The 226,333-nt window shown below is 52.5% G+C and carries 227 protein-coding genes and 3 tRNA genes (2 of these 230 running past the window's edge); 129 read left to right on the top strand and 101 right to left on the bottom strand.

Annotation, left to right across the window (positions count from 1 at the left end; translation table 11 throughout):
* On the top strand, positions 1 to 1,150 hold the 3' portion of the coding sequence (locus B4C79_RS02490; RefSeq protein ID WP_171099994.1) for a VC_2705 family sodium/solute symporter. The gene continues 905 nt to the left of window position 1, outside the view; only the last 1,150 of its 2,055 coding nucleotides appear in the window; its start codon lies off the left edge, out of view; the stop codon is at positions 1,148 to 1,150.
* A 60-nt stretch (positions 1,151 to 1,210) separates the two neighbouring features.
* A tRNA-Ser gene (locus B4C79_RS02485) sits at positions 1,211 to 1,301 on the top strand.
* Positions 1,302 to 1,435: 134 nt separating this feature from the next.
* Here B4C79_RS02485 and B4C79_RS02480 read toward each other — a convergent pair.
* Positions 1,436 to 1,642, bottom strand: a complete 207-nt coding sequence (locus B4C79_RS02480) for a hypothetical protein (RefSeq protein ID WP_291741681.1) — start codon at positions 1,640 to 1,642, stop codon at positions 1,436 to 1,438.
* Positions 1,643 to 1,824: 182 nt separating this feature from the next.
* On the opposite strand from B4C79_RS02480, the gene B4C79_RS02475 reads away from it, so the two are divergent.
* The 4 genes from B4C79_RS02475 to B4C79_RS02460 all read left to right on the top strand — a co-directional run bounded on the left by B4C79_RS02475 (position 1,825) and on the right by B4C79_RS02460 (position 4,615).
* Positions 1,825 to 2,295, top strand: a complete 471-nt coding sequence (locus tag B4C79_RS02475) for a DUF2778 domain-containing protein (protein ID WP_291741679.1) — start codon at positions 1,825 to 1,827, stop codon at positions 2,293 to 2,295.
* 1 nt (position 2,296) lies between these two features.
* The gene (locus tag B4C79_RS02470) at positions 2,297 to 2,572 is read left to right on the top strand and encodes a hypothetical protein (RefSeq protein ID WP_291751659.1); all 276 of its coding nucleotides are present in this window, start codon (positions 2,297 to 2,299) and stop codon (positions 2,570 to 2,572) included.
* Between the two features lie 25 nt (positions 2,573 to 2,597).
* Positions 2,598 to 3,194 (top strand): DsbA family oxidoreductase, encoded by a 597-nt coding sequence (locus tag B4C79_RS02465; protein WP_291741676.1) that lies wholly within the window; start codon positions 2,598 to 2,600, stop codon positions 3,192 to 3,194.
* An 89-nt stretch (positions 3,195 to 3,283) separates the two neighbouring features.
* Positions 3,284 to 4,615 carry an NAD(P)H-dependent oxidoreductase gene (locus B4C79_RS02460; RefSeq protein ID WP_291762218.1) on the top strand — a complete coding sequence of 444 codons (1,332 nt, stop codon included), beginning with the start codon at positions 3,284 to 3,286 and terminating at the stop codon, positions 4,613 to 4,615.
* On the opposite strand, the gene B4C79_RS02455 is transcribed toward B4C79_RS02460, so the two are convergent.
* A complete protein-coding gene (locus B4C79_RS02455) occupies positions 4,612 to 5,028 on the bottom strand; it encodes a hypothetical protein (protein ID WP_171099986.1) in 417 nt (138 codons plus the stop codon). The genes B4C79_RS02460 and B4C79_RS02455 overlap by 4 nt on opposite strands.
* 172 nt (positions 5,029 to 5,200) lie before the next feature.
* Here B4C79_RS02455 and B4C79_RS02450 point away from each other — a divergent pair, with 172 nt between their 5' ends.
* Positions 5,201 to 5,731: a hypothetical protein gene (locus B4C79_RS02450; protein ID WP_171099984.1), complete on the top strand. Its 531-nt coding sequence runs from the start codon at positions 5,201 to 5,203 to the stop codon at positions 5,729 to 5,731.
* 1 nt (position 5,732) lies between these two features.
* Here B4C79_RS02450 and B4C79_RS02445 read toward each other — a convergent pair whose 3' ends face one another.
* The 3 genes from B4C79_RS02445 to B4C79_RS02435 all read right to left on the bottom strand — a co-directional run bounded on the left by B4C79_RS02445 (position 5,733) and on the right by B4C79_RS02435 (position 9,751).
* The gene (locus B4C79_RS02445) at positions 5,733 to 6,176 is read right to left on the bottom strand and encodes a VOC family protein (protein WP_291743362.1); all 444 of its coding nucleotides are present in this window, start codon (positions 6,174 to 6,176) and stop codon (positions 5,733 to 5,735) included.
* 106 nt (positions 6,177 to 6,282) lie between these two features.
* A complete protein-coding gene (locus B4C79_RS02440) occupies positions 6,283 to 8,253 on the bottom strand; it encodes an alkyl/aryl-sulfatase (protein WP_291751656.1) in 1,971 nt (656 codons plus the stop codon).
* Positions 8,254 to 8,344: 91 nt separating this feature from the next.
* On the bottom strand, positions 8,345 to 9,751 hold the full coding sequence (locus B4C79_RS02435) for a sodium-dependent transporter (protein ID WP_291739468.1): 1,407 nt from the start codon (positions 9,749 to 9,751) through the stop codon (positions 8,345 to 8,347).
* Positions 9,752 to 9,793: 42 nt separating this feature from the next.
* Between B4C79_RS02435 and B4C79_RS02430 the strand changes: the two genes are divergently transcribed.
* Positions 9,794 to 10,423, top strand: coding sequence for a class I SAM-dependent methyltransferase (locus B4C79_RS02430; RefSeq protein ID WP_291762215.1), 630 nt, complete (start codon positions 9,794 to 9,796; stop codon positions 10,421 to 10,423).
* Positions 10,424 to 10,432: 9 nt separating this feature from the next.
* On the opposite strand, the gene B4C79_RS02425 is transcribed toward B4C79_RS02430, so the two are convergent.
* Positions 10,433 to 10,633, bottom strand: a complete 201-nt coding sequence (locus tag B4C79_RS02425) for a heavy-metal-associated domain-containing protein (RefSeq protein WP_105029916.1) — start codon at positions 10,631 to 10,633, stop codon at positions 10,433 to 10,435.
* A 200-nt stretch (positions 10,634 to 10,833) separates the two neighbouring features.
* Here B4C79_RS02425 and B4C79_RS02420 point away from each other — a divergent pair, with 200 nt between their 5' ends.
* Complete coding sequence (locus B4C79_RS02420) at positions 10,834 to 13,074, top strand: heavy metal translocating P-type ATPase (protein ID WP_291739466.1); 2,241 nt, start codon at positions 10,834 to 10,836, stop codon at positions 13,072 to 13,074.
* A gap of 2 nt (positions 13,075 to 13,076) precedes the next feature.
* On the top strand, positions 13,077 to 13,496 hold the full coding sequence (gene cueR, locus B4C79_RS02415) for a Cu(I)-responsive transcriptional regulator (RefSeq protein ID WP_105029566.1): 420 nt from the start codon (positions 13,077 to 13,079) through the stop codon (positions 13,494 to 13,496).
* 5 nt (positions 13,497 to 13,501) lie between these two features.
* Here the strand turns inward: cueR and B4C79_RS02410 are convergent, their stop codons facing one another.
* Genes B4C79_RS02410 through B4C79_RS02385 form a run of 6 tightly spaced genes read right to left on the bottom strand, consistent with a single transcriptional unit; the run spans position 13,502 to position 21,709 of the window.
* Positions 13,502 to 14,272 (bottom strand): ABC transporter ATP-binding protein, encoded by a 771-nt coding sequence (locus B4C79_RS02410; protein WP_291739465.1) that lies wholly within the window; start codon positions 14,270 to 14,272, stop codon positions 13,502 to 13,504.
* Positions 14,269 to 15,264 carry a FecCD family ABC transporter permease gene (locus tag B4C79_RS02405; protein WP_291751652.1) on the bottom strand — a complete coding sequence of 332 codons (996 nt, stop codon included), beginning with the start codon at positions 15,262 to 15,264 and terminating at the stop codon, positions 14,269 to 14,271. The genes B4C79_RS02410 and B4C79_RS02405 overlap by 4 nt, the downstream gene beginning before the upstream one ends.
* 56 nt (positions 15,265 to 15,320) lie before the next feature.
* Entirely contained in the window at positions 15,321 to 15,920 is a 600-nt protein-coding gene (locus B4C79_RS02400; RefSeq protein WP_275270574.1) for a TetR/AcrR family transcriptional regulator, read from the bottom strand.
* Positions 15,904 to 17,388 carry an AdeC/AdeK/OprM family multidrug efflux complex outer membrane factor gene (gene adeC / locus B4C79_RS02395; RefSeq protein ID WP_291740642.1) on the bottom strand — a complete coding sequence of 495 codons (1,485 nt, stop codon included), beginning with the start codon at positions 17,386 to 17,388 and terminating at the stop codon, positions 15,904 to 15,906. The genes B4C79_RS02400 and adeC overlap by 17 nt, the downstream gene beginning before the upstream one ends.
* Before the next feature lies 1 nt (position 17,389).
* Positions 17,390 to 20,524, bottom strand: coding sequence for an efflux RND transporter permease subunit (locus B4C79_RS02390; protein WP_291740645.1), 3,135 nt, complete (start codon positions 20,522 to 20,524; stop codon positions 17,390 to 17,392).
* 24 nt (positions 20,525 to 20,548) lie between these two features.
* Positions 20,549 to 21,709: an efflux RND transporter periplasmic adaptor subunit gene (locus B4C79_RS02385; RefSeq protein ID WP_291740647.1), complete on the bottom strand. Its 1,161-nt coding sequence runs from the start codon at positions 21,707 to 21,709 to the stop codon at positions 20,549 to 20,551.
* A 186-nt stretch (positions 21,710 to 21,895) separates the two neighbouring features.
* On the opposite strand from B4C79_RS02385, the gene B4C79_RS02380 reads away from it, so the two are divergent.
* A complete protein-coding gene (locus B4C79_RS02380; protein WP_171099970.1) occupies positions 21,896 to 23,200 on the top strand; it encodes an NAD(P)/FAD-dependent oxidoreductase in 1,305 nt (434 codons plus the stop codon).
* Positions 23,201 to 23,223: 23 nt separating this feature from the next.
* Here the strand turns inward: B4C79_RS02380 and B4C79_RS02375 are convergent, their stop codons facing one another.
* Genes B4C79_RS02375 through B4C79_RS02360 form a run of 4 tightly spaced genes read right to left on the bottom strand, consistent with a single transcriptional unit; the run spans position 23,224 to position 25,548 of the window.
* Positions 23,224 to 23,955 (bottom strand): SDR family oxidoreductase, encoded by a 732-nt coding sequence (locus B4C79_RS02375; protein WP_171099968.1) that lies wholly within the window; start codon positions 23,953 to 23,955, stop codon positions 23,224 to 23,226.
* A complete protein-coding gene (locus tag B4C79_RS02370) occupies positions 23,952 to 24,215 on the bottom strand; it encodes a SemiSWEET transporter (RefSeq protein ID WP_008252246.1) in 264 nt (87 codons plus the stop codon). The genes B4C79_RS02375 and B4C79_RS02370 overlap by 4 nt, the downstream gene beginning before the upstream one ends.
* Entirely contained in the window at positions 24,215 to 25,168 is a 954-nt protein-coding gene (locus tag B4C79_RS02365; protein WP_171099966.1) for a PA2778 family cysteine peptidase, read from the bottom strand. Before B4C79_RS02365 ends, B4C79_RS02370 begins: the two co-directional genes overlap by 1 nt.
* Entirely contained in the window at positions 25,165 to 25,548 is a 384-nt protein-coding gene (locus B4C79_RS02360) for a PA2779 family protein (protein WP_040513516.1), read from the bottom strand. Before B4C79_RS02360 ends, B4C79_RS02365 begins: the two co-directional genes overlap by 4 nt.
* A gap of 133 nt (positions 25,549 to 25,681) precedes the next feature.
* Here B4C79_RS02360 and B4C79_RS02355 point away from each other — a divergent pair, with 133 nt between their 5' ends.
* The 3 genes from B4C79_RS02355 to B4C79_RS02345 all read left to right on the top strand — a co-directional run bounded on the left by B4C79_RS02355 (position 25,682) and on the right by B4C79_RS02345 (position 28,647).
* Positions 25,682 to 26,254, top strand: a complete 573-nt coding sequence (locus B4C79_RS02355; protein ID WP_105029556.1) for a hypothetical protein — start codon at positions 25,682 to 25,684, stop codon at positions 26,252 to 26,254.
* Positions 26,255 to 26,555: 301 nt separating this feature from the next.
* Positions 26,556 to 27,026 carry a TadE/TadG family type IV pilus assembly protein gene (locus B4C79_RS02350; RefSeq protein WP_171099964.1) on the top strand — a complete coding sequence of 157 codons (471 nt, stop codon included), beginning with the start codon at positions 26,556 to 26,558 and terminating at the stop codon, positions 27,024 to 27,026.
* Entirely contained in the window at positions 27,019 to 28,647 is a 1,629-nt protein-coding gene (locus tag B4C79_RS02345; protein ID WP_171099962.1) for a pilus assembly protein TadG-related protein, read from the top strand. The genes B4C79_RS02350 and B4C79_RS02345 overlap by 8 nt, the downstream gene beginning before the upstream one ends.
* Positions 28,648 to 28,655: 8 nt before the next feature.
* Here B4C79_RS02345 and B4C79_RS02340 read toward each other — a convergent pair whose 3' ends face one another.
* Positions 28,656 to 29,546, bottom strand: a complete 891-nt coding sequence (locus B4C79_RS02340; protein ID WP_291740652.1) for a DMT family transporter — start codon at positions 29,544 to 29,546, stop codon at positions 28,656 to 28,658.
* A gap of 154 nt (positions 29,547 to 29,700) precedes the next feature.
* Between B4C79_RS02340 and B4C79_RS02335 the strand changes: the two genes are divergently transcribed.
* Positions 29,701 to 32,823 (top strand): efflux RND transporter permease subunit, encoded by a 3,123-nt coding sequence (locus tag B4C79_RS02335; protein ID WP_291751649.1) that lies wholly within the window; start codon positions 29,701 to 29,703, stop codon positions 32,821 to 32,823.
* Positions 32,824 to 32,826: 3 nt separating this feature from the next.
* Positions 32,827 to 33,960 (top strand): efflux RND transporter periplasmic adaptor subunit, encoded by a 1,134-nt coding sequence (locus B4C79_RS02330; protein ID WP_291740656.1) that lies wholly within the window; start codon positions 32,827 to 32,829, stop codon positions 33,958 to 33,960.
* A gap of 21 nt (positions 33,961 to 33,981) precedes the next feature.
* Here B4C79_RS02330 and B4C79_RS02325 read toward each other — a convergent pair whose 3' ends face one another.
* Entirely contained in the window at positions 33,982 to 35,907 is a 1,926-nt protein-coding gene (locus B4C79_RS02325; RefSeq protein ID WP_291751646.1) for an alkaline phosphatase D family protein, read from the bottom strand.
* Between the two features lie 84 nt (positions 35,908 to 35,991).
* On the bottom strand, positions 35,992 to 36,579 hold the full coding sequence (locus B4C79_RS02320) for a hypothetical protein (RefSeq protein WP_291751644.1): 588 nt from the start codon (positions 36,577 to 36,579) through the stop codon (positions 35,992 to 35,994).
* A 124-nt stretch (positions 36,580 to 36,703) separates the two neighbouring features.
* Between B4C79_RS02320 and B4C79_RS02315 the strand changes: the two genes are divergently transcribed.
* From B4C79_RS02315 to B4C79_RS02305, 3 genes are read left to right on the top strand one after another with little or no spacing between them, the layout of a single operon-like run.
* Positions 36,704 to 37,003, top strand: coding sequence for an iron uptake protein (locus B4C79_RS02315; protein ID WP_291741246.1), 300 nt, complete (start codon positions 36,704 to 36,706; stop codon positions 37,001 to 37,003).
* Positions 37,004 to 37,015: 12 nt separating this feature from the next.
* The gene (locus B4C79_RS02310; protein WP_291741248.1) at positions 37,016 to 38,734 is read left to right on the top strand and encodes a PepSY-associated TM helix domain-containing protein; all 1,719 of its coding nucleotides are present in this window, start codon (positions 37,016 to 37,018) and stop codon (positions 38,732 to 38,734) included.
* The gene (locus B4C79_RS02305; RefSeq protein ID WP_171099947.1) at positions 38,727 to 39,035 is read left to right on the top strand and encodes a DUF3325 domain-containing protein; all 309 of its coding nucleotides are present in this window, start codon (positions 38,727 to 38,729) and stop codon (positions 39,033 to 39,035) included. Before B4C79_RS02310 ends, B4C79_RS02305 begins: the two co-directional genes overlap by 8 nt.
* Positions 39,036 to 39,044: 9 nt before the next feature.
* Here the strand turns inward: B4C79_RS02305 and B4C79_RS02300 are convergent, their stop codons facing one another.
* The 3 genes from B4C79_RS02300 to ahpC form a co-directional block, all read right to left on the bottom strand.
* A complete protein-coding gene (locus B4C79_RS02300) occupies positions 39,045 to 40,298 on the bottom strand; it encodes a DUF2325 domain-containing protein (protein ID WP_291751642.1) in 1,254 nt (417 codons plus the stop codon).
* A 210-nt stretch (positions 40,299 to 40,508) separates the two neighbouring features.
* A complete protein-coding gene (gene ahpF / locus B4C79_RS02295; RefSeq protein WP_291740695.1) occupies positions 40,509 to 42,080 on the bottom strand; it encodes an alkyl hydroperoxide reductase subunit F in 1,572 nt (523 codons plus the stop codon).
* A 96-nt stretch (positions 42,081 to 42,176) separates the two neighbouring features.
* Positions 42,177 to 42,740: an alkyl hydroperoxide reductase subunit C gene (gene ahpC / locus B4C79_RS02290; RefSeq protein ID WP_105029543.1), complete on the bottom strand. Its 564-nt coding sequence runs from the start codon at positions 42,738 to 42,740 to the stop codon at positions 42,177 to 42,179.
* A gap of 472 nt (positions 42,741 to 43,212) precedes the next feature.
* Here ahpC and B4C79_RS02285 point away from each other — a divergent pair, with 472 nt between their 5' ends.
* Positions 43,213 to 44,553 (top strand): sigma-70 family RNA polymerase sigma factor, encoded by a 1,341-nt coding sequence (locus B4C79_RS02285; protein ID WP_171099942.1) that lies wholly within the window; start codon positions 43,213 to 43,215, stop codon positions 44,551 to 44,553.
* 90 nt (positions 44,554 to 44,643) lie between these two features.
* Entirely contained in the window at positions 44,644 to 47,016 is a 2,373-nt protein-coding gene (locus tag B4C79_RS02280; protein ID WP_291751639.1) for a TonB-dependent siderophore receptor, read from the top strand.
* Here B4C79_RS02280 and B4C79_RS02275 read toward each other — a convergent pair.
* Positions 47,013 to 47,612, bottom strand: coding sequence for a TetR/AcrR family transcriptional regulator (locus tag B4C79_RS02275; RefSeq protein WP_291740263.1), 600 nt, complete (start codon positions 47,610 to 47,612; stop codon positions 47,013 to 47,015). The two genes, B4C79_RS02280 and B4C79_RS02275, sit on opposite strands and share 4 nt — an antisense overlap.
* Before the next feature lie 126 nt (positions 47,613 to 47,738).
* Here B4C79_RS02275 and B4C79_RS02270 point away from each other — a divergent pair, with 126 nt between their 5' ends.
* Together B4C79_RS02270 and B4C79_RS02265 are read left to right on the top strand one after the other, a co-directional pair.
* Positions 47,739 to 50,189 (top strand): hypothetical protein, encoded by a 2,451-nt coding sequence (locus B4C79_RS02270; protein ID WP_291740261.1) that lies wholly within the window; start codon positions 47,739 to 47,741, stop codon positions 50,187 to 50,189.
* Positions 50,190 to 50,202: 13 nt separating this feature from the next.
* Entirely contained in the window at positions 50,203 to 51,795 is a 1,593-nt protein-coding gene (locus B4C79_RS02265; protein ID WP_291740259.1) for a neutral/alkaline non-lysosomal ceramidase N-terminal domain-containing protein, read from the top strand.
* A 13-nt stretch (positions 51,796 to 51,808) separates the two neighbouring features.
* Here B4C79_RS02265 and B4C79_RS02260 read toward each other — a convergent pair whose 3' ends face one another.
* Positions 51,809 to 52,093 (bottom strand): coiled coil domain-containing protein, encoded by a 285-nt coding sequence (locus tag B4C79_RS02260; protein WP_171099932.1) that lies wholly within the window; start codon positions 52,091 to 52,093, stop codon positions 51,809 to 51,811.
* Positions 52,094 to 52,275: 182 nt separating this feature from the next.
* Between B4C79_RS02260 and B4C79_RS02255 the strand changes: the two genes are divergently transcribed.
* From B4C79_RS02255 to B4C79_RS02235, 5 genes are all read left to right on the top strand, one after another.
* The gene (locus B4C79_RS02255; RefSeq protein ID WP_291740256.1) at positions 52,276 to 53,178 is read left to right on the top strand and encodes a VTT domain-containing protein; all 903 of its coding nucleotides are present in this window, start codon (positions 52,276 to 52,278) and stop codon (positions 53,176 to 53,178) included.
* 136 nt (positions 53,179 to 53,314) lie between these two features.
* A complete protein-coding gene (locus B4C79_RS02250) occupies positions 53,315 to 54,181 on the top strand; it encodes a phosphate/phosphite/phosphonate ABC transporter substrate-binding protein (RefSeq protein WP_171099928.1) in 867 nt (288 codons plus the stop codon).
* An 18-nt stretch (positions 54,182 to 54,199) separates the two neighbouring features.
* Complete coding sequence (gene phnE / locus B4C79_RS02245; RefSeq protein ID WP_171099926.1) at positions 54,200 to 55,081, top strand: phosphonate ABC transporter, permease protein PhnE; 882 nt, start codon at positions 54,200 to 54,202, stop codon at positions 55,079 to 55,081.
* A complete protein-coding gene (locus B4C79_RS02240; protein ID WP_171099924.1) occupies positions 55,078 to 55,815 on the top strand; it encodes a phosphonate ABC transporter ATP-binding protein in 738 nt (245 codons plus the stop codon). The genes phnE (B4C79_RS02245) and B4C79_RS02240 overlap by 4 nt, the downstream gene beginning before the upstream one ends.
* 3 nt (positions 55,816 to 55,818) lie before the next feature.
* Positions 55,819 to 56,730 carry a hypothetical protein gene (locus B4C79_RS02235; RefSeq protein WP_171099922.1) on the top strand — a complete coding sequence of 304 codons (912 nt, stop codon included), beginning with the start codon at positions 55,819 to 55,821 and terminating at the stop codon, positions 56,728 to 56,730.
* A 13-nt stretch (positions 56,731 to 56,743) separates the two neighbouring features.
* Here B4C79_RS02235 and B4C79_RS02230 read toward each other — a convergent pair whose 3' ends face one another.
* From B4C79_RS02230 to B4C79_RS02210, 5 genes are read right to left on the bottom strand one after another with little or no spacing between them, the layout of a single operon-like run.
* Positions 56,744 to 58,336, bottom strand: a complete 1,593-nt coding sequence (locus tag B4C79_RS02230) for a gamma-glutamyltransferase family protein (protein WP_291740252.1) — start codon at positions 58,334 to 58,336, stop codon at positions 56,744 to 56,746.
* 22 nt (positions 58,337 to 58,358) lie between these two features.
* Positions 58,359 to 59,195, bottom strand: coding sequence for a sulfite exporter TauE/SafE family protein (locus tag B4C79_RS02225; RefSeq protein ID WP_291751636.1), 837 nt, complete (start codon positions 59,193 to 59,195; stop codon positions 58,359 to 58,361).
* A 22-nt stretch (positions 59,196 to 59,217) separates the two neighbouring features.
* On the bottom strand, positions 59,218 to 60,543 hold the full coding sequence (locus B4C79_RS02220; protein ID WP_171099916.1) for a TRAP transporter large permease: 1,326 nt from the start codon (positions 60,541 to 60,543) through the stop codon (positions 59,218 to 59,220).
* Positions 60,540 to 61,046: a TRAP transporter small permease subunit gene (locus tag B4C79_RS02215; protein WP_171099914.1), complete on the bottom strand. Its 507-nt coding sequence runs from the start codon at positions 61,044 to 61,046 to the stop codon at positions 60,540 to 60,542. Before B4C79_RS02215 ends, B4C79_RS02220 begins: the two co-directional genes overlap by 4 nt.
* A 15-nt stretch (positions 61,047 to 61,061) precedes the next feature.
* Positions 61,062 to 62,153: a TRAP transporter substrate-binding protein gene (locus B4C79_RS02210; protein ID WP_171099912.1), complete on the bottom strand. Its 1,092-nt coding sequence runs from the start codon at positions 62,151 to 62,153 to the stop codon at positions 61,062 to 61,064.
* Between B4C79_RS02210 and B4C79_RS02205 the strand changes: the two genes are divergently transcribed.
* On the top strand, positions 62,152 to 62,331 hold the full coding sequence (locus B4C79_RS02205) for a hypothetical protein (RefSeq protein ID WP_171099911.1): 180 nt from the start codon (positions 62,152 to 62,154) through the stop codon (positions 62,329 to 62,331). The genes B4C79_RS02210 and B4C79_RS02205 overlap by 2 nt on opposite strands.
* A 186-nt stretch (positions 62,332 to 62,517) precedes the next feature.
* Here B4C79_RS02205 and B4C79_RS02200 read toward each other — a convergent pair whose 3' ends face one another.
* Genes B4C79_RS02200 through B4C79_RS02175 form a run of 6 tightly spaced genes read right to left on the bottom strand, consistent with a single transcriptional unit; the run spans position 62,518 to position 66,943 of the window.
* Positions 62,518 to 62,964 (bottom strand): Lrp/AsnC family transcriptional regulator, encoded by a 447-nt coding sequence (locus tag B4C79_RS02200; protein WP_171099909.1) that lies wholly within the window; start codon positions 62,962 to 62,964, stop codon positions 62,518 to 62,520.
* A 50-nt stretch (positions 62,965 to 63,014) separates the two neighbouring features.
* Positions 63,015 to 63,671, bottom strand: a complete 657-nt coding sequence (locus tag B4C79_RS02195; RefSeq protein ID WP_171099907.1) for an HAD family hydrolase — start codon at positions 63,669 to 63,671, stop codon at positions 63,015 to 63,017.
* A 14-nt stretch (positions 63,672 to 63,685) separates the two neighbouring features.
* Positions 63,686 to 64,468, bottom strand: a complete 783-nt coding sequence (locus tag B4C79_RS02190) for a metallophosphoesterase (protein ID WP_291739332.1) — start codon at positions 64,466 to 64,468, stop codon at positions 63,686 to 63,688.
* Positions 64,446 to 65,231, bottom strand: coding sequence for a phosphonate ABC transporter ATP-binding protein (gene phnC, locus B4C79_RS02185; protein WP_291739333.1), 786 nt, complete (start codon positions 65,229 to 65,231; stop codon positions 64,446 to 64,448). Before phnC ends, B4C79_RS02190 begins: the two co-directional genes overlap by 23 nt.
* Positions 65,228 to 66,055: a phosphonate ABC transporter, permease protein PhnE gene (gene phnE / locus B4C79_RS02180; protein ID WP_291739334.1), complete on the bottom strand. Its 828-nt coding sequence runs from the start codon at positions 66,053 to 66,055 to the stop codon at positions 65,228 to 65,230. The genes phnC and phnE (B4C79_RS02180) overlap by 4 nt, the downstream gene beginning before the upstream one ends.
* Before the next feature lie 3 nt (positions 66,056 to 66,058).
* On the bottom strand, positions 66,059 to 66,943 hold the full coding sequence (locus B4C79_RS02175; RefSeq protein WP_171099900.1) for a phosphate/phosphite/phosphonate ABC transporter substrate-binding protein: 885 nt from the start codon (positions 66,941 to 66,943) through the stop codon (positions 66,059 to 66,061).
* Positions 66,944 to 67,042: 99 nt separating this feature from the next.
* Here B4C79_RS02175 and B4C79_RS02170 point away from each other — a divergent pair, with 99 nt between their 5' ends.
* On the top strand, positions 67,043 to 67,927 hold the full coding sequence (locus tag B4C79_RS02170) for a LysR substrate-binding domain-containing protein (protein ID WP_291739335.1): 885 nt from the start codon (positions 67,043 to 67,045) through the stop codon (positions 67,925 to 67,927).
* Positions 67,928 to 67,941: 14 nt separating this feature from the next.
* Here B4C79_RS02170 and B4C79_RS02165 read toward each other — a convergent pair whose 3' ends face one another.
* Complete coding sequence (locus B4C79_RS02165; protein WP_291751633.1) at positions 67,942 to 69,420, bottom strand: SulP family inorganic anion transporter; 1,479 nt, start codon at positions 69,418 to 69,420, stop codon at positions 67,942 to 67,944.
* A 257-nt stretch (positions 69,421 to 69,677) separates the two neighbouring features.
* Here B4C79_RS02165 and B4C79_RS02160 point away from each other — a divergent pair, with 257 nt between their 5' ends.
* Positions 69,678 to 71,237 carry a carbon-nitrogen hydrolase family protein gene (locus tag B4C79_RS02160; protein WP_291742403.1) on the top strand — a complete coding sequence of 520 codons (1,560 nt, stop codon included), beginning with the start codon at positions 69,678 to 69,680 and terminating at the stop codon, positions 71,235 to 71,237.
* On the opposite strand, the gene B4C79_RS02155 is transcribed toward B4C79_RS02160, so the two are convergent.
* The gene (locus tag B4C79_RS02155) at positions 71,223 to 72,665 is read right to left on the bottom strand and encodes a PLP-dependent aminotransferase family protein (RefSeq protein ID WP_291742406.1); all 1,443 of its coding nucleotides are present in this window, start codon (positions 72,663 to 72,665) and stop codon (positions 71,223 to 71,225) included. The two genes, B4C79_RS02160 and B4C79_RS02155, sit on opposite strands and share 15 nt — an antisense overlap.
* Positions 72,666 to 72,668: 3 nt before the next feature.
* A complete protein-coding gene (locus tag B4C79_RS02150) occupies positions 72,669 to 73,826 on the bottom strand; it encodes a YbfB/YjiJ family MFS transporter (RefSeq protein WP_291742409.1) in 1,158 nt (385 codons plus the stop codon).
* Positions 73,827 to 73,982: 156 nt separating this feature from the next.
* Here B4C79_RS02150 and B4C79_RS02145 point away from each other — a divergent pair, with 156 nt between their 5' ends.
* Positions 73,983 to 74,585, top strand: a complete 603-nt coding sequence (locus B4C79_RS02145) for a LysE family translocator (protein ID WP_291742412.1) — start codon at positions 73,983 to 73,985, stop codon at positions 74,583 to 74,585.
* 2 nt (positions 74,586 to 74,587) lie between these two features.
* Here B4C79_RS02145 and B4C79_RS02140 read toward each other — a convergent pair whose 3' ends face one another.
* The 4 genes from B4C79_RS02140 to B4C79_RS02125 form a co-directional block, all read right to left on the bottom strand.
* Complete coding sequence (locus B4C79_RS02140) at positions 74,588 to 75,742, bottom strand: fatty acid desaturase family protein (RefSeq protein ID WP_171099882.1); 1,155 nt, start codon at positions 75,740 to 75,742, stop codon at positions 74,588 to 74,590.
* Positions 75,743 to 75,768: 26 nt separating this feature from the next.
* On the bottom strand, positions 75,769 to 76,914 hold the full coding sequence (locus B4C79_RS02135; RefSeq protein WP_291739596.1) for a ferredoxin reductase: 1,146 nt from the start codon (positions 76,912 to 76,914) through the stop codon (positions 75,769 to 75,771).
* Positions 76,915 to 77,040: 126 nt separating this feature from the next.
* Positions 77,041 to 78,210 carry a hydroxymethylglutaryl-CoA reductase gene (locus B4C79_RS02130; RefSeq protein WP_291739597.1) on the bottom strand — a complete coding sequence of 390 codons (1,170 nt, stop codon included), beginning with the start codon at positions 78,208 to 78,210 and terminating at the stop codon, positions 77,041 to 77,043.
* A 20-nt stretch (positions 78,211 to 78,230) separates the two neighbouring features.
* Positions 78,231 to 78,647: a hypothetical protein gene (locus tag B4C79_RS02125; protein ID WP_291739598.1), complete on the bottom strand. Its 417-nt coding sequence runs from the start codon at positions 78,645 to 78,647 to the stop codon at positions 78,231 to 78,233.
* Between the two features lie 173 nt (positions 78,648 to 78,820).
* Here B4C79_RS02125 and B4C79_RS02120 point away from each other — a divergent pair, with 173 nt between their 5' ends.
* From B4C79_RS02120 to B4C79_RS02100, 5 genes are all read left to right on the top strand, one after another.
* Positions 78,821 to 79,468, top strand: coding sequence for a CerR family C-terminal domain-containing protein (locus B4C79_RS02120; RefSeq protein WP_105029526.1), 648 nt, complete (start codon positions 78,821 to 78,823; stop codon positions 79,466 to 79,468).
* Complete coding sequence (locus tag B4C79_RS02115) at positions 79,465 to 80,577, top strand: efflux RND transporter periplasmic adaptor subunit (RefSeq protein WP_291739600.1); 1,113 nt, start codon at positions 79,465 to 79,467, stop codon at positions 80,575 to 80,577. The genes B4C79_RS02120 and B4C79_RS02115 overlap by 4 nt, the downstream gene beginning before the upstream one ends.
* Positions 80,574 to 83,684: an efflux RND transporter permease subunit gene (locus B4C79_RS02110; RefSeq protein ID WP_291739601.1), complete on the top strand. Its 3,111-nt coding sequence runs from the start codon at positions 80,574 to 80,576 to the stop codon at positions 83,682 to 83,684. The genes B4C79_RS02115 and B4C79_RS02110 overlap by 4 nt, the downstream gene beginning before the upstream one ends.
* Positions 83,681 to 84,460: a nitroreductase family protein gene (locus B4C79_RS02105; RefSeq protein ID WP_291739603.1), complete on the top strand. Its 780-nt coding sequence runs from the start codon at positions 83,681 to 83,683 to the stop codon at positions 84,458 to 84,460. Before B4C79_RS02110 ends, B4C79_RS02105 begins: the two co-directional genes overlap by 4 nt.
* Positions 84,461 to 84,549: 89 nt before the next feature.
* Positions 84,550 to 85,851: a GDSL-type esterase/lipase family protein gene (locus B4C79_RS02100; protein WP_291739604.1), complete on the top strand. Its 1,302-nt coding sequence runs from the start codon at positions 84,550 to 84,552 to the stop codon at positions 85,849 to 85,851.
* Positions 85,852 to 85,854: 3 nt separating this feature from the next.
* Here B4C79_RS02100 and B4C79_RS02095 read toward each other — a convergent pair whose 3' ends face one another.
* Genes B4C79_RS02095 through B4C79_RS02080 form a run of 4 tightly spaced genes read right to left on the bottom strand, consistent with a single transcriptional unit; the run spans position 85,855 to position 89,258 of the window.
* Positions 85,855 to 86,589 carry an SIMPL domain-containing protein gene (locus B4C79_RS02095; protein ID WP_171099866.1) on the bottom strand — a complete coding sequence of 245 codons (735 nt, stop codon included), beginning with the start codon at positions 86,587 to 86,589 and terminating at the stop codon, positions 85,855 to 85,857.
* A gap of 42 nt (positions 86,590 to 86,631) precedes the next feature.
* Complete coding sequence (locus tag B4C79_RS02090) at positions 86,632 to 87,969, bottom strand: NADH:flavin oxidoreductase/NADH oxidase family protein (protein ID WP_291739606.1); 1,338 nt, start codon at positions 87,967 to 87,969, stop codon at positions 86,632 to 86,634.
* Between the two features lie 3 nt (positions 87,970 to 87,972).
* Positions 87,973 to 88,629, bottom strand: coding sequence for a DUF6989 domain-containing protein (locus tag B4C79_RS02085; RefSeq protein WP_291739608.1), 657 nt, complete (start codon positions 88,627 to 88,629; stop codon positions 87,973 to 87,975).
* On the bottom strand, positions 88,626 to 89,258 hold the full coding sequence (locus tag B4C79_RS02080; protein WP_105029518.1) for a TetR/AcrR family transcriptional regulator: 633 nt from the start codon (positions 89,256 to 89,258) through the stop codon (positions 88,626 to 88,628). The genes B4C79_RS02085 and B4C79_RS02080 overlap by 4 nt, the downstream gene beginning before the upstream one ends.
* Positions 89,259 to 89,344: 86 nt before the next feature.
* Between B4C79_RS02080 and B4C79_RS02075 the strand changes: the two genes are divergently transcribed.
* A complete protein-coding gene (locus B4C79_RS02075) occupies positions 89,345 to 90,400 on the top strand; it encodes a hypothetical protein (RefSeq protein WP_291739610.1) in 1,056 nt (351 codons plus the stop codon).
* Here the strand turns inward: B4C79_RS02075 and B4C79_RS02070 are convergent, their stop codons facing one another.
* Positions 90,401 to 90,712, bottom strand: coding sequence for a pyrimidine/purine nucleoside phosphorylase (locus B4C79_RS02070; RefSeq protein WP_171099858.1), 312 nt, complete (start codon positions 90,710 to 90,712; stop codon positions 90,401 to 90,403).
* A gap of 272 nt (positions 90,713 to 90,984) precedes the next feature.
* Between B4C79_RS02070 and B4C79_RS02065 the strand changes: the two genes are divergently transcribed.
* The 5 genes from B4C79_RS02065 to B4C79_RS02045 all read left to right on the top strand — a co-directional run bounded on the left by B4C79_RS02065 (position 90,985) and on the right by B4C79_RS02045 (position 96,327).
* On the top strand, positions 90,985 to 91,272 hold the full coding sequence (locus B4C79_RS02065; protein WP_105029516.1) for a hypothetical protein: 288 nt from the start codon (positions 90,985 to 90,987) through the stop codon (positions 91,270 to 91,272).
* A gap of 15 nt (positions 91,273 to 91,287) precedes the next feature.
* Positions 91,288 to 92,895, top strand: a complete 1,608-nt coding sequence (locus tag B4C79_RS02060) for a hypothetical protein (protein ID WP_291739613.1) — start codon at positions 91,288 to 91,290, stop codon at positions 92,893 to 92,895.
* Between the two features lie 100 nt (positions 92,896 to 92,995).
* Positions 92,996 to 94,084: an NAD(P)H-dependent flavin oxidoreductase gene (locus B4C79_RS02055; RefSeq protein ID WP_291739615.1), complete on the top strand. Its 1,089-nt coding sequence runs from the start codon at positions 92,996 to 92,998 to the stop codon at positions 94,082 to 94,084.
* Positions 94,085 to 94,202: 118 nt separating this feature from the next.
* Positions 94,203 to 95,882, top strand: a complete 1,680-nt coding sequence (locus tag B4C79_RS02050) for a GMC family oxidoreductase (RefSeq protein ID WP_291739617.1) — start codon at positions 94,203 to 94,205, stop codon at positions 95,880 to 95,882.
* Positions 95,883 to 95,889: 7 nt separating this feature from the next.
* Positions 95,890 to 96,327 (top strand): acyl-CoA thioesterase, encoded by a 438-nt coding sequence (locus B4C79_RS02045; RefSeq protein ID WP_291739618.1) that lies wholly within the window; start codon positions 95,890 to 95,892, stop codon positions 96,325 to 96,327.
* Here the strand turns inward: B4C79_RS02045 and B4C79_RS02040 are convergent, their stop codons facing one another.
* Positions 96,328 to 97,488, bottom strand: coding sequence for an alkane 1-monooxygenase (locus B4C79_RS02040; protein WP_291751630.1), 1,161 nt, complete (start codon positions 97,486 to 97,488; stop codon positions 96,328 to 96,330).
* Positions 97,489 to 97,621: 133 nt separating this feature from the next.
* Here B4C79_RS02040 and B4C79_RS02035 point away from each other — a divergent pair, with 133 nt between their 5' ends.
* From B4C79_RS02035 to B4C79_RS02005, 7 genes are all read left to right on the top strand, one after another.
* Positions 97,622 to 98,656, top strand: coding sequence for an AraC family transcriptional regulator (locus B4C79_RS02035; protein ID WP_171099845.1), 1,035 nt, complete (start codon positions 97,622 to 97,624; stop codon positions 98,654 to 98,656).
* 103 nt (positions 98,657 to 98,759) lie between these two features.
* Positions 98,760 to 100,799, top strand: a complete 2,040-nt coding sequence (locus tag B4C79_RS02030) for an NADPH-dependent 2,4-dienoyl-CoA reductase (protein WP_291751629.1) — start codon at positions 98,760 to 98,762, stop codon at positions 100,797 to 100,799.
* Positions 100,796 to 101,824 carry an AraC family transcriptional regulator gene (locus B4C79_RS02025; RefSeq protein ID WP_291740332.1) on the top strand — a complete coding sequence of 343 codons (1,029 nt, stop codon included), beginning with the start codon at positions 100,796 to 100,798 and terminating at the stop codon, positions 101,822 to 101,824. The genes B4C79_RS02030 and B4C79_RS02025 overlap by 4 nt, the downstream gene beginning before the upstream one ends.
* An 87-nt stretch (positions 101,825 to 101,911) precedes the next feature.
* The gene (locus tag B4C79_RS02020) at positions 101,912 to 102,883 is read left to right on the top strand and encodes an alpha/beta hydrolase fold domain-containing protein (RefSeq protein ID WP_291740330.1); all 972 of its coding nucleotides are present in this window, start codon (positions 101,912 to 101,914) and stop codon (positions 102,881 to 102,883) included.
* A 9-nt stretch (positions 102,884 to 102,892) separates the two neighbouring features.
* Positions 102,893 to 104,035 carry an acyl-CoA dehydrogenase family protein gene (locus B4C79_RS02015; protein ID WP_291740329.1) on the top strand — a complete coding sequence of 381 codons (1,143 nt, stop codon included), beginning with the start codon at positions 102,893 to 102,895 and terminating at the stop codon, positions 104,033 to 104,035.
* 21 nt (positions 104,036 to 104,056) lie between these two features.
* Positions 104,057 to 104,938 (top strand): MaoC family dehydratase, encoded by an 882-nt coding sequence (locus B4C79_RS02010; protein ID WP_291740327.1) that lies wholly within the window; start codon positions 104,057 to 104,059, stop codon positions 104,936 to 104,938.
* The gene (locus B4C79_RS02005; RefSeq protein ID WP_291740325.1) at positions 104,935 to 106,230 is read left to right on the top strand and encodes a thiolase family protein; all 1,296 of its coding nucleotides are present in this window, start codon (positions 104,935 to 104,937) and stop codon (positions 106,228 to 106,230) included. Before B4C79_RS02010 ends, B4C79_RS02005 begins: the two co-directional genes overlap by 4 nt.
* Positions 106,231 to 106,250: 20 nt before the next feature.
* On the opposite strand, the gene B4C79_RS02000 is transcribed toward B4C79_RS02005, so the two are convergent.
* Positions 106,251 to 106,514, bottom strand: a complete 264-nt coding sequence (locus B4C79_RS02000) for a hypothetical protein (protein WP_291740323.1) — start codon at positions 106,512 to 106,514, stop codon at positions 106,251 to 106,253.
* 173 nt (positions 106,515 to 106,687) lie between these two features.
* Here B4C79_RS02000 and B4C79_RS01995 point away from each other — a divergent pair, with 173 nt between their 5' ends.
* Together B4C79_RS01995 and B4C79_RS01990 are read left to right on the top strand one after the other, a co-directional pair.
* Positions 106,688 to 108,379 (top strand): AMP-binding protein, encoded by a 1,692-nt coding sequence (locus B4C79_RS01995; protein ID WP_291740321.1) that lies wholly within the window; start codon positions 106,688 to 106,690, stop codon positions 108,377 to 108,379.
* 166 nt (positions 108,380 to 108,545) lie between these two features.
* Complete coding sequence (locus B4C79_RS01990) at positions 108,546 to 110,054, top strand: hypothetical protein (protein WP_291740320.1); 1,509 nt, start codon at positions 108,546 to 108,548, stop codon at positions 110,052 to 110,054.
* A 58-nt stretch (positions 110,055 to 110,112) separates the two neighbouring features.
* Here the strand turns inward: B4C79_RS01990 and B4C79_RS01985 are convergent, their stop codons facing one another.
* Complete coding sequence (locus B4C79_RS01985; protein WP_291740318.1) at positions 110,113 to 110,973, bottom strand: pirin family protein; 861 nt, start codon at positions 110,971 to 110,973, stop codon at positions 110,113 to 110,115.
* A gap of 292 nt (positions 110,974 to 111,265) precedes the next feature.
* Here B4C79_RS01985 and B4C79_RS01980 point away from each other — a divergent pair, with 292 nt between their 5' ends.
* The 16 genes from B4C79_RS01980 (at position 111,266) to B4C79_RS01910 (ending at position 126,684) form a co-directional block, all read left to right on the top strand.
* Positions 111,266 to 112,180: a metal-dependent hydrolase gene (locus tag B4C79_RS01980; protein ID WP_291740316.1), complete on the top strand. Its 915-nt coding sequence runs from the start codon at positions 111,266 to 111,268 to the stop codon at positions 112,178 to 112,180.
* A gap of 443 nt (positions 112,181 to 112,623) precedes the next feature.
* Positions 112,624 to 113,808 (top strand): CHAT domain-containing protein, encoded by a 1,185-nt coding sequence (locus tag B4C79_RS01975; protein WP_291740314.1) that lies wholly within the window; start codon positions 112,624 to 112,626, stop codon positions 113,806 to 113,808.
* A 487-nt stretch (positions 113,809 to 114,295) separates the two neighbouring features.
* The gene (locus B4C79_RS01970; RefSeq protein ID WP_291740312.1) at positions 114,296 to 115,249 is read left to right on the top strand and encodes a hypothetical protein; all 954 of its coding nucleotides are present in this window, start codon (positions 114,296 to 114,298) and stop codon (positions 115,247 to 115,249) included.
* A 611-nt stretch (positions 115,250 to 115,860) separates the two neighbouring features.
* On the top strand, positions 115,861 to 116,526 hold the full coding sequence (locus tag B4C79_RS01965; protein WP_291740310.1) for a hypothetical protein: 666 nt from the start codon (positions 115,861 to 115,863) through the stop codon (positions 116,524 to 116,526).
* 81 nt (positions 116,527 to 116,607) lie between these two features.
* Positions 116,608 to 117,225, top strand: coding sequence for a hypothetical protein (locus tag B4C79_RS01960; protein WP_291740309.1), 618 nt, complete (start codon positions 116,608 to 116,610; stop codon positions 117,223 to 117,225).
* Positions 117,226 to 117,637: 412 nt separating this feature from the next.
* A complete protein-coding gene (locus B4C79_RS01955; protein ID WP_291740307.1) occupies positions 117,638 to 118,156 on the top strand; it encodes a hypothetical protein in 519 nt (172 codons plus the stop codon).
* 108 nt (positions 118,157 to 118,264) lie between these two features.
* A complete protein-coding gene (locus B4C79_RS01950) occupies positions 118,265 to 118,945 on the top strand; it encodes a hypothetical protein (RefSeq protein WP_291740305.1) in 681 nt (226 codons plus the stop codon).
* Between the two features lie 89 nt (positions 118,946 to 119,034).
* Positions 119,035 to 119,766: a hypothetical protein gene (locus B4C79_RS01945; protein ID WP_291740303.1), complete on the top strand. Its 732-nt coding sequence runs from the start codon at positions 119,035 to 119,037 to the stop codon at positions 119,764 to 119,766.
* 82 nt (positions 119,767 to 119,848) lie between these two features.
* A complete protein-coding gene (locus tag B4C79_RS01940) occupies positions 119,849 to 120,988 on the top strand; it encodes an SIR2 family protein (protein WP_291751626.1) in 1,140 nt (379 codons plus the stop codon).
* A gap of 75 nt (positions 120,989 to 121,063) precedes the next feature.
* Complete coding sequence (locus B4C79_RS01935; protein WP_291751624.1) at positions 121,064 to 122,041, top strand: FRG domain-containing protein; 978 nt, start codon at positions 121,064 to 121,066, stop codon at positions 122,039 to 122,041.
* Positions 122,031 to 123,269 carry a hypothetical protein gene (locus B4C79_RS01930; protein ID WP_291751622.1) on the top strand — a complete coding sequence of 413 codons (1,239 nt, stop codon included), beginning with the start codon at positions 122,031 to 122,033 and terminating at the stop codon, positions 123,267 to 123,269. The genes B4C79_RS01935 and B4C79_RS01930 overlap by 11 nt, the downstream gene beginning before the upstream one ends.
* A 107-nt stretch (positions 123,270 to 123,376) precedes the next feature.
* The gene (locus B4C79_RS01925) at positions 123,377 to 124,351 is read left to right on the top strand and encodes an HNH endonuclease (RefSeq protein WP_291751619.1); all 975 of its coding nucleotides are present in this window, start codon (positions 123,377 to 123,379) and stop codon (positions 124,349 to 124,351) included.
* A gap of 92 nt (positions 124,352 to 124,443) precedes the next feature.
* Positions 124,444 to 124,971, top strand: coding sequence for a hypothetical protein (locus B4C79_RS01920; protein WP_291762207.1), 528 nt, complete (start codon positions 124,444 to 124,446; stop codon positions 124,969 to 124,971).
* A gap of 86 nt (positions 124,972 to 125,057) precedes the next feature.
* Positions 125,058 to 125,693, top strand: coding sequence for a uracil-DNA glycosylase (locus tag B4C79_RS15860; RefSeq protein WP_414673966.1), 636 nt, complete (start codon positions 125,058 to 125,060; stop codon positions 125,691 to 125,693).
* 27 nt (positions 125,694 to 125,720) lie between these two features.
* Positions 125,721 to 126,110, top strand: a complete 390-nt coding sequence (locus B4C79_RS01915) for a VOC family protein (protein ID WP_291739925.1) — start codon at positions 125,721 to 125,723, stop codon at positions 126,108 to 126,110.
* Between the two features lie 109 nt (positions 126,111 to 126,219).
* Positions 126,220 to 126,684: a GNAT family N-acetyltransferase gene (locus B4C79_RS01910; protein WP_291739927.1), complete on the top strand. Its 465-nt coding sequence runs from the start codon at positions 126,220 to 126,222 to the stop codon at positions 126,682 to 126,684.
* A gap of 93 nt (positions 126,685 to 126,777) precedes the next feature.
* Here B4C79_RS01910 and B4C79_RS01905 read toward each other — a convergent pair whose 3' ends face one another.
* On the bottom strand, positions 126,778 to 127,023 hold the full coding sequence (locus tag B4C79_RS01905; RefSeq protein ID WP_291739928.1) for a type II toxin-antitoxin system CcdA family antitoxin: 246 nt from the start codon (positions 127,021 to 127,023) through the stop codon (positions 126,778 to 126,780).
* A 133-nt stretch (positions 127,024 to 127,156) separates the two neighbouring features.
* Here B4C79_RS01905 and B4C79_RS01900 point away from each other — a divergent pair, with 133 nt between their 5' ends.
* From B4C79_RS01900 to B4C79_RS01880, 6 genes are all read left to right on the top strand, one after another.
* Positions 127,157 to 127,765, top strand: a complete 609-nt coding sequence (locus tag B4C79_RS01900) for a DUF6988 family protein (protein WP_291739930.1) — start codon at positions 127,157 to 127,159, stop codon at positions 127,763 to 127,765.
* A 42-nt stretch (positions 127,766 to 127,807) separates the two neighbouring features.
* A complete protein-coding gene (locus B4C79_RS01895; protein WP_291739931.1) occupies positions 127,808 to 128,050 on the top strand; it encodes a VF530 family protein in 243 nt (80 codons plus the stop codon).
* Between the two features lie 254 nt (positions 128,051 to 128,304).
* Positions 128,305 to 128,607: a putative quinol monooxygenase gene (locus tag B4C79_RS01890; protein WP_138518211.1), complete on the top strand. Its 303-nt coding sequence runs from the start codon at positions 128,305 to 128,307 to the stop codon at positions 128,605 to 128,607.
* A gap of 65 nt (positions 128,608 to 128,672) precedes the next feature.
* Positions 128,673 to 128,831, top strand: a complete 159-nt coding sequence (locus tag B4C79_RS15845) for a VF530 family DNA-binding protein (protein ID WP_348676539.1) — start codon at positions 128,673 to 128,675, stop codon at positions 128,829 to 128,831.
* A gap of 155 nt (positions 128,832 to 128,986) precedes the next feature.
* Complete coding sequence (locus B4C79_RS01885) at positions 128,987 to 129,496, top strand: hypothetical protein (protein ID WP_291739933.1); 510 nt, start codon at positions 128,987 to 128,989, stop codon at positions 129,494 to 129,496.
* A complete protein-coding gene (locus tag B4C79_RS01880; RefSeq protein WP_291739934.1) occupies positions 129,493 to 129,762 on the top strand; it encodes a hypothetical protein in 270 nt (89 codons plus the stop codon). The genes B4C79_RS01885 and B4C79_RS01880 overlap by 4 nt, the downstream gene beginning before the upstream one ends.
* A gap of 96 nt (positions 129,763 to 129,858) precedes the next feature.
* Here B4C79_RS01880 and B4C79_RS01875 read toward each other — a convergent pair whose 3' ends face one another.
* The 4 genes from B4C79_RS01875 to B4C79_RS01860 all read right to left on the bottom strand — a co-directional run bounded on the left by B4C79_RS01875 (position 129,859) and on the right by B4C79_RS01860 (position 133,344).
* On the bottom strand, positions 129,859 to 130,155 hold the full coding sequence (locus B4C79_RS01875) for a type II toxin-antitoxin system RelE/ParE family toxin (protein ID WP_291739936.1): 297 nt from the start codon (positions 130,153 to 130,155) through the stop codon (positions 129,859 to 129,861).
* Positions 130,152 to 130,391 (bottom strand): type II toxin-antitoxin system ParD family antitoxin, encoded by a 240-nt coding sequence (locus B4C79_RS01870; protein WP_171099768.1) that lies wholly within the window; start codon positions 130,389 to 130,391, stop codon positions 130,152 to 130,154. Before B4C79_RS01870 ends, B4C79_RS01875 begins: the two co-directional genes overlap by 4 nt.
* A 74-nt stretch (positions 130,392 to 130,465) precedes the next feature.
* A complete protein-coding gene (locus tag B4C79_RS01865; RefSeq protein ID WP_291762204.1) occupies positions 130,466 to 131,008 on the bottom strand; it encodes a hypothetical protein in 543 nt (180 codons plus the stop codon).
* A gap of 146 nt (positions 131,009 to 131,154) precedes the next feature.
* Positions 131,155 to 133,344 carry a malate synthase G gene (locus B4C79_RS01860; RefSeq protein WP_291739939.1) on the bottom strand — a complete coding sequence of 730 codons (2,190 nt, stop codon included), beginning with the start codon at positions 133,342 to 133,344 and terminating at the stop codon, positions 131,155 to 131,157.
* Between the two features lie 220 nt (positions 133,345 to 133,564).
* On the opposite strand from B4C79_RS01860, the gene B4C79_RS01855 reads away from it, so the two are divergent.
* The 3 genes from B4C79_RS01855 to B4C79_RS01845 are packed head-to-tail and all read left to right on the top strand — an operon-like array spanning position 133,565 to position 136,415.
* Positions 133,565 to 135,211, top strand: a complete 1,647-nt coding sequence (locus B4C79_RS01855; RefSeq protein ID WP_291739940.1) for a GMC family oxidoreductase — start codon at positions 133,565 to 133,567, stop codon at positions 135,209 to 135,211.
* A gap of 35 nt (positions 135,212 to 135,246) precedes the next feature.
* The gene (locus B4C79_RS01850; protein ID WP_040513673.1) at positions 135,247 to 135,459 is read left to right on the top strand and encodes an RNA-binding S4 domain-containing protein; all 213 of its coding nucleotides are present in this window, start codon (positions 135,247 to 135,249) and stop codon (positions 135,457 to 135,459) included.
* A gap of 41 nt (positions 135,460 to 135,500) precedes the next feature.
* Entirely contained in the window at positions 135,501 to 136,415 is a 915-nt protein-coding gene (locus tag B4C79_RS01845) for a demethoxyubiquinone hydroxylase family protein (protein WP_291739941.1), read from the top strand.
* A gap of 4 nt (positions 136,416 to 136,419) precedes the next feature.
* Here B4C79_RS01845 and B4C79_RS01840 read toward each other — a convergent pair whose 3' ends face one another.
* Together B4C79_RS01840 and B4C79_RS01835 are read right to left on the bottom strand one after the other, a co-directional pair.
* Positions 136,420 to 137,583, bottom strand: a complete 1,164-nt coding sequence (locus B4C79_RS01840; protein ID WP_291751613.1) for an acyl-CoA desaturase — start codon at positions 137,581 to 137,583, stop codon at positions 136,420 to 136,422.
* Positions 137,584 to 137,763: 180 nt separating this feature from the next.
* Positions 137,764 to 138,678: a recombination-associated protein RdgC gene (locus B4C79_RS01835; RefSeq protein WP_291741301.1), complete on the bottom strand. Its 915-nt coding sequence runs from the start codon at positions 138,676 to 138,678 to the stop codon at positions 137,764 to 137,766.
* 176 nt (positions 138,679 to 138,854) lie between these two features.
* Between B4C79_RS01835 and B4C79_RS01830 the strand changes: the two genes are divergently transcribed.
* The 3 genes from B4C79_RS01830 to B4C79_RS01820 all read left to right on the top strand — a co-directional run bounded on the left by B4C79_RS01830 (position 138,855) and on the right by B4C79_RS01820 (position 140,553).
* Complete coding sequence (locus B4C79_RS01830) at positions 138,855 to 139,415, top strand: hypothetical protein (RefSeq protein WP_291741299.1); 561 nt, start codon at positions 138,855 to 138,857, stop codon at positions 139,413 to 139,415.
* Positions 139,412 to 140,212 carry an ABC transporter substrate-binding protein gene (locus B4C79_RS01825; protein ID WP_275271963.1) on the top strand — a complete coding sequence of 267 codons (801 nt, stop codon included), beginning with the start codon at positions 139,412 to 139,414 and terminating at the stop codon, positions 140,210 to 140,212. Before B4C79_RS01830 ends, B4C79_RS01825 begins: the two co-directional genes overlap by 4 nt.
* Before the next feature lie 83 nt (positions 140,213 to 140,295).
* Positions 140,296 to 140,553, top strand: a complete 258-nt coding sequence (locus B4C79_RS01820) for a hypothetical protein (protein ID WP_291741295.1) — start codon at positions 140,296 to 140,298, stop codon at positions 140,551 to 140,553.
* Here B4C79_RS01820 and B4C79_RS01815 read toward each other — a convergent pair.
* The 13 genes from B4C79_RS01815 to ahr form a co-directional block, all read right to left on the bottom strand.
* Complete coding sequence (locus B4C79_RS01815) at positions 140,550 to 141,164, bottom strand: hypothetical protein (RefSeq protein ID WP_291741292.1); 615 nt, start codon at positions 141,162 to 141,164, stop codon at positions 140,550 to 140,552. The genes B4C79_RS01820 and B4C79_RS01815 overlap by 4 nt on opposite strands.
* A 7-nt stretch (positions 141,165 to 141,171) precedes the next feature.
* Positions 141,172 to 141,753: a hypothetical protein gene (locus B4C79_RS01810; protein WP_275271966.1), complete on the bottom strand. Its 582-nt coding sequence runs from the start codon at positions 141,751 to 141,753 to the stop codon at positions 141,172 to 141,174.
* Positions 141,754 to 141,906: 153 nt separating this feature from the next.
* On the bottom strand, positions 141,907 to 142,440 hold the full coding sequence (locus tag B4C79_RS01805) for a D-Ala-D-Ala carboxypeptidase family metallohydrolase (protein ID WP_291751611.1): 534 nt from the start codon (positions 142,438 to 142,440) through the stop codon (positions 141,907 to 141,909).
* Positions 142,441 to 142,451: 11 nt separating this feature from the next.
* On the bottom strand, positions 142,452 to 143,453 hold the full coding sequence (locus B4C79_RS01800) for a hypothetical protein (RefSeq protein ID WP_291740480.1): 1,002 nt from the start codon (positions 143,451 to 143,453) through the stop codon (positions 142,452 to 142,454).
* Between the two features lie 70 nt (positions 143,454 to 143,523).
* Positions 143,524 to 144,060 carry a type 4 pilus major pilin gene (locus tag B4C79_RS01795; RefSeq protein ID WP_291740481.1) on the bottom strand — a complete coding sequence of 179 codons (537 nt, stop codon included), beginning with the start codon at positions 144,058 to 144,060 and terminating at the stop codon, positions 143,524 to 143,526.
* Between the two features lie 116 nt (positions 144,061 to 144,176).
* Positions 144,177 to 145,328: a type II secretion system F family protein gene (locus B4C79_RS01790; protein ID WP_291740482.1), complete on the bottom strand. Its 1,152-nt coding sequence runs from the start codon at positions 145,326 to 145,328 to the stop codon at positions 144,177 to 144,179.
* A 2-nt stretch (positions 145,329 to 145,330) separates the two neighbouring features.
* Positions 145,331 to 147,061 carry a GspE/PulE family protein gene (locus B4C79_RS01785; protein ID WP_291740485.1) on the bottom strand — a complete coding sequence of 577 codons (1,731 nt, stop codon included), beginning with the start codon at positions 147,059 to 147,061 and terminating at the stop codon, positions 145,331 to 145,333.
* Between the two features lie 2 nt (positions 147,062 to 147,063).
* A complete protein-coding gene (locus B4C79_RS01780) occupies positions 147,064 to 147,633 on the bottom strand; it encodes a hypothetical protein (RefSeq protein ID WP_291740486.1) in 570 nt (189 codons plus the stop codon).
* A complete protein-coding gene (gene pilO2, locus B4C79_RS01775; protein ID WP_291740488.1) occupies positions 147,623 to 148,912 on the bottom strand; it encodes a type 4b pilus protein PilO2 in 1,290 nt (429 codons plus the stop codon). The genes B4C79_RS01780 and pilO2 overlap by 11 nt, the downstream gene beginning before the upstream one ends.
* A 15-nt stretch (positions 148,913 to 148,927) precedes the next feature.
* Entirely contained in the window at positions 148,928 to 150,691 is a 1,764-nt protein-coding gene (locus tag B4C79_RS01770; protein ID WP_291740490.1) for a type II secretion system protein GspD, read from the bottom strand.
* Positions 150,692 to 150,694: 3 nt separating this feature from the next.
* The gene (locus tag B4C79_RS01765) at positions 150,695 to 151,402 is read right to left on the bottom strand and encodes a TcpQ domain-containing protein (protein WP_275271975.1); all 708 of its coding nucleotides are present in this window, start codon (positions 151,400 to 151,402) and stop codon (positions 150,695 to 150,697) included.
* 146 nt (positions 151,403 to 151,548) lie between these two features.
* Positions 151,549 to 152,025 carry a hypothetical protein gene (locus B4C79_RS01760; RefSeq protein WP_275271976.1) on the bottom strand — a complete coding sequence of 159 codons (477 nt, stop codon included), beginning with the start codon at positions 152,023 to 152,025 and terminating at the stop codon, positions 151,549 to 151,551.
* 374 nt (positions 152,026 to 152,399) lie between these two features.
* The gene (gene ahr / locus B4C79_RS01755) at positions 152,400 to 153,401 is read right to left on the bottom strand and encodes an NADPH-dependent aldehyde reductase Ahr (protein ID WP_291740184.1); all 1,002 of its coding nucleotides are present in this window, start codon (positions 153,399 to 153,401) and stop codon (positions 152,400 to 152,402) included.
* Positions 153,402 to 153,490: 89 nt separating this feature from the next.
* Here ahr and B4C79_RS01750 point away from each other — a divergent pair, with 89 nt between their 5' ends.
* On the top strand, positions 153,491 to 155,608 hold the full coding sequence (locus tag B4C79_RS01750; protein ID WP_291751609.1) for a molybdopterin oxidoreductase family protein: 2,118 nt from the start codon (positions 153,491 to 153,493) through the stop codon (positions 155,606 to 155,608).
* A 19-nt stretch (positions 155,609 to 155,627) separates the two neighbouring features.
* Here the strand turns inward: B4C79_RS01750 and B4C79_RS01745 are convergent, their stop codons facing one another.
* Positions 155,628 to 156,377, bottom strand: a complete 750-nt coding sequence (locus B4C79_RS01745) for a putative 4-mercaptohistidine N1-methyltransferase (RefSeq protein ID WP_291751606.1) — start codon at positions 156,375 to 156,377, stop codon at positions 155,628 to 155,630.
* A 6-nt stretch (positions 156,378 to 156,383) separates the two neighbouring features.
* Complete coding sequence (senA, locus tag B4C79_RS01740) at positions 156,384 to 157,679, bottom strand: selenoneine synthase SenA (protein WP_291741535.1); 1,296 nt, start codon at positions 157,677 to 157,679, stop codon at positions 156,384 to 156,386.
* 44 nt (positions 157,680 to 157,723) lie between these two features.
* Here senA and B4C79_RS01735 point away from each other — a divergent pair, with 44 nt between their 5' ends.
* Positions 157,724 to 158,260 carry a hypothetical protein gene (locus tag B4C79_RS01735; protein WP_171099710.1) on the top strand — a complete coding sequence of 179 codons (537 nt, stop codon included), beginning with the start codon at positions 157,724 to 157,726 and terminating at the stop codon, positions 158,258 to 158,260.
* On the opposite strand, the gene B4C79_RS01730 is transcribed toward B4C79_RS01735, so the two are convergent.
* Entirely contained in the window at positions 158,257 to 158,859 is a 603-nt protein-coding gene (locus B4C79_RS01730; protein WP_171099708.1) for a TetR/AcrR family transcriptional regulator, read from the bottom strand. The two genes, B4C79_RS01735 and B4C79_RS01730, sit on opposite strands and share 4 nt — an antisense overlap.
* Positions 158,860 to 159,143: 284 nt before the next feature.
* On the opposite strand from B4C79_RS01730, the gene B4C79_RS01725 reads away from it, so the two are divergent.
* From B4C79_RS01725 to B4C79_RS01705, 5 genes are all read left to right on the top strand, one after another.
* The gene (locus B4C79_RS01725; protein WP_291741539.1) at positions 159,144 to 159,434 is read left to right on the top strand and encodes a hypothetical protein; all 291 of its coding nucleotides are present in this window, start codon (positions 159,144 to 159,146) and stop codon (positions 159,432 to 159,434) included.
* 193 nt (positions 159,435 to 159,627) lie between these two features.
* A complete protein-coding gene (locus B4C79_RS01720) occupies positions 159,628 to 160,065 on the top strand; it encodes a MarR family winged helix-turn-helix transcriptional regulator (RefSeq protein WP_291762201.1) in 438 nt (145 codons plus the stop codon).
* Between the two features lie 214 nt (positions 160,066 to 160,279).
* Positions 160,280 to 160,600, top strand: coding sequence for a hypothetical protein (locus B4C79_RS01715; RefSeq protein ID WP_205882409.1), 321 nt, complete (start codon positions 160,280 to 160,282; stop codon positions 160,598 to 160,600).
* A 194-nt stretch (positions 160,601 to 160,794) separates the two neighbouring features.
* Positions 160,795 to 161,667: an alpha/beta fold hydrolase gene (locus B4C79_RS01710; RefSeq protein ID WP_291751600.1), complete on the top strand. Its 873-nt coding sequence runs from the start codon at positions 160,795 to 160,797 to the stop codon at positions 161,665 to 161,667.
* A gap of 125 nt (positions 161,668 to 161,792) precedes the next feature.
* The gene (locus tag B4C79_RS01705; protein WP_291751597.1) at positions 161,793 to 162,182 is read left to right on the top strand and encodes a thioredoxin family protein; all 390 of its coding nucleotides are present in this window, start codon (positions 161,793 to 161,795) and stop codon (positions 162,180 to 162,182) included.
* A gap of 3 nt (positions 162,183 to 162,185) precedes the next feature.
* Here B4C79_RS01705 and B4C79_RS01700 read toward each other — a convergent pair whose 3' ends face one another.
* Positions 162,186 to 163,085: a LysR family transcriptional regulator gene (locus B4C79_RS01700; RefSeq protein ID WP_291751594.1), complete on the bottom strand. Its 900-nt coding sequence runs from the start codon at positions 163,083 to 163,085 to the stop codon at positions 162,186 to 162,188.
* 121 nt (positions 163,086 to 163,206) lie between these two features.
* On the opposite strand from B4C79_RS01700, the gene B4C79_RS01695 reads away from it, so the two are divergent.
* Positions 163,207 to 163,791 carry a pyridoxamine 5'-phosphate oxidase family protein gene (locus B4C79_RS01695; RefSeq protein WP_291740621.1) on the top strand — a complete coding sequence of 195 codons (585 nt, stop codon included), beginning with the start codon at positions 163,207 to 163,209 and terminating at the stop codon, positions 163,789 to 163,791.
* Positions 163,788 to 164,261, top strand: a complete 474-nt coding sequence (locus B4C79_RS01690; protein WP_291740620.1) for a nuclear transport factor 2 family protein — start codon at positions 163,788 to 163,790, stop codon at positions 164,259 to 164,261. Before B4C79_RS01695 ends, B4C79_RS01690 begins: the two co-directional genes overlap by 4 nt.
* Positions 164,262 to 164,281: 20 nt before the next feature.
* On the opposite strand, the gene B4C79_RS01685 is transcribed toward B4C79_RS01690, so the two are convergent.
* Positions 164,282 to 164,869 carry an NAD(P)H-dependent oxidoreductase gene (locus B4C79_RS01685; protein WP_291740617.1) on the bottom strand — a complete coding sequence of 196 codons (588 nt, stop codon included), beginning with the start codon at positions 164,867 to 164,869 and terminating at the stop codon, positions 164,282 to 164,284.
* Positions 164,870 to 164,901: 32 nt separating this feature from the next.
* Positions 164,902 to 165,303 carry a MerR family transcriptional regulator gene (locus B4C79_RS01680; protein ID WP_291740615.1) on the bottom strand — a complete coding sequence of 134 codons (402 nt, stop codon included), beginning with the start codon at positions 165,301 to 165,303 and terminating at the stop codon, positions 164,902 to 164,904.
* A gap of 102 nt (positions 165,304 to 165,405) precedes the next feature.
* Here B4C79_RS01680 and B4C79_RS01675 point away from each other — a divergent pair, with 102 nt between their 5' ends.
* Both B4C79_RS01675 and B4C79_RS01670 read left to right on the top strand, forming a co-directional pair.
* On the top strand, positions 165,406 to 165,912 hold the full coding sequence (locus B4C79_RS01675; protein WP_291740614.1) for a helix-turn-helix domain-containing protein: 507 nt from the start codon (positions 165,406 to 165,408) through the stop codon (positions 165,910 to 165,912).
* Positions 165,912 to 166,691 carry a YhfC family glutamic-type intramembrane protease gene (locus B4C79_RS01670; RefSeq protein WP_291740612.1) on the top strand — a complete coding sequence of 260 codons (780 nt, stop codon included), beginning with the start codon at positions 165,912 to 165,914 and terminating at the stop codon, positions 166,689 to 166,691. Before B4C79_RS01675 ends, B4C79_RS01670 begins: the two co-directional genes overlap by 1 nt.
* Here the strand turns inward: B4C79_RS01670 and B4C79_RS01665 are convergent.
* On the bottom strand, positions 166,651 to 167,556 hold the full coding sequence (locus B4C79_RS01665) for a LysR family transcriptional regulator (protein ID WP_291740610.1): 906 nt from the start codon (positions 167,554 to 167,556) through the stop codon (positions 166,651 to 166,653). The two genes, B4C79_RS01670 and B4C79_RS01665, sit on opposite strands and share 41 nt — an antisense overlap.
* A gap of 117 nt (positions 167,557 to 167,673) precedes the next feature.
* Between B4C79_RS01665 and B4C79_RS01660 the strand changes: the two genes are divergently transcribed.
* Complete coding sequence (locus tag B4C79_RS01660) at positions 167,674 to 168,075, top strand: RidA family protein (RefSeq protein WP_291740608.1); 402 nt, start codon at positions 167,674 to 167,676, stop codon at positions 168,073 to 168,075.
* 19 nt (positions 168,076 to 168,094) lie between these two features.
* On the opposite strand, the gene B4C79_RS01655 is transcribed toward B4C79_RS01660, so the two are convergent.
* Positions 168,095 to 168,697, bottom strand: a complete 603-nt coding sequence (locus B4C79_RS01655) for a CGNR zinc finger domain-containing protein (RefSeq protein WP_291740607.1) — start codon at positions 168,695 to 168,697, stop codon at positions 168,095 to 168,097.
* A gap of 136 nt (positions 168,698 to 168,833) precedes the next feature.
* Here B4C79_RS01655 and B4C79_RS01650 point away from each other — a divergent pair, with 136 nt between their 5' ends.
* Both B4C79_RS01650 and B4C79_RS01645 read left to right on the top strand, forming a co-directional pair.
* Entirely contained in the window at positions 168,834 to 169,826 is a 993-nt protein-coding gene (locus B4C79_RS01650) for an alpha/beta fold hydrolase (RefSeq protein ID WP_291740605.1), read from the top strand.
* Positions 169,826 to 170,779 carry an alpha/beta fold hydrolase gene (locus B4C79_RS01645; RefSeq protein WP_291740604.1) on the top strand — a complete coding sequence of 318 codons (954 nt, stop codon included), beginning with the start codon at positions 169,826 to 169,828 and terminating at the stop codon, positions 170,777 to 170,779. Before B4C79_RS01650 ends, B4C79_RS01645 begins: the two co-directional genes overlap by 1 nt.
* A gap of 156 nt (positions 170,780 to 170,935) precedes the next feature.
* Here B4C79_RS01645 and B4C79_RS01640 read toward each other — a convergent pair.
* Positions 170,936 to 171,012, bottom strand: a tRNA-Met gene (locus tag B4C79_RS01640).
* Between the two features lie 127 nt (positions 171,013 to 171,139).
* Between B4C79_RS01640 and B4C79_RS01635 the strand changes: the two genes are divergently transcribed.
* The 11 genes from B4C79_RS01635 (at position 171,140) to dusA (ending at position 183,681) form a co-directional block, all read left to right on the top strand.
* The gene (locus B4C79_RS01635; protein ID WP_291742581.1) at positions 171,140 to 171,634 is read left to right on the top strand and encodes a DUF4442 domain-containing protein; all 495 of its coding nucleotides are present in this window, start codon (positions 171,140 to 171,142) and stop codon (positions 171,632 to 171,634) included.
* Between the two features lie 9 nt (positions 171,635 to 171,643).
* Positions 171,644 to 171,859 (top strand): DUF1289 domain-containing protein, encoded by a 216-nt coding sequence (locus tag B4C79_RS01630; RefSeq protein ID WP_105029432.1) that lies wholly within the window; start codon positions 171,644 to 171,646, stop codon positions 171,857 to 171,859.
* 461 nt (positions 171,860 to 172,320) lie between these two features.
* Complete coding sequence (gene scpB / locus B4C79_RS01625; RefSeq protein WP_105029431.1) at positions 172,321 to 172,935, top strand: SMC-Scp complex subunit ScpB; 615 nt, start codon at positions 172,321 to 172,323, stop codon at positions 172,933 to 172,935.
* On the top strand, positions 172,907 to 174,277 hold the full coding sequence (gene rluB, locus B4C79_RS15840; RefSeq protein ID WP_335618915.1) for a 23S rRNA pseudouridine(2605) synthase RluB: 1,371 nt from the start codon (positions 172,907 to 172,909) through the stop codon (positions 174,275 to 174,277). The genes scpB and rluB overlap by 29 nt, the downstream gene beginning before the upstream one ends.
* A gap of 203 nt (positions 174,278 to 174,480) precedes the next feature.
* Positions 174,481 to 174,984 carry a ribosome maturation factor RimP gene (gene rimP / locus B4C79_RS01615; RefSeq protein WP_246066209.1) on the top strand — a complete coding sequence of 168 codons (504 nt, stop codon included), beginning with the start codon at positions 174,481 to 174,483 and terminating at the stop codon, positions 174,982 to 174,984.
* Between the two features lie 10 nt (positions 174,985 to 174,994).
* A complete protein-coding gene (gene nusA, locus B4C79_RS01610) occupies positions 174,995 to 176,464 on the top strand; it encodes a transcription termination factor NusA (RefSeq protein ID WP_105029429.1) in 1,470 nt (489 codons plus the stop codon).
* A 72-nt stretch (positions 176,465 to 176,536) separates the two neighbouring features.
* A complete protein-coding gene (infB, locus tag B4C79_RS01605) occupies positions 176,537 to 179,368 on the top strand; it encodes a translation initiation factor IF-2 (RefSeq protein ID WP_291762197.1) in 2,832 nt (943 codons plus the stop codon).
* Positions 179,369 to 179,395: 27 nt separating this feature from the next.
* Positions 179,396 to 179,800 (top strand): 30S ribosome-binding factor RbfA, encoded by a 405-nt coding sequence (gene rbfA / locus B4C79_RS01600; protein ID WP_138518161.1) that lies wholly within the window; start codon positions 179,396 to 179,398, stop codon positions 179,798 to 179,800.
* Complete coding sequence (gene truB, locus B4C79_RS01595; protein ID WP_414673421.1) at positions 179,772 to 180,806, top strand: tRNA pseudouridine(55) synthase TruB; 1,035 nt, start codon at positions 179,772 to 179,774, stop codon at positions 180,804 to 180,806. Before rbfA ends, truB begins: the two co-directional genes overlap by 29 nt.
* Positions 180,803 to 182,623: a translational GTPase TypA gene (gene typA / locus B4C79_RS01590; protein WP_171099657.1), complete on the top strand. Its 1,821-nt coding sequence runs from the start codon at positions 180,803 to 180,805 to the stop codon at positions 182,621 to 182,623. Before truB ends, typA begins: the two co-directional genes overlap by 4 nt.
* Before the next feature lie 77 nt (positions 182,624 to 182,700).
* Positions 182,701 to 183,681, top strand: coding sequence for a tRNA dihydrouridine(20/20a) synthase DusA (gene dusA / locus B4C79_RS01585; protein ID WP_291739796.1), 981 nt, complete (start codon positions 182,701 to 182,703; stop codon positions 183,679 to 183,681).
* 7 nt (positions 183,682 to 183,688) lie between these two features.
* Here dusA and B4C79_RS01580 read toward each other — a convergent pair whose 3' ends face one another.
* The 3 genes from B4C79_RS01580 to wrbA are packed head-to-tail and all read right to left on the bottom strand — an operon-like array spanning position 183,689 to position 186,112.
* Positions 183,689 to 185,119 carry an FAD-binding oxidoreductase gene (locus B4C79_RS01580; protein WP_291739795.1) on the bottom strand — a complete coding sequence of 477 codons (1,431 nt, stop codon included), beginning with the start codon at positions 185,117 to 185,119 and terminating at the stop codon, positions 183,689 to 183,691.
* A gap of 4 nt (positions 185,120 to 185,123) precedes the next feature.
* Positions 185,124 to 185,507: a DUF2069 domain-containing protein gene (locus B4C79_RS01575; protein ID WP_105029424.1), complete on the bottom strand. Its 384-nt coding sequence runs from the start codon at positions 185,505 to 185,507 to the stop codon at positions 185,124 to 185,126.
* Complete coding sequence (gene wrbA / locus B4C79_RS01570) at positions 185,507 to 186,112, bottom strand: NAD(P)H:quinone oxidoreductase (RefSeq protein WP_171099650.1); 606 nt, start codon at positions 186,110 to 186,112, stop codon at positions 185,507 to 185,509. The genes B4C79_RS01575 and wrbA overlap by 1 nt, the downstream gene beginning before the upstream one ends.
* Before the next feature lie 14 nt (positions 186,113 to 186,126).
* Between wrbA and B4C79_RS01565 the strand changes: the two genes are divergently transcribed.
* The 10 genes from B4C79_RS01565 (at position 186,127) to B4C79_RS01520 (ending at position 195,753) form a co-directional block, all read left to right on the top strand.
* Entirely contained in the window at positions 186,127 to 187,530 is a 1,404-nt protein-coding gene (locus tag B4C79_RS01565; RefSeq protein ID WP_171099648.1) for a YihY family inner membrane protein, read from the top strand.
* Between the two features lie 179 nt (positions 187,531 to 187,709).
* Positions 187,710 to 187,943: an RNA chaperone Hfq gene (gene hfq, locus B4C79_RS01560; RefSeq protein WP_008248719.1), complete on the top strand. Its 234-nt coding sequence runs from the start codon at positions 187,710 to 187,712 to the stop codon at positions 187,941 to 187,943.
* 36 nt (positions 187,944 to 187,979) lie between these two features.
* On the top strand, positions 187,980 to 189,101 hold the full coding sequence (gene hflX, locus B4C79_RS01555) for a GTPase HflX (protein WP_105029421.1): 1,122 nt from the start codon (positions 187,980 to 187,982) through the stop codon (positions 189,099 to 189,101).
* Positions 189,102 to 189,137: 36 nt separating this feature from the next.
* Positions 189,138 to 190,436: an FtsH protease activity modulator HflK gene (gene hflK / locus B4C79_RS01550; protein ID WP_105029420.1), complete on the top strand. Its 1,299-nt coding sequence runs from the start codon at positions 189,138 to 189,140 to the stop codon at positions 190,434 to 190,436.
* Between the two features lie 2 nt (positions 190,437 to 190,438).
* The gene (gene hflC / locus B4C79_RS01545; RefSeq protein ID WP_168427011.1) at positions 190,439 to 191,305 is read left to right on the top strand and encodes a protease modulator HflC; all 867 of its coding nucleotides are present in this window, start codon (positions 190,439 to 190,441) and stop codon (positions 191,303 to 191,305) included.
* 69 nt (positions 191,306 to 191,374) lie between these two features.
* Entirely contained in the window at positions 191,375 to 191,554 is a 180-nt protein-coding gene (locus B4C79_RS01540; protein WP_105029418.1) for a DUF2065 domain-containing protein, read from the top strand.
* A 27-nt stretch (positions 191,555 to 191,581) separates the two neighbouring features.
* Positions 191,582 to 192,784: an ATP phosphoribosyltransferase regulatory subunit gene (locus tag B4C79_RS01535; RefSeq protein ID WP_291743228.1), complete on the top strand. Its 1,203-nt coding sequence runs from the start codon at positions 191,582 to 191,584 to the stop codon at positions 192,782 to 192,784.
* Positions 192,781 to 194,082, top strand: a complete 1,302-nt coding sequence (locus tag B4C79_RS01530) for an adenylosuccinate synthase (RefSeq protein WP_105029417.1) — start codon at positions 192,781 to 192,783, stop codon at positions 194,080 to 194,082. The genes B4C79_RS01535 and B4C79_RS01530 overlap by 4 nt, the downstream gene beginning before the upstream one ends.
* Positions 194,083 to 194,099: 17 nt before the next feature.
* Entirely contained in the window at positions 194,100 to 194,576 is a 477-nt protein-coding gene (locus B4C79_RS01525; RefSeq protein ID WP_171099642.1) for a phosphoribosyltransferase, read from the top strand.
* A 145-nt stretch (positions 194,577 to 194,721) separates the two neighbouring features.
* The gene (locus B4C79_RS01520) at positions 194,722 to 195,753 is read left to right on the top strand and encodes a DUF481 domain-containing protein (protein ID WP_291743234.1); all 1,032 of its coding nucleotides are present in this window, start codon (positions 194,722 to 194,724) and stop codon (positions 195,751 to 195,753) included.
* Between the two features lie 149 nt (positions 195,754 to 195,902).
* Here the strand turns inward: B4C79_RS01520 and B4C79_RS01515 are convergent.
* A tRNA-Leu gene (locus B4C79_RS01515) sits at positions 195,903 to 195,989 on the bottom strand.
* 44 nt (positions 195,990 to 196,033) lie between these two features.
* Here B4C79_RS01515 and rnr point away from each other — a divergent pair.
* The 4 genes from rnr to htpG all read left to right on the top strand — a co-directional run bounded on the left by rnr (position 196,034) and on the right by htpG (position 203,634).
* Complete coding sequence (gene rnr / locus B4C79_RS01510; RefSeq protein WP_171099638.1) at positions 196,034 to 198,550, top strand: ribonuclease R; 2,517 nt, start codon at positions 196,034 to 196,036, stop codon at positions 198,548 to 198,550.
* A gap of 14 nt (positions 198,551 to 198,564) precedes the next feature.
* Positions 198,565 to 199,299 (top strand): 23S rRNA (guanosine(2251)-2'-O)-methyltransferase RlmB, encoded by a 735-nt coding sequence (gene rlmB / locus B4C79_RS01505; protein WP_291752410.1) that lies wholly within the window; start codon positions 198,565 to 198,567, stop codon positions 199,297 to 199,299.
* A gap of 18 nt (positions 199,300 to 199,317) precedes the next feature.
* Positions 199,318 to 201,639, top strand: a complete 2,322-nt coding sequence (parC, locus tag B4C79_RS01500) for a DNA topoisomerase IV subunit A (RefSeq protein ID WP_291752413.1) — start codon at positions 199,318 to 199,320, stop codon at positions 201,637 to 201,639.
* A 96-nt stretch (positions 201,640 to 201,735) separates the two neighbouring features.
* On the top strand, positions 201,736 to 203,634 hold the full coding sequence (htpG, locus tag B4C79_RS01495) for a molecular chaperone HtpG (protein ID WP_291752415.1): 1,899 nt from the start codon (positions 201,736 to 201,738) through the stop codon (positions 203,632 to 203,634).
* A 13-nt stretch (positions 203,635 to 203,647) separates the two neighbouring features.
* Here the strand turns inward: htpG and B4C79_RS01490 are convergent, their stop codons facing one another.
* From B4C79_RS01490 to B4C79_RS01475, 4 genes are all read right to left on the bottom strand, one after another.
* Positions 203,648 to 204,109: a hypothetical protein gene (locus B4C79_RS01490; RefSeq protein ID WP_105029411.1), complete on the bottom strand. Its 462-nt coding sequence runs from the start codon at positions 204,107 to 204,109 to the stop codon at positions 203,648 to 203,650.
* A 134-nt stretch (positions 204,110 to 204,243) separates the two neighbouring features.
* On the bottom strand, positions 204,244 to 204,834 hold the full coding sequence (locus B4C79_RS01485; RefSeq protein ID WP_105029410.1) for a glycine zipper 2TM domain-containing protein: 591 nt from the start codon (positions 204,832 to 204,834) through the stop codon (positions 204,244 to 204,246).
* A 69-nt stretch (positions 204,835 to 204,903) separates the two neighbouring features.
* Positions 204,904 to 206,079, bottom strand: a complete 1,176-nt coding sequence (locus B4C79_RS01480; protein WP_291739488.1) for a vWA domain-containing protein — start codon at positions 206,077 to 206,079, stop codon at positions 204,904 to 204,906.
* Between the two features lie 14 nt (positions 206,080 to 206,093).
* The gene (locus tag B4C79_RS01475; RefSeq protein WP_291739489.1) at positions 206,094 to 206,936 is read right to left on the bottom strand and encodes an AAA family ATPase; all 843 of its coding nucleotides are present in this window, start codon (positions 206,934 to 206,936) and stop codon (positions 206,094 to 206,096) included.
* A gap of 210 nt (positions 206,937 to 207,146) precedes the next feature.
* Between B4C79_RS01475 and B4C79_RS01470 the strand changes: the two genes are divergently transcribed.
* Both B4C79_RS01470 and B4C79_RS01465 read left to right on the top strand, forming a co-directional pair.
* The gene (locus B4C79_RS01470) at positions 207,147 to 207,488 is read left to right on the top strand and encodes a c-type cytochrome (protein WP_105029408.1); all 342 of its coding nucleotides are present in this window, start codon (positions 207,147 to 207,149) and stop codon (positions 207,486 to 207,488) included.
* Between the two features lie 22 nt (positions 207,489 to 207,510).
* Entirely contained in the window at positions 207,511 to 207,843 is a 333-nt protein-coding gene (locus tag B4C79_RS01465; RefSeq protein WP_291739490.1) for a c-type cytochrome, read from the top strand.
* A gap of 95 nt (positions 207,844 to 207,938) precedes the next feature.
* Here the strand turns inward: B4C79_RS01465 and B4C79_RS01460 are convergent, their stop codons facing one another.
* The 7 genes from B4C79_RS01460 to fdxA form a co-directional block, all read right to left on the bottom strand.
* Positions 207,939 to 208,373, bottom strand: a complete 435-nt coding sequence (locus B4C79_RS01460) for a DUF1841 family protein (protein WP_171099628.1) — start codon at positions 208,371 to 208,373, stop codon at positions 207,939 to 207,941.
* Positions 208,374 to 208,392: 19 nt separating this feature from the next.
* Positions 208,393 to 209,487, bottom strand: coding sequence for a hypothetical protein (locus B4C79_RS01455; protein WP_291739491.1), 1,095 nt, complete (start codon positions 209,485 to 209,487; stop codon positions 208,393 to 208,395).
* Positions 209,484 to 210,116 (bottom strand): endonuclease III, encoded by a 633-nt coding sequence (gene nth / locus B4C79_RS01450; RefSeq protein ID WP_105029405.1) that lies wholly within the window; start codon positions 210,114 to 210,116, stop codon positions 209,484 to 209,486. The genes B4C79_RS01455 and nth overlap by 4 nt, the downstream gene beginning before the upstream one ends.
* Positions 210,113 to 210,754, bottom strand: a complete 642-nt coding sequence (locus tag B4C79_RS01445) for an RnfABCDGE type electron transport complex subunit B (protein WP_105029404.1) — start codon at positions 210,752 to 210,754, stop codon at positions 210,113 to 210,115. Before B4C79_RS01445 ends, nth begins: the two co-directional genes overlap by 4 nt.
* A complete protein-coding gene (locus B4C79_RS01440; protein WP_291739492.1) occupies positions 210,747 to 211,982 on the bottom strand; it encodes a polyhydroxyalkanoate depolymerase in 1,236 nt (411 codons plus the stop codon). The genes B4C79_RS01445 and B4C79_RS01440 overlap by 8 nt, the downstream gene beginning before the upstream one ends.
* Positions 211,983 to 212,097: 115 nt before the next feature.
* Positions 212,098 to 212,904 carry a ferredoxin--NADP reductase gene (locus B4C79_RS01435; protein ID WP_275271350.1) on the bottom strand — a complete coding sequence of 269 codons (807 nt, stop codon included), beginning with the start codon at positions 212,902 to 212,904 and terminating at the stop codon, positions 212,098 to 212,100.
* Between the two features lie 33 nt (positions 212,905 to 212,937).
* Positions 212,938 to 213,261, bottom strand: coding sequence for a ferredoxin FdxA (gene fdxA, locus B4C79_RS01430; RefSeq protein WP_291739493.1), 324 nt, complete (start codon positions 213,259 to 213,261; stop codon positions 212,938 to 212,940).
* 167 nt (positions 213,262 to 213,428) lie between these two features.
* Between fdxA and B4C79_RS01425 the strand changes: the two genes are divergently transcribed.
* The 3 genes from B4C79_RS01425 to B4C79_RS01415 are packed head-to-tail and all read left to right on the top strand — an operon-like array spanning position 213,429 to position 215,571.
* Positions 213,429 to 214,115: a LutC/YkgG family protein gene (locus B4C79_RS01425; RefSeq protein WP_291739494.1), complete on the top strand. Its 687-nt coding sequence runs from the start codon at positions 213,429 to 213,431 to the stop codon at positions 214,113 to 214,115.
* Between the two features lie 2 nt (positions 214,116 to 214,117).
* Positions 214,118 to 215,245 (top strand): TRAP transporter substrate-binding protein, encoded by a 1,128-nt coding sequence (locus B4C79_RS01420; RefSeq protein ID WP_291752417.1) that lies wholly within the window; start codon positions 214,118 to 214,120, stop codon positions 215,243 to 215,245.
* A gap of 50 nt (positions 215,246 to 215,295) precedes the next feature.
* Positions 215,296 to 215,571 carry a polyhydroxyalkanoic acid system family protein gene (locus tag B4C79_RS01415; protein WP_291752420.1) on the top strand — a complete coding sequence of 92 codons (276 nt, stop codon included), beginning with the start codon at positions 215,296 to 215,298 and terminating at the stop codon, positions 215,569 to 215,571.
* Positions 215,572 to 215,590: 19 nt separating this feature from the next.
* Here the strand turns inward: B4C79_RS01415 and B4C79_RS01410 are convergent, their stop codons facing one another.
* Positions 215,591 to 216,553, bottom strand: coding sequence for an SDR family NAD(P)-dependent oxidoreductase (locus B4C79_RS01410; RefSeq protein WP_291752423.1), 963 nt, complete (start codon positions 216,551 to 216,553; stop codon positions 215,591 to 215,593).
* On the opposite strand from B4C79_RS01410, the gene B4C79_RS01405 reads away from it, so the two are divergent.
* Positions 216,545 to 217,564: a CDP-6-deoxy-delta-3,4-glucoseen reductase gene (locus B4C79_RS01405; protein ID WP_291739213.1), complete on the top strand. Its 1,020-nt coding sequence runs from the start codon at positions 216,545 to 216,547 to the stop codon at positions 217,562 to 217,564. The genes B4C79_RS01410 and B4C79_RS01405 overlap by 9 nt on opposite strands.
* A 15-nt stretch (positions 217,565 to 217,579) precedes the next feature.
* Here the strand turns inward: B4C79_RS01405 and B4C79_RS01400 are convergent, their stop codons facing one another.
* The 4 genes from B4C79_RS01400 to B4C79_RS01385 are packed head-to-tail and all read right to left on the bottom strand — an operon-like array spanning position 217,580 to position 221,052.
* Positions 217,580 to 218,308, bottom strand: coding sequence for an ABC transporter ATP-binding protein (locus B4C79_RS01400; RefSeq protein ID WP_291739217.1), 729 nt, complete (start codon positions 218,306 to 218,308; stop codon positions 217,580 to 217,582).
* Between the two features lie 4 nt (positions 218,309 to 218,312).
* Complete coding sequence (locus B4C79_RS01395; protein ID WP_291739214.1) at positions 218,313 to 219,098, bottom strand: ABC transporter ATP-binding protein; 786 nt, start codon at positions 219,096 to 219,098, stop codon at positions 218,313 to 218,315.
* Positions 219,095 to 220,168 (bottom strand): ABC transporter permease subunit, encoded by a 1,074-nt coding sequence (locus B4C79_RS01390; protein ID WP_291739215.1) that lies wholly within the window; start codon positions 220,166 to 220,168, stop codon positions 219,095 to 219,097. The genes B4C79_RS01395 and B4C79_RS01390 overlap by 4 nt, the downstream gene beginning before the upstream one ends.
* Complete coding sequence (locus tag B4C79_RS01385; protein WP_371832439.1) at positions 220,165 to 221,052, bottom strand: branched-chain amino acid ABC transporter permease; 888 nt, start codon at positions 221,050 to 221,052, stop codon at positions 220,165 to 220,167. Before B4C79_RS01385 ends, B4C79_RS01390 begins: the two co-directional genes overlap by 4 nt.
* 246 nt (positions 221,053 to 221,298) lie before the next feature.
* Here B4C79_RS01385 and B4C79_RS01380 point away from each other — a divergent pair, with 246 nt between their 5' ends.
* Together B4C79_RS01380 and B4C79_RS01375 are read left to right on the top strand one after the other, a co-directional pair.
* The gene (locus B4C79_RS01380) at positions 221,299 to 222,453 is read left to right on the top strand and encodes a branched-chain amino acid ABC transporter substrate-binding protein (RefSeq protein WP_369907272.1); all 1,155 of its coding nucleotides are present in this window, start codon (positions 221,299 to 221,301) and stop codon (positions 222,451 to 222,453) included.
* 155 nt (positions 222,454 to 222,608) lie between these two features.
* Positions 222,609 to 223,592, top strand: coding sequence for a tripartite tricarboxylate transporter substrate binding protein BugE (locus B4C79_RS01375; protein ID WP_291752426.1), 984 nt, complete (start codon positions 222,609 to 222,611; stop codon positions 223,590 to 223,592).
* Between the two features lie 67 nt (positions 223,593 to 223,659).
* Here the strand turns inward: B4C79_RS01375 and B4C79_RS01370 are convergent, their stop codons facing one another.
* Entirely contained in the window at positions 223,660 to 223,968 is a 309-nt protein-coding gene (locus B4C79_RS01370) for a c-type cytochrome (protein ID WP_105029393.1), read from the bottom strand.
* Between the two features lie 92 nt (positions 223,969 to 224,060).
* On the opposite strand from B4C79_RS01370, the gene B4C79_RS15855 reads away from it, so the two are divergent.
* A complete protein-coding gene (locus tag B4C79_RS15855) occupies positions 224,061 to 224,312 on the top strand; it encodes a TIGR04438 family Trp-rich protein (RefSeq protein WP_105029392.1) in 252 nt (83 codons plus the stop codon).
* Positions 224,313 to 224,324: 12 nt separating this feature from the next.
* Here B4C79_RS15855 and ilvD read toward each other — a convergent pair whose 3' ends face one another.
* The gene (ilvD, locus tag B4C79_RS01365; RefSeq protein ID WP_291743016.1) at positions 224,325 to 226,013 is read right to left on the bottom strand and encodes a dihydroxy-acid dehydratase; all 1,689 of its coding nucleotides are present in this window, start codon (positions 226,011 to 226,013) and stop codon (positions 224,325 to 224,327) included.
* A gap of 144 nt (positions 226,014 to 226,157) precedes the next feature.
* Here ilvD and lgt point away from each other — a divergent pair, with 144 nt between their 5' ends.
* Positions 226,158 to 226,333 carry the start of a prolipoprotein diacylglyceryl transferase gene (gene lgt / locus B4C79_RS01360; RefSeq protein WP_291743019.1) on the top strand. It continues 673 nt past the right edge of the window, so only the first 176 of its 849 coding nucleotides appear in the window; its start codon is at positions 226,158 to 226,160; its stop codon lies off the right edge, out of view.

Genomic DNA, 226,333 nt, shown 5'->3' with positions numbered 1-226,333 from the left:
TAAAAACCTGGAACTGGCGCGTTACGACGGCTCGACGTTTCAAGAAATCAAAGCAGCCGAGCGGGTGCTGACCAGCTACCCCAAAGACCCCCAAGATGCCAAACGCAAATGGAGTCAGGAAAAGCAGCGTTACCTGGATAAGGTGAAAGCCAGCGTGCCGCATTTTGGGTCGGTCAAAGACGATTCCGGGCTGTCGAATTCCCGGGCCTTGATCAGTTTTCTGGCGGTGGCTTTTACCCTGATGTGTGGGACCGTTGCATTGCCCCACATCATTATGCGGTTTTACACCACACCGAATGCGTCACAAACCCGGTGGTCGGTGGTGTTTGCCTTGGGTTGTATTTTGGTGATTTATCTGGCTTCGCCCTGGTTAAGTGTGATCGCCAAGGTGGTGGTGTACGAAAACCTGGTGGGATTGAGTTACAACGAGATTCCTAACTGGATTGCGGCGTGGTCGCGGGTGACGCCAGGCCTGGCCACCTTGCAGGACGTGAACCAGGATGGTGTGGTTCAGTTTGCAGAAATCGGTTTGAGCCCCGATATTTTGGTGTTGATTACGCCTGAAATTGCAGGCATGCCGTTTTTTCTATCAGGCTTGATTGCTGCGGGTGGCCTTGCTGCCGCATTGTCGACCGCCGATGGTTTGTTGCTGGCGATTGCAGGCAGTTTGTCGCATGACCTGTATTACCGGGTGCTCGACCCCGAGGCCACTGCACAGCGCAGGGTGACCATGTCAAAAATTGCGTTGCTGAGCGCGGCGCTGATGGCCGCCTGGATTACCAGTTTGCAGCCGGGCAATATTGTGGTGTTGGTTGGCTCTGCATTTGCTTTGGCAGCCTCAAGCTTGTTTGTGCCACTGGTGGCCGGTATTTTCTGGAGCGGTGCTACCCGCCGTGGGGCCTTGTGGGCCATGGGCACAGGGTTTCTCAGTTCAAGCCTTTGCCTTGCGCTGACCAATTCATCGTTCATGGCTCTGTTTAATCTGGATGCTGTGCAAATTGGGGGTTTGAGCGGCGTGGCCAGTGGTGTGTTTACCATTCCTTTAAGCGCCCTGGCCATGGTGGTGGCCTCCTTGTTGGGTGGGCGCAAAGACGAAGCACCCGCCGTAATGCGTGTGTTGCGGCTGCCCGAATCGGAAGGAAAAGTGTGATGCCGAGAGAATGCACTGGATACCCAAGGCGATTCTTTGCTATACTCTCGCGCTTACCGCGGAGAGATGGATGAGTGGTTTAAGTCGCACGCCTGGAAAGCGTGTATAGGTTAATAGCCTATCGGGGGTTCGAATCCCCCTCTCTCCGCCAGAAATTACAAAAAGCCCTGAACCGAGTTTAGGGCTTTTTCATTTTTGGGCGGCAGGGGCGTTGAGGTCAATCGCGAGCAGTAGGCTCCATGTTTTGCGTGCCTTGGGGCTACCTGCGTAGCGCGCTCTAACTTATCAAAAAATGCGCTTTCTACGATGAGTCTTGAGATTCTTAAGCAATTCTCTAGGGCTGATTTCAGCTTCTTTTTTACGCGTCAGGTAGGCTTTGCGGTCCGATTCATTCTCCGAGATCTTTCTAGTTTGATTCTCACCCTTGATGCTCAGCGCACGCCGATTACCTGATGGCACTAGTGCGAGCAATGTTTTGAACTCAAGTTTCATGTTATGCAGGTCGATCAGAAGTTGGTTTTGCCGATAAACGCTGATTCAATCACAACTAACAGCACTTCCACAAACACATAATCGACCGAGTTAACTCTCCTGAACCAGAGCAAAGTCGTAATTTGACAGGAACCTGGATACACAGCAGCCTTGCCCAATTTTGTGGGAGAGGGTATTCAAACATGCTTAATTGCAAGTTCAAACTCAACAACCAGCCAATGAGTGAGTTGTCAGTGAGTCAATCGGGGAAGATTTTCAGCTATCCTGCGTTTTCCGGGTTTGGCCCTCACACAAATCGCCGTATAGACGCCTGTTTGAGGAATGTCGGACCAATTCCACCAGGACGCTATTACATTCTAAATCGGGAGTCGGGTGGCAGGTTAGGATGGCTAAGAGATCTTTATCAGGACCGATCCGATTGGTTCAGCCTGTATGCGATAGACAGTAAAGTTGATGATGAAACTTGGTGTGATTCGATCAAACGTGGCGAATTTCGCCTTCATCCAAAAGGTACTTTTGGAATCAGTGAAGGCTGTATCGTTGTGGATCAGATGAGCAAGTTTGTTGAATTACGCTCTCTTCTATTTAGCAAACCCCCTCAAAAACTTGATGGATTGAAATTCGCTGCATTGGGCATTTTAGAGGTTGCGTGACATGAAGCTTTTCCGACGGTTGGCTTTCCTTTTAATTGTGCTCGTTTCTTCATGGCCTGTTTTTCAGTTTTTTCAGTTCAATCCTGCTTATTTTCCGATGCCTGACTTTTCACCCGAAATGTGGGATCTCCTGCAATCGTGCTGCGGAGTATCCAGCTATGAAGACAAACAAGATTTCCAGTTCTTGATGACGGTGGCAGTCAGTCTAATACTTTCACTTTTTGGTGTGTGGTTGGTATTCAAACTTGCAAAATGGCAAACTAACGCCGGCAGTTAGCAGCATTCAAACCAGGAGTACCCCCATGTCGACTACACCCATCAAAATTCAGGTCTGGACCGATTTCGTGTGCCCGTTCTGCCTGCTTGGTGAAGCGACCATCGAAAAAGCCATTGAGGGTTTAGAAGTCGAAATTGAGTGGATGCCGTTCGAGCTTCGACCCTACCCAACACCCACCTTGAAGCCCGAGGATGAATACCTGCCACGCGTGTGGAAGGCGTCGGTGTACCCCATGGCCGAACGCCTGGGTGTGCCCATTCAACTGCCCACCGTTTCTCCTCAACCCTACACACGCAAAGCATTCTTGGGGCTGCAATATGCGAAGCAACAGGGGAAGGGCAACGAATACACGACCGCTGTGATGAAGGCGTTTTTTCAGCAAAACCTGAACATTGGTGAGGATCAGGTACTGAAAAACATTCTTGCAAATCTGGGATTGAACCCGGCCGAACTCGATGAGTTTGTCAACTCGCCTCTAGCCAACGCGCAACACGATGCTGATTTGCATTATGCAAAACAGCTTGGCATTCAAGCGGTGCCGTCGCTGGCGGTAGGCGAACAGTTTTTCTCGGGTGTGCCCAGTGTGCAGGCCCTGCGGGATGCAGTTCAGCGCGAGAGGTAATTGCCTGTCCTAGGGATACTGCGGGTTTTCCGTGCCTGTGTGCACGGGTTATTCTGTGGGCAAATACTGCATCCACCTAAAAGGCTTTCATGAATTTATTCTCCAAGCTTCAGCAGCGTGCTGCTGAGGGCGAACCCCTGCGTGTCGGCATGATTGGCGCGGGCAAGTTTGGCTCTATGTATCTTTCTCAAATACCGCGTACGCCCGGCATTCACATGGTGGGCATTGCTGACTTGTCCCCGGCACGGGCGAAAGCTGCACTTAAAAATGTGGGCTGGAAAGAAGAAAGCTATGCGGCCAACTCCTTGGAACAAGCCGCCAAACAGGGCAACACCGCGATTATTGACGACGGCATGAAGCTGATTGAATCGCCTTTTGTCGACATCATCATCGACTCCACGGGCAACCCGGCTGTGGGCATTGCCCATGTGCTGGCCTGTTGTGAATTTAAAAAACACATTGTGATGGTGAATGTGGAAGCCGATGCACTGGCAGGCCCCTTGCTGAAACGCAAGGCCGATGCAGCTGGCATTGTTTACTCACTGGCTTATGGCGACCAGCCTGCACTGATTTTTGAAATGGTGGATTGGGCGCGGGCCGCTGGTTTTTCTGTCGTGGCCGCGGGCAAAGGCACCAAGTACCTGCCCACCTACCATGAAAGCACGCCTGACACCGTGTGGAACCACTATGGTTTAACGGCGGAAGACGCAGCCAAAGGCGGCATGAACGCGCAAATGTTCAACAGCTTTCTGGATGGCACCAAAAGCGCGATTGAAATGGCAGCCGTGGCCAATGCCACAGGCCTTGCAGCCCCCAGTGGCCTGAAGTTTCCGGCAGTGGGTGTGGATGATTTGGCGCGAATCTTGAAGCCACGTGAACACGGCGGCATTCTGGACCAACGCGGGCAAGTGGAGGTGATCTCCAGTGTTGAGCGTGACACACGCCCGGTGTTTCGCGACCTGCGTTGGGGCGTGTATGTGACCTTCGCTGCAGACAGTGAATACGTGGCCCGCTGCTTCAAGGAATACGGCTTGATCACCGATCCAAGTGGACAGTACTCCAGCATGTACAAACCCTTTCACCTGATTGGTCTGGAATTGGGAATTTCGGTGGCGTCCATCGGTATTCGCGGCGAGGCCACGGGCGCACCCATTTGCTGGCATGGCGATGTAGTGGCCACTGCCAAGCGTGATTTAAAGGCGGGTGAATTGCTGGACGGTGAGGGTGGTTACACCGTGTACGGCAAGCTGATGCCCGCACAGGAATCGCTGGCCTTGGGTGGATTGCCTTTGGGTTTGGCGCATGGTGTGAAATTGCTTAAACCCGTGAAAGCCGGGCAAGCCGTGAGCTGGAATGATGTGGCGTTTGATGCCAATTCCACGGCGGTGAAGTTTCGCCGTGAAATGGAGCAATCGTTTTAGAGAGGTTTGGCAAAGTCAGTGTTGGCGGGCGCCTGGCCGGGCTTGTTCAAAGCCACGCGGATCTCGTTTTGGTATTGCCACATGGCGCCAGTGATCATGTCGGTGATGCCCAAATCAATAAATGCACCACCGGCCACGCCTGCGGTGCTCGCACTGCTGACCAGGCGAATTGTTTTGTCTTCATAGCCGGGGGCCTTGCAGGCCACAATGATGTCGTCCTTGTCTTTGCCCACCGTGATGCTGTTTTCTTTTCCGGTTACCACGCCAAGCTCGCCTTCGCCGTCCCTGCTCAAGGTACACACGGTTTGCTGGGGCTCCATTTTAAAAATAAGCGTTTGACTGGTGCCTTGAGTAATCGAAGCGCAGCCCGTACAAAGAGCGGCAGCCATTAAACCGAATTGACGAATCCCCATAGTCCCCTCGCATGGTGTTGTTGATTGAACACCATGCTAGGCACGTTATTGCTCTACGCCAATCTGCTGAATGTTGTAATCAAATTGACTACTCTGTTTATAGGATATATCCCGTAAGGCGAAGGGTTTAAATTGCTTCAACAAGTTCAAAGACATTGGGGGAGAACAAGCGATGGCGACAATACTTCGGGGGTTTTGTACATCATTGGCGGTGGTCGGAATTTTGGCAGTGAGCATGAGTGTGGGTGGATGCGGTGCCTTGAACAGCATGGGTGATGCCGTGGGTCATGGCATTGCTTCGCGCATGCTGGCCAAGCATGTTGGCCAGCCCTACGCGCCAATTCAAAATGATGCAACTTATGGAAAGTTTATTGGCGAGGAAAAACTGCCCAATGGCATGGTGGTAAAAAAGCATTTCACTGATCGCATGGACAACAACGCGATTCTTGACAACTCCCGTGAAGGAATTGGATTCGACAGCAAGAAGCGCATGGCCACTTATTTCCTGGTGGACAAGAAAGGTGTCGTGCAGGACTGGGCTTTTGGTTATGTCACCGTGGGTACGGGATTTTCACTGGGCATGGTCAGCCTGACTGAAGCGTTCAACTCCAAAGACCGCGAGGTGTACATGGACGAAGTTGACAGCGTAGTGCGCACCAAGAATGACGAGCCCTACACCGTCTGGAAAAACGCAAAAAGCTGATTTACTTGGCGAATATTTGATCCATGTTGGCGAAGGCCTTGAATTCAAGCGCGTTGCCGCATGGGTCCATGAAGAACATAGTGGCTTGTTCGCCCACCTGGCCTTTGAATCGAATGTAGGGTTCGATCACGAACTTGGTGCCCGCAGCTTTCAGCCGGTCGGCCAGTTCATTCCACTGATCCATGGTTAAAATCACGCCGAAGTGTTTGGCAGGCACGGCATGGCCGTCCACACTGCTGTTGGCTTTGCAGCCCACTTCTTCCGGTGCTAAATGCGCCACAAGTTGATGGCCATAAAAGTTGAAGTCCACCCAGTGTGGGGCGCTGCGGCCTTCTTCACAGCCAATCACCTCGCCATAAAATTTGCGGGCTACCTCAATGTCGGTGACCGGGAATGCAAGGTGGAAGGGCTGAAGTGTGCTGTGTTTGGCTTGGGCTGTGGACATGTGCGTTACCAGTGAATGTGCGATTGATCTTCCACACACTATAGGGTTGTTCGGGTTTCCAGGCCAATCGTGGAAACCCGAATATTACTGACATGCCATGGCTTGGTTAAGGCGTCACAATATTGAAGTTACCTGTTGCTTTCTCCAGCATTCCAAAAAATTGCCCCAGCTTGATTGTGCTGCCATCAATCTTGGTTTGATCGGAAAACAGCAAATCAGTCGCACCCGCCTCACCAGTCATCATGTTCAAAAAGAAGGGTTTGCTCAATGTGAGTGTGGCAGCAGAATTTGTTTCTGGTTTGCCCGCACGGTGATGTAGAACGCTGTTGTTGATTCGAAGCACATAGCTTTCCTGCGTGTCGGAAAACACCAGGTTGATTTGAATGTCTTCCCCTTCCGCTTTGTCGCTGTTCAGCGCAGCGGCCATGGCTTCCAGAAAGCGCTCCGTGGGGGTGTGTTTCAGCATGTCGAGAAAGGCTGTGCGTTGAAACCCTTCGGCGTAGCCACCTTGGCGCAACTCCAGTGCACCGGTCAGGTAAAAGTTACGCCACGGCGCAGATTCTGCCATGTAGCCCATCTGGTCGAAACTTGTTGCCAGCAAGGCCTTGGCGCGTGCGTTCTCAGGGTCGGCATACACTGCATGTTTCAGCAATTCAGCAGCCCAGCGGTATTCACCTTTGTTCACAGCGTCTTCTGCTTTGTTCAGCAAAGCATCCATTCCGCCTGCCACATCCACATATCGCTTTGCCGCTTCAACCGGGGGCAAGGGGTTCAGGTTGGCGGGGTTTGCATCAAACCAGCCCATGTAAAACTGGTACACCGCTTTCACATTGTGTGACACGGTGCCGTAGTAGCCGCGCCCACTCAGAAAGTTGTTCAAGGCCGGTGGCATTTGAACCTTCTCTGCAATTTCCATGGAGGTGTAGCCCGCATTCATGTGCCGCACAGTCTGGTCATGAATGAATCGGTACACATCGCGTTGTTTTTCCATGAAGCTGCGCACATTGTCGGCTCCCCACACCGGCCAGTTGTGCTGGTGAAACATCACTTCGGCATCGCCTGCGTAGGCAATGGCTTCATCCATGTAACTGGCCCACTTCAATGCATCGCGCACTTTGGCACCACGTGGGGTGTACAGGTTGTGCAAGGTGTGGCCAAACAGTTCTGCACTGCCAAAGGCTTTCAGTGTAGGCAGGTAAAACACGAACTCGGAGGGCGCTTCACTGCCTGGCACGTTGTGGAACATGAATTCAAGGCCGTCGAGCACGTGGGTTTCTTTGGCTTCTTTCACCACCAGCGTAGGCTGTAGTATGCCCACCTTGCCGTAGGCCACGGCCTTACCCAAGCCGTTGTCAATCAAACCTTCCGGGCTGCGGGGCAGGCGTTTTCCGTACATGTAGATTGACCTTCGTGCCATGGCCATGCCCACCAGCAGGTTTTCACTGGTGGCCTCTTCCATAAAGCCGATGGGGGCAACTACAGGAACATTGCGAGCTGCCACTTCCTCGGCGCTGAGCACACCCAGCGCACCCCCAAAATGGTCCACGTGGCTGTGGGTAAATACAATGGCGGTTACTGGCTTGTCGCCCAGGTGTTTGCGTGCAAAAGCCATGGCGGCGCGTGCTGTTTCCTCGCTGGTCAGCACGTCCACCACAATCCAGCCGGTGTCGCCTTCAATCAAGGTCATGTTCGACAGGTCAAAGCCGCGCAACTGGTAAATGCGGTCAGCCACTTTGTACAGGCCAATTTGATTGTTAAGGCTGGCCTGCCGCCACAGGCTGGGGTTCACGGTGCTGGGGGCATTGCCTTCAATGAAATTGAATTCGTCGTAATCCCAAATGACTTCGCCGGCATCGTTGAGTACTTTGCCTGTGGGCTTTGCGATTAAACCTTTGCGCGCATCGGCGTTGTTGGCTGGGTCTGCTAGGTCGGTGTTTTTGGCCACTTCAGCGTGAAAAGCCTGTGTGAAAGGGCTTGCAGCACTGTTGGGATCGACTGGGGTTGGGGTTTTTGAACAGGCTGCCATCAAGGCAGACGTGCCCATGAAAAGGGCAGCCAAGACCAGGTTTGTTTTCATGCTGTCTCCGGAATATTTTTTGATTTTCCTTATTACAGCACAAAAGTGGCATTAAGCGTGCCAGTAATTCAGTGGATCGCCGTGGTGACGATCAACTGAAAAACTTATTGATTACCGTGACAACAAACACAGTGGCCAGAATCAACGGGATCCAGAATGCAATCGCAAAGTGGGTGTAGCGCTCAAGCCAACCGCTGGCAGCATTTTTATTGCTGGTCAGCATCTCAGCAGTCATGTTGTGGCGTTTCCATTGCCACACCACCAGCAGGCAAATCAGCAAACCGTTGAAAGGCAAAATGGTGTCGTAAAACACGTCAACCAACACGTCAAAAAGCGATTTGTTGGCACCGGAATAAAAAGCGAAATCGCTGAGCCATTTCACTTGCCCAAAAGACAAGGCGCTGAACATGGCGCCTATCGACACAGCCGCAATAACAATCCCAAGCGCTGTATTGCGGGTTTTCTTGCCCTCGGCTTTCAGGGCCGCCACTGGCACCTCAATAATCGACACTAGCGAGGTAATGGCGGCTACGAACGCCAACAGGAAGAATGTGGCTGCGATGAGGCTGGACACGGCATATCCGAATTTCGGCACCATGGCCATGAAAATGTTCGGGAAAAACGAGAAGATTAAGCCCACCGAGGAATCGCTCAATTCGCTGGGGTTGGTGTTGGGGTAAATGGCGAAAATTGCGGGCAGGGTCATGAGGCCCGCCACCAGCGCCACGCCAGTGTCGGTGCAGGCCAGCATTTTGGCCGACTGCACCAGGTTGTCTTGTTTGCGCAAATACGAACCATAAGTAATCAAAATGCCCATGCCCAGCGACAGCGAAAAGAATGCTTGTGACAAGGCACCGTTGACCACACTCCAGGTAATGCGGTCCAGTTGCGGTGTGAAATAAAACTTCAAACCAGCAGTGGCGTTGGGCAAGGTGAGCACAAATACAGCCAGACCAATCAGCATGATGAACAGCATGGGCATGAGCAAACGGGATGCTTTTTCAATGCCATCGCGCACCCCACCTTTGAGCACAACAATGACCATGCCAATGACCGCCGCAAGGCAGGCAAATATCCAGGGGCTGGTGATAAAGCCGCCAAAATAAACAGGGGTGGCCAATTGGTCCAGTTGGCCTATCAGTACCAGCAGGAAATAGCCCAGCAACCACACTGTGAGTACGCTGTAAAACACGGCAATCATGAAAGGTGTGATCAACGACAAAGCACCAGCCAGCACCCAGGCTTTGTGGTTTCTGGAAACCTGCCTGAATGCTCCCAAAGGGTTTTGGTTGGTGGCGCGGCCCAAACTAAGCTCGGCGAGAATCAGCGGCAGGCAAATGGCAATGACGAAAAAAATGTACAGTAACAAGAATGCACCGCCACCATTTTTGGCTGCGGCCACAGGAAAGCCCACCAAATTACCAATGCCCACGGCTGAGCCGGCTGCGGCCAGCACAAAGCCGATCTTGGATGAGAACTGGTCTGGGTTGTTTTGCATGGTGGCGACGTTTCCTGAATACAAAAGGACAAAAAATTGGGATTGTTAGCCAAATTATACGACCGACACGTACTGCCTACTTTGCTTGATTTCGCTTGCGGCATGAAAGCCATCAACAGGCAACGCCAGAAAGTGGTACCCAAAGCCACAGGGCTGGTGCTTGAAATTGGTATCGGCACCGGTTTGAACATGCGCCACTATGACGCTGCAAAAGTTGAAAAAATCATTGGCCTGGACCCTGCCATGCAAATGCATCGTCTGGCGAAAAAACGCATCGATCAAACCGGCCTGAGCGTAGAGCTTATGGGCTTGCCTGCCGAGAAAATTCCATTGCCCGATGCAAGTATCGACACCATCGTCATGACCTACACCCTGTGCACCATTCCAGAGCCCGTGCAAGCCTTGAAGGAAATGCGCAGAGTGTTAAAGCCGGGCGGTAAGTTGCTGTTTTGCGAGCATGGCGCGGCACCGGATGAAAAAGTGCGAAACACGCAGAATCGTTTGCAACCCGTGTGGGGAAAACTGGCGGGAGGTTGTCACTTGAACCGGGACATTCCCGCTTTGCTCAAGGAAGGCGGGTTTTTGGTGGATGACATTGAAACCATGTATGTGCCCGGCCCCAAGGCGTTCACGTACAACTACTGGGGCCAGGCATACTGCGAAGCCGCTTGATCTTTTGAATCAGGCTTGCAGGGTGGCGGGGTAGCCGGCCTGGCTGACAATCGTGGCCAAGGTGTGTCCGTCCAGACGAGAATCAATTTCTACCTGTTTGTTGGCGACATCGACTTGCACCTGTGCCTGCGGGTCTTTGGCCAATACGGCCTGTTTCACATTGGCGGCACATCCGCCGCATTTCACTTTCTCTACACTCAAGGTAATCATGTTTTGCACTCCAGTTGGGGTTAACCGCAATTCTAATGCATGTACTTTATCGGGCAATCGCCATGGCGGTGTCATGAAGACTCTCCCATTGAATTGAACACATGGATATGCTGAAGCTTCCAATCATGGTAAGGTCAAGGCATTGACCTTGACATGGTGTTAAGGTTGAAAATGCTTCCATCACACCATGGAGAGCAAGCATGAATTCCAACCCGTCCAATACCATCGACATTGCTGTGGGCGGCATGAGCTGTGCCTCATGCTCCAGCGCTGTCGAAAAAGCCTTGTTGGCTACGCCTGGTGTCATTAGCGCAACGGTGAACCTGGCCACCGAGAAGGCCCGCGTACAACTGGCCAAACCCGATCTGTTGCAAAACGCGATCGCGGCGGTTCAAAAAGCAGGCTATGACGCGGAGCCAATTGAAACTGCCAGCCAGCCAAGCTCAGCAGGCGCATCCAGAGCGGGTTCGCACCCCACAAAACAAAATGATCATGAAGGCACGATGGTGTTGTGGGGCGCATTGCTCACCTTGCCCTTGGTGTTGCCCATGGCAGGAATGCTGTTTGGCAAGCACTACATGTTGCCTGGCTGGATACAACTGCTTTTGGCCAGCCCGGTGCAGTTTTGGTTGGGCGCCCGTTTTTATCGGGGAGCATTGAAAGCAATTCAAAACCGCACGGGCAACATGGACCTTCTGGTGGCCATTGGTACTTCTGCGGCATTTGGTTTGTCGGCTTACATGTTGGGCGAGGGCAACCAGCATTTGTATTTCGAGGCGTCTGCCGCAGTGATCACCTTGGTGATGTTGGGCAAGTGGCTGGAAGCACGCGCCAAGCGGCAAACCACTGCAGCCATTGCTGCGTTGCAAGCCTTGCGCCCCGACACCGCCACAGTGATTCAGAACGGGCAAGAAAAAGTGCTGCCGATTGCCAGTGTGGCGGTGGGCATGCAGGTGGTGGTGAAGCCCGGTGAGCGAATTCCGCTGGATGGCCGTGTGCTGGAAGGCGAAGGCCATGTGGATGAGGCCCTGATTACCGGGGAAAGCCAGGCGGTTGAGAAATCTCCGGGAAGCCTGGTGACCGGCGGTGCTGTGAACCTGGATGGGCGCTTGTTGATTGAAGTGAGCGCTGTGGGTGCTGAAACCACGCTGGCCAAAATTATTCGCCTGGTTGAAGACGCGCAAGCAGCCAAACCTGACATTCAAAAGCTGGTGGACAAGGTGAGTGCCGTGTTTGTACCCGTGGTGTTGGTGATTGCGGTGCTTACCTTGTTGTATTGGGTGTTTTTGGCTGAAGGTGGCAACCTGGAGTTGGCCATTGTGAATGCGGTGGCTGTGTTGGTGATTGCATGCCCTTGCGCCCTGGGTTTGGCCACACCTACCGCAATCATGGCAGGCACGGGCGTGGCGGCGCGCCATGGAATCCTGATTAAAGATGCACAGGCGCTGGAGCTTGCTCACCGAATTAACACCGTGGTGTTTGATAAAACCGGCACCTTGACTGAGGGCAAGCCTTCTGTGGGTGCAGCAGTGCCTTTTAACAGCAATAGCCTGCACAGCTTTCTTGCCAAGGCAGCAGCTGTTGAAGCGGGCAGCGCTCACCCGCTGGCCGCAGCTGTGCTGGCTTATGCCCAAGGGCAGGGCGTTCAATGGCCTGGGGTAAGCCAATTGCAGGACCAGCCTGGGCGTGGTGTCAGTGGCATGGTGGATGGCACACGTGTGTATGTAGGTACTGCGCGATGGATGCGTGAACTGGGTGTGCCGGAGTCGGCATTGAGCACGGTGAACCAATCCCTGCCAGACAACGCACCCACCCATGCCTGGGTTGCCGAAGGCCAGCAAGGTGAAGTGTCCTTGCTGGGGGCCTTGGGTTTTGGTGATGCCCTGAAAGCAGGCGCTTTTGCAGCTGTGCAAAATTTGACCAATTTGCAGGTGAACTCTGTGTTGTTGACAGGCGACTCCAGGGCCAGTGCCCAACGCGTTGCCCAGGCGCTGGGTATTTCAGAGGTGCAGGCTGAACAATTGCCGCACAACAAGAGCGAGGCAGTGGCCCATTATCGCCAGCAGGGCCAGGTGGTGGCCATGGTGGGAGATGGAATCAACGATGCGCCTGCGCTGGCAGCTGCGGATGTCAGTTTTGCAATGTCCAGTGGCACAGAGGTGGCCATGCATGCAGCCGACATCACGCTGATGCGACCTGACCCCGCCTTGGTGGCTCAAACCATTGATATTTCCAGACGCACCTACAACAAGATCAAACAAAATCTTTTCTGGGCTTTTGTGTACAACGCAGTGGGAATACCCTTGGCCGCGATGGGACTGCTTAACCCGGTGGTCGCAGGCGCAGCCATGGCTTTGAGTTCAGTCAGTGTGGTCAGTAACGCCCTGTTGCTGACTCGCTGGAAACCCAAACTATTGAAACCTGAAACAGTGGAGTTGTGAACATGTACGCAGAATGGACACGCAAAGATTGGTTCACGATTGGCGAAGCGGCCATGGAATCGGGAATCACCGCGAAAATGATTCGGCATTACGAAATGGTGGGTTTGCTGCCCGAGGCCAACCGCACCGAGGCTGGTTATCGTTTGTACAACAGCCGGGATTTGCACTTGCTGCGTTTTATCCGGCACTCACGTGACCTCGGTTTTTCCATCAAGCAGATTGAGGAATTGCTTGGCCTGTGGCAAGACAAAACGCGCCCAAGCCGGGAGGTCAAAAAGCTTGCGCAATCACACCTGAATGCACTGGAAGCGAAAATTCGCGAATTGAATGCAATGAAGGCCGAACTGGAACGCCTGGTTCACTGTTGCAAAGGTGATTCTCGGCCCGACTGCCCGATACTTGAAGGGCTGGCTGCTGAATAATCAGATCAGTGATTGCCGGGAACCACCGCAATATGGCCCGACTCTGTTTTACTGACTGTAACTGGAACGCCGTACAGTGCGCTCAAGGTCTCGGAGGTGATTACCTGATGGGCGGGGCCAAGCGCAAGCACGGCACGCCCTTTCAGCAAGCAAGCGGTGGCATTGACTCCCAAAGCATCTTGCGGGTTGTGCGTGCTCAGCACCACACTTTTCCCGGCGGCTGCAAGCGATGCCAGCGTGTGCATTACCTTGGCCGCATTGGCAAAGTCGAGATTGGCGGTGGGTTCATCGAGAATCAGAGTTTGCGCACCCTGACACAGGGCACGCGCTATCAGCACCAGTTGTTGTTGCCCGCCGGAAAGCAGATTGAAATCTCGTAGTTTCAATTCACTGATGTCCAATTGTTCCAGAGCATTGTGCACCGCTTGATGGTCGGCCTGTGTGGGGCCACCGAACAAACCCCAATGCGTGGTTCGGCCCATCAACACGGTATCCCACACGGAAAACCCGAGATTGTTGGCATGGCTTTGGGGCACATAAGCCAAGTGCTTCGCCAATGCCGGTGACGCCAGGTTTTGCAGGGGAGCGTTGTTGATCAGCACCCGCCCTGCGCAAGGGGGAATCAGGTTCAGCAGCGTTTTTATCAGTGTGCTTTTGCCGCTGCCGTTGGGGCCGAGCAGGCAAAGTATTTCGCCTTGTTTCAACTCCAGGTTAATGTGCTCGACCACTGCACAGCCCCCGTGGCCCACCGACAGGTTTTCGGTTTTCAGGCTCATGAACTGGCTCCCGCACGCCGCAGCAGCAGTCCTAAAAAGAAGGGTGCACCCACCAGCGCTGTCAAAATACCCAACGGTATTTCTAGATCGCCTGCGCTGCGCGAGGCCGTGTCCACCAACAACAAAAACAACGCACCCATCACGATCGACATGGGCAACAGACGAGCAAGGCTTGGACCCACCAGCAGGCGTGCTGCGTGGGGAATCAACAATCCGATCCAGCCGATGACGCCAGCCACGGCAACCACCGCGCTGGTCATGATGGTGGCAAGCGCAATCACGGCAATTCGAAGGGGTTTGACTTGAACTCCCAAAGCGCTCGCCTCAGCTTCGGGCAGGCTCAGCACATTCAGACGCCAGCGCAGCAAATACAGCACCGAGCAACCCACCAGCACCACTGGCGCGACCACCCAAACTTGTGCCATGTGCATGCCGCTTAAACTGCCCAGCAACCAGAAGGTAATGGCTGGCAATTGATCGTAAGGGTCGGCGAGAATTTTCAATAAAGAAGTGATTGCCCCAGCCAGTGCACCCAGCACTACGCCGGTCAACACCAGCACCAGGGTTCGGTCAGCATGTTGAATCGCTTTGCCCAGTGCAATCACCAATGCCACTGCGGCAATGCCACCTGCAAATGCGAGGCTTTGCACACCCAGGCTGGGCAGGCCCAGAAACAAACCCAACACGGCACCCAGCCCAGCGCCCGAGGACACACCCAAAATATCGGGCGACACCAGCGGGTTTCGAAACAGAAGCTGATAAGCCGCGCCAGCTGCCGCCAAGGCAGCGCCCACTAAAATGGCACCCAGCGTGCGGGGTAGTCGAATGTCTTGAACCACTTGCACTGCCATCGGTTCGCCGGTACCCAGCAAGGCATGCAGGCTATCGAGAAGGCTCAGGGGATAAGCGCCCAAGGTGAGCGACAGTGCAGCAAAGCCGATCAAAATGATCAGCAGCAAAGGCAGGCTGTAGGGGAGGACAGCTCGTGGCATGTGGGGCGCGGCAGTGAAGTAGAGCCCGAGTATACCCCAGGCCTGCCGCGCCAATCTCAGCTTTGAAGCATCTGTTGAATGACGCTTTTCAACACACGGGCAATGTCGTCAGCCTTCATGTCCGGGTCGCGTATGGCGCGAATTTGAAGTCCGTCGAACAGAGCCATCAGAATGGTGGATTTCGCAGCCAGATTGAGCTCGCAGGGTGGCGAGTCTTTCAAGGGCTGAATGCCTTTGATCAGATGCGTGACCTTCTCTCGAATTACCGCGTCGGTACCTTGAACCGTGGCGGCAATTTTCGGGTTTCGTGCGGCCTCTGCCAAAATTTCCGTATCCAGTTCGCTTCGGTCAATGCGCCGTTGCACACCTTCATCCACTGTGCCCAGCATGGCTTTCAGAATGTCTTTCTCACCTTGAATTTTTGCGATTCGCTCAAGCGCCTGGTCCAGGTCACGCTTGACCATGGCTTCAATAATCGCTTCCTTGCTTTCGAAGTAGTTGTAGATGTGCCCGGCACTCATGCCAAAAGATTTCGCAATCTCGGACATGCTGGCACCGTGAAAACCGCTTTTCCTGAAACACTCGGCTGCTGCATCCAGAATTTGCTGGCGGCGAAGTTCCGCTTTGCTGGTCACGGTTTTAGCCTCGTTGATCATTGCTGCCTCCCCTCGATGGATAGTCGCTCGCCAGGTTGGCGTCACTCTCGGTCCAGCCACCACCCAGCGCTTTGTACAAGGTCACCAGGTTGGCAGTGCGCGCCAGTCGAACTGCGATCAGGTCTTGTTGGGCAGAGTAAAGCGCTCGTTGCGAATCGAGCACATTCAAATAGCTGTCAATGCCGCGTTTAAACCGGGCCTCGCTCAGTTTGTAGCTTTCCGAGGTGGCCTCCACCAAGGCATTTTGTGCATCCAGTTCTGCATCGAGTGTGCCCCGTGCAGCCAAGGCATCAGCCACTTCACGGAATGCGCCCTGTACTGTTTTTTCATATTCAGCCAAGGCAATTTGCTGATCTGTTTTTGCGACCTCGAGGTTGGCACTGTTGCGGCCAGCATCAAATATCGGCAAGTTGATTCTGGGTATGAAGCTCCAGGTGCGTGAGCCTGATTCAAACAGGCCATCCAGCGAGGAGCTGGCAGTGCCTGCATCAGCGGTCAGGGTAATGCTGGGAAAAAACGCGGCACGGGCTGCGCCGATGCGCGCATTGCTGGCTTGAAGCAGACGTTCGGCCGACTCCACATCGGGGCGGCGTTGCAATACCTCGGAAGGAATGTCAGCGCGAAGTTCAACCATGGCGGCGGCACCCTCCAGGTTACTGTCGGGCAGCAATTCCTTGGGAATGTTTTTGCCGACCAGCAGCTCGAGCGCGTTGCGGTCTTGGGCCACAGCACGTGTAAACCGGGCCACATCGGCGCGGGACACTTCGACGCTGGTTTGAGCCTGGCGCAAATCCAGCTGAGAGGCCACACCCAAATCAAAACTGCGCTTGATCAAATCGTAGGCGTCACGCTGGTTCTTCAGGGTGTCTTGCGCCAGTTCAAGCAAGGCTTGATCAGAGGCCAGGGTGAGGTAGCTGGAGGCCACCTCTGCGATCAAACTGATTTGCGTGCTTTTGCGTGCTTCTTCGGTGGCCAGAAAACGCTGCAAGGCCTCTTCATTGAGGCTGCGCACCCGGCCAAATAAATCGAGCTCATAGGCAGCAAAACCCACTGTTGCGCTGTACTGTTTCGGGGTGGCACCGCCAGAGCGACCTCCGCTTAAGTCAGCGGGCAAGCGTTGCCGATTGCCTTCACCATCTGCAGAAATCGTGGGGAATAAATCGCTGCGTTGCACTTGGTAAAGCGCGCGTGCTCGCTCAATATTCAGCGCTGCAATTCTTAAATCCCGGTTTTCTTTCAAGGCCAGTTCAAGCAGTTGCTCCAGGCGCTGGTCCACAAACAGATCTCGCCAGGCCAGGTCAATCGCGGCCTGCGCTGTAGGGCTGTCGGCCTGGTAGGCCTCACCCTTTGGCCAGTTGCTAGCCACTGGCGCAGCAGGCTGTTCATAGGTGGGAGCCAGCGTGCCGCAACCGGCCAGGGCCAGTGCAAACACCAGCGGAGTGCATGTCCAGAATTGAATTTTATTCATATCATTCTCCTTGCGCGGTGGCATTTTTCTCGGCCCGTTTTTTGCCAAACAAGCGGGTGACCACCACAAAGAACATGGGAACAAAGAAAATGCCCAGCACGGTTGCAGAAATGGTGCCGCCCAGTACGCCGGTACCAATCGCGTTCTGGCTGCCCGAGCCTGCGCCAGTCGAAATAGCCAAGGGCACAACGCCCAAACCAAAGGCCAGCGAGGTCATGATGATGGGGCGCAAACGCATGCGTACCGCATCCAGTGTGGCTTCCAGCAAATCGCGGCCCTGGTCGAATTGCTCCTTGGCAAATTCAACAATCAGGATTGCGTTTTTGGCTGACAAACCCACAGTGGTCAGCAAGGCCACCTGGAAGTACACGTCGTTGGCCAAGCCACGGCCGCTGGCCGCAAGCAGGGCACCCACCACACCCAGAGGCACAATCAGCATGACTGCGAAAGGAATGGACCAGCTTTCATATAGCGCTGCCAGACACAAAAACACGATCAGCAAGGAAAGCGCATAGAGCAGTGGTGCCTGCGAACCCGACTGCCGTTCTTCGTACGACAAACCCGTCCACTCAATGCCCATGCCCTCAGGCAAGTTTTCTGCAATCGCCTCCATGGCGTCCATGGCGTCGCCTGAACTCATGCCGGGTGCCGCCTGTCCCTGAATTTCAACAGCGGGAAGACCGTTGTAACGCTCAAGGCGTGGAGAGGCCATGGACCACTCTGCCGACGAGAAGTTGGAGAAGGGCACCATTTCGCCGTCGCTGTTGCGCAGATAGAACCGGTTCAGGTCTTCGGGCAACATGCGGAATGGCGCATCGGCCTGCATGTACACGCGCTTCACACGACCTCGGTCCAGAAAGTCATTGATGAAACTGCCACCCCAGGCCGAGGTGAGCGTGTCGCTGATTTCTGCAACACTCACACCCAGAGCCCCCGCTTTTGCATTGTCAATATCAAGCTGATATTGCGGAGTGTCGGCAGTCGCATTGGGGCGAACACCCGTCAATATCGGGTTTTTCGCGGCTTCGCCAATCATGCTGTTACGGGCCTGAATCAGCGCATCACGGCCCAAACCGGTGCGGTCTTGAATAAACAGGTTAAAGCCGGAGGCATTGCCCAATTCCCGAATGGCTGGGGGTGCAAATGCAAAAGCTTGTGCTTCTGGCCAGCTTGCGAATTCAGCCGAGGCACGTTGAACAATGCCAGCCGCTGAGTTTTCTTTGCCGGGGCGTTCACTCCAGTCGCGCAGCCTCACAAAGCCAATGCCTGAGTTTTGTCCGGTGCCCGAGAAACTGAAACCTGCCACGGTGAACAGGGACTTCACATTGTCACCTTCCTCATTGAGGAAGTAGTCTTCCATCTTGGCCAGTACCTGCAAGGTTTGTTCTTGCGTGGCACCCGCCGGCAGTTGCACCTGCGTGAAGAAGACGCCTTGATCTTCATCGGGCAGGAATGAAGTGGGCAAGCGGGTGAACATGAAGGCGGTAACAGCCAACAGGCCACCGTAAATAATCAGGTATCGCCCCGACTTGTGCAGCATGCGACCCACCGCGCCCTGGTAGCGTGCATTGCTTGAATCAAACTTACGGTTGAACCAGCCGAAGAATCCTTTTTTCTCGTGGCTGTGGCCTTTCTCAATGGGCTTGAGCATGGTGGCGCACAAGGCCGGTGTCAGCACCAGTGCAACAATCACCGACAAGGCCATTGCCGACACAATCGTGATTGAAAACTGCTTGTAAATAACGCCTGCCGAGCCCGGGAAAAATGCCATGGGCACAAACACCGCCGACAGTACCAAGCCAATACCCACCAAGGCACCGGTAATTTGGTCCATCGATTTTCGTGTGGCTTCCAAAGGCGACAAACCTTCCTCGGCCATCACACGCTCCACGTTTTCAACCACCACAATGGCGTCGTCCACCAGCAGGCCAATGGCCAGCACCATGGCAAACATGGTCAGTGTGTTGATTGAAAACCCGAATGCAGAAAGCACCGCAAACGTACCCAGCAATACCACGGGCACTGCAATGGTTGGAATCAGCGTTGCTCGGAAATTTTGCAGGAACAGGTACATCACGAGGAACACGAGAATAATCGCCTCGATCAGGGTTTTGACCACGCCTTCAATGGAAATTTTTACAAATGGAGTTGTGTCGTAAGCCACATCCCATTCCATGCCTTCGGGAATCAAGGGAGTGATACGCTCCATCTCGGCGATCACGCCCTCTGCAGTGTCCAGTGCGTTGGCACCCGAGGCCAAACGAATACCAATACCCGATGCATTGCGTCCGTTCCAGCGGGGCAAAATATTGTAGTTCTCACTGCCGTAATCAATACGTGCCACGTCTTTCAGGCGCACAGTGGCGCCATCTCCAGTGGTTCGTAAAATGATTTGCTCGAAGTCTTCGGGTGTTTCAAGCAAGGTTTGAGCAGTGATGGTTGCAGTCAGTGTTTGACCCTTCACAGCCGGTGCACCGCCCAATTCACCCGCAGACACCTGCGCGTTCTGGGCCAGCACGGCATTGCGAATATCGCCGGGCGTCACCTTGAACTGATTCATCTTGTCGGGGTTCAACCAGATGCGCATGGCATAGGGGCTACCAAACACCTGTACCTCACCCACGCCGTTCACGCGGCTCATGGTGTCTTGCACATTGGTGGTGATGAAGTCGGCCAGTTCGGTAGAACTGTATGCACCATCCACTGCTGTGAAGGCGATCACCAGCAGGTAACCAGCTGAGCTTTTAGTCACCTGAATACCCTGGCGTTGTACCGCATCGGGCAGCAAGGGCACAGCCAGGCTCAATTTGTTTTGAACTTGCACCTGTGCAATGTCCGGGTTGGTGCCAGGCTCAAAAGTCAGCTCGATTCGCAGTCGACCGGTGGAGTCACTGGTGGATTTCATGTAGCGGAATCCATCCAGGCCAGTCATTCGTTGCTCAATCACCTGGGTGACCGAGTCTTGCAGGGTTTCAGCAGAGGCACCTGGGTAGGTGGCTTGAATGGTGACGGCGGGCGGTGCAATGGCCGGGTACTGCGCCACAGGCAAGTTGAAAATGGCCAACGCGCCGGCCAGCATGATAACTATCGCGATCACCCACGCAAAAATGGGGCGATCAATAAAAAATCGGGACATGGTACTACTCCTGCCAGGCGTTGTTTACTTGTTCTCAGAGTCGGAAAGGATTTCCACTTCCTGACCGGGACGAACTTTCTGGATACCTTCGACAATCAGGCGATCACCTGCCTGAAGGCCTTCTGCAATCAACCATTGGTCGCCAATGGCCCTGGCTGTCTCTACGCTGCGCTTTTCAACTTTGTTGTCCTGGCCTATTACGAAGGCAGAAGGCGCACCGGTTGCATCGCGCATAATTCCCTTTTGCGGCACCAGAATACCGTCTTCGCGCACACCTTCTTCAAGTGAGGCTCGAACATACATGCCGGGCAACAACTGTTGTTTCGGGTTGGGGAATACGGCGCGCAGTGTCACTGTGCCGGTGTTTTGGTCCACGGTTACATCGCTGAACTGCAGCTTGCCTTCCTGCGCGTAGCTGGAACCATCTTCAAGTTTCAGTGTGACTTTTGCCGCGTCCTTCCCGGCGCTTTTCAATACACCACTTTCCAGGTCGCGCTTGAGTTGAAGCAGTTCGCTGGTCGATTGTGTCAGGTCCACATAAATGGGATCCAATTGTTGAATGGTGGTCAGCGGGCTGGCTTGCCCCTGCTGTACCAATGCGCCCGGTGTAATGCTGGAGCGGCCAATTCGACCGCTGATGGGTGCAGTCACTTTCGTGTAGTTCAGGTTGATTTGTGCCGATTGAACCGCGGCTTTGCCCGAGGCCACATCCGCTTCAGCCTGTTTCAAGGCGGCATAAGCATCATCGCGTTCTTGCTGGCTTACGGCATTGAGCTTGGCCAGTTCCTGGAAGCGATCATTTCGAATTTTTGCGCTGGTGAGGTTGGCTTCCGCCTTTTCGAGCATGGCTTTGGCACTGGCATATTCGGCCTGGTAAGTGGAGGCATCAATTTGATACAGGGAGGTGCCTGCTTTCACATCGCCACCCTCCTGAAACTGGCGTGCCTTGATAATGCCATTCACTTGGGGGCGCACCTCGGCGATGAGGTAAGGGCTGGTTCGGCCAGGCAATTCGGTGTAAAGCGACACTGGCTTTGCAGCCACCTCAAACACGCGAACTTTGGGTAAAGCGGGGGCAGCCGCGGCATTTGCACCGCCTTCTTGACTGCCGCAACCGGCCAGGGTCAACGTGCCAACAGTCAACAAGGCGCTGGTGCCCAGCGCCATTTTTCTTTTATTAATCATGGTACTACCTCGAAATTAACAATGCGGGAACAGTAAGTAGACTAGAATTCTGAATGAACGTTCATTTTTTCATTGAAAAAATTTGCTGTCAAATTGGGGTTTACCACTGGGCAGGAATGAGATTTGCTCAAAAGCCCTCTTGGGCTTCTAATGTGATCAATCAGTTTTATATCAGGGGGAAAAGATTTGGACCTTTCATCAATCGTGATTGTCGGCGGCGGTGCAGGTGGCCTGGAGCTGGCCTGCAAACTGGGGCGCAAGCTGGGCCCTGACCGCGTTACCCTGGTCGATGCCAAGATGTACCACATCTGGAAACCGTCGCTGCATGAAGTGGCGGCCGGTACGCTGGACATTCACCAGGAAGGTTTGTCCTATCCCATGTTGGCCCACAACAATGGTTTTAACTTTGTACTGGGCGCTATGGAGGGGCTGGATGCCCACGGCAAACAGCTTGAAATTGCAGCGGTTCGTGACGATGTGGGCGATGAGGTGCTGCCCAAGCGCGTGTTGCAGTTTGGAACGCTTGTGATTTCCGTGGGCAGTCAATCCAATTATTTCGGCGTGAAAGGTGCGCAAGACTTCACCATCTCGCTGGACGGGCCGCAACAGGCCGAGAGCTTTCGCTTGAAAATGCTCAAGCATTTGGCCACGCTCGATTTGCGCAAAAAACTGGATTCATCGGCAAGCCTGGACATTGTCATTATTGGTGCAGGTGCCACGGGTGTTGAGCTGGCCGCCGAACTGCGGGAAGCCAGCCATGTGCACAGCCGTTACGGTTTTAGCGGAATTAACGCAGCCAGCGATGTAACCATCACCATTCTGGAAGGAGCTCCCAGCATTCTGCCTGTGCTGCCAGAAAGTGTGTCGAGCGCGGCCTTGCGTTTGCTCGAGCAGCGCCACATTACGGTGGTCAACAATTGCAGGGTGGTGGAAATTTCATCCAAGCAAGTGGAGGACGCCAGTGGTAACCGGTACAAAGCTGATTTGTGCGTGTGGGCTGCCGGCATTAAGGCACCTGCCTGGCTGGCCAATTTGGGTTTGCCTGTGAACCGCAACAATCAGCTGGAAGTGGAGGGCGATTTGCGGGTCAAGGGTCAGCACCACATTTTTTCGCTGGGTGATTGTGCGGCCTGTGTGCAACCCGATGGCAGTATGGTGCCGCCCCGTGCGCAATCGGCGCACCAGCAGGCGGATTATATTTACAAAACCATCATGAATGCAGAGCGAGGCAAGCCAGCTTTGAGCAAGCCTTATTTGTACAAAGACCATGGCTCTTTGGTGTCGCTGGGTTCTCGCAGCTCGGTGGGCAGTTTGATGGGCGGATTATTCAAAGCCAGCAGCATGTTTGTGGAAGGTTTTTTTGCACGCAGCATGTACGCAAGTTTGCACTTGATGCATCACTATGCGGTGCTGGGCGGCATGAAAACATTCTTGTTGGCCATGGCGCGTTTTCTGCTCAAACGCGCCACACCCCTGGTGAAGCTGCACTAAGCCAGAATCGGCGGGTTTGTGGGCTAGTGGGCGCGCAGGTCGTCCACGGCAAGCTTGCCGAAATTCGGGCTTAGCAGGTAGTGCACCAAGCGCTTACCGGTCTCATCGGGATCGCTCAGCGAATTGCTGTCTTTTAACTGAATGAATCGCTGTTTGTTGGGGAAAAGCGATTCGTCGGTTTCCCGAATTTGTGTTTGCATGGCGGTGTCGATCACGCCGGGTGCCAGGCTGCAAATGGCGACATTCGGCAGTTGGTCTTGTTGCACAGCCCGAGCATGCATGTCGAGCGCGGCCTTGGTGGCGCAATACACGCTCCAGCCCGGGTAAGCACTTTGAGCAGCGCCACTGGATACATGCAGTATCCGAAGTTGCTGCGTGCCCTGAATTTTCCGGGCCAGCAAGGCGCTCAGGGCCAAAGGCACTGCAACATTGAGCTGAACACTTCTGGAAATATCGACAGTGGCTTGCGCACTCAATGGCCCTATTGGAGACACCAGGCCCGCGTTGTTAATTAAAAGCAATTGTGTTGCGTTTGCAATGAATTTCAGCAGTTGGGGGCTGCTTTCAAGCTGCTCAAGTGCGCCGGGTTGTGCCAAATCAAGGCTTATTTGCTGAAAATCTTCGTTGTATTGTTGTTGAAGTTCAGTGTTTTGTGATCGGGCAATGCCCAATACAGCATGCCCTTGTTGCAGAAGTGCGCGGGCAATACCCAAGCCCAGCCCTTTGCTATGCCCCGTCAAAATTGCCTTGATCATGGTTTTTGATTCAGTTTCAAATACAGAATAGAGCTGGCGAGCAACAATGTGACTGCATTGGCCACCACAACAGGCCATTGCTGCACCAACAAACCGTAAACAAGCCACAGAAGCACACCCAAACAAAAACACGCGTACATGCCCAAAGAAATGCTTCGGGTGTCGCGTGTTTTCCAGCAATACACCACCTGCGGAATAAACGAAAAGGTGGTGAGTGCTGCGGCCACAAAGCCCAAGGTTTGGGCCCAATCCAGCTGCATCAGTCGGCCTGTATTTTCTGGGCTGTTTCCTTGTAGGCAGCAATGCGCCCGCCGCCGATGGCAATCGCTTTGTTGATCGCTGCACGGGCTTCATTCTTGCGGTCCAGCTTGATCAGAGTTTCCGCCAGGTTGTTCCAGGCATCAGCCATGTCGGGGTACACACCCACTGCCTTGCGGTAGTGCTGTTCGGCTTCCACATAACTTTTGGCCCCATAGGCCAGGTTACCCAAGCCAAAATGAAACCAGGGCTCGGTGGGCCAGGTTTTCGCACCCTGTAGGTAAGCCTGACCGGCTTTCTCTGTGTTGGAGCGCTCAAGCGCAACCGCTGAATTCAGATAGCCTTGTGCATTCACGTAGCTGGGTGGTTCGGCGGTGGTTTTAATCACGGTAAAGCCCCAGTTCTGTGAGCGTTCCCAAAGTTTCAAAAAGGTGGCCACGGGAATCAACTCACGTTCCTTCGGGCCAGAGCGCAAAATCATGCTGTTGCTGCCAGGCTCGTAACCCACCACCACGGCGTAGTGCCATTGCGGTGCAATCGGCAGTGAAAGATTCAGCAAAACCACCACGGGTGCGCCAGCATTCAGGGCGTCAAACAGTGCGGGAAGTTTGGGTTCAATTTGGTAACTCAGGTAGCCCAAGCGGCGGGGTGCAGCCAGCATTTCAAGTTGCAAGCTGCCTTGGCGGCCAGGCAAGTAAACCAGCTCAGCCAGTTTGTTCGGATCGGTATTTTCACCGGCATGGTTGAGCACCATGGCCAATGTTGACGGGCCGCAGTAAAACTCTTCCTGTGCGAAAAACGGCACGTTTTTGAGTTCAACAGGTGCTTGGGTTTGAACGGTGTTTTGAAGGTCTTGCGGGACTGTTGGCAAAATTGAACAAGAGGCCAACAGCCCTACAAGTACAGCTGAGCCCGCCAAGCGGGCCCAGGCGGTACTGGAAAAACGTAATTTCATCGAACGGAACGGGTAAACGGAAATACCTTGGTCAGGCCAAGAATGTCGGTTACCAACAAAATAATGAAGACAGTAAATAGTACACCAACAATGCCGGCACCTGCGGGTGCGTTCTCAATGTGGGCGGCAAGCTTCTGGGCTTCTTCTTCTGTCATGGAATCCACACGGGCCTTGGCAACTTCAGGGCTTACACCATGAGCTTGCAGTGCTTTGGCAATGTCTTCACGATCGAAGAATTGCTTGAGTTCGGAGCGGTCTTGCTGATGCATGGCAACCGCTTCTTCGGTGCTCACGATTGCTGCGTGGGCTGGTGCCACAATAAAGCTGCTTGAAAAGCTCAACAAAACTGCCATTGCTGTTGCGCGCATAGTTTTAGTCATTTTATTACTCCATCATTCTTGTGTGTGGGAAAGACCATCATAGGGTTAAACAAGCTTTACTGCTTATTTATTCCGAGTCAACCAAACGAAGGCCGTTGCGTTTTAGTTGACATCACGGCAAGGAGGATTTGTGATGAAAACTCGATTGTTCAGGATTTTTTCGGCCAGTTTTGCAGTTCTGACTGGTCTTGCTCTGGCCCCCATGCAGGCTCAGGCCGTCAACATCTCTATCGGTGTGGGCGGGGAAGTGCTTCCCGGGGTGTATGGCTCAGTCAATATCGACAACGGGCGCTACCCAACGCTGGTGTATGCAGAGCCCCTGATTGTGACTCGTCCGTCACGTATTTTGTCACCGGTGTACTTGCATGTACCTCCGGGACACCTGAAAAAATGGGGTCGCTATTGTGGTCGTTACGACGCATGTTCACGGCCGGTTTATTTCGTGAAGTCTCGCGATTACTACGACTTCAGCCCGCGTTACATTGAGCAGCGCTACATTTATCGAGACCGCGTGACCTACGTGAATCGTGGTGGCTATGACCGTCGCGACTACTATGACCGCAGGGATTACGACCGCCGCGACTATGATCGCCGTGATTACCGTGAGTATCGCCGTGACCACGATCACCGTGGGCACGGCAAACACTGGAAGCATGATGATCGAGGCCATGGACATGGCAAACATGGTCGAGGTCGAGACGACTAAGTTGTAAACAATAAGTTTTAGTTTCACTTCACAAAGCCGGCTGGTTCAGCCGGCTTTTGTTTTTTTACCAGCACAGGTTAATCATTTGTAAGTAAAAAGCTGACATAATGTAAGGCTTAATGTTTTCAATCAATTGTTTGATTGGTTTTTGAATGGACATCGCGATAAGCTTTATCTAGTTGAAATATAAGTGAAATATTTTTCCTTTACCCAAATAAGAGGGTAAAATTCATCCTATTCATTCCTATTATTCCCAGTGTTGAATGGCAAAGTGATTAGGTAATATTTTGATTAACACTTTTTGACTAACCCATTCGACGAAGACAAGCCCATCATGAAAAATCAGTCCAAATTACGTCAGCGAGGCGCGCTCATGATCGAGCTGGTGCTGACACTGCCAATTTTGCTGGCTGTGATTTTCGCGATCGTGGAGTACTCGGTGCTGTTGGGGGCCATGTTGATCATGAACAACACCACCAGTGAGGCCGCGCGGCAAGCCACGGTGTATCGCAGTGGTTTTGCAGTCGGCGACTATGAAAGCCTTGCGCAAGACGCTTTGGAAGACCTGCTGCCCACTTACGTGGGTTCTTTCCGGGAAAGCGTTGTGCCTTCCGTGAATTCGTTTGCCTGCGGCGACTCAACCTGCCTGCGGGTGCGTCTTGATTATCCCAACTACAGCAGCAACCCACTGGTCGGTAATTCCTTTTTCATTCCTTTGCCTGAGAATTTGTCAGCAGAGTCCACAACACGTGTGGAGCCCAACGATGGTTAAGCCCAATTCTCTGCAATCGCAACGCGGTGCCTATTCAATTTTGACGGTGTTTGTGCTCATCATGAGCATGGGCGCTATGGGTGTTCTGGCCGTGGGGCACATGGCTTGGGAAAAAACCCGCTTGCAAGGTGTTGCTGACCTGGTTGCCCTGACTGCCGCCCGCCAAATGGCCAACGGGCCTGAGTTTGCCGAGGCACAGGCCATAGCCCTGGCCAACGGTGTAAGCGCCGACGACGATTTGACTATTGAGTGCATTATCGACGATGCACCCACCAATGATTGCGACAACTCCATCACCAGCCGGGTCACGATTGTTCGCCCGGTCAATGGTTTGCTGGTGTTTTTGCCAAACCGTGAGGTGACCGTGCTGGCCGAAGCAACCGTGGCACCCACGGTGGTGGGGTCGGTATCCAGTGGCCTGGTCAGTGTGGACACCAATCAGTCTGCTTTGCTGAATGGTTTGTTGACTGCCCTGGGTGGGGGCGCAATCAATTTGAATGTGGCCCAGTGGGGTAGTTTGCTGGGCAGCGACATTCGCGTTGATTTACTGGCCTTGGCCACTGAACTGGGTGTGGCCAATGTGAATGATTTGTTGTCGTTGAACGTGTCGGCATTGGGCTTGCTACAAGACGCGCTGGTGGTGGGCAATGCCGATGCAGCCGACAAAATGGAAGTTGAAGGCATTCTGAGTGCCTTGAGTGGGCCGTTGAACAATGTCAACGTGACTGTGGGTGATCTCGTGGCCCTCGATTTATCCGGTCGAACCAATACCACGCTTGACATTAACCTTGGGCAACTGGCGCAGGTGACTGTGCTGAATGCTGTGGAAGGTGTGGGTTATGTGTTGCCTATTTCATCGGGTTTGCTGAATCTGGATGTCGGCGTGAATATTCTGGAAGCACCACAGGTATTTGTAGGCCGAAAAATGCCTTATAAAAACCCGATCGCCACGGGCCGAACGGCACAGGTTGCGTTGGATGTTCGTGTTCGCCAGCCTTTGAATATCAACCTTGCACTTGTCAGTTTGAGCGCGCTTGATCTGGGGCTTCAACTGCGTGTAGCCGGTGGCCTGGCCGAGGTGAATGAATTGACATGCAGGTATCCGCGCACAACCAACAACATGGTAATGACCGTGGTACCCGCCGTGGCCGAGGTGTGTATTTCTGACAGCGCGGGTAACTTGAATACCACTGTCGGCGCGCTGGAATGTGGCGCACCAGCCGATATTCTGGATGTGAATTTTCTGGGTTTGGTGAATGCCGGTGTTACTTTGGCGGCTGAGACCAGTTTGCGCTCTGACCCTGTTCAGCACAGTTTTGACGGGGTAGCGCCTTTCAGCGAAACGATTGAACTCAGCGTGGGGGAGTCACTGGGCAATTTGCTGCAAAACACAGAATTGGACCTTGGTATTGAACTTCCGCTGGTGGGGCCACTGATCAATGGCGTTGTGAACGGTTTGGTGAACTTGTTGCTGAATGCGCTTGAACCCGTGTTAAGTCCCATTCTGGGACTGGTGGGCAATATTCTTGATGGTTTGCTACAAGTGTTGGGTGTGGATTTGAACACGGTCACCGTGAATGTGGATTCCATGGACTGTCAAAGCGTGGTTTTGACGCGTTGAAATCTATATCAGTCCACCGGTACGGCATCGTTTTTTTGCAGGCCGTAAACGGCCGCCAAGGCTGTGCCGGCCAACACCACCAAACCGCCGACCAAAGTGTGCCAACCCACTGTTTCACCTAGAAAAAGGTTGCCCCACAGCACGCCGAATACCGGAGTTAAAAAGGTGACGGTAAGTGCCGAGGTAGGCCCAATGTCCATGACCAGCCTGAAATACAGCAAGTAAGCGACACCACTGCACAACACACCCACACCGAGAATGGCCAGCCAACTGCCCATGGCGGGCATTTGTTCAGGTAGGTTAAATGGTACAAAGGGCATCAAAATAAACGAACCCATCAGCAAGCAACCAAATGCGTTGGTGAGCGGGTCAATGTCGCTGCCCAGGTATTTCGCCATGTTGGTGGCAATGCCATAGCAAGCCGCAGCGCCCAGTGCCGCAGTTACACCCAGCCCAGTGCCTTCTGTGTTCAGGGTTGCCGCATCAAAACCCACAATAATTGCCACGCCCAGTAAACCCAAGACAAGCCCAAGCAAGGCCATGGGCGATGGCACGGCGCGCGTCCACACCAGGGCAACAAGCGCAGCCCAAATTGGCGCAGTGGCGTTGATGATTACCAGCACCGATGCTGTGACCGTGAACGAGGCGTAGGCCACCAAAGTGAAAGGCAGGGCGGAGGCAAATACGGCAATCACCGCAATTAACTTCCAGCGCTTGGCAACCTGGGTTTGCTTGCGGGTGAGTGCAAAAAGCCCGCCCAGAAACAGTGCACCAAACATCACCCTAAGCGCCGCCATGAAAGCAGGTGCCATGTCAGTGGCTGCAATTTTGTAAAACACGAAGGATGAGCCCCAGATCATGGACAGCAACAACAATCGCAGCGCACTGGCTTGACTCATGGTTTTCAGCAGGTGGTGAGTGAATGCGCAAGTATGCTTAAATTAGGCCTCCCCTTGAAGGGTTTCGAGAATAATTCTCAAAAAAATTTGAACATTTTCGGGCAATGGCGCTCAAAGTGGGCTGTGCAAAGAAGCAGCAGTCAAAGGACTAACAATGTGGTTGGTGAAGTACGCATTGCGAAGACCCTACTCCATGGGCGCGTTGGCAATTCTCGTGTTCATTCTGGGTTTGTCGTCCCTACGGCAATTGCCGGTCGATATTCTTCCTGAAGTAAAAACTCCGGTGGTGAATGTGGTGTGGACCTATCAGGGCTTGAATGCCCGTGAAATGGCTACCAAAATCACCTCGTTCTCCGAGTTGGCTTTGCTCAACAACGTGGACAACGTGAAGGAAATTTCTTCAGAAACGTTCAATGGCGTTGGACTGGTTCGGGTGGTGTTTCAAAACAACGTGGAAATTGATGTGGCCTTGTCCCAGGTTGGAGCAATTTCACAAACCATTTTGCGACGAATGCCCGCTGGCACCAGCCCGCCCATTGTGGTTCGCAACTCCTTGTCCAGCCGGCCCATCCTCAGCATGGTGGTCTCTTCCGACACGCTCAGTCAAAGCCAGTTGGCCGATTATGCCCGCATTCAGTTGCGCGGGCAGGTGCAAAGCATTGGTGGTATGCGGCTAACCTTGCCGTATGGCGGTGCAACCCGCCAGATCATGATTGATTTGAAGCCCGATGCACTTCCAGCCTTTGGGCTTTCCGCTGCCGATGTGGCACAGGCTGTTAACCAGCAAAACCTCACCCTGCCTTCCGGCAATGTGCGCGAAGGGATGCGCGACATGCAAATTTCCGTGGATGCAAGCCCGGAAAGCGCCGAGGTGTTTGCCAACCTGCCGATCAGCGCGAGGGATGGCCGAATCATCAAGCTTCGTGATGTGGCCGATGTGCGCGATGGAGGTGCCATTCAAACCAACCTGACTCGGGTGGACGGCAGCAGCGCCGTGCTGGTGTCTATGATCAAAATTGGCGATGCGTCCACCACAGAAATCATCGAGAAAGTGAAGGAACGGTTGCCGGAAATTCAAGCCGCTGCCCCAGCAGGTGCGAAAATCACACCCATTTTCGATCAGTCCATTTTCGTTCAAAGTGCGGTGGACATCATCGCCAAGGAAATTCTGATCGTGGGTTTTCTCGTGGGCCTGGTGGTGTTCATTTTCCTGGGGTCGATCAAATCCAGCCTCATCGTTCTGGTGTCGATTCCACTTTCACTGCTGGTCGCGGTGATTGCCGTGAAGCTGACCGGGCATACCCTGAATTTGATGAGCCTGGCGGGTCTTGCCCTTGCGGTGGGTATTCTGGTGGACAACGCCATGGTTGAAATTGAAAACATCAACCGCAACATCGGTTTGGGGCTGAGTGCGCCGCAGGCAGCACTGGCCGGGGCCAAGCAGGTGGCGTTCCCCGAATTTGTGTCTACCTTGTCCACCTGCATTGTGTTCACGCCCATTTTCTTGCTGGAGGGCATTGCGGGTTATGTGTTCCAGCCATTGGCCATCACAGTGATTGCTGCATTGGCGGCGTCGTACTTCTTTTCAAGAACTGTGGTGCCCACCTTGGCTGCGCTGAATCTCGGCAAGAATGACAAGCATTACAAGGGTTTTCACAAACTTGAAGCATCCATCGACCGTTTGGGTGACGGCATTGCCAACCGACTGCCTGCCTTGCGCGCCAAGTGGCCCGTGGTGGCCTTGGTGGTGGTCTTGATTGTGGCCAGCGCTGGCACTTTGTTGGCCATCAGCCCGCAACAGTATTTCCCGCGCACCGATGCGGGTTTGTTGAAGCTGTACGTGCGTGGCCCGGCAGGCACGCGTGTTGAGGAAACTGCCAACAAGTTTGCACAGGTGCAAACCACCATTCGAGAATTGATTCCTGAAGATGAAGTAAAGCAGATCGTGGAATTGATCGGGCAGCCCGACCCGGTGAACATGTCTTGGGTAGACACCATGACCATTGGCAGTTTCGATGGTGAAATGCTGATCGAGTTAAATCCCAAGAAGGCCAGCACGTTTGAGTATCAAACCTTGCTGCGCAAGGAACTGACTGAACGTTATCCCGATTTCAAGTTTTTGTTTTTGCCTGCGGACATTACCAATCAAACCTTGTCGGGCCTAACACCCACCTCGGCTGAAATTCGGGTGATTGGAAGGGATGTGCCTGGCAATATGGGCATTGCGCAAGAGTTGCTCAAGAAACTGGATGGCTCCAGTGACATCAGTGATTTGATGTTGCGGCAGGTGGGCAATTTGCCGGAGTACGTGGTGTCGATTGATCGAGACCGTGCCCTTGCCTTGGGCATTACTTCGGCCGATGCCTTGCAAACCTTGTTGGGTGTATTGGGCACAGGCGGCACGGTCGCACCCAGTTATTGGTCCGATCCCCGCGCGGGTATCTCGTATGTGGTGCAGGTGCAAGCACCGTTGCAAACCATTAACTCGGCCGAAGATTTGCTTCGTTTGCCAATTACCACGCCCGGCGGAGAAAGCATTCAACTGGGCGCGATAGCAACCATCACACCACGCACCGTGCCGGCCACGGTGGTGCGTTCTACCCTGCAGCCAGTGGTGAGCGTGCTGGCCAATGCGCCTGGTGCAAATTTAAGGGTTCTCGCCGAGCAATCCCAAGAGGCGGTGGCCGAGTTGCAGTCGCGTTTGAAACCGGGCAACAAAATAGAGATCAACGGCCAGGCCACGGCAATGACCGAGGCCTTCAGGGAACTCGCGATTGGTTTGCTGGGTGCCTTGGCCTTGATTGTGCTGGTGATGGTGTTCAACTTTCAATCGTGGGTTTTGCCTTTTGTGGCCTTGAGCAGTTTGCCGGTGGCGCTGTCCGGTGCGGTGGCTGCCTTGTATGTCACCGGGACGCCGATCAGCGTGCCTGCACTCATGGGCTTGATCATGACGATGGGCATTACCACGGCCAACAGCGTGTTGCTAACCTCGTTTGCGCGTGATGCCTGGGTGCAGGGCATGGGTGCCTGGGATGCCGCATTGCAAACCGTGCGCCAGCGAATTCGTCCAATTTTGATGACCGCATTGACCATGATTGTGGGCTTGATCCCGATGGCCACTGCGCTGGGGCAGGGCGCTGAGCAAAATGCGCCACTGGCCCGCGCGGTGATTGGTGGCTTGATGACAGGCTCGGTGGCTACCTTGATTTTGGTGCCTTTGATTTTCACATTTGCAATGAAAAACGCAGTACCCGGCAAACCGCTGGTTGAGGAGTAAACCGTGGATAAAACAGGCGTGAGTAAACCATTTTTAATTGGCGCTACCGTGACAGTGTTGGTGGCAGCGGGCGCTGGTTTTGTGTATTGGGGGCAGGACGCCAAAGCGAATTTAAAACCTGCCCAAGACCAGGCAAGCATGCCTGTGGTCAATGTGGTTCAGCCTGCCCTGTCGCAGGCCAGCAGTGACATTCAATTCGCAGCAAGGCTGGCCCCTTCGCGCGAGGCCAGTTTGTTTGCCCGCAGTTCAGGTTTTGTGGAGGCACGCTATGCTGACATTGGCACACGTGTCAAAGCGGGTGAAGTACTTGCACGTATTTCAGCACCCGAATTGGAGGCTTCGCTGAATTCTGCACGGGCGGCACTGAATCAACGCGAAGCAGAATTGCTGCTTGCGACACGCAATCGCGAGCGGGTTGAGCCTTTGGGTACTGCGGGTGCAGTGTCGGCCCAGCAAGTCGATGAGTTGATGGGCATTGAAGAAGTGGCCAAAGCCAATTTGAATGCTGCAAAAGCAGAGGTGGCTCGCTTGCAAAGTGAATTGACCTACCTGACCTTGAAGGCACCCTTTGATGGTGTAATCACCGAGCGCAATATTGACCGGGGCGACAGGGTGAGCCCCAATGACACACGCATGCTTTACCGAATCATCAACAGCGATGTGATTCGGGTGCAGGTGGATGTGCCGCAACCCCAGTTGTTTCGCATTGAGCAGGCCAGCAAAGCCAGCCTGAGTATTGCCGAGCGCCCGGGCCAAATGATTGCCGTGAATTTCAAGCGATCTTCTCAGGAATTGCGTGCGGACACTGGCACCGTGCGAATTGAATACGAGTTTGATAACCGTGAACTGGCCTTACCTGCCGGTTTGAATGCCAGTTTGAAAATTGAATCAAACGGCAAAGGCAACAGCGTTACGGTGCCTGCCAACACCATTGTGTATCGGGATGGTGGCGCTACTTTGGTGGTGTTGACTGCAGACAACCAGATTGAGTTCAGAAAAATTACCTTGGGTAAAAATTTCCCGACCACTGTGGAGGTTGTGCAGGGCGTAAGCGTTGAGGACCGCGTGGTGGTGAATCCCAACGCTTTGCTGAAACCAGGCCAGCAGGTGGAAGTGGCGAAGCCCGCAGCAAGCTGATAGCCCTGGCCCGGCAATTCGCTAGTGTGCTTCGTCTTCCATGCGCTTGCGAAATTCAATGGTGTCGCCATCGGCCAGCAGCTGAGTAATTTTCAGAGGTGCACCGGTGGCATCAAGAGTCAGCAAGCCGACTCCACTGCCGTTGACCAAGCGCTCACCACGACTGCCATGGTCGGGTTTGCGCGGCACAATGCGCATTTTTCGGCGTTTGGTGAACCAGTTCAAAGGTGACCAAGGGGCATACAACCATCTATTCATGCGGTCGAGAATGTCGAGCAGTTTGCGCGGAAACTCATTTCGAAAACCACTGCTGGTAATTTGCCAAATATTGGGGCTGTTTTTCTTGCTGCGAAGTTCCACTTCATAAGCGAATGAATAGTGCACATCGCCAGAAAGAATCACAAAATTTTGGGGTGTTTTGCCATGGCGAAACAGGTTCAACAAGGTGTTGGCTGCGCCGCGGTGGGCCATCCAGTTTTCGGCATCTACCATCAAGGGTTTGCCAAACCAGGTGAACACTTTTTGTATGGTTTCAATCAGTTTGACGCCAAATATTGGGGCTGGCGACACCAGCAACACGGCATCATGACCAAGCAGCCTTTGCTGCAACTCGGACAGTGATTCCCAGTCCATCAGTCCGGAAGGGTGTGCTGGGTTGAATTCCGACCGCCAGCGGTTGGTTCGCGTGTCGATCACCATCAAAGCTGGCTTGGTGTCCCATTTGTATTGCCAGCCGCGAAAGGCAATCAACTCGGAAATCAGATCTTCGTGCGCTTCCTCGCCGGGCAATTGTAGCGCCTCATCGCAGCGCTTCATCATGTCATCGGAAAAGTTTTCTGGCGCATTGCCCCAGGCCTGGCACACCAGGTAAGCCACCAGCGCATTGCCGATGATGCGGCGGGAGAATGGCTCACCGTAAGCAGTTTCCTCCCACTCGGCACTCAGGTTCCAGTCGTCGGTGATGTCGTGGTCGTCGAACATCATGGCCACTGGTATGTGGGCCATCAAGCGGTGCACACAGTCCAGTTCGGCGACAAATTCTTCCATCGCTTCCAGTTGTGCTTCATAGCGTTCTGCAAATTCGGTGGGCACTTCCGGTGGGATGGTCATGTCCGTGTAGCGCCAGGGAATGGGCGACCACACCAACAGGTACATGGCCATGACTTCAGACAGGGAGATCAAATGGTTTCGGGCACTGTCAGTGGTGAACACCGGTTTTTTCACACCCGTGAACAGCACGGTGCGAATGTCTTTGTTGGCCCTGGTTTTTGGCAACAATTGATCGCGCGTGTAATAGTGCGGCTGTTCGCGGTGCAGGGTATGGCTGCTGTGCAGTTGGGTACCGGGCAAAGGCTCGGCTGGCGAATTCAATTCGTTGAGCAAGCGGTGTATGGCCACCAGCATGGGGCCCGCTACATCGTCGGTGTAAATTTGATCGCCACCCATCATCAGCAGCGCTGGCCATTCGGTGGGTGTGGCAGCCAGTTCCAGCAAGTGTTGGTCGGCCCGAACCAGGCCATCACCGGCCGAGCTGTCTTCCTTGCGGGCGTAATGCGGCTTGCGGCAAGATCCGTGTAATACGCTGCGAACCTGGCTGTGAATGACAAACCCCAGCGTGCTTCTGCCGGGGTAAAGCAGATGTGGCGATTCCTGGGTCAGGTTGATCCATTCGCCATCTGCCCCATGTTTGTAGCTGAGTTCATAGCCTACCCAAGTGTCAGCAGGCAGAGGCATGTTCAAAGGCAGGTCGATCAGGTGAATGTAATAGTGCTCGGCCACTTTTAATTCACGGCAATGCCCGCGAATTTCATGCACCTGCGAATCGTGTTTGTCCGGGAACAGGGAAAGCCGCCATTGCACGGGTCGGGATGTGGCCAACCACAAAGTGATTCGCTCGCTTTGCATGCGACGCAACACGGGGCCAGCCAGAAGGGTGTTGATGCTCATACTGCGATTGAGGTGAGGTGTGGGAACAATGCACAAACCCTATCAACGTTTAGCTAGTAATTTGGTGGACAGCCCACACATGGGTTACCCCTTGCAAGCCTCCAAGGCGGCAGTTTTGCTGCCTGCTTTTTGAATGCAGGTTTTCAGGCTATCCAGATTGGGCAGGGTTTTGCAGTGGGGTACATCGACCAGCGGCTGTGTGCTGTTAAAGCCGCAAGCGTAATAGGACGTCACCGGATTCACCGGTTTGTTGATCACTTTGTTGCACACCGGTTTCAGGTTGTTGTTGACCCAGTTGTCGTAGGTACTGGACTCTTTCTCGAATTCAGCTTTGTCTGCATTCAACCGGTCAGCCTGAAGGTTAAAGGTGTTCACCGCTTCATTGAAATTCGCAACTGCCTTTTGATCGGGCTTGCCCGCATCCAGTTTGGCCTTCTGGTTTTGCAAGGCAATGCGCCGCTCGCTTAAGAGTTTCTCGCTGCCACGCAGGTCGCTGGCCCGTTGCTCTAGCGTGTTGAATCGCTTTAAACCCTGTTGCTCCAGCTGTAAACAGGCCCGCAAGTCGCCTTCTTCAACCTGAGCCGGGTTTGGGGTTTGGGCTTGCAGGGCGGGGCTGGTCAACAGCATCAGGCATAAGCCGATTTTGATTCTGGAAATAGGCATGTTTTTCATGACGGTGAACTACAAGTGCTTGATCGTAGCAGATCGATAGACAAATTAAATCGTGTGATCAATTGATTAAACAAGTAAGAATAATTATCATTATTGTTCATTAAATAGTGTGAGCGTTTTACGTATGAACAAGGTTGGCGGTATTCACTACTTGGTAATCAATCGAATCATGTCGGCGCTGCTTGGCGGCTATGCATTTACCTGGGGTTTTTCATCCCTGGGCATCGCGGGCCTTGCCGCGCTCGGTGTTGATTTTCATGAAGCCGAAACCGGCGTTTTGATGCTTGCATTTCTGGTGTTTCTGGGCGTGTTTCTGTGGGCTTTTGCCAGCAGCAGTGTTGCCCGTGTGTGGGCTGTGTTGGCAGGTGGTGGGGTGTTGATGACTCTGTCGGCCTGGTTGATTCAGCAAAGCATGTTGTCTTGAAGGGGAAGGTTGGTGTTCAGTAATTTTCGATTGTCCATGACCTGGGTTCACACCTGGTTTGGTTTGGTGTTGGGCTTTGTGTTGATGGTCTGTTTTTTCTTCGGATCGTTGTCGGTGTTTGATCGGGAAATTGACCGCTGGGCAATTCCTGAAACACGGTTCGACGCGCAGCCCATGCCGTCTTTTGACAAGGTGTTGCTGCCTGCTTTGCAGCAACTGGAACCCGATGAGGTGGACTACGCCACCAACATGCCCAGGCTGCACGACCCCGCCAAGGGCGAGATGACACCGCGCACTGAATTGCCGGTGGACGAATACTGGGCTTATGTTACCCACCGCGACCCCGTGTTGGCGGCAGGCGTGGGTTATGGAGTGCCATTGGCGAAGAACCCGGAAGACCACAACCATATTCATAAAAATGTGACGCTGGACCCCCGAACTGGCGCGGTGTTGCCGGATGACAAACTGAAAATTGGCAGCCACTGGTTCTACCCCATGCACTACAGCTTGCAGCTGAAATGGAAAAACCTGGGCATCTGGATTGTGGGGCTGGCTGCCTTGATGATGCTCGCGGCCTTGGTCACCGGTGTCATCATGCACCGCAAGGTGTTCCGCGAGTTTTTCACGTTCAGGCCCTGGAAGCGAACACAACGTGCCAGCCTGGATTTACACAATCTGACTGGTGTTGTGGCCCTGCCATTCCATTTCTTTTTTGCATTCACCGGCTTAGTAATTTTTGCAAGTTTTTACTTTCTGCCGGTAACCAGCACCTTGCTTGATCCCCTGCACAAGCAGCATGAAATTCACGAGGCGGCCGCAACCGGTTTACCGCATGATGCAGCAGGTGTGCCCGCACCCATGAGCAGTGTGGATGCCATGGTGGAGGAGGCCAAACGCCGGTGGGCAGCGCGCGACATGGCAGGTGAGGTCGGCTTTTTGGTGATGCACCATGTGGGCGATGCCAACAGTTATGTGAGCATTTACCGCGCTGGCAGTGACCGGGTTGCCTTGGTGGGCGAGGGCATTCACTTCAAAACCAGCACCGGTGAAGTGCTCAGTGAAGACCCGCCGCGTACCCCTGTTTCAGAGGTGAATGAATTTTTGACAGGCTTGCATTTGCAGCACTTTGAACACTGGTTCTTGCGTTGGCTGTATGTGTTGGGTGGCTTGTTGGGCGCGGTGTGTATTGCAACTGGTTTCATTTTCTTTGTTGAAAAACGAAAATCCCAACATGCGAAAAGTGGGAGCAACGGAAGCCGTGTGGTCGACTCATTGGCCGTTACTACAGTGACTGGCATGGTGATGGCCGCAGTCGGTATGCTGGTCGTGAATCGTATTTTGCCAGCCGACCTATTGGGCAAGGCCGATTGGGAAAAAGCTGCATTCTGGACTGTGTGGGGCTTAAGCTTTGTTCATGCTTACGTTCGCAGTGCGCCCGTTGCACTTGGTTTGTTCAACCCAGCCTGGCGTGAGCAGTGCTGGGGTGTTGTTGTGCTAAGTATTTCAGCGGTGCTCTTGAATTGGGCCACCACTGGCGACCATTTGATCAAAACAATTTTCACTGACACTTACTGGCCCGTGGCTGGTGTTGATTTGAGCCTGATGGCGTGTGCCATGGTAAGCGGTTGGGCTGCATTGACACTTGCACGGCGAGAGCGTGGTGTGGGTGCTCAATCCAGGAAAATCGAAAAGCAGCCCAAGACTGACACCAGCGAGGTGGCCCATGCCTGAAGCAATTTATCTAATTGCCGCCGCTTTGCTCAGCCTGGTGGGCATGTCGTGGCTGGCCTTGTCCATGGATGTGCATTGGGCACAAGTGAAGCAGATTCCCCTGGCTGACAGCCGCCCACCCAGGGCGACTCTCAAGGCACTGGGGTATGCCGCTTTGTTTGTTTCACTGTTGGTGTGTTTGGTGGCTGACAGGCCTTCCATTGCGGCACTGGTGTGGATCATGCTGCTGGTTGGGTCTGCTGTGGCGGTGGCTTTCGCGCTTGCAAACAGGCCGGGTTTGTTGAAGGTGATTTGGCCTTGATTTGATGGTTCAATCGTTACCTGGCGTTGCGATCATTTGCAGCGCCTTTCTCAATGCTGACTTGCTCGGGTTTTGAACATACACGCATTGAATACCCCGTTTTTTGCAATGCTCCTTCACACGAAAATAGGCTTCATGGCTTACGCAACCTGCCTGGCAAATCACCAAGTCAGCGCTGTTCAGTTTTGCATCCAGCTGGGCAATGCCTTCCTCCTGTCCGCCATCGTGGTGCATGAAAGTGGCACCCCGGGTTTCCACTGTTTGTCGATAAAGCGGCACTGCCGAAGGACGACCGCCAACACACAGCACACAACGTTTGTCTAGCGGTTTGTCACAAGGCTCGGCGCAATTTGTTGAAGTAGCATCCAGTGCTTGAATGGCGAATGCAGTGGGGCGTTTGGCCAGTTGGGCCTCTAAATATTTGATGTGTTGCTGTAGGTTTCCCAGTTCGGCAAGATGAACTGATTTTAAGGTGGTAATGCGTGCACGCAACAACTCAAGTTCTTTGGTGTTTGAAACATCAGGGTTCACTTTCTGTGCATGCAGCGTGCTGAGAGTTTTCTTTAGTTTATGCATTTCCCCGTGTTGGCTGGCCAATTCGGTTTGCAAGGTTGAAATGGTGTCTTGCTGAAGTTGCTGGGTTTGGGCATGGCTCAGTTGTGAGGCCAGGTATTTTTCTTCCAGTTTTTTGTTGGCGGCCAGTGCTGCCCTTAATTGCTCGTGCAGCGCAGTTTTTTCGTTCTCTTGAGTTTGCCTTTCGCAGCCTGCCTGGTGCTGCATCATGTGGGCATGACCCAGCACTTCAAATTCCATGGCTGCGTCACACCTTGGGTGGCTAAGCACGCTCCAGAACACGCCTGGAAAGTGGTTGGCCTCTTTGTGTTTGTTCCAGTGAGCCTGCAAGGCTTCACGGGTTTTCAAGGCTTGCACCGTGCGCAGTTCATTGTGAAATCGCTGGTCAAGTTGTTCTTGTACCATTTTGCCAAACGCCGATTTTGTTTTGCAGGCCACCACCACAGCACAATGTGTTTCATAGTCGCTTGCGCGGCTGGCGGTGTGCTGTAAATATTTGACTGCCAGTTTTTTGACCACCGTCATGGGCAGGCAAATACCCACCACAGGGCATTGAGCGGTGCCGCACATTTCCCACAGTCGGCGTCGTCTTGAGCCCAGTGAGTCAGGAGTACCTGTGACGGTGGTTTGAACAGCAAACAGGGAAGTGCGGGCTTGCGGAAGGTAAACCGGATCGGGTTGGAATGGCATGTCTCAGTAAATTTATTGATAATGATAATCATTATCAATAAAGAACTGCGATTTAGCAAGATTTAGTGATGGCGAAGTTGAAACTGCGAATGAGGTTAAGTCGCTGTTTGAGGAGAGCCACACTTGGAAGCCGATAGCTGCAAGCGACCAGGTCGGAGCAATAAGGGTTTGATTCCCTGCCGCCACATGGCGACAGGGAAGACTTTCAATTTACTGACGAATCAAATGATCGAACGCAGCCAGTGAAGCATTCGCACCTTCACCCATGGCGATGATGATTTGCTTGTAAGGTGCTGTGGTGCAGTCGCCCGCAGCAAACACGCCTTCCATGCTGGTGTGGCCTTTGTGGTCCACGACAATTTCACCATGCTTGCTTAATTCCAGCGTGCCTTTTAACCAGTCGGTGTTGGGCAGCAAACCGATTTGAACAAAAATACCTTCCAGTTCAACCTGCTTCACTTCATCCGTTGCGCGGTCTTTGTAGCTTAAGCCGTACACCTTGGTTCCATCGCCGTTCACCTCAGTGGTCAGCGCGTTCAGAATCACTTTTACATTCGGCAGGCTGTACAGTTTTTTCTGCAATACTGCATCTGCTTTCAGCTTGGTGTCGAATTCAAACAAAGTGACTTCTTTCACAATACCAGCCAGGTCAATGGCGGCTTCTACACCGCTGTTGCCACCACCTATCACCGCCACGCGCTTGCCTTTGTAAAGCGGGCCATCGCAGTGCGGGCAGTAGGCCACGCCCTTGTTGCGGTACTCGGCTTCGCCGGGTACGTTCATTTCGCGCCAGCGTGCACCAGTGCTCAAAATAATGGTTTTGCTGGTCAGTTTGGCGCCGTTTTCCAGTTCAACTTCAACCTTGCCATCGGCGAGTTTCTGTAGGCCTTTGGCGCGTTGCAGGTTCATCACGTCGATGTCGTATTCCTTCACGTGTTGTTCCAGTGCAGCCACCAGTTTCGGGCCTTCTGTTTCTTTCACGGAAATGAAGTTTTCAATGCCCAGTGTGTCCAGCACCTGGCCACCAAAGCGCTCGGTGGCAATGCCGGTTTTCACGCCTTTGCGCGCAGCATAAATTGCGGCGGCTGCACCTGCCGGGCCACCGCCCACAATCAGCACATCAAACTCGCCTTTGGCGTTCAGTTTGGCGGCGTCTTTTTCTGCAGCGCCGGTGTCCAGCTTGGCAACAATTTCTTCCAGCGTCATGCGGCCAGAGCCAAAGCTTTCATTGCTGTTGCCCTGCTGGCCTTGAAACACGGTGGGCACAGCCATCACCTTGCGCTGCTCAACCAAAGGCTGGAACATGCCGCCATCAATCATGGTGTGGCTAAATGCCGGGTTTAAAGCAGCGATGGTGTTGAAGGCTTGCACAACGTCTGGACAGTTGTGGCAGCTCAGTGAAATGACGGTTTCAAAATGACCGCCATTGGCGGGTGCCTCCAAGCCTTTGATTTGTTCGATTACGTCTGCTTCCACCTTGGGTGGATGGCCGCCCACATGCAGCAGGCCCAGCAGCAGCGAGGTGAATTCATGTCCCATGGGCAAACCGGCAAAACGCACACGGCCTTCCTCGCCTTGCTTGGCAATCGAGAATGAAGGGCGCAGGTTGTAGTCGCCGTCCAGGCGCACTGACACGCGGTCTGAACACTCCGCGATTTCTTGCACCAGCTGTTCCATATCACGTGCCTTGTCGCTGTTGTCCAGCGAGGCCACCAATTCAATGGGGTGGCGCAGCATTTGCAGATAGGTCTTCAGTTGTTGTTTGATGTTTGCGTCGAGCATGGGGTACTCCGAGGAATGTTCTGCAGATTTTTTTGAACATGGGCCGCCCCCTTGTGGGGAGCGGCTTTTTACTACTCATTCAAAGGTAATTTGAATTTAGATTTTGCCAACCAGGTCCAGTGATGGAGTCAAAGCGGCGTCGCCTTCCTTCCACTTGGCTGGGCAAGCCTGGCCTGGGTTCTTGGCGATGTACTGTGCGGCTTGAATCTTGCGCTTCAGTTCAGATGCGTCACGGCCAATGCCCAGGTCGTGCACTTCCATCACTTTGATCACGCCCTGTGGGTCGAGTACAAAGGTGCCGCGCAGTGCCAAACCTTCTTCTTCGATCATCACGCCAAAGTTGCGTGTAATTTGACCGGTGGGGTCGCCAATCATTGGGAAACGGATTTTGCCGATTGTTTCTGTGGCGTCGGCCCAAGCCTTGTGTGTGAAGTGTGTGTCGGTTGATACAGAGAACACTTCCACGCCCATGGCCTTCAGTTCTTCGTACTGGTCAGCCAGGTCGCCCAATTCAGTGGGGCACACGAATGTGAAGTCAGCGGGGTAGAAGAAGAACACAGACCACTTGCCCAACACGTCGGCTTCAGTCAGGTTGATTTCTTTGCCGTTCCAGTAAGCAGTGGCTTTGAATGGCTTGATTGTGGTGTTGATCAGAGACATTTGAAGTCCTCCAAAAAGTTAATGAACAGTCAGTAAATTAATTCATCGCAATTTTATCGAATAAATTGTGCGATTGCAAAATGTTATTGATAAATTTTTAAAATAACTTTTCACTATCGATTCGGGAGTTTTTCTTAATTGCGCTAAGTGGTTAATTCAAAAGGGAATGCACACTGGCGCTATTTGCATGACAAAGTCATATCCATATTAACCATGTGGTTTTTGATGCAAAGGGAAAGTTGGTGCCTGCTTAAAATCAATCTGTTGCGATAAATTTGTAAAAATGATGCGCTGCAAAACAAGTGTTGTTGGAAATCACTGCGTTGGGTGTTGCAGGTTGACAGCACTCAATTATCCCGTCAATATAAACAAAAATAATTCTCATTACATAATGAAATGAAAGGTCTTCGCCATATTTTGACGAAGTCACGATCCTTTACACCAACTTCAAAATTACATCTTCGGCTTCAACATGCAACGTGAACTCAGTGCCGTTTTCCACGGCAATGCATTGGACCTCGAGTTTGTCGACTGCTATGGCCAGCACTTGGCGTGGTTGGAAACCTGGTTTCAAAGGCGCTTGAGCTGCAATGGCGTGGCAAGTGAGTTGGCCCAAGAAGTTTTTTTAAAGTTGTATGAACAGCGGGAGCAAATTCCTGGTTTGCGTCAGCCAAAAGCATGGTTAACCACGGTGGCTCACGGTTTGCTGGTTAACCACTATCGGCGGGCTGACCTTGAAAGGGCTTACCTGGCTGCGCTGGCTGTTTACCCAACTACCCACGTTCCCGACCCTGAGCAAAAAGCAGTTTTATTTGAAACTTTGCTTGAACTTGACCGAAGTCTGAGGCAGTTGCCCAACAAGGTACGTCAAGCTTTTTTAATGGTTCAGTTGGAAGGCGTAAAACAGCAAGACATAGCCCGTGAATTGGGAGTGTCATTGAGCATGGTGAAAAAGTATATTGCGCAGGCCCAACAGTGTTGTGGGGGTGGTGAAGACTACGCTCAGCGCTTGTCCCATTTGAATTCAGAACAGCGGGCCTTGTCGTCAAGAACATTGGCTGCTCTGCCACGTTTGAATCGCCGGGCGATTCTGAAATCAGTTTGTGTATTGCTTGGGGCGGGTGGCTTTTTTCATGCTTATCGAAAGAGTGATTATTCTGCTGATTGGGTCAGCGCCAAAGGGGAAGTCCGAACGCAGACATTGCCCGATGGCAGTGAATTGACTCTGGATTCTGACAGCGCAGTTGAACTGGTCTTTACGCCTGCGCAGAAGCTGATTGTGCTGCGCCGTGGGCGAATCATGATTCAAACTGCGAGCACTTTGCTGCCAAATGAGTTAAAGCCGGTTGTTCGCACCCGCGAGGGATTCGCGCAAGCCATGGGCACCGTGTTTTCAGTGGAGCAGAAGGCGCAAAGTACCCAAGTGGAGGTTTTTGAGCAAAGGGTGCAGTGGCGTTCTTTGTCGAGCGGGTTCTTTCATTTGCTGAATGCAGGTGAGCAAGCAGAGTTTAATCAGCGGGGTCTGCTTTCGAGTCAATCAGTTTCGCAGGAAAGGGCGGCGTGGACACGTGGCTTGTATGTGGCTGATGCAGTGCCCTTGAAAAAATGGGCGACTGAAATAAGCCGCTACAGAGCCGCTGGCATTCATTGTGATGTCGCAGTTGAAAACTGGCTTGTTTCCGGAACATTTCCATTGAACAAACCGGAAATTGCATTGCTGGCTTTGCAAGATGCATTGCCTGTTCAACTGATTCAGCACAACACACTGGCTGCAAGCCCGGTATTGCTGGTGGCACGCGAGCGTGGTGAATAAATGTTGCTGAGTCGCTGTACTTTTTTGTTTTTCAATTGGCATATGAGTTGAACCTTTATTTCAACCCATTTGATGAATTGGAAAATTTTCATGTCTTCTTCATTTGTTTCGCCACGCAAATTGTCACCGCTAGTATTGGGCCTGCATCTGGCCATGGCCAGCGTTGGTGGTGCCGCATTCTTTGCAAGCCCGTCTGCTTTGGCCCAGCAAAGTTCAGTCAACATTCCGGCGGGACCCCTGTCGGCCTCTTTGAATTCGCTGGCCCAACAGCGAGGCGTGGTGTTGTCTTATGATCCCGCTTTGCTCGATGGCTTGAACAACACCGCCTTGAATGGCCAATACACATTCGAACAGGCGGCGACAAAGCTACTGGCCGGATCTGGCGTTGCGTTGCAGCCCACATCGGCTGGTTATACCCTGGTGAAGAATAGTCATGCGGGCACATCGACTCTCAAAGCCGTCACGGTGACTGCCGAGGGTGAGCCTGCCTATGGGGCTGCAGCAGCGGCAGGGTTTTCTGCGAAGAATGCAAAAATTGGTGTTCTGGGTGAACGGTCTTTGCTTGAAACACCTTTTTCGGTGAATGTCATTTCAGCCGAACAACTCGAAAATGCAGGCGTGAAAAATCTTGCAAATCTGGTGCGCCTTGATCCCTCTTTAACCAGTTCCTTTTCGGCCGTGGGCTATTACGATGCCATTTCAATTCGTGGTCTAAGCCTGAACAACTGGACCAACTATTACAAAAACGGATTGTTGTTTGCGAATCAGGCAAAAACACCTTTTGAGAATATTGAACGTGTCGAGGTCATGCGTGGCTTGACTGGTTTCCTGCAAGGCTTTGCTGCACCTGGCGGTGCAATTAATTATGTAACAGAGCGCCCGACACCCACCTGGCAGCGCAAGGCTGAGATTGTAGTGGACGAATTCGGAACGTTCATGCCGGGCATTGATGTAGGTGGACCACTGACTGAGGATGGTCGCTTGGGTATTCGAATCAATGCGGCAGGTGGACAAGAGAACTTTTTTGTGGACGAGGTAGAGACTGATCGCGGATTCGCGTCGGTCGCTTTGGATTGGCTTGCCACCGACAGGCTGACAATTCAGTTTGATGCGCAGGTGGATCAACGCGAGGGAACCACCCAACCCTCCCTGGAATTGAACACCAATGGTCAGGTTCCTCAAGGCGTTGATCCCTCAAAATATTTGGGTCAGCCTTGGGCCACTTACGACACCTTGACCCGGGAGTATGCCCTGGCGGCTGATTTGCGAATTAATGATCAGTGGAAAGCCTCATTCAAGATCAATGATGCGCACCTGTATCGCGACGATTTCAGCGCCAACATCGGGAACATACAAGCCAATGGAGACTTTGACATTCAAGAGTACAAATCGATCGGCGAAGTACGCGATTCGCGCAACATGGAATTTGCTGTTCGTGGTGATTTGACTTTGGGCACAGTGCGCCATGAAGTTGCCGCAGGATACACGCAAAGAAAACTGGCAGCTGTATTTGGCAACAGCGTATTCAGGACAGTGGGCACCTCGAATTTGTACAATCACGTCATTATTGCGGATTCAAACGGGGTGCCAGGCGCGCCCAGTTTGGCAATTTTGAATCGCGACAAAGGCGTGTTCATCTCCGATTTCATGACGTTCAATGACAAGTGGCAGGCGTTGTTGGGTTTGCGAAGCTCGGATGTTGAGTTTTTCTCGGCTTTTAGTCCTACTGTGTACGAAGACACCGTCACCACACCCACAGCAGCCCTGATCTACAAGCCGGTGCCGAGCACCTCAATTTATGCCAGTTATGTTGAGGGTTTGGAGCAAGGAGGCACTGCGCCCGCAAGTGCGAATAACCGCAACGAGCAGCTTGAACCCGTCACCGCCGAGCAAACAGAAATTGGTGTAAAAACCGAATGGTTCAACGGTGGGTTGGTGACCACAGCGGCGCTTTTTGAAACAGAGGTTCCATTGAGCTACCTGGACCAAGCCAGCAATGTGTTCGGCTATTTCGGCACACGCCGTCACCGAGGTTTGGAATTGACTGGCACTGGCCAGGTTTGGGAGGGTGGTCGAATCAATGCAGGTTTGGTTGCCTTGGATGCGAAATCCTTGAACACAGGCACCCCGGCAAATGATGGAAAGGTGCCCCAAGGTGTTTCCGAGCGCCAGGCCACTTTGTGGCTTGATCAAGCCACCGGCGTGCGCGGACTCACGGCGCAATTTGGACTGCGCCATTCAGGAAAACGCGCTTTGGATGCGCAAAACTCGGTGTTTCTGCCCGCATGGACAGTTGCTGATGTGGGTTTGCGTTACGCCACACAGTTACAGGGCAAGAATGCAAGTGTGGGTTTGCTGGTTCAGAACGTCACCGACAAAACCTACTTCAATGAAGGCTCATTTCGCAACATTTACTTTGGCAGCAAACGAGCGCTCAGCTTGACTGCCAGTTTTGAGTTTTAAACTTTAAGATTACCCAAACCCGCCCAAAGCAAATTAAACATGGTGTTCACCACTGTGGCTTTGGGCAAAGCGGGTTGGGTTAACCACCATTTGGCCAGTTGCTCGCCCGCGCCAGACAAAGCGTGGGCGGTGGCCACAATTTCTTCTTCTGACACAACACCTTTCAAATCGCCCAGTAGAAGGGCAATGCGGTTTACCGTGTCAAAACGCAATTGGCTTGCGGCTTGCGCCGCCGGACCGGCCACTGCGGCACCACTGTCGTAGAGAAATCGAAATGCGTCCCGCTCGAATTCGACAAATGAAAAATAACCCTCAATACCGCCGCGCAAGCGACCCTGAAGGCCTTCACCTGTAAGGGCGCGCTTAATAATGTAACTGTTCAGCACTTCTCGTGCTTTTTTCAGGCAAGCCAGGTAAACGCCGTCTTTGTTGCCAAACAGTTTGTACACCACAGGGCGGGTCACGCCAGCCGCCTTGGCAATGTCTTCCATGGCTGTGCCTTGGTAACCCCTTTCCACAAACATGCGCTGCGCCACTTCCAGCAGTTGGCGCTCCCTGTCCTCAGGTTTCATGCGGGTTTGCACTTTTTTTAGCATATTGAACTCATTGAATTTGCAATGGAAAAACTACACTAGACGTATTACAGCTTCATAAACTAATCTCTAGTTACAGTAATGTAACTTAAGGGTCGAACACAAGACCCCACGCACAAAGAGAGAGACATGAGGACGACAAACCGGTGTGGAGCCATTGTATTGGCTTGGGCTTTGCTATTGGGTGGGTGCATGGGCGATTCAGGTTCGCCGCAGGCTGACAGCCCCACCGTTACCAATCCCAATGAGGAGGAACCCGACACACCGGTGGATCCGGAAGATCCAGACGACACTGGTGGTGAGGAGGGCGCTGAGGGTGGCAGTGCTGAGCCTCCCTTGTTCCCCAAAGACCCGGTGGTTCGAACCGAACCCGCAGGCACTGGCGCTGCGCCAGCAGGTGCCGAGCGCTGCGATCCGCTGGACCCGGCCTACTGTCTGTTCCCATTTCCGAACAATTACTTCACAACGGCAGACACGCAAACCGACACCAAGATGCGCGTGAATTTGAATGTGTTGGCCATGCCTAAAAACATTGCGGGCAAACCGATTGATCCCACTGACTGGAATCGCAACGACGGGTTTTCTCCCGGTCAACCCATTCTGACTCGTGTACCCGGACTCGATTTGCAAAAAACGGGTGCAGTGCCCATTACCAATATGGAAGCGAGTTTGCAGCGCAATCAGCCCATTGTGTTGATTGATACCCTGACTTTGAAGAAGCAACTGATTTGGGCTGAGCTGGATGCCAACATTACGCAGGGACGCTTGGGTTTGCCAAACGCGGAGCCTGGCCCTGCGTTGGTCATTCGGGTGGCCAAAAATCTGGAACCTGGGCGACGTTACATCGTGGCCATTCGCAATCTGAAAAACAGTGCTGGCGATACCCTACAGCCAAACCCGGTATTCAAGGCCTACCGGGATGGCACGCCACTGGCGAACGCTGCGCAAAATGCGCGCAAGCCACTGATGGAAAATATTTTCAGCGTGCTGAACCTGGCGGGTGTTGAACGTGAAAACCTTTACCTTGCCTGGGACTTCACTGTGGCGTCGGGTAGAAACCTGACTGAACGCCTGATTCATGCGCGCGATGTGTCCATCGAAGCGACAGCTGCGCAATCGCCCAACTTCACGATTGATGCTGTAATTGAGAATCCGGAGAACGGATCGGCCAGCGAGATTACTGCAAGACGAATTCGGGGTCACATTGATGTGCCGTGTTTTCTCACCAGCCCCAATTGTTTGTCGGGTGGTACTTACAACTACCCGCTGGTGCCCACCGGCAGCCCGGCCACTGCTTTGCCGCAGCGAAACCCCCTAACGCCGAACGCCAGTGTGCCGTTCATTTGCTCCATTGCACGCAAAAACCTGGACACGGGTGAACCTGCGCGTGCCTCCTTGTATGGTCATGGTTTGCTGGGCTCGCGCGATGAAGGCAACACTTACGATTTGAATGTACGCGTGATGGCCGAGCGACACAATTTCCTGTTCTGCATGGTGGATTGGGCCGGCTTGGCCACTGGCAATTTACCCGACGATCAAAACGACAACCGCAAATACGATCCCTTATGGGATGGCGTCGGCGGTGATATTGCCAGCACGGTTTTGATGTTGACCGATTTCAGCGGTTTCAATCGCCTTACCGATCGTTTGCAACAAGGCTTTTTGAACTTCACGATGTTGGGTCGGGCCATGATTTCCGAGAATGGATTTTGTACTCACCCTGCCTTTCAGAAAGAGGGCAAATGCCTGATTGACCGCAGCGAATTGTTTTACGACGGCAATTCGCAAGGCGGCATCAATGGTGGGCCGGTTACCGCCATTTCGCCCGACATTCAGGCCGCTACGCTGGGCGTGCCCGGCATGGCTTACTCCACCTTGTTGCAGCGTTCGGTTGACTTCGCACCGTATGCCCCCGCATTTTACGAGTCTTATCCAGCCTCTCTGGACCAACAGTTTATTCTCTCCCTGATTCAAATGCTGTGGGATCGTGGCGAGAACAACGGCTATGCCTGGAGTTTGGCACCAGGTCGCGAATTACCGGGCACACGAACCAACAAACGCGTGTTGTTGATCCCCGCGTTTGCTGATCACCAGGTGTACATGAACACCGCGGAAATCATGGCGCGAACCATAGAAGCACCCTTGCAATGCCCTGCGGTGGTGGGTGGTCCTTCCGCCCAACGCGGGCGTGCGGTGCTCAAGCAGGCACACCCAGCGGTGCGCGCTGAGCAGGAGCAGTTTCCGACTGTGTCTTTTGGGCGCAGACACCCGGATGACCATCCGTATTTTGGTTTGCCGTGCATCAAAAAATATCCGCATGCAGGCAATGCACTCACCGTGTGGGACAGCGGCCCTATGACCAATGCCGATGGTTCTGCCAACCCCAATGGCAGCGCGCCCCCACCGCTGGACAACCGACCCATGACCACAGGTTATGGTGCCGACCCGCATGGCCACCCCCGCAATGAAGAAAAAAACATGGACATGAAAGCCGCATTTTTGAGGAAACAGGGTGCGTTGATTGACGTGTGCAATGGTTTGCCTTGCACATCACGGGGCTTCAACCCCGCATTGAAATAAGGAGTATTCGTCAATGAAAACACTTCAATGGAATGTGGTTTTTCTGTGCCTGTTGCTGTCCGCTTGTTTGAACTCGGACAACAGTTCAGTAACTGCATCGCGAACCGACACCAATGAAAACGGCCCACCCGTCATTGTAGATCCTCCCCCTGGAAACGGTGGTGGCAACGGTGGCGGTAATCCGAACTTGCTTGATACCTCTCAATTTCGTGCAGCTTCGGCCAAACGAAACATTGACCCGACTCCCGCACAAATTCAGGGTGTGGTCACCAGCAGCACGCCGGTGCTTGGCAAGCTGCAACAATTCAATTTGGGCGGGTATGGCGGGTTTGCATTTAACGGCCCTGAAGATGTGGTGAACTTCGATATCGGTGGACCACCCGCCAACGGAATTGGCGATGGCACTTTTGTTCGCGTGTTTGTTCTGGAGAGTCAAGCAGAGCCGATGAATCGCTTGGTGTTTGTCACCATCGATGCGATAGGTGCGGGCAATGTGATTCAAAACAAACTGAAAGCCGCCGTAGCTCAGGCTGCCAATGTGCCACCCAACAACGTGTTGTTTGCACAAACCCATTCGCATTCTGCGGCCGACTTGCAAGGCCTTTGGGGTGGCGTGCCTGCCAGCTGGTTGAATTGTGAGCAGGCCGATCCGGCACAAGCTTGTGACCCGGCATTGAAAGGTGGCTTGTACCAATTGGCTGCCCAAGCCGCTGCTGAAGCCGTGGCCAAGCTTGAGCCAGCGTACCTTGATTTTGCCCAGGCTGTGCTGGAAGGCGAAGCGCGCCTGAACAATTTTCGTCGCTGCGACCCGGACGACTCCCGCATGCCTGACCCCACCTTGACGTTGTTGCAGGCCCGCACCGCGCGTGGTGTGGTGTTGGGCTCGGTGTTGAACTATTCGGCACATCCCACTGTGCTGGGTTCCAGTAACCGTTTGGTGCACACTGACTGGGTGGGTGGTGCGCTGCGGCTGCTTGAGCGAAATTTCGATTCCACCGTGCTGTTTTACAACGGTGCAATTGCAGATTCTTCACCACGTGCACCTGCCGCGGAAGACCCCTATGAGAAAGCCAATGCCATGGGCGTGGCAGTGGCCCAAGCTGCCATGAATGTTTTAAGCCAGCGCAAGAAAGTGGAGGGGGGGTTGCAGGTTGCCCACGCCAATGCATTTTTGCCTGTGACCAACCCTTTGTTTGTTGGGGCGGGTGGTTTGCGCAGCTTCAATGGTTATTACAATTTCACACCCTTGGGCGAAGAACTTGCAGCCAATATTCCCGGCTATGACAACCTTCCGCAGGTGGCTTTGTATGCGGAAACGCCGGTCAGCCGAATTCAATTGGGGCAGGGCGAGGGCAAGGCGCTGGAGTTGGTGACCATACCTGGCGAGGGCTCCAAGGGCATGGCCGACACCATTCGCGCACGAAGCGAAAACCCCATGATGTTGCTGGGCCTGACCCACAACTCACTGGGCTATATTCTGACGGAAGATGAATTTGGCAATGGTTTGTTTGAATGCCAGTCTTTTTACGAAGAAACCGTGTCGCTGGGGCCTTTTACAACCCCAGCGTTGAATTTGCAGGCTTACGATCCGCTGTTTGCGCAGTAAGCCTTGTCAAGGTTTAGAACTTGGACTTGGCCTTGTCAAAGGCTTCTTTGATGTTGTCCCAGGCGCTGTTGGCACCTTCTTTCAAGCTCTCGAAAGCCTCAGCGCTGGCGCCCTTGAGTTCTTCAAGTTTAGAACGACCTTGCGCCAGCTTGGCTTCAAGCGCCTCGATGGATTCGTTCAACTCTTTTTTGGCGTCGGCTGACTTGCCGTCGGCTTTGGCCTTCAGTTTGTCCAGGTCTGCTTTCCACTCGTCCAGTTGGGCGTTCAGTTTGGCCTTGTAATGTTCGAGGTCTGCCATGGTGTGTACTCCTTCATGTTGTAAACCGGAAGTATCAGGGTAACAACACTTTGTGACTTGAAGTGGACTGATTGCCCGAGTGCTTCCTCTAAACCCGGCAGCAATCCCCGGAAAATGCTTATGATGTCGCTATCTGCAATTCGCGCATTGTTCTTGCCGGGCAGTTTTTGGCGGTCCTCACCATGTCTTTGTTTGAAACCACAGAAGTTCTGGTTTTTTTCAACGTGCTCTTGCAGCAGTTAGGTGCCCCTGTGCCAGCAGTACCTACCATGATTTTGTCGGCCAGTTTGTCGGGTCAGTGGTCAGGTATTTTCGTGCTTGCGGTGGTTGCCACCTCGGCTTCGTTGATCGCCGATTGGGCTTGGTACATCGCCGGGCGATTTTATGGCTACCGGGTGTTGGCGGTGTTGTGCAAACTGTCCATCAATCCAGAATCGTGTGTCAGCCAAACCGAATCCCGCTTTCGCGTGTGGGGCCCCTGGTCGCTGGTGGTGGCCAAGTTCATTCCCGGGTTTTCTACTGTGGCACCGCCTATTGCAGGCGCTGTGAAAATGTCCATTCTCAGCTTCACCATTGCGTCGGCAGCAGGTGCGTTTTTGTGGGCCATGGCAGCTTTGCTGGCAGGCTGGTTGTTTAAAGACCAGGTCAACGCAATTTATGCAGCGCTGCAAGACAACCTGTTTGTTGTGGGTATTGTGGCTGCGCTGATTTGCGCTTTCTGGTTGATGTGGAAACTGGCACGTCGCGATGCATTTCAGGCGCGTCTGAAGCTTCCCAAAGTGCCCGCTGCCGAGGTATTGGCTCTGGTCAAGGCCGGGCAGTCTAACCTGCGGCTGATCGACCTTCGCCCTGCCATTGTGCAAGAAGCCGAGCCATTGGCCGGTTGGTTGCCTGCCAATGCAGAAAGTGCCCTGGCCGCAGCCCGAGCCTGGCCAAAAACAGACGTAATCGTCACCATGTGTGCCTGCCCCGACGATGTCAGCGCAGCCCATGTGGCTGGCCTTTTGCGCAAGCAGGGTTACCGGCAGGCCAAAGCCATGGATGGTGGTTACGAGGCCTGGTTGGCCAGCAAACAACCGAATTAGCGCCAGTGCGCCACTGGCGCAACAATCGTCCTCGAATTCAATTCAAATTCCTGTAACCTTTGTGGCTTGTTTGGCGTAGTAAGCGTTGACACTTTTGTTTTATTTCAACTATCCAATTTCATTACGGAACCTGACCATGCGTTTGTTGACCAAAGCCCTGATCGGCGCTTTCAGCTTTGCCCTTGTTTCCACGCCTGTTGTTGCCCAAGAGGTGATTCAATTCGGTGTGGGCTTGTACCAGCCCGACAAAGACAAAAACGACGCCACCTACACCCCTTTGGCACAGTACCTTGAAAAAAAACTGGGCAAGCCTGTAAAGCTGCGCACGGTGAGCAGCTGGGAAGGTTTGGCAAAATCGCTGGCCAATGGTGAAACCGACATTGCATTGATGGGCCCATGGGGCTATGTGCTGGCCAACAACGAAGCAAAGGCACAAGCTGTTGCCACCATTGAGTACGAAGGCAAACCAGAATATTTCGGAATCATGGTAACCAACCCGAAAAGCGGCATCAAAAGCATGGCCGATTTGAAAGGCAAAACCTTTGCGTTTGGCGACAAGGGTTCAACATCGGGTTATCTCATTCCCTTCCATTATTTTCAGAAGCAGGGCATTAACCCCGACACCTATTTTTCCAAGGTAATCAACACCAGCCACCAGGCCATTCAAACCCAGGTCACCCAGGGCGCAATTGATGCAGGTGCAGATTACAACCGCAACCGCGACGCCATGATCGCTGATGGTTTGATCAAGGCTGAAGATTCAAAAATTATCTGGACGTCCGACCCCTTGCCCAATGATGCATTTGCAGTTAGTGCCAAGCTGTTTGAAGACAAGGCTTTTGTGGCCAAGTTACAAGAGGCTTTGTTGGGCATTGGTGCTGAACTGAAAAACCAGCCCAATTTGCTGCCGCCACGCTACACCGGTTTTGCGAAAAAAGACAACAGCTACTACAAACCCATTCGTGATGCAGGCCTGGCCACTGGCCGCTTGCAGCCCAAATAAGGGGGTTGTTTAACCACCATGAATTGGATGCAGTTCAAGTTGCGCCTCAAAGGCCGGCTCGGGTTTTTCGGGCTGGTCTTTTTGTATGCGCTCATTGTGTTTGGCTGCGTGTACAGCCTGGCCACGGCTGGCGATTTGTCCATGGGCCGCAACCCTGTGGCCAACTTCATCAAAACCGCCACGGAATTTGCACGGCCCAGTTTTCTCGATGTGTGGTTTGGCGATCCAGCTTACGAGTACAAAAGCGACGATGGCACGGTGCTGCGCACCGAGAACCGGCAAGAAGTTGAACACCAGTGGTTGGTGCAATTGGGGTTTGCCACCTGGACTACGTTTAAAATCGCAACCCTGGGTTCCCTGCTGGGTGCCATTCTGGCTTTGCCTTTCGGTGTGCTCAGCGCAAAAAACATCAAGGCCCCGCGAGTGCTCACCGCGTTCTCGCGTTTGGTGCTGGACACCTCACGTTCCATTCATACCTTGGTGTTTGGTTTGGTGTTGGTGGGCATTGTGGGTCTTGGCCCCACGGCGGGTATTCTGGCGATTGCATTTCACAGTCTGGGTACCTACGGCAAGCTGTTTGCAGAGTCGATAGAAACACTGGACATGGCCTCGATTGAGGCTGTGAAAGGGGTGGGTGCAAGCCCTTCGCAAACCTTCTTCTGGTCAGTGTGGCCCAATGTGTTGCCACAGTGGGTGAGCAGCCATTTGTACCTGTGGGAATACAATATTCGCGATTCAACCATTCTCGGCATCATTGGTGCGGGGGGGTTGGGCCTGCTGATTTCAGAGGCGGTTGCCTTGTTTCAATGGGGTCGCTTGTCGAGTATTTTGATTGTGGTGGTGTTGATGGTGACTGCATTTGATGCCATCAGTCGCAGAATTCGGACGGCCCTCCTATGAGCACCAACATCATCGACATTCAAAATCTGGAAATGGTGATCGCGGGGCGACGCATTTTGAAAGTGGACTCGCTTCACATTGCCCGTGGCGAGAAGGTGGCCATTCTGGGTAGAAACGGCGCGGGCAAATCAACCCTGTTGCGGTGTTTGAACGGGTTTGTAAAACCCACGGCCGGGCACATTGTGGTCAACCGCCACACCGTGTTTCCGCTTCGTCGCGAGCGCGATTTGCGCTTGGTACGTGCACAAGTGGGCCAAGTGTTGCAAGGCCTGCATTTGGTTGCGCGCTTAAGTGCCATGGAAAATGTTTTGGTGGGTGGTTTGGCACGCATGCCGCGCTTGCGCAGTTGGGCGCGAATTTTCACGAATGAGGAAACCCAGCGTGCGCAAGCTGCATTAAAAGCAGTGGGCATGGCCCATCTGGCAGAAAAACGCGCGGACAAGCTTTCTGGTGGTGAACGCCAGAAGGTGGCCATTGCCCGCATGTTGATGCAAGAACCCGAGCTGGTGTTGGCCGATGAACCCACAGCGGCGCTTGACCCTACAGCGGCAGATGAAGTGTGTGAACTCTTGGTGAAGGCCACAGAGAATTCCACGCTGATTACCGTGGTTCACAATGTGAGCCTGGTCCCCCTTCTTAGCCAACGGGTCATTGGCCTGAAAGCCGGTGAGGTAGTTCTTGATTGCGCCAGCCACGAATTGACGCAAGCGCAACTTGATCATTTGTATGAGTGAATCATGACTGAGATGGCAGGGCGCAGTTGCCCGATTCGATACCAGTACGGTGCGGCCAAAATTGCACAGGTTCCCGCTACTCAATGCGATGTGTTGTATGTGGTGGGTGGTTTGTATGGCAATGCTTTTGCACTGAATGCAGTTGAACAACTGGCCTCGAAAGAATCGGGTAACGTTCGCATTTGCTTCAATGGCGACTTCAACTGGTTCAACAAATCGCTTGAAGACTTTGTTCACATTAACCAGCGTGTGTTGAATCACGATTGCATTTTGGGCAATGTGGAAGCTGAACTTGGCGAGCCTTTGGATGTGGCTGATTGCGGCTGTGCCTATCCCGAGAATGTGGATCAAGGTGTGGTGGACCGGTCGAACTTCATTCATACCGAGTTGAAGCGGTGCGCGCAACAACAGCCAGAATTGTTGGACATGTTGTTACAGAAACCTTTCTTTGCACGTTACAGCGTGGGTGAATTGAACGTGGCTGTGGTGCATGGCGATGGCGATTCATTGGCAGGCTGGCGTTTTGATCCTGCTCATTTGAAGCAAACGGACGAAGCGCCATGGCGTGCCGCTTTGTTTGAAAAAGCACAGGTGAATGTATTTGCCAGCAGCCACACTTGCAGTGCCGCGTTTCATCATGAGCCACTGCCCAATGGGCAAACAGGATTGATCAGCAACAACGGTGCGGCAGGAATGCCCAGCGCGCAGATGGACGGGCTCTTCACTCGAATTTCAATGACGTCTTTGAACAACCCCGCTTTGGTATTTCAATCCACACAATTCAATGGTGTGTGGATTGAACAGGTTCGCGTTCAATTTGATCAAGCTGCCTGGCAACAGCACTTTCTCGGCCAGTGGCCTGAAGGCACTGCTGCACATACCTCTTACTTCACACGAATCAGCGAAGGCGTTTGAACGGGGTTCTCAACTAGGCACATGCCACTGATCCATCTGAACGTGGGTCAGCAGCCCCTTCCATCATGCCGTTGGGGTGGCGTACCACCGCGCCGGCATGTCCCATGGTGTCACTGAATGCTTCTGGCAACACCTCCAGTACATGGCCTGCGTCGCGCAGTTGGGCAACCAGTTGTGCATCAAATCGGCTTTCCAGTTTCAAGGTGGTGCTTTGCTCACCCCAAGTACGGCCCAATAGCCAGCGCGGTGCTGTTACCGCAGTTTGCAAAGGCTGATTGAACAAGGCATACCGGCTGAACACAGCGGCCTGTGTTTGTGGTTGGCCTTCACCGCCCATGGTGCCGTACACCATGCTGCGGCCGTCTTTGAAACGCGCCATGGCCGGGTTCAGGGTGTGGAAGGGTTTGCGGCCCGGCTCAAGCCGGTGCAGCGCGTCTTCTTTCAAGGAAAAACTGATTCCCCGGTTTTGCCACATCACCCCGGTTGAAGGGCATACCACCCCTGAGCCGAATTCCCAGAACACGCTTTGAATAAAGCTGGCAGTGCGGCCTTCGCTGTCAATGCAACCCATCCAGATGGTGTCGCCTTGCCAGGGGTCTTGGGGCCAGGGCAGTGCGCGTTGAATATTGATTTTCTTCGCACGCTCAGCCAGCGCTTCGCGGGTCAAAAAATCGCTGGGGTTCACGGTCATGTATGCGGGGTCTGTGCAATACCGGTCGCGCACCAGAAAGGCCTGCTTGGTGCTTTCCACCATGCCATGCAGGTAATCAAACCCATCGGCTTGTTGCACGCCGAGCGTGTCGAACATGCCCAGAATCATCAGTGAGGCCATGCCCTGCGTGGGCGGTGTCATGTTGTAAATTGTGCTGTTGTTCAGCTCGGTTTGCAGCGGCGTAACAAACTGCGCATGGTGATTGTTCAAATCGGCAAGGCCGATGGGGCTGCCCACGCGGGTCAAATCCTCGGCCATGGCTTGTGCCAGTTCACCGCGATAAAAATCGTCCAGCCCCACCTGGCCCATTCGCGCCAACGTGTCACCCAAGGTGCTTTGCTTGAGCACACTGCCTTCAACTGGCACTTGGCCATCCATCAACAAATGTTTGGCAAAGCCGGGAGCGGTTGAAAGCTCATCAAACTTCACGCGGGTTAAACGTTCCTGGCTACTGCTAACCGCCACACCATTGCGTGCATATACCACCGCATCGCTCAACAAGCGGTTCAATGGCAACTTGCCACCCCATTGCTTGGCAACTTCTTGTGCTTTGATCCAGCCACCCACGGTGCCCGCTGCGGTGAGTGCAGCCAATGGACCGCGGTTTGGAATGGCATCGAACCCTTGCTCTGTGTAAAAAGCGCGGGTGGCTTTTGCGGCAGCTTTGCCGCAGGCATCGATACCTACCGGTGCCTTGCCGGGTTCGCTGAGCAGCCAGAAACCGTCGCCACCAATCGAGTTCATGTGTGGGTATACCACTGCAATGGCAGCGGCGGCGGCAATCATGGCTTCAGCGGCGTTGCCACCTTCTTTCAATACATCCCGGCCAGCCTGTGCGGCCAAATGGTGGGGCGCAACGAACACGCCACCCAGTGCGCGTTTGGTGTGAATCATTTTCTTTACTCCCTTCTATTGCTTAGTTCAATACGCCGTAAAACATACGAACGGCGGTAATGAACAGGAAAAATGCGAACGCCAGTTTCAGTCGTGCTGCGGTGGTGGCGTTGGCCATGCGTGCGCCCACGGGGGCCATCCACATGGTCATGGGCACAATCAGTGCAAAGCCAATCAAATTAATGTAACCAATGGTCAATGGTGGCGTATTTTCAACGTTCCAGCCATTGAGTAAAAACCCGATTGCGCCAGGAATGCTGATGACCATGCCAATGGCCGCAGCCGTGCCCACAGCCCTGTGCATGGGCACGTTGAATGCATTCAGAATCGGCACACTCAGGGTGCCGCCACCAATGCCCATCAAGGTAGAAAAGCCGCCAATGAATGTGCCCATCATTTGTTTAAAGGGGCTGCGTGGCAAACTTTCAGCCACGGGTTTGGCTTTGCTTCGAAATGCCATATTGGCTGCCACCAGCAAAGCGACGCTTGCAAATACAATCGACAACACATCGCCCGACACATAACCACTTGCAAAACTGCCAATGACCACACCAATGAACAAAGGCAACACCAGGCTTTTGAACAAGGGTTCATCCAGATTGCCCTTGGCCTTGTGGCTTTTTGCCGAGATGAATGAAGTGGGAATGATGGTGGCCAGCGAGGTGCCCACAGCCACATGCATTTTCACATTTTCATCCACACCCAGCAGTGTGAACAGGTGGTATAACACCGGCACAATCACAATGCCGCCCCCCACACCCAGCAAGCCTGCCAGCAGCCCTGCGATTGCACCTGTGATGGCGAGCGCCACCACCAGCCCTGCCAGCCAAGGCAGGGAGTATCCACTCAATAATTCCATGAAAGCTCCTTGCTTAGCGTGCCTACCAGCCTATGGCTTTGGGTAGCCAGGTTGCAACCGATGGGAACACGAAGATGACTGCCACTGCCAATGCCTGCAACATCACGAAAGGCAATACACCCACATAAATATCCCGTGTGGTAATGCCCGGCGGCGTAACACCTTTCAGGAAGAACAGTGCCCAACCAAAGGGTGGTGTCAGGAACGACATCTGCAAGTTCATCGCGATCAGGATTGCCAGCCAAACCATGTCGGTGCCGTAACCGATGAACACCGGCAAAAACATGGGCAAGGCAATGTAGGAAATTTCAATCCACTCCAGGAAGAACCCGAGAATAAACAGCAGGCCCATCAGGAATAACAAAGCGCCAACTTCACCGCCGGGAATCATGTCGAACAATCCGTGCACCATGTCTTCTCCGCCCAAGCCGCGGAAGGCCAGCGCGAAGGGCTGTGCGCACAGCAAGATGAAATACACCATGGCTGAAATGGTCAAGGTGCCGTGCATGGTGTCTTTCAGCAACTGCATATTCATGCGGCCAAAGCCAACAGCGATTAGCAATGCACCCAAGGCGCCCATGGATGCGGCCTCTGTTGGGGCTGCGATACCCGCTACGATGGAACCCAACACGGCGAGCACCAGCAACACAGGCGGACCGACATCACGCAACAGTTTTTTCCGCAGTTCTGCCCGGTTGATTTTCTGGCGTTCTTCCAGTGGCACGGCGGGCACCAGCTTGGGCATGAACATGCCCAACAGAATGAGGTAGGCGCAGTAAATACCAGCCAATACCAAACCGGGAATGAGCGCGGCCGCAAACAAGGTGCCAACCGATTCACCCATGATGTCAGAGAGCAGAATGAGTACCAGGCTGGGCGGAATAATTTGCCCCAAAGTGCCTGATGCGCAAATGGTGCCGCAGGCCACACTGGGCGCATAGCCGCGCTTCATCAAGGTGGGCAAGGTGAGCAAACCCACTGTAACCACGGTTGCGCCCACAATGCCAGTGGAGGCGCCCATCAACACACCCACCAACACAATGGCCAAACCCATGCCGCCTTTCAGGCCACCCATGGCGGTGCCGATGGTGTCGAGCATGTCTTCAGCCACCCGGCTTTTTTCCAGCATTACCCCCATGAATGTGAACAGCGGAATGGCCAAGAGAGTGTAGTTACTGACCACACCAAACAGGCGCGCTGGCATCAGGTTAAACAGCATGGGCCCGAAACCAATGTAGCCCGCCACGAAACCTGAAACAGCCAACGCAATGGCCACGGGGATGCCGATGATCATCAGCCCCAAAAAGCCGGCAATCATGCCCAGCACAATCCATTCATTGCCCATCATGAGGCCACCTTCGCGTCTTTAATTTGAATCACAGCCTGCAACAGGTTGGCAATCGCTTGCACCATGAGCAAAGCAAAGCCCAGTGGCAGAAATATTTTCAGCAGGTATCGATACGGCAAGCCACCGGGGTCGGGTGAGCCTTCCAAGATGTCGTATGCCTGCATGACATATGGAATTGATAAATACACAATGACCAATGCAACCAGAAAGGTGAGCACTGCGCTGGCCAAGTCGATCCAGCCCTTGCCCAATGGGCCAAAGCGGTCATACACAAAATCAACCCGTACATCGGCCTTGTGCTTCATGGCGTAGGCCAAACCGAACAGGGCGATGGGAGAGATCAAATGCCACTCCAGTTCTTGCAAGGCAACTGGGCCGATCGAGAACAGGTAACGAAGAATCACGTTGGCAGCTACGAGAACAACGAGGGCAAGCACGCACAAGCGTGCAAGCCCCCCAATGAACTCGACAAATGCCTCGAGTTTGGGGATGGCTTGCTTCATCACAACAACCGCTTATTAAAGATTAAGGAAGGTTTTTTCGCTCAGTGCTGCCCAGGATTCATGCTTCTTCTTGAAGGCCATGAATGAGGTATGCACTTTCTTGGCCAGGGGGTCGGAAGCAGCCACGCTTTCCAGTGTGTCCATGGTGGCTTCTTTCAGTTTGTCTACGATTGGCTTGGGCAGTGCCTGTGCTTTCACACCCTGGTTTTTCACGAGATCCTCGAGCGCCTCGGCATTCACCGATTCCGACCAGGCCAGGCTTTCCATCACGCTGGCTTGCGCCGCCATTTGCACCATCATCTGCAAATCTTTGGGCAACTTGTCCCATGCTTTTTTGTTGATCAGCAGTTCAGTCACATTGGTGGGTTCGTGCCAGCCAGTGGTGTAGTAAAACTTGGCTGCCTTGTGCAGGCCAAGGCGGCGGTCCTGGAAGGGACCGACAAATTCAGCTGCATCAATGACGCCACGTTCAAGTGCCGGGAAAATTTCGCCACCGGGCAGTAAGCGAACGTTCACGCCCAGTTGGCTGTACACCTTGCCAGCCAGGCCAGGAATGCGCATTTTCAATCCATTGAGGTCTGCCACCGTTTCGACAGGTTTGCGAAACCAGCCTGTCATTTGCACGCCGGTGTTGCCCATGGGCATGGCGGTCAGGCCGAAAGGCGCATACACCTCTTGCCACAATTTCATGCCGTCGCCGTGGTACAGCCAGGCCATCATGCCCTGCGTATTCATACCAAAGGGTACTGTGGTGAAGTACTGGGCAGCCGGTACTTTGCCCGACCAGAAGTAAGCATTTGCGGCATTCATTTCAACGGTGCCCGCTGACACCGCGTCGAAACCTTCCAGCGCAGGGATCAGTTCTCCGGCTGCGAAGTGTTGAATTTTCAGGCGACCACTCGACATGGTTTCCACCTTCTTGCAAAAGTCGGTGGGGCTGCCAGGACCGGCCACATAAAAGGGCGAGCCAGGTGGGTAGGCGTTGGTCATTTTCATGGTGACCTTGCCATTTTGTGCATTTGCAATACCGGGTACAGCCAAGGCTGCACCACCTGCGGCTGCGGTGGCAGCACCTGAAATAAACTTGCGACGATCAATTGAGGTCATGGAACACACTCCTGCTGCTTGGAAAACAAAGGGTTCGCCGATCGCACAAATGGCGATTGGTCATAACCCTTCTTTAGCGAAAGGTGTGCCAGCTTTGAAATATTTTAAGTGTTTGAAATATATGGTTTTATTGCAAATAAGGGTTTACCCTTGGTCTGTTTTTTCAACACCAGAATGAGGCATTGCCTCAGTGCACTTCAATGCCATTTGTATACCTTTTGTTTACTTTTGTTGCCAAATCGAATGCGATTGATACATTGAAAAAATCAATCGGATTCAGATGGATTTGAAAAAGGGCACTTTGATGTCGAATGTATTCACGCACCCAAAATGTGGCACTGCACCACAACAGGGAGCCTGGTTTTTATAAACGCGCGCCACCCCGGCGGTGTTTTACACGCTTCAACAGGTTCTTGCATTCCACTGAAATAATGTCGGGCTGTCCAAACAGGTATTTTTGTGCAAAGGCCAAAAAGCTCTCCTGTGTGTCGGTCAAGGTGTGGATGTGAAGGCTTTGCAAATCCGACATGATGTAAAGACTCGCTACTTCCGGTTGTGCGGCCAACTCGGTCGCAACCGCTTCAATCACGTGGCTTTTCACCTTCAAATCAACAAAGGTGCTGGTGACCTTACCCAGTTTTTCAGGGTTTACGACTGCTGTGAATTGTTCCACTGTGCCTTCTTCCAGCAATGCTTGCACCCTTGCGCGGGCGTGGGCTCGCGAACAACCCAGCTGTCGGGCAATGTCAGCAAAAGACAAGCGTGAATCTTTGATCAGCAGGCTGAGCAGGGCAGCATCAAGTTCGTTCATGGCAAATTCCGGTGTGGGTTTGCCACGAACGATGCAAAAGCTGTACCCGCTCAGGTTTGGGCGGGATGTGAAAGCAAACTGGAGTAACAGTCAAACTCAATAGCCTTCCATTCAGTTTTGCATGACCCGCCATAGCCCTGCGTGTAGTAAAGCAAGGGAACTTGGGCATTCAACGCAGTGTGGGCATCAACCACACTGTCTCCCACGAAAGCGCTTGCACTGGGCTCAGCCCCCAGTTGCTCCAGTAATTTGAGTAACGGCAGTGGGTGGGGTTTTGAATATGGATAGGTGTCAGCCCCAACTACTGCGTCAAAGTATTGAATCAAATCCAGATGTGTCAGTAATCGTCTGGCCTGTTGTTCCAGCTTGTTGGTGCACACCCCCATGGAAACTCCAGCCCGTTTCAGCATCTCCAGAAAATCCACCACGCCAGAAAACGGCAATGAAGACTCGCAAAGCTGATCGGTGTAAAGCTGTTCATATCGCTTCGACAATTCAGGATGCAGTGTCATGTCAGCGGTCAGCGCCTTGAGCGCGGCACTCGCAGTCGCACCAAGTCCGCCGTGCAGTGAATCGAGAAGGACGGTGGCTTCGACGCCGGGCAAACCGCACTCAGCCAATGCCTTGTTCAGGCTTCCCATCAGGTCGGGCAAGGTGTCGACCAAGGTGCCGTCAAGGTCGAAGACAATTGCCTTTCGGCTGTTCATAAAATGCTCATTCATCATAAAGAAAATGTTTGGGCTTGATTGCCGTAGTCTTGGTGGTGGATTAAGCATTGCCCGGGTGTCACGAACGCGACTACGTATTGAGTGGGTTCATCCGCACCGTACACCAGCAAAGGGTCTGCTTGATTCAAACTGACCTGGTGATTGGGGCTTTTGCAGCAAGACACCGAGAAACCCTGCCATTGACCCGCCATGGCGCGGTGAAGGTGTCCGGTAAATATATGCAATAAGCGCCCTCGGTGGGCTTGCAAGGCGTTCAGCAGGGTTAGGGGATTGCTCAGCTTGCATCGGTCCATGCCTGCAATTCCTGCGTCGAACGGTGGGTGGTGCATGTACAGCAAGGCTGGTACGTGGGGATGAGCCCTGAGTGTACGTTCCAACCACTGGATCCGTTTTTCACACAACTCGCCTTCATCGTGATTGATTTTGTGGGTGTCCAGCAAAACATGTAGCAGGCCATTGCTGGTGAAGCTGCGATGAGCAAATTCATCTTCATAGTCCGCTTTGTCAAATATCTTCTTGAAGGTCTCACGATTGTCGTGATTGCCGATCAGTAATTCGGCAGGCCAATCCAGTCGTTGAAGTCTCCTTTTGAGTGCTTGATAAGAAGACTCATCGCCAAACTGCGTCAGATCCCCAGTGATCACCATCAGGTTTAAGTCGCTGTGGTGTTGTTCGATGTGTTGTAGCGCCAGGTCCAGTTGCCAAAGTGGGTCTTTGCCATACAGGGCTTTTCCTGGGGGCATGATGTGCAGGTCAGACAGTTGAATGATTTTCATCGGCAGGTATTCCGGAATGGGCTTTTGCGTAGAGGCACTGCTCTGTTTGTGCGCAGAAATCCTTGCTTGATCCATCAAACACCAGCTCGCCTGCCCGCATACCGATGATGCGGTCTGCGTATTTTTTTGCCAAGTTCACTTGGTGCAAACTGCACAACACGGCAATGTTGTGTTCTTTCGCAATTCGCTTCAGGTCCTCGAGAACCAGTCTTGCTGACTCGGGGTCGAGGCTTGCCACAGGCTCATCTGCCAACAACACTTTGCTGTGTTGGGTTAGCACACGGGCAATCGCAACACGTTGTTGCTGTCCACCCGACAGGGCGTCCGACCGGATGTAGGCTTTGTCGAGCAAACCAACTTGATCCAGGCTGCTCAGCGCAAGCTGTTTGTCCCGGTGGGAAAACCTGTTCAGTGCAACTCGCCACCAAGGTGTATGGCTTAGCCGGGCCATCAAGACATTGTCCAAAGCCGACAATCGCCCGATCAAATTGTGCTGCTGGAAGATAAGGCCGATGGACTGGCGTAGGGCGCGTAATTGCTTTCTGGAGGCCAGGTCAATTCGCTCGCCCAGCACCCAGGTTTCTCCGTTGTCGGCGCGTTCCAAACCAGTCAGGCACCTGAAAAGTGTGGTTTTTCCAGCACCGCTTGGGCCAAGGAGCGTGACAAATTCACCTGCCTTGACTTCAAACGACACCCCCTTTAATGCCTGCGCGGCCCCAAAACTCTTGCGAACGTCAATCAATTGAAAACCGTTTTTGCTCACACCAATCTCCTTCGCAACATCGCACTCAAGTGATCGATGATGGTGACCATGATGAGCACGGCCACAGTCAGTGTGAACAATCTCTGGAAATCCAGCAGATCAATCGCTGCCTTGATCTCAATCCCGATGCCCCCCGCGCCCACAATTCCAAGCACCGTGGAGGTTCGCACATTCGCCTCCCACACATACAGCGACACCGAACTCAAATTGGGCAATACGGCTGGGAAGACAGCATGGAACATGATCTTGCCTGAACCTGCACCGGTCATGTTCGCCGCCTCAAGAGGCTGTTTGGGCAGGGTTTCAATGGCTTCACTGTTCAGCTTTGCAATCACGCCCAGCGAATGAATGATCATGCCCAACACGCCCGCAAATGGACCCAGGCCGACGGCAGCCACGAACAGAATGGCAAACACCACTGTGTCGATGCCTCGACAGGCATTGCACAGCCAGCGCACTGGCCACGCAAATTTACCCATGGGGCTGATGTTGTTCGAAATCAGCACTGAAAGGGGCGCTGCAAGCAATGCGGCGACCAGTGTTCCCACGGTGGCAATGGCCACTGTTTCAAATGCACGGTAGGCAATTACATCCAGCTCTTGCCCATACGGTGGCCAGGCGGTGGCCATCCAGCCCAGCATGCGCGGTATCCCATCCACCAAGGCGGCTGGGCGGACTTCGGACACCACCACACACACACCAACGAACACCGCAATTGCAAACAACGTGAAGATCTTTAACCAGAGTGCTCTGGAAGCCCAGTCAAGACCGGGCTCCAGATAAACACCCGTGGCCAACCGAACCGGGGGTACTTTGCTGCTCATTCCTCAGGCCTTCAGCACGCCCAGATCGGTGCCCATGGTTTCAAGTTTTGCATAGGGCGCATGGTCGGTGCTGATGAAGCCGCTGTAGGGCCAGGGCAGCATTTTCTGCGCAACGTCGGCGGGCAGTCCAGCCAGCGCAGCTTGTAGCCGTTTGGCCATCTCAGGGTCAAATCCGCTGCGAATGACTACTGGTTCATTGGGCAAAGGTTGAGATTCCCACACCACCCGGTTAGAGGTTTCCGTGATCTGACCATTCCTGATCATGGTGTTCCTGTGCGTGTCCCAGCCGGTCGCCAAATCCACCTGGCCATTCACCGTTGCCATTTGAGCCGCTGCCGCAGATGCGCCTTCAGCATACTTTCCGAAGTAATTTTTTGGATCAATGCCTTTGCTTTTCAGAAAGTGGGTGGGCACCAGCCAACCCGATGTAGAACCCACATCCAGCATTTGCATGGACAAGCCCTTTGCATCTTCCGGAAAGCGCGTAATTTTAAGATCGGGTCGGGCAACCACGATGGCCTTGTAGTAATCGCGACCCTGGATGGTCAACATGCCAATCGCCTGTGCTTCGCCTTTCTTTTTGGCCAATACATAGCCCCAAGGACCCATTTGGGCTACATCAATTTGTTGGGTGGCCAAAGCAACGGAAATACCGGCCCAGTCATTCGCAACGCGCAATTCAAGGTCGGCACCAATCTGGTCGCAAATCATTTTGTAAACCGGCTCCCAAACCCTTTTGGTGTCAGCCTGTGTAGGTTGTTGAGGGCCAAGACCCACCCGGATCACTGGACGTTTGTTGGCCCTGACGATGGCTGGCGCGCTCAATGCGGCGGCACCCAGTACCAGTCCGGGGATAGTTTTGGTTACAAAGTCTCTGCGGTTGCTCACGATTGCCTCCTGGCTGTTGAATGCACCCTTGCACTGTAGGCGGCTTGCATGACAGGCGAATTAATGAATTCGCAACAAAATCGGCGCAACCTATAGATCATGTCTATGGTTGAAAATCTGCTTCCGGAATTAAAGGCCTTTGATGCCACAGCCCGTTTTGGGGGCATGTCGGCGGCCGCGCGCGCTTTGGGTTTGCGCCAACCCACCATTTCAGCGCACATTGCCCGATTGGAAAAACACTATGGCGTGGAGTTGTTTCATCGGCGGGGACGACAGGTTCAGTTGACCGACTTTGGGCGAAACCTGCGCGAAATCACGAACCGGATATTCAGGGCTGAAGAAGATGCACGCTCCTTGTTGTTGGCAGCGCAAAGCCAGTTTCAGGGACGACTTTCCTTGTGTGCTGTAGGGCCATACAACGTGGTCCCCATGATTTCACGCTTTCGGGAGAACAACCCGTATGTCGAGGTGTCTGTGAGCATGGGCGATTCCAGCGATGTGGTAGAGCGCATTCTGGATTTCAGAGGTGACCTCGGGGTTCTGGTTCATCGGGTGGATGACTCACGAATACATTGCGTCCCTTTTCGAAAGCAGCCCCTCTTGGTGTTTGCCAATTGTGCTCATCCTCTCGCACAACGAACGTCAGTCAAGTTACGCGATCTGGCCTTTTGTAATTTTGTGGTTCGGGAATCAGGCTCCACAACCCAGAAAGTTTTCAATTCATTTTTGCAAAGCGAAGGTATAAAAATTAAAAGCAGCGTTGAAATTGGAAGCCGTGAGGCTGTTCGTGAAGCGGTTGCCGCAGGTCTTGGTCTCGGTGTTGTTTCAGAAACAGCCTATGTGGAAGACCCACGGTTGGTTCGTTTGAAAATTCAGGAGCCGTTGCCAAGTACCTACTCACATGTCATCTGTTTACAAGAACGCAGTTCAGTACCTTTGGTGGCGCGGTTTCTACAGGTTGTGGATCAAATGCGCTGCTCGTGAACTCCTGTCCGGATTTAATGCGCAGGAAGTTCTTTACCTGGGCTCATCTTGTCATGCAGTCCAAATTTATCCACCATGGTTTTTGTCGCTTCGTTCATACCCAACAAATTGACCTTGATCTGATTGCGTTTGAACTTGAGAATCACTTTGTCCAAGGCACTCACAGCCGTAATATCCCAAAAATGAGCGAGACCGATGTCGATAGTGACCTCGTCAATCTCTTCCTTGAAGTCGAATGAATTGATGAAAGCTTCAGCCGATGCGAAAAAAACTTGGCCAGAGATGACATAAGTGCGGTTGCGTCCTTCATCTTGCGTGCTCGATTGCACGTGCAAAATACGGCCTACCTTGTTGGCAAAAAAGAAGCCCGACAACAGCACACCCACCAACACACCCTGCGCCAAATCGTGCGTACCCACCGTCACGGCCACCGTGGCGAGCATCACAATACTGGAGCTTTTTGGGTGCTCTCGCAGGTTGCGAATTGATGCCCAGTTGAATGTACCAATCGACACCATGATCATGACAGCCACCAAAGCAGCCATCGGTATGAGCGCCACATAGTCGCCAATGAATACCACCATAATCAACAAGAAGAGGCCTGCACACAAAGTGGACAGGCGGCCACGGCCACCCGACTTCACATTGATCACAGACTGCCCGATCATGGCGCAACCAGCCATACCACCCAAAAATCCTGCGGCAATATTTGATACACCTTGGCCCACACATTCGCGGTTTTTGTCGCTGGGTGTGTCGGTCATGTCATCGACAATCTGTGCTGTCATCATTGATTCAAGCAAACCCACCACAGCGAGCGTGATTGAAAACGGGAATATGATTTTTAAAGTTTCAAAGGTCCAAGGCACGTCGGGCAGCAGGAACACTGGCAGCGAATCAGGCAACTCACCCATGTCGCCCACGGTACGAATATCCAGCCCCACCGCAATACTGAATACGGTCAGTACAACGATGGCCACAAGTGGCGATGGAATTGCTTTGGTGAAGTAGGGCAGCAGGTAAATAATGCCCAGGCCCGCCGCTACCATGGCGTACACATGCCAGGTCACGTTAATTAGTTCGGGCAGCTGCGCCATGAAAATAAGAATGGCCAGTGCATTCACGAAGCCTGTGATGACTGACCTGGATACAAAGCGCATCAATTTACCCAGTTGCAACACACCTGCAATTATTTGAAGCACACCCGTTAACAGCGTGGCCACCAAGAGGTATTGAAGGCCGTGGTCTTTCACCAGCATTACCATGACCAAAGCCATTGCACCCGTGGCTGCGGAAATCATGCCAGGCCGCCCGCCTGTGAAAGCAATTACGGTTGCGATACAAAAAGAGGCGTACAAACCTACTTTGGGGTCGACACCGGCAATGATGGAAAAGGCAATCGCCTCAGGAATAAGCGCCAGCGCAACAACAAGGCCGGCCAAAAGGTCATTTCGGACGTTGGATAACCAGTCCGTACGGAAATTCTTCATCATTGTTAATCAATCAAAATTTTGGAAAAGTAGCAGGCGTCCGGCAACTCGGGGAGGCCAGACCAATCGAAAGGACAACGCTGAACTTGAATTTTTACAAGGGTCGGGGCGGGGTTGGTTAACAGTGCAGGCGCGAAGGATACCCGTTTGCCAATGGGTGTGTCAAACCAGAATAATCAGTTAATTGACCAAAAATTCATCAATTTTCTAAATATGTTCTAATAGAGAGGTTCACAAAGTAAACGAATGGAGCAGTGACCATGTCGACAGAAATAGAAAATACCGAGTATGAACACACCGAACACAAGTTGAGCTTGCGCAATTTACAGGCCTCTGATTACCCCGATATCAAGCGAATTATGGAGGTGGTTTACCACAGCGCTGGCGGTGCTTTGCCAGAAGCCAAATTCCGTTCAATCTTAAAAACATTTCCGGAAGGGCAAATTTGCATTGAAGACGATGGCAAGGTGATTGCCGCCGCCTTTGCGGTGGTGGTCGACTATGACAAGTTTGGCGACAAGCACACCTACATGGAAATCACCGGCAACATTTATGCCACCACGCATGACCCCAAGGGTGACGTGCTGTATGGCATTGATGTATTCGCCGATCCCGAATACCGCAACATGCGTTTGGGTCGCCGCCTGTACGAAGCGCGCAAGGAATTGTGCCAAAACCTCAACCTTCGCGCCATCATGGCGGGCGGGCGAATTCCCGGCTACAAAGACCACATGAAAGACATGTCGCCGCAGCAGTACATTGCCGCAGTGAAACGCAAAGACATTTACGATCCCATTCTTACTTTTCAGCTCAGCAACGATTTTGAGGTGAAGCAAGTGCTAAAAGGCTACTTGCCGGAAGACAAGGAATCGCAAGGCTATGCCACCTTGCTGGAGTGGTTCAATATTTATTATGAACCCGAAAAACCCATGCTGTTTGGCGCGCCCAAAACCACCGCACGCTTGGGTTGCGTGCAGTGGCAAATGCGCGAATTCCACAGCGTGGAAGACGTGGTGAAACAGGCTGAGTACTTCATCAATGCGCTTTCAGATTACCGCTGTGATGTCGCCTTGTTCCCCGAATTTTTCAATGCACCCCTGATGGGCCTGGCGGGCAACGGCAATTCCTTGGAGGCGATTCGTCACCTGGCCACTTACACCGATCAAATTCGCGACGAGATGAGTCGCATGGCGGTGAGCTACAACATCAATGTGGTGGCCGGTTCCATGCCGGTGATGGAAGATGGTGCACTGTACAACGTGGCCTATTTGTGCCGCCGCGATGGCACGGTTGAGGCGCAGTACAAAATTCACCCCACACCGCATGAAAAACGTGAATGGATGATGGAGGGGGGCAGCAAGCTGAGTGTGTTTGACACCGACTTTGGCAAGATCGGAATCCTGATTTGTTACGACTCCGAGTTTCCAGAATTGTCGCGTGTGCTGGCCGACAAAGACATGCAAATTTTGTTGGTGCCTTTCTGGACCGACACCAAAAACGGATACCTGCGCGTGCGCCGTTGTGCCCAGGCCCGCGCCATTGAAAATGAGTGCTATGTGGCTATTTCAGGGAGTTTTGGTAATTTGCCCAAGGTGGACAATGTCGACATTCAGTACGGGCAAACCGCGGTGTTCTCGCCCTCCGATTTCGCATTTCCACACGACGCCATCATGGCAGAGACCACACCCAACACCGAGATGACCCTGATTGTGGATGTGGACCTGGACAAGCTTCAAACTTTGAAAAACGAAGGTTCGGTTCGCAATTACCTCGATCGCCGCCGCGATTTGTACAAGGTGGTGTGGCTAGGCGACGAGTGAGGCGTCAAACAAGGCTCCCAACTTTGCAATGGCCACTGCGGTGTCGTCTGTCACCGGGTGGCCACAGTTCAGCCGTAAACAGTTTTTGTACAGGCCGCTGGCAGAGAATACGCTGCCCGGCATGTAGGCCACTTTTCGGGCAATGGCCTTGTTGAACAGGGCTGCGGTATCGATGTCTCCCGGCAATTCAACCCACAACACGAAACCACCTTTGGGTTCTGAAATTCGGGTGCCCTGCGGAAAATGTTTCAGCACCAAACTGCCCATGGCTCGCACCTGCGTTTCAAACTGTTGGCGCAAGGTACGCAAGTGCCGCTCAAACGATCCTTTCTCCAGATAATGTGCAACAGCCACCTGCGTGATCGGGTTGGTGGAACCACTTAAAATCCGTTTTTTCGAAAGCACCTGTGCGGCGTACTTGCCGCCTGCCACATAGCCAATTCGCAGCGATGGGCTCAGTGATTTCGAAAATGAACCACACATCAGTACCCGGTCGCTTTGCTTGCCGGCTTTCAATGGCCGTGGTCGAAAACGCTCGAAGTACAGGTCGGCATACACATTGTCTTCCACAATCGGGAAGTCGTATTTCTCGGCCAACTCCAGCAGTTTTTTTCGGTTGGCATCGGGCATTACAGAACCCATGGGGTTGCTGGCGGTGGGGCACACAATACAAGCCGCGATTCGGGTTTGCTTCACTGCAATTTCCAGTGCTTCAAGCGACATGCCATTTTCCGGACTGCTCGGAATTTCCAGTGCGCGCAAGCCCAGTGATTCAATCATTTGCAGCAGCAAGTAATAACCGGGCGACTCAACTGCCACAATGTCGTTGTGTTTGGCCACGCTTTGAAGGGCCAGGCTTAGCGCTTCAGTACACCCATCGGTGATCACCAATTCATCGCGTTTCAATTTCATGCCCATCAACTCAAACCGCTGTTGCAGTTGCTGCACCAGTTCAGGCTGGTTCGGCTCTACGTGGCTACCCAGGGTAAGCAGGTCAGGGCGGGTGCGGTTCACTGTGGCGTAGCTTCTACGCAGGGTGGCAATCGGCAACAGTTCGTGGGCGGGAAACGCAACGCCCAATGGTGCCACACCCTCGCGGGTTGAACTTCTAAGCAACATGGCGATTTGATTGGCCACCTCCAGGTTCACCGGTGGTTCCAGCACGATTGAATCAGGCGCCTGGGTACAGGCTGCAGCATTGGGCAGGGTGCGGGCTTGCACGTAATAGCCAGATTTCGCTACAGGTTGCACATAGCCCCGGTCTTCCAGCAAGTTCAATGCTTTTTGTACCGTGTCGATGGAGTAATGCCATTGCTCTGAGAGCTTCCGGATCGACGGCAGTTTGTACCCCGCTGCAAAGTGATTGTTTTCAATCAAGGCCTGCAGGTTCAACGCCAGTGTTTCGTATTTGCAAGAGGAGTTGTCCATGGTTCAAGCCTCGGTTTGCTTTTTCAGTTGCCACACCATGAACACACCCGCCACCATCAATGCAGCCGCCAGGTACAGCGAGCCGCGATAGGTGCCTGTGCGTTCAGCGATCAAACCGGCCAAAGCAGGCGCCGCAATTTGCGACACGCCATAACTGAGTGTCATGCGTGCCATGGCCTTGCTGGGGTTGGCGGGAAACTGGCGGCCTGCAATGCTCAATGTCAGGTTCACAATGCCGGCGAATGTACCGCCAAACAGCACGGCGCTGATCATGTTGGCCCAATAGCCGTCGATCAGGGCAGCCATCACAATTGAGATGATTTGCAGCAGGTAAGCCAACACCAAGGCTTCAAAAACGCCGGTAACGCGCGCCACGCGGTCCCACACAAACGAGGAGGGAATCGCGGCCAAACCAACCACTACCCACACCCAAGGGCCTTTGCCCTGAAGTTCGGGCAAGGTTTCAGCAATGGCCACAATAAAGGTGGCGCTAATCACATAGCCAAACCCGGCACAGAAGTAAGCGCCCAGCATCAAGCGCATCCACTTTGCACTGGGCGGTGGTACATCAGCCACTTGTGCTTCAGTGCTGCCAGCTTTGGCTGGCTTGGGCATCCATATCCAGGCTGGTACAAAGAAAAGAATTCCCACCACACCCAGCACCCACCATTGCTGGTCCCAGGCCAGGTGGTCGACCATGGCCATGACTGCAAGGCCAGACAAAACCAAGCCCATACCCGCGCCGGCAAAGTGCAGGCCCAGTTCGGTTTTCAGGTTTTGGCGGGCCAGCCAGTTCATGATCAGGCCCGACGCAATCAACATGCCTGCGGTACTGGACACACCCGAAATAAAGCGCAGAAATACCCACAGGTTGACATCGGTGGTCAGGCCCATGCCAATGGTGCTGATTACGGCCACAATCAGGCCGAAACGGTAAAGCAGGTATTTGTAATCAAGGTTGCTCAGTGTGGAGGCCAGCAAGGCACCGCTGATGTAGCCGATGTAATTGACCGTGGCCAACCAGCCACCATCAAAGGCGCTTAAGCCAGCCTGCTCGCGCATGATGGGCAGCAAGGGGGTGTAAGAAAAGCGGGCCAAACCCACGGTCAGGATCAGTGAACAAATGCCTGCGGCAATCACTTGCCAACGTTCCAGTTTCATGGGGGCCACCCGCACAGAAGTCAAGTTCCAGAAGCAGTACAGATTTTTCAGTGCTTAATCTGTACTGCACATTATTTAATTATCCTGAATCTGTACTGAATTTGCAAAAGTTCTTAAAGTGAGTGTTCCATTTTTACTCCAAGAAAGGAGTTCGCCATGCAGCACTTTCAAGCCATTGCCCTGTTCGCATTTTTAAGCATTATTACGCCCGGGCCCAATAACCTGATGATCATGACCAGCAGCATGAATTTTGGCGTGCGAAAAAGCCTGCCGCATTTCTTCGGCATTATTGTGGGCTTTCCACTGATGCTGCTGGCCATGGGTCTGGGTTTGAATGCGGTGTTTGAAAGCTTGCCTTGGTTTCACACAGCCCTGTTGGTATTCAGCTTGCTGATGATGGTGTATTTGGCCTGGCGAATTGCCAGCTTCTCACCTTCAGAGGATGCGCTGAAACCTGGTTCCAGGCCCTTGAGCTTTGTCAATGCCGTGCTGTTTCAATGGGTCAATCCCAAAGCCTGGTTCATGGCGACTGCTGCCGTGGCGCTTTTCCCGGCCAGCTCGAACACGCCTGTGCTGGACGTGTTGATGGTGGCCGTGATCATGGCCAGTGTGGGTTTGCTGTGCGTGGGTTTGTGGCTGGTGTTGGGTGCGCGCTTGCGGGCCTTGATTAACAGCCCGCTGCGCTTGAAGTGGTTCAATGGAACCATGGCCGCCAGTCTGGTGCTGTTTTTCGCATACAGCACCGTTCAGGCGGTTTAGTTTCAGGGTAAAGACAAACGCCAGATATTCCAGGTGGTGGTGCCAAACTGGCGCGTGAAACTGCCCTTGTTGTAGGGCAGACCATACCGGGCTGCCAAAGCCTGTACTCGGGGTGACATTTCTGCATAGCGGTTGGCAGGAATGTCCGGGAACAGGTGGTGTTCAATCTGGTGGCTCAGGTTGCCCGACAGAATATGGAACAACTTGCCACCGGTAATATTGCAGCTGCCCAGCAGTTGGCGCACATACCAGGCTGCGCGGGTTTCGCCCTCCACTTCTTCTTTGGTGAAGTGGTGCACACCTGCTGGGAAGTGGCCGCAGAAAATAATCACATTCGACCAAATGTTGCGAATGCCGTTGGCGATCAGGTTGGCCACAATGGTGAAGCCGAAACCAGCCAAGGCAATATTCACCACATCAAACCCAAAAAATACAGTGACCGGTACCGTGACTGCTGCACCAAGAACCGGCCAGCATACGTAGTCTTTCAACAGCTGGTGGCGTACTTTCCAGCCGATTCGTTTTAGCATGGGAATAATCTCCTTGAAGCTCTTCTTGCCTGCCAGCAGCTTGTCGGCCTCCAGATCGTGCAGGGCCACACCCCACTGAAACATCATCATCAGCACAAAGTTAATCACCGGGTTGAACAGGTATTTGGCATGCCAGCGTTGGTCGTCGGTAACGCGCAGCACGCCGTAGCCAATGTCGGGGTCTTTGCCGTGCACATTGGTCCAGGTGTGGTGCACCACATTGTGGCTGTGTTTCCACTGGTCAGAAGGGCAAACGTTGTCCCATTCCCAGGTGTTGGATTGAATATTGGGGTCGCGCATCCAGTCGAACTGGGCATGCATGATATTGTGGCCCAATTCCATATTCTCAATGCTTTTCGACACGCCCAGCATCACCGCGCCCAGCAGAAGCACTGCCCAGAATTGTGGCCAGCCTGTGAAGGTCCAGTCGCTCATGGGCAACAGGAAAAAGCTGAGAAACACCACAATACGCCCGGCCAGCATCAGGCTTCGCTGCCATTTGATTACCGAGAGAATGTAGGCGCGGTCTTTGCTGCCCAGCGAGTCTGCAATTTCATTGCGTATGGCGTCCATTTCGCGACCGAATTCTTCAATGTCGCTGGCGCTCAAATGTTTTGGCATGCCCATGTTGTGTCTCCTGCTTCCCGTGTTACTTACACTTCAATTTCTGCGTCGCCCACCGCGGCGCACACGCAAATCTGAATCACTTGTCCAGTTTCATTGATCAGCGCGTTCGTGCGCAAATCGCGCACACAGCCGCTGGCCAGTTTCACATCACAACCGTGGCAAATGCCCATTCGGCAGCCGTGTTCCGGGTTCAGGCCGGAATCCTCGGCCAGGCGAAGCAGGTTGGTTTCACCATCTGAATTGGCGCTCACATTGCTGTTCAGAAATTTCACCACACCCGTTTTCACCTCGGTGGGAACGCCTGCCAGTTGGGCGCGGAATCGTTCGGTGTGCACCTGGCGGCTTAGCCCTTCGGATTCGTAAAGTTTCTCGATTGAATCGAGCATGGTTTGCGGCCCACAGGCGTACACATCGCGTTTTCGCCAGTCGGGGCAAAGTTGCTCGAGCTGCTCTTTGGAAAAGTGGGGGCGTTTGCCGGTAATGTCTTCAGGTTTCTGGCCAGGCTCACGGGTGTGCACCAGGTTCAAGGTGTACAGCTTTTGCCTGTCCGCAATTTCTTTCAGTTCACGCCCAAAAATGACGTCGTAAGTGTGGGGTGCATAGTGAATGTGCACAGTGTTGGGCATGCGCTCTTGCAGCACCAGGCTGCGCAGCATACTCATAATCGGTGTAATGCCGCTGCCCGCAGTAATAAACAGGGGCAGCACAGGCTGTGCATCGGGCAGGTAAAAGTCGCCTTGCGGTACACCAATCGGCACGTAATCGCCCACTTTCAGCTTGCGCACCAGGTGGTGCGACATGCGACCGTTGTCGATGGCTTTCACCGTAATGGTGAAGCAGCCGTCATTGCGTTCCGGGGCTGAGCTGATTGAATAAGTGCGCGTGAAATGCTGCCCGCCAATTGGCACGCCAATGCGCAAGTGCTGGCCTGGGCGGTGGCTTCGCCAGTTCAGGCCAGGGCGCAAGGTGATGGTGCGTGAATCAGAGGTTTCGTCCCAAACTGCTTCAACCCGCGCTTGAAGTGCATGGGTGCTCCACAAGGGGTTGACCAGTTCAATGTAGTGGGAAGTTCGTAGGGGAAATGCAAAGGCGTCGGAGACTTTCGTCACGAGGCCAGCTACACGTTTGATCAATGAGTTGTTCAACTGCGCGGATCCTGCCTCAGACTGCATTGTGTCTCCTCGTTTTTGTATTGTAAAACGAGTGTGCACTGAAACACATTCCAAGTCATTCCGCACTGCACCAGCGGTCAGTGATTTACTGACAGCGCCCAGGGACGGGCGCTGACTTGCATCGGCTTAACGATTCCGACCATAGGCGTCGTGGGAGGAAACCCATTCATCCGCCAGAATGGCGGACAGCAAGGACAAATCTCCTGCCAGTACCGTGGCGCCCACAATTTCCGCCAGTTTACGCGCCTTGCCAGTGCCCTCGCAGCCCAGCATTTTCAGGCACTCGGCCTGCGTGGCCAAGCCTGTTCCACCACCCTTGGTGGCGCAGATCACCGAGGGCAATGTGACAGAGAAATACAAATCTCCATCGGCTGTAATGTCCATGAACACCATGCCGGTGTGGCTTTCTACCACATTGGCCTCATCTTGCCCTGTGGCAATAAACAAAGCGGCAATGCCGTTGGCCGAGTGGGGGCCGCTGTAGGCACTGCCAGCCAGTTGTGCGCCTATGGCACTGCGCTGGCGTTGCTTGAAAATGGTTTCAGGAGTGGTGCGTGCCAGCCTTTGCAGCACTTCGCGCTTGATGGTGGCTTCCGCAATTACACGCTTGCCCCGGCTGTGTAGCAGGTTCATGTGCGAATGTTTTTTGTCCGTTTCAATGGCGCCACTCAGGGCAAAGTAACTAATCGCCTCCGGGCTGTTTTTCAATACCCATTGGCAGGCGGCATGCGTGGCTTTGCCGCACATGTTTTGCCCGGCCGCATCGCCAGTGGTGTAGTTGAAACGCGTGTACACCATGCGCGCCACTTGCCAGGTTTGAATGTGTTCCAGCTTGCCGAAGCTGGTGGTTTTCTCTGCTTCGGCTTTGACCATGGCCAGGTTTTCATTGATCCATTGCAAAAACCGTTTGGCCGCGCGGGCATCCTCGAATTCAAAAAGTGGCGCACGTTGCATGTATTCCTCGGCCACCGTCACCTTCACGCCGCCCGATTCGCTCACCATGCGCATGCCCCTGCTATAACTGGCCACCAGTGTGCCTTCGGTGGTCGCCAAAGGTACATAAAACCAGCCTTGTGCATGTTCACCATGAATCAATACAGGCCCTGCCACACCCACCGGCATTTGCACCACACCAATGAAGTTCTCGGTGTTGCTTTTCAAACTTTCAGGGGGCAGGGAATAGGTGCCAGTGTGATGCAAGCTGGCTCCGGTTTGTTGTGTTAAAAATTCGCGGCGCGCTTTGGCAGCATCTTCCGAGTAGTTGTCGTCAAATCGTGGAATGGGTGTGCGGGTCATCGGCTGGCTCTTTTTTCTGCTTATTTGCGTTTGGGTTTGTTGCTGCGTGTGACTGCGGCAATTGATTCCTCGTAGCCACTCACCAGTTTGCCAATGTTCTCCAGCTTGGCCTTCAATACATCCAGTTCCATTTGGGTGCGGTCCAGTTGCATGGTCAGGTGGGCGTTGTCTTTCTCCAGCCCCACCATGGTTTTGGTCAATTCCCGGTTCTCCTGTTCCAGTTCTTTGTTGGCCTGGTACATTTTCAACAAGTTGGCTTGCAAGCCTTTGACCTTGTCCTGAACACCATCTACTGTTTGCTTGATACCGGTTTCAAACTGATTCACCTGGTCAACCACGGCATTGATCAAATTGCCTGCCGGAAGACTGGACGCCCGTTTTTGAGCGACCGATTTCAGTTTTCGCAGCGCCTTGCTGCCTTTTTCCGCCATACCCATGATTGTCTCCAGTTTGTTGTTTTTTGAATTTGCTCGCCAAGAGTAGCAAGTTTCAGGAATTCGGTGGTGTCGATTCGTTTCAATCCCGAGAAATGCACTGCTCACGATTGCTGTTTAATCATTCGTTTGATATATTTTTAAATCAATCGATTGAATTAATTCTGGACTTCCCCATGCTTCAAGACAAGCAGCAGTCTGCACGGCAAAAGCTGGTGCAGGCTGCACTCATCACCTTCGCCGAAAAGGGCTATGAAGGAGCTTCCACGCGCGAAATTGCCGACAAGGCGGGAGCGAACATCTCCTCCATTCGCTATTACTTTGGTGACAAGGCTGGTCTTTACAGGGCGGCTTACACCGAGCCGCTGTGTGGCACGCCGTTTGAACAGGGCATTCCTGATTTGAACAGCACCGACGTGGATAAAGCCTTAAAGCAATTGTTCCGGGATTTCCTGGAGCCCTTGAAGCACGGTGAAACCTTTCGCCTGGTGATGAAATTGCATTTCCGCGAAATGATTGAACCCACCGGTGCCTGGGAGCATGAAATTGATGCGGAAATCAAGCCGCAGCACATGGCTTTGGTGAACATGTTGACCGCCTATTTTGGTTTGAGTAAACCCGACCTCGACATCCAACGCCTGGCCTTCGCAATGATGGGCATGGCCGTGAATTTTTATGTGGCTCAAGATGTGGTCGATGTAATTTGCCCCAAATTAATGAGCAATGCCAAAGCCATCGATACCCTGAGTGAACGCTTGGCTGGTTATGCCCGCGCCATGCTCGACAGTGAAAGCAAACGACGCAAACAGGATTGCAGCAAATGAAAATTCCAATGGTTTTAAGTCAGTACCCCGTCGCCATGCTTGCGGCAGTCTTGCTGTTGGGTGCTTGTTCACCCGGCACCGAGCAAGCCGCACCTGGTGCTGCAAGTGAAACGGAAGTTCCCGGCAAGGCCAGCTTGTCGGTTGAACTGGCCGCGGTGGAGGAGAAAACCATTCCTCTGACCCTGTCCGTGAATGGCAGCGTGGCTGCCTGGCAAGAGGCAGTGATTGGTTCGCAACTCAATGGGGTACGAATTGATTCTTTGCGCGCCGAAGTTGGCGATGTCGTAAAGAAGGGGCAAACGCTGGCGCTGTTCGATCAACAAACAGTGAATGCCGATTTGGCACAGGCCAAAGCGGGCGTGGCCGAAGCACAGGCTTTGTTCGAGCAGGCAAAGCTGAATGCTGACATGATTCGCAACATCACCGACGCAGGTGCAGTCAGCGCGCAAGAACGCAACCAGGTCATTGCAGCAGAAAAGTCGGCACAGGCCCGTTTGTTGTCGGCTAGGGCGCTACAAACCCAGCAGGAAATTCGCTTGCGCAACACCGCGGTCATTGCGCTGGACGACGGCGTAATCAGTGCGCGCACGGCGACTTTGGGTTCGGTGCCCGCCCCGGGGCAAGAGCTGTTCCGCTTGGTTCGCCAGCAGCGCCTGGAGTGGCAAGCTGAGGTGACCGACGCAGAGCTGGCCCGAATTTCTGAAGGCATGGCAGCGACTGTGTTTAGTGGGGGCGAAGCCATCCAGGGAAAGGTGCGCACACTTAGCCCAGTCATCAATGCGCAATCACGAACCGGCATGGTGTACGTCGATGTTCCCGGCGCCTACGCCAAGGGATTGAAACCGGGCATGTACCTGCGCGGCGAGTTTGATTTGGGCCAGCAAACCGCGACAGTAATTCCGCAAACTGCGGTGATTGAGCGCGATGGCTTTACCTACGCATTCACCGTGGACGAAGCCAGCAGCAAGGTGCAGCGCATCAAGTTGCGCGTGAACAAGGCGCAAGGCGAATTCATCGAGGTGTTGGAAGGTGTGAAGCCCGGTGACAAGGTGGTAAAAAGCGGTGTGGCTTTCCTGGCCCATGGCGATTTGGTGAAGGTGATTCAGTGAACGTCTCGACCTGGTCCATTAAAAACCCCATTCCTGCGGTGATGCTTTTTTTCCTGCTCACCGTGATGGGGCTGTACAGCTTTTCCAGCATGAAAATTCAGCAGTTCCCAGACATTGAACTGCCCACCGTGCTGGTCACTGCCAGTCTTCCTGGTGCATCGCCTTCCCAGCTTGAAAACGATGTTGCCCGGAAAATTGAAAACTCGCTCGCCACACTGCAACAACTCAAACACATTTACACCAAGATTCAAGACGGCATTGTCAGCATCACGGTCGAATTCAATCTGGAAAAAGACACACAGGAAGCCGTGGATGATGTGCGGTCTGCCGTGTCGCGCGTGCGTGCCGATTTGCCCACTGATTTGCGCGACCCGGTGGTCAATAAACTGGAATTAAGCGGTGCACCTGTACTGGCTTACACCATCGCCTCCACCGCGTTTGATGAGGAAGGTTTGTCCTGGTATGTCGACGACACCATCACCAAAACCCTGTTGAATGTGAAAGGTGTGGGCGCGGTGAACCGGGTGGGTGGTGTAACACGCGAAGTGGTGGTCGAACTTGATCCCTTGAAAATGCAAGCGCTGGGTGTCAGTGCGCTGGATGTGTCGCGCCAGCTGCGCAACACCCAACTGGAAGCCGCAGGTGGCCGGGCAGATCTGGGCGTTGGCGAGCAACCATTGCGTACCATCGCCACCGTGGAGAATGCCAATCAACTGAAAGAAATCTCGATCGCTTTAAGCAATGGTCGCCGGGTAAAGCTGACTGAAATTGCCACGATCAAAGACACGATTGCAGACCGGCGTTCTGCTGCTTTACTGAATGGTCAAGATGTGGTGGGTTTTGAGATCACGCGAAGCAAGGGTGCCAGTGAAGTGGAAGTGGGGCGGGGGGTGGCCAAGGCGCTGGCTGATCTGCAGGCTCAGCGACCCGACCTTACCATTGTGGAGGCGTTCAACTTCGTGGAGCCCGTGAAAGAGGATTTCGACAGCTCCATGAAAATGCTTTATGAGGGCGCCTTTTTGGCCGTGGTGGTGGTGTGGTTTTTCTTGCGCGACTGGCGCGCCACCTTTGTGTCGGCAGTGGCCTTGCCCTTGTCGATCATTCCGGCGTTTGCTGGCATGTATTACCTCGGCTTCAGTCTGAATGTGGTGTCACTTCTGGCCATGTCGCTGGTGGTGGGTATTTTGGTGGACGACGCCATCGTGGAAGTGGAAAATATTGTTCGACACTCCAGAATGGGCAAGAACCCGATTGATGCTGCACGCGAAGCCGCCGATGAAATCGGTCTGGCCGTGATTGCAACCACATTCACCTTGATTGCCGTGTTTCTTCCCACTGCCTTCATGAGCGGCGTGGCTGGCAAGTTTTTCGTTCAATTTGGCTGGACAGCCTCACTGGCCGTGTTCGCCTCACTGGTGGTGGCGCGCATGTTGACCCCAATGATGGCTGCGTACATGCTGAAACCTGCCGGTCATGAAAGCGAGAAAAACGAGCCCGGAAAAATGATGGCCCGCTACCTGGACTGGGTGCGCTGGTCGCTGGCTCACAGGTGGATTACCTGTATTGCAGCGGGTGCCTTTTTCGTGGGCTCCATCATGTTGATTCCACTGTTGCCCACCGGGTTTATTCCGCCCGATGATCTGTCACAAACCCAGGTGTATCTGGAACTGCAACCGGGCAGCACGTACGAGCAAACTCGTGAGGCTGCGGAAAAAGCCCGTGAGCTGGTCAGTGAAGTGGACTACGTTCGCAGTGTGTACACCACCATTGGCGGTGGTTCTGCGGGAACGGATCCATTCATGATGAGCGGTCAGGCCGAAGTGCGCAAAGCCACGCTCACGGTGCTGCTCGATCCGCGCGGTGAACGTGCCGTGCGCAAGCAAGTGACCGAAACACAAATGCGTGAGGCGCTGAGCAACTTGCCCGGTGTGCGTTACAAGGTAGGTTTGGGTGCGTCTGGCGAGAAGTATGTGTTGGTGTTGTCGGGCGACGATGGTGACGCGTTGTCCAAGGCCGCCGCTGAAGTAGAGCGTGATCTTCGCACCATTCCTGGTTTGGGCTCCATTGCATCCAGTGCTGCTTTGGTTCGTCCCGAAGTCTGGATCAAACCCGATTTTGCCAAGGCTGCTGATTTGGGCGTCAGCACCGCAGCCATGGGTGAAACCCTGCGTGTCGCCACGGTCGGTGATTATGACGCGGCCTTGCCCAAACTGAATTTGTCTCAACGACAAGTTCCAATTGTTGTTCGTCTGGATGACGAGGCAAGAAAGGACCTCAGCTTGCTTGAGCGCCTCGCAGTGCCCTCTGCCAAGCCCGGAGTGCCCAGCGTGCCTTTGAACCAGGTCGCCACCTTGGGTATCAACGCCGGTCCCTCGGTGATTGATCGTTATGATCGTGCCCGCAATGTGAACTTTGAAATTGAATTGCAGGGTCAACCTTTGGGTGATGTGGCAGCCGCTGTTCAGCAGTTGCCCAGTATCAAAAACCTGCCACCCGGCGTGGCCCAGCGAAATATTGGTGATGCCGAGGTGATGGAAGAACTGTTCGCCAGTTTCGGTTTGGCCATGCTCACCGGTGTGTTGTGCATTTTTGTGGTGCTGGTTTTGTTGTTCAAAGACTTCCTGCAACCAGTCACCATTCTTGCCGCGCTGCCGCTGAGTTTGGGGGGAGCATTCGTGGGCCTCTTGATTGCTGGTAAAAGCTTCTCCATGCCCTCACTGATCGGCTTGATTATGTTGATGGGCATTGCCACCAAGAACTCGATTCTGTTGGTGGAGTACGCCATTATGGCGCGCAATGAAAAGGGCATGAGCCGGCTAGATGCGGTGGTAGATGCCTGCCACAAGCGCGCCCGCCCCATCATCATGACCACCATTGCCATGGCCGCCGGCATGCTGCCCATTGCAATAGGCACTGGCGATGCGGACACCAGTTTCCGCAGCCCCATGGCGATTGCGGTTATTGGTGGTTTGATGACATCCACCTTCTTGAGCCTCTTGGTCATTCCCGTGGTGTACACCTTGATGGATGACTTTGAGCATGGCATGAAAAGTTTGTATCAAAAAATGGGTTCAACATTCAAGCAGTCTGGAGCACGCAACACATGAAAGCAGCCGCAAAGAAATTCAAGACCATCGAAGTGGATGGCAAGCAACGTTATTACGAACCGGCACCAAAGGGAATCAGCGCCGCCAATTTCAAGAAAGTAGTGGAAAGCAGAAGGTCGGTGCGCAAGTTCACTGACAAACCCATTCCCAAAGAAGTGCTGGACGAATGCCTGGACATGGCCTTGTTGGCCCCGTGTTCGTCAGGCTTGCAGCCGTGGGAGTTTTATGTGGTCAAAACGCCTGCGAAAAAAGCGAAGCTGGTGACCGCTTGTCTGGGTCAGTTGGCCGCAAAAACCGCGCAGGAATTGATCGTGTGCGTGGCGCGCGTAGACCGTGTCAGCGACTTTTCCAAGAAAATGATCAAAGACTGGCCCATGCCGGAAGTGCCCACACTGGTGCGCCGTTATTACCAGTTAATTCCCTACAATTATTCGCCTGGCCCCTTGAACAGTTTTGCCTTGGTGAAAAAAGCAGCATCCAATGTGGGTGGTTTGATTGCGCCTTTGCCTCGCGGCCCCTACACCCGCAGTGAGGTGGAATTGTGGGCCGCAAAAAGCGCTGCACTGGCCTGCGAAAACCTGGTGCTGGCTTTCCGTGCGCACGGGTTCGACACCTGCATGATGGAGGGCTACGACGAAGCCCGCGTGCGTAAATTGTTGAAACTGAATGACGATGCTTTCCCCATCATGGTGATTGGTGCTGGCGAGCGTGCCGACGATGGCGTGTTCTGGCCTCAAATCCGTTTTGAGCGGGAATTGTTCGTACACGAAGTGTAATTGTTCTGCTGCGGTAAGCCCTTAATCCCGGTTTGCATCTGCCAAGGCTCACCCTGAAGTATCAGCAAGACAACTTCAGGGGAAATGCTTTGAACTCACGCACACGACAACAATTGCTTTGCTCACTGCTGCTGCTCGCGGTGGCCGGTTGTTCATCCGAATCCGACAATGTTTCTGCCCGGCCCTCGGGCAGCAACACGCAGGCTTCGGGTTTGTCTTGCAACAGCAATTCGAATGCGGCTGACGGTGCGCGGTGGATGTCAGCCTGGGGTGTTACCCATGTCACCGGCACGGCGCCTGTGGAAACAACAGTTCGAAACATTGCCCGTGTCACGGCCAGTGGCAATGCGGTGCGCATTCGTTTCATCAACCTCAGCGATCAGCCCATGCAAATTGGTGCTGCAAGCATTGGTATGCGGGAAGGCGCCACAGGCGCAAACCTGAAGTTGAACAGCAGCAAGGCAGTCACCTTCAACTGCGGCCAAACCAGCGCCACCATTCCGCCCCAAACCGAATCGTTTTATAGCGACCCCATCGCGTTCAAGGTCAACAATCAAGACGATCTTGCTGTGAGTTTGTATGTGAAAGGTGCAGACAATCCCGGTGAGTTTGGTGCCACCTGGATTGAATCCTACAAACTGCCCAATGGCTCGGGCAATCAAACCCTTGAGGATTCCGGGGCGGGTTACGGTTTGATCGATGACACCCGATTTTCCACGCCTCCCGGTTTGCCTATCATGTGCAATGGCTGCACGGTGTACGCGCTTCGCGACATTGAGGTGCTCACCAAGGATGCAAAAGGAGCCATGGTGTTTTTGGGCAGTTCCAGCTTCCATGGTTACAACACCAGCCAGAATGGTTTCAAGCGCATCAGCGATTTGCTGTCAGTTCGCATGTTGAATGAAATTCCGCAGGGACAGCGCGACACGATTGTGAACCGTGGCATCGGCGGCGACACGCTGCAAAACGCCAGTGCAACACGGTTGGAACGCGACGCGTTCGACACCGTGGGTGTCAGTTCGGTGGTGGTGTGGGTAACCAATGACTTGTCCAGCCGAAGTGCCGATGAAATCATCGCCAATTACCAGGAAGTTATTGAACAAGCCCATGCAAAGGGCATCAATGTGTATTGCCCAACCTGGATTCCCGGTGCGCAATCCTTCCAGGCCAATTTGACCGGCGAACGCGCCAAGTTGAACGACTGGATTCTAAACAGTGGCGAGTGTGATGGTGTGGCGGATTACAACGGTGAAGTGGAAGCGCCAGGCGGCCTTACATTCCTGCCGCAGTACAACAGTGGCGATTTCATTCACTCCAACGATGCAGGCCATGAATTGTGGGCTGCGGCTACACCGTTGAGTGAATGGGTGAGTAAAGCCAAACCTCGCTGAAATTTACTCCACCAAATACTGAACCTTGGTGACCACGCGAATTTTTTTCATCACAGTGTTCTCGCCGCCGTAATCGCCCAATGGCGCTGAAATTGAAAACAGTCCCTGAGTGGCTGTTTTCAATGCACCCACCTTGACGCCTGAGTCGGCTGCAAAAGTTTGTGCGGCCTCCTTGGCGTTGTCGGTGGCGGCTTTCAGCATTCGGGGCTTGATGCTGTTCAAGTCGGTGAAGTAAAACTGAATGAAACTGGATTCAATCAAAATACCTTCATTCAAGAACACATCGCTTTTCAGCGACGCTTGTTCAACCGCATCCACCTTGGCCGTTTCCAGCACAAAGCCACCCTGCGCACGCCAGCGTTTGCCAGGTTCTACAAAGCCACCGTTTGGGTTCACGTTTTCAAAAATGGTCACAGGTTGCCGGCGAATATCGCTGGCTTCAAAGCCCATGCCCAGCACCAGGCTTTCCAGTTTTTCCAACTGCTTCGTCCAGCTGGCACCCGCGGCTTGCGGCGTTTCTGCAAGTACCGAGAAAGACAGGTTCCAGCTGGCTTTGTCCGATTTCACCACTTCCTCGGCCAGGCCTCGCACCTCAATGAACTGATCATACTTGCGAAATTCCTTCACCGCAGTGGCCATTAAAAAACCGGCCACCACCACACCCGCTGCCAGCACAACAGAGCCCAGAAGGCCCATGCCGCGTTGTTGTTTCGGTGAGTACAGCGCGCTTCTCGACATGAATTTCTCCTGAATATTGGGCTTTGCTGATGTTGTACAGCTTCAACGTGAAGAACGTTTTACTTTAAATGCCGTTGTCCATTCATTGAACAAATATTTGAAGAAGGCTCCGATCAGGCTCATGGACGGTTTGGCCTCAAGACCATCTGCCAATCGGAAAATTTGTTGGTAATACCAGGCTTGCGCGCCCAGCACATTGATCAATTTCAAGGGAAGTACCGGGCTGGCTGGTGAAAAAATACCTTTGTCTGTCAACTTCAGCATGTTTTCAAAACTCGCGGCACGATCAATTTTTCCATTGATCAATTGCTTGGGTGTGTCCGGGTGTGTGCACAGCGGGCGACCCAGTCCAATCACATCGCACACGCCGTCGCTCAATGCCTCTTCCATCGCTTCCCGGCTGCGAAAACCACCGGTTACCATCAAGGGCATGGTGGCCACTTCTCGAATGGCTCTTGCGTAGTTCAGAAAGTAAGCTTCGCGTTTTTTGGTGCTTTCCCGCTGGGCGGGTTGTTCGTCTTTCACGGAATCGGCTGCACCGGTGTGGCCCAGCAAACGCGGCTGCTCGTAGGTGCCCCCTGAAATTTCCAGCAGATCGATTTTCTCGTCATTCAGCCACTTCACCACCTGCAAACATTCCTCATTGGAAAAACCGCCTTTGCGGAAGTCATCCGAATTCAGTTTGACGGCAACAGGAAACGCAGGCCCCACCGCTTGGCGCACGGCGCGCACGGCTTGCAGCAAAAAACGGGCACGGTTTTCCAGGCTGCCGCCCCATTGGTCAGTGCGCTGGTTCGTCACTGGCGAGAGGAAAGACGACAGCAAATAACCATGTGCCCCGTGCACTTGTACACCGGTAAAACCGGCTTCTTTGGCGATTCGGGCCACGCGTGCAAAACGTTGAATCAGGTCCAGAATTTCATCCTCGCGCAGGGCTCGGGGTGGGGCGTAGTTGCCCAGCAATTCCAGTTGAACAGCAGAAGGGCCAACGGGTTGGTTGGTGACATAGCGGGGCGACTGTCGCCCGGCATGTGAAATTTGCATCCACAAGTGGTTGCCATTGCTGGTGCCTGCTTTGGCCCAGGCGCGCAGGGCATCCATGCCGTCGGGCTCGCCGTGTTCGGGGGCTGGGTCAATGGATACATTGCCGGGGCGCTCCAGAATGTTTCGGTCAATCAACACATTGCCCGTGATCAAAATGCCCGCACCACCCTCGGCCCAGCGCTTGTACAGCGTGGCGTGGCGGTGCGTGGCTTGCAGCTTCGAATTGGCCACACCTTCTGTCATGGCGGCTTTGCAAAGCCGGTTGGGAACGACCACGCCACAAGGCAGTGTGAAGGGTTGCTTTAATTCGGGTTGCTTCAGTTCAATCGAATTCATGTGTTAACCAATCCAGAGCAGTGAAAGTGACAGCGCACCCGCATAGAAAACAGCCAGAGCCAGTGCACCAGTAATTTGTTGAAAAGTGGATTTGTTACCCAGTATGTTCCACAGCCACAGTGCGCCCATGGCCAGCAACATTTCCGGAATCAGGGGGTAAAGCGCAAAGCCCTGCACCTGGAGCACCTCTTGTGCATGCCACAGGTTCATGGGGCGTGCAGCCCATTCCCAAATCAGGAACCCACCCAGCGAGAGTGCTGCCACCACGGGGTAGGGTTTTGAGGTAGCCAGTGCCAGCCAGCACACTTGCCACAGGAGCATGATCCACAAGCCCATGAAATAGACGGGCACCGCTCCACCCAAGCGCACAATGCCGTGATCGGGAAAGGTCAATGTGCCCATGCGTTCCACCAGCATCCAGTCGGCGCAGGGCAGGGCAATGGACAGCGGCAGCAAAAACTTCCACAAGCGGACCCATTCGCCATGCCCCCTCAACACGTCAGCCAATGGAAGCGCAATGTTGTAGGCCACCGCAAACACCAGCAGTGCAACGCCCAAGGTGTTGCCAGTGGTGTTCAAAGCAACCGGAATGGCAACTGCAAAAAATGCGGCGTGAAACACCAAGGCATCACGCACACCCTTGGAATTGACGCGGTTCATCGCGCGGCTCCCCTTATCAAGGCATTCAGAATGTTGATGATCTCTTCGCTAAGCTCGGGAATGTCGGGCGGGTTCTCCAGCATCAGCCACTCGGCCAGCAACTCATTGATGCCGCCCACCAAGGCCACGCTCACCAAATGGTAGTTGCGTTTGGGCAGCTCGCCTTTGCTCACCAAATTGTTCAGGTAGGCTTCAATCAAACCGGCCATGTCATGAATGGCTTCGCGCCGGCGTGCTTCCATCTGTGGGCTCACACCCACCACCTCAAGAACGCCCACCCTGGCATGTCGGCTGTCTTCCAGGTAGTGATGCACCATGGCGCTCACTGCCAGTGGTATTTGTTCCGACAAATTCAGCTCGGGCGCGGACATGGCTTTCAACACACCTGCACGAAGATCTGCGATGATATTGTCGTACAGCGCGCGAAGTATCGCCTCGCGGCTGTCGAACAACTGGTAGAAGTGACGTGCCGTCACTTTGGCTTCGCTGCACAAGGCTTCAATTGTGGTGCGCCCGTAGCCTTGCCGCGCAAACAGTTCAAGCGCTGCAGCCAGCAAACGTGCCTTGCGTTCCTCGGCGCGCTGTTCAGCAGCCACGCCTCCATAAGCCCTCGTGGGTGTTTTGCTCATTCAATGTTCACTTTTGACAAGATTTCTTGTCCAAATTATAGTGAGCTTGTTTCAGAAAGCGCAACCAAAGATTAGGGGCAGGCATCATGTTCACACGCATCAGTCACTTCGACGGCACCCGCGATGCTCTGCGGCCAATGCAACGCGTGGACAATGTGCGCGAGGCCGCCAAAGATTTTCGTCGCGACATGTTGGCCAAACCCCAGGTGCTGTTCTACAAAACCTTCGAGTTGGTGCGCGTGCCATACCCCAGCAAATTTGCCTATCTGAATGCATTCGGTTTGCCCACACCCTTTGTACATCTTTGCAACCGTTTGTTTGTCATTCAGTTTTCCAGCAGTGAGGGTGTCAAAACACTGTTGGTCAGCCCGTCCGATTGGGAACACCAGCGTGCCACGCCATTTTTCGCGTACCTGGATGCCAAAGCAGGCCCCCTGGTGGGTGTGATGGAAGCGATGGTGCTGAAGAAAACCTCCACCGTACTGAAGTGCCTGGCCAGCATCGGGCTGCGGCCTGAGGATGTGGACTACATCACTTACGATCACCTTCACACCCAAAATGTAAGCCGCTGGCTTGGCGCCAATGGGCAAACGCCGATATTCCCGAACGCAAAGCTGTTGGTGATGCGGGAGGAATGGGAAAGTGCGCAGGCTTTGATTCCCTGGCAGAACCAGTGGTACTGCCCCCAAGGCACGCAAGGCATTGCACCTGAACGCATTGAATTGCTGGATGACAGTGTCTGGCTGGGTGACGGTGCGGTTGCACTGGTGCGCACCAAAGGTCACACCGAGGGGAATCACTCGATTGTGGCCCACACCGGCCAGGGTTTGTTGGTGACCAGTGAAAACGGGGTCAGCCTCGACGCCTACGAGCCCAAGCACTCCAGCATCAGCGGGCTTGCAGACTTTGCCAAAAGAACTGGCGCAGAAGTGATCATCAACGGCAACACGCAGGAATACGTGGTGGACCAATACATTTCCATGGTGCAGGAAAAAAGCATTGCCGGACCAAGCCCGGTGGATGATCGTTTTCCGAATGTGGTGCCGTCTTCCGAGGCACAGCCTTACTGGCTGTTCCCCGGTACTGCTCCCACCGCACGGTCGGGTAGTTTTGAGTTCGGGCGGTTTGTGGTGTCTGCGTAATTACTTGATGTAGCTGCAGCAGTAATCCACGGGTGTTTTCACTTTCAACTGGAATTTGGCGTTGGCCGGTACTTCGAATGACTGGCCACCCGTAATTGCTTTCCAGCTTTCACCTGGCAAACACACATCCATCTCACCCGCCAGAATTTCCATGATTTCTTTTTCTGCGGTACCAAATTCATAGTCGCCGGGCAGCATCACACCCAATGTTTTTTTCGTGCCATCAGCAAACAACACTGTGCGGCTTGTGACCTTGCCATCGAAATAAATATTGGCGGCTTTTACCACGGTGACATTCTCGAATTGAGCCATTTGATTTCCCTTTGAATGCAAAAAATTTGGATGCTGAATGATGCCTTAATTTCATTCGATTGCGGTGTTCTACTCCGCGTATTTGCTTTCTCGAACCCCCCCAATTTTGATCCCCCTAAATGGGTTCTTTCGTGGTTTTAATACAATTTTTAGAAAAAACCCTTACATCGTGTAAGTAAAAACCTTACATATTCGGTATATTCGCTACCTAGTAATGGTTAACCAAAATTAGTTAACCCCCCCTTCAATCGGAACATCAGCAAGGAATTCACATGTCGAACGAAATGGGTTCTGTTCAAAGTATGGACACTTTGCCGGGCATGAACAGCACAGATTTGTCATTGGCCTCCACTGTAATTCCCGCTGATTTGTTCAACAGCATTGTGTCGCAAATCACGCAAATTGATCTTTCGCTATTTGGCATGAACAGCCAGTTTGATGCAGCCACTGCCGCGATTTCTCCAAGGGACTTCACTGATTTCTCGCAGTCCTCCTCTCCCATTAACTCCTCCGCAGCATTTGCAGAATCCATCGTGGTTCAAAACGCTGACTTTGCTTGATTCAAGGAAAACACCATGAACTTTGACAGCCCAGTAGTAGCCTCTGTGACCAATATCGACGGCGACGTGTTTGTGAAGCGAAACGGCATTGAAACGCCTCTTCGCGAAGACATGGTGTTGCAAGCGGGTGACGTTTTGCGCTCCACCAGCAACTCCATTGCAGTGCTCAGCATTCCAGGCACACAGCAACAAATTCCGGCATTCCTCGAAATCTCCAATGGCGGTGTGGCCACGCTGGGTTTTGACCCCGATGCAGGCCCCAACGGTCAGGTGGTGATTACATCCAATGCTGGCGATGGTTTGGGCAATGTCACCTTGGTGTCCGAGTTTGATGGAGAAAACCAGGCGGCAGTGCTGGATGGTCAGGAAGCCACCGGAGAAATGAGTGGTCTCTTTGGTGCTGGCCTTCTGGGGGCTGGCGCAGGCCTGGGTGCTCTGCCATTGGCAGGTGCAGTGGGTGCTGCAGCTGTGTTTGCCGGTTCAGACGATGACAACGGCGGTGGTGGCAGCGGTGGTGGAAATCCCGGCGCCTTGCCTGCAGAAAATGCGGGTGGCCTGGCAGAAACCATCAGTGACCTGACCAACAATCTGGGTGAATTGACCGAACCCGTGCCCGTGGTGGGCGACGTGGTCGACGCCGTGGGCAATGTGATTGAATCCACTTTGGTGGGCGACAACAACGGCGGTTTGAACGGAATTTTGACAGGCTTGACCGATGGCTTGACCAGCGGGCTTGAAGCCACACCTTTGGCACCGGTGGCCAACGTGCTCGACATGGGTCTGGGCACTTTGACCGATCTGCTCGGTGTGGCCGCCAACCAGGTGAGCGGGTTCGGTGAAGGAACACCACTGGCACCCGTGTCTGATTTGGTGGCCAGCCTGTTGGGAACCACAGGCCCCAATACCGATGGTGGTGTTGGCGGCGTGGTGGGCACCGTGGTGAACGTGACTGACAGCGTCGGCCAACTGTTGGCTCCGGTGCCGGTGCTGGGCGACATTGCAGGCACTTTGGGTGGTGTGGTTGATTCAGTGGCCACGGGTAACAACGACGGTGGTTTGGCCGGTGTCCTCAGTGGTCTGGGGGGTGGCCTTCAAGAAGGTTTGGCTCCCACGCCTTTGGCCTTGATCGGAGAAGGCGGCAACACCTTGCTGAACACCGTGGGTGGTTTGTTAGGCGGCGTTGGCGATGCGGTGTCGTCGGTGGGCGCCAGCACACCCGCTGCACCAGTCACTAACCTGATCGGTGATCTCGCGGGCTCTTTGGGTGGTGATGTCAGTAATGCCTTGGGCAACATTCCATTCCTCGGCGGTGCGCTGGACAGCTTGACTGGCGGGCTTGGCGGCGGCAGTGCCTTGGGCGACATTCCACTGTTGGGCGGCCTCTTGGAAGGTGGTGCCGATGGCGGCTTGTTGGCCGGCGTGCCTGTATTGGGCGATGTGCTTGGGGGTGATCTGCTCTCCGGCGGCGGTTTGCTTTCCGGTGGTGATGCCTTGGCGGGTATTCCAGTGGTCGGTGATCTGCTGGGTGGTTTGACCTCATCCATCAGTTCGACCAGTGGTGCTGAGGGTGGCTTGCTCGGTGGTTTGCCATTGTTGGGTGACCTGACCAAGACGCTGGGATAAAAGCTGCTCAGCGCATACTTACAGTGCTTATCAGAATATCTCGGTTGATGTAATATTCATTGGATTGCCCGACCCGGCCCACTCGATCTACGGACAGCCCATGAAAACCCGCATCACCGAGATGTTCAACATTCAATACCCGCTGGTGTGCCCCGGCATGACCTACGTGGCCAATGCCGATCTGGTGGCTGCCACAGCCAACGCTGGTGGTCTGGGTATTCTGGCCATTGGGCATTTGACGCCCGAACAAACCCTCTCTGAAATTCGCAAGGTTCGAAGCCTGACCAACAAGCCTTTCGGCATTGGTTGCGCATTGATCATGCCGGGTGCCCGTGAAAATCTTGAAGTAGCCCTGAATGAAAAAGTACCTGTAATCAATTTCAGCCTGGGCAGCCCTGCCGATGTGTGCAAGCGTGTGCACGACTACGGCGGCAAAGTGATTGTTACCGTGGTGAATGCCAAACATGCCCTAAAGGCCGAGCAGTCGGGTGCAGATGCCTTGTTGGTGACCGGCCATGAGGCCGCAGCGCACGGCGGTGCAGTTACATCATTGGTGCTGGTGCCTGCAATCCGGCAGGTCACCAAGCTTCCAATTATCGCAGCCGGTGGTTTTGGCACGGGTGGCGGTGTGGTGGCAGCCTTGGCCTTGGGTGCAGACGGTGTGGCCATGGGCACGCGCTGGGCCGCGTCGAAAGAAAGCCCGGTGCATGCCAACACCAAAGAACTGATTGTGAAAAAGGAAGTGGAAGACACCATTTACAGCAAGAACTTTGACAGCATTCCTTGCCGGGTCATGACCACGCCCAACTCCAAAAAAATCATGTCGAAGCCATTCAATCCGGTGCGTGCCATGTGGCGCGCCTACCTGGCCGCGCGTGAAATGAACAAGCCTTTGCTGGGTATTCTGAAAGACGTCTTCAAAATGGGTTTGGAGCAAACACTCACGGTTACCTTTTACGGTGCTGCCGTTTTGCAAATCAAGAAAGCCACCATCGAGGGCAACCACACGCAGGGTGTGCAGTTGATCGGTCAGGTACAAGGTTTGGTGCAAGACGTACCCACGGTTGAGGAATTAACCCAGCGCGTGATGCGAGAGGTGGAAGAGGCCTTGGGACAGGTGAACCAGTTGGCTGGAAATGCGGTGGGCAGTGCACCCGCTGCACCCGAGAAGATCACACGCATCGCTTGACCGGAATTATCAATTTTTTGTGCGCTTTGAGGCGTTTCTTTTTGCCCGGCTTCCTCTATGATCAAGTGAGAAAATCACAAAATCCGATCCAAGCGGGTTTGAAAATCAGGAGGAGCAGATGAAGACAGAGCACGACTACATTGTGGTGGGTGGTGGTTCCGGCGGTTGTGCCATGGCAGGCCGCCTCAGCGAAGACTCAGCACTCGATGTATGCCTTCTCGAAGCCGGGGGCGATGGCACCGGTAATCTGATCAATATTCCCAGCGGTGCGGTGGCCATGTTGCCCACCAAAATCAACAACTGGGCATTCGAAACTACACCGCAACCCGGCTTGAACGGTCGCAAGGGTTACCAGCCGCGTGGCAAGGCCTTGGGTGGTTCCTCGGCCATCAATGCCATGGTTTACATTCGTGGCACGGCATCGGACTACGACCGTTGGGCCAATGAAGAGGGGTGCAGCGGCTGGTCTTACAAAGACGTGCTGCCTTATTTTAAACTCAGTGAATGCAACGAGCGAATTCGCGACGCCTACCACGGCAACAGCGGCCCGTTGAATGTGGCCGATTTGCGTTCCGACAATCCCTTTCAGCAAATTTATCTGGAAGCTGGCAAGCAAGCTGGTTTCAAGATCACTGATGATTTCAACGGTGCCGACCAGGAAGGCGTTGGCATTTACCAAGTGACCCAAAAAAATGGTGAACGCTGGAGCGCAGCGCGTGCCTATCTGTTTCCGCACTTGCACCGCAAAAACCTTACTGTGCACACCAAGGCCATGGTTCAGCGTGTGCTGTTTGAAGGCAAGCGTGCTGTAGGAGTTGAGGTGTCCATCAACGGTCAGCTGACTGTATTGAAAGCACGCAAAGAAATCATATTGACTGCGGGTGCCATTCAAACGCCGCAATTGTTGATGGTTTCCGGTGTGGGCGACTCTTCAGAGTTGGCACGTCATGATATCGATGTGGTTCATCACTTGCCCGGCGTGGGCAAGAACCTGCAGGATCACCCCGACTTTATTTTTGGTTATTCCACCAAAAGCCTGGACACACTGGGTTTGTCCATTCGCGGTGGTATTCGTTTGCTGCGTGAAATTTTCCGCTACCGCAAGCATCGCCGTGGTGCGCTCACCAGCAACTTCGCCGAAGGCGGCGCGTTTCTGAAAACCAGCCCCGAGTTGAAAGACCCGAACGTGCAACTGCACTTTGTGGTGGCCATGGTGGATGACCACGCTCGCAAAATGCACATGGGGCATGGCTTTTCGTGCCACGTGTGTTTGTTGCGCCCGCGCAGCCGTGGCAGCCTTACCCTGCAAGGCAACACCATGGACACGCCACCACTGATCGACATTGGCTTTTTGAAAGATCCTCGTGATCTGGATGATCTGGTGGAGGGCTTCAAATTGACCCGAAAGATCATGCATGCGCCTGCCTTGGCCAAGTGGATTTTGAAAGACAAATTCACCGAGCATGTGCGCACCGATGACGAAATTCGTGAAGTGTTGCGCAACAGGGTTGACACGGTTTACCACCCCACAGGCACGTGCAAAATGGGCACCGATTCCATGGCGGTGGTGGATCCACAATTGCGTGTGCACGGGCTGGAAGGTCTGCGCATTGTCGATGCGTCTGTGATGCCCAGCCTGATCGGTGGCAACACCAATGGTCCTGTCATGATGATGGCTGAAAAAGCCGTGGATCTCATTCGTGGCGTGTCGCGCGTGCCCGCACTTGAACAGGCCGAGCACAATGCAAGAGCACGTCAGGAACACTTGGCGCAGGCGCTTGTTGCACAGCCGGTGTGAGTTTTCAATGAGCAAGCCTTTTGAGTTCCTATTCAGGGTGCGTTATGGCGAATGCGACGCGCAAGGCGTCGTTTTCAATGCCCGGTATGGTGACTACACCGATTTGGCAGTCACTGAATATTTGCGAGCAGCCATTGGCAGTTATCAGGAGCTGGTTCGCCTGGGCTATGAAACCCAGGTGGTGCGTTTGCTCACGGAGTGGAAAGCACCCGCGCGTTATGACGATGTGCTGTGTGCCACAGTCGAGCCCACCCATTTCGGAAACACCAGTTTTACACTCACAATTGCATTCACCAATTTGGTAAGTGGGCAGGTAATTGCCACTTCACAAGCCACTTACGTGTTGGTGTGTGCCAAAGAATTCACCAAGCAAATTATTCCTGCAGAATTAAAAAGCGCCCTGCAAGAGGGCGCTGTGGGCAAGCAGATCAATCAGGCTGGCTGATCAGGCCGCCAGCGAATAACGCTGAATCACACGTGCGCGTTTGCTTGGGTGAATGTTGATTTTTTGTGCGTTTTTGCCTGCCACTTCCAGCAACCTTGGGTTCATGATGGCAAACCACAGGGGTGGTACATAGGCAATCAGGAACATGCCGAAGTACCCCGATGGCAAGCTGGGCAGCTCCGGAAAATCACGCAGCGACTGGTAACTGCGCGCCGGGTTGGCGTGGTGGTCTGAGTGGCGCTGCAACTGAAACACCACCAGGTTGGACACCAAGTGGTTGCTGTTCCAGGAATGGTGTGGGGCGCAACGCTCGTACTCACCATTGGGCAACTTCTGACGCATCAAGCCGTAGTGTTCAATGTAGTTGGCACTGGTCAACTGAAATGCACCCCAGAAGGCTACCACGGCCAACACCGGCACCATGGGCCAGCCAAACATGGCGATCAGCGCGGTGTACAACACCAAGGTCATGGCACCGGCTTGCAGCATTTCATTGCCTGCATTCCAGCGGCTTTTGCCTGCGCGTTCCAGGCGTTCACTTTCGAGCCTCCAGGCGCGTTTGAATGCCCCTGGAATTTCACGCAACATGAATTCGTAAATGTGTTCACCCATGCGTGAGGTGGCCGGGTCTTCCGGTGTGGCCACATCGCGGTGGTGGCCACGGTTGTGTTCGATCGAGAAGTGACCATAGCCACCCAGCGAGAGGGTGAACAGCGCCAGTGCTTTGTCCAGCTTGCGTTTTTTGTGGCCCATTTCATGACCCAGGTTCAAGCCAAAGCCCAGCAATGAACCTGTGGTAATGGCCACGGCCAGCCAGTGCAGCCAGTGCAAATCGTGCGTGGCGAGAAAAACCACGTTGAACAAAAAACCGAAGGTAATAATGGGCACCAGCAGGTAGGTGATCACGCGGTAGTACTTGGTGTTCTCCAGTTCGGGCACCGCCTGTTCAGGCGGGTTTTGTTTGTCTTCGCCAAACACAAAATCGAGCACGGGCAAACCCAGATAGAAAAACGCCAGGAAAATCCACAGCCACTGCGTGTGGCCGGTGTACAGGTACATGATTGGGCCGAGCGGCGCGGCAAAGGGCGCGATCACCGACAACAGCCACATGTATTTCTTGGGGTCTTTGTATTGTGTAGCGGGCATGGTATTGGAAGTCATTGTTGTGCACTGGGTTGTTCAGGATGGTTTCATCTTAGGCCTGCAAGGCGATGGACAACACCGCGCAGGGTGGCATAAGATCGTCATAAAGTGACAAAACCAAAATAACAACAAACACCACGAGACAACACACTTGACCCAATCTCTGCATGAATCAGTCGCAGCCTTAAAGCCTGCCTTGCACCCTGTGTACGCGCGTTTGCTGTGCGCCGAGTTGCAGCGTCGCGGTCATTTGCCCGAAGAAATTCTGGACGGTTTGCCCCTGAACTGGCAGCAGCTTCACGAAAGCAACCAGTTCATGAGTTTTGACCAGATGCGCCAGCTGATTGAGCACGCACTCAAGCTAAGCAACTGCCCATGGCTGGGTTTGGAGGTGGGGTTGAGAACACCGGCATCGGCCCACGGCACGCTCGGTGCAGCCATGATTGCCAGCAAGAATTTGCCCAGCGCCATGTTACTGCTGCAGCGCTACGCAGGCTTGCGCCAAAACCTCGCCAATTTGAAGTTTGAACCTGAACCCGAGTTTGCCGCAGTGCTTGAAGAATGGGTTGATTTGGGCCCGGTTCGCGAGTACCTGCATTGCCAGTTGCTTGGTGGTTTGGTGCAGTTGCTCACAGCGATGACGGGGCAAGAACTGCCACAGCAACTTCGAATCGAGTGGCCGTTTGAAGCCCCGCCCTGGGCTCATGAATATCAGCGAATTGCGCAACACAACAGCTTTGGTCATGCGCAGTTGCGTGTGGTGTTGGGCAGCACTCTGGTGAACAGCCCCAGCCTGGCTGCCGATGATGAAGCCTTGCAGCGCTTGCTTCGCGATTGTGATTTGCAGTTGCAGCGCCTTCAAGCCGGCGGCACCCTAGCCCAGCGCGTGCGCATGCTGTTGCAGCAAACCGAAGGGCACATGCCCACCTTGCAAAGCATGGCTTCCAGGGAAAACCTGACCGAACGCACCTTCATGCGCCACCTGCAGGCCGAGGGCACCAGCTTTCAGCAATTGCTGGATGAAGTGCGGCAAGAACGCGCCAGCTGGTTGCTGGCCAACACCGACACCACGGTTGAAGACATCGCTTACGCGTTGGGCTACGAGGACGCATCCAATTTCAGCCGAACATTCAAACGCTGGTGCGGCCAAACCCCCAAGGAATACCGGCTGGCACATGCCGCGTGAAAGTGCATGCCACCCCTTAATTTGTTTCTAATTGACGTAATATTTGAATAACTTTGTAATGTTTTGTTGATCCAACCATCGAGGTATTGAAATGCCCGCAGTTATGCAAAATCAAGCGCACGCCAAGTTACTTGAGCCATTGAACCTGGGTTTCACCACCTTGAAAAACCGCGTCATCATGGGTTCCATGCACACCGGGCTTGAAGAAGAGCCACCAGAGAAACTGGCTGCGTTTTTCGCACGCCGAGCACAAGGCGACGTGGGTTTGATGATCACCGGTGGTTTTGCCACCTCGGAAACCGCTGTGTTGTGGCCCGGCGCTGGCCGCATGACCAGCGAGCAAGACGCCATTCGTCACCGCACGGTGACCGATGCCGTACACGCCGCAGGCGGAAAAATTGCGATTCAGTTGTTGCACGCAGGCCGCCAGGCTTACAACGTGAACATGGTTTCAGCGTCGGCCAAGCAGTCGCCGATTTTCCCATTCACCCCACGCGCGCTAACTGCAGAAGAAATTGAACAGGAAATTGATGGTTTTGCCAGCGCGGCTGCGTACGCCAAAATGGCAGGCTACGACGGTGTCGAAGTCATGGGTTCGGAAGGTTATTTGCTGAACCAGTTTTTAACCGAGCGTGGCAACGAGCGCACCGATGAATGGGGCGGCACTTTCGAGAAACGCATGCGCTTTCCGCTGGAAGTGGTGCGCCGCATTCGCGCCAAAGTGGGTGCAGAATTCATCATTGTGTACCGCATGTCCATGCTTGATCTGGTGCCCGATGGTCAAAGCCTGGAAGAAACATTGCTGCTGGCCCGTGAACTTGAAAAAGCAGACGTCACCATTCTGAACACCGGCATTGGCTGGCACGAAGCAAAAATTCCAACCATCGCCACGCAGGTGCCGCGCGGCGCATTCACCTGGGCCACCCGCAAAATCAAGGAAGTGGTGTCCATTCCTGTGGCTGCGTCGAACCGCTTGAACATGCCCGGCGATGCTGAGCGCGTGTTGCAAAATGGCGATGCCGACATGATCGCCATGGCCCGCCCGTTTCTGGCTGATCCCGACTGGGTGTTGAAAACCAAAGAAGGTCGGGTGGATGAAATCAACACCTGCATTGGTTGCAACCAGGCTTGCCTGGACCACACCTTTGGCGGCAAGCGTTGCAGCTGTTTGGTGAACCCGCAGGCTTGCCACGAAACCGAGCTTGTTTTTGTGAAAACAACCGCGAAGAAAAAAGTGGCGGTGGTGGGTGCAGGCCCGGCGGGCATGTCGTTCTCGCTGACGGCTGCACAGCGCGGCCACGCGGTGACCCTCTTTGATGAGGCCAAGGAAATTGGCGGGCAGTTCAACATTGCCAAGCAGGTACCCGGCAAGGAAGAATTTCATGAAACCATTCGTTACTTCAGCACCATGTTGAAGAAAGAGGGTGTTAATTTCCAATTGGGCAAACGCATTAACGCCGATGATCTGAAAGACTTTGATGAAGTGGTGCTGGCCACCGGCATCATTCCCAACGTGCCCAGCCTGCCCGGTGTTGATCACCCCAAGGTGATGGGTTATCTCGATGTGTTGAAGCACGGCAAGCCGGTTGGGCAGCGTGTGGCCATTGTGGGCGGTGGTGGTATTGGTGTGGATACCGCCGAATTTTTGACTCATCACGCAAATGAGCACGGCGTAGCGCAATCCCCCTCTACCAGCATTGAAGACTTCTGCGAATTCTGGGGCATTGATCGTGAGCAAAATGCGCGTGGCGGCATTGCCGGCGTGAAGGCCAACCCGGAAAAAGCATCCCGACAAATCACGATTTTGCAACGCAAGCCCAAGAAAATTGCAGGCCCCGGAAAAACCACGGGCTGGATCCACCGCGCCGCGCTGGAAGCCAAAGGCGTGCGTTTGTTGTCGGGTGTGGAATACATTGGTGTTGAGGATGCAGGCCTGCGCATTCGCACCCCCGATGGTGCCGAGCACTTGCTGGAAGTGGACAACGTGATTGTGTGTGCAGGCCAGCACCCCAACCGCGAACTGGAAGAATCAGTGCGCGCTTTGGGCAAGCCACTGCACATCATTGGCGGTGCATTCAAGGCCGCTGAACTTGATGCCAAAGAAGCCATTAACCAAGGCGCTCGACTTGCCGCAACAGTGTGACCAGTCAACACGCCAACAACAAGGTTGTTTTTCCAACGGCTTACACGCGCACACTGGCGCGTGAGCAGGGGCTGGACCACAAAGGCCAGCTTCTGCTGTTGAAAGGCACGCGCTTGGCTCCCGCAGATCTGTTCGAGTTGAACCGTTATATTGATTCAGAAACCCAGGCCGTGATTGTGCGCAATGCTTTGCAGCTAAGCGGCAACCCGGCACTGGGCTTGCGCTGGGGTGCCAATTTGCACCTGGCCGCGCACGGCCCACTGGGCACCTTGATTGCTTCATCGCCCACCTTGGGCCATGCCTGGAAAGCGACTGAAAAGTTTCACGACATACGCGGTGGCTTTGCCCGCATGGAAGGGCACATTGCCAGCGATCACTTTGCGGTGATCATCAACATGGGCATCGCGCTGGATGAAGTAGGGCGATTTTTCTGCGAAGCAGTGCTGGCTACCATGGTCAACCACCTGGGTATGATCATTGGCAATTCCAAACCCGCATTGCGAGTGGAGCTGGCGTATTCTGCCCCGCCGTATGCCAACCAGTACCCCGAATTTTTGCATGCACCTTGCCTGTTCGGCAAACCGAAAACAAAAATTGTGATTCCCCATGGTTTGGCCTTGATGTCCAATCCCATGGCCGATCCGGAAACCCACGCCATGGCCTTGGCCCGTTGCGAGCAGTTGTTGCTTGAACAGCGCCGCCCCAGCAACTGGGCAGCCAGGGTGACCGAGCTGTTGCGCAGCAACCCCGGTCAAATATGGACTTGCGAGCAAGTGGCAAGCCATTTTCATTTGTCATCGCGCACCTTGATGCGCTACCTGCGCGATGAACAAACCAGCTACCAAACACTGCGCGATTCCGAATTAGCACGGCAGGCCAAACTCAGCTTGCTGGTCAGCAACAACACCGTGGAATCGGTGGCCCTTAGCCTGGGTTATCAAGAAGTCTCCAACTTCAGGCGTGCCTTCAAACGCTGGTTTGGCATGTCGCCGCAAGCATTTATTGAACAAAGCAGGGTAAATTAAGACAGCCTGTCGCTATTTACCCCCATTGTGTCCGGCTTTGCCCTAGGCCAAACAGCATGCATGCAACAAGATGTTTGCATGAGCTCCATGTCCAAATCCGTCACCCTGTTCCTGCGCCTGTGCCAAGGGCGTTTGCTGGCCGCCCGCAATCCTGAAAAGGTATGGCGGGTTGGCGAGCGCGTTACCAACCTGCTGCAAAAACTGTCCCGAATGCCAGCGGGTTGCACCGTGCAGCACCGCACAGTCAATGGCGTACCGGTGGAAATTATCGAGAACCACAGCGCACACGCCAACACCAGTCAAACCCTGCTGTTTTTGCATGGCGGTGGTTTTGCGTTTGGCAGCGCCGCCAATTACCGGGCCTTTGTTGCACGTTTGTGCAAAAAATCGGGCATTGCCCGCGCCTGGGTGCCCGATTACACCCTCATGGGCAAAGCCCCTTTCCCGGCGGGTTTGAACGATGTTGTTGAAGTGTGGAAAGCCCTGCTGCACGAACACGGCCAGAATGAATTGCTGCTGGCAGGCGATTCCGCAGGCGGCAATTTAAGCCTTGCGCTATGCCACGCCATGAATGCCAGTGAACTTCGCTTGCCTTCCCGTGTTTACCTCAGCTCGCCCTGGCTTGATCCTTCTTTGGGCGAAAGCGATTTGCGCCCCGAAGTGGTGGACGCATTCCTGGGTCACAACGAAGCCAAAGCCCGTGATTGGCTCAAGCGCATGTTTGCCACCCCCTATGCCGATGTTCACGATCCGGCAAACCCTTTGATTTCGCCGTTGTTGGGTGATTTGTCCCGTTTGCCGCCAGTGTATGTGCAGTGCTCCGCCAATGAAGTGTTCATGGTCGACAGCCTGCGCTTGATGAAGCAGGCCCAGGCGCTGGGCACCGAGTGCTATGTGGATGTGTGGTCGGGCGTGTTTCACGATTTCATTTTGTTTTCTCCCACCATGCCCGAAGGTCGTGCCGCTTTCGCAGCCGCCGCCGCGTGGCTTGGCCATGGCGAGGTTCGCCGCCCCCCTTGTTTCCAGAATCGAATTCGACAACTGTCGTCACCACTGTAAGGTCTTCGCATGTTCACTTCCTACTTCAATGAAACCCACGACGAAGCACGCCGCAACATTCGCCGCTTCGTCGAGCGACACATTCAACCCAACATCAATGAATGGGAAGAGGCGGGCACTTTTCCCCGGGAAATTTTCAATCTGGCTGGCGATGCCGGTATTCTGGGCATTGGCTACCCAGAGGAATTTGGTGGCAATTCCGAAGGCGACTACTTCATGAGCCTGGTGGCCACGGAAGAATTGTTGCGTGCGGGTTCCGGTGGTTTTTTCTCAAGCCTGATGTCGCATGGCATTGCACTGCCACCCATTGCGAAGTGGGCCAGCCCCGAGATGCAAGAACGCATTGTGCCGCCCGTGCTGCGTGGTGAAAAAATCATTGCGCTGGCCGTGACCGAGCCCGGTGGTGGGTCCGATGTCGCCAACCTGAAAACCCGCGCTGTTGATTGTGGCGACCACTACAAAGTGTCGGGTTCCAAAACCTACATCACATCGGGTATTCGCGCCGACTATTACACCGTGGCTGTGCGCACCGGTGGCGATGGCTATGGCGGCATCAGCATGTTGCTGATGGAAAAGGGCATGCCCGGCTTTACCACAGGCCAGCCTTTGAAAAAAATGGGTTGGTGGTGCAGCGACACCGCCGAACTTTTCTTCGACAACGTGGTGGTGCCAAAATCGAATTTGATTGGCATTGAAAACGGCGGATTCATGATGATCATGACCAACTTCGAGGCCGAGCGTTTGGGCCTGGCTTGCTACGCCAACACCTTGTCGGAACTGGCATTCAACGAGGCCTTGAATTACGCCAAAAACCGCAGCACTTTTGGCAAGCCCTTGAGCAAACACCAGGTGATTCGCCACAAGCTGGCCGACATGGCCACACAGCTGGAAGCCAGTCGGGAATTCACTTACCGGGTTGCAGCCCGCATGCAGGCCGGTAAACCTGCGCTGAAAGAAGTGTCGATGGCCAAAAACTTTGCCACCAAAACATCTGATTTCATTACCTATGAAGCCGTGCAAATTTTTGGGGGTATGGGCTTCATGCGAGAAAGTTTGGTGGAGCGTTTGTACCGCGACAATCGAATTGCATCGATCGGCGGTGGCACCTATGAAATCATGAATGAAATTATTGGCAAGCAGTTGGGCCTGTAAAAAAGAAAAGGACTACACACCATGTTGGCAGACTATCCATTGAAATACCTGGCCTTGCACTGGCCCAACATTCGGTCCATGGGCTGGGCGGCTATTCGCAATGCAACGCCCATTACCCGACCCGGTACCTTGCCGCAACTGCCTGTGCACCACAGCATGCATGTGCCCGCGCTGAACGATGAATTGCTGGACCAATACGTGGCCTGGACCGGTGCACCCGCGAATCGCTACCGCACAGAAATGCCTGCACATTTTTGCAGCCACTGGGCCATGCCCATGCTGGCCAAGCTGGGTAGCCTTGCGCCTTACAATTTGTTGTCGCTGTTGAATCAGGGTTTGCGCATGCAAATTCACAAGCCACTGAATCGTGGCGAGTCAATCGCCCTGCGCGGCAGTTTGATGGACGTGACTGATGATGGCGACAAAGTGCGCATTCACACCCGCGTGCAGGCCAGCAACCCCAAGGGTGAATTGGCGATGGTCATCGACAGTTACTCCACCGTGCCCCGTGCAAAACCAGCGGGCAAAAGCAAACCCGCCAAGCGCGATGAATTTGAATTCACCACCGCAGGCCACTGGAATGCCGAGGAAGAAGATGGCCTGGCGTTCGCCATGCTGACGGGCGACTTCAATCCCATTCACACCATCAAGGCTGTGGGCAAACGCACGCGTTTTAAAAGCTGTATTTTGCATGGATTCGGGCAATTGGCCCGCACCTGGGAAGTGCTGCACAACGCAGGCCACACGGTGGCCGATCTTGATGTGCGCTGGATCAAACCACTGCCTTTGCCCCATGCCGGCATGCAGGTACAAACCAGCACCACGCCCGATTCTGAAGGTTACACACAGCTGCGTTTGACTTCTGCAGATGGCATCTTGCACATGGTGGGGCGCTTCAAATGAAGTCGATTCGAAAAGCCGTAATTGTCGATGGCGTGCGCACCCCTTTTCTGGATTCAGGTGGTGCTTATTCGCAGCTTATGACCTATGAATTGGGTGGCAAAGCCATTGCCGGTTTGGTCAACAAGACTGGTGTTGATGCAAACCGCGTGAACATGGTGACCATGGGCACCGTGCTGCATGAAATTGAAACCTCGAACGTGGCGCGTGAAAGCATGTTGAGTGCTGGCTTGCCCGCCACCATTCCCGCTTACACCACCTCCATGGCCGGTTTGTCGGCCAGCGTGGGCTTTGCCAATTTGTGCGACATGATCGCCTTGGGCCGAATCGACGTTGGCATTGCAGCGGGTGTGGAAAGCTTTTCCGATATTCCCATTCGTTACTCGCAAAAAATTCGGCGTGCAGCCATGAAGGTGCGGCAAGATGCTTCCGCAAAAAACATACTGAAGAACCTGGCCAGCCTGCGCCCGGCCGACTTGAAGCCCGAGATGCCCACTGGCACCGACTTCACCACCCGCAAAACCATGGGTGTGTGCGCCGAACAAATGGTGCAAAAGTTCAAGGTAAGCCGTGAAGACTGCGACGCCTTCACCGTGCGCAGCCACCAGTTGGCCATTGAGGCACTGAACAAAGGCCACTTCGAGGGCACCATTATTCCGGTTCAGGTGCCGGGTTTCAAACACCCCATTACATTGGATAACACACCCCGCAAGGACAGTAATATCCAGAAGCTGTCGACCATGCGCACTATTTTCCGAAAGGACGGCGTTATCACCGCCGCGGGTTCATCCCGTTTTACCGATGGCTCGGCCGCCTTGCTGGTCACCAGCCTGGAAGCTGCACATGACATGGGCTTACAGCCCCTGGCCAAGGTGGTGGATTATCAACTGGCCGCAGTGAAAAGCCTGGAAGAAGAAATGTTGCTGGGGCCAGCCGTGTCCATTCCTGCCTTGTTGGCCAGAAACAAGTTGAGCATGGCCGACATCGACGTGTGGGAACTTCATGAAGCCTTCGCCGCTCAAATCTTGGTCAACATTGCGTGCATGCAGCGCAGCGAATTCGCGGGTGAGTACTATGGGGGTGCGGTTCCTGGCGATTTGCCTATCGACAAGCTAAACACTTGGGGTGGTTCGCTTTCCCTGGGCAATCCGTTTGCGGCTACAGGTATTCGCTTACTCACCACCGCAGCCCGCAGGTTGCAGGTGGAGAACAAGCGTTATGCCGTGGTGTCCAGCTGTGCAGGGGGCGGCTTGGGCGCCGCCATACTGCTGGAAAACAAGGGGGCTTTGAACTAGCGTCTTAATGATGAAGTAAATCAATCATCGTCATCGTCGTCATCGTCGCGGTCATCCCAATCGTCGTCGTCATCGTCATCATCGCGGTCGTCCCAATCGTCGTCGTCGCCCCACACCCGGCGATCGTCGTAACCGTCGAAACCAAGGGCGGCATAGGCTGACGGAATCAGGATGTTGATGTCGATGGTGGGGCCATGACCGCGGCGGTAATCATCGCCAGCCTGGGCCAATTGGGAAAAGGCAAGCGTGGTGCCCAAAGCGATGATGGAAATAAGCGTTTTCATTGAGTACTCCTGATGAAAATAGGCTGTAGGACTTTTTTGAAGCAATGTCATCGTTTAACTCTTGGTGACCTTGGCAGGTTGACAAAATGAATGTGAAATTTCCATGAAGCAGCCGGCGTGCTGATATTCTTGTATCAACTTAAAAGAACAGAAAAAATTCGGGAGACAAACAAATGAGCGCAGCGCAGTACGAAAAATTCGAAACCCTGCTGGATTGCCTGGACCATTGGGCAGCCACACAACCCAACAAGGTTTATTTCACACAGCCTTTATCGGCCGAGAAAACAGTGGACTACACCTGGGCTCAAGTGGCTGATCAAGTCAACCGCATGGCGGCTTATTTGCAGTCGCTGAACCTGCCCGAGAAAACCCATATCGGTATTTTGGGCAAGAACAGCGCACACTGGATCATGGCCGACCTGGCCATTTGGCGGGCAGGGCATGTGTCCATTCCCTTGTACCCCACACTGAACGCTGAAACTGCTGAATACGTGCTCGACAACAGCGACTCAAAAATGATTTTCATTGGCAAGATGGACGAGCTGTGGCGCGTGGTTGAGAAGGGCATTCCAACCGATATGCCCACCATCACTTTGCCTTTGGCGCCTGAATTAAAGCACGCCAAAAAATGGGACGACATCGTGGCCGCCACTGCGCCCACGCAGAAGCCGGTCAAGCGCAGCAAAGATGAAATGGCCACCATGCTGTACACCTCGGGCAGTACCGGCAAGCCCAAGGGCGTGATGATCTCGTTCAACGCCATGATCAGCGCACTGCGCGGCACCTCGCAGGTGATGAGCTTCAGCAACACCGACCGCATGATTTCCTACCTGCCGCTGGCCCACGCCGCAGAACGCGCCATTCTCGAAACCGGCTCGCTGTTCTATGGCTTTCATGTGTACTTCTCGTTCGGGCTCGACAGCTTCATTCAAGATTTGCAACGTGCACGGCCCACTTTGTTTTTCTCGGTACCCCGTTTGTGGACCAAGTTTTACAACGGCATTTGCGGAAAAATTCCGCTGGGTGTGCAGCATATTATTTTCCGCATCCCCATTCTTTCCGGTTTGTTCAAAAAGTTTTTGCTGAAAAAACTAGGCCTGTCAGAAGTGCGCATGGCGCTGAGTGGCTCGGCACCCTTGGCCCCGGCCTTGATGTCTTGGTACCGCAATCTGGGGCTTGATTTGCTGGAAGGCTATGCCATGAGCGAGAACTTCGCGTATTCCCATTGCAGCCTGCCCGGCAAAGTGCGCGTGGGCTATGTGGGCAACACCTACCCCGGTGTGGAATGCAAAATTTCCGAAGTGGGCGAGGTGCTGGTGAAAAGCCCCTGCAACATGATGGGCTATTACAAAAATCCGGAACTGACTGCAGAGTCTTACACCGCCGACGGTTTTCTGAAAACCGGCGACATGGGCGTAATCGACGAGCAAGGCCGCTTGAAAATTACCGGCCGCGTGAAAGAATTGTTCAAAACCAGCAAGGGCAAATACATTGCGCCTGTGCCGATTGAAAACCGCTTGAACGGCCATGAATTGATCGAGGCTGTGTGTGTAACAGGCCCCTCGTTTTCACAACCTTTTGCGCTGGTCATGTTGCCCCTTGAGGAACACAAACAAGTGGAGCAAAACCCCAATGAAGCGGCACGGGTTGAAAGTGAAATGACCGAGCTGCTGAACCATGTGAATGGTCAGCTCGAAGCGCATGAGAAGTTGAGTTGCATTGTAGTGGTGAAAGACCTGTGGACCATGGAAAATGGCTTCCTGACCCCCACCATGAAAATCAAGCGCAATGTGATCGAGGAGAACTATCTGCCCAAGGCAGAAGCCTGGGTGAAAATGAAAAAACCAGTGGTGATTGAGCAGTAAACGAGTTGCAAGTCGGCATTCTTACAGGCCCCAATTTGAGTGGGTGGTAGGCAGTAAATTGCTTCGATATTCTTCGGTAGTTAACACCTGTTTGTACTAATTAACGGTGTGTTAACTATCTGTTTAATAAGTTGAAACAATTGGCCTACTAAAAAAGGGGTGTTGTATGAGTTTGAATCGGTTTTTCGGTGCCAGCATTTTAAGCTTGGCTATTTTAGCGGGCTGCGGCGGTGGCGGTGATGGCACTGCGCCAGCAGCAGGTGGAGGTGGAGCAGGCGGCGGTGGCGGTACCACCACTTCAGGCCAGCTTACCAATTCACCAATCGATGGTGTCAGCTACAGCGCAGCACCAAGCGGATTGACAGGCACCACCATGAACGGTGGCATGTTCAATTTCCAGGCAGGTGACACAGTTACCTTTAATATCGCCGGCTTGCAAATTGCAGTGCCAGGTGGCGCACGCATTACACCCCAAACAATCGCTGAAGAGTTGGCTGATGGCAATGCAACAACGCAAGCCAATATTCTGGCCAACCTCACCACGTTTTTCCAGACCATAGACAGCGATGGCAACGCCGAGAACGGCTCCGTGACCATTCCTGACAATATTGAGTTCGCGAACGCTGCTGATCTCTTGAACAACCTGGAAATGGCGCCAGCGGACTTTGCCATGGCATTCCAGACAGCGATTGAGGGCGCATATCCAGAAGGTAGCGAGCCCACAGTCGTTGATTCGACAGAGGCCATGCTTCGCTTCTACAGAAACGAGCTGCAAGGTAACTGGCGCTTGGTCAGCGCTACCGGCGCTGGCGAAACCATCACCAGCGATGCCAATTACCAAGTGTTGTTGAGCTTTGATGTTGGTAATACGAACGCTGCAAATGACGGCGTTGTGAATTCGTTTGTGTTCTCCGAGTTCGATATCAGCGATCCTGCCGATGAGTTTTCATTTGTTGGCGTGGGTACTACCAACTACAACAGTGAAACAGCTGAATTCCAGTTCACCAGCTTGCCGCGCGCTTTGGTTCCCGATTTCACAAGCCCACCCGGTACTAACAACTCTTCGAGTGAAAGTGATCCATTTTTGTACTCTTCAAAAGTTGCGCTTGACGGCACACAACTGGTACTCACTTTGGTCGAACAGGGCATCACGATCGTTGCCACCTTCGAGCGTTTCAATAACGTGAAGGACAGCCTGATCGGAACCTGGTACGAAGTACTTCCGCCCGAATTTTCAACCGGTGGACCTACCACTGTCGCCGCGCCTGCTGAAAATGGCAGTGTGGATTTCGGCGATGATGTGGCATCCGTGTTTTACTACTTCCTGTCCAATTCGCGCGTTATGTTGGTGTTCACCGATCTTCCTGCGGTTGACAACGGAGAAGAGGCCAACGGTGTAATCGTAGCTGACTACACTCTGGTCAATGGTCGGTTGACCTTCACCAATGTGTTGCTTGATTCGGTGAGTGACGTCTCAGCAACCGATCCTGCTGTGGGTGATGGCGACTTTGTCACTGTGGCTGCTGCAACCTTGAACGACACCAAGCGCATCTTGACTGAAGGCGACACCAGCAATGAGCAGGAAACCTACGAAATTTATCGAATCCTGTCTTTGAGCGAACGTGTGGGTGCCTTTGAGCAAGCAGCCCCTGCCGAGGCTGTTGAAGCGAGATAATTCGCCTTAAGTGCCAGCGTAGTTGAAATAAAAAAGCCCGGATTCTTCCGGGCTTTTTTTACGCCAGCGTGCCTTCTCTAAAATCTTGCAAGGCCTGCCGAATTTCCTGTTCGGTGTTCATCACAAACGGGCCGTATTGCGCAATTGGCTCATTCAACGGCTTGCCTGCAATCAGCAAGGCTTTGGCATCGGCACTGGCTTCAATCACCACGCCATCGCCTTCGTTCTTCAAAATCGCCATGCGTTTGTCGCCCACCACTTGGCCGCCCACCTTCACTTCACCTCGGTAAACAAACACCACCGCATTGTGTTGCGCAGGCAGTTCTTGCACAAATTTCGAACCCGCAGGCAAGTGCAAATCAAGGTACAAAGGCTGCGTGCCCTCGCGGCTTACCGCACCTTCCACGCCATGGCTGTTGCCTGCAATCACGGTCACCGCAACACCATCGGCGGTTTTAAACTGGGGCAGGTCGTTGTTCTTGAAATCGCGATACCAGGGCGTGCACATTTTGTCTTTCGCGGGCAGGTTCAACCACAGTTGAAAGCCTTCCATCACGCCTTCTTCCTGTTGCGGAATTTCACTGTGAAACACACCGCGCCCGGCCGTCATCCACTGCACGCCGCCGTTTTCCAGCAAGCCTTTGTTGCCCTTGCTGTCCTCGTGCAGCATGCGCCCGGCAATCATGTAAGTGATGGTTTCAAACCCACGATGCGGGTGGTTCGGAAAGCCCGCAATGTAATCGTTGGGGTTGTCGCTGCCAAAGTTGTCCAGCATCAGAAATGGGTCTAGCCTGCGCTGCAGGTTTTGCGTAATCACGCGGGTCAGCTTCACGCCAGCACCATCGCTGGTCGGTTGGCCCACCACAATGTGTTCCACGGTGCGCGGCTGTTGTACAGAAATTGGTTTTGGCGCGTTCATAAATACCTCTCAATGAACTGATGAATACTTCGATTTTACCGCACACCACAAGGTGCGGAAGGCCTTGTGGAACAAACACTTCCAGTAAAAGAACCTGGTTTCATATTGCACTGCAAAATAATTTATGCAATTGAATCAATGGTTTGCTGTGTTTCTAAAAACAAACGCTCGTTTGAAATTTAGAGTGTTTTTCTAACGTTTACAGTTGTTAATGACGAAAATGATTGATACATTGATCGATGTAATCGTTAGTACCAAAGTATAAAAATAGCTGCAACCAAAGGAGTACACCATGAAAGTCATTCCAGTGCGCCGTGACGTCAAAATCAACCTCGACGAGTCCCGCATCAACAACTGGCACGAAGCCGGTGAGCACGTCACCCATTTCTTCAACGCACTGTCGGTGTTGTTCCCCGCAGGCGAGCGTTTGTTCATGGATTCCGTGCGCGCCTACAAAGACCAGGTGACCGACCCCGAACTGAAACAAGCCATCACCGCATTCATCGGCCAGGAAGCGCTGCACAGCCGCGAGCACGAGGAATACAACGAGATGATGGACCGCAGTGGTGTGCCCGCTTTGAAGCTGGACAAAATGCTGTGGAAATTGCTGGGTGGTTTGCAAAAAGGCCTGGGCAAAAAATTATCCTTGGCTGGCACCATTGCGCTGGAACATTACACCGCCATCATGGCCGACGCCGTGTTGAAAGATCCCAAAGTTACTGGCGAGAAATCGGACGAAGGTTTCAAGCAAATGTGGCAGTGGCATGCGTACGAAGAAACCGAGCACAAAGCCGTGGCCTACGACGTGTGGAACACCGTGATTCCCGACAACGTGTACAACCGCTTCATTCGCCGCTTCGGCATGGTACTGGCCACCGTTATTTTCTGGCCCGTCATTATGTACTTCCACGCACGCCTGGTATTCGCCGACCCCAACACCAAGGGCAAGCACCTGCAAGGCTACAAAGCCGTTGCCAAAATGTTGCTGGGCAAGGAAGGTATTTTCCGCAACGCGATGAGCGACTTCTTCGACTACTTCCGCGCCGACTTCCACCCCTGGGACCATGACAACAGCCACTTCATGAAAGAGATCGACGCTTTCGTGGAGAAGGTCAACCAAGCCATGCGCAACCCCAACCCCGAAGTGAAAAAAGCAGTGCGTGCACGCATGAGCAAAGCTGTAAGCAAGGCACCAGTGGCCGCATAAAAACAATAATTTTTTCTTCCTGAAAACCGGATCATTCGTAGCGGGGTGGTCCGGTTTTTTTATTTCTGTGCCGTTTTTTGATTCAGTTACACCGCCCTTCAAATGAGGGGGAGGTAGGTGATGCTATTCGCTGGAGAGTAAAGCTGGGTGCGGGTTCTGGCTGCTGATTATTTATTAAGCAGACGGGCGAGGGGAGTGGATTGCTTGCTGTTGTATGACAATTAATTTAGTTTATGTACTAGCTAAATTATGTGGCTTACGGGTGCAGGCTTTGGTGTTGGCCCGCGGTAGCTATGGTGGGTTGCCATGTTAGTTGGTTGGGTAGACCTTACAAAGGGGCTTACTCGGTTGAGGTACCCTCAGGGGTGATGTTCGAATAAATGGATATCGCCGTTATTGTTCGATAAAACTAGTTAGACATCACAAACACAGTGAGGGGCGCGATGCCAACAATACTCGTACTTTTCAGCAGCCCAGCCGACGAAGTCAGGCTTCGCGTCGACAGAGAACACAGACGGATTGAGCAAGCGATTCAAGCCGCGGGAAAGGGCCGAGAGGAACTGGATCGTCGTCACGCTGCGACGCTAGGTGATCTAACGAGTGCTCTGAACAGTACGAAATATGAAGTGCTGCACTTTTCGGGTCATGGGTCTTCCAGTGGCCTCTATCTTGATACTCACCACGAGCCAAGCGGCGTCGAACTATCGGCCCATAGGCTTGCAGAAATCATCAAACACTCACAAAGCGACCTCTGCGCACTGGTTTTAATGTCGTGCTACTCCACCGACACTGTGACCGATCTAGTTCCAAGCGCGCCTTACATCGTCTCTGTAACGGGGCCTGCTGACGATCATGCAGCGATTGAGTTTGTTGGTTACTTCTATGAGAATTACCTTCGCACGAAATCGGTGGAAGTCTCATATCGACGGGCAAACGCAGCTATCGGCGACCAGATCTCAACGATGCTGACCTGCAGAGCCGCTCAAGACTTCGCAAAGGATCGACTGGTTGTCTACTCGCCACAGCACGAGGACCCTGTGTATGTCGACTTCACTGATGCCAGAGCGACGATTGACAAATTGGATATGTCAACGGAGAAATTCATTGACATTCTTCGGCGAAAAGTACGAATCCATTTCTGGTTATTCAAGGGCGAGCGCGATAACGCAATACTTCCAATCGGTGGCTTCTTTGCCATTTTCTCATGGAAGAACGCCAAAGACATTGTTCATTGTCACCGAATATTCCGTCTCAAGCCGGATTTGCCTGATGAGACGTACACGGTGATCGCTCTGTTGATCGCAGGCTATAACGATGTTTTTCTAAACAGCTACCGGGAATCCCGCAAAAGCGCGACTGAGCAGAATCCGCGCGCCTTCGTGCAGGGTCTCGCTTCTCTCCACAGAGTTTTTCAGGACTGGTTCGTAGATCCCCAGGGCGTTGAAAGCTTGGGTGCGTTGAATCCAGCTTACCTTAAGACAATTCAAGCTAATTGCTGGGCGAATCTATCCAAAGCAGATGAAAAACTCGCTGGTGGCGATCCGAGCCAAGCGATGATATTTGCAGAGATGGCGCTGAGTTCAATCCACGATGCGATCAACGAGATTGTCGACAACGTTTCTGAATAGTGGCCTCTATGCGAGCCGCCAAACGAGTGATGTCTAATCATTCATTCATCCAGAAGCAGTGGGGTATGGCGGCGTTTGGGCCTTCATTTCATTATGACTCAAACGCCGCCATACCCCACTGCTCCGGTTAAATCGCACGTTAGGCATCACCAACTCCCACTCTCTTTGACCGACTTGCGGAGGTGCCTATCGACTACTAGCATCAGTCTGCGAGGTCGACTCTACTGGTCTCGCGATCACTTTCCTCTCAATTGACTAAGGAGCATTCATGGTAAAGGCAGTAACCATCTTCATTGACGACGACAAAGAACTCGCAGCCATTAAGGTTGTGCCGCTAGGGTCTGCACTTTCTTCAGCGCCACTGGACGCATCCACAACAACCACGACGAGCCAGGCAACGGCAAACGCAACTTACAACCCGGGTAACGGACAAACGGACGTAAGCGCCGACGTAACGTACGATTTCTGATTATTCGGACGCCGCATCATGATCTTGGTCGTTGGTAGCGCTCGCGATGGACATGTTGCGGCGGTTTCAAAGTGGTTTGATCTGAGTGCAGTTGAATACCGAATTGTTGATCCATTCAACTCAAGTTCAAATGGTTGGTCGATTACATTGACAAGCAAAGTTCATCTTGCGATAAACGGCGCGAATCCGCTATCTTCAGCACCTACGGTGGTTTGGTGGAGACTTAAGCCAGCTTACGTTATGGCTACTGAGTCAATCGATGCATTCTACGATCAGACATTTGCCCTAAGGGAGTGGGGAATTACTCTAGATTCCATCGCGTCAATCTATCCAGCTGCGAAGTGGATTAATCCGCGTGCATCGTTAGCCAACAACAAGCTGCATCAGCTTACCGTGGCGACAAGCGTCGGGTTGGACGTGCCTAGAACGCTTGTCTCTAATTCCCCAGAAGAGGCTAAGCACTTTTTGCGGTCGCTAGAGGGAAAAGGGTGCATTCACAAGACCCTCTCGCCCTACATTTCACCGATGGGCAGGATGAAATACACGACTTGCATTTCCGATTCACAGATTAGTGAACTGGCTAACGAGTTATCACTCTGCCCGAATGTTTTTCAGGAGCAACTGAATCCAGACTACGAGCTTCGGATAATGATCGTCGGAGGAAGCGTTTTCGCGACTCGCATAGACTCGTCGGATCGAACGACCCCAGATTGGCGCCGAGAAATGGATGCCGATATGTATTCGCCAGTTCTCCTCCCCAAGGAGTTGGAAGGACAATTGCTACTTCTGCATCAGCGCCTTGGGCTAATAATAGGAGCGTACGATGTCATCGTTGCGCGCGACGGAACGCCATATTTTTTAGAGGTGAATCCTGCCGGTCAGTGGCTTTGGATTGAAGAGAAGACAGGTCAGGAGATCACGAGAGCCGTAGCGGAGCTTTTGGCTGCGCGGGACACAGCTTCTTCCCACTGATCGGGCCGCCTGTCCGACGCCGTTGACGGATCGCGTCAAGCCGAGTTAGCTTTTCCGTACGCACTGCGCTGAGTGATGCTTGGAGAGATCTTGCACTTCATAGTGCGGACCCACGCCTACGGGATAGTAGGTAATTAACCAGGAGAAGATTTATGTGGAAGGTGTACGTGCAGGACGCGACGACAGGGGCAATTTCAGAACACAGTACCGGCGCAGACGCAGCTACTTGTAAAGCTGCCGCAGCCGGTGTCGCTGGCCCGACTCTGATCCTCTGGGACGGCGCCGTTCCTGCGAGTCAGCTTGATCAAGACAAGCTCTTTCAGGAAGTGTTCGCCGCTAACGGAGATACGGTTTCCCAGATTACCCTCGGCTTGACCATGCCGGAACCACAAAAGAACGCAGCTTTGTCGTCCTGCCCAGGCCGTTGTTTCTGCGTAGTTGCCCATGGCCGGCGTAGGTGCGAGACCTACTACTGCTTTGCCAGTGGTCTCTGCTACTGGGTTTCGTGCGGTATGGGCTGCTGAGCGAGGCCTAACCACTCGCTCAAGCTGAATGCCATCAGCGTGACACGTCGTCGTCGCCAGCTTAGCTCGAACGTTAGGCATTTGACCGTGGCTTACGATGACGTAGTCAAAGAATTCATCGACTTTGTAAACCTGCAGGTCGGGGTTTACATGAATTCCATCGCTGGATTTTCTGGAGCAAAAATCCAGATGGAAAGGCAATCCGCAAGAGTGCTAAGAGCTCAGTCTCGGAAGATTGATGCTCGCGGCGATCAAGTTATTACCCATCAAAGTTTTGAAGATCCGCAGCGCCCGGATGTAATCCATTCGCGAATAGTTACCGCAGAAAAATTTATTCAAGAAAATTCCCTAGGAGGGATCAATCAACGGCAACTCTCATATTCCGTCATCGTCTTCATATTCACCTATTGGGAAGACGAAATACGACCAAGACTTGCTGCTGCTTCGAATGCTGAGCTCAAGAATGTCAAGTGCGAAATCATGGGCGATCTTAGGTGCATCCGGAATTCAATACTGCATACCAAAGGCGTGTTCACCCCCGAATGGCACAAAAAGCTTGTCGTATTGAAAGATTACTTCGCAGTGGATAAGCCAATCGAAATTAGTTACGAGCTTATGCATCAAATTTTTGTGAAAGTTAAGCAAGGTTGTACGAAGTTGATTCTTGAGTGGCTTGGAGAAGACCCTGGCGACCGATTTGATATTGATCAACTCAAAGGATTTGCAATTCAGAAGGGAAGCCGCAATGCCTAACATCCCGGTTAAGGCGCAGCCTCCGGCTGCTGGGACGTCCCGCAAGCGGGCCGCCCCTTACCTTAAACGTTATGTTTCGGAATGGCACGGAAGCACGATCAAACTGTTAGTCTGAAACCACCCAAAGGTATGAAGACTGTCCTTTCGTACAATCTTCCTGTCGGTTACGTCAAAGACGTAAAAGATCCGGCGGAGGCTGCAGAGCTTGCCAAGGAGCTGTTAATCTCAAAAGGACTTTGGAAGGAAATTCCCAAACCTGTGATGATTTACCTTCAGGCCCAATCTTTTGCAAATGCTGCAGCGCTTATATACGAAAGAGATTTGAAATCTTTGCCACGGAATCCACAAGGCATTAGTCCTTTTGTGGTGAATGCTGCTTTTAGTGCAGAGATGTACCTCAAGTGCCTGCAAAGCGTTAGTAGTCCTGTTGCCGAAACTCATATTCTGACCGCGTTATTTAAGACTCTGCCCAATAAATTGAAGGACCAGATCAACAAGAACTGTAAAGGTTTTGAATCTCAGTACCAGGTGGACAAAGGCGTCTTGTTTAAGGAACATTTAAAGCACATAAACAATGCTTTTGTGAATTGGCGCTACATCTATGAAAAGCACACAGAGCACGTCAATGTTCAGCAAGTTATTTTTGTCCTTCAAGTTTTACATGAGACAGCAGCGAAAGAGCTCGGGCTAGAAATATAACAAAGCGCTCAAATCGCAAGCTTGGTTTGATGGGATGCTGCTACCGCGCTCCTCTTACCTTAAAAGTTATGTGTTTTATTCATAGCCTGCTATGGCTAATAAACTACGGGAGAAGACGAAATGCCGAATTTCATCATCAATCGCAATACTCAGCCTAATGGCGACAACGAAGTTCACAACACCTCAACAGGTTGCCTATATATGCCAGCTCCGGAAAACCAAATTCATCTCGGATCTCACTCTTCTTGCCATGGAGCAGTAGCGCAGGCCAAGCAACAATGGCCAAACAATCAGATTAATGGCTGCTACTACTGTTGTAATCCTTGCCATACGAGCTGATGCCACATAACAATTCATTCAAGCCGACGCCGCGTAGCAGCGCGGCTTAATTCAGACGTTAGGCGACTAAAATATGGATGAACGAGAATTAGAAGACGCTCGAAATTCTCTCCTAGCTTGGGACGAAGGGATGACGCGATTTGCTGAATCCATTGTTTGGTTTCAGAACATTGAGCACACCCTGTCCATATGCATCTGTGTTTTTTCCCGCATGGATGAACAGATCGGAGAAATAATTACCGCTCGAATGTCTTTTAAGAATCGAGTGGACACGCTTGCCGCGTTGCTTTCTCATTACTCCGATAAAAAAAGCATGAGTGACGACGTAAAGGAACTTATCAATCGTCTTCGTTGGGCAGAAGAGGAAAGAAACCGCCTAGTTCATTCTATGTGGGAGCTGAGTGAAGAAAACCCGGGGCAAATAGAGCGTACTAAACGAGCCATAAAGAAGAATAAACATCAGAAAGAGGAAGAATTGTATTTCCCGGCTGATTTCGAAGAATTGCAAAAATTATTTGAAGGAATAAATACTGATTTGGTTTACCTATTGTCTGAAGCTTATCCGGATTTTTCTGACAACTTACACTACTAAGTCGTCTAACAATTCACTCAATTCGGACGAGCCAAACGACGGCGTGCCGGTTAGCTAATTCGTTAGGGCTCATTTCAATCCCGCCACCACCTCCGCTCAATGTTCCATATGACTACAACTCGTGATCCATTACAAGCTCCGCATCCAGAGAACGACTCCGCGCTTTCTTTTGGTGACTGGCTCCAGCTAGTCAACCTCACGGTAGTGGTCTTGGGCGGCATCCTGGGATACTTTCTTGTGGAGAGAGTGCGAGCTGGTGTCGAGGCCACCAAGGTTGAGGTTGAGCAGGCCAAGCTGTCGCTGGAACAGACCAAGCTTTCCATTGATATCTCGAAGTTCCTCAACGATATCCGGCCAACACTTTCCGACTCGTGTTTGGCACGAGCCACGTCGCCCACACAGGTGCAGGTGTCATGCGAGATGAAAAACATCGGAGCACATCGGGCCATTCTTGAGAAGCCGGTCCCGAAACTGCGAGTTGCAGGAACTGAATCATTCATCGACTCCAAGTACTTTGGTCAGAAGCTACTCTCCGGCAATGCGTTGCCACCGGGCACAGAAGGTTCTACAACCTATTACATTGAAACACCACAACCAGTTGACTGGTCACGGGTCGAAGTCGTCACTAGGTACATAGCGAAGACTGACGGACTAATTCTTGAGGTCGCGAAGACAACGTTGGCAGGCAAAGTAGACGCCAAGTTGATTGATGTGCTCGGGCAGCATGGCTATTCGTACACAAATCGGGTCGATGTTTCATCGCTTCGGCAACCTACTGCTCAGCCGTGATCCCTAACCATTCCATCGAGGGGACACGCTCCGGCCTGCGGCCTCCGCGCGCCCCTCATGTCAAACGTTAGGGGTATAGGAGAAGGAGCTTGGTGAAAGAACTAGCAATCATTGCCAATGTAGTAGGCTCGGCATATTTTATGGGCGGCATGCTGCTACAACACGATAAAGCTAAAGAGCTAGTGGAAAGCATGGACAGCGGATTTAAGGGGCTCCTATTAGAAATAAAGGAGAAGCAACCAGCAGAAACGATACGAATGCTTGTCAAAATATTTGGAGGCATAACGGGTGCTGCATTCGTCGGAATATTGCTTATGGGAATTCTAAGAATTCATTCACAACAGTTAGCCTTCGTTCTCTCCGTCACTTTTCTGGTGACTGGAATTTTATCTGGTTCTTTGTTTTGGGTACTGAAGCATAAAGAGGTTGTGAAGCAAGTTGGCCAATGGTTGTTGTTTTTTGGTGGAGGATCGCTCCTATTTCCTGTAATGGATGTGCTAACCAACGCAGAAATAACTAATGTGGTCTATTCAATGATGCAAGCTAGCTTTTCACCTCTGTTCACATTACCCAACGGTAATGGCCTTGTATACGAGGCAGCGGTTGTAACCGGGTTTTATACTGGTTTTGTTATCATTTTTTACGCTATTGCTTGGCTTTATGCTGCACCTATAGCATTGGCTGCCTGGTTCATCGTTGCAGTTCCAATATTTGGCGCCAGGGCTATAAGTCGAGCTTTTCCACAACAGCCTATCGTGGTTGTGTTTTTTGCGCTTTGGCTATTCAGTGTTTTTTATTTTTCATATGCGAGCAACCCCTAACAAGGCGCTCGTTCGGACGCAAACTACGCTCCGCTCCGTTTGCGCCGCACAGCTTGGTCGTTATAAATCTAGGAGAGGGTAGATGTCATCTGAGTTAAGCGGATCTTTAACAAGTGAGGTTTTTAAGAAGATCCTTAGAAACTCCCTTTCTGAAAAATTTGAAGAGGCTCTGTTCTTGTTTAGAGGAGCCGAAAAGTCACAAAAGCAAAAACTTGAGATGGTGACTAAATGGTACAGAGATCAGAGGCTTGTAATGGTGTTGGGCGCTGGCTCGTCCGTTTCATATGGACTTCCAAATTGGGATACACTACTTCAAAAGCTATTGCTAATAACTATTAAATCTGATGATGAAGAAAACGAAAAAAATGGAGAAAAGGCAGGCGTTTTGGCAAGGACCTTTAATAGCATATTCGAGCCAAACTCTTTGATTTCAGCTAGGTATCTCCATAATTATTTTAGAAAGAAAAACCCTAAATCTAACCTTGCATTTGAAAATGCTATTCGAGATTCGCTATATCATGGGATTGATATAAAAGACGACTCTGACTTACTTAAAGAAATTAGACAGTTTTGTATTGCGGCTGGGAAGAGCCCTAATTTGGATTCAATAATCACTTATAATTACGACGACTTGCTTGAACAATGCCTTCAAAAAATTGACGTCGACATCCCATTCTCATCAATTCATGCTAGAGGAATGAAGCACCAGCAGCATCATCTTCCGATATATCATGTTCATGGCTATTTACCTCAGAAAGGGCAGTTAACCTCTAAAAACAAAGTTGTTTTAAGTGAGGATGGGTATCATCAGCAATACACAGATGTATATGGATGGAGCAACTTAATTCAGATAAATAAGTTCAAGGACTTTAACTGTTTATTGATAGGCTTATCTTTCTCTGATCCTAACTTGCGGCGACTACTGGACATTGCCAAGAATGAAAGAGGTGATGATGAAGTTCATCATTATTGCTTTAAAAAAAGGCATGAAAAATCGAAAGTAAAATCACAATTGGAAAAGCTACTTACAGAGAATGAGGATATCCTGGATGAGAAAGTTGCTGCTCAATTACAACTAGATGAAGTCGTTAATGAGCTGATTAAATTGATGGAAAAATTCGAGGAAAATGATGCGCTATCTTTTGGTGTAGGCATAATTTGGGTGGACAAATACGAAGATATACCAGAGTTACTTAAGCAAATCAGAGTCGGCGTCAAATGATTTATAACAAAGCATTGCAGCGGACAAGCCGCTGAATGCAGCGTTATAAGCCGATATTAGAATCGAGGCGCCTCAATGAGAGAAGCAATCGCAGATGGCACAATTAGCTCAATTACTGAAATACTTAAAAATAGCGTCGGCGACTTCAAGTCAACTTGGTTTCGAGGCCAGCCAAATTACAACCACAAATTAATTCCGAGCATATTCAGGCAGGGAAATAAATACGGCATCACGTATGACGAACAAAGAATGTTCGAGGAATTCAAAAGACGCTACCCAGACCATTCATCAAATCACAAAACCACTTATGAATGGCTAACATTGATGCAGCATTACGGCCTCCCAACAAGGCTACTTGACTGGTCAAGTAATCTATTAGTCGGCTTATATTTTTGCTGCGCCTCTGACGAAGAGCTAGATGGCTCCCTCTATGTATTCGACCCAACCCACATGGAGAGAAACTATGGATTCAACGAGCTCCTTGAGATGCAGATACAGGAAAAGACCAGAAGCGAATTTTTCAATAGAATAATATATAAAATGTCAGGAATAATTGATGACGAATCACTTCTGAACGGCATCCGAATCGGGGAAATTAAGGAAAATTTATTCACAAGAAGCAAGTTTACAGGACTCTCTACTGGTAGCAGTGAAAATTTTGAAAGCTTGGCTTTGCGCACAAACTTGCCAAATACTGTAGATCACGACGGCAATCCTTTACCTTACATACATCAAGATATCAAAAGAGCTTTTTCCAATATTGTTCCATTCAAAGCCCCGCACTTGAATCCTAGAATCCGACAGCAACATGGTTTTTTCACTTTCCACGGCGGTATGTTTATTGATGGCGAAGAATTCATACCCGTCGAGGACATGGAGCAAGATCACTATGCCGAAAACTCACTTTTGAAAATAAAAATACAATCAGGAAGCAAAGCACAGCTTCTGAAAGAGCTTGAATATGTAGGAATTCGTGAGGCTACGTTATTCCCTGAGATGGAGTATCAAACAAAAGAAATTAAAAGAATATTCTCATCGCAGCATGGCTTATAACAATGCGCTCAACTATCGCTCACTCCGTTCGCTGGACGTCCAAAAGCTGCGCTTTTGGCTGCCCGTTAGCTTAATCGTTAGAGCTCAAGGGAGGAATTATCAGTTGGCCGATCTCGATAATGAAATTCAGCTCAAGGAGGAGGAGCTTTCGGTTCGCCTGAAAGCCATGCGAGATGAAGCATTACGGCGTTTTGAGGCGATAAACGGGCCTTCTTCATTGCATAGCCTTCACGCACATATAGGTCGTAACAACAATACGTTCGTAGATAGTGTGCGTATTCAATTTCAATCGCCAGATGACTTTATTGCGCGTTGGCTAGACGGATTGAAAGACGAAGTGCTGGAGAACCAAGAGGTTATTGCGCGTAGGCGTCGCTTCGGCGACAGGAAAAGGACAGTCGAACTCATTCCAGAGATGCTTCAAGACGATTTCTTAAAAAGTTATATTTATCTTTTTCTTGAAAGGAATTTTTATCGAAACTTTGTGGGGAGGGTCCGAGCAAAACCGGAAGAATGTCTTTGGCAACTATGGTTTGGACCTGGGAACCTGTGCTGGGGGCTTTTCATATCACCAGCACACCGTCTTGGTGAATGGACTAACGATAAAAGTCAGATGCGACGAGAACAATATCACTATTGGACTATTGGTCACGTAATGGCAACTGGGCTTGTAGTGCCGGATAACGAAGAGCCGATGAAGTTTGGCTCCGTTGCGAATTTCTTGCAGTTCTATGAAACTGTCTTGGCCAGAGTGTCTAACTCCGAGTACGAAAAGCAGATTTCAAAACGTTACCTAGACTATGCGAAAAGCTCGTTAGCCCCGCAAGACGTCCCACTACTCATACCGGAACTCCGATATGCGGGAAAGGAAACCAAGCATTTGTACCGGCTCGATTTTTGTGTCCTTAATCCGTTCGCCATGCAGATGGTGGGGTTTGAGATAAGCCCCGCTTCCTCTCACATGGCAATAGCAGGTATCAAGAGCAAGACCCAAGTTGAGCTCAATGCTGGCTTGGCCGAAAAATGGGCGAAGGAGTCCGATAAGAGGAATCGCTACTTCAAGGATTTTGGTATCAGCATAGTAACTTTCAGCGATCCTGAATTGGACGACATCGATGAATGCTTCCGTTCAATTGTTTCAGCAGTTGAGGAGCGCCCTAAGCATAAAGTGACATTGGCTGGGGCAGAAACAGCACTACAGGAAGCGTTCGGTGCAATTGAGGTCTAACAAATCATTACAGCGGACATTTGACCCGCCACCCATTTTTGCTGCCGCAAAAACAGGCGTCGCCTCAAATGCCGCTGAACTCTGGCGTTAACACTAGGGAGTTGAGTTTGAGCAATACGAACAAGCATGGACTCTCCCGCTATATCCCTGCCGATATCGAAAGGGATGTCCGAGTGCGCTCAAAGTTCGGTTGTGTTTTTTGCCGATCTGCGATCTACCAATATGAACACATTATCCCCGAGTTCAACGATGCTACAGAGCACAGCAGTGAACACATGTGCCTTTTGTGTGGACGTTGCCACGATAAGGTTACAAAAGGCCAAATATCCAAAGATAGTGTCCGACGGCAGTACGAAAAAGTTCAGACCGATGCGAATATCAAACGACCCTTTGATGATCTTGTTCTGGACAGCCAAAGCCTGACAGTAGTTCTTGGTTCTAACATTTTTCACGGAGCAAGAACTTTGATCGAAATAGATGGCGATGCGGTTCTCGCCATTGAGCCGCCAGAAGATGGAATGTCGTTTCCAACGATCTCGGGCGAATTCTCAGACGAAAATGGAGAAGAGCTTTTCCGTATCGAACGGAACGTCTGGTCGGGGCGGCCTGACGTTTGGGATATGAAAGTTGAAGGAAAGGAAATAGTTATCCGGTCCGCGCCAGGAAAAGTTGCTCTTAAATTAATTATTGAACCACCGAATAGAATAGTGGTTGAACGCCTCGATATGAGAACGAGGAGCGCTTTTTTAAGGTTAAGAAAAGGATCGCTTGAAGTTGGAAGGGTTGAAGCTGATGCTGAATATTCAGTCGGGTTGGAAAGATTTGAATGTGACGGTGCAGATGTCGGCGTGAAAGTGGACTCCGTTGGGGTGCAGGAGCCAATCTTAAAAACTGTCCGTATGGTTGGTGGGAAAGGTTTAACCCTTGAAGGAACGGGGATCTCTCTCGGGACAGGTACATCGAGAATGACTATTCTTGGGCTATCAATTGAGCATGCAACCAAGCGGTATACAAAGAGAATGGTGTTTCCTCTCCAAGAGGATCTGCAGGGTTATAGCGAAATTTTACCACCACGCATCTGATCGGACTGGTGTTAACAATCGGCTGCACAGCGACCGATTTTCCGCCGCCTCGCGGCTCCAAACCGGCGCGTGAGCCGGGCGTTAGAAAACTTATGTCTAGACTTTATATTCTTTTGCTTGCGCCTTTATTAACCATGAGTGGATGCGCGATTGTTGGACCTAAACTGGATTTCTATGATTCAGCGTTGATCGCAAAAGAACCCAACAGAGCAACTATCTCAGGCTCCAAAACTCAAGGACAGAAGCCGCTATCTCCGATTCTTATCTTTATGGACAGCATAGACAAGAAGGTGACAGGCCGAGCTAAAGAACAGCGGTGTAGTTTCAACAAGCCGTTTCCTGTTTTCCCAGGAACACATGAGCTTGTAGTCGTTATCACGGCTGGGGAGCCCTTTGCTTCTAGCCGCTTCGGGTTCGCTGCTCTTCAAGTTAATGCACTGCCTAATGCAAAGCTTATACTTAAGGGTGAAGTGTCGTCGAATGTCTCAGCGAAGGTTTGGGCTGAGGATTCGAACGGATCTATTGTTACTGAACAGGTTGCGGTAACGCTCAAAGATAGTCCTTCAAAAGGAATGCCGATAGGTTTTGCGGCCATAGAAGACTTATGTTCTTTGCCATGACCTTGCAGTTTTCTAACCTATCGGTCAAACGGACCTTGCGCATTAAGCTGCGCAAGTACGGTTACCTCAAACGTTAGCAAACCCCAATGACATTGGACCGCGCGAAGTCGCTGAACACATCTGAAGCAGTCGCCGCTCGACGGCAGGCGCTCGATCTTGCACATATGCGGCCGCTGGTCGAATTCGTCGCGCGCTTGCGGGCCAGTGCACCTGCTGGAGTGCCAGACTTCGATCCAATGGATGGAGGAGTCAACGCTGAATGTCTGTTTCTTCTCGAAGCTCCCGGCAGTAAAGCTATAGGGTCGGGTTTCGTGTCGCGTAACAACCCAGACGAAACCGCAAGAAACTTCTTTGAAGTCAATGTCGAAGCAGGGCTGCATCGCTCTCGTACTGTGATGTGGAATGCCATACCTTGGTACATTGGCGACGAGCGTCGTATTCGTGCAGCGACTGGTCGAGACCTCGGAGCTGCAAGGCAGCACCTCGCGGAACTTCTTGCGCTACTGCCTCGGCTTCGAATCGTAGTACTCGTCGGAAGAAAGGCGCAGAGGTACAGTCATGTTGTCGCCATGTTGGCACCAGCGGTCACGGTGCTCACTTGTCCCCATCCAAGTCCTCTGTCATTCAATGGCAGGCCAGAGCGCCGTGCGGAGGTACTAGCTTGTCTCGCCCAAGTGGTCTCAAAGTTGGGCTCATCACTTACCGCTCACCGCGAAACTTAGGCGTCTCACGCAAAGAGAGGAAACTGCATGTCGCCCTCCCGAATATTGACAAATATCTGCTCTGATCGTCTAGGCGAAAGCAAAGACTTCTATGTGTCACTTCTTGGGTTTGAAGTGAAGTACGACAGTGACTGGTACGTTCAACTGTGTAGCCCTTCGAATCGCGAACTTGAGTTCGGTATCATTTCGCGAACCAATGGGCTTGTACCTGCCCAGTATCAGAAAGCCCCTACCGGCATGTACGTCACATTTGTTGTCCCAGATGTGGACACCGTTTATTCCAAGGCGGTTTCGCTTGGTTTGACTATTGTTCAGGAACCCAAAAATGAGTTTTACGGTCAGCGTCGGTTTCTTACAATCGATCCAAACGGTTGTCTCATCGACATTTGCAGTCCATCGAGCGAGGCTGACAATTGAGATGTTTAGCATCAAGTCGCCATAAACTGAATCCTTCCATCGAAAGGTACTTTATAAGGCTAGCATCCTCTGGTGACCCTCATATCAAATGTCACTTAGAGAGAATTGCTTGATCACTATTCGCCAAGGATCGGTGGCAGATGCGCCAAGAGTAAGTGAACTTCTCGTCTCGCTATCTAAAGAATTCATCGTGACTGATTTTTCTGAGGATGGTCGAAGCTACTTCTTGAGCGAGCTTGCACCAGAAAAGATGGCAGAGCGATTGTCTGGAGATTTTCAGTTTCTGCTCGCCGAAGACAGTGGCGTTTTGGTTGGGGTGGCTGCCACTTATGCCAAGACGCACCTGTACTACTTGTTTGTTTCCAGGTCCCACCAAAGGCGTGGATTAGCAAAACGGTTGTGGACTCAAGTAAAGGAAAATAACCGCGTGGCAGGTACAAGTATCGTGTTCACGGTGAACGCTTCAAACTATGCAATTCAAGCCTATGAACGCCTCGGCTTTGTTCTAGCAGGCGAAGCTCAAGAAGTAAAAGGCGTGATCTTCAATCCAATGCAGCGCCGGGTATCTGGCTAGCGTCATCGAGTAGGTTGGATTGGATGTCCAAAAGGTAAGGGTAGGTTTTGTTGGTGGCGGTATTTGGGTTTTCTTGGGCGGTGAACTGAGCCATTAAAAACTCCTCAAGTCGTCGCTAAATATTCCATGCTCTTTTACCAGCTGGTTATAGGCTTCGATGGCGGCTTTATTTTCACGTTTCCACAGGTCGCGCTGCTTGGCATTGACCAATTCGCTCAGGGCAGTTTCCAAAGTAGTGGACAAATCGATTCCCAGCATTATGGCTTTTGCGAGTAAGTCGCTGTTTACGTTGATATTTGTCGGCTTCTTGGGCACCTGAGTATCATAAGTGGGCGTCATGTACGCATCTCCAGCGTGGGCATCGCACATAATGTATAAGCATTTATGTTGTACATGCAAGGCATGTAACAAGTCTTTCTAGCTCAGCAAAAACCACACTGGCCTGGCCCTTAGATGTTATGGACTCTGTTTTATGTTTGATGCGTCTGACCACTTGGCCGACGAGCTAATCGCGCTGATTGATTTGCCGCTCTTCGACGACTCGCTGCGTATACGAACCAGCGATGTTGCTTGTTCTCTCTCGCTAGAGCATTGGGCGTCGGTGAGGGTACTGCTTCGCTCGGGCTTACTCTCATCCGCCACTGTCGTTCATCGTGCCCAGTTTGAGGCGCTTGCTCGCTCCATCTGGCTGTTATACGCCGCGTCTGATACTCATCTTTCCAAACTGACGGCTACCTTGTCCTCAGAATCAGAGCAGGCTGCGAAAAACATGCCTCAAATAGCAGAAATGATGCAAGCTTTGGCAAATAGCGGCCCACAGCAAGCATACGATGCGTTGTGTCGCTTCAAAGACATCTCCTGGAAGGCGCTCAATTCGTACGCACATGCGGGAATCCATCCTATTCAGCGGCACCACGAAGGGTACCCTCTTCAGTTACTGCACAATGTTTTACGGAATGCAAACGGCATGGCGGTCTTTGCTGGAATGCAAGCAGCTGTCCTCTCTGGGCAGCAGTCGCTACAGCGCAGCATTTTAGCGTTGGCTGCAAAGCATTCAGTTTGTATGCCGCCGCCGCTATAATCGCCAAACAATCACAACATTAATCCCAAGGCCTTCTCAAGCATGAATACCGAGCAATCCAAGAACCCCATGCATGGCGTCACGCTTGAAACCATCGTGGTAAAGCTTGTTGAGCACTACGGCTGGGATGAGCTCGCCAATCGAATCAAAATCAATTGTTTCAAGAACGATCCTTCCGTTAAATCCAGCCTGAAGTTTCTTAGAAAAACGCCTTGGGCCAGAGAGCAGGTGGAGCAACTTTACCTATCTACATTTGCAGCACAAACTGAAGTGCGAAAAAGTTAAGTCGTCTGCCACGCGGTGTAATCACACCAAGCTATCACCACCCCGCAATTTGTAACCTCCAACTCCTTCTCTTTAAGGTGCCTCTTTTTAATTATTGCCAATGAACAAAAAGGTAGTAGTATCAGGTATGTACTGAACATCCAAACAAAGGTATTCCACAAAACTGCAACTTCGAATTTGCCACGTACCTCGAACGCCGGGCCTGCTGGAAAGTGAGCATTTTGATGTTTGTTTAAAAAAGTTGGAGATGTGTCATGGTCAAACTCGCGTTGTTCGTTCGTCTTGAAGCCAAGCCTGGTAAAGAGAAAGAGGTAGAGAACTTTCTACTAAGTGGTCTACCCCTTGTTCAGGCAGAGCCAGCTACTACAGCTTGGTTCGGTATTCGCTTGGGGCCATCAACCTTTGGCATCTTCGATGCATTTCCAGATGAGGCCGGGCGACAAGCTCATCTTTCCGGCAAGGTTGCAGCTGCGCTGATGGAAAAAGCGGGTGACTTGTTCGCCACGCCGCCATCAATCGAAAAGGTCGATGTTCTTGCGGCAAAGCTGCCGGGCTGACCAGGCCCACCACACAATTCTAAGGACCGACTTCAGGCATGAGTGACGAGTAATCGAATAATCCCATGCATGGAGTCACCCTTGAAAATCTCGTCATGAAGCTTGTTGAACACTACGGCTGGGATGGGCTTGCACTTCGAATCAGAATCAACTGTTTCAAGAATAATCCTTCCGTTAAAGCGCGGTGTAATCACACCAAGCTACCACCACCCCGCAATTTGTAACCCCCCATTCCTTCTCTTTAAGGTGCCTCTTTAAATTCGTTTAAAAGGCACCGCATGGCAGTTATCCCCAACCAAATCAATAATGTTCAAGTTCAATTTGGCTTGAACGTTCACAACAGTGTGAGGAACAACCCATCCGTTTTCTGGGTCGATCAATGAACAAAATTCAAAAATTAATAGCAGGCAGCGCTTTGGTATTGTTCGTAAACTCAAGCTGGGCAACTGAGGTGGAAGAACAAACCCTCTTGAAAAACTTGGCGTACGGGCAGTTGATCGAACTGAATCAATACAGCTCTGGGCAGCAGAAGGGCTTGATGTTGCGCCTGTTTGCAACGCCAGCTCGCGATGAAACTTGTGGGCTTGAAACTGGTGCCACTTGTAAAAATAATCACCTGATCACTGTTGCCACTTTCGATGAACTACCGGAAGTTCAAGTACACACATTGCAAGCGAAAGGGGAGTTTGTAAAGGCCGATTGGGTTGTACCTAAAACGCCTGAAACAACAGTTGACCAAGCCGAGTTGGTTCTTACGTTCCGTGAATATCATCGATTCTCGACTCGAGCAAATCCTAAGCTCCCCAAGAAGGTTTTTCAGGTTAATTTGAAAATAACTTCTGCAAGAGTTGAAGAAGTGCTGCTCACAAAACAGGTATCGAATCAATGAACTTATCAGTCAGGCTGGTGAAACTAATAAGCCACAAAGGATTGATTGTGTCGATTGCATGTGGAGTAGCCCTTGCTTGCGCAATGTTGTTTATCGGCCTGTTACACAACGCACAGCTTGAGTTTTATTTCCCAGGCAGTACCGTTGATTACCAATACGCTCTTGGTCTTTTCGGGATTTGGTTTTTAGTTGGTGCCTTTGGTAGCTTATTGCTTGGCGTTCTGTTTAAACGCATCTATAAATTAATTGTCCAACATACTTCCTGAAATTCATATGCGATCAATATTTACTGCCGTACTTTTTTGCTTTTCGAGTATCTCGTTTGCGCAAGCTAAATAGCAACAAGCCTCGTTGAAAGAAGCTCAAAGGTGACTATCCACATCCATGCGGTGATGGAGCACACGAACCACTACGACTTTTGAATCGCTTCCATCTCGGTAGAAAATGACATGGCTACCGAGCACGAATTTTCTGTATCCGGGCTTTATTCCCGATGCATCGATACCGATTTCTGGTTGGCGAGCAAGTAACCGAAAAGTGTCATCGAGTTGTTTTAGATATTTGTTTCGTTGCGGGTTTCCCCAGCGTTTTGCAGTAAAGCGAGCAATATTCAATAGGTCGTTGCGGGCCGCGACAGTCAGAAGGAATGGCTTTGTCATTCCGCTTCTTTGTCCAGCTGCGAAATTAGATCGTCGTAAGAATAGTCGGAAAGTCCGCTTTGCTCGCCTTCCTCCAGTAGGCGACGCAGTTGCGTCAGCTGAGTTTCGTTTTCTTCCAGCAAACGTAGCCCTGCTCTGACCACTTCGCTGGCCGAGCCATAGCGGCCATTCTGGACCTGTGATGCAATGAATTGATCAAAATGTGGGCCAAGAGAAACACTTGTGTTTTTAGCCATGGGAGGCCTCCGATACCAAATATTGGTATATTTTATAGACATGCTTATCACTAATCAATCAACCGCTCAGCGTTTTATTTGTTCTTTAAAGCGTAATAAACCCCCAACGCGCCATCTTCCTCCAGCGTCACCATTCGGTGCGCATCAATCGATACCACAAACTTTCTCTGCTCCCACTTGCCTTTCCAAGCGGGGTCTTTACATTCCATTACGCCAGTTCTTACCGTAGTTAACTGCTCTCCATAGGCAGAAAATCCAAGGCCTGTGTTCTCCAATGAAAACTGCAAGGGCTTGCCTTGGCTATCTACTGCTTCAGGGGGCAGGGTGGTATTCATTCTAGTCAGCACATCTTTCAACGGCAGTTCTTCAAGCACAAAGTGCAAGTGCCCCTTAGCGCAGGCACCCACTGGCGATGTTTTATTTTGTGCTGCTTTTAAATCGATACTCTTTCCAATCTGCGGTTTGAATTGATTGACCGTGGTTTCAAAACATCCAATCGGGCAGCGAACTTCCAGCAATGTCCAAGCCTTCAGCAAATCAGCGGTTGAGTTCTCTGAAGCGTGAGTCGATGTAAGGCCCAGCATCAGCGTTGCTACGGCGAAAGCAAATTTGATCATGTCCATTTCCTTAGCGGCCAATGCTTTGCAGGTAACTCGAGATTGCTTGTTCATGAGAATGTTTGTAACCAAGAGTTTCCTAAGGTTCAAACAAAAAAGCCAGGCACTTTTCAGCACCTGGCTTTCTCAAATCAAACCACTCAAACTTAAGCGGCTTTCACCTTCAAGCGCCATGCGTGCAGCAGTGGCTCGGTGTAACCGGCAGGTTGTTCCATGCCTTTGAACACCAGGTCACATGCAGCCTTGAATGCAGCTGAAGTGTCGAAGTTGCCAGCCATGGGCTTGTACGCGGGGTCGCCAGCGTTTTGCTGATCAACCACTGCAGCCATGCGCTTCATGGTTTCCATCACTTGCTCTCTGCTCACAATGCCGTGGTGAATCCAGTTGGCAATGTGCTGGCTGGAAATACGCAGTGTGGCGCGGTCTTCCATCAGGCCCACGTTGTTGATGTCGGGCACCTTGGAGCAGCCCACACCCTGGTCAACCCAGCGCACAACATAACCCAAAATACCCTGGGCGTTGTTGTCCAGTTCCTGCTGCTTTTCGGCGTCGCTCCAATTGGTATTGGTGGCCACGGGAACTTGCAACAGGTTGGCCAGAATGCCTGGGCGTTCTGCGTCGGCATCAATCTTTTCCAGCTCGGCTTGAACAGCGGCCACGCTCACCTGGTGGTAGTGCATGGCGTGCAGTGTTGCCGCGGTTGGGCTAGGTACCCAGGCGGTGTTGGCACCGGCTTTGGGGTGGCCAATTTTTTGTTCCAGCATGGCTTTCATCAGGTCGGGCATGGCCCACATGCCTTTACCAATTTGCGCGCGGCCTTTCAAACCACAGCTCAAACCAACCAGCACGTTGTTGCGCTCGTAGGCGGTAATCCATGCGCTGCTCTTCATGTCGGCTTTGCGAATCATGGCGCCGGCGTGCATGGCGGTGTGCATTTCGTCGCCAGTGCGGTCCAGGAAGCCGGTGTTGATGAAAGCAACACGGCTTGCTGCGGCAGCAATACAGGCCTTCAAGTTAACAGACGTGCGGCGCTCTTCGTCCATAATGCCCAGCTTCACGGTGCTGTCGGGCAGGCCCAGCAGCTTTTCTACGTGGGTGAACAATTCGGCAGCGAAGCCCACTTCAACAGGGCCGTGCATTTTCGGCTTCACGATGTAAACCGAACCTTTGCGGCTGTTGCGAATACCGTTAACGCCATTGCCTTTCAGGTCGTGCAGCGCAATCGTGGTGGTCACAATCGCGTCCATAATGCCTTCGGGAATTTCTTTGTCGCCGCCCCACAAAATTGCGGGGTTGGTCATCAGGTGGCCCACATTGCGCAAGAACAACATGGAGCGGCCATGCATGGTCACTTTCTCGCCATTCACGCCGGTGTACACGCGGTCGGCATTCAGGCCACGTGTGAAGGTTTTGCCACCTTTGCTCACGCTTTCTGTCAGGGTGCCTTTCAAAATACCCAGCCAGTTTTTGTAGGCCACAATTTTGTCTTCAGCGTCTACGGCTGCAACAGAATCTTCCAGGTCCAGAATGGTGGACAACGCTGCTTCCAGCACCACATCGGCCACACCGGCTGCGTCGCTGGAACCAATCGGTGTTGCGCGGTTAATAATGATGTCGGCGTGAATGCCATTGTTCACCAGCAATACTGAAGAAGGAGCAGCAGCGTCGCCCTGGTAACCCACCAGTTGTGCGGCGTTTTTCAGGCCAACGGTGCTGCCATTTTTCAAGGCAACTTGCAGCTTGCCACCTGCAATGGCGTAGCCAGTGGCGTCTTTGTGTGATGCGCCTTCCAATGGGAAAGACTGATCCAAAAAGTTGCGTGCAAACTCAATTACTTTTGCACCGCGCACTGGGTTGTAGCCGCCAGCGCGTTCTGCACCGCCTTCTTCGGAAATGACATCCGTGCCGTACAGTGCGTCGTACAGGCTGCCCCAACGTGCGTTGGCTGCGTTCAGGGCGTAGCGTGCGTTCAAAATAGGCACAACCAATTGGGGGCCAGCTTGGGTGGCCAGTTCGCTGTCTACATTGGCGGTGGTGGCTTGCACTTTGGCAGGCTGCTCAACCAGGTAGCCAATCTTTTTCAAGAATTCTTGATAAGCGGCCATGTCTTTGATGGGGCCGGGGTTGGCTTTGTGCCAGGCGTCCATTTCCAGCTGAATGCGGTCGCGCTCGGCCAGCAGGGCAGCGTTTTTTGGGGCCAGTGTGCTGACGATTTCGTCGAAGCCCTTCCAGAAACCAGCTTGATCAATGCCGGTGCCGGGCAGCACTTCATTGTTGATGAAGTTGTACAGGGGTGTGGCTACTTTCAAGCCATGCACTGTGGTGCGTTCTGTCATTTTGAAAACCTCGAGCTGTTGGAATAGGGTATTAGCCCATGATTGTAAAGGAATCGGATGTCATTCTGACACGCTTGGAATCGTCACAAGCGCGGGTGATTGGTCATTTCATCTTTAACTTTTTTGCAAAACTCTGGAAAACCCCAAGTCGATTGCAGCAACGCAGGCTTCAATCCAATTTGTGGGCTGGTTACTATTGGGTAATCGATTCGGGGTAAACATGCGGACTTTTGATTACATCGTAGTAGGGGCGGGCACGGCGGGGGCCTTGATGGCCAACCGGCTCAGTGCCAATCCCAACAATTCAGTGTTGTTGCTGGAAGCGGGCGGAAAGGACAACTACCACTGGATCCACATTCCCGTGGGTTACCTGTATTGCATCGACAACCCCCGCACCGATTGGCGTTTTCGCACCGAGCCCGATGCAGGCCTGAACGGCCGCGCCTTGATTTACCCCCGCGGCAAAACCTTGGGTGGTTGCTCCAGCATCAACGGCATGATCTACATGCGGGGCCAAGCCCGCGATTACGAAAGCTGGGCCGCGCAAACCGGCGACGAGGCCTGGAACTGGAACAATTGTTTGCAAGATTTTTTGGCCCATGAAAGCAACTGGCGGTACGACAACCCGCATGCCGAGTTGGCCGACACAGACCTGCCAAAGTTTCACAGTGGCAAGGGAGAATGGCGCGTTGAAAAGCAGCGCCTGCGTTGGGAAATTCTGGAAGCATTTTCTGAAGCGGCGCAGCAAGCGGGTATACCCGCCAGCGACGACTTCAACCGCGGCAATAATTTTGGTGTGGGCTACTTTGAAGTGAACCAGCGCAGCGGCTGGCGGTGGAACACATCCAAAGCCTTCTTGCGCCCCATCCTGAAGCGACCCAACTTAACCGTGTGGACCCAGGCACAAGTTAAAAATTTAATCATTGAACGCAACGCCAGTGGCGAACTGGTGTGCAATGGCGCGCTGGTGGTGAAGGGCGGTGAAGAAGTGGCGGTGAAAGCCGTGCGTGAAACTGTGTTGTGCGCGGGTGCAATTGGCACGCCACAAATTCTGGAGCTATCTGGCATAGGGCAGGGCAGCCTGCTGCAGCAACACGGCATTGAGGTAAAGCTGGACAAACCCGGTGTGGGTGCCAACCTGCAAGACCATTTGCAAATACGCGCGGTGTTTAAAGTGCAGGGTGTTAAAACCTTGAACATGCTGGCCAACAGCCTGTGGGGCAAGGCGCAAATTGGCATGGAATATGTGTTCAAGCGCAGCGGCCCCATGAGCATGGCCCCCTCGCAACTGGGCGCATTCACCAAAAGCAGTGCCGACAGGCCATACCCCAACATTCAATACCATGTGCAGCCCCTAAGCCTGCCCGCATTTGGCCAGCCTTTGCACAACTTCAATGCCTTCACAGCCAGTGTGTGTAACCTCAACCCCAGCAGTCGGGGTTCAGTGCACATCAAAACCGGCCGGTTCGACGAAGCACCTGCGATTGCACCGAATTACCTCAGCACCACTGAAGATCAAAAAGTGGCGGCTGATTCATTAAGGGTGACCCGCAACATTGCCCAACAATCCGCCTTGGCCAAATACAAGCCCGAGGAATTCAAGCCCGGCGTGGAGTTTCAAACCGACGAGGAATTGGTGCGTTTGGCAGGCGACATTGCCACCACGATTTTTCACCCGGTGGGTACAGCAAAAATGGGTGCTGCCAACGACCCCGCTGCCGTGGTCGATTCCCGCTTGCGGGTGATTGGTTTGAAGCACCTGCGCATTGCCGATGCCAGCGTGATGCCCACCATTACCAGTGGCAACACCAACAGCCCCACGCTGATGATTGCCGAGAAGGCAGCGCGGTGGATACTCGAAGGCTGATACACTTCGGGCATTGATTGCAGGGAATACACGCCATGAACGAAGTCATCATCAACAAAGAACCCGTTGAGCTATACAAAATCCTGAAATTTCAGGGTTGGTTGTCCAGCGGCGGCGAGGCCAAGAATGTGATTGCCGATGGCCATGTGTTGGTCAATGGTCAAATTGAAACCCAGAAGCGCAAGAAAATTGTGGGTGGCGATGTAATCGAGTTTGACGGCGTGAAGTACACAGTTAAACTGGGGTAATCGTTTTATCCCAAAGCAGTTTCAATCAAGGCAGTACGGTCATGGCAGTTAAAGACCAACAAGTTGTAAACCAATCCCAATGTGTTGAGGTGTATTTCGACGGCTCATGCCCCATGTGCCGTCGGGAAATCGCGGTGTACCAAAACATCACGCCCGATCAGCCCATAGCCTGGGTGGATGTCTCCAAACCCGACACGCCACTGCCCCAAGGGCAATCCAAAGAACAACTCATGGCGCGTTTTCACACGCGGACAGCGCAAGGCGAATTGCTCAGTGGTGCTGCGGCCTTTGTGCATGTGTGGGCGCAGTTGCCCGGCTGGCGGGTGTTGGCGTGGTTGGCCAAAGTGCCCGGCATGTTGTGGCTGATGGAGAAGGCTTACAACGGCTTTTTGCCGGTACGCCCTGCCATTCAACGCTTTGTTTTGAAATTCGACACCAGCCATTTGCCGCCCACATTGGTGGCCGACATTCGCACCGACCATGCCGGTGAAACCGGGGCGGTGTGGATTTACAAGGGCATTCTGGCGGTTTCAAGAAACCCTGAAATTCGCGCATTTGCCAGTGAACACCTGCAAACTGAGCAGCGCCATTTAAAGGCCATGAATGAACTGCTGCCCGTGTTTCGCCGAAGCTGGCTGTTGGTGCCCTGGCGCATTGCGGGCTTCATCACTGGTGCTTTGCCAGCCCTGTTCAGCTCGACTGCGGTGTACCGCACCATTGCGGCTGTGGAAACTTTTGTGAACTTGCACTATCAGGAACAAATCGAAAAGCTGACGGCTTTGGGAACCCACCAGGATCTGAAAGCGCAGCTTATTGAGTTTCAACTGGATGAGTGCGCACACCGCGATGAAGCAGCCTCAAAAACAACGAAGCCCGGCGGGTTGATCGCCAGGCTTTGGGTGGGTGCCATCGGGTCGGGCTCCAAGGTTGCAGTCACCTTGGCCCGTTTTCTCTAACCGTTCAGGCAGCCAATGCCGGTTTTTGAACCTGGCGAACCAATGCTTGCAAGCGTTTGCGTTGGAGGCGCATTTCAACTTCCATGGCTTTGAATTTGGCTTTGTAGGCCGCCAGGGTTTCGCCGTTTTTAATGGCGTTTTTCGTGTCCTGGTACCAGGCTTCTTTCAGTTTGGCCCAGTCTTGCAAGGCCTTGCTGTAGTGCTCGTATTCCTGCGCAAGGCGGGCCTTCATGGCCTCTACATGCGCATGCATGGCAGTGGGTTGTGCCTGCATTTTTTCTTCGGCGCGTTTGAATTGCATGGCAATGCGTGCTTTTTCAATGGCGAACTTGTCGCAGCGCTTCAGATTTTTGGTCAAGCCCACATACGACAAACCGGCAATCAGCCATTTGGTGGGGTCGATGTGAAACCACTTGATGCCGTTGCGATAGTCGTACTGAAACAGGTGGTGGTAGTTGTGATAACCCTCACCGTAGGTGAAGATCGCCAGGAAATCGTTGTCGCGCGCGGTGTTCTCGTCGGTGTAAGGGCGGCGGCCCCAAATGTGCGCCAGCGAATTGATGAAGAATGTTGTTTGATGGCACCACACCAGGCGGGCCAGGCCACCCAGCAGCACCACACCCCACAAGTCGCCCACCAACAGGCCAATAATTACCGGCAAACCGAAGTTAATGCCCAAGGCCAAGGCGGTGTAGTGTTTGTGCTGGAACATCACCAGTGGGTCTTTCAGCAGGTCAGGCGAATTGCTGAAGTCTTCTTTGCCGGATTCATATTTGCGAATCATCCAGCCCATGTGCGAGAACCAGAAGCCACGCTTGGCAGAATAGGGGTCGTGCTCGGTGTCGTCCACATGGCGGTGGTGCGTGCGGTGGCCCGAAGCCCAAATCAAAATGCTGTTTTGCACGGCCATGGTGCCAAAGAACATCAACACGAAGCGCACGGTCCAGTGGGCTTCGTAGGTGCGGTGTGCCCAAAGGCGGTGGTAACCGGCGGTAATCGAAATGCCATTCAGAATGGCCAACACCACAAATGACACCCAGGCAGCCGTGCTGTAGTCGTTGAACCAAGCGTAAGCGGGTACAAGAATGAGTGCAGCAATGGTGGTTCCGAACAGGGTGATTGCGCCGGGCCAGTGGATCGGGCTGTTGGGGTCAACTCGTGTGGTCATTGAAGGTTGGGTTTTACCAGTTGGTTCAAAGGATGAGGGAATCATACTGATTCTTGACCTTGGCATGAACCCAAATTTAAATATTTAATAATTGTTCTTGATTGTTGAGGTACAGCCGCAACGAAATCTTGAATTTCGAAGCGGCTAGAGTTAACACTTGTGCACTGAGTTTCGAAGATATCAGGCTGCGAGTTGCGAATTCGCGCCAGTCAGTTCACCACCCAGTACATCAATCAAACCGGGAATCAGCTTTCTCAATTCACCGGTCATCAAGGCAAAGTCGGAATCAAAGGCGTCGTCGTCGGCACTGAGGGCGGCCTGTTCTTTGATCACATCCAAAGGTGCAACCCTTTTTACTTGCAGGTTTTCATGCAGCACGAAAGACACTTTGTCGGCCCAGGTCATGGCCAGTTTGGTCACGTCCTTGCCACCTTTGATGTGCTTTGCAATTTCCTCCGACTCCAGCGAGTGCTTCACATAGCGCACAGTGGCGGCCTGTTCACCACGGCTTTTCAGTTCGCAGTCCTGGTCCACGGTAAAAGGGGGCGGGTTGTCGTTCTCGGCCAGCCAGGCGGTCATGGCCACGGTGGGCGATGTTTTGGTTTTGACCAAAGCCATGGCCACGCCTTCCACGCTTTTCATAAGCATGCCGACCAGTTCGTCGGCCTTGGCCGGGCTTGCAGCGTCAATCACCAGCCACTTGCCCTGCGGGTCTATCCACGCATTGATTCGGCTGCGAATGGCAAAAGCCCGTGGCAACAATTCGTCGGTCACGGCTTCCTTGATTTCCTTCATCTGCTTGCGGCCGGGCTTGTAGCCTTCGCGTTCTTCAATTTCCGCTGCGCGCGCTTTGGTGAATTGATTGATCACCGTGCTGGGCAACAGTTTTTTCTCCAAGCCCAATGAAATCAGCAACTGCTGGCCGCTACGGTGCACAAAGGGTTCGCCCTCGGCCTTTGGAGAAACCCAACCGCGCGTTTGCAAGTCCATGCCACCGCAGGCTTGCAGGGCTTGTTTGGCCAGTTTGTCTTCCAGCGACTCGGGGGTTTCTTCCCATTTGGTAAGGCGAAAGATGAACAGGTTTTTAAACCACATGGCTTGGCTCGTAGAAATGGAAAAAGGGCTGGCAGTGTAACGCAAAAAACCAAGGTGCAGCCAGTCGGCTTGAGGGCTGCCAAAGGGTTGAACAAATTTTCACCGGCCTTTCTATTTGATAGTAGTATTTCGATACGCTGTCATCAAAATACTCACAATATAGTCGGTATAACCGAATGCGCCTTACGCCGTTTCGCTGGATTTGGGTTTTGTGCCTGCTGCCTTTGGCAAGCAGTTGCAGCACGCCGCCCCAACGCGATTTCGCCGACACCCTCAGCATGTTTGAAGAACTGCGCCAGCAGTACGATGTGCCGTATTCCCGCATGGGTTTCCAGAAAAGCCCCTTGTTTGCCTTTGCCAAAGGCAAAACCCAGATCGTGATTGACGAAGCCTTTTCTGAAGGGCTTAGCGACGCAGCACTGCGCTATGTTTTTGTGCATGAACTGGTGCACCTGAAATACGACGACCCTCGGCGTGGGTATGATTTGTTGAAACGCATTCACCAAACCAACGCCAAAGACACCGAACTGATGAACAATGCCTTCATGACGCTTTTGGGCGTTTATGGTCAAGACCCGGAATTCAAAAATTTTCTCGACCAGGTTGAAACCCGTGCCAACCACTATGCTTCGCAGCATTTAATCGACCGTGGCGAAAATCCCTGCAAAGCCATTGCAGAAATTGAACAATACACAGGCGCGCGTTTTCGCTTTGGCACAGAAGACCTGTGCAAATGATTCAGCTGCCCCAACGCATTGTTTGCCTCACTGAGGAAACCACCGAATGGCTTTACTTGCTGGGTGAAGAACACCGGATTGTCGGTATTTCCGGCTACACCGTGCGCCCACGCAAAGCGCGCCTTGAAAAGCCCAAGGTGAGTGCATTTTTGACTGCCAAGATTGATCAAATTTTGGCCTTGAAGCCCGATTGCGTGTTTGGGTTTTCCGATTTGCAGGCCGACATTGCCAGTGCATTGATTCGCCATGGCGTGCAGGTCACGGTGTTCAACCAGCGTTCAGTGCCCGAAATTTTCAGCATGATGTACCAGGTGGCCGCCATGGTGGGTGCTGCTGAGAAAGGTGCTGCCCTGATTGCAGAAATGCAGGCGAAAGTGGAGGCCGTGCGGGCCAAAACCAGCCAATGGACTGTGCGTCCCAAGGTGTATTTTGAAGAATGGGACGAACCGCCGATCAGCGCCATTCAATGGGTCAGCGAGCTGATTGGCATTGCCGGGGGCGATGATTGTTTTCCCGAGTTGGCCAAGCAAAGCCTGGGCAAGAACCGCATTATTGCAAACAGCAATGAAATTGTTCGCCGCAACCCCGACATCATTATTGGCTCTTGGTGCGGCAAGAAATTTCGCCCTGAAACCGTGGCTGCGCGGGCAGGGTGGGGTAATGTGCTTGCGGTAAAGCACCAGCAAATTTTCGAGATCAAATCACCTTTGATTTTGCAGCCTGGCCCGGCTGCGCTCACCGATGGCCTGGATGCCTTACACAGCCTCATGGTGCAATGGCAAACCGTTCGGAATTAAAAACAATCGTTCTAAGTCCTTGAAGGCTTGTAATTTCTTACAGAAGTTGTAATGTTAAATGCCAAGGTGCGAAGGAATGCAGCATGAACGGACTCAACCCGGCAAAGCCAAGGCTTTCAAGACGAATACTGGCGGTGATTTTTACCATGATGGCAGTGTTGGTGATCAGCTTCTGCGCCGCAGTCATGTCGATTATTTACATGCATGCTGATGAAAACGGCATGGTTCCTCAGGCGTTTTCACTCAGCAATCAGCTGACTCAGCCCATCATCACCACATTGCCGCCTCACCAGGCTGGCCCCAACGCACCCAACCACAAAACACCCCAGTACCACATTTAAAAAACGATTTGCTCGGGGTGTGGGCCTATTTCGTGGCGGTTGGGTTGGGCATCCAGAATTTTGACCCGATCGGGATCGAAGCTGGCAATGAAGTGGTGCTTGCCCTCAGGTGTGGTGGTAAAGGCCACTGGGTGAACCAGCACTGAGCACCGCAACAAGTCGAACACCACAGGCAAATGTTCCGGGCATTCTGGCATGAAGCGAAAGGGCTTGCGCCAGTCTATTTCGCCCTCAGGCATTTTTTTAAAGGCACTGCACGCACGGTAAATGTCAGCCACTTCTGACACCACTTCTTTGGACACGCGCGACAAATTCACAAATTGCGTACCATTTTCTTCGCCCAGGTCTTCCAGGTGCACCACGCCGGGTTTCCGTGGCGTTTCAATGCCCACGGTAATGGTGGCTGTCGAAAAGTAATGACCTGCTTTTTGAGCTTGCGACAACAGTTCACCCAAGGCCATGTAGGCATTGCGGTTGCCGTACAGTGCATTGAAGTAATTCTTCGGAATGCGACCTGCCACAGGCAACTTGTAATCAGAAAGTTTCAACTGGCTGGGTGGGGCCTTGGGGCCACTCCACACAGCAATCAGTTTGACCTCGGTGTAATCCATGTTTTGTTCATGACGCCATGTGTTTGTATTTAAGCGGGTACTTCTGGATCAACAACTTCACTGCGTCTATATCGCTCAGCGGTGGCACCTGGTTACGCGCCCGGTATTCCTGATGAACAATGTCCAGCCACAAATAACAAACCTCCGGTTCCTCCATGCCGCTGGCCAACATGTGGCGCAGCCTTTCCAGCACGATGCCCACTTGCGGTGTGGCGTTGCCTGAACCGTTTAACCACCGGTAACCCGAACCAGCACTGCGGCCCAGCAATTGACCAAAAGTGCTTTCACTGACTTTCGTTTTTCCAAACACCCTTTGAAACATTTTGTAGGTGTCTTCCAGGCTGAGTTCGTTGTTCAAAGGAACCAGCGACTCATGGGTTTCGTACAACCTCAAAATTAAAGCAACCGTGGGGTCAAGCAGTTCCTCGCTTGAATTGCCCTCGGCTGGGCGAACAATTGAGTTAAATTTCGCCTGGGTACTGATACCGAACAAGGCGCACATTTTTGACACGGTTAGCCCGTATTTTTGCTTGAACAGGTTCAGGTAGGCACCTGTGCGTGGCTTGTTCTTGTTGTTAATTTGAGGCATGGCGCGTGATAAAGCAATCTCGTGGGTTAGTAATGATACGGAATCAAGACTCTCAAATTGTAATTTGAGTTAAAAATCATTATTTAACACAAATGGACAACGTATCATGTCGCTTTGTGGTTGACTGGAAATGGCTCAAGTTGATGAATTTAATCATTTTTTCGACCGCCACTGGGTGGCATATTCGCGAATGTCGAAATGTACATGGCTTCTGTAAACACCAACCCCCCCGAATGCGGGGTACTGTAGGGTTTTAGCCAATTGATCAATATTCACACCAATGGGTTTGATATCCATGGCGTAAAACTGTCCGCTCTCATCGGGCAAATGGCGAGAATGTCGGGCTGCACCCTCGATGATGGAATTCGTGTGATGGGTCCGCAAACCCGAGGTTACTTCAAACACGGTGTAGGCGTGGTGTTCTGCCAAAACAATTTGGGCCCATGCTGCCAGTTGCAACATTTCAACATTGGGTATGCCCACCCGGTTGGCTCGAATATCGCGAAGCATCCAGGCAGCAGTGCGGTAACCTTCAGGTGTGCTGAAGTCGATTTGAAAGCGGTCCGAACCGCGTTGAATATCCAGCAAGGTGTAGCTTGGGGTTTGCGTGGCACACGCCAGTTTGTCGAAGTGCGCCGCCAGCGAAACTGAACTTGCTGCGGCAAGAAACTGGCGACGGTTCATCATTGTTTTAGTTTTTAATTAAGGACAATGTTACAGCTAGTGGGACCAGCTGCGCAGCATGAGGCTACGATAGTTAAATGGGCGGGTGGGTTCATTTGAGGGTTGTATACACAACTCACAAATGCGTTACCTGTCCCATCGTTTCCTCCTGACGCTTCGCTGTCGCTGGCCACAAAACGATAACCAACCGGTGTGTCACTGAACACTGTTGTATTGCACTGTTTGTTCTTTCCCTGCCAATTTAATGTTTGGTTTCCCCGGCAAAAATCTACGTCGGCAATTGGGTTGCGAGTGTCATATCGCGACGCGAGGGCGCCGACTCGAACGCCGGGTATGCCCGCTGGTGTATTAGTGTCGATTGCACCATCGCCGTTAATGTCCAGGGCCACTGTGAAATTACCGCCAGCAGCAGTTGCTGGGGTATTTGATCTGAGTGTTACAAAACCGTTGCCACCCATGAAGCTCAGCATGTCGCCGGCAATGTCACTGTCGGATTCGCCTGCTGTGCCGTCTTGCCCGCCAATCGTGACTGGTTGGCTTAGCGTGATGTAGCCTTCAATTCGGCAATTGTCGGCTGCCATCGAGCAGCCCGCTGGCAAAACTGAAAGGCGGGTAATGAATTGACCATTCGATGCAGCTGGGCGGTTCACAAAGCTTGCAGGCAACAGGCCCACATCGATCAGGTTTTGAATCGTGGGTGTTAGCTTGCTGCCCTCATTGCCCGTAACCGGGTCTTCGGGAATCGTGACATCGGTGATGCCGTCGTTGTTCAAATCCACTTGTAGATCACCGGGGGCAGAAATGCCGCGCCGGTACAAGTCGGTGTAAGAATTCAGTGCGTCGCCCACCTGGTTGAGTTGATCAGCCTGGATTTTCGCGACAGAGGATTTTGCAGAACGTGCTTGTTGCTGAACCACAGCGAAGGCAATGATGGCACTGATGATGAGCACCAGCGCCAACTCGATGCTGAGAAAGCCAGTGTGCCGGGTGTTGCTGTGTTTCAGTGAGTCAAGCATGAGTAATTCGCCATGATTCAAATGAACAAGGGGGCAAAGTTGCCCCCTTATTTGATTTCACGAAATGTAATTAACGACGGCCAAAGGTCATTACCAAATTAACGGGGGCATCGCCAGTTCCACAAATCTCTGTCGTTTGAGCCAACGTCAATTGTCCGTTTGCTACTGTAACTGGATTTCCTGTACCTACTGTAAAGCTATTGACACCGTTTGCAACAGCTAAAGCGAGATCAGAACACTGATCGCCTTCAATGTTTGGCCAACTCAAAGTCGCTAGGCTGTCATCTGTAGCACTTGCAGCAGCCAACTGAATGGCACCACCATAGCTGTTATCTACTGTAGCTGAGCTTAGAATTGAGAGTTGAGCTGCGATAGTATTGTTCAAACCAGCGTATCCGGAGGTTGCTCCGACTTTTTGCTTGGTCTCACTAATAATCTCTGTAATTTGCTTAATGTTGTCTTGAACTTCTGAACGACGTGCATTGTTCTGGAATGCAATAAAGGCTGCAGCAGCAACAATCGCTGCAATGATCAGACCGATTGATACTTCAATCAGGGTAATACCGCTTTGTTTGCGGCGGGCATTCAGTGTGTGCGATGTAATCATTTTTTGATTCCTCTCCGAAGGGATATTGTGTAGTACATGTTGGCCCAAGCATTCCGTATATATACCAACAGACGAATTAATTGTAGATCAATCAGTTGTGGTGTCAAGCACTTATTTCAACGCATGCGTTGCATTCTTTTCACAGGGTCCAGTTCCTCGGTCATGCTTTGGCTGATCGACAATTGACCCACGTACAAAAACACCACCACAGCCGCAGCAACACTCAGTAACACGGCATTCAAACCCTTGGCCGTGTTGCCAATTTCATTGCGAATGTCTTCACCACCTTCGGTGCCCAGTTGAATCAAAATTTTGTCGAATTGTGGGTTGTTGCGAATGGTGGTAGCCAGGCGGGCCAGTAGTTTCGGGCTCATCAGCCCTTTGCTGAAGGCAGGTATGTAATCAGTAGGGGCCACGTTCAAGTGGTTCATGATCTTTTTCAAGTGCCAGCGCATCCACGGGTCGGCATTGCGTTTCAGGGTGTCGAGTGCCGATGACAATGTGGCTCCACTCTTTAGCAACACCGCCAGTGAAGTCACGAGCAAGCTGACCTGAAAATCGCGGTAAATGGAAAGTGGTAACAAGAACGGGGCAACCGGAAAGAGCAAGAAGCCCCAGCCCTGAGGCACCTGTTCCAATTTACTTCTCAAATTGCCTTTCCAGCGTGGGAGGGAATAAGTAAATGCGGCAATAGCCCCAATGACGCCAGCCACAATCAAACCGCCATGAGAGGCAACAATTTCCGACACAATTCGGACGGACATGTTGAACGGTGTCCACACTTCAGGCGGTGCCACTTTCACAATAATTGGAATGGATTGTGTGGCCAGCACGTAGCTGAAACCAGCCACACCGGGTATCAATACCATAGGCGGGAAAATGGCTTTCCAGATCACGCTTTTGGCTTCTTTCTGTGATTTAATCGCTGCGGCCAATGCACGCAAGGTGCCCGGTTTGTCTTTGGCTTCATCCACGGCGGCCAGCATCATGCGGTCGTTCTGAGGCATTACGGTGCCCAGAATTTGGCTAATCAAAAAGTCGTCGCCCAAACTCAGTTTGCGAACCATCAACTTCAAGGCCGCTTCCCGGCTGCTGTTGCGTGTTCGCTTGTGGCGGGCAATTTTCAGTTCTTCTTCCAGAAAGGTTTTGAACTGTTCTTTGTTTTCAATCGACTTGGCAAGCTGCTCGTAAAATGCTTCGCGCTTGCCGCGAAAGTCCATCAAGTTGATGGCATTGAAAAAATTGCTGAGTTTCTTTTTGAATGTCATGTTCAGGTGTAAGCCGCAGTTTCGGCGCGGTCGGCGTCGTTCATGATTTCGAAACGGTCAAAGCTGTCAAAACGCTCGCAATGGCGCGGATCCACTTCACCCAGCAATGCCTTGTGCAAGGTGTGTTCAAACACAGTTTTTCCATCCATATTTTCGGATTTAAAGTTGCCATCCGATTTTGAACGGTAGTACATCATCGCTTCATAGTCTTTGCCCTGGCGAATCAGGTTTAGCCACTTCCGGTCGGGCGTCAAAATTTCGGCCACCACACTCAAACCCGCCGTGCCGCGGTGTTTACATTTGGGGCAGCCGCCTTGCTTTTTAAAGTAGAAAAGGTCTCGCTCCAGTTCAAACCGGCTTTCCAGTGTGTCGAGTATTTCAAGCACATGCTCAGAATCGGACATGCCCTTTTGGTACAAGCGGCCTCCAATTTTGCAGTGTGGGCACAGCTTGGGTACCAAGGCCTGGTACACCAGCAGTGTCAAAATATTCGGGTTGGTCAGCACATCTCGACTCATACCGATTTCTTCGTTGGTCAGGCGCGGCACAATACCGGATATCAAATGCGCGTGCACCGTGCCGCAAGCCATGTGGCCGGTTTCAACAATTTGTTGCGCTGAAATTGCAGTGGCGGGGTCGCGAATTTCACCCATCAACACGCAGCCCGGGTCGGCTCGCATCAGGCCAGCAACCACTTCAGCGTATTTGGCGGCTGAACCTTTGCGGTCAAGCAAATCGCGCTGAATCGGAATTTGGTGCACGCCCCGCAGCGGGTATTCCACTGGGTCTTCAATCGAATAAAACGCATCCGTGCCATTGCCAGGGTGCGTTTCAATGAAAGTTTTCAGCGTGGTGGTTTTACCTGAACCTGTAACACCCGCAAAAATAATGGTTCCCGAGGGAGTGTTGGACGCACTCTTTAATTGCTTCATGTGCGAAGGGGCATAACCCAATTGCTCATAACTTAGAGTGGGTGCGTCAATATCGACATACAGCAAGCGGCACACCACCTTAATGCCGGCCCAGCCACGCATTGACTGATAACGCATGGCCACGCGTTTGCCACCCACCTCGCGGGCGGCGATCATGCAGTACAGGTTTTCGCCCACCGAGAATTGACTGTTGCTGTTGGAACCCTTGCCCGACGCGTTGTTGTAAGCCCATGCCACGGCACGCTCTGCTTGCAGCGGGGTATACACACCGCCTTGTTGGTCACGCAAAAATTCAAGTTCGCCATCCACGCGCAGCTTCACTTCGGCAATGTTGTTAACCACTTGCACGTGAATGTCAGTTGCGCGTTCCTGCACAGCCAATGCCACCCAGGATTCAAAAATTTCTTTGGCTTTCGATTGCGCAACAGCCGGGTCTTCTTCACCTTCAGCGTTGTCGATTTTGGTTCGTGAGTTTTCGATCAGGTGCTCGATTACGCCACCACCACAACCAATTTCTGGCCGCTCAAACGTGAATTTCTCGGCAATCAGTTTGCCGCGCAGGTGTGAAATGAAGGGCCGGATCTGTGCGAGTTTTTCCGCATCGTACAAAATGATGGCGCGCTTCACGCCGGTTTCAATGGCACACACATGTTTTTCAACAGCGGCGGGTAGCTTCAGCAAAGCCCCAGCACTGCCGTCGGTCAGCACGCGCGAAAACGCGGGCAGTTCACTGAGTTTTTCAACTTTCAGCGATTTGTCCGCTTGCGTGGCCAACACATTCAGTGCCGGGTCTCTATTCATGATCAAAACCTCACTTGCGCACCCACGGAGACATGCTGCGTGTTGCCGTTGCTTGCAACCAATTCGAGTCCGTTGTGGGTGATTCTCTTGATGTTGAACTTGCCAAGTTGCTCACCTTCACGAAGTGTGCGTACGCTTCGACCTGCTGTTTGAATTTCAGCGGTCATTGCACCGGTTGTGCCATACACGCCGAGTACTGTGTTGGCCGAAACTGCAGGTGCTGCCTTGCTGCTGGCTCGCACCGGGGCTGCTGTGGCTGTACTTGGCGCAACTGCTGTAGGTGTGGGTGTTGCCAATGGTTTACTTGCCGTACTTGTTACACTTCCGCCAATTTTCAGCGCAGCTTGTAATTCTTCCCGCATGGCTTGTTCTTCTTGCAGCCTTTGAATTTCTGCCAGTGTTTTGATGTTCAACGGCACTGAAACCCCGTTGAGCTTGATGTTTTCAACGGGTGTGACTGCCGTTTTGTTCTCGGCCTTCGCTTCCACTTTTGGTGGTGCGGTGTCCTGCGCATGCAGGTTGTTCAAAGCCAAGGCTGCAAGCAGGCCGCCCAGAAAATGGTTAATACGCATAAAGTGCTCCCTTCAATGTCACCATCACAGCGGCATCCAGGTTTTTGGGTTCAATCTTCATTGAAATCTGGTTCCAGTAAATTCCGGAAGGGTATCGATCCAGAAAGTCCTTCATGAGGGTCAGGCTGCCCGTCACCTCAGTTGCATGCCGGTTGACCGACACATTGGGTGGAATGCTCTTGAAGCCAGTGGGCCAAGTTTGGCCTTGGGTGTCGACCTTGAACTGAATGCCCGCTTTTTGCCAGGCTTGTTGTTCCAGATAAAGCAACTCGCTGGCTTCTTGTTTCTTGGGCAAATCCTGCAGTTGTTGAATGCCCCGGGTGGCCATGTCGTAGGAGAAGGAGAACTTCAGTTTGTTGACGTCTTTGGGATCCGGGCTGCTTTGCTGATTGTTCAAAAAGCTCACCAACTCTTGTGTGTAGCCGCCCTGCGATTGCCACTGGCTGGTGCACTTACCCAGGTTGCACTGAATTCCTTCAAGCAGCCAGCCTCGTGCCATGAAAGGCTGCTCGCTCAACAGGTTCAGCATTTCAATTACATCGGTATTGGCCAGCCCCACATTGCGTTGATCAGTGGCCAGTTTTTTCAAATACTGCGGGGTTTGTATGCTTGACTGCGCCTGCTTCATCCGCTCTTCACGTGCGCTGGCTTCCAGGTATTCGTTGCCGCCATACGCACCGCCTGCCAACAACAGCACCACCGCAAGCATTGCCGAGGCCTTGATCAAATCGGTGGGTAAACCAATTAGCGCATGTTTGTTGCTGAAGTTACCCAAGCGGGCTGTAATGTCCAGGGGCAACGCACTTGGAAATAGCTCGGGTGCGTTGCTGTACACATGGTATTCCGAACTTTCGATTGACCCATTGGTGTAGGTGTTCACTGTACTAAACACCTCGGCATCGCTGCCGATGATGTCCATGGTGGGCGCACCCTGTTCAATGACCACCAAGGCCATCTGGCCTTTCTTGCTTCCTTCTTCTATGCGAATTGCATAGATGGCGTGTTCTTGTTCATTCTGTGTGGCCAACATGGCCGCCAGGCTGTACACCTGTCCGGTGCGTTCCTCATCCGAGATATCAGGATCGAAGTTATAAAGACCCAAGTATTCATTCTGATGGCCTTTGAGCAAAATATGCTTGGTGGCATCAATGCGGTCTGCATACTCCCGAATATCGGCAATCCGTTTGCTGTAGCTTGAGCGTGCCAGTGGCTGCCAGTTCAAGCCGGCAATGTAGGCCTTTTTCCCCAGCTGATGAACTACTGCAGACTGCTCAGCCATGGCGCATCTCCATGCTTACAGAACGACCGCGCGAACCAGAACGATGAAGTTCTCTCGCATGGTGGAAAGGTTGCGCGAACCGCCGGCCAGCAGTGGTGCTTGCTCGGTCAGTTTGCGCTCGGTGAAACCGGATACATCGCGAGACAGGCCTGTGATGGCCATCACTTCACCTGGGCGAAGTGCGATGGTGTACTGGTCAGAAATACTGCTGGTGTTGGGAGTTTGAACCCGTTGCAGGGTTTCGCCAGAGCCAGTGGTAATTTCCAGCAGGCTGGTGAGGTCAGACAAACTAATGCCCATTTTCAACATGATGGTGTTGTTGTCCAGAATGAAAGGCATGGCGGCAAACTGATCGCCAGTTGTAATTTCATCCGTGGTCAAGCCGGGCACACCTGTACCGCCACCCAAAGCACCTGAGGAGGCGGGTTTGGTTTCCGACAAATAACCCGTGGTGGTTAGCCTTGCCTTGCGTGCCCACTGCCTGTTCAATGCGACCAAGGAAATGGGGCGGTGTTGCACGTTGTCGCCAATTTCATTGAGGGCCTGCACAATGGCCGAGCTTGCGCCGAAACGTTGATTGGTCGGGCTGTTGGGTGGGTTTTGTCCAGGAATAAAACCTTGCAAGGCCTCAGGAATTGTCAGTGCTATGAGGCCTGCCTCGGGCGCCACCAGCGAGTCAGGCGACAACACACCAATGCCATAGCGCTGGGACAAGCTTCTGAAAAACACATCCCAGCTCACGCCCTGTTGGTCGTCTTTCTTGGACATGACCGAGTAAATATCAAGTTGTACATGCACCTGTTTCAGCATGTTTGCATTCTCGGCACGAATCAGATCCCGCACCTGGGTTTGCATGTCTCGGCTTGTTTTAACCATCACACGGCCCGTGCCTTCGGCCACGATCACTTCGGAACCGGGCACTGAGGCCACCATGCGGTTAATCACATCCAGAATACTCGCTTGTCCGTCAATTTTCCCTTTCTCGGACACGCTCAAATTCGAATTGCTTTGCACTTCATTGCCCCGCACCCGGCCTTGCGTACCGCTGCTCATGGCGTATTCATAACCATTGGGGAAAGAGGCCAGCTCATACATAGCGGTGGTGTAACGCATGATGACAATTGAGTTGTCGCGGTACTCCCAGGACAAGCCCAGTTTGTCGGTGGTGTTGTTTAAAAAATCAATCAGCGTACCGTCCCAGTTCATCGCCACAGCACCGACTGTGGTGCGGGGCGCCAGGGCCACACTGTCAACTGCGACTGGCGTGGAGGCCGGGGGTGCCGCTTCGGTTGGCGCGCTCACAGGTGGCAACTGGCGTGCACCCCGGCGTGGTTCGGCACTGACCGGTGCGTTGAATACATCTTGTTGAATGCGAACGGGAATGCCGACCATTTGGGTCAAGCGGGCTGCCACCGTATTCAAATCCACGGGGCGGCCTTTGTCCGCAAAATTCATTTTATAGGTTTCATGGAAAATCGCAGGCAACTTGTCGTCGTCATTCACATGCACGAAGGTGCCGCCAATCCAGCTTTTGCTGGCGCGTTTCAGTACCTTCGCATTTTGTTGTTGCTTGGCTTGTTCTTCGGCGTATTGCCGACCACCACGAAAGGAACCGTTGGTTTGCAAGCTGGTGTTCACCTGCTCAACTTTGCGCAAGCCGTTGTCATTGTCAGCCTGTACTTCAGCCTTGATCTGTGGGCCTGTGCAAGCTGCTGTTCCAAGGCTTAGCAATGCTGCAACAGCAGTGGATACCCATGTTCTGTTTGGTGGTGTCTTCATGTTTTATCGGCACTCTTCTTTTTGGTCGCCCAAGCGGGTAATGCGCAGCAATGGCGGTTCGTTGTTGTAAACACAGGCTTCCAGGGGGTATTCGCTGTTCTTGATTCCCGGTGTTTCAAGCACTTGTTCCACTGCATATTCAAAGGTGCCCGAGAAGGTGGTGCCCGCTGCAATCATCACGTAGCGGTCGGCATCCCAGCGGAAGGTGTAACCCGCTTCCTTGGCCCAGCGGCGAATGGCTTTGTCCAGCCGGCCGTCTTCAACACGCAATTCCCATTGAATGGCACGCGGGGTCACCACCAGTCTTGCGCTTTCCTGTTTCACTGGCAGGGCAGCCAATTGCTCGGCTTCCCGAATCACTTTGGGCGGCAGGTCAACTATGAATACATCGGAGGATGGGGCTTGCATGGCCAGCTGTATGTTGCTGGTTTTGTTTGAAGTGGCGCTCGGGGATTTGGGTTCGAGGTTGGGCTGAGCAACCGCTACGAAGCTTCGGGCTTGCGGCAGGGGGTCTGGGGCGCTGTGCCTGGCCAGTTCAACGTTGCGCGATAGCAACTCATCCGCGAAATAAGGAAGGTGGTCCTCATGTTTCTCTGCCACCATGGCGTGTGCGGGTGTCTTCATCGCAACTGTGGCACCTGTCTCCCCACTCGTTTCCCCGGTTGTATTCCATGCCATCAACACAATGGCTAGACCAAGAGCAAATTCCATATTCGTTTTACCTTCTTCGTATGGATCGGTTTTAAGCGAGTTTGCAAATTTTATTAATTCGAATATACATCAATATACGAAATATTTTCTTTTGCAGCAATCCCAAATTTCTTCTGCTGCGTCAGGGGGTTTTTGTCAGAGGCAAATCAATCTTGATAAATCGCGTCGAGCCATTGATTGCCTTCGTGCGGGCTGTAATGAACCAAAAGGTAGGCCGCTGTCTCAAGCACTGCAAGACTGCAGGCCTGTGCTTCGTCGAAGGCTTCCTGATTGATTGCGTCGTATTCGTAGATACACACTTTCAAGAGTTCGCCGATCAGGCGAGGAGTGGATTCGATGGTTTTTATTTTGGGGCGCAGTTCTGAATAGGCTTTCATCAGGCCACGGAAGTAGTGCCAGGTGGTGCCTTCAGTTTCGGCCAGGCCTCGAAGGATGAAAGACAAGCTCAGGTTCAAAAGGCCCGCGTCTTCGATGTGTGCAGCCAATTCGCTGTATTCACAGTCGCATGGGTCGACTGGATGGTGAGCCCTGAAATATGCAATGTTATTTGCAATCGGGTTGTCGGAGGAAAGGCCTGCAAGCGCTGCTGCCGTACTCTCGAATGGCTTTGTTTGTGCGACCATGTTTTTATTGTTCACTCGTTGAGTTAATGAATACTTGCCCGAATTTATTGTGCGAACAAGTGTTGACTGAACAAATGTTTGAAAAAAATCACATTTTTTGTCATTTCATGTAACAGTACCTACAAAAATTGCGACAAATTCTAAGTATCCACATGAGGTGATCATCGAAGATCCATGATTTATAAAGGGATTAATTTCCTTTTATATTTCATTCTCGTGATAAATTTGTTACAAATTCCTGCAGTCCTCTCTGAGCTTTTCTCGGTCTTTTGCCGTTTCTAGATGTATTCAGAACCCTCCCACCCAGATTCCTCTCAATGTTCAACGAAAGCAATCACATCAAAGGGTGGGGGTGGGGGGTAAAAAGAGGGGTGTTATCGTGACAATACCACCCTAAAGCGGGGGCTACCGTGACGAACCTTCTCAATTGCTTCATTGATCTGCTCGAAGCGGTAGGTTTCAACGATGGGTTGTATGTTGTGCAAGGCTGCGAATTTCAGCATATCGGCGATAACACGTGGGCTGCCCACAGGCGAGGATGAAATGGTGCGTTGCTGCCCCATCAAGCCAAACACGCCGATGTCCAAAGGCTCCAGTATTGCACCCAGAAAATGCAAACGCCCTTTGGGTGCCAGCGTAGCAATGTAGGCATTCCAGTCGAGTTTGACATTCACAGTCGACAAAATCAGGTCGAATGAGCCGGCCGCCTTTTTCAATGCGTCGGCGTCTTTGCTGTTGAGCACGTGGTGTGCGCCCATGCTTTTCAGTTCATCGGTTTTGGAAGGATCACTGCTAAATGCTGTTACCTCGCAGCCCCACGCTTTTAGAAACATCACCGCCATGTGGCCCAAGCCGCCCACACCAATGACAGCCACTTTGCTTTGCGGTGAAATATTGAATTGCACCAGTGGGTTGTACACGGTGATGCCTCCACACAGTAGCGGGCCTGCCGTTACCGGGTTGACACCCGCGGGAATTTTCACAGCGCTGATCGCCTGCGCACGTACCTTGTCAGCAAACCCGCCATGGCGGCCAACAATTGTGCCTTTGGCTGTGCTGCACAGGTTGTGATCGCCGCCCATACACATTCTGCAACTTTCGCAGTAGCCTGCATGCCAGCCAAGGCCCACGACATCACCCAAAGCAAGGTGGCTCACATGGCTACCCACTTTGCTCACTCGGCCAATAATTTCATGGCCAGCCACCATGGGGTATTTGGCGCGGCCCCAGTCGTTGTCAAGCATGCTGACATCGCTGTGGCAAATGCCGCAGTGGTCGACATCGATTTCGATATCAAATGCGCCCAGTTCACCGGGGTCGTACTGATAGGGTTTGAGTGGGCCTTTGGCCTCGAAAGCTGCGTAAGCGTTGATCATGATGTCTCCTTGAGTTTGCTTGATGGTATTACACCTTCGACAGTAGTATGTAGGTGAAAGTAATAATCAGAACAATCAGGAGACAACACTTGCAAACCCATCGCCGCGCCTGCCATTTGTGTGAAGCCATTTGTGGCCTGAAGATCGAGGTAGACAACAATCAGATTGTTTCAATCAAGGGCGATGAGCAAGACCCCTTTAGCCGCGGGCACATTTGCCCCAAAGCAGTGGCTCTGAAGGATATTCAGGAAGACCCCGACCGTTTAAAGCACCCGGTTAAAAAAGTGGATGGGCAATGGGTGCAAACCACCTGGGAAGATGCCATTGAGTTGGCCTGTGAAGGGTTGTTCCAGGTTCAGCAACAATATGGCGCCAATGCGGTGGGGGTTTACCAGGGCAACCCGAACGTGCACAACTGGGGTTTGATGACCCACAGCGCCAATTTCCTGGGTTTGCTGAAAACACGCAACCGTTTTTCAGCCACATCGGTTGATCAGTTGCCCATGCAGCTATTGGGTTACTGGATGTTTGGGCACCAATTGCTGATTACGATTCCCGACATTGACCACACCAATTATTTCCTGATGCTGGGTGCCAACCCAATCGCTTCGAACGGCAGCTTGATGACCGTGCCCGATGTGGCCAAGCGCATCAAGGCCCTGCAGGCGCGCGGTGGAAAGTTGATCGTGATTGATCCTCGCAAAACCGAAACCGCCGAGGTGGCCGATGCGCATCATTTCATCAGGCCTGCCAGCGATGCGGCATTTGTGTTCGCACTCATCAACACCATTATTGGCGAAGGCTTGACCCGCATGGATCGCTTGGCCCACCACAGTGAGGGTCTGTATGCGGCGTTGGGTGCGATTTCAAAAGTGACGCCTGAAGTGGCGCAGGCCGAGTGCGGTATTGATGCTGACACCATTCGCCAAATTGCGCGTGATTTTGCCAATGCCGGGAAAGCGGTCGCTTATGGGCGTATGGGGGCTTGCACGCAGCGCCATGGCACCTTGGCGCAGTGGGGTATTCAGTTGCTGAACTTTGTGACGGGCAACACTGACCGGGTTGGAGGAAGCCTGGTGGCCAACCCCGCACTAGACCTGATTGCCGCTCCCAACAGCAAGCCCGGCAGTTATGGCCGCTGGCACAGCCGGGTCAGCCAAAAGCCTGAGGCGTTGGGTGAGTTTCCCAGTGCCATCATGGCTGAAGAAATTCAAACCGAGGGCGAGGGGCAAATCAAGGCCATGGTGACCATTGCCGGCAACCCGGTGTTGTCCACACCCAATGGCCAGCAGCTTGACAAGGCTTTGGCGGGGCTTGAGTTCATGGTGTCCGTGGACTTGTACATCAATGAAACGAATCGCCATGCGGATGTGATTTTGCCCACTACATCGCCTCTTGAGCATGATCACTACGATTTGATTTTCAATATTTTCGGTGTGCGTAACCAGGCCAAATACAGTGCCGCCACTTTGCCCAAACCACAGGGAAGCCTGGATGACTGGGAACTGATGGACAAGCTGGCAGCCTGCTACAGCGCAAAGATTGGCAAACCTTCGCGACCCTCCATGCCGCCGCAAATGATTCTCGACATGGGGTTGCAAATGGGGCCTTATGGCATGGCCAGTGAGCACAAGCTCAGTTTGGAAAAATTAAAGCAGCAATCTGAGGGTATTGACTTGGGGCCGCTTCGCCCCAGCTTTCCAGACCGTTTGCACACTGCCGACAAAAAAATTCAGTTGGCACCTGCAGAAGTGCTTCAAGCCGCAGCAAATTATGTCAACGATTTGTTGAATGCGAACCGACAGGCTGGCACAGAGATGATGCTGATTGGCAGGCGCCACATTCGCAGCAACAATTCATGGATGCACAACTCCGAGCGCTTGGTGAAAGGCAAGAACCGATGCACCGCGATGGTTAACCCGGCCGATGCAGCACGATTGCACTTGCAGGAGGGCCACAATGTGCGTGTGCGCAGCCGTGTGGGTGAAATTACACTGCCCGTAGAAATTTCAGACGATGTAATGCCCAGCGTGGTGAGCATTCCGCACGGCTGGGGCCACGACAAAACCGGGGTTCGTTTGCAGGTGGCTGCGGCGCATGCAGGTGTAAGTTGTAACGATTTGACCGATGAACAGTGGCTGGATGAACCCAGTGGAAACGCCGCAGTCAACGGCGTGCCGGTCACCTTGATTCCAGTCGCGCAATAGTTTTTAGGTCGACTGAAAATCAGTTGGCCTTTCTTTCCCACACAGTCATTTCTGCAATACTGTGCTGGTATTTGCGGGCTGTTTCCCGAATCACAAACGGAACATTCAATGGCTCGCGAATCAATTTGAAATGGGGTGCGAGCACCGCTTGCATGCCATCCCGCATGGTTTTGGGTTTGCCATTTTCTTCAATGCCGCCAATCCAGTTTTGCTTGGGGGTGTACTCGGTCAACAAGGTGTAGGGCGAGCTGATCACCAGCAAGCCGCCAGGCACAATGCGCTTTGGCATGTCGTTTAAAAACTCGGTGGGGTTGTTCACCCGGTCAATCAGGTTGCCTGCGAATATCAGGTCATAACCCGTGTGTTCCGCACCCAGCCTGCAGGCGTCGCCTTGCGAGAATTCAACACGCAGGCTGCACTCGCTGTAATTGAAATCAGCAAGCGACAGTTGCATGGTCCTGCCCAAATCACCCTCATCGTGCAAAAAGTAATTCAGCGCATTGCCCTTTTGCAAGGCTTGGGCGGCGTCGATGAAACGTGCGGAAAGGTCAACACCCACAGCGGCATCAAACCCCAAAGCCAACTCGAAGGTACTTCGTCCAACTGCACAGCCCAGGTCCAGCGCTTTGCGGCGTGGCCGATTGCCCATGAATTCCATGCAAAGTTGAGCGCAGCGCACTGGGTAATTGGGAACATCAAAATAGTCGACGCCGTAGTGAAAGGCCAGGTACTGGTTTAATAGCTCGTCGGTTTCGTAATAATTGGTCATAAAGCCTTATTGGGCACAGGTTCTGAAGCCGACGAACACATCGTTTCGATCGGGCGTGTAGGCTTGGCGGTAAGTGCCGCGAATGAGTATGGAAGAAGTGGCGCAAGAACCACCCCGAACCACTTTGTGGTCTCCGAATTGCAAGGTGGACATGAAGGGGTACATATCCATAGTGAATCCGCTGTAAGGGAAAAACAGGCTGTCGGTCCACTCCCAGACAGTGCCAATCATTTGCCGACATCCAAACGGGCTGTCACCCTCGGGCAGCGCAGTCACCGGCAGCCTAGCCAGGTGTGTGCTGTCCATGTCCACCCGGTGTGTTTCCATGGTGTTGCCCCATGGAAACTTGTTGAAGGTGCCTTGTTCTCGATTGCCCAAGGCCGCCACTTCCCATTCAAACTCGGAAGGCAAGCGTCGCCCGGCAAACTTGCAGTAGGCCTGTGCTTCCCAATAACTCACGTGCTTCACGGGCAGGTTGGCCTGAACAGGTAGCCATTGGTCGAAGTGGCGTTCAAGCCAAATGCCGTTCTCTTTTTTCCAGAACAAAGGATGCTTTGCACCAGTGCTGTTGCGCCACTTCAGGCCCGCCATGCTCCAGTGTTGGTCGTTTTCGTAGCCGCCAGCTTGAATGAAGGCAAGGTACTCAGCGTTGCTGAGCAGGTTTCTTGAAATTTTGAATGCTTTCAGGTCAACGATGAATCCGGGCTTTTCATTGTCGAAGCAGAAATCTTCTGTCGCGAAATATTCAGATTCTGGTGGCATGCCGATGCGGTAGCGGCCTGCAGGTACTTCCACATCGCTGTGGTCGATTGGATATGTGTTTTCCGCGCCTGTGTCCTTCAACGAATAGGGCGGCGGCGCATAGCCCAGGCTTTGGCGCGCCCACACCATCGACTCAATGTGCATGTTCAGGTGAAAAATGGCGTACTTGTAAAGGTACAAGTCGCTGTCGGTCAGCGCCTTGGTTTCAATTCGCTGTTTCACCTTGTTGAAGGTGTCGTCAAAGTAGCGCAGGGTGTCGGGTTTGTCTGGGAAAAGCCCTTCTTGCCAGCGGTCCTCGTGGGCCAGTTCAAACGAGTCCCAGATGTCGTCCAGCGCCGGGTTGTACGAGGGGGCTTTGTCCAGGTTTTGCAGAATGAATCGCTCGAAGAAAAAAGCAGCATGCCCAACTTCCCAAATCGGCGGATTAATGCCCGGCAAATAGGGCACTTTGGTTTGCTGAGCACTTAAGCTGTTGAGCAATTCAAGAACACGCTCGCGGCTTTGTTGCAAAGTAGCGAGTAAGGATTGCTTGTTATTCATCGTGGTGGTACTACTAAAGGGTTACAACCAATTATAGGCCACCCATGTCCATTAAATCGATACTACGTACTTTGACTGTCGCATCTACCGCATTGTTGATCGCCAGCGGCAGTGCTTACGCCGAGAAACCTGAAAAAGGGAATGGCAACCAGGGAAAGAATAAGGAACAAAGCGAGCAACGCGGGCAAAAGGAAAACCGCAAAGGCGGTGGTAACGAGAAAGGCAACCGTGTTGACGGGGGTCGTGACTCTGGGCAGGGCGGTGTGTCAGTGTCGTTTAACTTTGGTGGCGCTGAAACCCGGATAGTGCGGGATTACTACGGTGGCCAGGTTGCCAAAGGCAAGTGTCCACCCGGGCTGGCCAAAAAAGGGAATGGTTGTCAGCCCCCGGGCCAGGCCAAGCAGTGGCAAAAGGGCCGCGCTCTGGGCAGCGACGTTCGCTATTACGACATTCCCAATGAATTGCGCATTCGCCTGCCAGCGCCGCCCTTGAACCACAAATATGTGCAACTAGGCACCGATCTGTTGTTGATTGCAGTGGGCACCGCCATTGTTGTTGATGCGATTGACGGGATTTTTTAAGCGTCGGATCGGGGCTGAATACCAGTCCCGATTCGATCCAGTACATGGTCTACCAGGTTTTTCAAAACCGATTCCCTGACTGGCAATTTGTCGGTCAGGGGGTTTTCAAGCAACGACACCAAACCGTGCAAGCTTGACCAAATAAACATCGCATCGGCCTGCGGGTCAATGTGCTGAGCGCTCTGGTTTAGTTTTGCAATCAAACCGAGTTGATCGCGCAACAGCAAAAAGGAATGCTGTGCTTGTTTCAAGGCTTCGCCAGTCAGGGCAAACCCATTGTGATGTTCGTTAAACATCAGGCGATAACGGTGGGGATAGCTAACCGCATATCGAATGTAGGCCAAGCCCATCAGCCTGAGTCCCTCCCATTCATTTTCCCCCCGAGTCCTTGCATTCAAATGTTCTGAGAAATGCTTGAAGCACTCGCAACTCAGGGCGGTGAGCAAGTCGTCTTTACTCTTGAAGTGGCGGTAAGGTGCCTGATGCGACACGTCCAAATCGCGCGCAATCGCACGCAGGCTCAGCTCACTGATGCGGCCACTGTCAAGTTCGTCAAAGGCTTTTGCCAAACAACGGGATTTCAGGTCGTCTTCTGTCATGCGCACATCATAAATCAGAATTTGTTGACAGTGTCTACATTGAGGAATATTCTTTGTTGACACTGTCAACATTCAGGGTGCGTTTCATGCTAAAGCTGAACAGATTGCTTCAAGTTACTTCTTTGGCAGCGGCGGGTCTTGCACTCACCGCATTTTCAATTTCAACGCCTTTTGTTTATCCCCAGGGAAAAGCGGCCATAGCTCAAAACGCGAAGTTGGTCGTAACTCATGCATTTGTAAAAGAGGGTAAGTCTGGGCCCTTTTATTCACGCAGTGAGGCGGTTGTGAAATCACTTCAAGGGCAGCCTGGTTTGTTGGCATATTCAGTGCGTCGGCAGTTGTTCGGTAATCAGGCGTGGACCCTCACTCTGTGGGAGTCTGAAAACAGCAAATCAGCATTTATTCGTTCAAGTGCGCATCAATTGGCCATGGCCGAGGCCTCGAGTGTGTTGAGCTGCGCTCGATTCCTTCGGGTAGATTGGTCTGGCGAGGTAAAAAATCTTGATTGGGATGATGTACTTGATCGGCTTGACACCGAGGCCGTTTCATACAGTTTTGGTGGTCTCGACTGCTAATACCACTCAATTGCCTGCTCGGCGCTGCTGTATATCCCTGTTCCCCATCTGCCAGCCACGCGGTAACATGACGCGCTTGTTACCGTTAAATATCAACCACCAGGTTGATGGGCCCACACCGTGAATATGCTGGAAACGATTTCATATGATGTGTGGGGAACACCATGTTGTTTTTCCTTGAGATATGTGTATTATGCATATAAATAGTTCGCCAAAAACATTGAAAACAGCCAACTTGCTGGGAGCAGTGGCCGGGCTGGTAAATAACCGGCTTGAAGAAGAATTGAAAGTTCATCCCAACGCCAACAGCACGGCTAGTGCGGCATTGAATGTGATTGGAATGTTCGGGGTGTGTTCGATTGGGCAGCTTGCGAAAGGTCTGTGTTTGTCCCATTCAGCCATGGTTCGCTTAACCGAAAAAATGGAGTTGTCCGGTTGGGTTTCCAGGCTGGCAGGTGAGGACAAACGGGTTGTCAACCTCGAACTCACGGTGTCTGGGAAAAAACATTTGCGCGATGTGCTGGATACCCGTTTGGGGACCTTGAAGCCGATTGTTTCAAAGCTGTCGGCAACGCATCAAAAGCAATTGGAAAAGATATTGTCTTTGTTGATTGAAGACTCGGTGCGGTGAACAGCGAAATGGATGCGGTAAGTGTGTGTCGCTTGTGTGATGACGAAGTTTGTCCCGAACACGATTGCCCAGCCCACCATAAGCTGGATTCTCTCGATTCCTAGGTTTGGTCAGTTTTGTTTGCTTTGACCTCTTGAGAATGAGCCGCCAATAAATTTGAAGTGGCAGTACGAAGTGCTCTGGTAATTGAACTTATTACATTCTTTTGAGGTTAATGATGAAAAGATTTGCCCTGATAGTTTCATTGGTTGCAGCCAGCGCTGCGATTATCCCCGCCGTAACCACCGCGCAATCCAATCAAGCCAATGATTCGACGATGTTGAATTCACTGCCGCCCAGCATGCGCTTGAGCAAAGACGAGGTTTACTCTATGTACCTTTCTGCAATTCAAAAGGGTTATGTTGAGAAGAGTTCTGCTGACGGAAGCATGATTTTTATCATGACCGGCAAGGGAATGAGCAAGTCGCGTGAACAGGTTTTGAAGGAGCTAATGAACCAGACTCCAGAGCAGCGCCGCAACGCCAACAAGCCATAAATACCCTGGTTCAGTTGATTGAAGTGTCAGACAAAGGTTAATTCTCGATTGAGGGTTAACCTTTTTTCTTCTTGCATACCATTAGCCGCGTTGCCATTGTTGCAACTCAAGAAATAATCAATTGCTCATCTCCTGGATTATCGAATTCGCAATTGCTACTAAACTGCAGCAGCGAAGTTATATCAGGTGCCTCCATGACCCAATCATTTGAAGTGAGTATTCCCGCTGCAGGGCAGCCATTGTCCGGTACGTTTTTTCCGGCGGTCAATGGCAAACACGATAAACCTGTCTTGATTTGCCCCGCCACGGGAATCATTCAAAAGTTTTATTATCCCTTCTCGCGCTGGTTGGCCGAACAGGGTTTTTCTGTGTTGGTGTTTGATTATCGGGGCATCGGAAAATCTTTGCAGGAGTCGCATGTCAAGCATTGCGGGGTGAAAAAGCAGGACTGGGGCTTGTACGACATGCCCGCAGCTTTGGATTTTCTGCTTGAACTCACTGGGCAGGCTAGTGCATACCTGATCGGGCACAGTGCAGGTGGACAGTTGTTTGGCTTGATGCACAACCACGCCAAAGTGCGTGGCGTGTTGGCGGTGGCAGCTTCTTCCGGACATGTGAAAAATATTCGCAAGGACAAGCGCAATGGTGCCAAGTTCATGCTGCGATGGGTGATCCCGATCAGCTCTGCCGTGTTGGGATATGTACCAGCCAAGCGTTTCGGCTGGGGTGAAAATTTGCCAAAGGGTGTTGGCCTGCAATGGGCCAAGTGGTGTTCAAGCCCCGGCTATGTAGAAAATGAATTTGGTGACGGTGTGCAACAACACTGGTTTGGACAGTTCAAGTCGCCAATTACCTTTGTGCACGCCAGCGATGATGAAATTGCAACCCTGCCCAACGTTGAAGACATCATGCGCCTGTTCACCACGGCCAGCAAGAAACGGATTGAAATCAAGCCCGAGACATTCAAGCTTGGCAAAGTAGGGCACATTGATATTTTCAGGGAACGGTGCAACAGCATTTGGCCCGAAATTTTGGAAGAGTTGACTCCTTACGCTAAGATTGGGTAATCGAATCTCTGAGTACAAAATGCATGAAGTCATTCGCAAATCACCCGGTCTGCAGATTCTGGTTGCTTGTTTTTTGCGTTGTATTTTCGGCAAATACATTTGCCCGTGACATTGAACCCAAACCCATGCATTACGAATTGCCTGGCTGGTTCAAGCAAACCTTTCTTGAAATTCCAGTGGACATTCAAGATGCACAAACCCGAGGAAAGAAGCTGCTCATTTTCTTTCACCTGGATGATTGCCCCTACTGCGCGTATTTGCTAAAAGAGAACTTCACCGAAGGACCCAACTGCGAGAGGATTGAAGCCAAGTTCGATGTCATTGCCATCAATGTGCGTGGCGACTTGCCCGTGAACTGGATCGACGGCACCGTGTATTCTGAAAAGCAATTGGCCAGAAAGCTGGGTGTGTTTGCCACCCCGGCGGTGTTGGTGATGGGGCCCAAGCCCGAGGTGAACAAAAAAATTATGGGCTACAAGAAGCCTGCAATTTTTATGGATATGTTGGGTTTGTAAAATTCAAAGCTTTGCAAGTGAGGTACTCAGCATTGCTCTTGCCAGGTCAATAAAAGCGCGTGTTTTCGCAGTCGAGGTGCGGCCCTCACGGTGCACGATTTGCACAGGCAATGGATCGGGTTCAAATTTGCTCAAGCAAACTTTCAGTCTGCCTTGTTCAATTTCATTGGCCACTTGGTAAGAAAGTACACGGGTCAATCCGAAGCCGAGAACGGCCGCTTCAATCGCTGCATCATTGGTTGTGGTCATGAGTGCGGGTTCCAACCTTACAGACACCCTGTTGTCGATGTTGCCAAACCGCCAATCCTGCACCGGATTCATTTGCACAGCTGCAATCAATTGGTGGTGTTGCAAATCTTTGGGCTGCTTGGGTGTTCCATGTCGCCTCAAGTAATCGGGTGAGCCCACCACGACCCGTTTCACATGTCCCAGCGGTATTGCATTTAAACTCGAATCAGCCAGGTGACCAATCCGCACGGCCAGGTCAATACCTTCTTCCGCCAAATTCACAATACGATCCTGAAAAAGCAGTGTCGCCTTCATTTGTGGATATTGCTTCAGGTATGCCACCATCACGGGGGTTACAAACAAACGTCCGAATAGCGCCGGCGCAGTTACACTCAATGTGCCAATTGGTTTGGCATGCAGGCCGATTACTGAAGCATCAGCTTCTTTGAGTTCCTCCACAATGCGACGCGCATCCACCAGGTAGCGCTGCCCAGCATCAGTCAGGCTCACCTGCCGTGTGGTGCGGTTCAGCAAGCGAACACCCAGCGAAGCTTCCAATTCAGAAATCGCCTTGGTGGCCACCGGTGCCGACAGCCTGCATTTTCTCGCGCCAGCCGCAAAGCCCTCGGTTTCGGCCACCGCAATAAATATTTCAAGGGTTCTAAACTTGTCCATTTAATTATTTCCATATTGGAAATTAAGTAGTTCTATTTTGACTTATTCAAATAAAAATGGAAATAGATGACACTTATCTCACCCAATCCTTCCGGGTTTCTAATTTTCAAGGAGATCGTTGATGGGAAATGCATTTGCAGAAATTGCGTTCACGCAGGGCGTGCGCGAACTACAAATCCAGGCAGGTAGTCGGGAAAGGTACGCTGCCATGGAAGAGTCTGCCAATCGGCGTGACAAATTGACGGAAAGAGAGACCACATTCATTGAATCGCGTGATCATTTCTTTCAGGCCAGTGTGAGCGAAACCGGCTGGCCTTACGTGCAGCACCGAGGTGGCCCAGCGGGTTTCCTGAAAGTTCTCGATGAACGCACCTTGGGTTTCGCGGACTATCGCGGCAATGTTCAATATGTCAGTGTAGGTAACTTGATTCACGACAACCGTGTTGCGCTTATCCTGATGGATTATGCCAATCAGCGGCGGCTGAAGTTACTTGGTCGTGTTCGCTTTATTGATCGCGATACTGAGCCTGATTTGATCGAGCGGCTTGTTACACCCGGCTACAAAGCGATTGTAGAGAGAGGATTCATTATTTCTGTGAAGGCCTTCGATTGGAACTGCCCGCAGCACATTACGCCGCGATTCACACTTGCGGAGATCGACGAAATGACCGCGCCACTAAGGGCGCAATTACGGAGAAATGAATGAGCACCAACACCAAACCACCACTGCCACCCTTTAATCGGGAATCTGCAATTCAGAAAGTCAGGGCGGCAGAAAACGCCTGGAATTCCAGAAATCCAGAGGCGGTCTCCATGGCTTACACTGTAGATTCCAAATGGCGCAACCGCAGCGAGATATTTCAGGGCAGGCCCGCGATCGTCGATTTTCTAACCAGAAAATGGGCAGTGGAAAACGGCTACCGTTTGATCAAGGAATTGTGGGCCTTTTCAGATGATCGAATTGCGGTTCGATTCGCCTATGAATGGCACGATACTGAGGGTCGCTGGTTTCGAAGCTACGGCAACGAGAACTGGGAATTTGATGCGAACGGATTTATGAAGGTTCGCCACGCCAGCATCAACGATATTCCAATCAAGGAATCGGAGCGTTTGTTTCAATGGCCGCACGGCCCCCGACCGAATGACCATCCAGGGTTAAGCGACCTTGGGCTTTGAGTTTAAAAGCGCTTGCCGACTTATCTGGCAAGGCCGTTTAATCCAAATTGGTAAGCACTCGCCAGCCATTTCTCGCGTGTGCTTGCCTGCGAGTTTTTCACTGGGCCAAAGCTGGTAATTTCCACTGGTTTAATGCCACAAAACTCAAGAATGGTTCGCTTCATTTGGTTGTGCCCCGGCATGCGATATACCAGCCGGTAGTACCACGGTGGAGTGTCCATGGTCGCGATCAGGTGTGCGGTTCGTTGCTTTAACAGGCCATCGACCATCAATGCGTCTTTCTTAAACTTGAATGCAAATCCGGGCAGGAATATTCGATCAAAAAAGCCTTTAAGAATGGCTGGAATGGAACCCCACCAAATTGGATAAACAAACACAAGGTGCTCAGCCCAAGTAATCAATTCTTGTGCAGCAACAAGGTCTGGTTCAAGCGGCTGAATGGTGTTGTAACCATCGCGCAGTATCGGATCGAAATTCAGTTGTCCAAGGCTGAGCAAGCGAACATCGTGACCCGCTGTTTGAGCCCCCTTCAGGTAGGCATCGGCGATGGCACCGCACAAGCTGGCCTCGGCGGGATGGCCAAGAATAATCAAGATGCGTTGGCGCATGACAGGCCCCTTTTTGTTGAATCACAAAAAGTCTAAAGCTTGCCCTTAGGGGAAGAGTCAACAGGAAGTTCGCAGTTCATTAATTCCGGGGAGTGAAGCAATTCATGTTCTAGTTGATTTAACAAAAGCAGTTGAGCCTGTGCTGTTTCGATTTGCGAATGAAGGGCTGATCGTTTCAATTCAATTTGCTCAAGCATCAGTGCCATGCTTGAGCGGGGGGTGCTGTTTTTGCTCGCCAAAGCCTCGACGAGTTCTTTGAGCTTAAAGCCCAAGGTTTGTGCGCAACGAATGGTTTGAATTTGATGGATAGCCACGTCCGCATAAACGCGGTAGCTGCCTTTGCGTGTTGGCTTTGGGATTAATCCCATTTGCTCGTAAAGATAAATCGCCTTGCGTGAGGCACCAGACTTTCTAGAGAGTTCGCCGATATACATTGTTTACGCCCATTCGCGGAGCCAGTCTATTTTCAGAGGATTGCCGAGAACATTTCATATTGTTATCATTATTGATAATAATGTAACCCCAGAAGTAAATCAATGACCAATCTGGAAGTGGCGCTGCATCCTGTGCGGATGAAAATCCTCTCGTATCTTTTCTCGGAGTCTTCGACTCCTCAGCAAATCCACAAGGACCTACCCGAAATTGCGCCGGCTACACTGTATCGGCATATCAAAGCATTGTTCGACGCAGGTTTGATTGAGGTAGAACAGGAAAATCAGAAGCGTGGTGCCACCGAGGTGACCTATCGCATATCTTGTGCAACAGCCCAAGCAAACCCATCTTCGGACGAACTCAAAAAACTTTTCAATCTTTACCTGGCTGGGGTCTTGAACAGCTTTGACAGGTTTCTGGATTCGAACCAGGAAAAAGAGAGTTATCGACATGGGTTCAGCAAAGCGATTTTCTATGCCACCCCAAATCAACTGGATGAATTTCAGAAGAAAGTGCTAGAGGCAATTAAACCGCTGCTGAAGCCTTCAGGTCAGCCACATCAAATGGCTTATGAGCTGTCCACAATTTTGTTACCGGTGGTTGAAGAATAATGGTGATCGTTCTCAATGTGTTGTCGATGTTGACATTGTGTGCAGTCGGTCTTTGTCTGATTGTTCAGCTCAATCGTCGATTGCCTTCCGGATCTAAACCCTATTGGCTAGGTGCCATGGCGTTCGTGTTGTTTGCTAGGGTGTTAGAGCCAGTTTTTTTGAGCTCGGCAGGGTTTGCTTTACCTGGGCAGTCCGTAAGTAGCCAGCAGGCTTTGGTCGGACTAGTCATGGCTTGTCTTACTGCAGGTCTTTTTGAGGAGACCGGGAAATACATTTGTTTGAAAGTTAGAAGCGTGCGCAGCAATTTGGACCTTCCGTGGTTGGCTAAATTTGCGCTGGGCTATGCCCTGTGCGAGGCAGTGCTTCTTGGCGTGATCGCCCACGCGCAATTTCTGTATTTTTACTCCAGTCCGGAAGTACTTCAGACACTGGATCTTGATTCCACTGCGCAGGATGTCATCAAGAAGCAATTGGCAAGCCTTACGGAGTGGACAGCTATTTTCTTGTTGATTGAACGTGTTTTTGCCATCGTGATACAAGTTGGTTTGACTTTTATCGGAGCTCTGGCTGTGGCTAAAAGGCAGCTTGTTTGGCTCATGGCAGCTATCCTGATTCATGCATTGATCAACATTCCAGCTGCCAGTTATCAGTATGGATTTCTTGCGGCAGAGCATGGTGAAATGATTTATGCGCTACTGCTGCTTATCGCGCTTTATTGCATTTGGAGAGGTGGTGCGTTTACTGTGGTGCGCTTGCGTGCTGCGCTATCAGATGAGTGATCCACTCGATAAAAACCCGAAGCTGTTTGCTGGCATATCTGTTGGGAGAATAAGCCACGTACAAAGGCATTGAATCGAACTGCCAGTCCGAGAAAAGCCGCACCAGTTCACCGTTTTTGATGTGTCGTTTGGCCATGTACTCAGGCAACCACTGCACGCCTAATCCAGCCAAACCCGCTGTCAGGTAGGCGTTGCCATCATCTATTTCCAGCACGGAGCGTCCTTGTAACCTTGCGTCGACTCCATCTTTACGCAACCCATATGGCAATTCATTTGCCCAGCGATAACGGATAATTCGATGGTCAGATTCAATTAGTTCATGCGGATGCAAAGGTGTTCCTGATTGCTTTAAGTAAGATGGCGCAGCGTAAACACCCAACCGCAAATTACCAACGTGACGTGCTATCAAAGCACCATCTGTAATTTCACCACCTCTGACTACACAATCGACGTTATCGCTGATCAAATCTACTTTTCTGTCACTGGCTCCCAATTCAAGTTGAATGTCTGGAAAACGTGCGTAGAAATCTGGCAGTGCCGGCACCAAAATGATGTTGGCGAAAGGGCTTGGAACATCCACACGGAGCAGGCCACGGGGAGAACCAGGAGAACCAGGCAGGTTGTGTTCGATGTCTTCAAGTTCATTCAGTAACTTGACCACACGCTCAAAGTAGGCTGCACCATCTTTGGTTACGTTCACTTTGCGGGTGGTGCGGTTCAGTAGCTTGATGCGCAGGTGTGCTTCCAATTGCTGAATTGATTGGGTCACAGTGGCTCTACTTATGTCCAAGGTTTCGGCCGCCTTTGTAAAACTGCCTGCCTCCACCACGCGCACAAAAACCCTCATGCAATCAAATCGGTCCACTCACTTCTCCGAATAATTGTTTGAAATATTTAAACAGTGTTGCTGTTATTTAGCAATTTATTCAAACAAAAATATCACTTAAATTTCCGTTACCAATCAACTTTCGAGGTAACACCGATGAGCACACGCCAAGCAATTTTTCCAGCTGATCGCCATGAGTTGTATGAGCTACACCGCTATTCTGCTGCTATTAAATCTGGTGATCTTCTGTTTGTGTCGGGGCAAGTCGGAAGCCTTGGCGATGGCTCACCAGAGCCAAATTTCGAAGCTCAAGTTCGCTTGGCATTCGCCAATCTTGAGGCAACGTTGAAAGCTGGCGGATGTTCGCTGAACGACATCGTCGACGTAACCACTTTTCACACCGATCCAGAGAATCAATTCCCCACAATCCTGAAGGTCAAGGATGAAGTATTTCCCGAATCTCCTTATCCGAACTGGACCGCATTGGGAGTGAACTGGCTTGCCGGCTTCGACTTCGAAATCAAAGTGATTGCTCGAGTCGCTAAAAAAACCACGTAAGCAGATTGCAATCATTCACTCAAGTTGTTCCCACCTTTTTTCTGAACTGGGCAGCTTTGTGTCGATTTCCGCAAGATGCCATGCTGCACCAGCGACGCTTATGCGATTTTGTTCGGTCATAGAACCAAAGAATGCATTCAGGATGGGCGCATTTTTTAACAAGATCTAGCTCGCCATCGGTCAGCAATTGCGCGACTGCTTCAGCCACTGGCCCCAGCAAATTAGCAACAGGATCGGCTTTGGCAACTCGGGTCAATACAAGTCTACCGGCGTCGGTTGGTATCACCTGTGGGGCGCTGGTGTAGCCATCAAGAAACTTGTTCAGCGGCTGCACATCGCCCATCTGTCCATTCTTCCATTGTCCAATCAGCTGCCGAGCGAGTGCTCGAAGTTCTCTCGCCTGCCTGAGTAATGTCTGTTTCTCTGCTGCTGCTGCGATTGACGCGCTCGCCAACAAACCACATCGCTCAAGCCATGCGTGAACATCCTCACCACTTCGCCATAAATCCACTGACTCATTGCCAACTCGCATTTCTGTGTTCAGTAAGTCCAGAGCCAGGTGGTCACCCACCATTGGGATCTCTCCGGGATTGTTGTTTATCGACGTTTCAGTCTTTTCCATAAGTAACCTTTAAAAAATAGTTTGACAGGTTACTTTTTTTGGAAGACACTTCCGGGCAAGTAACCGTATAAATCAAATTATACAGGTTATTTCAAACAAGCAGCTGATCATTTAATTTTTACGACAAGGAATAGCCATGACTAGCATTCACGCACTATTGGCCGCAACCACGCTGGCCACTGCAACTTTCGCCGCCAGTGCGGCACCTCCCACAGAGCAGGTTCATCACCGGTCTGTGAATATTCAGGATGTTGATGTGTTTTATCGAGAAGCCGGGCCTGAAACTGCACCTAAAGTTTTGCTGTTGCACGGATTCGGCGCGTCTTCCTACATGTTTCGTGAGCTCATCCCGAAACTGGCAGAGAAATATCATGTCATCGCCCCCGATCTGCCTGGTTTTGGTCAAACCAATGTTCTGCCAGGCAAGTCATTTGCCTATCAATTCGACAACCTCGCTTCGGTAATCGACGCATTCACAGTCGCCAAGGGTATGGATAGTTACGCCATGTATGTATTCGACTACGGTGCCCCTGTCGGCTGGCGTCTTGCTGTAAAAAATCCGCAGAAGATTACTGCAATCGTGAGCCAGAATGGCAACGCTTATGAAGAGGGGCTGAGTGAAGGCTGGGCCGACATGCGCAAGGCTTGGGCCAATCCAACGCCAGCCAACCGGGAGGCACTGCGTCGCTTCAACACGTACGAGATGATCAAGTGGCAGTACACAGAGGGTGTGAAAGACACTTCACTGGTGGCTCCCGAAACCTACCAGCTGGCACATGCTGCGGTGGAACGTATCGGCGTTGATGCACAAATGGATCTGTTGCTTGACTATGGCCAGAATATTAAACAGTACGGTGCACTGCACGAGTTCTTCCGCCGCTATCAGCCACCCACATTGGCAATTTGGGGTGCCAATGATCCATTTTTTATCCCGGCCGGTGCAAACGCTTACAAGCGCGACAATCCCAAGGCGGAAGTTCAGTTTCTCGACACTGGCCATTTCGCAATCGAAACGCATGGCAAGGAAATCGCTGATGCGATGGTTGAGTTTCTTGATCGAAGCGTTCAGCGCCCGATGACCTCGCTCGATGGGAAAAATCTGGCTCAGTGCAACGTTGGAGATCAATAATGAACGCGTTCAGAAACTTTTTAGCAATCTTTTCAACTGCTTTATTCTCAGCAACTGTGAATGCCGCTCAACCTGCCACTGTGGCAGGTAACACCCACGGCAAGGGCAGCTTTGTTCAATCCGCTAGCACGATCGTCACTAAAGACAATGTGCAGCTTTATTACAAGGACTGGGGCCCTCGCGATGGTCAGCCCGTGGTTTTCAGTCACGGCTGGCCGCTGAATTCTGACAGTTGGGAATCGCAAATGATGTTCCTGGCCAGCAATGGATACAGGGTTGTTGCTCATGACCGTCGCGGTCATGGTCGTTCAAGTCAGCCTTGGGATGGGAACGACATGGATCATTACGCAGATGATCTTTCGGCAGTGATCGAAGCGCTGAAGTTGAAGAAAGTCACGCTGGTTGGTTTTTCCACTGGCGGTGGTGAAGTGGCCCGCTACATTGGGCGGCACGGCACCAAACGCGTTGAAAAGGCCGTGTTGGTGGCAGCTGTTCCGCCGCTGATGTTGAAAACCGAAAGCAATCCCGGTGGGCTCCCGATGAGCGTGTTTGAGGGGCTTCGACAAGCATCGCTGGAAAACCGTTCGCAGTTGTATCTGGATATTGCGTCGGGGCCATTCTTTGGTTTCAATCGCGAAGGCGCAAAACCTTCACAAGGGCTGATTCAGTCATTCTGGGTTCAGGGCATGCAGGCAGGTCACAAGAACACCTATGACTCTATCGCTGCATTTTCTGCGACAGACTTTCGTGAAGATCTGAAGAAATTCAACATTCCCACGCTGATCATTCACGGCGATGACGATCAAATCGTTCCTTTGGACGCATCGGCCAAAGCATCTGCAGCGCAAATCAAGGGTTCCACTCTGATTGTTTATCCAGGTGCTCCCCATGGCTTGGCTGACACTCACAAAGATCGCTTGAATCAGGATCTACTTAACTTTTTGAAGCGTTGAAGGTACGTCAACCATGATTTAAATCCATCAATCAATTAATAGGATTCGACAACATTGATGTGACATAGACCTTGGCATTCGCTTTGAATTGATAAAGTCTGATACCGGAAAAATAAAAAGGCCAATCACCGAGATGATTGGCCTTTTTTCTGTATTTGGTTGCGGGGGCAGGATTTGAACCTACGACCTTCGGGTTATGAGCCCGACGAGCTGCCAGACTGCTCCACCCCGCGTCTGGTAAGAACGAAACTATAGCGGGTTTCCCCCTTGTGTGCAAGTGAACAAACGCATGCAAACGCCTAAACCGCGGCCCAAAAACCTTTATCCTACTGAAACCACAAGAAAAATTTGCAGCAAAAAATGTTTAAAAAATTTCTGAAAAACCTCTCTGACAAGCCCGAATTCATGCGCAGGGCCATGAATTTTTACGCACCTTTGCGCGGCACAGGCATTCATGTACATCACATCAGTACCAATTTCGAAGAAGTCGAAGTGCACATGCCACTCACGCGTCGCAACAAGAACATCATGGGTACGCAATTTGGCGGTTCTCTCTACGCCATGGCCGATCCCTTCTACATGCTCATTCTCATGAAGCGCTTGGGCAGTCGCTACCATGTGTGGGATCAAGAGGCCAACATTCGGTTTGTTGCACCGGGCAACGCCTTGGTCAAAGGCGTGTATCAAGTTGATGATCAAACACTGGAAGAAATCAAAGCCAAAGCGGCCACTGGTGAAAAAGTTTTGCACACCTTCGAGACCGACATCACCCACGCCGATGGCTCGGTTGTCGCACACGTCACCAAAGTGCTCTATATTCGCCTGAAGAAGCAGTACCGTCCCAACCCCAACTAAAGCAGCATCATGTCAAAACCTGAATACGCCAACCTGCCTGTGTGGCCCCAAGCCGATACCCCTTGCGTGGGTTTTTGTTCAACCAACCTTGGAGACGACATTTGCATGGGCTGCGGTCGCACTCTGGACGAAGTCGATGGTTGGCTGTTCAAAAGCGACGAGGAGAAAGAGGCTATCTGGAACCGCATCCGCCAAGCGGGTGTTGGCTATCGCTGGGAAAGCTGAAATAGCAAGAGTTGATAGTCTCTAGAGCCCATGCTCAGTTTTTAATCAACCAACCAAAAACTGCACAAAATCAACAGGCTGAAAATTTTATCCACAGCGAATAGGGAAGGTTTTCCCCGCCCAGTGTGGATAAGTTCCATAAGCCTCGGGTTAAGCCACAGTGGGGATGTTCAGTGCACTTTGTTCCGGCACTCTATGAATGTCTCCGACCCTCCGTGGGTTACTTTCAGATACGGCTTGCCTCGGTGAGCCGTTTTTTTTGAAATTAATTGTGTGATCAAGTGGTTGCTGAGCGGTGGATAACGTGGTTACAATGCGCCATCGGTTTATAAAATGCCTGTCGCGCAACTCGTTTCACGCTGCGCCCCTGCACCCCGCTGGCAACAGCCACATCGGCCTGCAGGACCAATCGGCACTATTTCCCTATCAACACCTGAATTTCTTAAAGTGAGTCCGCCTGGATGGATCCCCAGCGCGCTAAAAACATATTAGAAGCAGCATTGCTGTGTTCGGTCGAGCCCATTGCCGTCAAGGAATTGATGCGCCTGTTCGATGATGCAATTGATGCATCCGTGGTCACAACCTTGTTGGAAGACCTGCGTCGAGATTGGACTCACAAGGGTTTGGAACTTGTGCAAGTCAAAACGGGCTGGCGCTTCCAAACCCGAGAGGACGTCAAACGTTACCTCGAACAAATGAATCCCGAGAAGCCCCCGAAGTACTCAAGGGCAACCATGGAAACCCTGGCAATTATTGCCTACAAGCAGCCGGTCACCCGGGGCGACATCGAGTCCATTCGTGGGGTCACCGTGTCTACCCAGGTCATGAAGGCGCTCGAGGATCGCGGCTGGATCGAGTCAATCGGCCACCGTGATGCGCCGGGGCGCCCAGCACTGTGGGCAACCACGCCCCAGTTTTTGGCTGACCTGAATTTGGCCAGCCTAAGCGACTTGCCAGCACTGGACGATGAAAAAGACCAACAGCTGGCTGATGAATTACAGAAAGTCATTCCATTTGATCTGGATGACAGCGAAACAGCGGAAAACGATGAGAACCAACAAGCGCAAAGCAACTGAAACACTCGACAGCAACCCAATTCCCGAGCAGGCGGCAGTCAGCATAGACAGCGAAAGTCATGATCTGGAATGGGGCGAAGTGCTGGATCAGGTCGAAGGCCTGAAGTCTGAAGAGGGTGGCGGCGCAGGCAAGAACCGCAGCAAGCTGAATGTGCGGCTAGACCCCGAATTGGCGCCCAAGTTGCACAAGGTATTGGCCGATTCCGGTATGGGTTCTCGTCGTGAAATGGAAGAGCTGATTGTCGCTGGGCGTGTCTCTGTCAATGCTGAACCTGCCCACCTGGGCCAGCGCGTGTTGCCCACCGACCAGGTGCGTGTCAATGGCAAGCTGATTCAGCGCAAAAACAAATCCAAGCCACCTCGGGTACTTATTTATCACAAGCCCGCCGGCGAAATTGTGTCCATGGACGACCCCCAAGGCCGTACTACCGTATTTCAGAAACTGCCGAAAATTTCAAACGGCAAGTGGATTGCAGTGGGGCGTCTCGATTTCAACACCGAGGGCTTATTGCTGTTCACCTCCTCGGGCGAGTTGGCCAACCGTTTAATGCACCCGCGTTACGAAGTGCAGCGTGAGTACGCTGTGCGCATTCTGGGTGAGCTTTCTGAAGAACAACGCCAGCAATTGCTCACTGGTATTCAGCTTGAAGACGGTCCTGCCAAGTTTCTCTATGTGGATGCTGCCGGCGGTGAGGGTGCTAACCGCTGGTACAAAGTTGGCTTGAAAGAAGGGCGCAACCGAGAGGTTCGCCGCATGTTTGAGGCCTGTAACCTGACCGTAAGTCGCCTGATTCGCACACGTTTTGGCGACATCCTGATGCCCTCCACCTTGAAACGTGGCCGCCACATGGAAATGGAAGCACTTGAGGCCATGTCCTATATGCAGTCATTGGGCTTGAAGGTGGATGAGTCTGCCCAAGAAGGTGCCATTCGCCGTGACAAGAAGAACATCGGCTCAAAAAACAACAAGCGTCGTAACGGTCAACCCCTGATCGATCCGGGCTTGGCCTTTACCACGCCAACCCAAACTTACCTCACCGTGTCTGGCGCTGCCGCCGCCGCCGCGTTGAGCAACCAGAACAACTTGTCTTCTGCCGGGGGCTCAGCCCGGCGAGGTGGCGGTGGTGACCGAAATGGCAACAGAGCCGGTGCCAATGGCAATGGTGCTGCCCCAGCTGGAAAGTTTGCTGGGACAGGCAAGCGCCCCTCAGGGCCACGCAATGCGGGTCCGCGGTCTGGTGGTCCTTCTGCCGGGCGCGGTCCCGGGCGCGGCAATGAGGGTGGAAATGGTGCAGCCCAGAAACCCCAGCAGCGTAGACGCAGGAAGGCACCGGCCGCGTAGTTCTCCGCACCTGAAATTACTTGAAAATAAAGGCAGTTTCGGTTATTCTCTGAGGCTGCCTGAGCGCCCACTCCAAAAAGGGTGTCTCAAATGAAGTGGGCTTACAGGCCCATTTTTTTTTGGCGAGGCGGTTTTAAGTACGCAAATAAAGTGAACAAGCGAAGCGAACAGACAAGTAAAGGTTAAGAACGTTGAAAGGCGAAGTGATCAATCCTGAAGAATTTGTTGGCAATTCATGGTCTGGCGTGTGGTCAGAATCCTGGGTTACTGAAGCCGACGCCGTGATCGCCTCTCTGGGCCTTGAAGTGGCCGATATTGAGCGCGAGGGCAATGGTCTGTTGCGCATCATGATCGATTCACCCACTGGCGTTACCGTCGAAGATTGCGAAAAGGTCAGCCACCAGCTTACCCACCTGTTCACCGTCGAAAATGTCAACTACGAACGGCTCGAGATTTCCTCGCCGGGCGTTGATCGCGTTTTACGCCGCAAAAAAGATTTCGAACGGTTTTTGGAGCAAGAGGTGTCCCTGAAATTCAAACGGGCCATCAACAATCAAAAACAGTTCAAAGGTGTATTGCAAAAGGGCAAAGAGCAAACCTGGGGTGTCTTGGTGACCCCCGACGGTAAAAATGCCGAACCCTATTTGCTTGATTTTGAAATAACTGATTTGGCGGGTGCCCGTCTGGTCCCCCATCTAAAGTTTTAGGAGCCCTGGAATGAGCCGTGAGTTGCTTTTATTAGTTGATGCGTTGGCGCGCGAGAAGAATGTGGACAAAGACATCGTCTTTGGTGCGCTCGAATTGGCATTGGCTTCCGCAACCAAGAAGCGCTTCGATGAAGAAGTGGATGTCCGCGTGTCCATTGACCGCGACACAGGCGACTACGACACTTTCCGCCGCTGGGAAGTGGTCACAGAAGAAGATTTCTACGACCCCGCCTACCAAATGGTTCTAGACCAGGCCTTGAAACACGATGCTGAAGCCGAAATGGGCGACTTCATCGAAGAAGAACTTGAGCCTGTTGAGTTTGGCCGAATTGGTGCACAAGCAGCCAAGCAGGTCATTCTGCAGCGCGTTCGCGACGCCGAGCGTGAGCAAATTTTGCAAGACTTTCTCGACCGTGGCGACAAAATCGTGATTGGTCAGGTCAAGCGCATGGAGCGTGGTGACGCCATTGTTGAAAGTGGCCGTATCGAAGCCCGTTTGCCCCGCGATCAAATGATTCCTCGCGAAAGCCTGCGTCCCGGTGACCGTGTGCGCGCCTACCTGTGGAAGGTTGATCGCATGGCCCGCGGTCAGCAAGTCATCCTGTCACGCACTTCGCCCGAGTTCATTAAAGCCTTGTTTGCCATGGAAGTGCCTGAAATTGAACAAGGCCACCTTGAAATCAAGGGTGCTGCCCGCGATCCTGGCATGCGTGCCAAAATCGCCGTGCTGGCTCACGACCGTCGCATTGATCCAATCGGCACTTGTGTGGGCGTGCGTGGTTCTCGCGTTCAGGCCGTTACCCAGGAATTGGGCGGCGAGCGTGTGGACATCGTGTTGTGGTCTGAAGATCCAGCCCAATTTGTAATCGGCGCCTTGTCGCCTGCTACTGTTCAATCCATCGTTGTGGATGAAGACCAGCACGTGATGGAAGTGGTGGTGGACGAAGCCGAACTGGCACAAGCCATTGGCCGCAGCGGTCAGAATGTGCGTTTGGCTTCCGACCTCACCGGCTGGCAAATCAATATCATGACACCCGAAGAGTCGGCCAAGCGTTCCGAAGAAGAAATCGGCAAGTTGCGTGAATTGTTCACCAGCAAGCTGGATGTGGACGAGGAAGTGGCCAACATTCTGATCGAAGAAGGCTTCACCGGTCTTGAAGAAGTGGCCTACGTGCCCATCGCTGAAATGCAGGAAATTGAAGCATTTGACGCAGACACTGTCGAAGAACTGAGAACCCGTGCCCGCAATGCATTGTTGACCGAGGCAATTGCCCGTGAAGAAATGGTTGAGGGTGCAGGCGATTTGATGTCCATCGAAGGTGTGGATGCCGATCTGGTTGGCAAATTGGCAGCCGCTGAAATTTCTGACCGCGAAGGTCTGGCCGAATTGGCAGTCGATGAATTGGTTGAAATTGCAGGAATTGAAGAAGACCGTGCCCGCGACATCATTATGAAAGCGCGAGCACACTGGTTTGAATAATACAAACCGCATTGAGTAGAGTCGAATCGGGCCACTCGGCCCGGTCAGCAAGGGAATTTGAAGGAATAGTAGATGACCAGTACCACAGTCGCACAGTTTGCAGCAGAGTTGAAAATGCCCGCCGATGTTCTTTTGGAGCAGCTGAAGTCTGCTGGCGTGAGCAAAAATTCTGAGGCAGATGCAGTTACTGAAGCGGACAAGGGAAAGCTTTTGGAAAGCCTGAGAAAGGCGCACGGATCTGAAAGCGGTCAAAAGAAAATTACCCTCACCCGCAAGCAGACCAGTGAAATCAAGCAGGCTGGCCCTGGCGGCCGCGCGCGCACAGTGCAGGTTGAAGTGCGCAAGAAGCGTGTGTTCGTTCAGCGTGCCGAGAAAGCCGGTGAAAGCGAGCCAGTCATGGAAGCTCAGCTTGAACCCGCAGAACAAGCCCGCCGCGACGCTGAAGCCCAGCGCCAGGCCGAGTTGAAGGCACGCCAGGAAGCAGAACTGAAAGAAAAACAAGCCAAGCTTGAGCAAGAGCGCGAGCGCGAACTGAAGCTTCAGGAAGAAGCACGTCAGCGTGCCGAAGAAGAGCGGCTTGCTCACGAAGCTGTGGAACAAGCCAAGGCCGAAAGCGCCGAGCCTGCCAAGGCTGAAGAAGAAACTGACGTTAAAGATGAAGCCACGCAAGCCGCACGTGCCCAAGAAGCGAAGGCTCGCGAACAGCGTGCTGCCGATGCGTTGAAGGCCGAGCAAAAGGCCAAAAAGGCCGCTGAGGACGCAGCAAAAGCCAGCGCGAATCAAGAGCGTGCACGCAAAGCGGCAGAAGCTGAGGTTGCGGCAATTAACCGCATGATGTCCCAGCCATCCAAAGTCATGAAGGCCGAGGAGCCGGTTGAGCCTCCCAAGCCGGCTGCTACAATCAAGAAGCCTGAGAAAGCCATTGTTGCTGTCACTGAAGAGGATTCAGCCGCCGAGCGCGGTCGCAAAGGTGTTCGCGCTGCGGGTGCAAAGGAAGAACCAGGCCGCCGCCGTGGTGGTTTGAAAACACGCGGTGAAACCGGTGTTGGCCGCACAGGCGCTGGTGGCTGGAAGGGCCCCAAGGGCAAAAACAACCGCCACAGCCAGGAACAAAGCAACTTCAACCAGCCCACTGAACCTGTGGTTCGCGATGTTCACGTGCCCGAAACCATTACTGTGGCCGACCTGGCGCACAAAATGTCAGTGAAGGCTGCTGAGGTAATCAAGTGTTTGATGAAGATGGGCCAAATGGTGACCATCAACCAGGTACTCGACCAAGACACCGCCATGATTGTGACTGAAGAATTGGGTCACAAAGCGATTGCAGCCAAACTCGACGATCCTGAAGCCATGATCGAAGAAGCTGGTGTCGCACATTCCGAGGCGCCTTCAGTGCCGCGCGCGCCAGTTGTTACCGTGATGGGTCACGTTGACCACGGTAAAACTTCACTGCTTGACTACATTCGCAGTGCAAAAGTGGCCTCTGGTGAAGCTGGCGGCATTACGCAGCACATTGGTGCTTACCACGTTGAAACGGAACGCGGCATGATCACCTTCCTGGATACCCCAGGTCACGAGGCGTTTACCGCCATGCGTGCCCGTGGTGCCAAGGCAACCGACATCGTTATTCTGGTCGTATCCGCCGATGACGGCGTGATGCCCCAAACCATTGAAGCGATTCACCATGCCAAGGCAGCCAATGTGCCTTTGGTTGTGGCTATCAACAAAATCGACAAGCCCGATGCCAACCCAGAGCGTGTGAAGCAGGAATTGATTACACACTCTGTGGTCCCTGAGGAATACGGCGGCGATTCACCCATGGTTCCCGTGTCGGCCAAAACCGGCAAGGGCATTGACGACTTGCTGGAACAAGTGTTGTTGCAAGCTGAAGTGATGGAATTGAAAGCGCAGGTGGAAGCACCGGCCAAGGGCCTTGTGGTTGAATCCCGACTGGACAAGGGCCGCGGCCCAGTGGCCACCGTGTTGGTTCAAAGCGGTACCTTGAAGAAAGGCGATGTGGTGCTGGCAGGTTCTGCATTTGGCCGAGTACGTGCCATGGTTGACGAAAACGGTCGTTCCATTGACTCCGCCGGCCCGTCCATCCCTGTAGAAATTCAGGGTTTGAGCGATGTACCTGCGGCAGGCGAAGAAGTGATTGTGTTGCCAGATGAACGCAAGGCCCGTGAAATTGCCCTGTTCCGTCAAGGCAAATTCCGCGACGTGAAGCTGGCCAAGCAACAAGCAGCCAAGCTTGAAAACATGTTCGAGCAAATGGCCGAGGGCGAAGTCAAGAGCCTGGCTGTGATTTTGAAGGCCGATGTACAGGGTTCGCAAGAAGCGCTGTCACATGCCCTGCAAAAGCTGTCAACCGACGAAGTCAAGGTGCAAGTGGTGCACGCGGCAGTGGGTGGCATCAGCGAATCAGACGTCAACCTGGCAGTGGCCTCCAAAGCAGTCATCATCGGCTTTAACGTGCGTGCCGATCAAGGTGCCCGTAAAACAGCCGAGAACAACGGTGTGGATATTCGCTACTACAACATCATTTATGACGCAGTAGACGAGATCAAGGCCGCCATGACCGGCATGCTGACGCCCGACAAGAAAGAGGAAATCATCGGTAACGTGGAAATCCGCGAAGTGTACAAGATCTCCAAAGTGGGTTCTGTCGCTGGTTGTATGGTGACCGATGGTGTTATTCGTCGCGGTGCTGGCGTTCGCTTGTTGCGCGACAACGTGGTGGTGTGGACAGGTCAGTTGGCCTCGCTCAAGCGATTCAAAGACGATGCCAAAGAAGTGCGTCAGAACTTTGAGTGTGGCTTGCAACTGCACAACTACGACGACATCCAGGTTGGCGACATTCTGGAAGCATTTGAAGTGAAGGAAGTGGCCCGTACACAGCTGTAATTGCTGCCCGGGTTTGAAAAGGAAAGTATGCGTCACAAGAAAAAAGCACCAGCCAGAGGTATTCGGGTTGCCGAGCAAATCCAGAAAGACCTGGCTGAGCTGATTCCCCGTGAGTTGAGAGACCCACGGCTTGGGTTTGTCACAATCACCGATGTGGAACTGACGCCCGATTACGCCTATGCAACCGTGTATTTCTCGGTGTTGACTGGTTCAGCCGAAACCACTGAAGAAGCATTGAATGATTCTTCGGGTTATTTGCGCAATTTGATTTTCAAGAAGCTGCACATTCACACCGTGCCCACCTTGCGTTTCAAACACGACCAATCGGTGGAGCGTGGGGCTGAAATGTCTCAAATGATCGACCGGGCGCTGAAAGGCGAGGGCGGTGGTGCCACAGATTCGGATGGTGGTGGCGACGGTGGCGGAGACTAAGAAACAAAAGCGTGCCTTGTCGGGTGTGCTGTTGTTCGATAAATCAACTGGTTTCTCGTCCAATCAAGCCCTGCAAATTGTAAAGCGCTTGTACAGGGCTGAAAAAACCGGTCACACCGGTACGCTAGACCCGCTCGCAAGCGGTTTGCTGCCATTGATGTTCGGTGAGGCCACCAAGTTTGCAGCAGATCTAATCGATGCCAGCAAAACCTATCGCACCAAGGTGCGGCTTGGTTTTTCAAGCAACACAGGTGACGCTGAGGGAGAATTGACGAAAGTCAGCACCCGCGCCCTTGAAAGCATCACCTTGGATGAAGTAAAACAGGTGTGCGCGCAGTTTGTTGGTGAAATTCAACAGACGCCACCCATGTTTTCTGCATTAAAGAAAGACGGCAAGCCTTTGTACGAGTATGCTCGCGAAGGCATTGAATTGGACAGACCCGCTCGGACCCTTTTGATCCATCAATTGGATGTCATGAAAGTCGAGCACAATACAATCCATGGTGAAGGCAGTTGCACCATTGAACTGGAAGTGAATTGCAGCAAAGGCACCTATGTGCGCACCTTGGGCGAAGACATCGCCAAGGCCTTGGGCACAGCGGGCTATCTCACGGAATTGCGCAGAACGGCAATTGGTGACTTGAAAGTGGAACGCGCGTACACCCTGGATGCACTTAAGGTGCTTGGTGAATCGGAAACCCCCTTTGACGCTTTGGATGCGGTGCTTTTCCCGGTAGATGCCCTTTTGGGCAGCCTGGGCAAAGTCGAATTGAACAATGAGTTTGCGCGGCGGTTTTCGCACGGGCAACGGTTGCCACTGAGCCTGGTTGATGCCAAGCCAGGGCGAGTGCGGGTGTACGGAGAAACGTCTGCACAGGATGTGAACACCGAAGTTAGCAATACAGCCTTCAAAGGCAATTCCCGATTCATGGGAACAGGCATTTTAGAAACGGATGGGAAGGGCGCCTTGCTTCGACCCGACAGATTGATTCAGGTAAATCTATGACACGCGCATTACGTAACGTTGCAATTATCGCCCACGTGGACCACGGCAAAACCACATTGGTAGACCAACTTCTTCGCCAATCCGGCACCTTCCGCGAGAACGAAAAGCTCGAAGAACGCGTGATGGACAGCAACGACATTGAAAAAGAACGTGGCATCACGATTCTGGCCAAGAACTGCGCGGTTGAATATGAAGGCACCCACATCAACATTGTTGACACCCCAGGACACGCCGATTTCGGTGGTGAAGTGGAGCGCGTGTTGTCGATGGTTGACTCGGTTTTGCTGTTGGTGGACGCCGTTGAAGGCCCGATGCCCCAAACACGTTTTGTTACCCGCAAGGCTTTGGCCCTGGGTTTGAAGCCTATCGTGGTGGTGAACAAGGTAGACCGCCCAGGTGCGCGCGTTGAATGGGTGATTGACCAAACTTTCGACTTGTTCGACAAACTGGGTGCAACCGACGAACAGCTGGACTTCCCGATTGTGTATGCCAGTGGCCTGAACGGCTATGCAGGCGACACACCCGATGTGCGTGAAGGCACCATGCGCCCATTGTTTGAAGCCATTTTGAAGTATGTACCTGTGCGTGATGATGACCCCAATGGTCCATTGCAGTTTCAGATCACCTCGCTTGACTACAACAGCTACGTGGGCAAGATCGGCATTGGCCGAATCAAGCGCGGAACCGTGCGTGTGGGTCAACAGGTTACTTGTGTTAACGGGCCAGACGGCACACCATTCAATGGTCGAATCAACCAGGTTCTCAAATTCCGTGGTCTGGAACGTGTTCAGGAAGAACAAGCTCAGGCTGGCGACATTTGCCTGATCAACGGCATCGAGGAAATCGGCATTGGTACCACCATTTGCGCCACTGACGCAGTGGAAGGCCTGGAAATTCCGGCGATTGACGAGCCCACATTGACCATGAACTTCATGGTGAACACCTCGCCATTGGCCGGCCGTGAAGGCAAGTTTGTAACCAGCCGGCAGTTGCGTGACCGCTTGCAGCGTGAATTGAAAGCCAACGTGGCTCTGCGTGTGAAAGACACCGACGATGACACCGTGTTTGAAGTGTCGGGTCGTGGTGAATTGCACCTGACCATTTTGCTGGAAAACATGCGTCGTGAAGGCTATGAATTGGCTGTTTCCCGCCCACGCGTGGTGTTCAAGGAAATTGATGGCGTGAAATGCGAGCCCTATGAAATGTTGACCGTGGATGTGGAAGACTCACACCAGGGCGGCGTGATGGAAGAATTGGGTCGCCGCAAGGGTGATTTGCTCGACATGTCTCCCGATGGCAAAGGCCGTGTTCGTCTGGAATACAAAATTCCGGCACGTGGCCTGATTGGTTTCCAGGGCGACTTCATGACCCTGACACGCGGTACCGGCCTGATTAGCCATGTGTTTGACGAATATGCACCCGTGCGCGAAGGCGGTTCAGCCGAGCGCCACAATGGCGTGCTGATTTCTCAGGACGATGGCGATGCGGTGGCCTACGCTTTGTGGAAACTGCAAGACCGTGGCCGCATGTTTGTGTCCCCAGGTGAAGCCCTGTATGAAGGCATGGTGATTGGTATCCACAGCCGCGACAACGACTTGGTTGTGAACCCCATCAAGGGCAAGCAGCTGACCAACGTTCGTTCATCGGGTACTGACGAGGCCGTTCGCCTGGTACCGCCAATCCAGATGAACCTGGAATATGCGGTGGAGTTTATTGCGGAAGACGAATTGGTAGAAATTACTCCCAAGAACATTCGCATTCGCAAGCGCTTCCTGAAAGAACACGAGCGCAAGCGCGCAAGTCGCGACGCTGCATAAGTTTTGTTTGGCTGAAAGGCCAGATTCAAAAGGGGCGTGGCTTTGGCCTCGCCCTTTTTGTTTGTAGAATCCAGACCATGACATTCAAACCCAGAATTCTCTCTGTTGCCCCCATGATCGACTGGACCGATCGGCATTGCCGTAGGTTCCACCGTGCGATCAGCCAGCACACCTGGCTTTATACTGAAATGATCACCACGGGTGCGCTTGTGTTTGGCGACAGAAAACGTTTTCTCGCTTTCAACGAAGAAGAGCATCCGGTTGCGTTTCAGATCGGCGGAAGCGATCCTGTTCATATGGCGCAATGCGCGAAATGGATTGAAGAAGCCGGTTACGACGAATTGAACATGAATGTGGGTTGCCCTTCCGAGCGGGTTCAGAAAGGTGCATTTGGTGCCTGCCTGATGGCCGAGCCGAATTTGGTGGCTGACTGCGTGAAAGCCATGCGGGATGCCTGCTCGATTGATGTGACCGTGAAGCACAGGATTGGGCTTGATTACGATGAAAGCGAAACCATGCTTTATGATTTTGTGGGCAAGGTCAGTGAAGCGGGTTGTAACACCTTCATTGTGCATGCGCGCAATGCGGTGCTGAAAGGCCTGTCACCAAAGGAAAACCGCGACATTCCTCCGTTGCGTTACGAGGTGGTAAAACGCCTGAAACAACATTTCCCGCACCTTCAAATCATTTTGAACGGGGGAATTACAACCCTCGAGTCGATTCAAACCCACTTGGAATGGGCCGACGGTTGCATGATTGGTCGAGAGGCCTATTCCAACCCGTGGCTATTGGCCGGATTTGACGAAGTAACTGGCCAGGCGTCCTCTGCCCCAAAAAACCGTTTGGAAGTCATTGACGAATTGCGCAGCTATGCTGAGCAGGAATTGTGCAAGGGCGAAAGCATTCGAAGCATTACGAAATCCTGGTTGGGGCTGTTTCACGGCCAAGCAGGTGGAAGGCTTTATCGACAGGTTCTGTCCGATTCAACCCGGCTGAAGGCTAACAACTGGCAGGTGGTTGAAGATGCGCTGGCGATGATGCTCAAGCACGCAGCCTGAGCCGGCATTACAGCAAAACCAGCTTGCCGGGGTTCAGCAGGTTTTTAGGATCCATGGCCTGTTTGATGGCTTTGAATGCAGCATAGTTGCTGGCACTCGTAATATCTCGCAGTAGTTCGGCTTTCAACTGCCCAATGCCATGTTCAGCCGATACGGTGCCGCCGCACCGCAGAATCGCGTCGTGCACCAAATTGTTGAGCAAACTTTGGTGTTGTTTCAGAAATTCTGCAGAGTCGCTGCCTGTTGGGGCTGACAAATTGAAGTGCAGGTTGCCATCGCCCAAATGGCCAAACAGCACTGGCTGAACATCGACACCATGCTCTGCTATGTCATTCAGGGCCATGTTGTGGAATGTCGGCAGCTGCGACACCGCACACGCCACATCATGTTTCACATTCAAACCCGCTTTGGCTTGTGCCTCGGATATGTTTTCTCGCAAGGCCCAAAAGGTTTCAATGTCTCGCCCGCTTTGGGCAATGGCGATGTTGCGTACCCCGGGTATCTCTTCCAACATCGCCTCGAGTGTTCTGGCGACTTGTTCACGCAAGGCGGTTTCGGAACCCAATGAGGTGAATTCAGCGAGCACATGGTCTACTGCGCCTGGGCAGGTTGGCGCACGGGCAGGAAAATGGGTTTGAACCACATCAATTGCATTGGCGTTCATCCATTCGTAGCCGCTGAGTTCACCAAACAAGCGGCTTTGTACGAAGCCCAATGCGTCTACAGCAGTTTGAATGTTGTCCACATTCAGCCACGCAACGCAGCGGCTTTTGGGGGCAGGGTACACCTTCATGCAGGCAGTGGTTACCACTCCCAAAGTGCCTTCCGAGCCAATCAACAAATGGCGCAGGTCATAGCCAGTGTTGTTTTTGCGAAGTCCCCGCAAATCACCACACAACTCGCCCTGTGCATTCACATACTCCAGTCCAAGGCACAATTCGCGGGTGTTGCCATAACGCAGTACGGCCACGCCCCCTGCATTGCTGGCCAGGTTGCCGCCCAGGGTGCAGGTGCCCTCTGAGGCCAGGCTGAGGGGAAACAGAAAGCCGTGTGCCTCTGCGTACTCCTGAATTTCGTGCAGTGTGTAACCTGCACTCGCGGTCAGGGTCAAGTTGTTTTCATCCAGCTTCAGTACTTCGCGAATGCGCCCTGTTTTAAGAACCACATGCGGTCGTTTTTCTGCGTTGTTATCTGCCACGGGCACCGCACCACCCACCAGGCCAGTGTTGCCGCCTTGGGTTGAAATGGCCACATTGAATGCATCGCATGTTTTTACAATCGCCTGTACCTGTCGGGTACTCAGGGGTTCCAGAACAGCCAGCGCAGTGGTGCAGTAGCGTTTGCGCCAGTCGGTACAGGTTTGGGCAATGTAGGCTGCCTCAGTATTAATCAGCAGCCCTGGAACCTGTTTGCGCAATTGTTCAAGAAATTCATTCATGCGTTCAAGCAACCTTGGTTTTGGGTACTTTGTAGGTACGGGCAAACACGCTGACGCTGGCAAAAAGCACGATGGTCAAAAGCACTTCCAGCCCGGCCATTAACTGCGAGGCTAGCGCCGGGTCAGAAGTTGCGCGTGTGGCACCTTCTGCAAAGTATAGCCACAGCAGCAGTGATGTGGCTTGGTAGGTTCGCACGCGTTGTTTGAATATGCCGGGCACCACCAGCAGCAAAGGCAAAACCTTCAGCACAAGCCAGCTGCCGCCGGGGCGAATGGGTGCAACGAAAAGCTCCCAAGCCACGCACAGGGCAATTAATGCCAACAGGCTGCTGACGGTTGCCCAGTAGGCCTTCTTGCGGGTCAAATCAACTTCGGGGGTGCTGCTCATCAAGATTTATCCATGTGTTGTAGTGCCAGTGCTGCTTTGGCAAGGCGTGCACCTTGCGCTCGGGCAAGAGTTTTTTCATGTTCAGAAATTGGGTGCTGGCCTTGTCCACCCGCCCAATGGGTCACGCCATAGGGCGTGCCGCCAGTGCGGGTGTCATTCAAAGCTTGCTCGGAATAGGGAATGCCCAGCCAAAGCATGCCATGGTGTATCAAGGGCAAAGCCATGCTGGTCAGCGTGGTTTCCTGCCCACCATGCAAACTGCCAGTGCTGGTAAACACGCAAAAGGGTTTGTTGATCAAATCGCCAGCCAGCCAGGTTCCAACCGTACCATCCAGAAAATACTTCATGGGGGCGGCCATGTTGCCAAACCGTGTCGGTGAGCCCATGGCAAGGCCAGCGCATTCTTTCAAGTCAGCCGGCTCTGCATAGGGTGGGCCCTGTTCGGGAATGTCGGATTCAGTGGCTTCTGTGTTCGCAGATACCGCGGGTACTGTTCGAATTCTTGCCGAAACACCTTTCACGGAGTCTACGCCCTGTGCAATTTCGCGGGCCAGCTGCGCAGTTGCGCCATGGCGGCTGTAATACAAGACCAATACTTCAATCATGCTTAGGGGTTATCATGGGGACTGTTGGAAACCCTATTGTATCGAAGCGCATGAGTTCAGCCGCACCTTCCGAAACAACTGAGACCAAGAGTTTCAAAGCCATCGGCAAATCGACCGAAGAGAGTCAAACACGCCGTGCACGCTTTATGCGTGGTGCCCGCCGTGCTTTCAGCGTGGCCGATGTTGAACTGTCACCGCTGAATTTGCGCTGGTGGATCGCGTTTACACGCCTGGTGAGCCAGCGCATCAGCGAACAGCGCTTGCCGCAGGTGGCTGCCAGCCTCACCTTTACCACGGTGCTGTCCTTGGTACCATTGGCCACGGTGGTGCTGGCCATATTCACGGCATTTCCGATGTTTGACCGTTTGCAGTTGTCGCTTCAGGGCTATTTGATCGACAGCTTTTTTCCCGAAACCTTGTCTGAAACCATTTTGACTTATGTCACCCAGTTTTCTGACAAAGCAAAGGGGCTGACCGCAATTGGTATTGTGTTTCTGGTGATTACTGCATTAACCACCATGTTCACGGTGGATAGGGTATTCAATCAAATCTGGAACGTGAAGCGTCAACGCTCGACCATGAACAAGGTGGTGTTGTATTGGGCGGTCTTGTCGCTGGCGCCAGTGCTGATCGGGCTGAGCATCAGCGTATCCACTGCACTGATCGGTGAAACCATGGCGGGTGTGAACCCTGTGTTGGGCGGCATGTTTCCCGCGCTTAATCTGATACCGTTGACTTTGACGGTGCTGGCTTTTGCCTTTATTTATCGCATTGTTCCGAATAGGGCTGTGCATTGGAAAGACGCCTTGGTGGGCGGGGTACTGGCTGCGGTTTTGTTTGAAATCTCCAAGCGGGCGTTTGCTGCCTACATCACGCATTTTCCAAGTTACACGGCTTTGTATGGCGCTTTGGCGGCATTTCCAATCTTTTTGCTCTGGATTTACGTGAGTTGGATTATTGTGTTGCTGGGGGCCAGCACCGTTGCGGCTTTGCCTGTGGCCCGCACTGGTTATTGGAACCCTAGTAACCGCCCCGGTGAAAGGTGGTTGCAAGGTTTGAGTGTTTTGGTTGAACTGGAAAAGTCGCGGCAGCAGGAAAAGCCGGGCATGACCATGGAAGAGTTGCGGGTGTTTGCCAAGGTGCCGCCCGACCAACTGGACGAGATCCTGAGCTTGTTGATTGACCATGGAGTGATCGGTCTTCTGGCGATTGTGCGGGGTGATGATCGCTTTGCCCTGATTTGCGACCCCGCCAATATCAGCGCCGAAGTGGTGGCAAAAGCGCTTTGGTACGATCCCTCACTGACCTCAGAATGGGCCGCTCGCTTGCCCCAGTCCACCGCGAAGCTGACCGAGTTTCAGGAGGAGTTTATTCGGCGTCCCCGCTTGTCTCAATGGCTTGAGTTAACTCCTTGTTAAGCGGGTGATGTCAACGGGAATCACTCTCTGGCGTTGGATTTGAACTTTTTGTGAAAAAAGAGTGTCCATATCAACAAAAGAAGGGCTTACGTTTGGCACCCATAAGCGCTTTCTGTAAACTAAGCGTGACGAGCCAAAAGCTCTGACATTTAATAATATCAACACAGTCTGGAGCTGTTATGAGTAACAAAGGGCAACTACTACAAGACCCCTTCCTCAATTTGCTGCGCAAAGAGCATGTACCCGTGTCCATTTACCTGGTCAACGGCATCAAGCTTCAAGGCCAAATCGAGTCTTTCGATCAATACGTGGTTCTGCTGCGTAATACCGTAACCCAAATGGTCTACAAGCACGCAATTTCAACTGTTGTGCCCGGCCGTTCAGTGACATTCACCCCCGAGGTGAAGGAGTAAACTTATCTTCACTTGCCAATTTTTCCGCGGTTTGAAATGACGCGTAGTTCCTTGGTTGCACTTGACCTAGGTCAACACGAGTTCCGCGAAAGTGTCGATGAGCTTGCCCTACTGGCCACCTCTGCGGGTGCAGAGGTGATTGGCGTTTTCGTGTCCAAACGGCGTTCCCCCGACTCAGCCACTTTCATTGGCTCCGGCAAGGTGCAGGAAATACTTGCGCATTGCGAGGCCGAAGAAGTTGAACTTGTCATCTTCAATCACAGCCTGAGTCCTGCTCAACAGCGAAATCTTGAAAATGCGCTTGGGCGTCGTGTAATCGACCGCACTGGTCTGATTCTCGATATTTTTGCCATTCGGGCACGCAGTTTCGAGGGCAAATTGCAGGTTGAATTGGCCCAGCTTCAGTACATGGCCTCGCGCTTGGTGCGTGGCAACGCGAATTTGTATGGCCAGCAGGGTGGTATCGGCATGCGTGGTCCGGGTGAAACCCAGCTTGAAACAGACCGCCGTCTGATTGGCGTGAAGGTCAAGCAGCTGAAAACCAGGCTCGAGAAGCTTCAGAAACAGCGTCAAACCCAGCGCCGTCAACGCGAGCGGCGCGGGCAGTTCACGGTTGCGATCGTGGGTTATACCAATGCTGGTAAAAGCACTTTGTTCAATGCCATTGCAAGCGACAAGGCGTATGCCGCAGACCAACTGTTCGCCACATTGGACACGACTACACGCCGCGTGTGGCTTGCACCCAAGGTGGACATGGCCTTGTCGGATACCGTTGGTTTTATTCGCGATTTGTCACATTCCCTGGTAGACGCCTTCAAGGCTACTCTGGAAAGTGCGGTGCATGCCGATGTGTTGTTGCATGTTGTCGATGTGAGCTCGCCGGTTCGGCACAGTCAAATCGACGAAGTCAACAAAGTGTTGCAAGAGATTGAAGCGGGGGATGTTCCACAGGTGATCATCTGGAACAAAATAGACGCCTGCGAGCGTTCCGTGGAAGTCGAGCGCGACGGCGATGGTAAGATTTTGTCCGTGGCGGTGAGTGCGCGCTACGGGCTTGGCATTGCAGAATTGCGTGAATGTCTGACTGAACTTGCTGGCAACTTTTATGCTCAAAGTCGGGGTGCAGACACGCAGTCAGATGAATTGCAGTGGGCCTGAACGTCAACAACTAATTTTTCAGCAGTAGGAACAAGCATGTCAATGAATGATCCGGATTGGGGCAGAAATTCATCGGGTAATCAAAACAACGATGAACCCGCAAAGCCTCAAGATCAAGACAATCGCCGTCCCGGTGGCCGTCAGGACGGCCCCCCCGATCTTGACGAACTATGGCGCGACTTCAACAGCAGGCTGAATCGCCTGTTCGGCAAGAAGGGCGGCAATGGCGGTGGCCCGCGTGGTCCACTCGGCGGTGGCGGCAGTGGCGGTCCAAGCATGGAAAATGCCGGCAAGGGCTTCACTGCCGTGATCGTTGTCGCGGTGCTGGTGTGGCTGGCGAGCGGCTTTTACATTGTTCAGGAAGGTCGCGAAGGTGTGGTATTGCAGTTTGGTAAATACCACCACACCTCAATGCCCGGTTTCCAGTGGCGCATGCCTTACCCGATTCAGTCGCACGAGGTGGTGAACTCCTCCCAGGTGCGCATTGTTGAAGTGGGTTATCGCAACGACGTGAAAAGCAAGGTACTGCGCGAAGCGCTGATGCTGACTGAAGATGAAAACATCATCGACATTCAGTTTGCGGTTCAATATCGCCTGAAAGATGCAGGTGATTACCTGTTTAACACCATTGATCCCGACGAAACCGTAAAAATGGCTGCTGAAACGGCCATTCGCGAGGTGGTGGGTCGCAGCAAAATGGACTTTGTGCTGTACGAGGGCCGAGAGCAAATCGCCTTGAACACGGCCGAAGTGATGCAGGAAATCCTGGACAAATACGGTACCGGTATTTTGGTATCGAGCGTGACGGTTCAGGGTGTTCAACCCCCGGAACAGGTACAAGCAGCGTTTGACGATGCCGTGAAGGCCGGCCAGGATCGCGAGCGTTTGAAAAACGACGGTGAGGCGTATGCAAACGATGTGATTCCGCGTGCCCGAGGCAATGCAGCCCGCTTGCTGGAAGAAGCGAATGGTTATCGCGAACGCGTGGTTGCCCAGTCCGAGGGTGATTCAGCCCGCTTCAAGGCAATTTTGACCGAATACGAGAAAGCTCCCAAAGTTACACGTGATCGCTTGTACATCGACGCGATGCAGGAAATTTATACCAACGTAACCAAGGTTATTGTTGATTCAAAGGGAAACAGCCAACTTCTGTATTTGCCTTTGGACAAATTGATTGAGAAAACTGGTTCCTCGGGCGCTGAAAGCAGTGCGACATCTGCCGCCGCTGCTGCCAAAGCCGCAGAAACCAGCCCATCTGCACCACGTGCTGCCAATGATGGATTTGACACTAGCATTCGCGATGCCATGCGCAATCGTGACCGGGGAGCTCGTTAATCATGCCTAAGATTTTTGTAGTAGTAGCGGCTGCGTTGATCGGCTTTTTTGTGGCCAACACCTGCCTTTATGTTGTCGATCAACGGCAATACGCCATTGTGTTTGCTTTGGGTCAGGTTGAGGAAGTGCGCCAGGAGCCTGGTTTGTACTTCAAGCTGCCAGCGCCTTTCCAGAATGTTATTTTTCTGGACAAGCGGATTCAAACCATTGACACACCCGAACCAGAGCGTTTCATTACTTCTGAGAAGAAAAACCTCTTGATTGATTCTTATATCAAGTGGCGAATTATTGATCCTCGTTTGTATTTTGTTCGCTTGAGCGGAGATTCCCGCCTGGCACAAAGCCGCATGTCTCAAGTGGTCAAGTCTGCCTTGAACGAGGAAATTACGAAGCGCACCGTGCCCCAAATGGTTTCCGGCGAGCGCACCACTGTGATGAACACGGTGGTGGAAAAGGTCAAGGACGAAGCTGCGGAAATTGGCGTGGAAATTCTGGATGTTCGCTTAAAGCGCGTGGATTTGCTGCCCGAAGTCAGTGAATCGGTGTTCCGCCGTATGGAAGCAGAACGTAAGCGGGTGGCCAACGACCTGCGCGCCACAGGTGCAGCGGAGGCCGAGCAAATTCGTGCGGATGCAGACCGCCAGGTGGTTGTAATTTTGGCTGAAGCCTACAGAGAAGCACAAACTATCAAGGGGGAGGGTGATGCAAAGGCCGGTTCGATTTATAATGCCGCTTTTGGTCGCAATCCCGAGTTCTATTCCTTTTATCGCAGTCTGGATGCCTACAAGAAGTCTTTGACATCCAAGTCTGATGTGATGGTGGTTGATCCGCAGTCTGATTTCTTCAAGTTTTTGCAGAAAACGCAATAACTTGGGCTTTCGTGCGCTTGCGTTGGTTAATCACCTTCGCTTGAAAGGTCTGGCTCTGGGGAAACTGATATGAGCGAGACCTTTTGGTTGGCTTTGGCCCTCGTGTTCATTCTCGAGGGCTTTATGCCTTTTCTGTTTCCAAAACAATGGAAAGAGACCTTTCTCAAGATTGCCTCGCTCACAGAAGGTCAAATACGATTTGTGGGGCTGGTGGCGATTCTCATCGGTATCACGCTTTTTTTGTTGTAAAACACTCGTTTAAGAGTTGGAATAGTCATGTCTGCTTGGCTTTTGCCAGAGTCTGTCGCCGATGTATTGCCTTCCGAGGCCCGGCGAATTGAAGAATTGCGACGGTCCTTGCTGGACCGCTTTCGCGTATACGGCTACGAGTTGGTAATGCCTCCCATGCTGGAGTACACAGAATCACTGCTTGGCAATGCCGATGCATCCCTGAATTTGCAAACTTTCAAGTTGCTGGACCAGGCCAGTGGGCGCATGTTGGGCTTGCGGGCTGACACAACACCCCAAGTGGCCCGCATTGATGCCCACATTTTGAACCGGAAGGGCGTAACCCGTCTTTGTTATTGCGGCCCAGTGCTGCACACGCAGGCCTTGGGTTTGCATAACACCCGTGAACCGCTGCAATGTGGTGCTGAGCTTTATGGTTGTGGCGGTATTGAAGCCGACCTTGAGATATTGAACTTGGCTGTAGACACATTGAACTTGTCGGGCTTGAAGGGTTACCGCCTGGCTTTGTCCCATGCTGGCTTGCTGGCTGCTGTGGTGGATGGTGAGGGGCTGACTGACAATCTGATTCGTCATTTGCACGATTGCCTTGCTCAAAAAGACAGACCTGCCCTGGAAGCATTGTTGGTCGAAGTCTCCGCCGCCTGCAAGGCCAATGTGCTGGCTTTGTTGAGTCTCTATGGCTCAGTCGGTGGCAGCAATTGTGTGTTGAACCGGGCAGCCGAGACATTGCCTCGTAACCCCAAGGTGGGTGCAGTTCTGAATGAATTGCGCACCCTGATTGCGCGTCTGCAGGAAACCGTGTCGGCCATGCCTGCACTCATTCTCGATTTGGCGGACCTGGCCAGTTTTGATTATCACAGCGGTCTGATTTTTTCAGCTTACGTAGAAGGTTGTCCCAATGCAGTGCTGCGTGGTGGCCGCTATGACGATGTGGGTGCCGTGTATGGCCGAGCCCGTCCTGCCACCGGCTTCTCGGTGGATTTGCGCGAACTGGTGTCTTTGCAGGCTGTGCATTCCAAGCCCAAAACAGCCATTCGCGCTCCCTGGGTTTATGACACTGAATTAATGGCTGTGATTCGCGAATTGCGCAGTCAGGGCGAGGTGGTGCTTCAGTCGCTGCCCAATACCGCCCAAGAGGAAGAAGAGTTTGTATGTGATCGGCAGCTTGTACAGGCCAACGCCGTGTGGAAAGTGGTGCCGATTGGCATGAATCAGGAGAAATTGAAATGAGTTTTCGAAATGTGGTTGTGATTGGTACCCAGTGGGGTGACGAAGGCAAGGGCAAGGTGGTGGACTGGTTGACTGACCATGCCCAAGGCGTTGTTCGTTTTCAGGGTGGCCACAATGCGGGCCACACACTGGTAATTGGTGGCAAGAAAACCATTTTGCGCCTCATTCCTTCCGGTATTTTGCGTCCTGAAGTTCAGGTTTACATCGGAAACGGTGTCGTGCTGTCACCAGAAGCGTTGCTGAGCGAGATTGACGAGCTTCAGGCTGGCGGCATTTCGGTTGAAAGCCGTTTGAAAATCAGCGAAACCTGCCCATTGATCCTGGACCACCACATTGCGCTGGACAAAGCACGCGAGGCCAAGCGCGGCGACGCGAAAATTGGTACCACTGGCCGTGGCATTGGCCCTGCCTATGAAGACAAGGCCGCACGCCGTGCACTGCGAGTTCAGGATCTGTTTCATCCCGAGAAATTCCGCGCCAAGCTGGATGAGGTGCTGGATTACCACAACTTTGTATTGACCCAATATTTGGGGGCTGAGCCTGTTGACGCTCAAGTGGTATTCGACAAAGCCATGGCGCTGGCACCCCGAATCAAGAACATGGTGGCTGACGTGCCAACCCTGCTGCAACAGGCCAATGAGGAAGGCAAAAACCTGTTGTTCGAAGGTGCGCAAGGCGCCTTGCTTGATATCGACCACGGTACTTTCCCCTTCGTGACCAGCTCCAACTGTATCGCCGGTGCGGCTTCGCCTGGCGCAGGTGTTGGCCCGCAGCGTTTGCAGTATGTGTTGGGTATTACCAAGGCCTACGCAACACGCGTTGGGTCAGGTCCTTTCCCCACCGAGCTGTTTTGCGAGAAGGGCATGTACCTGGCCAAGAAGGGCAATGAGTTTGGTTCTGTAACAGGCCGCCCACGTCGTTGTGGCTGGTTTGATGCTGCGGCTTTGCGCCGTACCATTCAGTTGAACGGTGTTTCTGGCCTGTGTATTACCAAGCTTGACGTGCTGGATGGCATGGAAACCATTCAAATGTGCGTGGGCTACGAACTGGCCGACGGCACCACCACCAACATTCTTCCTTTCGGCAGCGACAAAGTGGAAGGCTGCAAGCCTATTTTCGAGACTTTCCCGGGTTGGAAAGGCACCACTTTCGGCGTGAAGCAGTTTGATGACTTGCCAGAAGAGGCAAAGATTTATCTTAAGCGCATGGAAGCAGTGTGCGGTGTGCCTGTGGACATGATCTCGACTGGCCCGGACCGTGACGAAACCATTGTGCTTCGTCACCCCTACAAAGCCTGAATAAGAAGCTCTGGCGCATGAGCGACAAGCTACACATCGATTATGCCCAGTACCACCACCTGATTGATCGGGTGGTGGATGCCGTCAAAAACTCGGGCTTTCAGCCAGATTGCGTGCTCGGGGTTTCTCGGGGTGGTCTTTTTCTGGCGGATGGCTTGTCTCGTTCTTTGCGCAAGCCCATGGCTGTCATCGCTGCATCGTCTTATCGTGGTGGCGAAGGAACCAGCCAGGGTGAATTGCAGATTTCTGCCAGTATCGCATCAGTTGGGCCGGTGAGTGGCAAGGTGCTTTTGGTGGATGATCTCGCAGACACTGGGCACACCTTAAAGGCCTTGTGTGAGTACCTGCGCACAATTTGCCCCACTATCACCGAGATGAAAACCGCGGTGGTTTGGGTAAAGCCAGGCTCTGTTTTCAAACCTGATTTTGCCGCTGAATATCTTGAGTCCGATGTCTGGATTGTGCAGCCTTTTGAAACCCGCGACTTTCTCTGAATCCCCTCTGAACATCTTGTATTAACTCCTCTCATAAGTACCTCATTTGTGGTCTAAAAAGGCTTAAAAATCGATGTGTTATCCTATGGGTCCATTTACCTGCCAAGGAGACATCGGGACAATGCCTGTCTTAAAAGAAGTAAACGTGAAAAATTTCCCCCTTGTGTTCAAATTTGCGCCCGCCTGTGCAGTTGTACTTTCCCTGTTCAGTAGCCCGGTTATCGCAGCCAATGTGGTGTTGAAAAACGGCGATCGTCTTACCGGCGAGATTGTGAAGCTAAGCGACAACATTCTTACCTTCAAGTCCCCCTTGTTCGGAGAAGTTGAACTGCCGTGGAAGCAAGTTCTTGAATTGCAGTCGGATGATGGCGTCACGGTGAAGCTGAAGGACGGCAGCACCGCAAAGGGCAAGGTGACTTTGAGTCAGCAGGGTGAGCTGGTGATTGATCAAGGTGATTTGGGGCGCACCAAGCCCCTGCCAAGGGCCGATATAGCGATGTTTAATCCGCCTGTGGTTGATCACTCGGTGAAATACAGTGGAAGAGCCAACTTGGGTGGCGTATTCAATAGGGGTAACTCGGAAGACGATGCCCTGAATTTTGATGCGGAGTTGATTGCCCGAACCCCAGAGAACAGATACACGCTGGCAGCTGAGGTGAACGAGGCAGAGTCTGCAGGGGTGACCACCACTTCGAACCGATACTTGCTAACCCAGTACGATGCATTTCTCAGCGAAAAAGATTACCTGTTTGTGAACGCCAAAGGCGAGCAGGACAAATTGGCTGACTTGAATTTGAGAACCTCGCTGGGTGCTGGTTATGGTTATCAGTTTTTTGAAACCGAGCGTGCCAAGTTATCAACAGAATATGGTTTGGCTTACATCAACGAAGATTATATTGTTGCCCCAGACGAGTCGTTTCCGTCATTAAGCCTGGGATTGGACTATGAGCGAAAATTCTGGAACAAACGCCTGGTGTTTTTCAACAACAATGATTTGTCGGTAAGCCTTGAGGACATTGCTGACGCTTTGTTCAAAACCAAAGTAGGTTTGCGTGTTCCGATTGTTGAAAATGTGAATGTGGCCACGCAAGTGAATGTGGATTATGACAACATGCCGCCACCCGGCGTGAAGAAAACCGACAGCAGCCTGATTTTCAGCGTGGGTTATGGTTTTTAGGTGAAATTTTTTGGCGAATTTGTGTTGCAAACACCAGCGGCAATGCAAATTCGCAAAGCGCTTTGGAAATTCAGAATTAAAGCGGGGAAAGTGCTGTACACTGCGTTGAAACGCGTAAGTGAAGATAAAACTGGTGAAGAGAAAACTGCTGGTGCCCAGGAGAGGACTCGAACCTCCACAGTGTTACCACCACTAGGACCTGAACCTAGCGCGTCTACCAATTCCGCCACCTGGGCACAGGTGCGAGCCGTGAATTCTAATGAAATAAATAAATTTGTCAATGCATAAAACAGAAATAAAAATTCCAAGTCGTGAAGACATCCTGGCTGTACTGCGCCAAGCGCAAGCCCCCTTAACCCGCGAACAGGTTTTTGAGCACCTTAAACTCACCGAAGATCAAATCCCCATTATTGAAAAACGCCTGAACGCCATGGAGCGTGATGGTCAATTAATGCCCAACAGAAAGGGCATGTTGTTGCTTTCTACCAAGCTTGATTTCGTAGCCGGCCGAGTGGCTGGTCACCGTGACGGTTTCGGTTTTCTGGTTCGTGATGATCGCGGACCAGACGCCTTTCTTTCCCCGCGCGAGATGCAAAAAGTACTGCATGGCGACCGCGTGCTGGTGCGAATTACCGGCACCGACCACCGTGGCAAGCCCGAAGGAACCATTGTTGAGGTCACGGAACGTAAAACCAATCGCCTGGTTGGACGACTGGTGTCTGAGCGCGGCATTTTGCTGGTTATTCCTGAAGACCAGCGCATCAAGCACGACATTCTGGTGTCGCCAAAAGATGTGGGCAATGCCACACCTGGAAAAGTAGTCACTGTCGAAATTATCGAACAACCCACGCGTCATTCACAGCCAATTGGCAAAGTGGCTGAAGTTCTTGGCGAGCTGGACGATCCCGGCATGGAAATCGAGATTGCGGTGCGCAAATTTGATGTGCCGCATGAATTCAACCTGATGACCATGAACCAGGCTGAAAGTATTCCCAATGAAGTGGAATACAAAGACCTGAAAGGCCGAGTTGATTTGCGCGATGTGCCTTTTGTAACCATTGATGGAGAAGACGCCCGCGACTTTGATGATGCGGTTTATTGCACCCCTTCAAACGACACCAAAGGCGGTTGGCGTTTGCTGGTGGCCATTGCTGATGTAAGCCACTATGTGTTGCCCGGCACACCGATTGACCAGGAGGCAACCAAGCGTGGCACCTCGGTGTATTTCCCGCGCCGGGTCATTCCCATGTTGCCAGAGAAACTGTCGAACGGTTTGTGTTCGCTGAACCCCGGCGTGGATCGCTTGGTGTTGGTGTGCGACATGATTATTGGCCCCAAAGGTGCGATCAAGGCCTACCAGTTTTACAACGCAGTGATCCACTCTGCGGCTCGCCTGACTTATAACCAGGTTTGGGATGCGCTCACTGATCCGCAAAGCCTTACCGCCAAAGCAATGGGCCACGTGTACGGCGATGTCGAAAACCTGTACACGCTGTTCAAGGTGTTGTTTGAGTCGCGCCAGCGTCGCGGTGCCATGGAAATTGACACGGTTGAAACCCAGGTGATGCTCGACCCCGATGGCAAGATCGACAAAATTGTGCCCAAGCGCCGCAACGATGCACACCGTTTGATTGAAGAATGCATGCTGGCCGCCAATGTGTGCGCAGCCGATTTTCTGGAACGCAGCAAACACCCCAGTTTGTACCGAGTGCATGAGGGACCAACGGTTGAGAAATTGCAAAACCTGCGTGCATTTTTGCGCTCAGTGGGCTTGACGCTGGATGGCGGTGACGACCCCACCAGCATGGATTATGCGAACCTGATGAAAAAGATTCAGGGGCGCCCCGATCAAGCCTTGCTTCAAACCATGATGCTGCGCTCGATGCAGCAAGCCATTTATACCCCGCACAACAGTGGTCACTTCGGCTTGGCGTACCCAGCCTACGCGCACTTTACTTCGCCCATTCGCCGTTATCCCGATTTAATGGTCCACCGAAGCATCAAGGCTCTGTTGGCTGGCAAGCGTTATGTGCCGCTGCCACTGGATGAACGTGAATTCGAGGATTTCGACCCCAAGCGCCGCGTTGACAAGGCTGAGGAAATAGCCCGTTGGGATCAATCGGGTAACTGGTTTTCTTCCACTGAGCGTCGTGCGGATGAAGCCTCTCGCGATGTGATGTCCTGGCTGAAATGCTTTTTCATGAAAGAGCGTGTCGGTGACACCTTCCAGGGTCATGTTTCAGGTGTAACCAGCTTTGGTTTGTTCATTACACTCGATGCTTTGTATGTGGAAGGTTTGGTGCATGTGTCTGAATTGGGCACAGAATACTTCCAGTACAGCGACAGCCTGCATGAATTGCGTGGCGAGCGCAGCGGTATTCGCTACCGTCTGACTGATCCGATCAATGTGCAGGTGTCCAGGGTTGATCTGGATGCGCGTCGCATTGAATTCCGTTTGGTACAAGGCGTGAAGTTTGAAAGCCTGATGCGTGATCCAGGTTCAGCCAAGCCCAATGGCAAGGCGGGTAACCGGCCGCAGCGCCAGCAGGGCCGTCGCACCAATACCGCTCAAATGCAGCAGGCTGTGCAAGACGCAGGAAAAACCGCTCCTGTGTTGCCACCCGAAGAGGGAGCAACCACGCGTGGTGTGAACAAGAAGCGAGCCGCGGATGAATCGCGCAGCAAAGCTGCTGCCGAGAAGAAACGCAAGGAAGAAATTCAGAAAGCCAAGCGTGTCAGCCGTACTAAACCTGCCACAGGGTCTAAAATGCGCACTGCAGCGAAAAAATCTAGATAAGCGGAGCGTACCAATTGGCCATTTTGTATGGTTTTCATGCCGTGTCGGCCCGGGTTAAAACAGCCCCAGCCAGCGTGGAAGAGGTGTTGGTGGACCAACACCGCAAAGACAAACGCATGCAGCAGTTCATCGACAAGGTGAAAGCAGCTGGCGTCAAGGTAAGTGCGGCCGATTCCGATCGTTTGGAAAAAGCAGCCGGTCACAAACAGCACCAGGGTGTGGTGGCGTTTGCCAAGGAATTGGTGAAAAGCAACGACCTGTTTGAAATCATTGATACCCATGGCAAGAACACATTGCTTTTGGTGCTGGACGGCGTGACCGACCCCCACAACCTGGGTGCCTGCCTGCGCAGTGCCGATGCGGCTGGTGTGCACGCGGTGGTGTTGCCCAAAGACAAATCGGTGGGTATTACCCCGGTGGTGTCGAAAGTGGCTTGTGGTGCGGCTGAAACAATTCCCGTCATTACCGTCACCAACCTGGCCCGTACACTGGAAGAAATTCAAGAAGCGGGCGTGTGGTGCATTGGTACTGCCGGTGAGGCCACAGACACCCTGTACGACGCCGATTTGAATGGCCCCATTGCCTGGGTGCTGGGTGCTGAAGGCGATGGCATGCGTCGCTTGACCCGCGAAAAATGCGACCAACTGGTACAAATTCCGATGATTGGCAGTGTTGAAAGCCTGAATGTGTCGGTGGCCAGTTCGGTGTGCCTGTTTGAAACCCTTCGTCAACGTCAATTCACAAAATAAGAAACCTCGAAGCACCGCATGGAACAACTCACTCTGGATGCAACGCCACCTTCTGGCGACGATTCTGAAACAATTACCCTTGGTCTGTACGCCGAGCGCGCTTATCTGGATTACGCCATTTCCGTGGTGAAGGGCAGGGCTCTGCCCGAGTGCGCCGATGGTCAAAAACCTGTGCAGCGGCGAATTTTGTACGCCATGAATGAAATGGGCCTGGGCAACAATGCCAAGCCTGTGAAATCGGCCCGTGTGGTGGGCGATGTTTTGGGTAAATACCACCCGCATGGCGACCAGGCCGCCTACGATGCATTGGTGCGCATGGCGCAAAACTTTACCTTGCGTTACCCGCTGATTGATGGTCAGGGCAACTTTGGCAGCCGGGATGGTGATGGCGCTGCCGCCATGCGATACACAGAGGCCCGCTTGAGGCCAATCGCCAAGCTGTTGCTTGACGAAGTGGACATGGGTACCGTCGACTTCATTCCGAACTACGATGGCAGCTTTCAGGAACCCAAGCTGTTGCCAGCGCGCTTGCCTTTTGTGTTGCTCAATGGTGCTTCCGGTATTGCGGTGGGCATGGCCACGGACATTCCTCCGCACAACATTCGGGAAGTAGCTGCCGCCACGATTCACTTGATCAAACACCCGAACGCTGACCTGGACACCATCATGGGCCATTTGCCAGCGCCCGATTTTCCGGGTGGTGCGCAAATTATCTCGCCCGCCAGTGCGATGAAAGAAATTTATGCCGGTGGTCGGGGCTCCATCAAAGTGCGCGCCCGCTGGGAAATTGAAGAAATGGCTCGCGGGCAGTGGCAGTTGGTGGTGAAAGAATTGCCACCCAACACCAGCACTGCCAAGGTGTTGGAAGAAATTGAAGAACTGACCAACCCCAAAGTAAAGGCTGGCAAGAAGGGTCTGAGTACGGAACAGCAAAACCTGAAGGCGCAAGTGTTGGCCATGCTGGATGCGGTGCGCGATGAATCGGGCAAAGAGAACGCCGTGCGCTTGGTGTTCGAGCCGAAAAGCCGGAATGTGTCAGTAGAGGAGTTTTCGAACCTGCTACTTAGCCACACCAGTTTGGAAACCAACACGTCCATCAATTTGGTGAGCATCGACAATTCGGGCCGCCCGGGCCAGCGTGGTTTGATTGCCATGTTGCTGGACTGGATCGAGTTCCGCAAAGTGTGCGTAACCCGACGCAGCCAACACCGCTTGGCGCAGGTCAATGATCGTATTCACGTGCTGGAAGGCAGGTTGATTGCCTGGTTGAATATTGATGAAGTGATCAAGGTGATTCGCGAAAGCGATGAGCCCAAGCCTGCCCTGATTGAAGCTTTTAAACTGAGCGACCGTCAAGCCGAGGACATTCTTGAAATTCGACTGCGCCAATTGGCCCGCCTTGAGAAAATCAAGATTGAGCAGGAACTGGCCAAGTTGGGTGAGGAAAAAGCCGACCTGGAGGCTTTGCTGGCCGATGAGGGCAAGCTAAAAACCCGAATTATTGGTGAAATTCGCAAAGACACCGACACCTATGGCGATGATCGCCGCACGCTGATTGAAGAAGCCGAAAAAGCCAGCGTGGAAGTGAAAGTGGTTGAAGAACCGACCACGGTAATTGTTTCCCAGAAATTCTGGATACGAAACCGCCAGGGCCACGGTCACGACGCCGCCCAGTTCAGTTTTAAAGTGGGCGACGCCTTTTACGCCGCTTTTGAATGCAAAACCACCGACAATACCTACTTGTTTGGTGCTGGCAATGCACTGGGCAAGGTGTTTAGTGTGCCCGTGTCTGCATGGCCGGGTGGCCGGGGCGATGGCATACCCGCACAAAGCCTTGTGGAGTTGAATGGCGGTACGCTGAGCCACGCGCTAGCCGCACCTGCTTCCCAGCCCGTATTTCTGGCTTGCAGCGCGGCCTACGGCTTTTTGGCCATGGCTGGCAATATGGAGAGCCGCATGAAAGCGGGCAAGCAATTCATCAGCCTGAACCCGGGTGAAAAGCTCTTGCCGCCGGTGCTGTTGCAGGCCACCGACGACCGGGTGGCCGTGCTTGCCGAAAGCGGACGTTTCCATGTCTTCATGCTGGACGAGCTCAAGCAACTCTCAGGTGGCGGGCGTGGCGTACAACTGTTGCCACTCGATGACAAAGACTCGTTGGTGGCCGCGGTTGCTTTCGGTCCGTCGGATAGCCTGGTGATTGCGGGCACGGGGCGTGGCGGCAAAGACCGGGAGGAGGTTTTGAAACCTGCCTTGCTGGCTGAGCGGCTGGGCAAGCGCGGCAGAAAAGGCAAGGAACTGGACATCAAGTTCAAAGCCGACACCCTGCGCAAGGCCAGTTAAAAAAAGCCCTTCGGGGCTTTTTTTTCGTCTTGAAATTCAGGAATCCGTCCCCATTTCCCCAACATCCAAACCAAGAAGATGAAGGGAGCAAACAACATGGGTGCAATGAAGGAAACAATGGGTTTTCAAACAGAGGTAAAGCAACTTCTGCATTTGATGATTCATTCCCTGTATTCCAACAAGGAAATCTTTCTTCGCGAGCTGGTATCCAACGCATCGGACGCTTGCGACAAACTGCGCTTTGAAGCCATCAACAACGCTGGGCTGTTCGAGAGCGACACTGAACTGAAAATTCGTGTGAGCTTTGACAAGGAAGCCCGCACCATCACGATTGAAGACAATGGCATCGGTCTTAGCCGCGAAGACGCCATTGAACACCTGGGCACGATCGCCAAAAGTGGTACCAAAGAATTTTTTGGCAAATTGAGTGGCGATCAGCAAAAAGACGCTGCCTTGATCGGCCAGTTTGGCGTGGGTTTTTATTCGGCGTTCATTGTGGCTGACAAGGTCACGGTGCGCTCGCGCAAAGCCGGTTTGCCGGCCGCAGAGGGCGTTGAATGGGAATCGAAAGGTGATGGCGAATTCAGCGTGGAAGCCATTGAGAAAGCAGACCGTGGCACTCAAATCATTCTTCACTTGAAGGCTGATGAAGACGAATTGCTTTTTGGCTGGAAATTGAAGGGCATTCTGACCAAATATTCCGATCACATTTCCCTGCCCATCCAGATGCTGAAAGAAGAATGGGACGAAGAAGCGGGCGGGATGAAAGCCACGGGCGAGTGGGAAAATGTAAATAAGGCCAATGCTTTGTGGGCCCGTTCGAAAAGCGACATCACTGCTGAGCAGTACAACGAGTTTTACAAAACCATCAGCTTCGATTTTGCCGACCCCTTGGCCTACACGCACAACCGCGTTGAAGGCGGCCGCTCGGAATACACTTCGCTGCTGTACATTCCCGCCAAGGCCCCTTACGACCTCTGGGACCGCAACCAACAGAAAGGTATCAAGTTGTACGTGAAGCGTGTGTTCATCATGGACGACGCAGAGCAGTTGATGCCCCCTTACATGCGCTTTGTCAAAGGTGTGATCGATTCCTCTGATTTGCCTTTGAACGTTTCACGCGAGATTTTGCAGGAAAGCCGTGATGTGAAAGCCATTCGTGAAGGGTCTGTGAAGAAGGTGTTGGGCTTGCTGGAAGACATGGCCGCCAATGAAGCCGAGAAATACGCCAGTTTCTGGAAAGAGTTTGGCCAGGTGCTGAAAGAGGGCATGGGCGACGACCCAGCCAACAAAGAACGCATTGCCAAACTGCTGCGTTTTGCGACCACACAAAGCGAAGGCGAGGCACAAAATGTTTCACTGGCTGACTATGTGGGCCGTATGAAAGAGGGACAGGAAAAGATTTACTACGTGACGGCTGATACCTATGCTGCGGCCAAGTACAGCCCGCACCTGGAAGTGTTCAAGAAAAAGGGTGTGGAAGTGCTGCTGCTTAGCGATCGCGTGGACGAGTGGATGTTGTCTTACCTGCAGGAGTTTGAAGGCAAGGAGCTGCAAAGCTGTGCCAAAGGTGGCCTTGATTTGGGTGCCCTTGAGGATGAAAAAGACAAGGAAACCAAGAAGAAGGTTGAAGACGAGTTCAAGGATGTGTTGAAGAAGGTCGAAGACCTGCTGAAAGACCGCATCAAAGAGGCCCGTGTTACCTTGCGTTTAACCGACAGCCCCGCTTGTATCGTGGCTGACGAAATGGGCATGAGCGAGCATTTGAAGCGTATGCTAAAGCAGGCTGGCCAGAATGCACCTGACACCAAGCCGATTCTGGAACTAAACCCTGAGCACCCCTTCATTCAGCGTTTGAAAATCGAGAAAGATCATTTCGATGAATGGGTGAACGTGCTGTTTGATCAAGCGGTGTTGGCTGAGGGCGGCCAGCTGGAAGATCCAGCCGGTTTTGTTCGCCGCTTGAACATGTTGTTACTGACCGTAAAAGCCTAGGGCTGACAAGTAATTAATGGCTAAGTGGCTGGGCCTGATTATTCAGTGCCCAGCCCAGCCTGCTTTGCAAGGCGTTGGCCAGGTAAAGTGATTGCTCAAAAAATCGCTGTACGTACTTCAGGTCTGCCTGGGTTACCAGGGTTTCTTGCCACCGCAGCTGAAATTCTGCCTTGTGGCTGTCTTCCCACATATATGCAGGAAGGCGCACTCGTTCCATTAGTGCATTGAACTGGCTGCACTCCTTGCGAATTCCTTCCAGGTCGCTGTGCTCGTCTTGCTCCATCACCCGATGAATACAGGTTATTTCCATCATGCCTTGGTCAATCTGCTTGATTTCAAGCCAGGCATTCGGTGAACTTGACATCAGCTTTACAGGGTACTTGTTCACTTGTTTGTCCTCATGATAGGGGCTTTTCAGTTGTCCCACCCAGGCGGCTAATGCCTTGATCAAATCGGGGTCATTCAATGCTGTCATGTGGAGATTCCATTCAAAAGGAAATTTGAATTGAGTGCCTCACAATTTCAACTGGTTCCACAACCGGCCATTCAAATGAAAAAGGCCACCCATTGCTGGGTGACCAAACAAATCCTGTAAACAGATGAGCGGGTTTACAGGCTAGAGGTGATCTGACCGTTCACAACTTTCACGCGGTCGCCAGACTGCCAGCTGGGTGGGCTGCTGAAACTGAACACGTCGGAACCGCCAGCGTCATATTGAACCACCACATCATACTGGGTGCTGGAGTTACGGTCCTTTTCAATTTTATTACCAAGCACGGCACCACCAACCACGCCGGCTGCGGTGGCCACCTTCTTGCCGCTACCGCCGCCAATCTGGTTGCCCAGCAGGCCGCCTACCACGCCACCAGCCACTGCGCCGATGCCGGAGCCTTCACCTTGAATGGTGCGCTGGCGAATTTCCACAACGCGGCCACAAGTGTTACAAGTTGCGGCCGTTTGCACTGGTGCGGGCTTGGAAGCGACAGGCTTTGAAGCTGCTTTCTTCGCAGCGGCTTCTTCCTTGGCTTTTGCTTCTTCTTCCAGTCGTGCTTCTTCTTCCAATTGGGCGATTTCCTGGTCGCTCATATTGGCGTTGCTGCTTGGCAGCAGGCCAGTCATGGATGCAATTGCAATGCCACTGGCCAAAATAACGGCAACAGCGGCAGTAATAATCAGGGGATGGGTACGTTTGGTTTCCATTTTCTTTCTCCACACGAAATGTGTTTGTGATGCTAATAACGGGGAGGGTCAGAAAAAGGAATACAAGGATTACTTACTAAGGTATCGCATTGCAGTTTCAAGCCCACCGACCGTGAGGGGGTGCATGCGGTGTTCCATGATATTTTGAATGATTTCAACGCTTTGGCGATATTGCCATAGCCCTTCGGGTTCCGGATTCAGCCAGACGGCTTTCGGAAAACGATCAAGAAAACGACGCAACCACACTGCGCCAGCTTCCTTGTTATTGTACTCGACCGAACCACCGGGCTGTAGAATTTCGTAGGGGCTCATCGTGGCGTCTCCCACAAAGATCAAACGGTAGTCGCTGTTGTAGGTGCGCAGTATGTCTGTGGTCTGAAACCGCTCGCTGTGGCGACGGTGGTTTTTTTTCCACAAGAAATCGTAGACGCAATTGTGGAAGTAATAAAACTCCAAATGCTTGAATTCACTTTTCGCGGCACTGAACAATTCTTCCGTGCGGCGAATGTGATCATCCATGGAACCACCCACATCCAGCAGCATCAACACCTTCACTGAATTGTGCCGTTCGGGGCGCATTTTCAAATCCAGCCAGCCCGCATTGCGCGCTGTCGATTCAATGGTGTTGTCCAAATCCAGTTCTTCTTGCGCACCTTCCCGCGCAAAGCGGCGCAGGCGGCGCAGGGCAATCTTGATATTGCGTGTGCCAATTTCCAGCTCGTCGTCGTAATCCTGGTAAAGGCGTTGGTCCCACACCTTCACGGCACGGCGGTTTCTGCTTTCATCTTGTCCTATACGCACGCCTTCCGGGTTGTATCCGTTGTTGCCAAACGGGGAGGTACCGCCCGAGCCAATCCATTTGCTGCCACCTTCATGGCGTTCTTTTTGTTCTTTCAGCAGTTCTTTCAGGCGTTCCATCAGCTTGTCCAACCCGCCCATGGCTTCAATGGCCGCCATTTCTTCAGGCGTGAATTCGCGGTTGAATCGCTTTTCCAGCCAGTCTTTCGGCAGCTGGGCGAACTGGTCCATGTTCTTTTCCAGCCCTTTGAAGTAGTTGCCAAACACCTGATCGAACCGGTCAAAGAACCGTTCATCCTTCACCAGCGTAAGGCGGGAAAAATGGTAAAAATTGTCCAGGCTTGGGGTCATGAATTGCGCCTTCATCCCCTCAAGCAGGGTGAGGTATTCCCGCACGGTGACGGGAATTTTGGCATCGCGAAGTTGAAAGAAAAAATCCAGTAGCACAGCAAAAGCCTTTATCAGCGACCCTGACGGGCCATGAACACCAAGCGGTTGAACAGTTCAATGTCTTGCTCGTTTTTCAGCAACGCCCCGTGCATGGGTGGAATGGCGTCTTTTCCGTCTTTCGCTTGCAGTGCACTGGCTGGAATGTCTTCAGCCAGCAGCAGGCGTAGCCAATCGATCAACTCCGATGTGGTCGGTTTTTTCTTCAAGCCGGGCAGGGCGCGAATGCCAAAAAAACTGGCCATGGCAGCATCCAGCAATTCTTTTTTCAAGTTCTTGAAGTGCACAGCCACAATGCTTTCCATGGTGGCTTTGTCAGGAAACTGAATGTAGTGAAAAAAGCAGCGACGCAGGAAGGCATCGGGCAACTCTTTCTCGTTGTTGGAGGTGATGATGACGATCGGGCGGTGCTTGGCCTTGATCAGCTGCTTGGTTTCGTAGCAGTAAAACTCCATGCGATCAATTTCACGCAGCAAGTCATTCGGGAACTCAATGTCGGCTTTGTCGATTTCATCGATCAGCAGCACAACTGGCTTGTCGGCCTCGAACGCTTGCCACAGCACGCCTTTCACAATGTAGTTTGCGATGTCTTTGACACGCGCTTCACCCAACTGCGAATCGCGCAGGCGGCTCACCGCGTCGTACTCGTAAAGGCCTTGTTGGGCCTTGGTGGTCGATTTGATGTGCCACTGCATTAACTCAAGGCCGAGGGATGCAGCCACTTCTTCAGCCAGCAGTGTTTTGCCGGTGCCGGGTTCGCCTTTGATCAGCAAGGGGCGTTGCAGGGTAATGGCTGCATTGACGGCAAGTTTAAGATCGTCAGTGGCGACGTAGGTTTTGCTACCTTCAAAACGCATTTTTGTAATTCCTTGTAATTCAATATCGCAAGTGTAAGTGCTTTTCAGGGCGAATTTGCTGAATTTTTCATCCAATTTGGCGCTTTCGACCAGCAGTTCATAGACTAAGCGGCAGATCAACCGTAAAATAGCAAGGTTTTTGCCCAGCGCCACCCCTTACACAAAATGGCGCGGCTGACCACCAATTACATTTGTTGACGAGAGAGCGAGATGAAACGTATCGGTTTGACTGTTCGCGCAATGAGCGCTATCGGCCTGTTGGCTGCGGTGGCTTTTACCACCCCCGCAATGGCTGTTGAAGGCAACGCCGAGGCAGCGGCATCGAAGAAGTCCATGTGCATTGGTTGCCATGGTATTCCCGGTTACAAGGCCAGCTTCCCCGAGGTGTATAACGTGCCCTATATCGCGGGTCAGAACGCCAAGTACATTGAGGCAGCGCTGAATGCCTACAAGAAGGGCGATCGCAAACACCCGACCATGCGCGGTATTGCTGAAACCCTGACCGAACAAGACATCGCTGACCTGGCTGCGTACTACGCACAAGCCAAGTGATTTGCAACAAGGACTAATCAATATGAAAACTAAATTCACTATCGCTGCAGCCTTGTTTGCCGCGTCATTCTCTGTTCAGGCTGCTGACATTGCAGCAGGCAAAGCCAAGGCCGAAGCCCAGTGCGCGGCATGCCATGCTGTTGAAGGCAACTGGAACAAAACCATGGATCCTTCCTACCCGAAGCTGGCTGGTCAGCATGGGGACTACATTGCCAACACCTTGAAGCAGTACCAGAAGGGTGGCCGCAACAACGCGATTATGGCGGGTATGGCCGCCGGCCTTAGCCAGCAAGACATCAAGGATTTATCAGCATTCTTTGCCTCGCTTGAAGGCGATTTGTACCTGAAGAAGTAAATTGCTTGCCAGTCTGAATGGACTGGGCTTAATAAAAAAACCCGCTTGAAGCCTTGTTGCTGAAGCGGGTTTTTTTTACGACGAATGGGAGTGGATCAAACCCCGCTGTGTTCCAGAATGCATTGAATGTAATTTTCACTGCTGAACGCGACACCATTTTTCTGTTGCTGGTAAATTTGCTCAGCCAAACATTCAAACACCTGGTGAGCCGCTTTATGGTCATCGCCCATTTTCTCGCACAGTTTGGCGAAAGCTGCCCGAATACCGGGTGGCTGGTCGATGCTGACCTGTTCAGCCACAGCCAGGTGCATGGACAAGTGCAGAAAGGGATTGCTTTGGCCCGCCTCCACCGAGAAGTCAGCGGCAAGAATCGATTCTGGTTCAGCGTCAAACACTTCAAAATACTCGGGATGCTTGGTCATCCATTGCAGGGCAAGGCTTTCTGCTTCGCTCAGTGGCTCTTCTTTGTGGTATTTCTTCCAGCTGTTCAAAAAAAACAGCCTTGCCTGGTCTCGCGTTGGGTTGAACATGAAAAGGTTACCTCGTGTATTACATCTGTGGGCTATTGAACAGGCACAGACTGAGTCGATTGTTTCTGGGTGGTGTTACCACGGTGTCACCCTGGTTTAACCAAGCAGCTTGACCAAATACGCCTATCCATTCTGTATCGGGAAAACTGGCCAACACAGTGGCGATGTCGTTGTCATCGGCGTGGCACATTTGGCTTCGCTCGAAACCGGCGAAAAGAATGCCTATGTCGGGCGCTTTGGCATTGAAATGAGTACGCACGGCGGGCATCCACTCATGGATTTCTTGATCGATGGCCTTGGGGGTTCGGTGGGCCAGTCGCACTTTTTGCCCTTTGAGTACCGGCGCCGCCAGTCCCAAAGTGCCATCGGCATGAATTTCCATCACGGGTATCCAGCTTTCGCCTTTGTCGTGCACCACTTGCAAACGCATGCCCACCGGGCGGGGTTGTTCGCTTGGGCATCGAAGCGCCGAGGCCGCTTTTTCATCACCTACACGAATCAGAAACAGGCCATTGCTTTCGCTCACCGTTTGATACGGTCCCAGAAATGTGAGTCCTTCCGAGTTGAGAACCAAGGGGGTTTGCACCAGCAGTTGGGTTGCGCAAATGGCTTCGCCGCAAATGCGACCGTGCTCAACGCGCGGCATTTTTGCGTAATTGGCACCGTACGACAACAAGCCCAAGGTGTCTGCCTGCACGACGCTAGAATCAGGCTCGCAGTCGGCCAATGTCCAGTGGTCGGTCAGTACCTGCTCGTGCTCAACCATGCACAGGTTCAAGGCAGTGTGCCGTGCAGGAATATTGTCTTGCGGGGTTTCAAATTCTTTGCCAAACACGGCGATCAACACGGTGGGTTCGTTGCTGAACACCTCGCCCTGTCCCAACAGGCCTGAGGCACAGCCACCCCACACATTCATGCAGTTGGTTTTGCTGACGCACAACTGTGCAAGGTCTTGCAAAAGCGAAGCGAAATGCGGTGTGCATAACAAAATAACCCGGCTGATGTAGTCGGAGTGGCGGCGAAGCCCGGCCTTTTCAACCGCACTTTCAACCAGTGCAGCGGCGTCTTCAAGCCGGGCATCACTGAACACTTGAACGCAAATTGCGTGACTCATGTTGTTTTCTTTTTGAATTCGCACAAGTCCACGATACTACAACGAGTACATTCCGGTTTGCGTGCCTTGCACACATAGCGCCCATGCAAAATCAGCCAATGGTGAGCGTTTAACATAAACTCTTGGGGCACCAGCTTCAACAGCCTTTTTTCAACTTCAAGTACATCTTTCCCTGGGGCAATGCCGGTGCGGTTGCTGATGCGGAAAATATGCGTGTCGACAGCCATAGTGGGTTGCCCGAATGCGGTGTTCAGCACCACGTTGGCGGTTTTGCGGCCAACGCCCGGGAGGCTTTCAAGTGCTTCCCGGTCTGCTGGTACTTCACCGTTGTGTTGATCTCGCAGAATTTCCGCGGTTTGCACAAGGTGTTTTGCCTTCGACCGAAACAGACCAATTGTTTTGATGTATTCCTCAACACCGGCAACACCAAGCGCTGCGATTGCTGCTGGCGTATTTGCCACGGCAAACAGTTTTCGTGTGGCAATGTTCACGCCTTTGTCGGTGGCCTGTGCACTCAGCAAAACAGCAGCCAGAAGTTCAAACGGAGTTGAATACTCCAGCTCGGTTTTTGGTTCCGGGTTGGCCTGCTGAAACCGTTTGAAAATCTCGGTACGCTTTTCTTTGTTCATGGTGTTTGTGCCTGTCGCCGTGCCCGTGCCCTGGCCAGTGCAGCTTGCACCACGGCCTTTTTGGCAGCTGCATCGGGGCTGGGTGTGTCGTCTAACTCGTCCAGTTTGTGAATTGCCTTGGCTTCGAGTCTTTCAGCCTGCTCTTCCTTTTGCCGCTTCAAACGGTTTTCCCGAGTGTGCATGCGCGCGCGGGCAGCATGCGCCTGGGCTTGGTCCCACGCGCTGAATTCAGGCATGAACACCATGTCGATGCAGTCGACGGGACAGGGGGGAATGCACAATTCGCAGCCTGTACACAACTCAGCCAGTACGGCGTGCCTGCGTTTGCTGCTGCCCACAATTGCATCAACCGGGCATGCTTTGATACACAAGGTGCAGCCAATACAATGCTGGGGGTGGATGCTGGCGATGTGCCGTTCAATGGAGGTGCCGCAGCTGGGGTCAACTGGTTTTTCTGGGAGACTCAACAGGGCAGACAAGGCCGCGATTGTGCTCTCGCCGCCCGGGGGGCAACGGTTTAAATCAGCTTCCCGGCTCGCCAAGGCTTTGGCGTAAGGCAAACAGCCCTCAAACCCGCACTGTGTGCATTGGGTTTGAGGAAGTAGATCGTCTATTTGTTGTACAAGTTGCTCATGCATTCTTGGCTATGAATTCGCGGATTTTCGGGTAAACCTTCTCGCGCCAACGGCGACCGCTGAAGATACCATAGTGTCCGCATTCCATGGCTTCGTAATGTTCTTTCTTGTCCGCAGGCAGGCTTTTGCACAGCTTGAGTGCAGCTTTGGTTTGGCCAGGACCGGAAATGTCATCCAGCTCGCCTTCAATGGTTAACAGTGCCACTGTTTTCACGTCTTCCGGCTTTACGCGCTGGCCGCGAACTTCCCAGGTACCTGTTGGCAGGGCGTGATCTTGAAACACAGTTTTGATTGTGTCCAGGTAATACTCAGCAGGCATGTCCAGCACCGCATTGTATTCATCGTAAAACTGACGGTGGCTTTCAGCGCTTTCGCCGTCACCCTCTACCAGGTGCATGTAAAAGTCGTAGTGGCTTTGTGCGTGCTTGTCCGGGTTCATGCTGACAAAACCCAAATGTTGCAAGAAGCCGGGGTACACGCGGCGCAGGTAGCCGGGGTAAGTGTGGGGCACACTGTAAATCACATTGTTTTCAAACCAGGAGTAGGGCTTTTTGGTGGCCAGATTGTTCACCTCGGTGGGGCTTTCGCGGGTGTCGATGGGGCCGCCCATCATGGTCATGCTTTTGGCTTGCTTGGGGTCGTTGTTGGATGCCATCAGCGATACTGCCGCCATTACCGGCACGGTGGGCTGGCAAACCGAGATCAGGTGGACATTGGGCCCCAGCAGCTGTATGAACTCAATGCAGTAATGCACGTAGTCGTCCAGGTGGAACTCGCCTTCTGACAAGGGCACCATACGGGCGTCTACCCAATCGGTGATGTAGACATCGTGGTCTTGAAGCAGGGTTTTGACAGTGTCGCGCAGCAGGGTGGCATGGTGGCCCGATAGGGGGGCAAACACCAATACCTTGGGTTGTGACTTTAAGGGTTTGGATTCAGCCGGAATCATTTTGCGAAAGTGAATCAGTTTGCAAAATGGCTTGGTTTCAACAATTTCCTGGGCAATCGACACTTCGCGGTCGCCGCACTTCACTGTGGTAATGCCGAATTCGGGTTTCTCATATTCTTTGCCCAAGCGGTACATCAATTCGAAACCCGCTGAAATACGGCGTGCCATGGGCAGGTGCGCCAAGGGGCTGAATGGGTTGCTGTATAGCTTGGAGCCTGCTTCAGCCCAAATGGTCATGGGGTTGAGCAGCGCTCGCTGAAATTCGTGCATTTGGTACAGCATGGAAGTGCCTCCGGCTTTTTTAGGCGATTGTCTTGATTTGACAATTATGTGTCAGGTTCCTGACGATTATCTTGCAAACATTGCTGCAACGCAACATGTTTGAATGATTCTTCGATCACCAATAGTTTTCTACAGCAATTTCACCGGGGGTGTTTCGTCGGGCTGGCGAGTAACCTTTTAGTTTCAGTACTTTGCGAATATCTGTAACCATATCCGGGTTGCCGCAAATCATGAATCGACTGCGTTCAACATTCATGGGCAAGCCTGTGTGTTCAGCCAGGCTACCCTGTTCCAGCAGTGTGGTAATCCGTTCGCCCAAGCAATTGGGTACTTTCTCGCGGGTAACCACGGGCACGTAGACAAATCGTTTTTTGACGTTCTCGATCAGTTCGCTAAGCACGGGGTGTTCCACAAATCCCTTGATCATGTCTTGATACACCAGTTCCTCAGCGGTACGGGCACTGTGCACCAACACGATGTTTTCGAACTGTTCCCAAGTGTGCGGGTCGTGAAGAATCGATAGAAATGGCGCCAGACCGGTTCCTGAGCCCAACAGCCAAAGATCGTTGCCGGTTTCAAAGCGGGCCGTGGTGAGAAAGCCGAAATTGGTTTTGTCGATGTAAACAGGAGAACCCACCTGAAGCTGGCTTAGGTGACTGGTAAAAGCTCCTTCGGGTACCACAATTGAGAAAAACTCAAGATGCTCGTCAAATGGGCCCGAGACCATGGAGTAGGCTCGCCAGATGATTTCCGGTTCGCCCGGTAATTGCAGAGTGTTATCAACACCCAGCCGGGCAAATTGGCCTGCCGTGAAGCGAAAGCCTGTTGGGCGTGTGCAGGTGAAGGAAAACAATTTGCCTGGCACCCAAACACGCATGCTGGTGATTGTTTCCCGGGTGTATTTGTCTTCAACTTCACTCATGCAACTACTCGATTGGAACTGCCTTGAAGTGGATTACTTTTCAAGGTATTGCAGCTTGTCTTTCACGTCTTTCCAGTCATCGGCATCGGGCAGGTGTGCCTTCATGCGCGTAATGCTAGGCCAATCTTTGGCTAGTTCTACGTTCATGTCGATGAACCTCACCTGGTCGGCGGGTACATCTTCCTCAGCGTAAATCGCGTTGACAGGGCATTCAGGAATGCAAACAGCGCAGTCGATGCACTCGTCTGGATCGATCACCAGGAAATTGGGGCCTTCGCGAAAACAGTCGACTGGACATACATCCACACAATCGGTGTATTTGCACTTGATGCAAGACTCGGTAACTACGTGTGTCATGGTGAAAATGATTGGTTAAGCAAGATAACGAGACATTGTAATCGATTGGGCTGCATTGCACCTGAACCTCCGCTCGAATTCACCAACTTGCATGGGGCATACCCTAGGGGCGGCGGTGGCGTGGTTTTTCTATAATGAGTACTACAAATATATGCCTAGGATGCACTTTGAGCCAATCTTTCAACGATGATGATCTGGATACTTCCGCGGCCCGGTCAGAAATTCTGAATCGGATTCGCAGTCTTCAATCCAGGCCTGTCACCATGCGCGACAATGAGATGACTTTGGCCAAGGGTTACCTGGCCCGGAAAACTCGCGGCCCGGCGCCAAGCCCGGTAGAAAACGTGGTGGCTTTGTTTGAGGAGAAATCCCGGGCAATGCTTTGCACCGTGCAACGGGTGAAAAGCAGTGCCGACGTGCCCCAAGCTTGTGCTGCTTATCTAGCCGAGAATGAATTGAAGGGCACTGTGGCCATTTGGCCAGCGTTGAATCAGTTGGACTGGTCGGTGTTGCCGCATGCGGCGCGTTTGGGTGCCCCCACGGGTGATGACTTGATTGGTATCAGTGCTGTGGCCTGCGCGGTGGCTGAAACCGGCACTCTGGTGTTTGCCAGCAAAGCTGACGAACCCGCCAGCACCCACTTGCTGCCTGAAACACATATTGCAATTGTTCGGGAAGACCAAGTGGTGCACACCATGGAAGACGCATTTGAAATGCTACGAAAAGAAGGGCGGATTATGCCGCGTGCACTGAATTTTGTATCTGGCCCGTCACGCACTGCCGACATCGAACAAACCATTGTGTTGGGTGCACATGGCCCTTACAGGGTGCATTTGATTCTGGTCGGCAAATAAGCATGCGCGACGATTCCCGGCGACGCTTTGTACAAAAAGCTTTGGCTGCAGGAGCGGCTGGTGCGATAGCCACTCCTGCGGTTTCCCAGTCTGCATCGCTCGTTAAAACCGCAAAACCTGTCGTGTTCAAGTTTCAAAGTACTTGGCCCACCAAAGACATTTTCAATGAGTTTGCCCAGGATTTTGCAAAGAAGGTCAATGACATGTCGGGCGGCGAGTTGCGCATTGATGTGTACCCCACCAACAGCATTGTGAAAGCTTTCGGTATTCAGAATGCTGTGCACAAAGGGCAGCTTGACGGTGGTCATGGAGTTCCAACTTATTGGCACGATCGCCACGCTGCCTTTTCCCTGTTCGGCAGCGGCCCCAGTTTTGGCATGAGCTCGAACCAGATTCTGGCGTGGTTTCAGTACGGCGGTGGTCAACAGCTCTATGACGAACTGGTTCAAAAAGAAATGAACCTGAATATTCAAGGCTTCATGTACGGGCCATTGACACCTCAGCCTTTGGGCTGGTTCAAGAATCGGATCGAGAGCATCAAAGACCTCGACAAGATGCGTTTTCGCGCCGTGGGTTTGGCCGCTGAAGTGTTTAAGGAACTTGGCTTAACCACCACCGCCTTGCAGCCCGCCGATATTGTGCCTTGGCTGGACAAAGGCCTGATTGATGCAGCGGAGTTTAACAACCCCAGTTCCGATCGTGCCTTGGGTTTTCCCAGTGTGTCGTCGGTGTGCATGATTCGCAGCTTTCACCAAAGCAGCGAAGTATTTGAAGTTATTTTCAACAAGCAGCGTTTTGACAGCTTGCCTTTTGCCCTGCGCTCAATTATTCGATATGCCTTGCAGGCCTCTTCTGCAGATTTAAGCTGGAAGGCCTCTGACCGGTTTTCAACCGATTATGAGGAAATGCGCCGCAAGCAGGGTGTTCGTTATTACGTCACCCCGGACGATATTTTGAAGGCACAGCTGACTGCGTGGCGCAAAATCATTGCGCGCGAATCGGCCAACAGCCGGATTTTCAAGCGCATCATTGATTCCCAAATGCGTTTTGCCAAACGTGTAGTTGGTTTTGAGAATGACCTGACACCTTCTTCTAAAATGGCCTTCGATTTTTGGTTCTCTACCGTGTAAACCCAGGCTGGGTTAATATGCAGGCATAACACCTTCAAGAGTGAGCCAACATGTCTGATATTCACGCCCGCAAAGCACACAATTTGACCCTGGAAGAAGCCAAGCAAACTGCGCAAAAACTGGCAGATCAACTTCAAAAAGAATTCCAGCTGGATAGCCAGTGGCAAGGCAACACGCTAAATTTCACGCGTTCAGGTGTGAAGGGTAAGCTGGATGTGACTGACAAAGACGTCACTGTCGACATTTCCTTGGGCTTCATGCTGAAAGCATTCAGGGGAAAAATTCAGGCGGAAATCGACAAAAATATCGACAAAATGTTCGCCTGAACGAGCGGTCCGTATTGGATCAATCTTTATCGACTAAAAAATCAGCAACGCTGGGATAGCGAAGACGAAACCCGAGTTTTTTTTGATTCAGCGACTCAATACGTCGTGATTCGGACATAAAACTCCACATCATCGGACTGACCATTTGTTTCACCTCCTCCCGTGAAAAGCGGGGTGGGCGTGGAAGCTGATAAGCATCGGCCACCAGATCAAAGTAGTCTCCCATTTTGCTGGGTTTTGCATCGCAGGCGTTCAGCACCTCAAAGGCACCGCCTTTGTAATTGACCCATCGGCTTAAACGGCCCAAATCAAGTTCGTGAATGTGGTTTGACCACGCATCTTCATCAGGCAGCAAGGCAGGTGTGCGGTTTTTGATGCGGTCAATTGGTAATCTGTTGTCGCCGTATATGCCTGGCGCACGTAGCAGGTGTACATGCACACCATGTTTTAGTCCCAGTCGAAGTTGCGTCTCGGCGTGAACCCGCCGCTTCGCTCTGTCCGATTGAGCATTCAATGGCGTGTATTCATTAATCCATTGCCCTTGCGCATTGCCGTAAACACCAGTGGTAGACACATAGCTGATTCGCGGTGCGGGTTTACCGTGAGCCTTGGCCCTTGTGGCTGCCCACAGCACCAGTTTTTTCAGTGTGGTGTCAGTGTGCACGGATGAGTCGGGCGGCGCCATCCAGATGATTCGGTGACCCATTGAAATTAGGCGCAACAGGTCGCTCTTCAAATTCAAATCAATGGCCAGTGGCCGAGCGTTGTGCGCCAAGATGGCAGCGCGCTTTGCTGCTGTGTCCGCCCCAGGGCGATAAGTCGCTGTAAAATGTTGATCTGGAAAGGTTTGTAACAAGACCAAACCCACTTGCCCGCAGCCCGCAACGCTTATATTGCTTTGCCGAAAGCGCCGGGGCAAACTGCGTTTGAAAAATAGCCCGCCGGGTTTGTCGATGTCACGGAAAGTAGTTTGATGATTCACAACGTAGAAATTCTTCCCAGTCAAAAACAGTTTGAATGCGAGGCCGACGATACTTTGTTGTCAGCGGCACTGCGCGCAAACGTCATTTTGCCATATGGCTGCAAAGACGGCGCATGTGGATCGTGCAAGGCCGATTTGATCGAGGGTCGGGTGGATTATGGCACCTATCAGTCGCGCGCCCTGAGTGAAGAGGAACGCGTGCGCGGGAAGGTGCTTACTTGTTGCGCGAAGCCATTGAGCCCAGTGAAATTGAAGGTGAGGGAACTGTCCGGTTTGGGTGACATTCCCATCAAGAAAATGCCTTGCCGTTTGCAAAGCATCGAGAAACCTGCGACTGATGTGGCTGTTCTCAAGTTGCAGTTGCCGGCCAATGAGGTGTTGCAATTCAATGCGGGGCAGTACATAGAATTCATGCTTCGCGATGGTTCGCGGCGCAGTTACTCGCTGGCCAATGCGCCTTATCAGGAAGGCGGGATCGAACTGCACATTCGGCACATGCCGGGTGGCTTGTTCACTGACCATGTATTCAGCACCATGAAAGAACGGGAAATTTTGCGTTTTGAAGGACCCTTCGGTACGTTTTTCTTGCGCGACGACTCTACGAAACCCGTGGTGTTGCTGGCCAGTGGCACAGGTTTCGCCCCAATTAAATCCTTATTGGAACAGGCCTTTTTCAAAAACAACAGCCGCGAGTTTGTGTTGTACTGGGGTGCACGAACCAAGGCCGATTTGTACATGCTGAATTTGCCCATGCAATGGGCTGGGGAGCATTCAAATTTCAAGTTTGTGCCGGTGCTTTCTGATGCCACAGCCGAGTGTAACTGGACGGGGCGAACAGGTTTTGTGCACCAGGCGGTCATGCAGGACTTCCCGGATTTGAGCACACATCAGGTGTACGCCTGTGGTGCGCCCATTGTGATTGAGTCAGCGCAGCGTGATTTCACCGCTCAGTGTGGCTTGCCCGAGGACGAGTTTTTTGCAGACTCTTTCACCTCAATGGCAGATGCCTGATAGGCGAAGTACGCTTTATGGCGACACCTGCCCCAAATAAGTTTCGCGAATTCTCGGGTCGTTGATCAGTTCACAGGCCTTGCCTTCGTAATCAATCAAACCAGAGTCCATTACATAGGCACGGTTGGCCAGTTGCAGGGCAATGTGCGCATTTTGCTCCACCAGCAAGATAGTCATGCCATCTCGGTGCACCTGTTGTATTACTTCAAAAATTTTTTCGACCATCATTGGGGCCAATCCCATACTGGGTTCGTCCAGCAGCAGCAAATCGGGTTTGCCCATCAGGGCGCGTGCCATGGCCAACATCTGTTGTTCTCCACCGCTCAATGTCCCGGCGGATTGCTTCAGCCTTTCTTTGATGCGCGGAAACAGCATCAGCATTTTTTCGAGATCAGCGTGAATCTCGGATTGTGGGCAACCAGCTTGCAAGCGAGCATTTGCACCCAATTCAAGATTTTCAAGCACGGTCATGCGGCTGAAAATTCCGCGCCCCTCGGGTACCAAAGCCAGGCCGTTTGGTAGCCTTTCATGCGCAGGCAGGGCAGTCAGGTCGATTGCATCTTTGAAGGTTGCTGCATGCGCTTCAAAAGGCAACAAGCCTGCAATGGCTTTCATGGTTGAAGTTTTACCCGCACCATTGCAGCCAATCAAGCACACCAGTTCACCCGCATGCACCTGAAAACTCAAACCCTTCACAGCCTGAATTCCGCCGTAGGCGACAGTCAGCCCTTGAATGTTCAGCATGTTGTTACTCACGGGATTCAGCATGGTGCAGCCCCCCGAGATAAGCTTCAATGACGGCGGGGGATTGCTGAACTTGTGTGGGGGTGCCTTGGGCGATTACTTTGCCATAGTCCAGCACGGTAACCTCGTCACAAATACCCATCACCAGTTTGACATCGTGTTCAATCAGCAGTATTGATTTGCCATCATGTCGAATTTGAAGCAGCAACTCGCGCAGCTTTAATTTTTCGGTGGCATTCATGCCGGCAGCGGGTTCGTCCAGGGCAAGCAGGGCGGGTTCGCTGGCCAGTGCGCGTGCTATTTCAAGGCGTCGCTGATCGCCATAGGAAAGCTGCCCGGCCAGGTGATTGCTGTGGGCGCCAATGCCCACGTAATGTAACCAATGCATGGCTTGCTGCTGAACCTTTATTTCCTCGCGGCGTTGTGCTGGGGTACGAAGTATGGCGCCCAATACACCCTGACTGGTTTTGCCGTGCATGCCCACTGCCACATTTTCAAGCGCTGTCATACTTTTGAACAAACGAATATTTTGAAAGGTGCGGGCCAAACCCATTTGCGCAACATGGTGGGGCGAAGCAGGTTTGTAGGGCTTGCCCTTGAATGCGAGTTGCCCGGCATCGGGTGTGTACAAACCGGTGATCAAATTAAAACAGGTGGTTTTGCCTGCGCCATTCGGGCCAATCAGCCCGATCACTTGCCCAGCCTGAATACACAGGCTGACATCATCCACGGCAGCAATACCGCCGAAGCTTTTTCTCAGGTTGGAGGCGCTAAACAAGGGAGCGTTCATTTGCGTTGTGGCCAAAGCCCATTGGGGCGATACAGCATCACCAGCACCATGGTGAGTCCGTAGATGAGGGAGCGAAGTATTTCTGCATCCACCAGCACAGTACCAAATAAAAACTCTTGAACGGGTGTAACCACTTGCCGCAGCATTTCCGGAAAACCTGCCAGTAAAAGTGCGCCCAAAATGACGCCGGGAACGTGACCCATGCCCCCTAGTACCACCATGCAAAGTACGATGATTGATTCCATCAGGCCGAAGGACTCTGGGCTGACAAAGCCCTGAAATGCAGAGAACATGGCACCTGCTACGCCGCCAAAAGAGGCACCCAGGGCAAAGGCCAGCAGTTTCATGTTGCGGGTGTTGATTCCCATGGATTTTGCCGCAATTTCGTCGTCACGTATTGCGGTCCATGCGCGGCCGATTCGGCTGTTTTGCAGGCGCATACACACCAAGATGATAAGCAGGGTAAGCGCCAGAAACAAATAGTAGTAAAGGTGGAGCGCAGGCACCTCGATGCCGAACAAATCGACAGTGCGTGAAAAACGAACCCCCGCAATTTGAACGGGCTCAATCATGTTGATGCCTTGGGGGCCGTTGGTGATATTGACTGGTGCATTCAGATTGTTTAAAAACAGGCGAATGATTTCACCGAAACCCAGGGTAACAATGGCGAGATAGTCGCCCCGTAGCCGAAGGGTGGGTGCACCCAGCAACACGCCGAATAGCGCAGCGGTTAGTGCTCCCAGTGGAATCATTAACCAAATTGAAAGATGCAGGCCATCGGGGAACAGGGCTGCGATGGTTTCAAAATTGTCCGTTAAGTGTGGAGATGCCAACAAACCGTAAACATAAGCGCCCACCGCGTAAAAGGCGATGTAACCCAGATCGAGTAAACCGGCGAAACCCACGACAATATTGAGCCCCAGCGCAAGCATGACGTACAGCAAGGCGATGTTCAAAATTCGAACCCAGCTGTTGCCAATCAAGCCTGCAACCCAGGGAAGGGCAGCCAATGCGATGGCAACGAGCAGGAAGCCGATAATTTGTTGATGGCGGTTGGCAAGTTTGTTCATGCGCGGTCCGACACCCTTTCACCCAACAGACCAGATGGCCGAAGAGTAAGCACCAAAATCAATACGGCGAAGGCAAAAATATCCTGATAGTGCGAGCCCAAAAAACCACCGGTCAATTGGCCCAGATAACCAGCCCCCAGGCTTTCGACAATGCCTAAAAGCAGGCCGCCCAACATGGCACCGTAAATGTTGCCGATACCGCCAAGTACGGCGGCAGTAAAGGCTTTCAAACCGGGTAAAAAGCCCATGTAAAAATGGGCCACTGAATAGTTGGCGGCCACCATGACCCCGGCCACTCCGGCCAAAGCCGCTCCGATCACAAATGTAGCGGCGATCACTGAATTGGCATTGATACCCATGAGACCTGCCAATTGGGGATTTTCAGAGGTGGCGCGCATGGCTTTTCCCAAGCGGGTTTTGTTCACTGTGTAAGTAAGGCCAAACATGAGTGCAGCCGATACCACCACAATTAGAAGTTGTACCGGTGTGATGGATACAATTCTTTCGTAGTCGTTATCGAGGACTGGGGCAAAGGTGTACAACACAATCGGGTCTGTGGGCAAGGTGGCCGGAAAGATGAGGTAATTGCGCCCCCAAATGATCATGGCCAAGGTTTGCAAAATGATTGAAACGCCGATAGCCGAAATCAAGGGTGCAAGCCGGGGTGCATTTCGCAAGGGGCGATAGGCCAAGCGTTCAATTGAGAAACTGACCAGCATGCACACAGGCACAGCGCACAGCACACCCACCAGGAAAAGAATCCAGCCCGGAGTTTCCGGGAAAACACCCATAAACAAAGTGATGGCGCTAAAGGCCACCATGGCACCGATCATAACCACTTCGCCATGGGCGAAATTGATCAAACCCAACACGCCATACACCATCGTGTACCCGAGTGCCACCAAGGCATAAATACTGCCAAGTACCAAGCCGTTGATCAGTTGTTGAGCAAATATATCCATGTACGCCAATGCGATTGAGATAAGGGTTGTCGGAAAAAGAATAGAGCAAATTGGGTTTGGGTTTCGCGTATTTCTTCAGAAAGAAGTCAGTTAATTGACAGCTGAACCCATTCCCGGTTTAGATGCTACATTGATGGAATTAATCATAAAAACAAGTTGGAGGTGGCCATGAACCTTTCCCGTTTCCGGTATTTAAAACATTCATTGTTGTGCGTACCGGTGTTGATGACTTTGGCAGGCGGTGCTGTCCACGCCAAGGACGTGTTGGTCAAGATAGGGCACATTGCCCCGCTCTCGGGACCACAGGCCCACTACGGCAAAGACAATGAATCTGGCGCCAGGTTGGCGATCGACGATTTGAATAAAATGAAAATTCAGGTGGATGGTGGCACCGCCAAGTTTCAGCTGGTTGCAGAAGACGATGCCGCTGACCCAAAAACTGGTGCGATCGTGGCGCAAAAATTGTGTGACATGAAAGTAAACGGCATTGTAGGGCACTTGAACAGCGGCACCACCATTCCCGCATCCCGTATTTATTATGACTGCGGAATTCCCCAAATTACACCTTCAGCCACCACACCCAAAGTAACAAAGCAAGGGTTTGAGTCGGTGTTCAGAGTGATTGCGCACGATGGCGTGTTGGGCGTTGCCTTGGCCAAGTATGCCGTCGATGAAATGAAAGTGAAGCGGGTGGTGGTCATTGATGACCGCACCGGTTATGGACAGCCATTGGCTGATATTTTTACGAAGCAGCTTGAAGCCAAAGGCGTGAAGGTGCTGGAGCGCCACTACACCAATGACAAGGCCACTGACTTTGCGGCCATCTTGACCTCGGTCAAGCGTGTGAATCCTGACCTGGTGTTTTACGGGGGTATGGACGCACAGGCAGGCCCAATGCTGCGCCAGATGAAGCAATTGGGTATCAAGGCAAAGCTGATTGGCGGTGACGGTATTTGTACAACGGAATTGATGCGTTTGGGCGGAGACAATGTGGGCTCGAATGTGCTTTGCGCCGAGGGCGGTATGGCCTTGAGCAAAATGCCGGGCGGACCCGCATTCGAGAAACGATTCAAAGCCCAGTTCAAGGCGGACATTCAGGTTTATGCGCCTTTTGTATACGATGCAGTCATGACCATGGGCATGGCCATGAAAAATGCAAAGTCAGCAGACCCAAAAAAGTATCTCCCGAAGTTGAAAGAGATTCGGCACGAGGGAGTGATCGGGACTATTGCATTTGATGAAGTCGGTGATGTGCTGAATGCTGCGGTGACATTGAATTCTTATGGCCCTCAAGGAAAGTTTCCGGTCAAGGTAGTGAATTGATCCAGCAGTGTTGGACCGATGGGGGGTACATTTTTACTTTGTAAATTTAATCAGTATTAATTTTTAACAGTCACGAACTTCTGTTGATCATCCACCACTTAAGTGTTGAGCCACAACCGCCTCAGGTTGTGGCCAATAACAAGTGGAGATGATGAATGATTTTCTGCGGTATCAAAAAAACACTATTCACTGCAATGCTGCTGACCTGTGCAACAGGCTCAGCCATCGCTGACAATTACCCCAGCAAAACTATCACACTGGTAGTGCCGTTTGCGGCGGGAGGAACTACTGACATTGTTGCCAGAATTGTGGCGGACAAGTTGGGTAAAGAACTGGGACAATCTGTGATCGTCGACAACCGCGGTGGCGGCGGTGGCAGCATTGGTGCTGGCCTGGTGGCCAAGGCAGCACCCGATGGGTACACCTTGGGTGTGTCTACACTGTCAACACATGCGGTAATCTCGGCCTGCAACCCGAAAGTGCCCTACAACCCGGTCAAAGATTTCAAGGCTATTACCAATATGGCGGGTTCTCCGAATGTTTTGACTGTGAATCCAAAGTTTCCCGCGCAAGACTTCAAACAGTTTTTGACGCATGTGAAAAAGAACCCGGGCAAGTTGAGTTTTGCAACATCAGGGCAGTGCAGTATTCAGCAAATGGTGGGTGAGCAGTTCAAGGTTGAAACAGGCACTGATATTTTGCATGTGCCGTATCGCGGTGCCGGCCCTGCACTGAATGACCTGCTGGGCGGGTCTGTGGACATGATGTTCGACAATCTGCCTTCATCCATGTCGCACATCAAGGCAGATCGCTTGCGCGCCTTGGCTGTGGCCTGGCCTAACCGGCTTGAATCACTTCCGAATGTACCCACCTTTAAAGAGTTGGGATTAACGGCAGTGAATGAACCAGTTTGGTATGGGTTGGTTGCACCTGCTGCCACTCCCGATTTCATTGTTCAAAAGTTGAACGCCGCCACAGTGAAAGTTCTCAAGCTACCTGAAGTTCAGGAACGCCTGCGGGCCAGCGGTGCAGAGCCTGTGGGAAACACACCTGCTCAACATGCTGCTGAAATCAGGCAGGAAATGGAACGAATGCACGCTTTGGTGAAAAAGCAGAACATTCAGTTTGACGGGTCTTGATGGTTAATCTGGAATGAAAAAAAGCCAAGGCGCAACACCTTGGCTTTTTGAATTGCTTGCAAACTAATTACAGCGCCAGTACCCAGGCGGCCAATTTCTTGGCTTCGTCTTCGGTCACGTTTTGAGCAGGCATGGGAACAGGACCCCAAACGCCTTTGGTACCGTTCTTGATTTTGCCGGCCAGCATTGCTTCTGCACCTGCTTGACCTTTGTACTTGGCGGCAACGTCTTTAAAAGCCGGACCAACTACTTTTTTCTGAACCTGATGGCAGGCCAAGCAGGCTTTGCTCTTGGCCAATGCTTCGTCGGCGCTGGCTGACAACGGTAGAGCAACCATGGTGGCTGCAATCGCCAAGACACCCATTTGCTTGATCATACTGAACTCCTCACTTTGTTACAGTTATCACATTAATAACGTCTCGGGCGTCATTTTGGCAGACAACGCAGTTGTTTGTCATGTGAAACAGCATGATTTTTATCCTTCTGGGCATCCTTTTGCTCACAATGAAACTAGGCGGTGTTCATCCCGTAAGCAATTGGGAGTGGTTCTCCATTGCTTTGCCCTTCCTCATGGCCATTTGCTGGTTTGAACTTTTTGAACCCTGGCTTGGTCTGGATGTTCGCCGACAGCAGTTTAGAAAGCGCCAGCTAGAGGCACGCATTCGACATTTTCAAAACAAAAAACCCCGACGCCAGCGCCGGGGTTTTCCTTTTAGGTAAGCGTTTGCAAGTTTACAGGTCGAGATCACCATCGGTGACGGCACCTTTGCTGGCGCTGCTGGCCAAGGCTGCGAATTTGGCCAGTACACCCGTGGTGTAACGTGGTTTGGGTTTTACCCAGCTTTCACGGCGCTTTGCCAATTCTTCGTCGCTAACATTGATCTGCAACAATTTCTGGTGCGCATCCATAGTGATGGAATCGCCTTCCTTGATCAGTGCAATTGGGCCACCAACGTAAGCCTCCGGTGCCACGTGGCCTACCACCATACCCCAGGTACCGCCGGAGAAACGACCGTCGGTAATCAGGCCTACTGTTTCGCCAAGACCTTTGCCAATAATTGCCGAGGTTGGGGCAAGCATTTCGGGCATGCCTGGGCCGCCTTTGGGGCCCAGATAGCGAAGAATAATCACATCGCCGTCTTTGATTTTGTCGCCCAAAATTGCGTCCATCGCGCTTTGTTCGTCGTCAAATACCTTGGCTGGGCCGGTAATCACAGGGTTCTTCAAGCCGGTAATCTTGGCCACAGCACCTTCGGGCGCCAGGTTGCCTTTCAAAATCGCCAGGTGACCTTGCTTGTACAGGGCTTTCTCGATGGGCATGATCACGTTTTGATCTGCACGGGGCACCGACGGAATATCTGCCAGTGTTTCAGCAATCGTTTTGCCGGTAATCGTGATGCAATCGCCGTGCAGCAGGCCGGCGTCCAGCAAAATCTTCATGACTTGTGGAATACCACCCGCGTCGTGCAGGTCGGTTGCAACATACTGACCAGAAGGCTTCAAATTGCAAATGACGGGGGTACGCAGGCGCACGCGTTCGAAGTCCTCGTAGCTCCAGGCCACATTCGCTGCCTTGGCGATGGCCAGGAAGTGCAGCACAGCATTGGTCGATCCGCCAGTGGCCATCAGCACAGCCACTGCATTTTCAATCGACTTTTTGGTAATGATGTCGCGGGGCTTCAGGTCGTTGCGCACCGCTTCGATCAGCACGCGAGCTGATTCTTCAGTCGAAGTGACCTTTTCCGCATCGATATTTGACATGGTGCTGGAGTAGGGCAGGCTCATGCCCAATGCCTCGAATGCCGAGCTCATGGTGTTGGCAGTGTACATGCCGCCACAAGAACCAGAACTTGGGCATGCATTCTTCTCGATGCCCTTGAAATCTTCTTCGCTCATGCGGCCAGCAGTGAATTCGCCCACGGCCTCAAAGGCAGACACAATAGTCAGGTCTTTGCCCTTGTAACGTCCAGGTTTGATGGTACCGCCGTACACGTAAATGCCGGGTACATTCATGCGAGCCATGCCGATCATGCCACCAGGCATGTTCTTGTCGCAGCCACCGATGACCAGAACGCCGTCCATCCACTGGCCTTGCACCGCAGTTTCGATGCAGTCAGCAATCACTTCGCGACTCACCAGTGAATACTTCATCCCCTCAGTGCCCATGCTCATGCCATCAGAAATGGTAGGGGTACCAAAGATTTGTGGATTACCGCCAGCTTCTTTCACCGCTTTCACTGCCGCATCGGCCAAAGGCTGCAAGCCGCTGTTGCAAGGCGTGATAGTGGAATGACCGTTGGCAATACCAATCATGGGGTTGTTGAAGTCTTCGTCTTTGTAACCCATGGCGAAGTACATCGCGCGGTTGGGCGAACGGGCCACGCCCTGGGTGATGTTCTTGGAACGTCGATTGATGCTCATTGCAAAAGCTCGCAGGTGGAATTGGATTCAAAACGAGAATTTACCATTTTATGATGCTCCGCTGGGCGCAGGAAGACCTTCATTCATCAAAGGGTAGTCCCTAGGGCAGTACAATTGAACGGTTTTTCACATTCCGGGTTTTCCATGTTTGTACATCCTGAATTCGATCCCATTGCCATTTCGATCGGCCCTGTGGCCATTCGCTGGTACGGTTTGATGTATTTGTTGGCTTTTGTTGCCTTCATCATGCTCGCCAAGCGCCGCTTGCATTTGTTCCCGGCCATCAAAATGTCCGATGTGGACAATATGCTGACCTGGGC

It is taken from the genome of Limnobacter sp. UBA7229 (assembly GCF_002473065.1).
GTDB classification, from domain to species: Bacteria; Pseudomonadota; Gammaproteobacteria; order Burkholderiales; family Burkholderiaceae_B; genus Limnobacter; species Limnobacter profundi.
This window is presented reverse-complemented; position numbering and strand designations above follow the sequence as displayed.

Coding starts and splice junctions, on each gene's coding strand:
- B4C79_RS02480 (WP_291741681.1), bottom strand. CDS start 1,642: ATGAAACTTGAGTTCAAAACATTGCTCGCACTAGTGCCATCAGGTAAT.
- B4C79_RS02475 (WP_291741679.1), top strand. CDS start 1,825: ATGCTTAATTGCAAGTTCAAACTCAACAACCAGCCAATGAGTGAGTTG.
- B4C79_RS02470 (WP_291751659.1), top strand. CDS start 2,297: ATGAAGCTTTTCCGACGGTTGGCTTTCCTTTTAATTGTGCTCGTTTCT.
- B4C79_RS02465 (WP_291741676.1), top strand. CDS start 2,598: ATGTCGACTACACCCATCAAAATTCAGGTCTGGACCGATTTCGTGTGC.
- B4C79_RS02460 (WP_291762218.1), top strand. CDS start 3,284: ATGAATTTATTCTCCAAGCTTCAGCAGCGTGCTGCTGAGGGCGAACCC.
- B4C79_RS02455 (WP_171099986.1), bottom strand. CDS start 5,028: ATGGGGATTCGTCAATTCGGTTTAATGGCTGCCGCTCTTTGTACGGGC.
- B4C79_RS02450 (WP_171099984.1), top strand. CDS start 5,201: ATGGCGACAATACTTCGGGGGTTTTGTACATCATTGGCGGTGGTCGGA.
- B4C79_RS02445 (WP_291743362.1), bottom strand. CDS start 6,176: ATGTCCACAGCCCAAGCCAAACACAGCACACTTCAGCCCTTCCACCTT.
- B4C79_RS02440 (WP_291751656.1), bottom strand. CDS start 8,253: ATGAAAACAAACCTGGTCTTGGCTGCCCTTTTCATGGGCACGTCTGCC.
- B4C79_RS02435 (WP_291739468.1), bottom strand. CDS start 9,751: ATGCAAAACAACCCAGACCAGTTCTCATCCAAGATCGGCTTTGTGCTG.
- B4C79_RS02425 (WP_105029916.1), bottom strand. CDS start 10,633: ATGATTACCTTGAGTGTAGAGAAAGTGAAATGCGGCGGATGTGCCGCC.
- B4C79_RS02420 (WP_291739466.1), top strand. CDS start 10,834: ATGAATTCCAACCCGTCCAATACCATCGACATTGCTGTGGGCGGCATG.
- cueR (WP_105029566.1), top strand. CDS start 13,077: ATGTACGCAGAATGGACACGCAAAGATTGGTTCACGATTGGCGAAGCG.
- B4C79_RS02410 (WP_291739465.1), bottom strand. CDS start 14,272: ATGAGCCTGAAAACCGAAAACCTGTCGGTGGGCCACGGGGGCTGTGCA.
- B4C79_RS02405 (WP_291751652.1), bottom strand. CDS start 15,264: ATGCCACGAGCTGTCCTCCCCTACAGCCTGCCTTTGCTGCTGATCATT.
- B4C79_RS02400 (WP_275270574.1), bottom strand. CDS start 15,920: ATGATCAACGAGGCTAAAACCGTGACCAGCAAAGCGGAACTTCGCCGC.
- adeC (WP_291740642.1), bottom strand. CDS start 17,388: ATGAATAAAATTCAATTCTGGACATGCACTCCGCTGGTGTTTGCACTG.
- B4C79_RS02390 (WP_291740645.1), bottom strand. CDS start 20,524: ATGTCCCGATTTTTTATTGATCGCCCCATTTTTGCGTGGGTGATCGCG.
- B4C79_RS02385 (WP_291740647.1), bottom strand. CDS start 21,709: ATGATTAATAAAAGAAAAATGGCGCTGGGCACCAGCGCCTTGTTGACT.
- B4C79_RS02375 (WP_171099968.1), bottom strand. CDS start 23,955: ATGATCAAGGCAATTTTGACGGGGCATAGCAAAGGGCTGGGCTTGGGT.
- B4C79_RS02370 (WP_008252246.1), bottom strand. CDS start 24,215: ATGCAGCTGGATTGGGCCCAAACCTTGGGCTTTGTGGCCGCAGCACTC.
- B4C79_RS02365 (WP_171099966.1), bottom strand. CDS start 25,168: ATGAAATTACGTTTTTCCAGTACCGCCTGGGCCCGCTTGGCGGGCTCA.
- B4C79_RS02360 (WP_040513516.1), bottom strand. CDS start 25,548: ATGACTAAAACTATGCGCGCAACAGCAATGGCAGTTTTGTTGAGCTTT.
- B4C79_RS02355 (WP_105029556.1), top strand. CDS start 25,682: ATGAAAACTCGATTGTTCAGGATTTTTTCGGCCAGTTTTGCAGTTCTG.
- B4C79_RS02345 (WP_171099962.1), top strand. CDS start 27,019: ATGGTTAAGCCCAATTCTCTGCAATCGCAACGCGGTGCCTATTCAATT.
- B4C79_RS02340 (WP_291740652.1), bottom strand. CDS start 29,546: ATGAGTCAAGCCAGTGCGCTGCGATTGTTGTTGCTGTCCATGATCTGG.
- B4C79_RS02335 (WP_291751649.1), top strand. CDS start 29,701: ATGTGGTTGGTGAAGTACGCATTGCGAAGACCCTACTCCATGGGCGCG.
- B4C79_RS02325 (WP_291751646.1), bottom strand. CDS start 35,907: ATGAGCATCAACACCCTTCTGGCTGGCCCCGTGTTGCGTCGCATGCAA.
- B4C79_RS02320 (WP_291751644.1), bottom strand. CDS start 36,579: ATGAAAAACATGCCTATTTCCAGAATCAAAATCGGCTTATGCCTGATG.
- B4C79_RS02315 (WP_291741246.1), top strand. CDS start 36,704: ATGAACAAGGTTGGCGGTATTCACTACTTGGTAATCAATCGAATCATG.
- B4C79_RS02305 (WP_171099947.1), top strand. CDS start 38,727: ATGCCTGAAGCAATTTATCTAATTGCCGCCGCTTTGCTCAGCCTGGTG.
- B4C79_RS02300 (WP_291751642.1), bottom strand. CDS start 40,298: ATGCCATTCCAACCCGATCCGGTTTACCTTCCGCAAGCCCGCACTTCC.
- ahpF (WP_291740695.1), bottom strand. CDS start 42,080: ATGCTCGACGCAAACATCAAACAACAACTGAAGACCTATCTGCAAATG.
- ahpC (WP_105029543.1), bottom strand. CDS start 42,740: ATGTCTCTGATCAACACCACAATCAAGCCATTCAAAGCCACTGCTTAC.
- B4C79_RS02285 (WP_171099942.1), top strand. CDS start 43,213: ATGCAACGTGAACTCAGTGCCGTTTTCCACGGCAATGCATTGGACCTC.
- B4C79_RS02280 (WP_291751639.1), top strand. CDS start 44,644: ATGTCTTCTTCATTTGTTTCGCCACGCAAATTGTCACCGCTAGTATTG.
- B4C79_RS02275 (WP_291740263.1), bottom strand. CDS start 47,612: ATGCTAAAAAAAGTGCAAACCCGCATGAAACCTGAGGACAGGGAGCGC.
- B4C79_RS02270 (WP_291740261.1), top strand. CDS start 47,739: ATGAGGACGACAAACCGGTGTGGAGCCATTGTATTGGCTTGGGCTTTG.
- B4C79_RS02265 (WP_291740259.1), top strand. CDS start 50,203: ATGAAAACACTTCAATGGAATGTGGTTTTTCTGTGCCTGTTGCTGTCC.
- B4C79_RS02260 (WP_171099932.1), bottom strand. CDS start 52,093: ATGGCAGACCTCGAACATTACAAGGCCAAACTGAACGCCCAACTGGAC.
- B4C79_RS02255 (WP_291740256.1), top strand. CDS start 52,276: ATGTCTTTGTTTGAAACCACAGAAGTTCTGGTTTTTTTCAACGTGCTC.
- B4C79_RS02250 (WP_171099928.1), top strand. CDS start 53,315: ATGCGTTTGTTGACCAAAGCCCTGATCGGCGCTTTCAGCTTTGCCCTT.
- phnE (WP_171099926.1), top strand. CDS start 54,200: ATGAATTGGATGCAGTTCAAGTTGCGCCTCAAAGGCCGGCTCGGGTTT.
- B4C79_RS02240 (WP_171099924.1), top strand. CDS start 55,078: ATGAGCACCAACATCATCGACATTCAAAATCTGGAAATGGTGATCGCG.
- B4C79_RS02235 (WP_171099922.1), top strand. CDS start 55,819: ATGACTGAGATGGCAGGGCGCAGTTGCCCGATTCGATACCAGTACGGT.
- B4C79_RS02230 (WP_291740252.1), bottom strand. CDS start 58,336: ATGATTCACACCAAACGCGCACTGGGTGGCGTGTTCGTTGCGCCCCAC.
- B4C79_RS02225 (WP_291751636.1), bottom strand. CDS start 59,195: ATGGAATTATTGAGTGGATACTCCCTGCCTTGGCTGGCAGGGCTGGTG.
- B4C79_RS02220 (WP_171099916.1), bottom strand. CDS start 60,543: ATGATGGGCAATGAATGGATTGTGCTGGGCATGATTGCCGGCTTTTTG.
- B4C79_RS02215 (WP_171099914.1), bottom strand. CDS start 61,046: ATGAAGCAAGCCATCCCCAAACTCGAGGCATTTGTCGAGTTCATTGGG.
- B4C79_RS02205 (WP_171099911.1), top strand. CDS start 62,152: ATGGAACACACTCCTGCTGCTTGGAAAACAAAGGGTTCGCCGATCGCA.
- B4C79_RS02210 (WP_171099912.1), bottom strand. CDS start 62,153: ATGACCTCAATTGATCGTCGCAAGTTTATTTCAGGTGCTGCCACCGCA.
- B4C79_RS02200 (WP_171099909.1), bottom strand. CDS start 62,964: ATGAACGAACTTGATGCTGCCCTGCTCAGCCTGCTGATCAAAGATTCA.
- B4C79_RS02195 (WP_171099907.1), bottom strand. CDS start 63,671: ATGAACAGCCGAAAGGCAATTGTCTTCGACCTTGACGGCACCTTGGTC.
- B4C79_RS02190 (WP_291739332.1), bottom strand. CDS start 64,468: ATGAAAATCATTCAACTGTCTGACCTGCACATCATGCCCCCAGGAAAA.
- phnE (WP_291739334.1), bottom strand. CDS start 66,055: ATGAGCAGCAAAGTACCCCCGGTTCGGTTGGCCACGGGTGTTTATCTG.
- B4C79_RS02170 (WP_291739335.1), top strand. CDS start 67,043: ATGTCTATGGTTGAAAATCTGCTTCCGGAATTAAAGGCCTTTGATGCC.
- B4C79_RS02165 (WP_291751633.1), bottom strand. CDS start 69,420: ATGATGAAGAATTTCCGTACGGACTGGTTATCCAACGTCCGAAATGAC.
- B4C79_RS02160 (WP_291742403.1), top strand. CDS start 69,678: ATGTCGACAGAAATAGAAAATACCGAGTATGAACACACCGAACACAAG.
- B4C79_RS02155 (WP_291742406.1), bottom strand. CDS start 72,665: ATGGACAACTCCTCTTGCAAATACGAAACACTGGCGTTGAACCTGCAG.
- B4C79_RS02150 (WP_291742409.1), bottom strand. CDS start 73,826: ATGAAACTGGAACGTTGGCAAGTGATTGCCGCAGGCATTTGTTCACTG.
- B4C79_RS02145 (WP_291742412.1), top strand. CDS start 73,983: ATGCAGCACTTTCAAGCCATTGCCCTGTTCGCATTTTTAAGCATTATT.
- B4C79_RS02140 (WP_171099882.1), bottom strand. CDS start 75,742: ATGGGCATGCCAAAACATTTGAGCGCCAGCGACATTGAAGAATTCGGT.
- B4C79_RS02135 (WP_291739596.1), bottom strand. CDS start 76,914: ATGCAGTCTGAGGCAGGATCCGCGCAGTTGAACAACTCATTGATCAAA.
- B4C79_RS02130 (WP_291739597.1), bottom strand. CDS start 78,210: ATGACCCGCACACCCATTCCACGATTTGACGACAACTACTCGGAAGAT.
- B4C79_RS02125 (WP_291739598.1), bottom strand. CDS start 78,647: ATGGGTATGGCGGAAAAAGGCAGCAAGGCGCTGCGAAAACTGAAATCG.
- B4C79_RS02120 (WP_105029526.1), top strand. CDS start 78,821: ATGCTTCAAGACAAGCAGCAGTCTGCACGGCAAAAGCTGGTGCAGGCT.
- B4C79_RS02115 (WP_291739600.1), top strand. CDS start 79,465: ATGAAAATTCCAATGGTTTTAAGTCAGTACCCCGTCGCCATGCTTGCG.
- B4C79_RS02105 (WP_291739603.1), top strand. CDS start 83,681: ATGAAAGCAGCCGCAAAGAAATTCAAGACCATCGAAGTGGATGGCAAG.
- B4C79_RS02095 (WP_171099866.1), bottom strand. CDS start 86,589: ATGTCGAGAAGCGCGCTGTACTCACCGAAACAACAACGCGGCATGGGC.
- B4C79_RS02090 (WP_291739606.1), bottom strand. CDS start 87,969: ATGAATTCGATTGAACTGAAGCAACCCGAATTAAAGCAACCCTTCACA.
- B4C79_RS02085 (WP_291739608.1), bottom strand. CDS start 88,629: ATGAACCGCGTCAATTCCAAGGGTGTGCGTGATGCCTTGGTGTTTCAC.
- B4C79_RS02080 (WP_105029518.1), bottom strand. CDS start 89,258: ATGAGCAAAACACCCACGAGGGCTTATGGAGGCGTGGCTGCTGAACAG.
- B4C79_RS02075 (WP_291739610.1), top strand. CDS start 89,345: ATGTTCACACGCATCAGTCACTTCGACGGCACCCGCGATGCTCTGCGG.
- B4C79_RS02070 (WP_171099858.1), bottom strand. CDS start 90,712: ATGGCTCAATTCGAGAATGTCACCGTGGTAAAAGCCGCCAATATTTAT.
- B4C79_RS02065 (WP_105029516.1), top strand. CDS start 90,985: ATGTCGAACGAAATGGGTTCTGTTCAAAGTATGGACACTTTGCCGGGC.
- B4C79_RS02060 (WP_291739613.1), top strand. CDS start 91,288: ATGAACTTTGACAGCCCAGTAGTAGCCTCTGTGACCAATATCGACGGC.
- B4C79_RS02055 (WP_291739615.1), top strand. CDS start 92,996: ATGAAAACCCGCATCACCGAGATGTTCAACATTCAATACCCGCTGGTG.
- B4C79_RS02050 (WP_291739617.1), top strand. CDS start 94,203: ATGAAGACAGAGCACGACTACATTGTGGTGGGTGGTGGTTCCGGCGGT.
- B4C79_RS02045 (WP_291739618.1), top strand. CDS start 95,890: ATGAGCAAGCCTTTTGAGTTCCTATTCAGGGTGCGTTATGGCGAATGC.
- B4C79_RS02040 (WP_291751630.1), bottom strand. CDS start 97,488: ATGACTTCCAATACCATGCCCGCTACACAATACAAAGACCCCAAGAAA.
- B4C79_RS02030 (WP_291751629.1), top strand. CDS start 98,760: ATGCAAAATCAAGCGCACGCCAAGTTACTTGAGCCATTGAACCTGGGT.
- B4C79_RS02020 (WP_291740330.1), top strand. CDS start 101,912: ATGTCCAAATCCGTCACCCTGTTCCTGCGCCTGTGCCAAGGGCGTTTG.
- B4C79_RS02015 (WP_291740329.1), top strand. CDS start 102,893: ATGTTCACTTCCTACTTCAATGAAACCCACGACGAAGCACGCCGCAAC.
- B4C79_RS02010 (WP_291740327.1), top strand. CDS start 104,057: ATGTTGGCAGACTATCCATTGAAATACCTGGCCTTGCACTGGCCCAAC.
- B4C79_RS02005 (WP_291740325.1), top strand. CDS start 104,935: ATGAAGTCGATTCGAAAAGCCGTAATTGTCGATGGCGTGCGCACCCCT.
- B4C79_RS02000 (WP_291740323.1), bottom strand. CDS start 106,514: ATGAAAACGCTTATTTCCATCATCGCTTTGGGCACCACGCTTGCCTTT.
- B4C79_RS01995 (WP_291740321.1), top strand. CDS start 106,688: ATGAGCGCAGCGCAGTACGAAAAATTCGAAACCCTGCTGGATTGCCTG.
- B4C79_RS01990 (WP_291740320.1), top strand. CDS start 108,546: ATGAGTTTGAATCGGTTTTTCGGTGCCAGCATTTTAAGCTTGGCTATT.
- B4C79_RS01985 (WP_291740318.1), bottom strand. CDS start 110,973: ATGAACGCGCCAAAACCAATTTCTGTACAACAGCCGCGCACCGTGGAA.
- B4C79_RS01980 (WP_291740316.1), top strand. CDS start 111,266: ATGAAAGTCATTCCAGTGCGCCGTGACGTCAAAATCAACCTCGACGAG.
- B4C79_RS01975 (WP_291740314.1), top strand. CDS start 112,624: ATGCCAACAATACTCGTACTTTTCAGCAGCCCAGCCGACGAAGTCAGG.
- B4C79_RS01970 (WP_291740312.1), top strand. CDS start 114,296: ATGATCTTGGTCGTTGGTAGCGCTCGCGATGGACATGTTGCGGCGGTT.
- B4C79_RS01960 (WP_291740309.1), top strand. CDS start 116,608: ATGGCACGGAAGCACGATCAAACTGTTAGTCTGAAACCACCCAAAGGT.
- B4C79_RS01955 (WP_291740307.1), top strand. CDS start 117,638: ATGGATGAACGAGAATTAGAAGACGCTCGAAATTCTCTCCTAGCTTGG.
- B4C79_RS01950 (WP_291740305.1), top strand. CDS start 118,265: ATGACTACAACTCGTGATCCATTACAAGCTCCGCATCCAGAGAACGAC.
- B4C79_RS01940 (WP_291751626.1), top strand. CDS start 119,849: ATGTCATCTGAGTTAAGCGGATCTTTAACAAGTGAGGTTTTTAAGAAG.
- B4C79_RS01935 (WP_291751624.1), top strand. CDS start 121,064: ATGAGAGAAGCAATCGCAGATGGCACAATTAGCTCAATTACTGAAATA.
- B4C79_RS01930 (WP_291751622.1), top strand. CDS start 122,031: ATGGCTTATAACAATGCGCTCAACTATCGCTCACTCCGTTCGCTGGAC.
- B4C79_RS01920 (WP_291762207.1), top strand. CDS start 124,444: ATGTCTAGACTTTATATTCTTTTGCTTGCGCCTTTATTAACCATGAGT.
- B4C79_RS15860 (WP_414673966.1), top strand. CDS start 125,058: ATGACATTGGACCGCGCGAAGTCGCTGAACACATCTGAAGCAGTCGCC.
- B4C79_RS01915 (WP_291739925.1), top strand. CDS start 125,721: ATGTCGCCCTCCCGAATATTGACAAATATCTGCTCTGATCGTCTAGGC.
- B4C79_RS01905 (WP_291739928.1), bottom strand. CDS start 127,023: ATGACGCCCACTTATGATACTCAGGTGCCCAAGAAGCCGACAAATATC.
- B4C79_RS01900 (WP_291739930.1), top strand. CDS start 127,157: ATGTTTGATGCGTCTGACCACTTGGCCGACGAGCTAATCGCGCTGATT.
- B4C79_RS01895 (WP_291739931.1), top strand. CDS start 127,808: ATGAATACCGAGCAATCCAAGAACCCCATGCATGGCGTCACGCTTGAA.
- B4C79_RS01890 (WP_138518211.1), top strand. CDS start 128,305: ATGGTCAAACTCGCGTTGTTCGTTCGTCTTGAAGCCAAGCCTGGTAAA.
- B4C79_RS15845 (WP_348676539.1), top strand. CDS start 128,673: ATGCATGGAGTCACCCTTGAAAATCTCGTCATGAAGCTTGTTGAACAC.
- B4C79_RS01885 (WP_291739933.1), top strand. CDS start 128,987: ATGAACAAAATTCAAAAATTAATAGCAGGCAGCGCTTTGGTATTGTTC.
- B4C79_RS01880 (WP_291739934.1), top strand. CDS start 129,493: ATGAACTTATCAGTCAGGCTGGTGAAACTAATAAGCCACAAAGGATTG.
- B4C79_RS01875 (WP_291739936.1), bottom strand. CDS start 130,155: ATGACAAAGCCATTCCTTCTGACTGTCGCGGCCCGCAACGACCTATTG.
- B4C79_RS01870 (WP_171099768.1), bottom strand. CDS start 130,391: ATGGCTAAAAACACAAGTGTTTCTCTTGGCCCACATTTTGATCAATTC.
- B4C79_RS01865 (WP_291762204.1), bottom strand. CDS start 131,008: ATGATCAAATTTGCTTTCGCCGTAGCAACGCTGATGCTGGGCCTTACA.
- B4C79_RS01860 (WP_291739939.1), bottom strand. CDS start 133,344: ATGACAGAACGCACCACAGTGCATGGCTTGAAAGTAGCCACACCCCTG.
- B4C79_RS01855 (WP_291739940.1), top strand. CDS start 133,565: ATGCGGACTTTTGATTACATCGTAGTAGGGGCGGGCACGGCGGGGGCC.
- B4C79_RS01850 (WP_040513673.1), top strand. CDS start 135,247: ATGAACGAAGTCATCATCAACAAAGAACCCGTTGAGCTATACAAAATC.
- B4C79_RS01845 (WP_291739941.1), top strand. CDS start 135,501: ATGGCAGTTAAAGACCAACAAGTTGTAAACCAATCCCAATGTGTTGAG.
- B4C79_RS01840 (WP_291751613.1), bottom strand. CDS start 137,583: ATGACCACACGAGTTGACCCCAACAGCCCGATCCACTGGCCCGGCGCA.
- B4C79_RS01835 (WP_291741301.1), bottom strand. CDS start 138,678: ATGTGGTTTAAAAACCTGTTCATCTTTCGCCTTACCAAATGGGAAGAA.
- B4C79_RS01830 (WP_291741299.1), top strand. CDS start 138,855: ATGCGCCTTACGCCGTTTCGCTGGATTTGGGTTTTGTGCCTGCTGCCT.
- B4C79_RS01825 (WP_275271963.1), top strand. CDS start 139,412: ATGATTCAGCTGCCCCAACGCATTGTTTGCCTCACTGAGGAAACCACC.
- B4C79_RS01820 (WP_291741295.1), top strand. CDS start 140,296: ATGAACGGACTCAACCCGGCAAAGCCAAGGCTTTCAAGACGAATACTG.
- B4C79_RS01815 (WP_291741292.1), bottom strand. CDS start 141,164: ATGGATTACACCGAGGTCAAACTGATTGCTGTGTGGAGTGGCCCCAAG.
- B4C79_RS01810 (WP_275271966.1), bottom strand. CDS start 141,753: ATGCCTCAAATTAACAACAAGAACAAGCCACGCACAGGTGCCTACCTG.
- B4C79_RS01805 (WP_291751611.1), bottom strand. CDS start 142,440: ATGATGAACCGTCGCCAGTTTCTTGCCGCAGCAAGTTCAGTTTCGCTG.
- B4C79_RS01800 (WP_291740480.1), bottom strand. CDS start 143,453: ATGCTTGACTCACTGAAACACAGCAACACCCGGCACACTGGCTTTCTC.
- B4C79_RS01795 (WP_291740481.1), bottom strand. CDS start 144,060: ATGATTACATCGCACACACTGAATGCCCGCCGCAAACAAAGCGGTATT.
- B4C79_RS01790 (WP_291740482.1), bottom strand. CDS start 145,328: ATGACATTCAAAAAGAAACTCAGCAATTTTTTCAATGCCATCAACTTG.
- B4C79_RS01785 (WP_291740485.1), bottom strand. CDS start 147,061: ATGAATAGAGACCCGGCACTGAATGTGTTGGCCACGCAAGCGGACAAA.
- B4C79_RS01780 (WP_291740486.1), bottom strand. CDS start 147,633: ATGCGTATTAACCATTTTCTGGGCGGCCTGCTTGCAGCCTTGGCTTTG.
- pilO2 (WP_291740488.1), bottom strand. CDS start 148,912: ATGGCTGAGCAGTCTGCAGTAGTTCATCAGCTGGGGAAAAAGGCCTAC.
- B4C79_RS01770 (WP_291740490.1), bottom strand. CDS start 150,691: ATGAAGACACCACCAAACAGAACATGGGTATCCACTGCTGTTGCAGCA.
- B4C79_RS01765 (WP_275271975.1), bottom strand. CDS start 151,402: ATGGAATTTGCTCTTGGTCTAGCCATTGTGTTGATGGCATGGAATACA.
- B4C79_RS01760 (WP_275271976.1), bottom strand. CDS start 152,025: ATGGTCGCACAAACAAAGCCATTCGAGAGTACGGCAGCAGCGCTTGCA.
- ahr (WP_291740184.1), bottom strand. CDS start 153,401: ATGATCAACGCTTACGCAGCTTTCGAGGCCAAAGGCCCACTCAAACCC.
- B4C79_RS01745 (WP_291751606.1), bottom strand. CDS start 156,377: ATGACCAATTATTACGAAACCGACGAGCTATTAAACCAGTACCTGGCC.
- senA (WP_291741535.1), bottom strand. CDS start 157,679: ATGAATAACAAGCAATCCTTACTCGCTACTTTGCAACAAAGCCGCGAG.
- B4C79_RS01735 (WP_171099710.1), top strand. CDS start 157,724: ATGTCCATTAAATCGATACTACGTACTTTGACTGTCGCATCTACCGCA.
- B4C79_RS01730 (WP_171099708.1), bottom strand. CDS start 158,859: ATGACAGAAGACGACCTGAAATCCCGTTGTTTGGCAAAAGCCTTTGAC.
- B4C79_RS01720 (WP_291762201.1), top strand. CDS start 159,628: ATGCATATAAATAGTTCGCCAAAAACATTGAAAACAGCCAACTTGCTG.
- B4C79_RS01715 (WP_205882409.1), top strand. CDS start 160,280: ATGATGAAAAGATTTGCCCTGATAGTTTCATTGGTTGCAGCCAGCGCT.
- B4C79_RS01710 (WP_291751600.1), top strand. CDS start 160,795: ATGACCCAATCATTTGAAGTGAGTATTCCCGCTGCAGGGCAGCCATTG.
- B4C79_RS01705 (WP_291751597.1), top strand. CDS start 161,793: ATGCATTACGAATTGCCTGGCTGGTTCAAGCAAACCTTTCTTGAAATT.
- B4C79_RS01700 (WP_291751594.1), bottom strand. CDS start 163,085: ATGGACAAGTTTAGAACCCTTGAAATATTTATTGCGGTGGCCGAAACC.
- B4C79_RS01695 (WP_291740621.1), top strand. CDS start 163,207: ATGGGAAATGCATTTGCAGAAATTGCGTTCACGCAGGGCGTGCGCGAA.
- B4C79_RS01690 (WP_291740620.1), top strand. CDS start 163,788: ATGAGCACCAACACCAAACCACCACTGCCACCCTTTAATCGGGAATCT.
- B4C79_RS01685 (WP_291740617.1), bottom strand. CDS start 164,869: ATGCGCCAACGCATCTTGATTATTCTTGGCCATCCCGCCGAGGCCAGC.
- B4C79_RS01680 (WP_291740615.1), bottom strand. CDS start 165,303: ATGTATATCGGCGAACTCTCTAGAAAGTCTGGTGCCTCACGCAAGGCG.
- B4C79_RS01675 (WP_291740614.1), top strand. CDS start 165,406: ATGACCAATCTGGAAGTGGCGCTGCATCCTGTGCGGATGAAAATCCTC.
- B4C79_RS01670 (WP_291740612.1), top strand. CDS start 165,912: ATGGTGATCGTTCTCAATGTGTTGTCGATGTTGACATTGTGTGCAGTC.
- B4C79_RS01660 (WP_291740608.1), top strand. CDS start 167,674: ATGAGCACACGCCAAGCAATTTTTCCAGCTGATCGCCATGAGTTGTAT.
- B4C79_RS01655 (WP_291740607.1), bottom strand. CDS start 168,697: ATGGAAAAGACTGAAACGTCGATAAACAACAATCCCGGAGAGATCCCA.
- B4C79_RS01650 (WP_291740605.1), top strand. CDS start 168,834: ATGACTAGCATTCACGCACTATTGGCCGCAACCACGCTGGCCACTGCA.
- B4C79_RS01645 (WP_291740604.1), top strand. CDS start 169,826: ATGAACGCGTTCAGAAACTTTTTAGCAATCTTTTCAACTGCTTTATTC.
- B4C79_RS01635 (WP_291742581.1), top strand. CDS start 171,140: ATGTTTAAAAAATTTCTGAAAAACCTCTCTGACAAGCCCGAATTCATG.
- B4C79_RS01630 (WP_105029432.1), top strand. CDS start 171,644: ATGTCAAAACCTGAATACGCCAACCTGCCTGTGTGGCCCCAAGCCGAT.
- scpB (WP_105029431.1), top strand. CDS start 172,321: ATGGATCCCCAGCGCGCTAAAAACATATTAGAAGCAGCATTGCTGTGT.
- rluB (WP_335618915.1), top strand. CDS start 172,907: ATGAGAACCAACAAGCGCAAAGCAACTGAAACACTCGACAGCAACCCA.
- nusA (WP_105029429.1), top strand. CDS start 174,995: ATGAGCCGTGAGTTGCTTTTATTAGTTGATGCGTTGGCGCGCGAGAAG.
- infB (WP_291762197.1), top strand. CDS start 176,537: ATGACCAGTACCACAGTCGCACAGTTTGCAGCAGAGTTGAAAATGCCC.
- rbfA (WP_138518161.1), top strand. CDS start 179,396: ATGCGTCACAAGAAAAAAGCACCAGCCAGAGGTATTCGGGTTGCCGAG.
- truB (WP_414673421.1), top strand. CDS start 179,772: ATGGTGGTGGCGACGGTGGCGGAGACTAAGAAACAAAAGCGTGCCTTG.
- typA (WP_171099657.1), top strand. CDS start 180,803: ATGACACGCGCATTACGTAACGTTGCAATTATCGCCCACGTGGACCAC.
- dusA (WP_291739796.1), top strand. CDS start 182,701: ATGACATTCAAACCCAGAATTCTCTCTGTTGCCCCCATGATCGACTGG.
- B4C79_RS01580 (WP_291739795.1), bottom strand. CDS start 185,119: ATGAATGAATTTCTTGAACAATTGCGCAAACAGGTTCCAGGGCTGCTG.
- B4C79_RS01575 (WP_105029424.1), bottom strand. CDS start 185,507: ATGAGCAGCACCCCCGAAGTTGATTTGACCCGCAAGAAGGCCTACTGG.
- wrbA (WP_171099650.1), bottom strand. CDS start 186,112: ATGATTGAAGTATTGGTCTTGTATTACAGCCGCCATGGCGCAACTGCG.
- B4C79_RS01565 (WP_171099648.1), top strand. CDS start 186,127: ATGGGGACTGTTGGAAACCCTATTGTATCGAAGCGCATGAGTTCAGCC.
- hfq (WP_008248719.1), top strand. CDS start 187,710: ATGAGTAACAAAGGGCAACTACTACAAGACCCCTTCCTCAATTTGCTG.
- hflX (WP_105029421.1), top strand. CDS start 187,980: ATGACGCGTAGTTCCTTGGTTGCACTTGACCTAGGTCAACACGAGTTC.
- hflK (WP_105029420.1), top strand. CDS start 189,138: ATGTCAATGAATGATCCGGATTGGGGCAGAAATTCATCGGGTAATCAA.
- hflC (WP_168427011.1), top strand. CDS start 190,439: ATGCCTAAGATTTTTGTAGTAGTAGCGGCTGCGTTGATCGGCTTTTTT.
- B4C79_RS01540 (WP_105029418.1), top strand. CDS start 191,375: ATGAGCGAGACCTTTTGGTTGGCTTTGGCCCTCGTGTTCATTCTCGAG.
- B4C79_RS01535 (WP_291743228.1), top strand. CDS start 191,582: ATGTCTGCTTGGCTTTTGCCAGAGTCTGTCGCCGATGTATTGCCTTCC.
- B4C79_RS01530 (WP_105029417.1), top strand. CDS start 192,781: ATGAGTTTTCGAAATGTGGTTGTGATTGGTACCCAGTGGGGTGACGAA.
- B4C79_RS01525 (WP_171099642.1), top strand. CDS start 194,100: ATGAGCGACAAGCTACACATCGATTATGCCCAGTACCACCACCTGATT.
- rnr (WP_171099638.1), top strand. CDS start 196,034: ATGCATAAAACAGAAATAAAAATTCCAAGTCGTGAAGACATCCTGGCT.
- parC (WP_291752413.1), top strand. CDS start 199,318: ATGGAACAACTCACTCTGGATGCAACGCCACCTTCTGGCGACGATTCT.
- htpG (WP_291752415.1), top strand. CDS start 201,736: ATGGGTGCAATGAAGGAAACAATGGGTTTTCAAACAGAGGTAAAGCAA.
- B4C79_RS01490 (WP_105029411.1), bottom strand. CDS start 204,109: ATGACAGCATTGAATGACCCCGATTTGATCAAGGCATTAGCCGCCTGG.
- B4C79_RS01485 (WP_105029410.1), bottom strand. CDS start 204,834: ATGGAAACCAAACGTACCCATCCCCTGATTATTACTGCCGCTGTTGCC.
- B4C79_RS01475 (WP_291739489.1), bottom strand. CDS start 206,936: ATGCGTTTTGAAGGTAGCAAAACCTACGTCGCCACTGACGATCTTAAA.
- B4C79_RS01470 (WP_105029408.1), top strand. CDS start 207,147: ATGAAACGTATCGGTTTGACTGTTCGCGCAATGAGCGCTATCGGCCTG.
- B4C79_RS01465 (WP_291739490.1), top strand. CDS start 207,511: ATGAAAACTAAATTCACTATCGCTGCAGCCTTGTTTGCCGCGTCATTC.
- B4C79_RS01460 (WP_171099628.1), bottom strand. CDS start 208,373: ATGTTCAACCCAACGCGAGACCAGGCAAGGCTGTTTTTTTTGAACAGC.
- B4C79_RS01455 (WP_291739491.1), bottom strand. CDS start 209,487: ATGAGTCACGCAATTTGCGTTCAAGTGTTCAGTGATGCCCGGCTTGAA.
- nth (WP_105029405.1), bottom strand. CDS start 210,116: ATGAACAAAGAAAAGCGTACCGAGATTTTCAAACGGTTTCAGCAGGCC.
- B4C79_RS01445 (WP_105029404.1), bottom strand. CDS start 210,754: ATGCATGAGCAACTTGTACAACAAATAGACGATCTACTTCCTCAAACC.
- B4C79_RS01440 (WP_291739492.1), bottom strand. CDS start 211,982: ATGCTGTACCAAATGCACGAATTTCAGCGAGCGCTGCTCAACCCCATG.
- B4C79_RS01435 (WP_275271350.1), bottom strand. CDS start 212,904: ATGAGTGAAGTTGAAGACAAATACACCCGGGAAACAATCACCAGCATG.
- fdxA (WP_291739493.1), bottom strand. CDS start 213,261: ATGACACACGTAGTTACCGAGTCTTGCATCAAGTGCAAATACACCGAT.
- B4C79_RS01420 (WP_291752417.1), top strand. CDS start 214,118: ATGCGCGACGATTCCCGGCGACGCTTTGTACAAAAAGCTTTGGCTGCA.
- B4C79_RS01415 (WP_291752420.1), top strand. CDS start 215,296: ATGTCTGATATTCACGCCCGCAAAGCACACAATTTGACCCTGGAAGAA.
- B4C79_RS01405 (WP_291739213.1), top strand. CDS start 216,545: ATGATTCACAACGTAGAAATTCTTCCCAGTCAAAAACAGTTTGAATGC.
- B4C79_RS01400 (WP_291739217.1), bottom strand. CDS start 218,308: ATGCTGAACATTCAAGGGCTGACTGTCGCCTACGGCGGAATTCAGGCT.
- B4C79_RS01395 (WP_291739214.1), bottom strand. CDS start 219,098: ATGAACGCTCCCTTGTTTAGCGCCTCCAACCTGAGAAAAAGCTTCGGC.
- B4C79_RS01390 (WP_291739215.1), bottom strand. CDS start 220,168: ATGAACAAACTTGCCAACCGCCATCAACAAATTATCGGCTTCCTGCTC.
- B4C79_RS01385 (WP_371832439.1), bottom strand. CDS start 221,052: ATGGTGTATGGCGTGTTGGGTTTGATCAATTTCGCCCATGGCGAAGTG.
- B4C79_RS01380 (WP_369907272.1), top strand. CDS start 221,299: ATGAACCTTTCCCGTTTCCGGTATTTAAAACATTCATTGTTGTGCGTA.
- B4C79_RS01375 (WP_291752426.1), top strand. CDS start 222,609: ATGATTTTCTGCGGTATCAAAAAAACACTATTCACTGCAATGCTGCTG.
- B4C79_RS01370 (WP_105029393.1), bottom strand. CDS start 223,968: ATGATCAAGCAAATGGGTGTCTTGGCGATTGCAGCCACCATGGTTGCT.
- B4C79_RS15855 (WP_105029392.1), top strand. CDS start 224,061: ATGATTTTTATCCTTCTGGGCATCCTTTTGCTCACAATGAAACTAGGC.
- ilvD (WP_291743016.1), bottom strand. CDS start 226,013: ATGAGCATCAATCGACGTTCCAAGAACATCACCCAGGGCGTGGCCCGT.